Source organism: Saccharopolyspora sp. MMCC62 (assembly GCF_057736575.1).
This window is the reverse complement of sequence record NZ_JBYKCM010000008.1, coordinates 113,461-344,146: the sequence shown is the minus strand read 5'-3', so window position 1 is coordinate 344,146 and position 230,686 is coordinate 113,461. Positions and strand designations below refer to the sequence as shown.

The following is a 230,686-nucleotide window of genomic DNA, read 5'->3' as shown; positions in this document are numbered from 1 at the left end:
CACGTCGGGCTTGTCCATCTGCCCCAGGAACTGCCGCGCGTACGCCGACAGCGACTCCACGTAGCGGCGCTGGCCCTCGGCGAAGATGGTGTCGAAGGCCAGGCTGGACTTTCCGGAGCCGGACAGACCGGTGAACACGATCAGGCTGTCGCGCGGCAGGTCGATGTCGATCCCGCGCAGGTTGTGCTCGCGGGCGCCGCGGACGACGAGGCGGTCGGCCACTGTGATCCTTTCGGAAGTTCTCGCCGGTTCGCTGGACGCGCCCGCCGGCACCGGGCCACGGCATCGGTCACCGCGGGCGACTCGGGCGGGGTTCCCCACCGCCTCGCGAGGTCGTGGTGCCCCTGGTCGGCCCGGTTCGATCGGGCACGGGCGCAGCACCGAGGGTATCGGCGCGGCCGCGCTCAGCGGTGTTCGGACGTCGCGCGGCCATGCTAAGCCGCACCCCCGACAGTGCCGCGTCGCCCCTGGTCACGTGCTGCTCCGGGGTGCGACGCGCGGCGGCGACCGGCGTTCCGGGCCGCTCATTAGCACGTCCGTCCGCGACGATACGCAAATTCCCCCGGATTGGGCACTGTCGGGGGACACACCTCTGGCCCTACTCTCGGGTACTCCCCTGCCGTGTCCGGAAGCATTTCCTGCACACTCCAAGGAATCCGATGGCTGACACCGTTCTCGGCGCCGGCGGCACGCACGTGCCCACCGGAGCCGCGCACTCGACCGAACAGGTCACCGCCGCCCTGTCCGCGATCGAACGCAGCACCCAGCGCCTGCTCGAGGTGAGCGAGGAGCTGGACGACGCGAGCGTGCGACGGCCCAGCCTGCTCCCGGGCTGGACGCGCGCGCACGTGCTCACCCACCTGGCCCGCAACGCCGACGGGCTGCTGAACCTGCTGATCTGGGCGCGGACCGGCGCCGAACACCCGATGTACGCCAGCCCCGCCGACCGCGACGCCGACATCCAAGAGGGCGCGGTGCGCGGGCACCGGCTGCTGGTGGAGGACGTGGTCGCCTCGCACGGCCGCTTCGCGCACGCCGTCCGCACCCTGCCCGCGTCGTCCTGGGGCGCGGAGGTCGTGGGCCGGGAACCGATGCCCGCCCACCACGTGCTGCGCAAGCGGCTGCTGGAGCTGTGGGTGCACCTGGTGGACCTGGACGGCGGCGTCGGCTTCGACGACGTCCCCGAACCGGATGCCGAGCAGCTGCTGGAGGACGTGGTGCAGCAGTTCGGCGGCAGGCCCGACGTGCCCGCGGTGACGGTGGTGGTCGACTTCGCCGACGGCCGCACCCGGACCTGGGAGCTGCGCGGCACCACCGCCCCGCCCGCCCAGGTGCGCGGACGGCCCGGCGCGATGCTCGGCTGGCTGCTGGGCCGCACCGGATCCGAACGGCTGGAAGGGGACGCCCCGGCGCTGCCGGTGTGGCTGTGAGGGACCTCGCCGCGGAGCGATACGCTGCGCGCGTGGAGGCATACGAGCAGTACACCGGCCATGTCGAACCCGGCGGCGCCCCCGCCAAGCGGGTCCTGGACGCGCTGACCATCACCAAGGTGTCGGTCGGTCCGATGGACAACAACGCGTACCTGCTGACCTGCCGCAGCACCGGGGACGCGCTGCTGATCGACGCGGCGAACGATTCGGAACGGCTCGCCGACCTGCTGGGCCACGACGACGACCGGCCGCGGCTGCGCACCATCGTCACCACCCACCAGCACGGCGACCACTGGCAGGCGCTGGGCGCGGTCGCGGGCCAGACCGGCTGCTACACGCTGGCGCACCCCGCGGACGCCCGGGAACTGCCGGTGCCGCCGGACCGCCTGGTGGACCACGGCGACGTGGTGCCCGTCGGGGACGCCGAGCTGCAGGTCATCCACCTGCGCGGGCACACGCCCGGCTCGATCGCGCTGCTCTACCGGGACCCGGCCGGGCACCCGCACCTGTTCACCGGGGATTCGCTGTTCCCCGGCGGGGTCGGCAAGACGGGCTCGCCGGAGGACTTCGCCTCGCTGCTCGACGACGTGGAGAACCGGATCTTCGCCGAGCTCCCGGACGACACCTGGTTCTACCCGGGCCACGGCGACGACTCGACCCTCGGCGAGCAGCGCCCCCACCTCGCGGAATGGCGCGAACGAGGCTGGTGAAGCACCGCGCGGAGCGGGCAGTCTGACCCCGGACGGCCCGCTCCGCCCAGGCTCGAACGACCGATGCGCCCCTCACCGGCCGCGGTCCAGCGACACCGCCAGAACGGTGCCGTCAGATCCGACGGAGATGGCGTCGCGAGCGAACTCCTCATCGAGGATGCCGTTCCGCCAACGCTCCCCGACTCCTGGCGCCGAACGCAGGTACGAACCGAGCCGCTGACCCGCGAGCTGCTCGTACAACCCGGATTCGAGGCCGCGGTGCACCACGAACCGCCTGCCGTCCGGCAGCGGAAGCACCGAGCGGGTACCCATCACGCGCAGGCCACCGCCGAGATCGAACCCAGTGGCCGCGTCGTCACCCGAGATCGAGGTCTGCTCTCCGAGGCCGATGAACCCCCCACGTGGGCGAGGCGGCCGGTAAGTGGCCGCGGTCCGGCCCGCACCCGCGAACAGCAATGCCGAGGCCGCGCCGAAACGCGCGAGGGCGTGGGAGAACCACTTCCGGCTCGCCTGCGGGATCTTGAGGACCCTCGCCTCTGCGGGAAAGGACGGTTCGGACGGGTCGGGCTCCGCTGCGTCGCCGGGAGCTGTCCAGTCGAACAGGGCCGGCTCGTCGACGGCGTCGTCCTGCACCTCGTCGGCATCGTCCTGCTGTTCGGGTTCCGGCCGTTCGGACGTGAACGGTTCCGGAACCTCGCCGAGTTCCTCGTTCAACTCGCGTTCCAGCTCGTCGGCACTGCCCGACCACAGCTCGTCCTCTCCCGGAGGATCGAGCACGTGCACGGTGATGCCGGACTGCTGCAGGCAGGACGCGACCATGAGCGACGGCAGGCAGCCGCGACCGGCGATCTCCACCGACCGGACCTGGACGCACGCCTTCGCCAGCTGATCGACCGCGAGCGACTCGCTGCCGTGATTGCCCTTGCACTCGAGGACTACGATCTTGACCGCGCCACCGTTGCGCGGGTGGCCGATCAAGAAGTAGTCCGGGCGAACTCGGACACCGCTCGCTTGGTGCACCGCCCCCACACCGGGAATCCCCGAGCGGAGCGCGACGTCGGCATCCACTGCCTGGAAGGCCAGGCCGGGATACTGCTCGCCCAGCACGTGCCGCGCAACGAACAACGCAAGTCCGATGCCCAGGTATTCGGATTGGGCGACCTTGTGGTGGTGTACGACGGAACCGGCCGCCGTAGCCGACAACGTCATGCGCCCGCGGCGCGGGGCGAGGGTCGCGCAGTAGCGCAACTGTGCCCACAGCCTCGCCGCGTCAGCGAAGACCGGATCGTCGAAGAAGGTGGTCGCGACCCCCACCTCCCGCAGAACGTGAACCGGGGCGGTAGGCAGCGTGTCCGGGACCTCCACCGGAACGGGCCACTTGCGGAGCCTAAAGATCTTCTTCCGCTCTGTCCGCTCGAAGCGAGCGCCGCTCGATTCACCTTGTCGACCAGTTCTCGGGATGAGACCAGATTCAGATTCCCCGAGATGCTCAGAGCACGCATCACTTCACCGAAGTCCATGATCCCCGCCCTCCCCGGCCGGAAGGGACGCTACGGCTACTCGCGCAGCACCAACAAGATCCGTCCCCGGCGACCACCGATCTGGCGGCCGCTCGATCAGAGCCGTCCGCCGGCCCGCCGATCCGGGTGTCATCGCGGGGTGGTCTGTCGGAGCGGGGCCGGTGATCCTAGGCTCGGTGGATGGCGAGGTACTACGACGTGCACCCGGACAACCCGCAGCGCCGCACGCTCGGCCAGGCGGTCGACCTCATCCGGTCCGGCGGGGTGATCGCGTATCCCACCGACTCCTGCTTCGCGCTCGGAACCGGGCTGGACAACAAGGACGGCGTGGAGCGGATCAAGACCATCCGCAAGCTCGACGACCGGCACCACTTCACGCTGGTGTGCGAGAACTTCGCGCAGCTGGGCCAGTTCGTGCACATCGACAACTCGGTGTTCCGGGCGATCAAGGCCAGCACCCCGGGCAGCTACACCTTCATCCTCCCGGCCACCAAGGAGGTGCCGCGGCGGCTGATGCACCCGAAGAAGAAGACCGTCGGCATCCGCATCCCGCAGCACGTCACCGCGCAGGCGCTGCTGGCGCAGCTCGGCGAACCGCTGCTGTCGAGCACGCTGCTGCTGCCCGACGAGGAGGAACCGCTCACCCAGGGCTGGGACATCAAGGAGCGCCTGGACCACGAGGTGGACGCGGTGCTGGACTCGGGCGACTGCGGCACCGAGCCGACGACGGTCGTCGACTTCTCCAGCGGTGCGGCGGAGGTCGTGCGGTACGGCGCGGGAGATCCCGAGCGGTTCGAGTGACCCGCCGCGGGTGCTGGCATGCTGATCGGCATGCGGGTGCTCGTCGTCGAAGATGAACGTCGCGTGGCGGAGGCGCTGCGCACGGGGCTGGAAGCCGAGGGCTGGGCGGTGGACGTCACCGGGGACGGCCTCGACGCGCTGCGCCTCGCCGCCGACACCGAGTACGCGGCGATCCTGCTGGACATCATGCTGCCCGGCCTCAACGGGTACCGGGTGTGCGAGCGGCTGCGCGCGGCGGAGGACTGGACGCCGATCATCATGCTCACCGCGAAGGACGGCGAGTACGACGAGGCGGACGCGCTGGACTCGGGCGCCGACGACTACGTGACGAAACCCTTCTCGTACGTGGTGCTGCTGGCCCGGCTGCGCAACGCGATCCGGCGCCGCGCCACCGCCCGGCCGCCGCTGCTGCGCGTCGGTGACCTGGTGCTGGACCCGGCGCGGCGCAGCTGCGCGCGCGGCGGCCAGGACATCTCGTTGACCAGCAAGGAGTTCGCGGTGCTGGAGCTGCTGGCGCGCGGCGGCGGCCAGGTGGTGTCCAAGCGGCGGCTGCTGGAGAGCGGCTGGGACTTCGCCGCCGATCCGGACGTGAACCTGGTCGAGGTGCACATCAGCGCGCTGCGCCGCAAGATCGACAACCCGTTCGGGCGGCGCAGCATCCGCACCGTCCGCGGCCACGGCTACCGGCTCGTGCCGGACGGCGGCACCGAGAGCTGACCGGGCACCTCGGGCGCACGGCGGCGCGCCGGGCGCGGACCCCCACGTCCGCCACCCGGCGCGCTCGACCCGGGACGTCGTCCCGGCACCCCCTCCCGGCCAGGACGGCCGACCCCGATCAGCCGATCGGCGCGACGCCCGCCTCACCCGCCGGGACGCCCGGCGCGTCCGAGGGGACGCCGGGACGGCCCGGCTCGGTCGGCAGCGGCGGGATGGTGTCGCCCGGCGCGGGTGCGGGCACGCCCTCGGAGGGCGGGCCGTCCGGGATGCACGGCACGGTGTCGTCGGCCTCCGCGGCCGCGATCCCCTCCACCGGCGGCACACCCGGCTCACCCGACGGAACGCCCTCGACCGGCGGCACACCCGGCTCACCGGACGGGATGCACTCGATGGGCGCGGGCGGGCCATCCGGGATGCACGGCACGGTGTCCTCCGCCGCGCGGTCCTCGATCGGTGCCACGCCCGGCGCACCGGCCGGGACGCCCTCGATCGGGGGGACGCCCGGCTCACCGGAGGGGATGCATTCGATGGGCTCGCCCTGCACCGGGGCGGGAACCGGCGCCGGGGTGGCCGCGAAGGCCGTGCCCGCGCCGCCGAGGCCGAGCACCACGGCGCCGGCCGCGAGGGCGGCGGCCCGAACGATTCGCGTCTGTCGCATCTGCTGAGAACTCCTCTGGTCCGGTTCGCCACGGGGTGTTTCCGCGACGAGGACCACGATGGCGGGCCGAGCTGAAGCGGAGCTGTAGCAACCTGAAGATCGCTTCAGGTGCGGGTGGCATGCTGATCCGCATGCGGGTGCTCGTCGACCAGGACCACCGCGGCGCGCGCACGCCGCGCACCGGACGCGGACCGCGGCAGCGGCCCGCCGCGAACGGGTCGCGCACCCGGGCCGGGGGCACCGGTGCGTGATCCGCTGCGGCTGCGGCGCCTGTCGATCCGCGCCCGCACCACCCTCACCGCTACCGGCATCGTCGCGCTGGCCACCGTCGCGATCGGCCTGTCGCTCATCGGCTACCTGCACGGCAGGCTCACCGAGGAGTTGGATGCGGCGTTGAACGAGCAGCTCAGCCACGCGCGGACGGCGGTGTTGGCCGGGGTGGAACTCCCGGTGCGCACCGACGACGTCACCGTGCGGGCGATCCCCGCGGGCGCCGACTCGGCCCGCCCCGTCCCGGAACCCGGGGAGCAGCCGGCCCCGGACACCGGTGGAGAGCCTGCTCCGGACTCCGGGGTGCCGTCCGCCCCAGGCTCCGGGGTGCTGTCCGCCCCGGACACCGGCGTGCTGTCCGCCCCAGGCTCCGGAGTGCTGTCCGCCCCGGGCTCCGGGGTGCCGGTGGGCCCGGACGACGCCGAACCGATGAGCCCGCTGGACGACCTGCTACCCCAGCCCGTGGAACCGCTGAGCACCCCGGACACGGGAGTCCGGGCCGACGAGCGCGGCAGCGGCGTGGAGCACTCCGGCGAGGAACCGGTCGCACCGCTGCGCACCGCTCAGGCCACTGTGGACACTCCCGGCGGGACGCAGACGCTCGTCGCCACCGCCTCCACCCGTTCCGTGCAGCGCGCCACCGAGGCGGCCACGACGGGGCTGCTGGTCGGGATGCCGGTGCTGCTGGCCGTCGTCGCCGCGCTCACCTGGTTCAGCACCCGCCGCGCGCTGCGCCCCGTGGAGGCGATCCGGCACGAGTTCACCCGGCTGTCCGCGCACGACCTGCGCGGCCGGATGCCCGTCCCGAGGAGCGGCGACGAGATCGCGCGCCTCGCGCTGACCCTCAACGACACCCTGGACCGGCTGGACGATTCGGTGCGCAGGCAGCGCCAGTTCGTCGCGGACGCCTCGCACGAGCTGCGCAGCCCGCTGGCCGCGCTGCGCACCCCGCTGGAGGTGGCGCAGGCGCACCCGGAGCGGGCGGACTGGCGCGGCATCACCGACGGCACCCTCGACGACCTGGACCGGCTGGAGCGGCTCACCTCGGACCTGCTGGCGCTGGCCCGCATCGACGGCATGCCGCACACCCCCGGCGAGGCGCTGGACCTCGGCTCGCTCGCCGCCGACACCCTCGAACGCAGGCCGCCGACCCACCTGGCCCGGCACGCCGAGATCGAACCGGACGTGCTCGTCGACGGGCACCGCACCCACCTGTCGCGGCTGATCACCAACCTGCTCGACAACGCCGAAGCCCACGCCGAGCACCGGGTGTCGCTGAGCCTGCGCGTCGAGGACGGACGGGCGCGGCTCGACGTCCTCGACGACGGACCGGGCGTGCCCGCCGAATCGCGCGAGCACGTCTTCGAACGCTTCGCCCGCCTCGACACCGCCCGCGCCCGCGAACGCGGTGGCGCGGGGCTCGGCCTGGCCCTCGCCCGCGAGATCGCCCAGCTGCACCACGGCACCCTCGCCATCACCGACTCCGACCGCGGAGCCCGCTTCACGGCGACGTTCCCGCTGGCGGACGCCTGACCTCAACGACCGGCGGACTTCCCGGCGTCGACCTCCGCGTCGTAGTGCCGGGTGTACAGCGTGGAACCGTCCGCGAAATCGATCCGGAGGAACGCGGCCGGGGGGATGCTCCGCCCCAACGGCGCGAACTGCACGTCCCGGACCTGCGAGACCGGCACCTCGAAGTACGAGTGCGGGTGTTTCGCATCCTTCAGCGCGGCGATGCCCTCCGCCGCCTGCTGCACTTGAGCGGCGGCAGAGCGGACCTTGCCGAACCAGCCGCCGGAGGCCCCGGGCTGCTCCGGTCGGCGAGACCCGACCTTTCCCTGCTCCACGATCACTGCGAGCCGGTCCGAACTCAGCACCAGGAACGCCTCTCCGGCCACCTCGGTCAGGTGATCGCTGAAGCGGACCGCGTCCTGGTCGGGGCCGTCAGCGACGACCCACCACATGATGGAAGGGTCGTCGGCCCACTCGTCACCCAGGTAACGACCGGAGGTGACGAGGTCGCTCGGCAGCGGCCAACCCGATCTGTCCACATGGGACGGTTCCACGTCACCGAGCGGCTCGTGCGGAACGCACGTCCGGCCGGACACGGTCGAACCGACGTACCCCTGCTCCGGGAGCACGAGCCAGCGGAGCTCCTCACCATCGGCCGCCCACTTCTCCTGGAGCTTGGCGGACCACTTCCGCGCCAGGAGCTCCCGGTCCAGTTCGTTCAGGTCAGCCACGTCCGCCTCCTCCACCGGTGAACGCCCGCAGCCCGTCGAGCATGACGGGGACCCCGCCGGGCCTGCGGGCGTTCAGGCCGAAACCGGACCCGTCCCGCAACGTGATCGCGCACGTGATGGGGAGCTTCGAGCCGACCGGGCGGCAGTCCGCGATGTCGTTCGGGCCGAACTCCAGCCACGGCAGCACGCGCTCCGGCCGGATCGGCTCGCCCGGTGCGTTCTTCCCGAACTCACCCTGTCCCGCCGCCACCGACGCGCCGCTTCGCGCGAGGAGTTCCACCGCGACTCCGAGGCGCCGCGGAGTCAGCATCCACAACGTTCGGTACGGGGATCCTTCGGCGGGAACGGTGCTGCCGATCGCCTCCACCGCCGCGCACTCCGGCGCCGCGCCGAACACCGTCAGATCTGTCCGGCGCCCTCCACCGCTGTCGGGCTTGCCGCGGTCACCGCTGTCTCCGCTGCCGAAAGCCATGGTCAGCAACGCATCGCCCGCGAAGCCACCGACCGCGGCCGCCGCCTTGCCTCCGCCGCGGGCGAACCTCGCTGGTGAAGGACTTGTCGGTCGTTCCGTGTCGTGCTCGTGTTCCGGAAGGGCTCAGGGACGTCGGAGGGAACCGGACTTGTTCACGTAGTCCCCTGCGGTCCTCTTGCGGATCAACAACGTGGACCGGTCGGTGAAGCTCACTTCCAGGAAGTGCGAGGTCGGGATCGTCCGTCCCGTTCGACGGGAGTCCACCGCCGCGATGTTCTCGACCGGCACTTCGAAGTAGGAGACCGGCAGCTTCGCGTCCTTGCGCGATCCCAAGCCTTCCGCGGTCTTCTGCACCTGCGCGGCGGCCGCCCGGGCACGGCCTAGCCAACCCGTGGCCTCTTCATCCGGCTGCGAATCGTCGTCGATCTTGCCCTGCTCCGCGACCAGCGCCAGCCGCCCGCTGGTCAGCACGAGCACGACGTTGCCGTGCGCGGCCGCAGCATGATCGGCGAAGCGGACGGCGGTGCGATCGGCCACATCCGCCAGTGCCCACCACACGACCGACGGGTCATCCGCCCACTCATCGTTCATGCAGGTTCCGGACGTGACCGGATCGCTCGGCAGCGGCCAGTTCGGCTGACCCTCCACCCACTGCCGCGTACCTGGAGCCGGGATGTGCGGCGCGGTCATCCCGCCGGCCACGATCGATCCGGTGTAGCCGCGCATGGGGAGCATCAGCCATGCCACGGACTCGCCGGACTCCGTCCAGTTGTCGGCGAGCCGCGTCTTCCACTCGGCGATGAACCGGTTCTTCTCCGCAGAGGACAGGTCACGCACGTCCACTCCACTGTCGTCCTCGGGCGAACGCCTGCACGGCGTCCGTCATCGCGTCCACATCCCGGGAATACATGCCACGCACGGCGAAACCCGACCCGTCTCGCAGGACGATCTCGCAGTGAGTGGGGCGATTCTTCACCCCCGCCGAGCGGCACTCGGCGATATCACCGGGGCCCAGCTCGAACCAGGAACCCAGCGTGTCCGCATTCATCGGGGCACCGGCTTCATTCGCGCCGAATCCGCTCGAAGCGAGCACCGAGCGCCCCACTTCTCCCAAACCCCGTGCCACACCTCGCCAACCGGTGGGAGCCGGATCATCCGCAGCCGTCTCCTCCGGCAGCGGAACCAGGACTCCGAGACGACGCGAGGTCAACACCCACAGGCTCTCCGTCGGTGGTGCCGGGGGCGGCGACTGCAACGACCGCACCGCATCGCACTGCGGCGACGAACCGAACACCCGCAAATCCTTTTCGGGCGGACCGCTGCGGTTCTTCTCGTACCGCTCGTTCCCCTCGGTCATCGCGGTCAGCGCAAAACCCAGGACACCGATCCCGACCTTGCCCGCCGCACCGGCCAACCGCTTGCCCACACCCGACTTCGGCGCACCCGACGCATCCAGCCCACCGACCTCGAACTCAGTGCTGGTGACCCGAGTCGCCCACCACACCGGCTCATCCGGAGCGCACCAACCGGCACGCGCCGCAAGCGACGCGCCCAACCGCTCCACCACCGACATCCGAACCCTCCTGCTGAGTTGTTCGACCGGTCTCTCAGCGGGCGGTGGGGAACTTGGCGGAGTAGCCCTCGGCTCCGCCGTTGCGGATGAACAAGCAGGAGCCGTCGGTGAAGTCGACGCGCAGGAACGGGGCCCGCGGGATGCTGCGGCCCAACGGGGCCCAGCTCATCGACCCGATCCGGGACAGCGGCACCTCGAAGTGCGACACCGCAGCCTTCGCGTCCTTGCCGGAAGCAAGGCCCTCCGCGGCCTTCTGCACCTGCGCCGCCGCCGACCGGGCCCGGCCGAGCCAGCCCTTGCCCTCCGGCTCCGCCGGGCGCTCGGCGATCTTGCCCTGTTCCACCACCACCGCGAGCCGCACCGAGCTCAACGCCACGAACGCAACCCCCGGCATCACCGCGAGATGATCGGCGAACCGCACCGCGTCCAGCCCCGGCTCCGCGCCGAACGCCCACCACACCACTGACGGGTCGTCGGCCCACTCGTCGTCGCGATATCCGCCCGACGACACCAACTCGCTCGGCAGCGGCCACGACGGGGAATCCACAGTGGACGGGTCTACATCGGACAACGGCTCGTGCGGCAACCGGGTCCGCCCGGACACCACCGAACCCGCATAGCCCTGCTCCGGCAACAACACCCAGATCAGCGACTCGCCCTCGCCGAGCCATTCCTCCGCCAGCTTCGCCTGCCACTTCTCCCGCAACAGCTGCTGGTCCAACGGCGACAAGTCAGCCACGAGCACCCCGCATGAATCCCTGAACGCCTTCAGCCATCAACCGCGCACCCTCCGGCGAACGCGCGTTCAACACGAAGCCCGAACCGTCCTGCAACGTCAACACGCAATGCGCGGCATTCCCCTGCACCACCGGCTGGCACTCGGCGAACTCCGCACCGGTGAAGCTCAACCACTCCACCATCCGCTCCGGATCGATCCGCTCCCCCGGCGCGTTCCGCCCGAACTTCTCCGGCTCGGTACCCACCAGGATCCGACCCATCCCGCTCAACGTCTCACCCCACTCCCGCAACGCACCGGGCTCCTCCCGCTCCACCGGAGCAGGACGCCCCACCGGAATCAGCACCCCGAACCGACGCGGCGTCAACACCCACACCTGCTCGATCACTGAAGCCCCTGCAGGGGGCGAGGTGTTCTGCAAGCCCAACGCCGCACACTCCGGATCTCCACCCGCCACGGTGAGATCCGGCGACCTCACAACTTCCCGCTCGTAGACCCGGCTGTCCTCACCGCCCCCGAACACCGCGGTCTCGGCAACCGCGAGCACAGACCAACTCGCCTTCCCGACAGCTCCGGCGAAAGATCGCTTCTGCTTCTGCTTCTGCTTCGGCGGCAATGGCAGGCCATACCGATCGCACCCGTCGACCTGGAAGTCGACGTCTCCCACCTGCACAGCCCATACGATCGGCTCATCCGGCCCACACCACCAACGCCGAGCCACCAGCGCAGCACCGGCCTTATCGGACACAGACATCGAGAACCTTCTTCTCAGATCGTGAACCCGCGCTCGGTGGCGTCAGCTCGGTCCTCGTCACTCGACGGGTTCTGGGCCTTGTCATAACCGTATTTGACACCCTGCTCAACGCCTTCTTGCGCGACGGCCTGGGTGCCTTCGTGAATCAGCGCGTCCTGCCAGCGATGTTCACCACTGATTCCCACTGCACCCAGCCCTGCCTGCGCGAGGTTAGCGGCAAGAGCGCGCTCACCAGTGGCTTTGTCCAGTTCCGGCTTCAAATCACCGCTCATCGTCCGCAGATTGCCATTTCGATCAGTCTGGGCGACGATGGTCCCTTCATCATCACGCTTCACGTCGCGCGCGAAGCGATTGCCGGTGCTCGATGCAATGTTGTTCCTAGCGTTCTCGGCATCGCTCAGCGCCTTGTTCAACGCTCGTTCCGCCCCAGGACGTCCCTCTTCAACTGCACGCCGAGCGCTAGCAACCGCATCCTCGGCTTCTCGCAGCGGTTTCGTGTCGCCGCGGGTGAGAATCTTCGCGACGGGATTACCGTCGATCTGCCGAGCCAGCCACTGCTCGCGCTTGCCGCCTTCCCGCAGGTCGTTCATCTTCTCGACGACCTTGCGGAGGGGGCCGCTGCGGAGTTTCTGGAGGAGTTCTTCCAGCTTCGTGATCAGGGGCTTGAGCTTGTGGAGGAGTTCGGCGGCCTTGGTGCCGAGGCGGGTGCCGGTGATGGCGACCTGGGAGGCGGTGAGTCCGGAGGCGGCGGCGACGGAGGCGCCCGCGGTGATCCAGGACGCGGCCAGCGCCGCGATCCACTCGATGATGAGGCCCATCACGAGTTCCTGGAGGATGTCGACGATCATCTCGACGCACATGTCGAAGATGTCGGCGGCGAAGTTCAGGACCTGGGCGAGGCCGCGGACCTCTTCGGCGAACGCGGCGGCGCCGCCGGAGAACTCCTCCATCTGCTTGCGGAACGCGTCCCCGGCCTGGCCTTCCCACACGGGTCGGGTGGCGGCGGCGCGCTGCTGCTCCTGCTCACCGAGGCCGTCGACCCAGTCGGCGACCTGCTCCCAGCCCTTGCCGGTGCTGCGCATCTGGTCCGGGTCGCCGACCAGCGGTTCGATGCCCCACTCGACCAGCGGGCTGATCACCAGGGAGATGAGGAAGCCGAGTCCGTTGTCCACGAACGCCTGGCCGGGGCTGAGCGCCATGTCCAGCTGTTCCATGCGGGCGTTGACGGTGGCGATGGCGACGTCCGGCGGGTTGTCGGCGCGGGCCAGGTCGTTGCTGGTGGACACCGCGGACGAGCCGTACTCGGCGGTCCGCCCCATGTAGCTGCGGCCGGGCCCGCCCGCGCCGTTGACCTCGCCGAGCGAGGCGGGGCCGCCGCCGGAGACCCGCATCCCGCTGAGATCGATCTTGCTGAGGTCGTCGGCCTGGGTCTGGTCCATGTCCTGGTAGTCCTGGGCGCAGTCCTGCACGGCCTGCGAGATGTGGCTCATGAACCCGCCGGCCTGCGCGGCCAGGTCTCGGCACTCCTCCAGGGAGTCGAAGTAGTGGAACGCCAGCAGCTCGCCGATCGGGCCGAAGCAGTCGTCGCTGACCCGCGCCTGCTCCAGCACCGCGGACAGCTGGTCCAGGTGCTGCGACACGCCCTGGGAGCCTTGGCTGTGCGCCGACAGCGCCTCCGGTGCGACGTTCAAGGTCACGGTCGTCCCCCCAGGACTCGAAGCGGTGCGCCCACCACCGATCAGTGGTGGCGATACTACTGCGACGATCTCGAGCCCTGGTCCGTTCCCGCCGATCCGGTCGGCCGGAGGCGGAGCTCACCACCTCCGGCCGCGCGGGATCAGCCCCAGATGTCGGCCGCCCACTCCGGGTGGTCGACGAACGGGTTCCGGTTGTGCTGGAACTGGTCGAAAATGACCTCGTTGCGGTTCCTCTCGAAGTCGTCCGGCGGGTCCTGGGCGTTCCACTCCAGCAGCACCGACTGGCGGCCCATCGCGGGCGCGCTGCCGTTGTCCACCTGGTCGTTGAGCTCCAGGTCGGGGGCGCCGTCCTCGCCTTCGTAGCGCACCGCCATGTACATGATCATGCGGGCGACGTCGCCCTTGACCTCGTCGCGGGGCTCGAAGGAGTCGTCGTCGGTGAAGTTCCCCTCGGCCTCGTCGACCGGGCTGCCGCCCATGTCGAAGTCCTTGTTGCCGCGCGCCGAGTTGACCGACACGTCGGTGGGGCGCAGGTGGTGCACGTCGGTCCCCGGGCCGGGGGACGTGCCGAAGTCGCCGTGCGACTTCGCCCAGGTGTGCTCCCGGTTCCACTGGTCGGCGCCGCCGCCGTTGGTGTCCTTGCCCTGCGAGCGGCCGGAGTACAGCAGGATCACGTTGTCCGGGTTCGCCGGGTCCTGGTCGGTGACCTTCAGCGCGTCCCACACCTCGTCGTAGGTGAGCTGGTCGTTGGTGCTGATGATGTCGTTGAGCGCGGCCTTCAGCTCCGGGCCGGTCTTGCCCAGCGCCGGTTCGTAGTAGGAGTCGTCCGCGGCCACCGGGCGGTCGGCGCCGCCCAGGTCGATCGGCGCGGCGGAAGCGGGCAGCGGCAGCGCCACGGCCAGCGGCAGCACGCCTGCCAGCGCGAAGCGTTTCCAACGGGTCTGCAGCACGAGCGCGGTCCTCTCCCGGAAAGAGCGGCGCCGTCCGCGCACTGATGAATTCACGAGGGCGCCGCAGAACACGGTCGAGGCCGAATTCTGGCACGCGGATCAGCGCCGCCGGGTGCGGCGTTCGGCGCAATCACACGTCTGCCGAATGACCCAATCGCACCGAGAACGCCAGCTCAGACCAGGCTCGGACCAGCGGGAACGGGAAAACCGTTGAATTTCGCCGACCAGAATTCAGGAACGGTCTTCCGGTGCGTGAACCATTCGCATCGGAATTCCGCGAAATACGGAAACAGCGGCGTTCGGGTGATGCTCGAAAATGCGGGAGCGGTTTCAGCCGCCGTCGGTCCACGTCGGCGGAGCCACCACGTGCAGCGCGTTGCGGGCCACCGAGAACCGCTGCGGCGTGTTCGCCACCAGCTCGCCGTCCACGTTGATCGGCAGCTCCTCGTCGGTGTTCACCACGACCGAGCCGGTGCGCACGTGCGTCACCAGCGAGCTGTCCGTCGTGCTGCCGGTGCGCAGCTCGCGGGCCATCGACAGCAGCCGCAGCGGACTGCCGTTGCGCAGCACCGACACGTCCAGCATCGCGTCGTCGATGCCCGCGTCCGCCGCCGCCAGCTGGCCGCCGCCGAAGTAGCGGCCGTTGGCCACCGAGATCTGCAGCAGGCCGTCGAGCCGCATCGTCTCGTGGTCGCCGTCCGGGAACTCCAGGGTCGCCGCGAACGGCCGGTGCCTGCGCAGCGCCCGTGCCGTCGCCACCGGGTACGCCAGCGGACCCACCCTGCGCTTCAGCAGCGGCGACATGTGCTGGGCGACCGCGGCGCCGAGTCCCGCCGAGGCCCGGTTGACGTAGAAGTTCCCGCCGCAGCGCCCCAGGTCCACGTCCACCACGTGGCCGCGCGCGATGGTGCGGCAGGCGCCGTCCAGGTCAGCCGGGATGTGCATGGTGCGGGCGAAGTCGTTGGCGGTGCCCAGCGGCAGCAGGCCCATCGGCACCTCGCGGTGCGCCAGCACGTCCACCACCGAGCTGACCGTGCCGTCACCACCACCGAGCACGATCAGGTCGTGCCCGTCCTCGACGGCGCCCTCCACGACCTCCACCAGCCGGGAGGCGTCCCGCAGGGGGTGCACCGCGTGCAGCGGCACGTCCAGCGCGCGCAGCAGGTCCTCGGCGTGCGAGCAGGCGCGTGCTCCGGACCGCGATTGCGCGTTGACGATCAGGGCAGCCTTGGTGATGTGGCCGTCGTAGCGGATGGTTCCTCCTCCGGTCACTCGAAGGCTACCGGCGGGGTGCCCGCGCCCGGTCGTCGCCGCTGGTGAGGACGCTCACGCCGGTTGGATCAGCTCCACGGTGGTCCCGTCCTGGTCCCGCACGTACGCGAAGCGCGTCCCGGCGCGCGGCCCCTCGGCCATCGTCTGCGGCGAGCCCGCGGGCTCCCAGCCCGACTCGGCCGCCGCCGCGAGCAGCGCGTCGATGTCGTCCACCTGCAAGGCGAGGTGCTGCGCGCCCACGTCGCACGGGCGCGAGCGCACGCGGGCGCGGTCCGCGGGGGCGTTGTACTGCAGCAGCTCGATGCGGTGGCCGGAGACGACGACCACCGCCAGGTCGATGTCCGCGCCCGGCACGCCGGTGACCTGGGCGGCGAACTCGCCGGTGAGGTGCCCGCGGCGGGCCGGCTCGAAGCCGGCCGCATCGGAACTCCAGCGAGCGGTCCAGGTCGGCGGCGGTGATGCCGGTGTGGTCGGCGGCGGTGACGCGGAAGGACATGGCCCCGTCCTGCGACGGCCCGGCCGCCCGCGAGGCGCGGGGGCCGGGCCGTCGAGCGGGTGCGGCGGGTTTCCCCGGCCCGGACGTGCGGCGGCCCCCGCCCGCGGGGGATGCGGGCGGGGGCCGGGTCGGGGTCCGGAGCCTCGGGGCGGCGCCGGGTTCTTCGGAAGGCCGTTCCCTCTCCAGGTGGCCTGGTCCCGGGTGGCCGTGCGGCGGAGTTCTCGGGGTGGCCGCGCGGCCGGGGTCTTCAGGTGGGGGACTGCGGTGCGGGCCGCTCGGAGTGCGGCCCGCACCGTGGGATCAGCCCGCCAGCTTCTTCAGGTCGCCGACGCTGCCCTGGAAGTGGTTCTGGTCGACCGAACCGTTCACGCCGGAGACGCTGCCGTCCTCGGTGTACTGCCAGAAGTTCCAGTCCTTGAAGCCCTGGGGCACGGTCGGCTCGTCGACGCCGTAGGAGGCCAGCCACAGCGGGTGGTCCGAGTAGCTGTCGGTGCCGCCCATGCACTCGTTCCAGAACGACGGGTTGGCGTAGATGATCGGGTCACTGCCGGTCGCGGACTTCACCTTGTCCGTGAAGGTGTCGGTCCACTTGTGCATCTCCGGGACGGACAGGCCGTAGCAGCCACCACCGGACGGGTCGACCTCCAGGTCCAGCACCGGAGGCAGGCTCTTGCCGTCCTTCTGGTAGTCGGCGACCTGCAGCAGCTTGTCGGCCTGCGCCTCGGCGGACTCGTCGGGGCGGGCGAAGTGGTACGGCGCGGCCAGCAGGCCGGCGTCCTTCGCACCGTGGTACTGCTCGGCGTACTTCGGGCTGGTGAAGTCGGTGCCGTCGGTGGCGAGCACGAACGTGAAGTTCTGCCCGGACGCGGCGACCTTCTTCCAGTCCACCGAACCGTTGTGGTTCGAGACGTCGATGCCCTTGGCGGGCGGACCGGGCACCGGGCCCGAGTCCTCGGAGTCGGAGTCGTCGTCGGGGGTCTCGTCGAACAGGCCGGCGGAGTTCTGCCCGCCCTGCTGGGACGCCGCGGGGATGTCGTCCACGTGCGCGGCGGTGCGGACGTCGTCGTGCGAACCGGTGCTCACGCTGAGCACCGCGACGCCCACCACGCCCAGCGCGGCCAGTCCGGCACCGGCCTTCATGGCCCGCAGCCGCGGCTGCGAGGTGCGGTGCTGCCCGCCGTGGTCCTGCTCGCGGAACTTGGCGGCGGCGCGGTCGGCCCACGGGCCGACGGTCTCCTCGACGCGGCGACCGGCGGTGGAGTTCCGCGCCTTGCTCAGCAGCGGCAGCACCGCCAGCCACAGCCGGCGCAGCAGCGGCAGGATCTTCTGCCAGACCTGGTGGGCGTAGGGCCGCACCCGGTCCACACCGGAACGCACCGCGCGGTCGGCGCCCAATGCCGTGTCCCGCCATGCGTTGCTGTTCGCCGAAGCGGGCTGCGTCGTCTCGGGGGTCTGGTTCTCGGGGGTCGGGGTCTCGGGGTTCTCGTGTCGATCGGGGGGTGTCACGTGGACCCACACTCCGGAACGGAGCGTGTACGTGCATCGCGGTTTCTACGTAGGGAGGTACCTGGTTCCGGTTCTCCAGGCCACCGCGACCCCTCCGATCCGTCACCCGCGGTGCACATTCCCGGGGTAGCCGGAGAGGTGGCTCACTTCCGGGGGAACCGGCGGGCCGGGGGCGCGATGCCGTCCGGGGCCGCGGGTTCGCGCGGGGCGCCGTCACCCTAACGGACGACGGCTAGGACGAACGGCGCCGGACCCAGGCCGCGAGCTCGTCCCGGTCGGCGAAGCCGAGCCGCTCCAGCACCTGCTCGGCCTCCACCTCCCCGGCGAGGGGTTCCACGCCGAGCCGCTCGGCGATCTCCGCCGCGGGCGTCCCGGCCGCGAGCAGCACCGCCGTCTCCACCTCCCGCGGGGACAGCGCGCCCGCGTTCGCCCCGGACGGCACCGACTCCGGCCGGGACCCGCTCTCGCCGAGCGCGTAGGCGACCATCTCCGACAGCTCCCACTCCGCACCCTCGCGGCTGGCGGCCCGGAACTCCTCCTCGCCGAGGACCTGCCAGGACCAGGCCATCGCCACCGCGTCGTAGTCGTCGAAGTACACCGAGTCGCCCATCTCGCCGCCGTTGGCCTTGCGCAGCGCCTTCGAGGCGCCCATCAGCCGCGCCGCCCGCCGCGGCTGGCCCGCGGCGGCGGCGCACCAGGACAGCACCTCCAGGTAGACGCCGAGCCCGGCCAGGTCGTGGGCCAGCTGCTGCAACCGGATCGCCTGCTGGATCAGCAGCGACGCCTCCCGCGGGTCGCCGCCGCGCCACCGGTGCAGGGACACCACCCACAGCACGTAGCTCTTCGTCCACGGCGCCCCGAACGTCTCGCACAGCCGCAGGCACTCGGCCGCCGACTCGGCCCCGCGCGGGTCGTGCCGGTAGAACCCGAGGCAGGCCAGCAGGATCATCGCGTTGGTGTAGCCGAACAGGTTCCCGGTGGCGGTGTGGCCGATCGCGGAGCGCTCCAGGTACCAGGCCGCCTCGTCCAGCCGCCCGCGGAGCATCACCGCCATGCCGCGGGTCCCGTCCACCCTGGCCTGCAGCCCGCGGTCCCCGATCCGCTCGGCGAGCCGGACCGCCTCGGTCAGCGCCGCCTCCGCCGCGTCGAGGTCGGTCAGGTTCAACGCCAGGAACGCCGCCGTGGACAGGCAGTCGGCGCGTTCGGCCACCGGCTCCGGCACCGCCGCCACCGAGCTCCACAGCCACTCGTAGCCCTCCCGCAACGCGTTGCCGGAGAACCAGAACGACCACAGCTTCGCCGCGGTCGCCGCCGCCACCCGCGCCCGGTCCGGGTCGGCGAGGTCGTGCTCCAGGACCAGCCGCAGGTTCGGGTGCAGGTGGATCATGTGGTGGATCCACTCCAGCTGCCGCGGCCCGAACACCTCGTTGCTGTAGCGGTCGGCGAGGTCGTGCAGGTAGGCGGCGTGCCGGGCGCGGACGACGGCCTCCTCCCCGTCGGCGTGCAGCCGGGCCAGGCCGAACTCCCGGATGCTGTCGAACATGCGGTAGTAGTCGGTGCGCGCCATCTCGTCGTGCTCGCGCACCACCACCGATTTCGACACCAGCACGTCCAGCGACTCGTCGACGTCCGCGGCGGTGAGCCGCTCGTCGCCGCACACCTCGCGGACGGCGGCCGCGTCCCACTCGCCGACGAAGCAGGACAGCCGCGCCCACAGCAGCTGCTCGCGCGGAGTGCACAGCCCGAAGCTCCAGCCGATGGACTCCTCCAGCGCCTCGTCCCTGGACGGCTGGTCCCCGCTGGTGAGCAGCGCGAACCGGTCGTCGAGGCGGTCCAGCACCTCCGCGGGCGTGGAGTCGCCGAGCTGGGCGGCGGCGAGCTCGATGGCCAGCGGCATCCCGTCCAGCCTGCGGCAGATCCGCACCACCGCGTCCCGGTTGCCCTCGTCGAGGCCGAACCCGGGCACGACGGCGGCGGCCCGGTCGATGAACAGGCTGACGGCGTCGGCGAACACGTCGCCGTAGGCGCGGTCGGGCGCATCGTCCTCGGCGGGCAGCGACAGCGGCGCCACCGGCAGCACCAGCTCCCCCGCCACGCCCAGCGCCTGCCTGCTGGTGGCCAGCACGTGCACGTCCTCGTGCTCGGTGAGCAGCCTGCGCGCCAGCCGGGCCGCCGCGCCGAGCACGTGGTCGCAGTCGTCGAGGATGATCAGCACCCGCTCGCCGTGGAGCCGGGACACCAGGTCCTCGGCGGGGTTGCCCGGGCCGGGCCTGCCGCCGAGCGCGGCGGAGACGGTCTGCGGCAGCAGCGCCGGATCCTGCACGTCGGAGAGCGCGACCAGCACCACCCCGTCCGGGTAGGCGCGGCGCAGCTTGCGCGCGAGGCGCAGCGCCAGCCTGCTCTTGCCGACCCCGGCCGGGCCGGTGAGCGTGAGCAGCCGGCCCGAGTACATCTGCCTGCGAGCTTCGGCGAGTTCCCGGCGCCTGCCGATGAAGCTCGTCGTCTCGGGAGGCAGCCGTCCCCGCGAGCCGCGCGTGACGTCCGCAGCGTCCACGTGCCCACCTCCCGCAACCGAGCGTAGGCCCCCGCGCGCCACCGCACCGGGTGCGGAACCGCAGGCCACGGGCCGTGCCGACACGCCGAAGCGCGCACCGGGCGAGCTTGATCGGGACGTCGGGCAGAATGCACGGACGGTTCTGGGCGGAGATCAGGAGAGGTGTCGGGACATCGTGACGACGGCTGTGCATCAGAGGATCGCCGAGGAGATCGGCGTGCGGGAGCGGCAGGTCGAGGCCGCCGTCAGCCTGCTCGACGGCGGCGCCACGGTGCCGTTCGTCGCGCGGTACCGCAAGGAGGCCACCGACGGGCTCGACGACGCGCAGCTGCGCACCCTGGAAGAACGGCTGCGCTACCTGCGCGAGCTGGAGGAGCGGCGCAGCACGGTGCTGGAGTCGATCCGCTCGCAGGGCAAGCTCGACGCCGAGCTGGAGGCCCGCATCAACGCGGCCGACTCCAAGGCCCGCTTGGAGGACATCTACCTGCCGTACAAGCCGAAGCGGCGCACCAAGGGCCAGATCGCGCGGGAGGCCGGGCTCGAACCGCTCGCCGACCTGCTGCTGTCGGACCCCGGGCAGGACCCGCGGGAACGCGCCGCCGAGTACGTCGACGCCGACAAGGGCGTGGCCGACGCGGGCGCGGCGCTGGAGGGCGCCCGGGCGATCCTCGTGGAGCGCTTCTCCGAGGACGCCGACCTGGTGGGCGAGCTGCGCGAGCGCATGTGGTCCAGCGGCCGGGTGACCTCGCGGGTCCGCGAGGGCAAGGCGGACGAGGGCGCGAAGTTCGCCGACTACTTCGAGTTCGACGAGCCGTTCGAGCAGCTGCCCTCGCACCGCATCCTGGCGCTGTTCCGCGGGGAGAAGGAGGAGGTCCTCGACCTCGGCCTCGAACCCGACGACGGCAGCGAGCAGGAGGGCCCGACCCCGTACGAGCGGGAGATCGCGCGGCGCTTCGAGATCGCCGACCGGGGCAGGCCCGCGGACCGCTGGCTCGGCGAGGTGGTCCGCTGGGCGTGGCGCACCCGCATCCTCACCCACCTGGGCATCGACCTGCGGCTGCGGCTGCGGCAGGCCGCCGAGGACGAGGCGGTGCGGGTGTTCGCGGCGAACCTGCGGGACCTGCTGCTGGCCGCCCCGGCGGGCACCCGCGCCACGATGGGCCTGGACCCGGGCTTCCGCACCGGGGTGAAGGTCGCCGTGGTCGACGGCACCGGCAAGCTGGTGGCCACCGACACCATCTACCCGCACCAGCCGCAGCAGCGCTGGGACCAGGCGCTGGCCTCGTTGGAGAAGCTGGCCCGCGCGCACGGCGTGGACCTGATCGCCATCGGCAACGGCACCGCGTCCCGCGAGACGGACCGGCTCGCCGCCGACCTGATCAAGCGGCAGCCGGACCTGGGCCTGACGAAGATCTCGGTGTCCGAGGCGGGCGCCTCGGTGTACTCGGCCTCCGCCTACGCGTCCCGGGAGCTGCCGGAGCTGGACGTCTCGCTGCGCGGCGCGGTGTCCATCGCGCGCCGGTTGCAGGACCCGCTTGCCGAGCTCGTGAAGATCGACCCGAAGTCGATCGGCGTCGGCCAGTACCAGCACGACATCACCGAGACGAAGCTGTCCCGCTCGCTGGACGCGGTGGTGGAGGACTGCGTGAACGCGGTGGGCGTGGACGTCAACACCGCCTCGGTGCCGCTGCTGACCCGGGTGTCCGGCATCGGTGAGGGCCTCGCCGAGAACATCGTGGCGCACCGGGACGGCAACGGGCCGTTCCGCTCCCGCAAGGGGCTCAAGGACGTGGCGCGGCTGGGGCCGAAGGCGTTCGAGCAGTGCGCGGGCTTCCTGCGCATCCCGGATGGCGACGACCCGCTCGACTCCTCCAGCGTGCACCCCGAGTCCTACCCGGTGGTGCGGCGCATCCTGGAGGCGACCGGGGCGGAGCTGGGCGCGGTGATCGGCAACGAGCGGGTGCTGCGCGGCATCAAGCCCACCGACTTCGTCGACGACTCGGTGGGGCTGCCGACCGTCACCGACATCCTCTCCGAGCTGGAGAAGCCGGGCCGCGACCCGCGTCCCACATTCCAGACGGCGACCTTCGCCGACGGCGTGGAGAAGATCGGCGACCTGCAACCGGGGATGCGGCTGGAGGGCGTCGTGACGAACGTGGCCGCGTTCGGCGCGTTCGTGGACGTCGGGGTGCACCAGGACGGCCTGGTGCACGTGTCGGCGATGTCGAAGAACTTCGTCAACGACCCGCACGACGTGGTGAAGTCCGGCGACGTGGTGAAGGTGAAGGTCCTCGACGTGGACGTCCCGCGGAAGCGGATCTCGCTGACGCTGCGGCTGGACGACGAGGTCGGCGCCGAGCGCGGCCAGGGCTCCGGCGGCCAGGGCTCCGGCGAGCGCCGCGGCGGTCGTCCCGGTGGCGGTGGCGGCAAGAACGGCGGCAACGGCCGCGGCGGCGGTGGCGGTAAGGGCGGCGGCCAGCGCAAGCGCGACTCGGCCCCGGCCGGCGGCGCCATGGCGGACGCGCTGCGCCGCGCAGGCTTCAACAACCGCTGAGCGGACCGCCCCTCCGCGCCAGGTGCGGGTCGGAGCCGGTGGCGGGACTTCACTGCTGAACCGGCCCGACGGGTCTTGTCGGTTTCCCGTCAGCGGCGAAGCCGCTGAGCCGACGACCACGCCGCCGGCCCGCACCGCCGCGGGTTCTCAGCGGCTTCCTCGCGAGGACGGCGATGTCGCCGTGTGCCGGACGCACAGCGGACATCGATCCCGCAGCGAGGAAGCCGCTGAGGTTCCGCCACCCGAGCACTACGCGGCAGCAACAGCGAGACAGGCAGTCAGCGGGTCCCCCCGCGGCGGGATCGTGCTCACCGGTGGCGGAGAGCCACCGGTGAGCACCGCGGCCTCGCGGGGGAACCGCTGAGCAGCCGCGATGGTGCCGGTCGATCGGGCGGCTCCGCCACCGGCAGGACGACGGCACGGCCGGCCGCGCGGGTGCACCGGTGCGCGAGGCCGTGCTGCCCCGCAGCGCACGACGCCCCGAGGATCACCCCGCTTCGCCGGGGTTCTCCTGGTCCCTGAGCAGGGCGACCAGCCGGTCGCCGAGGATGTCGGGGATGACGCGTTCCGCGGAGCGCGCGGCGGCGGCGTTCAGCGCGGACATCGCCAGCGGCCGCAGCCGCCGCACCACCTCGGTGTAGCGCGCCACCTCGGCGTCGTCCCAGGCCGTGTCGGCCGGTTCGAGGACGTGCGTGCGCACCAGCGACACCAGCGACTCGGACACGTGGTCCACGTCGGCCTGCAGCTGCTCGGCGAGTTCGAGCACCTCGGCGAGCGGCACCCCGAGCCGCACGAGTTCGCTGCCCGCGTCGAGCAGCTGCGGGCTGGGGGCGACGAATCGGGCGCCCCACCGCTCCAGCAGGTTCAGCTCGATGGCGCGGCGGATGTTCTGCTGGTTGAGCTGGCCGCGGAACATCTCGCGCAGCTGCGACAACGAGTAGACCCGCGGCGACTGCTCCGCCCAGGACTCCCCCATGACCTCTTCGAGGCCGAGCACCTCGGCGAGGCTGCGTCCCGATTCCCACGCCGACAGCATTTCGCGGATCTGCGCGAACGCGTAGCCGCGCCCCAGCATGTTGATGATCATCCGGAGGCGCACCAGGTGCGCGTCGGAGTAGATCGCCAGCCGCCCTTCGCGGCGCGGCGCGGGCAGCAGCTCCCGGTCCTGGTAGACCCGCACGTTGCGCACCGTCGTTCCCGCGGCGCGGGCCAGGTCGTCGATCCGGTATTCGGCCACCCGCCGGAGTGTAGTTCGTCCGGTGATCATTCGGGGGCGGGTGACGGAGGTCCGCGCGGCCGGGGGTGCGGCGCGGACCTCCGTCCGGGAGCGGAGGTCGTTCGGGGGGCGTCAGACCTCCGCTCGCTCCTCCTCCCGCTCGCCGTCCTGCTCAGCCGCTCGGCGGCGGGGCAGGAGGCGGGCGAGCAGCGGCCACACCAGGATCAGCACGACCACGGTGTAGACCGCGATGGAGAACGGGGTGTTGATCAGACCGGTGACCTGACCGTCACTGATCTGCAACGCGCGCCGCATCTGCTGCTCGGCCGTCGGCCCCAGGATCACCGCGATGATCGCGGGCAGCACCGGCAACCCGTAGCGGCGCATCGCGAACCCGATGAGCCCGATGATGAACAGCACCAGCAGGTCCAGCGAGGACCCGCCGACGGCGTACGCGCCGATGCTGGCGAAGAACAGGATGCCCGCGTACAGGTAGGGCCGCGGGATCTGCAGCAGCTTCGCCCACACCGGTGCCAGCGGCAGGTTCAGCACCAGCAGCAGCACCGAGCCGATGAACATGCTCGCGATCAGCGCCCACACCAGGTCCGATTCGCGCTGGAACAGCAGCGGACCCGGCTGGATGCCGTACTGCTGGAACGCGGCGAGCATGACCGCGGCGACGGCCGTGGTGGGCAGGCCGAGGGTGAGCATCGAGACCATGGTCCCGGCGGCGGAGGCGCTGGCGGTGGCCTCCGGACCGGCGACGCCCTCGATGGCGCCCTTGCCGAACTCGTGCCTGTTGCGGGACAACCGCTTCTCGGTGACGTAGGACAGGAAGGTGGGGATCTCGGCGCCGCCGGCGGGGATCGCGCCGAACGGGAAGCCGATCAGCGGCCCGCGCAGCCACGGCTTCCAGGAGCGCCGCAGGTCCTCCTTGCCGAGCCACGGCCGCCCCACCGGGATCGGTTTGCCGGAGGTGTGGCGCAGGTGCGCGGCCACCCACAGCGACTCGCCGATGGCGAACAGCCCGACGGCGACGATGACCACGTCGATGCCGTCGGCCAGCGACAGCAGCCCGAAGGTGAGCCGCTGCTGCCCGGTCATCTCGTCCAGCCCGATCAGCCCGATGGTGAGCCCGATCAGCAGCGAGGCGAACCCGCGGATGCGGGAGTTGCCGAGCACCGAGGTGACCGCGATGAACGCGAGCACCATCACCGCCAGGTAGTCCGGCGCCCCGATGTTCACCGCCGCCGAGGCGACCGTGGGCGCGAGCAGGGTGAGCAGCGTGATGCCGATGAGCGCGCCGATGAAGTGCCCGATGGCGGCGGCGGCCAGCGCCTGCGATCCGCGGCCCTTGCGGGCCATCGGGTTGCCTTCCATCGCGGCGACGACGGCGGCGCTCTCCCCCGGCGTGTTCAGCAGGATGGAGGTGGTGGAGCCGCCGAACATGCCGCCGAAGTAGATGCCGGCGAACATGATGAACGCTCCGGTCGGTTCCAGCGCGTAGGTGACGGGCAGCAGCAGCGCCACCGCCATCGCCGGCCCGATGCCGGGCAGCACGCCGATCGCGGTGCCCAGCAGCACGCCGAGCGCGGCCCACACCAGGTTCATCGGGGTCAGCGCGGTCGCGAACCCCTGCATCAGCAGGTCGAACGAGGATTCCACTTCACAGCACCCCCATCAGCGGTCCGCCCGGCAGGGGCACCCCGAGCAGCTGGTCGAACACGACGTAGGTGGCGACGGAGAGCACCGCGGAGATCAGCGGGTCGCGCACCGGGTTCCGGCTGCCCAGCGCGTACGCCGAGCCCCAGAACAGGATCATCCCGGACAACGGGAATCCGATGATGTTGATCAGCACGGCGTTGGCGAGGAACGCGGCGGTCAGCAGCAGCACGGTCCGCCAGTCGCTGGGCGCGTCCAGGTCGACGTCCTCGCCCGTCTCCGCCGAGCCGCGCCCGCCGCGGAGCACGTCGCGGGCCAGCAGCGCGGCCACGACGAGCAGCAGCCCGCCGACGAGGAACGGCACCGTCTTCGGGCCGATCGGGCCGCGCTGGGTGAAGTCGGTGGCGATGGTGGCGGCGTCGACGAGCACGACGACGCCGAGCGCGGCCAGCAGCACGCAGATGCCGAGTTCGGAGTGGTCCTTGAGCCACTGCCTGCGGGAGGTTCCGGTGGTGTTCATGCCAGCCCCAACTCCTCCAGCACCGAGACGACGCGGTCGTTCTCCTGCTCCAGGAACCCGCCGAACTCCGGGCCCGGCTGGAACGCGGGCGTCCACCCGTTGCGGCGCATCGCCTCCTGCCACTCCGGGGAGTCGTTGAGCCTGGTGAACAGGCCGACGAGCTTCGCGCGGTCCACTTCGGACAGATCGGGCGGCGCGACGATGCCGCGCCAGTTGGTGAACAGCACGTCCAGCCCGGCTTCGCGCAGCGTCGGCGCGTCCACCCCGGGCAGCCGGTCCGGGCCGGTCACCGCGAGCACCCGCAGCTCCCCGGCCTCGATCTGGTCCCGGTACTCGCCGATGCCGGAGACGCCGAAGTCGACCTTGCCGCCGAGCACCGAGGCCAGCAGCTCACCGCCACCGTCGAACGGCACGTAGTTGACCTGCTTCGGGCTGAGCCCGATGGCCTTGGCGATGAGCATCGGCGCCAGGTGGTCGGGGCCCCCGGGCGAGGAACCGCCGCCGACGGGCGTCTGCCCGGGATCGCGCTTCCAGTCCGAAACGAGCTGGTCGAACGTGCGGTACGGCGAATCCTTCGCGACGACGACCACTTCGGGTTCTTCGACGAGCTTCGCGACCGGCGTGGTGTCCTGCAGGGACACCGGCGAGTGGTTGGTGTAGACGCTGCCGACGACGCCGAGGCCCATGGACATGGCGAGCTTGCCGTTGCCCCGCTCGCCGACGACGCGGCCGAGACCGACGGTGCCACCCGCGCCGGGCAGGTTGAACACCTCGACGTTGCCGTTGAGATTCGCGTCCTCCATCGCCTTCACGGCGGTGCGGGCGGTGATGTCGTAGCCGCCGCCCGGCGAGTTCGGCACCAGCATTCGCAGGCCGCGGATCTGCTGCTCGGTCTCGTCGCCGGAGCCGGTGCTCACCAGCGGTGGCACCAGCAGCACGAGCAGCAGGGAAGCGACCACGGACAGCGCGCTGCGCAGGCGCACGGCGATCCCGCCTCTCCGTTGTGGTGGGAAGTGACCCGGATCATGCTGCACGGCGGGGTGCGCGCTGTCGTCCTTGCGAACCTAACGGTGGTTGTGTTCGTTGTGTCACCGATTCGAAGCCACCCTTCCACCCGCCCGCGCAGGTCAGCGGGTTAGCGTCGGTCGGACCACGCGACGCGGCGAGGGAGGTGGGGCATGCGCGGGCCGCTTTCGCGCCAGCTGCTCGGCTGGCAGCTGGCGATCATCCTGGTGCTGCTGGCCTCGGTCGCGGTGTTCTCGGTGTCGCAGTCCAACGCCGCGTTCCGCACCACCGAGGGCAGGCGGATGCTGTCGGTCGCCGAAGACCTCGCCGCGACCGGCGGGGTGCGGCTGAGCCTGCAGGACCCGGTGAACCGGGACGCGCTGCCGATCTTCGCGGAGAGCGCGCGCAGCCTCTCCGGCGCCGACCAGGTGATCATCGCCGATGGCCGGGGCGTGGTGCTGACCTCGCCCGATCCCGGTCAGCGCGGGCAGCCGCTGCCGATGGGCGGGAGCACCGCGCTGCGCGGCCGCGCCTGGGTCGGGGACGTGCGCGGCGCCGACGGCGTCGAATCGCTGGTGGCGCACGTGCCGGTGATCGGCGACGACGCCCGGATCATCGGCGTCGTCGCGGCCGGGCGCGAAACCCCCGATTTCTTCGCGGGCATCCGCCGCGCCCCCGGTGATCCGCTGGTGCTGCTGGCGTTCGCGACGTTCCTGGCCGTGGCCGGGTCGATCCTGCTGGCGCGGCGGGTGAAGCACCAGACGCTCGGCCTGGAACCGCAGGAGATCACGCGGCTGGTGGAGCACCGGGAGGCGATGCTGCACGGCATCCGCGAAGGCGTGCTCGGCGTGGACCAGCAGGACCGGATCACGCTGGTGAACGATCAGGCCCGGGAACTGCTGTCGCTGCCCGCGGACTGCGTCGGCAGCCGCATCGACGCGCTGGACCTCAACGACCGGGCGCGGGACGTGCTCACCGGCCGCACGTCCGGCGTCGACCAGATCGTGCTGCGCCGCGGACGCGTGGTGGTGCTGAACCGGATGCCGATCTCCACCGTCGGCGCGGTGATCACCATGCGGGACCGGACGGAACTGGTGGACCTGCGGGAAGAACTGGCCGCGCACCGCACCACCACCGACACGCTGCGCGCGCAGGCCCACGAGTTCAGCAACCGGCTGCACACCATCTCCGGGCTGCTCGAACTCGGCGAGCACGACGAGCTCGCGCGGTTCGTGGACCGGATCAGCCACCGCCGCGGCCAGTGGCAGGCGGAGGTGTCCTCCCGCATCGCCGACCCGGCGACCGCGGCGCTGCTGATCGCGAAGGCCAGCCTCGCCGCCGAACGCGGGGTGGGCCTGCGGCTGAGCGAGGGCAGCGCGCTCGGCGAGCTCGACGAACAGCTGTCCGCGGACGTGACCACGGTGCTGGGGAACCTGGTGGACAACGCGCTGGACGCCGTCGACGGCGCCTCCGGCGACGACCGGATCGAGGTGGACCTGCGGCACGCGGGCGACGTGGTGACGCTGGTGGTGCGGGACTCCGGTCCCGGCGTGGCGCCGGAGATCGTCGAGGAGGTCTTCCGGCACGGCTTCAGCACGAAGGCCGCCCGGGACGGGGACCGCGGGCTCGGCCTGGCGCTGACCCGGCGGATCTGCCGCCGCCGCGGCGGCTCGGTGCAGGTCCGCAACGAGCACGGCGCCGTGTTCACCGCGCGGCTGCCGCTGGACGCGGAGGTGACCGGGTGATCACGGTGCTGGTCGTCGACGACGACTTCATGGTCGCGAAGATCCACAGCGGCTACGTGGAGCGGGTGCCCGGCTTCGGCGTGGTCGGCGTCGCGCACTCCGGCGCGGAGGCGCTGCGCGAAGTGGAGCGGCTGCGGCCCGACCTGGTGCTGCTCGACATCTACCTGCCCGACGTGGACGGGCTGAGCGTGCTGCGCTCGATGCGCACCGGGGCGCGGCCGTCCACCGAACCGGACGTGCTGGTGATCAGCGCCGCGCACGACCTGGACACCGTCCGCGGTGCGGTGCGCGGCGGAGCGCTGCACTACCTGATCAAACCGTTCAGCTCCGACGCGCTGCGCGAGCAGCTGGAGCACTTCCGGGCGCTGCACGACCGGATCAGCGAACTGCCCGGGGACGCCCCGGCGGCGCAGCAGGACGTGGACCGGCTCTTCGGCGTCCCGCCGCGGCCCGCGACGACGCCGAAGGGGCTGGCGAGCGAGACGGCGGGCGTCGTGGAACGGGTGCTGCGCGAAGCGGCGGACGACCTGTCGGCGACCGAGTGCGCCGCGCTGGCCGAGCTGTCCCGGGTGTCGGCGCGCAAGTACCTGGAGCACTTCGTGGACACCGGCCGCGCCGAGGTGCGGCTGCGCTACGGCGGCACCGGCCGCCCGGAACGCCGCTACCGCTGGCGATGATCAGGCCGGGCCACCCGGCGAACCCGCGGCGCGGTCGTCCTCGTCCGGGTTCGCCCGGTGGCGGGGCCTGCGTTGCAGGGGTGCGTCCGGCGGTCGACACTGCGGCGTGGCCGAGGCGCTGGGAGGTTTCCGGGATGACGCTCACCGAAGCGGGCGCGGCATGACCGCGGCCCCCGAAGACCTGCCCGAGGCCGCCACCGGGCCCGCGCCGGAACCGGTGTTCACCGTGCTCGGCGCCGAACCGATCCGCTCCGGCGCGGGGCCCGCGCTGCGGTTCCTGCTGGGCGTGGAGGCACCGCCGGAGGTCCGGGTCCGCTCGATCAGCCTGGTCGCGGCGCTGCGGATCGTCCCGGCCCGGCGCCGCTACGACACCGCGGAGGCGATCCGGCTGACCGAGGTCTTCGGCGCACCCGAGCGGTGGTCGACGACGATGCGCGCGTTGCCGTGGAGTCGGACGAGCACCGTCGTCGGCCCGTTCCGCGGGAACACCGGTGCCGCGCTGCCGGTGGCGTGCGACGCGGACGCGGTGGCCGCCCAGTACTTCCACGCGGTGCGGGACGGGGAGGTGCCGCTGGAATTCCGGTTCGGCGGCACGCTGTTCTACCTCGGCGCGGGCGGGGCGCTGCACGCGGCGCGGCTGTCCCGGGCCGGGGTGGCCGGGTTCGCGCTGCCCGCCGCGCTGTGGCACGCCGCGGTCGCCGGGCCGCCGCGGCGCAGGCTCCCCCGGCCCCGCCTCCACGAGCACCGGGCGCGGCCGCAGCGGGCGGCGACGCTGGACGAGCTGCTCGGGCGGCCGGAGCCGCCGCGGTGACGGGCTGCGGCGAACGCGTCCTGGTCCGGGGCGGACCGGTGCGGTCGGCCGCGACCGCCGAAGCGGTGTTGCGGGCGGAGTTCCGCGGTGCGCCGCCCACCCCGCCGCCCGGCGGCCTGGTGCTGGTGACCGATTCGTTCGCCTGCTCGCCGCTGTTCTTCCCCGGCGGGACGATCGGTGATCTCGCGGTCTCCGGCACGGTGAACGCGCTCGCGGTCTCCGGCGCGGTGCCGCACCACCTGTCGGTGCGGTTCACCGTCGAAGCCGGTTTCCCGGCCGGTGACCTGCGGCGGGTGGCGCGGTCGATGGTGACGGCGGCCGAGGCGGCGGGCGTGCCGGTGGCGGTCGACGGGGTGTCGGTCGTCCGGCGCGGCCGGGTGCGCGGCTGCGCGATCGACACGACCGGGGTGGGCGCGCGCGGCGGAGCGCACCGGCTGGGTGCCGCCCGCGCCCGGCCGGGAGATGCGGTGCTGGTGAGCGGGCCGGTCGGGGAGCACGGCCTCGCGGTCGCGCTCGGCGCGGACGTCGTCTCGGACGTCGCGCCGCTGACCGGGCTGGCCTCGGCCGTGCTGGCGGTGCCCGGAGTCCGGGCGCTGCGCGAGGTGACCGGCGGCGGGGTGGCCGCGGCGCTGGACGAGATCGCCCGGGCCGCCTCGGTGCGGGTGCTGCTGGACCGCTCGGCGGTGCCGGTGACCCCGGAGGTGCGCCGGGCTGCCGACCACTTCGGCATCGACCCGCTGCACGCGGCCTGCGCGGGCCGCCTCCTCGCCGTCGTGGACCACGCCCACGCGACGACCGCCCGCACCGCCCTCCGCGCCCACCCCCGAGGCACCACCGCAAGCCCGATAGCCCACCTGGCCCCGCACACCACAACGAACAACCCCGAACCACCTGACCAGCAGACCAGTTGATCAGCAGATCAGTTGATCCCCTCAGCGGCGAAGCCGCTGACCAGCAACCACCAAAGACACCGGCACCGCCGCGGGTTCTCAGCGCTTTCCTCGCGAGGACAGCGTTTTCTCCTGTGGCGGAGCCACCGGTGAAAACGATCCCGCAGCGAGGAAAGCGCTGAGGTTCCGCCACCCGTTCCCCGAGCAGAACGAGAAGACCCAGCACTTCAGCCCAGCAGGGCTGGAGCCAGTTCGCGCCACTGCTCCCGGGGGACCGCGCTCCGCCGGTCCTGCGGCGAGCTGCCGGTGAGCACCTGCACGGCCACGTGGTCGGCCCCCGCGTCGTGGTGGGCGGCGACCCGTTCGGCGATGGCGTCGAGGTCGCCCCAGGCGACGAGGGCGTCGATGAGGCGGTCGCTGCCGCCGTCGGCGAAGTCCTCGTCGGTGTAGCCGAGGCGGCGGAGGTTGTTGAGGTAGTTGGGCAGCTCCAGGTAGGGGCCGGCGCCGGCGCGGCCGATCTCGCGGGCCTTGTCCGGGTCGGTTTCGAGCACGACCTTCTGCTCGGGAGCGAGCAGCGGCCCGTCGCCGAGGACTTCGCGGGCCCAGGCGGTGTGCTCGGGGGTGGTCAGGTAGGGATGCGCCCCGGCGGACCGCTCGCCGGCGAGCTGCAGCGCCTTGGGGCCGAGCGCGGCGAGCACCCGGGCCTGCACGGGCAGCGGTTCGGGCGCGGCGTCGAGCTCGTCGACGAAGGAGCGCAGCTTGCTGAACGGCTTGGTGTAGCTCTGCCCGGCCCGTTCGACGAGGGGCGCGTGGCTGGTGCCGAGCCCGACGAGCGCCCGGCCGGGAGCGACGCGGTCCACGCGCTGGTAAGCGGCGCCGATGTCGGCGGCCTCGTGCGTCCAGATGTTGATGATGCCGGTGGCGACGACGAGCTTCTTGGTCTGCTCCAGCAGGCCCTGCACGACGCGCAGGTCGCCCGGTGCCATGCCGAGCCACAGCGCTCCGTACCCGAGCGCGTCGAGTTCGGCGACGGCCTCCCGGTGCTCCGCGGTGTCGAGGTCCCAGGCGGGGGCCAGCATCCACACGCCCACGCGTCCTACGGCGACGGCCATCGTTCTCCCTCTCAAGGCTCGGTGTTCCTCGTGCGTCCCAACCACCTGCCGCGTCGACTTGTTCCTCGCCGGGTGGCGGGCTCGTCGCCCCTTGCTCACCGTCCGCCACTGCCGCCCCGTTCGAGTGAGTTCGGTGGAGCGCTGCCGGGCCCGCAGCTCGATCACCTCGAAGATCGGCTTCTGCGCGAGATGTCGCTGATCACTCCAACGGATGGCGGTTGTCCTGCGGTTGGGTCACAACGGGCAAAACCGCGATTGGTAACGTGGCGCCGTGCCTGAAGGAACCACTGCGCCCGCACGAGCTCACTCGGGCACGCGGAGCAAGCGCAAGATCAGCTGGGACGTCGTGCGGGCCGGCTGCGTCGGGTTGGTCATGCTGTACCACGCGACCTTCCTGAGCGTGTTCCTCCATCCCGAGCTGATCCCGCGCAAGATCGTCTTCCCGTACCAGGTGGGGGCCAGCCTGCTGCTGGTCATCTCCGCGTACTTCGCGTGCGTGACGATCGGGCGCGGGACGCTGCCGCGGTACTGGTGGGGCCGGATCGCGCGGTTGCTGCCGCCGTTCCTGGCCGCCGTCGTGCTGATCTACCTGGTGCTGCAGCTGCTGCCGATCGAGGGCTGGTTCGCGCCGACCGGGGAGGACCTGGCGGCGAACCTGCTGATGCTGTGGAACTGGCACCCGTCGGAGTACTTCTACATCGACGGCTCGCACTGGACGGTCCCGCTGCAGCTCATGGGCTTCAGCGCCGCGGCGGTGCTGTACTCGACGCGGTACGGGCACGGCCGCCGCTTGATCGGGGTGCTGTGGGCCGCGGTGCTCATCCCCGCCGCGCAGTGGCCGCTGCGGGTGTCCCAGCCGCCGGAGTGGTACCGGATGGTGGTGGACGGCATCGGCATGCACCGCTGGCACCTGTTCGTGGTGGGCGTGGCGATCTGGATGTGGTCGACCAAGCGCATCCGCACCCCGCACTTCGCGGTGCTGCTGGCGGCCTGCATGCTCGGCCAGGCGCTGCACAACTACGCCGAGACGCCGGAGGGCCTGGTCGCGGACTGGGGTTCGACGGTGGCGGTGTGCGTGGGCATGGTGGCGGTGGCGCTGACCGCGCGCGGGCCGGACTGGAACCGCGTGATCCCGAAGTGGGCGTGGCGACCGATCCAGTGGTTCGCGGGCATCTCCTACGGCGTGTTCCTGATGCACCAGACGCTGGGGTACGTGGTGGCGCGGCTGCTGCAGGACCTCGGGGTGGGGCCGACGTTGCAGACGTTGGCGTTCCTGGTGAACGGCGTGCTGCTGGGGTGGGCGTTGACGAAGCTGGTGGAGCGCCCGACGCACAAGTGGCTGATGGCGGCCTACGACCGCTTCGCCTCCCGCCGCGCCACCCCCGAAGCCGCCTGACCCACCAGCCCGCGCACCCCACCGAACCACCCAGGTGAGTGGCCCACCCGCCCGACCACACTGGCTCAACGGGCCACCCACCTCGTGATGACGCACCCCGTCAGCACAGGTGAGTGGCCCATTCGACCGACCACACTGGGCCAACGGGCCACCCACCTCGTGATGACGCACCCCGTCAGCACAGGTGAGTGGCCCATTCGACCAACCACACTGGGCCAACGGGCCACCCACCTCGTGATGACGCACCCCGTCGGGACAGGTGAGTGGCCCATTCGGCCAACCACACTGGGCCAACGGGCCACTCACCTCGTGATGACGCGCCCGGTCGGGACAGGTGAGTGGCCCATTCGGCCAGCGAGGGTGGGCCGGTGGGGCACTCACCTGGTGGGAGTGGGGGTGAGATCGGGAAGGGGTGGCGCCCGGTCAGGGCAGCATCGGTGGGGTCCGGGGGAGGTCGTCCGCCCGGTCGAGGGCGGTGCGGATTCGCGCGGGCGGCTGGTCGACGCCGGCCCAGCGGCGGACGGTGGCCTCCGCTTCGGCGCGCTGCTGCGGCGGCAGGGCCTCGATCTTCGAACCGTGGTTGCCACCGGGCACCAGGTACGCGTACGAGTCGCGGCTGCCGGGACCGAGCTGGAACGGTTCCGCGCTCCACGGATCGGCCGCGCCGTTGACGAACATCAGCTCGGAGCCCTGCGATGCGACCCAGGCGGCGACGTCGGCCATCGCGCCCGGCCGGAACCGCATGTCGATCTCGCGCGGGACGAAGTTGCGCGGCTCCCCCATCGACCGGTTGTGCAGCAGGTCGGCGAGCGGCTCGTCGGACACGTCGGGCCAGCCCAGCTGGGTGCCCGCCTGGTAGTAGTACGGCACGTACGGGTCCAGGCCCTGGTCGGTGTACGAGGAGAACTGCACCGTCTCGTCGAAGAAGCCCCACAGGTCGTCCAGGCTCGCGCCGGGACCGGGGATCGACGCGCAGTCCTGCACGCCGCGGTACTGCCAGAACGCGAACGGCGCGTCGACCACGACGGCGTCCAGCGCCCGGTCCGCGTCGCCGATGATCCGGTCGAAGGTCAGCCCCTCGGCGGCCGCGTAGGCGGTGAACCGGTCGCGCAGCTCGGTGCGCCGGGTCAGCGCGTCCCGCTGCACCGCGGTGAGCGCGTCGCGGCACTCGGCGTTGCCGACGGTGGCGAGGAACTCGTCGTAGCGGTCCTGGTCGTTGTCGACGTCGTTCGGCGCCACGTAGGCGATGGTCGCGTCCACGTCCTGCGGGTAGAACCGGCGGTGGTAGACGGCGGTCATGCCGCCCTTGCTGGCCCCGGTGGTCACCCAGCGGTCGTCGTAGAGGCCGCGGAGCGCGTCGATGACGCGGTGCTCGTCGGTGGCGGCCTGCCAGATGTTCAGGTCCGTCCAGTCCGGGTCGCCGGGCCGGGACGGGGTGAAGAAGCGGTGCTCGATGGCGACCTGGTTGCCGTCGAGCAGCCGGGTCGGTTCGGTGCGGGCCGCTTGGGCGGGCAGCTCGTAGCCGGTGGTGTAGGCGACGGTGGGCCGGTCCTCGCCGCGGTGCAGCAGCGTGAGCCGCTGCTGGAACTCCCCGGACGACGGGTCGCGGTGGTCGGCGGGCTGGGCGTAGGTGAGGTCGAACAGCCGGAACCCGGGTTCGGTGGGCCGTTCGCCGAGCACGGTCAGCCCGGGCACCGCTTCGAGCCGATCGCGCAGGTCGTCGGCGGCGGGTGGCGCCGCCGCGGCCGGTGTTCCCGCCAGCAGCACGCATCCCGCCGCGAGCACCGACAGCCAGCCTCGGATCCGCATCCGCGCCCCCTCACACCGCGCTGATCACCGTCGGCGACCAACCTAGTGCGGATCGGAGCGGGGCGGTAGACCCGCGCGCACGGGGGATCGCCTGCACCGAGCACTCGGCGCGGCCATCAACCCGGTAGCCCCGCGCGCACCGGGGGATCGGGTCGCGAGGACCCGACCCCGGCCGGTGGGCCGCCGGATCAGCCGCTGACGACGGCGGATTCCGCTTCGGCCTCGGCGGGCGCCGGCTTGGCGCGCTGGCGCGGGACCTCGACCTCCGGGTCCTGCTCCAGCAGGCCGCCGTGCACGACGCTCGCGGCGTAGGCATCGGAGTCCTCGGTCAGCGCGCCCGCTTCGACGTCGCTGAGGAAGGGTTCCGCGTCGGCCATGATCTGCTGCGCGGCCCGGACCCGTCCGGCCAGGTCCTGGCGCATCCGCAGCATCGCGTCGGAGTGCTCGTCGGCGCGGCGGATGCGGCGTTCGGCTTCGGCGGTGGCTTCCAGGACGCGGCGGCGGGCCTCGTCGCGGCTGCGCTGCTCGCGTTCGGCCTGCACGCGGTTGGCCTCGTCGCGGCGGGCCGCCATGGAGATCTCGAAGTCGTTCTCCACCTGGGTGCGGCGCGCTTCGGCGTCGTGGTCGAGCTTGCGCCGGTGCGCTTCGGCTTCGCGGGCCATCCGCTGGATGTCGCGGCGGGTCTCGGCGAGCGCCTCGTTGCGCTGCGTCTCGGACTGCCTGCGCCACTGGTCGGCTTCGGCGACGAGGTTCTCGTAGCGGGCGCGCAGCTCGGCGGCGGACTGCTCGGCGCGGGCCCACTCGTGCTCGGCGGCGGCCTGCGCGGAGGACACGACCTCGTCGGCCTCGTCGTGGGCCAGCCGCACCATGCGGCGCAGCCGGTCGGACAGGCCGGCTTCGTCGACCGGCTGCTTGCAGACCTCGTCGAACTGGGCGCGCAGCGCCTCGATCTCGGATCGCGCCTGTTCCAGCTGCTGCGACAGGTCGTCGACCTGGCTGAGCGCGGCGTCCCGGTCCTCGGTGAGCATGCGCACCTCGGCATCGGTCTGCTGGATGTAGAAGCGCACCTGGGAGCGGCGGTAGCCGTACCAGACGGTGTCGAAATCGGACTTCAGCGGCACCAGTTCACGATCTTCGTTGTGGTAGCCCACGGTCTCACCCCACTGAGAATGTGTTGATCATCAGTTGTCCTGCTGGGAGCGAGCCACGCCCCGACGCGGCAATGTCCGTTCTACACCGGTGGATCACCCGTGGATGTGCTCCGCCGGGGGGAACCGGCGGAACCCGGACATCAGCACGACGACTCTGCTGGGACGACATTGCCCTGTCCGGTCACCCGGCGGGTGCTGGCGAAAAACGGATCGCTGCGGTCCATTGTTCACCCGGAACACCTATAAGATCAACTGATCGAATTCCCGAGATCGGTGGGAAAACCGACGGGAAGGCGGTGGCGCCGGAGCCGGAAGTCGTTGCGGCGTCAGCGATTTCCGCTCGGCAGCAGCACTCGGCGAAAAGTGGTTTCGATTTCGTCTCGACTCGGCACCGACTCGCGGACGATGCCCTGCAGCAGCAGCCCGCAGAATACCGCCGAAAGTGCCCTTCCGGTAACAGGATCGGTATAGGAGGTGAACAGCTCGACCAGCGCCGCGTCCCATTCGGTGCTCACGTGCGCGAGGGCCGGGCGGTGCAGCGCGGCGATGTAGAGCTCGTGCTGCACGACGGTGCGGGTGCGGTGCGGCCCGAGGTAGCGCAGCACCAGGTCACCGAGCGCGGTGGCCAGCTCGGCGCCGCCGTCGATGGCGTCGGCCCAGGCCCGCAGCTCGGCCACGTCGTCCTGCGCGGAGTGCCGCAGCGCCTCGGCGAGCAGGTCGTCGAGGGTGCGGAAGTAGTAGGTGGTGGAGCCCAGCGGCACCTCGGCGGCGGCGGCCACGGCGCGGTGGGTGAGCTTCTCGATGCCGCGCTCGGCGACGACGGTGATCGCCGCGCGCGCGATGCGCTCCCGCCTGGCCGGATCTTTGCGGCGCGGCGCGGACTCCGTCGTCGACATGGTCCCAGCCTGCCATGCGCGGTTCGCGGGACGTTGCGGGCCAGGTCACCCTCGTGCCGTCGGCACTGGTCATCGGCCCGGGGACCGTCCGATCGGACGCCGGGGAACCGCCGATGATGTACAGATGTACACACCCGGTGCTAGTGTCCCCCGGCAACGCAGCCGGTCCGCCGAGCACCGGCCGAGAGCGACTCACCCCGGCTCCCGCCGCCCCCGACACCGGCGGCCCGCGCGATCACGCGCCGCAGTTGAGACCCGTACGGACGAAGGACCAGCAGGGACACCTATGCCGAACACCGAAACGCTGTTCATCGACGGAACCTGGCAGCCCGCCGCGGCGGGCGGGGTCCGCGAGATCCGCAGCCCCGCCGACGGCGCCCTCGTGACCACCGTGTCCGAGGGCGACCGCGGCGACACCGAACGCGCCGTGCAGGCCGCCCGCCGCGCCTTCGACGACGGCACCTGGCCGGGCACCTCCGCGTGGGAGCGCGGTGACCTGCTGCTGCGGGTCGCCGACATCCTGGTCCGGGACAAGGACGAGTTCGCCCGCGCCGAATCCGGCGACACCGGCAAGCGGCTGGTGGAGAGCGAATACGACATGGACGACATCGCCGCCTGCTTCCGGTACTTCGGCAAGATCGCCGGGACCGACGGCGGCAGCGTCATCGACACCGGCTCGCCCGACTCGTTCAGCCGCGTGCGCTACGAACCGGTCGGCGTCTGCGGCATGATCACGCCCTGGAACTACCCGCTGCTGCAGGTCGCGTGGAAGGTGGCCCCCGCGATCGCCGCGGGCGACACCTTCGTGCTCAAGCCCAGCGAGCTCACCCCCAGCACCGCGATCCTGCTGATGCGGGCGCTCACCGAGGCCGGGCTGCCCGCCGGGGTCGGCAACCTGGTGCTCGGCACCGGCGCCGAGGTCGGTTCGGTGCTGTCCGAGCACCCCGGCATCGACCTGGTGTCGTTCACCGGCGGCCTGCACACCGGCCGCAAGGTCGCCGCCGCCGCGGCCGCCACCGTGAAGAAGGTCGCCCTCGAACTCGGCGGCAAGAACCCGAACGTGGTGTTCGCCGACGCCGACTTCGACACCGCCGTGGACTACGCCCTGATGGCGGTGTTCCTGCACTCCGGCCAGGTCTGCTCCGCCGGGGCGCGGCTGATCGTGCAGGACGAGATCCACGACCGGTTCGTCGACGAGGTGGTGCGCCGCGCCGAGCGGATCCGCCTCGGCGGGCCGTTCGACGCCGACGCCGAGACCGGGCCGCTGATCTCCGCCGCGCACCTGGAGAAGGTGTCGGCCTACGTCGCGAAGGCCGTCGAGGAGGGCGCCGTGCTGCGCACCGGCGGCCGCCGCCCCGAGGGCGAGCAGTACCGCGACGGGCACTACTACCTGCCGACCGTGCTCGACGAGGTGCGGCAGGGCTCGTACGCCGTCGTCGAGGAGTCCTTCGGCCCGGTGCTGACCGTGGAGCGCTTCACCGACGAGGACGACGCGGTGCGCATCGCCAACGACACCCACTACGGCCTGGCGGGCGCGGTGTTCAGCTCCGACGTGAGCAAGGCGCAGCGCGTCGCGCACCGGCTCCGCCACGGCACCGTGTGGATCAACGACTTCCACCCCTACCTGCCCCAGGCCGAATGGGGCGGGTTCAAGCAATCCGGCGTGGGCCGCGAACTCGGCCGCGCCGGGCTGGGCGAGTACCAGGAGGCCAAGCACATCCACCAGAACCTGCGCCCGACCCCGCCGCGGTGGTTCGACGGCCGCTGACCGGGCGGGCCAGGACACGTCACGTCCTACTTGATCTGCGCAAAACGACCACCCGCCGCTCTCCCCCGCCCTCCCGCGGGGGGCGGGCGCGGGAAAGGAGTTTCGGGCATGAGCGCGCCCTCCGGTGACGCCGAGCTCAGCGAGTTCGGCTACACCAACAAATTGAAGAGAACCCTCGGTTCGTTCCACACGTTCGCCGCGGGGATCAGCTACATCTCGGTGCTGACCGGCACCTTCCAGCTGTCGTACTTCGGGTTGTCCTTCGGCGGCCCCGCCTACTGGTGGTCCTGGCCAATGGTCTTCCTCGGACAGCTGATGGTGGCGTTGAGCTTCGCGGAGCTGGCTTCGCACTACCCCATCGCCGGTTCGATCTACAACTGGTCGAAGCGGCTCGGCGGCAAGCACGTCGCCTGGCTGGCGGGCTGGATGATGCTGCTGGCCTCCATCGTCTCGATCGCGGCGACCGCGCTGGCCTACCAGCACACGCTGCCGCAGATCTGGGGCGCCTTCCAGGTCATCGGCGACGGCAGCGGCAGCAGCGAGGCCGCCAACGGCGTGCTGCTGGCCACCGCGCTGATCGTGTTCACCACGCTGATCAACGCGTTCGGCGTGAAGCTGATGGCCCGGATCAACAGCGCGGGCGTCGCGATCGAGCTGATCGCCGCGGTGGTGCTGATCCTGGTGCTGGCGGTGTTCGCGACCCGCGGGCCGGACGTCGTGCTCGACACGCAGGGCACCGGCGCGGCCTACGGCGGCAGCGGCTACCTGGGCGCGTTCCTGGTCGCGGCGATCGCGTCCTCGTACGTGATGTACGGCTTCGACACCGCCTCCTCGCTCGGCGAGGAGTCCATCGATCCGCACCGCAACGCGCCGAAGGCCATCCTGCGGTCGCTGATCGCCTCGTTCGTGCTCGGCGGGCTGATCATCCTGCTGGCGCTGATGGCCGCCCGCGACCTGACCGCGCCGCAGCTCACCGAGGACGGGCTGCAGTTCGTGCTCACCGACGCGCTCGGCCCGCTGGTGGGCCGGTTGTTCCTGCTGGTGGTGTTCGTGGCGATCACGGTGTGCGTGCTGGCGGTGCACACCGCGGCGATCCGCATCGCGTTCGCGATGGCCCGGGACAACGCGCTGCCCGGCGGTTCCAAGCTGGCGCGGGTCAGCCCCCGGTTCCAGACGCCGGTGGTGCCCGCGGTCGTGATCGGCGTGCTCGCGGTGGCGCTGCTGGTGGTCAACATCGGGCAGCCGCAGATCTTCTCCGCGGTGACCAGCCTCGCGATCATCCTGATCTACATCTCGTACCTGCTGGTGACGATCCCGATGCTGGTGGCGCGGCTGCGCGGCCGGTGGTCCTCGGCGAAGCAGGAGGGGCGGTTCTCGCTGGGCCGCTGGGGCCTGCCGGTGAACGTGCTCGCCGTGCTGTGGGGCGCGGGCATGACGATCAACCTGGCCTGGCCGCGCAACGAGGTCTACAACGCCGAACCGCCGTTCCACTGGTACTTGCAGTGGAGCTCGGTGCTGTTCGTCGGCATCGCCGCTCTCGGCGGCTTCGCCTACTACTGGTTCGTCCAGCGGCACCGCATCGGCGTGCTCGCCGACCACGCGGCGGCCGCCGCCGAAGAAGACCCGAAACCGGCCTTGTCCTGAGCGGAAACGGAGCTGTGACCATGACCGAGGAATTCGACTACGTGGTCGTCGGAGGCGGCAGTGCCGGAGCAGCGGTCGCCGCGCGCCTGTCCGAGGACCCGGACACCACGGTGTGCCTGCTGGAGGCGGGGCCGTCCGACGTCGGCGACAAGGCGATCCTGGAGCTGGACCGCTGGATGGCGCTGCTGGAGTCCGGCTACGACTGGGACTACCTGGTGGAGCCGCAGGAGCAGGGCAACTCGTACATGCGCCACGCCCGCGCCCGGGTGCTCGGCGGCTGCTCCTCGCACAACTCGTGCATCGCGTTCTGGGCGCCCGCGGAGGACCTCGACGAGTGGGAGTCGCTGGGCGCCACCGGCTGGGGCGCGAAGGACGTGTTCCCGCTGTACAAGCGGCTGGAGACCAACGACGGCCCCGGTGAGCACCACGGCCGGAGCGGGCCGGTGACGATCCGCAGCGTGCCGCCGAAGGACCCGTCCGGGGCGGCGCTGCTGCAGGCCTGCGAGCAGGCGGGCATCCCGATCACCGAGTTCAACTCGGGCCGGACCGTCACGCACGGCGCGAACTGGTTCCAGATCAACGCCCGCGAGGACGGCACCCGCTCCTCGTCGTCGGTGTCCTACCTGCACCCGATCATCGGGAAGCGGCCGAACCTGGAGGTGCGCACCGAGGTGCGCGCCAAGAAGGTCGTGTTCGACGGCAAGCGCGCCACCGGCGTCGCCTACCTCGACCCGGACCTCATCCACACCCGCACGGTCCGGGCGCGGCGCGAGGTGGTGCTGTCGACCGGTGCGATCGACACCCCGAAGCTGCTGATGCTCTCCGGCATCGGCCCGGCCGAGCACCTGCGCGAGGTCGGGGTGGACGTGCTGGTCGACTCCCCCGGCGTCGGCTCCAACCTGCAGGACCACCCGGAAGGCGTCATCGGCTGGGACGCGAAGCAGCCGATGCCCGCGGAATCCACGCAGTGGTGGGAGATCGGCATCTTCACCACCACCGAACCGGGGCTGGACCGGCCGGACCTGATGTTCCACTACGGCTCGGTGCCGTTCGACATGCACACCGCGCGGCAGGGCTACCCGACGACGGAGAACGGCTTCTGCCTGACGCCGAACGTCACCCGCAGCCGGTCGATCGGCACGGTGCGGCTGCGCACCCGGGACTTCCGGGACAAGCCGCGCGTCGACCCGCGGTACTTCACCGACGCGCACGACATCCGGGTTATGACCGAGGGCATCAAGCTCGCCCGGAAGATCGTCTCGCAGCAGGCGATGGCGGGCTGGGCCGGCGCCGAGCTGCACCCCGGGCCGGACGTGCGCACCGACGACGAGATCGCCGACTACATCCGCAAGACGCACAACACCGTCTACCACCCGGCGGCCTCGGTGCCGATGGGCGCGGACGGCGACCCGAGCAAGCCGCTGGACGCGCGGCTGCGGGTCAAGGGCGTCGAGGGCCTGCGGGTCGCGGACGCCTCGGCGATGCCGTTCCTGGTGGCGGTGAACCCGAACATCACCACGATGGCCATCGGTGAGAAGTGCTCGGACATGCTCAAGGAGGACAACGCGTAACCGCGCCTCCGGCACGCGACGGTCCCTCCGGTCCCCCGTTCCGGAGGGACCGTTCGCGCATCACCCGGCCGCGGTCAGGTGCGCCGCGAAGAAGCGGATCAGTTCGGCGACGGCGGTGGTGACGTGCTCGTCGCGGTCGTAGAGGTCGACGTGGGTGGCGCCGTCGACCGTGCGCAGCTCGGCGGGCCCGGTGGCCGCCGCGACCGCCTCCCGGCTGAAGTGCGCGGTGTCCGCCGCCGACCCGGCGATCATCAGCAGCGGCCGGGGCGCCAGCAGCCGGATCAGCGCGAACGAGTCGTACAGCGCGATCCGGTCCAGGTCCCGCGGCAGCCGGGTGCCGCCCGCGCGCGGGTGGGAGCCGCGGGCGGTGCGGTAGAACTCCCAGGTCTCGCGGTCCTGGCGGTGCGCCGAGTCGCGCCACTCGCCCGGCACCCACGGTTCGCGGTGCGGCGGCTCGCCGCGCGCCTCGGCGGTGCGCAGCTCGCCGGCCCTGGCGAGCACGGCGTCGAGCACCTCCGGCGGCTGGGTGCCGTCGACGCCCTCCCGGACCACCCGGCCGAAGTCGGCGGCGCTGACCGTGGCCACCGCCTTGATCCGCCGGTCGCTCTGCGCCGCGTACGGCACGTAGCCGCCGGAGGCGCAGATGCCGAGCGCCCCGATCCGCTCCGGGTCGACCTCCGGCCGGGTGGTCAGGTGGCTCACCGCGGCGCGGACGTCCTCGGCGCGCTGGAACGGGTCCTCCTCACCGCGCGGTTCGCCTTCGCTGGCGCCCTGGCGGGCGGCGTCGAAGGCGAGCACGGCGAACCCGGCGCGGGCCAGGCGTTCGCCGTAGGTGGTGGGGCTCTGCTCCTTCACGCCGCCGCCCGGGTGGGAGACGACGATCGCGGGCAGCGGGTGCGGGCCGGGGTCGTCCGGGGTGAACAGGATGCCTGCCAGCGCCAGGCCGCTGCTGGGGAAGGTGACGTCGGTGCGCATGGTCCTCGGGTCCTCGTCGGGGTTCGTGCCGTCGAGGTTGGCGCGGTCGCGGCGCGGGAGGCAGGGCCTGCTTCGTCCTGGGACAGCGCTGTCCCAGGCTAGGCGTTGCGACACTGGTGCCATGACGATCGGGACCTCGGGCGACGGTGCGCTGGGCGATTTCCTCCGCGCCCGCCGCGCGGCGCTGACCCCGGCGGCGGCCGGGCTGGGGAGTTCCGGTGGCAGGCGGCGGGTCCGCGGCCTGCGCCGGGAGGAGGTGGCGGCGCTGGCCTCGATCAGCACCGACCACTACACCCGGCTGGAACAGGGCAGGCGCACCGCGTCGGAACCGGTGCTGGAGGCGCTGGCGCGGGTGCTGCTGCTCGGCGCGGACGAACGCGCCTACCTGTTCGAGCTCTCCGGCAAGGACGCCGGTCGGCCCGCGCGACCGGTCCGGCAGCGGGCGCGGCCCGACCTGCTGCGGCTGCTGGCGGACCTCACCACGACCCCGGCGATGCTGCTGGGCCGCCGCACCGACGTGCTGGCCTGGAATCCGATGGCGGCCGCGCTGTACACCGACTTCGACCGGATCCCGTTGCGGCGGCGCAACTTCGTGCGGCTGGTGTTCCTCGAACCGGAGGTGCGCTCCCGCTACCCGCGGTGGCCGGAGGTGGCGCGGGCCTGCACGGCGCAGCTGCGGATGGAGGCCGCCGCCGCACCCGGTGATCCGCTGCTCGCGGAGCTGGTCGCGGAGCTGTCGGCGCAGGACGCGGACTTCCGGCGGTGGTGGGGCGCGCACCAGGTGGCGGCGCGCGAATCCGGCAGCAAGGTGCTGCGGCACCCCGTGGCCGGGGAACTCGTCCTGGACTGGTCGGCGCTGGCCAGCACCGCCGACCCGGACCAGCAGCTGATCGCGCTCACCGCGGAACCCGGCACCCCCGGGCACGACGGGCTGGGGCGGCTGGCCGAGCTCGCCGAGCGGTAGGTTGTCGATCAAGTAGGACGCGACGAAGCGAGGACCTCCCGTGCGAGTGCACCACCTCAACTGCGGCACCCTGAACCTGCCCGGTGCACCGCTGGTGTGCCACGTGCTGCTGGTGGAGACCGAGGCCGGGCTGGTGCTGGTGGACACCGGGTTCGGGCTCGCCGACATCGCCGATCCGGCGCGGCGGCTCGGCGCGTTCCGGCACGTGGTGCGGCCCGCGCTGCGCGCCGAGGAGACCGCCGCGCACCAGGTCGAGCGGCTCGGTTTCCGCCGCGAGGACGTGCGGCACGTGGTGCTCACCCACTTCGACCTGGACCACGCGGGCGGGCTCACCGACTTCCCGCGCGCCCGGGTGCACCTGACCGCGGCGGAGGCGGCGGGCGCGCTGCACTCCCCGTCCCGCAAGGAGCGGCTGCGGTTCCGGGCCGCGCAGTGGGCGCACGGACCGCAGCTGGTGGAGCACGGCGCCGACGGCGAGGCCTGGCGCGGGTTCCCGGCGGCGCAGGAGCTCACCGGCATCGCGGACGGACTCGTGCTGATCGCGCTGCCCGGCCACACCCGCGGGCACGCGGCGGTCGCGGTCCGGTCCGGCGAGCGGTGGGTGCTGCACGCCGGGGACGCGTTCTACCACCCCGGCAGCCTGGACGGGAGCGCGCCGGTGCCGATCGCGCTGCGGCTGCTGGAGACCTCGGTGGCGCACGACCTCCGCCAAGTGCGGGCGAACCACGCCCGCCTCGCCGAACTGCACGCGGGCAGCGAACCCGACGTGGACCTGATCTGCGCCCACGACCCGGAGATCTTCGCGCGGCTGCGGTCCTGACCGGTCCGGCGGCCGAGAATCCGCGAGGCGCCGCTGGACCCGCGTCCGACGGACACCGCACGCGCGATCGAGCCTGCCGCAGCGCCGCTAGGACACGGACTGGGTGCCGAGGACCGCCAGCAGTGCGAGCCGGTCGGCGTCCTCCGTACCGGGATCAGCCGTGTAGACCATGATGCGCAGGTCGGCGCCCGCGACGCCGAGCACGTCGCAGTCCAGCGCTTCCCTGGTGACGGGCGAAACGCGAGCAGCCGTCGCGGGATCCCGGGGCCGGGTGAGCTCGCACGGGATGTCGCGCGGCTGTTCGCGCCGCCGGGAGCCATGCCGGCGCGGAGTCCCGATCCGGCGGCCGGAAAGCGAGTAGCGCCCGAAGCGAACAATTGCTCATAATTGAGCCATGACCTGCACCTACGCAGGCCATCGGCGCCGCGAAGGCGCGCTGGAGACCGCACTCGGCCAAGGTGGTTCATCCGTGCAGCACACGATCCTCGACCGCGTCGAGCCGATCGCCGACGGCGTCGTGTCCCTGGAGCTGCGCGGCGCGGACGGCCCGCTCGCCCCCTGGGAACCGGGCGCGCACGTGGACCTGTCGCTGCCGAACCGGCTGACCCGGCAGTACTCGCTGTGCGGCGACCCCGCCGACCGCCGCCGCTACCGCATCGCGGTGCGCCACGACCCGCTCAGCCGCGGCGGCTCGGAGTACGTCCACCTGTTCCTCCGCGCGGGCCGCACCGTCGAGGTCTCCCCGCCGCGCAACAACTTCCCGCTGCTGCCCGCCCCCGAGTACCTGTTCCTGGCCGGTGGCATCGGCGTCACCCCGATCGCGCCGATGCTGCGCGCCGCGCTCGCCGCCGGAGCCGCCGCGCGGCTGGTGTACGCGGGCCGCAGCACCACGAGCATGCCGTTCGCCGCCGAACTCGCCGCCGAGCTGGGCGACCGGGTCCGGATCGCCACCACCGACACCGGCGGGCGCCCCGACCTCGCCGCGCTCGCCGCCGAGCTCGGCCCGGAGGCGCTGGTGTACTGCTGCGGCCCCGACGCGATGCTCACCGCCGCCGAGGCCACCTTCCCCGCCGGCCGGCTGCACCTGGAACGCTTCCGGCCCACCGCCAGGACGTTCGCCCCCGACGCCGCGTTCGACGTGAGGTGCGCCCGTTCCGGGAGCAGCGTTCGCGTCGACGCCGACGAGTCGATGCTCGACGCGTTGCGGCACGCCGGGCACCCGGTGCCGAGCGGCTGCCGCGAAGGGGTCTGCGGCAGCTGCGAACTCGTCGTCCTCGCCGGTGAACCCGAACACCGCGACGACATCGGCGCCGCACCCGGCAGGATGTACCCCTGCGTGTCCCGAGCGTCGTCCCACCACCTCGCTGTGGATCTCTGAACGGAAGGGACGAACTCGTGCTGCCCAAGATCCGCACGCCCGAACACCGCACGATGATCACCTTGGAGGTGCTGGCGAACACCACCACCTCGCCGAACTTCACCACCCTCACCCTCGGCGGCCCCGAGCTGGAACACCTCGACCACGGCGGCCACGACCAGGCGGTGCGGCTGTTCTTCCCGCGCGAAGGCCAGGACCGGCTGCGGATGCCCACCAGCTCCGGGAACGCGTGGATGGCGGAGCTGCTCCTGCTGCCGAAGACCCGCCGCCCGTGGGTGCGCAACTACACGATCCGCCGCAGGCGCCCCGGAAGCGGCGAGGTCGACGTCGAGTTCGCGTTGCACGAGGACGCCCCCGCCGCCGACTGGGCCCGCCGCGCGCGGCCCGGCGACCCGGCCGGGATCTTCGACATCGGCGTCAGCTACCTGCCGCCGGACGACGCGCGGCACCAGCTGCTCGTCGGCGACGAGAGCGCGGTCCCCGCGATCCTCGCGATCCTCGAACACGCCCCCGACGACCTGCGCGCCGACGTGGTGCTGGAGGTTCCCGAGACCGCCGACATCCGCCCCGACGTGACCGCTCCCCCGGGCGCGCGGGTGCGCTGGGTGGCCCGGGACGGCTCCGGGGACGTGCCCGGGGTGCTGGCGCTCGCCGCGGCGAAGGAGTGGTCGCCGGGGCCGGGCCGCGGCTACGCGTGGGTGGCGGGCGAGTCGAAGCTCGCCACCGGCCTGCGCAGGCACCTGGTCCAGGAGCACGGGATGCCGAAGCAGGACATCGCGTTCTTCGGCTACTGGCGCCACGGCCGCTCCAGCCCGGGCTGAGGTGCCCGGCCCGGCCCGGCGCGGGCCCCGGGTCGCCGAGTCCGCGCCGGGTGCCGAGGTCCGCCGGGTCACCGGGTAGCCGGAATCCGCCGGGCACCAGGTCGCCGGTCCGCCGGACCAGCCGGATCATCGGGTCCGCCAAATCGCCGGGCACGCCGGACCGCCGGGTCCGCCGGGTCCGCCGGATCATCAGGTCCGCCAAATCGCCGGGCACGCCGAATCGCCGGGCACGCCGAGGGCGCCGAGGGCCGACCGGCACGTGCTGGCACGATCCCGCCATGATCGATCCGGTCGACGGCAAGGTCCTCCGCGCGCTGCAGTGCTCACCGCGCGCCTCGTTCCGGCGGATCGCCGACGTGGCCGGGGTTTCCGAGCAGACCGCCGCCCGGCGCTACCGGGCGCTGCGCCGCGACGGCGTGGTGCGCGTCGTCGGCCTGGTCAGCCCTGGCGGGCCGGGCGACGCGCGCTGGCTCGCCCGCATCCGCTGCCGGCCGGACCGGGTGGAGCCGCTGGCGGGGTCGCTGGCCCGCCGTTCCGACGTCGCCTACCTCGCGCTGGCGTCCGGCGGCTCCGAGATCGTGTGCATCGTCCGCTCCCCCGTCGGCGCCGGGCACGACGACCTGCTGCTGCAACGGCTGCCCAGGGCTTCGTCCGTGCTGGACCTGAGCATCGACCTGCTGCTCCACCCGTTCGGCGAGCCCGGCACGGCCGAGTGGACCGGGTTCGCCCCGGATTTCGCACCGGACGGGCTCCGCCGTCTCGCCGCCGGGGTCCCGGAGGGTCCGAGTCCGGGCGGTTCGAACTCGGGTGAGCCGAGCCTTGACGATCCCGGCCCAGGCGCGCCGAGCCCAGGCGGTTCGAGCCCGGGCAGGCCGAGCCCGGGCGGCCCGTCCGACGGGGACGCGCCGCTGCTGGCGGCGCTCGCCGAAGACGGCCGGGCCACGCGCGCCGAGCTCGCCGCGACCACCGGCTGGCCGCCGAACCGGGTGGCCCGCCGGATGGACGTGCTGCGGTCGTGCGGGGCACTGGCCTACGGCGTCGACCTGCTCCCCGACAAGCTCGGCTTCCACCTCCACGCCACGCTGCTGCTGCGCGTGGCGCCCGCGGACCTGGAACGGGCGGGGACGGCGCTCGCCCGTCACCCCGAGACCGCGTACGCCGGTGCCATCAGCGGGGCGCACAACCTCGTCGCGATCGTGGTGTGCCGGGACGCCGAGCACCTCTACCGCTACCTGACCTCGCAGGTCGCGGCCGTTCCCGGGATCCTCGGCCACCAGGTGAGCATCCGGGGCAGGCGCGTCAAGCAGGCCGGATCCCTGATCACGCACGGCCGGTTGGTGCCGATGTGACCCGGTGGCGGACTTCCCCCGCGCGGGCCGCTCGCGCAGCGGAGCACCACCACCCCCGGCCACCGCGGTGGAGGTTCCGGCCCGATCGGCACCGCGTCGTGGCGATCGCGCGGGCCCCGGCCGATCCTCGGTGGGTGACGACACCCAGCCTGCAAGACGGCATCAACGAGGCGGGCTCGCCCGTCGACCTGCTGTGGCGCCCGGACGACGCACCGTGGACACCACCGGTCGTCGCACCCGAGCACGCGGGCTGGCGGCAGGAGCAGCACGCCTGGCACTCCGCCGTCGCGCTGTCCGACCTCTCCCACCACATGTCCGACACCACGATCGAAGGACCGGACGCCACGCGCCTGCTGTCCGAGGTGAGCGCGAACGACTACCGCGACTTCGCGGTCGGGCGGGCCAAGCAGTTCGTGCCGGTGGCGCCGGACGGCAACATCATCACCGACGGCATCCTGCTGCGCGAAGCCGAGCAGCGCTACCTGCTCAGCGGGGTGCCCGCGGCGCAGAACTGGGTCAAGTACCACGGCGCGAACGGCGGCTACGACGTCGAGTTCGGCACCGACCCCGATTCCCGCCACCGGGGCGGTCCGCCGAAGCTGTTCCGGTACCAGGTGCAGGGGCCGTTGGCGGGCGAACTCGTGGCGGCGGTGTTCGGCGGCCCGCTGCCGCCGGTCCGGTTCTTCCACACCACCCCGGTGGAGCTGCGCGGCATGCGGTTCCGCGCCCTGCGGCACGGGATGGCCGGGCAGCCCGGTTTCGAGTTCTTCGGCGAGTGGGAGCACGGGGCCGCCGTGGAGGAAGCGCTGCTGCGCGCCGGGGAGCGGTTCGGCCTGGTCCGCGTCGGCGGGCTCGCGTACCCGACGGCCAGCATGGACAGCGGGTGGATTCCGAGCCCGACCCCGGCGATCTACACCGCTCCCGAGCTGTCCGGGTACCGCGAGCACCTGCCGCTGCGCAGCTACGAGGGAGTCCGGCCGCTGACCGGCAGCTTCTTCTCCCCCGACATCGAAGACCACTACTGCACGCCCTACGAGCTCGGCTACGGCAGGTCGATCTCGTTCGACCACGACTTCATCGGCCGCGACGCGCTGCTGAAGGCGAAGGACGACGTCCGCCGCACCAAGGTCACGCTGGAGTTCGATCCGGCCGACGTGCGGGCGGTGCTCGGCGAGGGCTTCGTGCACGGCTACGCCCGCAACCGGGTCGAGGTGGACGGCGCGCTGGTGGGCGTCACCCACCAGACCGATTCCTTCGATCCGGCCGGAACGGTCCTGGCGCTCGCGCTGGTCGACCGGGAGCACGCCCGGACCGGTACCGGAGTGCACGTCGCCTGGGGCGAGCACCCCGGCCCCGGTACCGCCCCGGACGCCGACCTCGGCTTCCCGCGCATCCGCGCGACGGTCCACCCGGCGCCCTACGGCGAGCACGCCCGCACCCGCTACCGGCTGAACCCCTGAACCGCGCGGCCGCTCCGGATCCCGGAGCGGCCGCCGCGCTCCCCCTCGCCGTCCACCTCGTCCGCAGGCTCGCTGGGCGGCGGCGTGCCGGGAGCGCCGATTACGCTGCGGCGCATGGACTTCCGCGACGAGGCGCTGGACCAGCTGGACTTCTACTGGGAGCACTGGCGGCCGCGGCTGGACGGCCTCACCGACGCGGAGTACTTCCGCGAACCGGTGCCGGGCTGCTGGTCGGTGCGCGAGACCGGGCGCGGCTGGGAGTTCGACTTCTCCTTCCCCGCTCCCGATCCGCCGCCGTTCACGACGATCGCGTGGCGGTTGTGCCACGTCGCCGACCACGTGTTCGCGATGCGCGTGTCGAACCACTTCGGCGACGGCTCGTACCGGATCGACCACCACGACTACCCGGCTTCCGCGGCGGCGGCGCTCGCCCACCTGGACCGCCAGCACGCGCTGTGGCGGGACGGGATCGGGTCGATGCCCGCCGAGCGCTGGGCGGAGCCGGTGGGTCCCGCGGAGGGCCCGCACGCCGACCGGACGTACCTGACGCTGGTGCTGCACCTGAACCGGGAGCTGTGCCACCACGGCGGCGAGATCGCCCTGCTCCGCGATCTGTACCGGTCCGCCACGTGATCTCCCGCGCACGGCGGTACTGCCCGCATGGCGCTCCGTGATCGAATGGGCTGCGCACAGCAACATCGGAGCCGGAGCGAGCATGTCGACAGGACAACAGAAGAAGCAGCGCACTCCCGTGTGGATCACCGTGGTGTCCGCGCTGATCATCGGACTGGGCTGGTTGGTGTTCGAGTCCGGTGCGCTGGACAAGGTGCTCGGCACCGACTCCGGGGCGCCCGCCACCGCGTCGGCGGGTGAGGCGTCCGAGCAGCTCACCGGTCTCGAGGTGAAGCCGGCCGGGTCGATGGACGGCTACTCGCGCAAGAGCTTCGAGCACTGGATTCCCGCGCCGGAGGCCGGGAAGAACTGCAACACCCGGGAAGCGGTGCTGGTCCGCGACGGCACGGACGTGCAGGTGGACAACTCCTGCGAGGCGACGTCCGGCAGCTGGGTCAGCACCTACAGCGGGGAGACCGTCACCGACGATTCCGACGTGGACATCGACCACATGGTTCCGCTGGCCAACGCCTGGCGCAGCGGGGCGAGCGAGTGGACCGACGAGCGCCGCGAGCAGTTCGCCAACGACATGGACCTGCCGCAGCTCGTCGCCGCCGACAAGAGCTCCAACCGTTCGAAGGGCGACAAGGACCCGTCGAAGTGGAAGCCGGTCGAGGCCGCGTGGTGCGAGTACGCCACCGACTGGGTCACCGTGAAGCACGGTTACGGCCTGTCGGTCACCGCGGAGGAGAAGTCGGCGCTGGAGGAGATGCTGACGACCTGCGGCTGATCGGCCTGCCGCGGAGAGGAGCGCGAAGATGCGCCTGGGCCTGGGACTTCCGCAATTCGGCGCGTTCGCCCACCCCGACCACGTGCGCACCGTGGCCGCGGAGGCGGAGGCGATGGGGTACGAGAGCCTGTGGGCGGGGGAACGGGTGCACGCCCCGCACCGGCTGCTCACCCCCTATCCCGGCGGGGACGGCACGATGCCGCCGCAGATGCGGGCCGGGCTCGACCCGTTGCTGACGCTGAGCGTCGCGGCCCAGGCGACGACGTTGCCCCGGCTGGGCACGAGCACGCTGAGCGCGCCGCTGCACCCGCCGATCGCGCTGGCCCGCGCCCTCACCGGCCTGGACCTGCTCAGCTCCGGCCGGCTCATCGCCGGGCTGGGGCTGAGCTGGTCCAAGGACGAGTACCTGGCGGCCGGGGTGCCGTGGACGGAGCGCGGCGCCCGGCTGGACGAGACCCTGGACGTGCTGGCGGCGCTGTGGGGTCCCGATCCGGTGCGCCACCGCGGCCGGTTCTGGACGATCAGCCCCGGCGAGTTCCAGCCGAAGCCGACGGGGAAGGTGCCGGTGTACCTCGGCGGCGGTTCGGAGGCGGCGCTGCGGCGGATCGCCCGCCGCGCGGACGGGTGGCTGGCGATCGCCCTGCCGCTGGACGCGCTGCGCCGCCAGCTCGCCGCGCTGCGGGAGCACCCGCGGGAGGCCGGGCTGGAACCGGTGCGCACGGTGCTGCGGGTCAACGCCGAGTTCGGCCCGCCCGGTGAGCGCCCCGCGCAGGGCTCGGTGGAGCAGATCGCCGACTACCTGCACGAGGTCGCCGAGCTGGGCGTCGAGGACGCCTTCGTCGACCTCCAGTTCACCACCTGCGACACCCTCCCCGAGTTCCTCGACCACGCAGCCCGCCTCCGCACCGCCTACCCCACCTGACCGCCGCGCCCACCGCCTGTCAGCGGCGCAGGCGCTGGGCGCCCACTTCGGCCCGCGGTTTCCTGTCAGCGGCGAAGCCGCTGAGCAGCGACCACCTGGTCAACCGGCACCGCAGCGGGTTCTCAGCGTTCTCCTCGCGAGGACAGCGTTTTCGCATGTGGCGGAGCCACCTGCGAAAACGATCCCGCAGCGAGGAGGGCGCTGAGGTTCCGCCACCCGCCCCCGACGCAGGCCGACCACGGCCCCTGAAAAAGGTCTAGCGGGCATACCGGCTAGTCGGTACGGTCCGGTGCATGGCCTCCTCGATCCAAGCGGTGATCTTCGACTACGGCGGGGTGCTCACCACGCAGGGCCGGATCGCGATCGACGCCTGGACCCGCGCCGAGCGGATCGATCCGGGGACGTTCTCGGCCGCGCTCAAGGAGTGGCTGTCGCGCCGCGCCCCCGCGGGCACCCCGATCCACCGGCTGGAGACGGGCGAGCTGCCCGCCGCCGAGTTCGACCGGCTGCTCGCGGAACGCCTGCGCACCACCGAGGGCGGCCCGGTCGAGCCGGACGGGCTGATGGCGCGGATGTTCGCGCACATGCGCCCGGACGCCGCGATGCTGCGGCTGGTCGCCGACCTGCGGGCCGCCGGGCTGCGCACGGCGCTGCTGTCGAACAGCTGGGGCAACAACTACCCGTGGGAGTCGCTGGAGGGGCTGTTCGAGCTGGCCGTCATCTCCGGCGAGGTGGGCCTGCGCAAACCCGATCCGCGGATCTACGAACTCACCTTGGCACGGCTCGGCCTGCCTCCGGCGGAGGCGGTGTTCGTCGACGACGGCGTGCCGAACGTGGACGCCGCCGAGGGCATCGGGTTGCGCTCCGTGCTGCACACCGAGGCCGCGAAGACCCGCGCCGAGCTGCGCGCGCTGCTGCCCGGACTCGGACCCGACACCGCGGAGGAGACATGAGCGACGACCTGCCCGGACTCGACCTCACCCGGCTGCGCGAGCACCTGGACCGGGAGCTGCCCGGCCTGGTCACCGGACCGCTGACCGGCGAACTGGTGCAGGGCGGCCGGTCCAACCTCACCTACGTCGTCGGTGACGGCGCGCAGCGCTGGGTGGTGCGCCGCCCGCCGCTGGGCCACGTGCTGGCGACCGCGCACGACATGGGCCGCGAGCACCGGGTGATGTCGGCGCTGGCGGACACCTCGGTGCCGGTGCCGCGCACTTACCTGATGTGCCAGGACGACGCGGTGCTCGGCGCCCCGTTCTACGTGATGGAGCACGTGGCGGGCACCGTGTACCGCTCCCCCGAGCTGACCGAGCGGCTCGGCACCGAGCAGCGGCGCGAGCTGTCGATGCGGCTGGTCGACGTGCTCGCCGACCTGCACTCGCTGGACCCGGAGCAGGTGGGACTGGGTGATTTCGGCCGCCCGGACGGGTTCCTGGAGCGGCAGGTGCGGCGCTGGAGCAAGCAGCTCGCCGCCTCCCGCAGCCGGGATCTGGACGGCATCGACCGGCTCGCCGAACTGCTCGGCGCCCGCATCCCGGCGACCCGGCGCACCGGCATCGTGCACGGCGACTACCGGCTGGACAACGTGCTGGTGGACGACTCGCTGCGGATCGGCGCGGTGCTGGACTGGGAGATGGCGACGCTCGGCGATCCGCTCACCGACCTGGGCCTGCTGGCGGTGTACTGGGAGGGCTTGGACGGCGTGGAGCAGAACCCGATCGCGAAGGGCATCGGCCCGGAGTACGGGTTCCCGCCGATCAGCGAGCTGTGGCAGCGCTACGCCGAGCGCGGCGGCACCGATCTGTCCGATGTGGAGTGGTACCGGGCGTTCGGCTTCTTCAAGCTCGCGGTGATCAGCGAGGGCATCCACTACCGCTTCACCCGCGGGCAGACCGTCGGGGACGGTTTCGAGCACATCGGGGCGCTGGTCCCGCACCTGGTCGCCCAGGGCCTGTCCGCTCTCGACGAGGAGGCATGACATGGAGTTCGGCTACGACGCCCGCACCGAGGAGTACCGCGGCAGGCTCGCGGAGTTCATGGACGAGCACGTCTACCCGTCCGAGCCGGTGCTGCACGAGCAGCTGGCCGCCGCGGCCGACCCGTGGGCGCACGCGCCGATCATCGAGGACCTGAAGGCGAAGGCCAAGGACGCGGGCCTGTGGAACCTGTTCCTGCCCGGGGAGCACGGCGCGGGCCTGACGAACCTGCAGTACGCGCCGCTCGCCGAGATCATGGGCCGCAGCCCGCACCTGGCACCGGAGGTGTTCAACTGCTCGGCGCCGGACACCGGCAACATGGAGGTGCTGGCCGAGTTCGGCACCGATGCCCAGCGGGAGCGCTGGCTGCGGCCGCTGCTGGACGGCGAGATCCGCTCCGCGTTCTGCATGACCGAACCGGACGTGGCCTCCTCGGACGCCACGAACATCGGCACCCGCATCGTGCGCGACGGCGACCACTACGTGATCAACGGCCGCAAGTGGTGGTCGTCGGGGGCGATGAGCCCGCGCTGCGCGATCCTCATCGTGATGGGCAAGTCCGACCCGGACGCCGAACGCCACCGCCAGCAGAGCCAGATCCTGGTGCCGGTGGACTCGCCGGGGGTGCGGATCGAGCGCGGGATGCACGTGTTCGGCTACCACGACGGCGACCACGGCGGGCACGCCGAGATCGTGTTCGAGGACGTGCGGGTCCCGGCCGAGAACATCATCTCCGGTGAGGGCGAGGGCTTCGCGATCGCGCAGGCCCGGCTCGGGCCGGGTCGCATCCACCACTGCATGCGCGCCATCGGCATGGCCGAGCGCGCGCTGGAGCTGATGTGCCGGCGCACGCTGGGCCGCTCCGCGTTCGGCGGGCCGATCGCCGACCAGGGCGTGGTGCAGCAGTGGATCGCCGACGCGCGCATCGCCATCGAGACGAACCGGCTGCTCACGTTGAAGACGGCGTGGCTGATGGACACCGTCGGCAACCGGGGCGCGCACACCGAGATCCAGGCGATCAAGGTCGCAGTCCCGCAGATGGTCACGACCATCGTCGACCGCGCCATCCAGGCGCACGGCGCGGCCGGGGTCAGCCAGGACACGCCGCTGGCCTCGCTGTACGCGCACGCCCGCACGCTGCACATCGTGGACGGTCCCGACGAGGTGCACCGCCGCTCGCTGGCCCGCCGCGAGCTCAAGCAGTACCGCTGACGCATCCCCCGAACCGGAACTCCCCCGACGACGAAGTGAGGGAACCACCCATGTCGAACAAGACCGCGATCGTCACCGGCGCCGCCCGCGGAATCGGCGCGGCCACCGCGAAGCGGCTCGCCCAGGACGGGTTCGCCGTCGCGGTGATCGACCTCGACGAGCAGGCCTGCGCCGACACGGTCTCGGCGATCGAATCGGCCGGCGGGAAGGCGCTGGCGGTGGGCGCGGACGTCAGCGACGCCGACCAGGTCGCGGCCGCCGTGGAGCGGGTCGCCACCGAGCTCGGCGCCCCGACGGCGCTGGTGAACAACGCGGGCGTGCTGCGGGACAACCTGCTGTTCAAGATGTCCGATTCGGACTGGGACACCGTGATGTCGGTGCACCTGCGCGGCGCGTTCCTGATGAGCCGGGCCGTGCAGCAGCACATGGTGGCGGCCGGGTGGGGCCGGATCGTGAACCTCTCCAGCACGTCCGCGCTGGGCAACCGGGGGCAGGCGAACTACTCGACGGCGAAGGCCGGGTTGCAGGGGCTGACGAAGACGCTGGCCATCGAGCTCGGCAAGTTCGGCGTGACCGCGAACGCGATCGCGCCCGGGTTCATCGCCACCGACATGACGAAGGCGACGGCGGAGCGGGTCGGCGCGAGCTTCGAGGACTTCTCGAAGGCGGCCGTGTCCACCATCCCCGTCGGCCGGGCCGGTGAACCGGACGACATCGCGAACGCCGCGTCGTTCTTCCTCGACGAGCGCTCCGGTTTCGTCTCGGGCCAGGTCCTCTACGTGGCGGGCGGACCGCGCGACTGATCGCCTGTCTCGCTACTTCTGCCGCGTAGTGCTCAGGTGGCGGAACCTCAGCGGCGGCGCCGGTCGCGTGCTGGGTCGTCGGCTCAGCGGCTCCGCCGCTGACGAGAATCCGCCGGGCAGGTTCAGCGACAGGCAGTGCGGTTCCTGGGTGGGCGCCCTCCGGGGTGCCCACCGCTCGCCAGGGGGTTTTGTGTTCTCAGGTATCCGGAGAAGTGGAGTACCGAGATGACCGATGCGGACGAATTGCGCACCGCGGTGCGGGAATTCCTCGCCGAGCACGATCCCGGCGGTGACCGGCTGGAGTTCCTGCGCGCCCGGTTCGACGCCGGGCTGGCGTGGGTCAACTACCCGGTGGGCCTGGGCGGCCGGGACGCGCCGCGGGCGCTGCAACCGGTGGTGGACGCGGAGTTCGCCGCCGCGGGCGCGCCGGACAACGCCCCGTCCCGCAACGGGATCGGGCTCGGCATGGCGGCGCCGACGATCCTGCGCTTCGGCACCGACGAGCAGCGCGCCCGCTTCCTCCGTCCGTTGTGGACGGGCGAAGAGGTGTGGTGCCAGCTGTTCAGCGAACCGGGTGCGGGTTCGGACCTGGCGGCGCTGGCGACCAGGGCGGTGCGCGACGGCGATGACTGGATCGTCGAGGGCCAGAAGGTGTGGACCTCGTTCGCGCACCGCGCGAAGTGGGCGATCCTGGTGGCGCGCAGCGATCCGGACGCGCCGAAGCACAAGGGCCTGTCGTACTTCGTGTGCGACATGACCGATCCGGACGTGGACGTGCGGCCGCTGCGCCAGATCACCGGTGAGGCCGAGTTCAACGAGGTGTTCCTGAACGGGGTGCGCATCCCCGACGCGCAGCGGCTCGGCGAGGTCGGCCAGGGCTGGCAGGTCGCGATGGGCACCCTGATGAACGAGCGGGTCGCCATCGGTGGCGGCAACACCGGCCGCGAGTCCGGCATGATCGGCGTGCTCGCCGAGCAGTGGCGCGCGCACCCGGAGGCCCGCACGCCCGGCGCCCACGACCGGTTGCTGCGGCTGTGGGTGGAGGCGGAGGCCACCCGGCTCACCGGGCAACGGCTGCGCCAGCAGCTGGCGGTCGGCACCCCCGGCCCGGAGGGGTCGGCGGTGAAGCTGGCGTTCTCCCGGCTCAACCAGGAGATCTCCGGTTTCGAGCTGGAGCTGCTCGGCGAGGAGGGCCTCGCCTACGACGACTGGACGTTGCGCCGCCCGGAGAACGTGGACTTCACCGGCCGCGGTCCCGGCTACCGGTACCTGCGGGCGAAGGGCAATTCCATCGAGGGCGGCACTTCCGAGGTGCTGCGCAACGTGATCGCCGAACGGGTCCTCGGGTTGCCGCCGGAGATCCGCACGGACAAGGACGTGCCGTGGAAGGAGCTGCCGCGATGAGCGCCGACCTGCTCTACACCGAGGTCGAGGAGGACCTGCGCGCGGCGGTGCGCCGGGTGCTGCGGGACCGCTGCGAGATCGGTTCGGTGCTCGCCCGCTGCGAGTCGGACGAGCCGTACGACTTGGCGCTGTGGCGGACGCTGGCCGGGGAGCTCGGGATCGCCGCGCTGGCGGTGCCGGAGGAGGCCGGTGGTTCGGGTGCCGGGGTCCGCGAGCTGGCGGTGGTCGCCGAGGAGCTCGGCCGGGCGGTGGCGCCGGTGCCGTTCCTGGGCACCGTGCTGGCCACGGCCGCGCTCGACGCGGCGGGGGCGACCGGCCCGATCCCGGGCATCGCCGCCGGTGAGCGGGTGGCGACGGTCGCGGTCGGGCTCACCACCGCGCCGTCCGCGCCGCTGCCGAGCGGGGTGCGCGCCGAGGGCGGAGAGCTGACCGGTTCGGTGACCGCGGTGGTCGACCTGGAGGTCGCCGATCTGGTGCTGGTGCCCGCTACCGGGCCGGACGGCACCGGACTGTACGCGGTGGACACGTCGGATCCCGGCGTCGCGCGGAATCCCGTGACACCGCTGGACCTGACGCGCCGGTTCGGCACCGTGGAGCTGTCCGGGGCGCGCGGCGAACTGATCGCCGCGGACGCGGAACCGGTGCTGCGGCGGGCGTTGCTCACCGCGGCCGGGGTGCTCGCCGCCGAACAGGTCGGCCTCGCCCAGCACAGCCTCGATTCCACAGTGGACTACGTGCGGACCCGGCACCAGTTCGGCCGCGCCATCGGCTCGTTCCAGGCCGTCAAGCACCGGCTCGCGGACCTGTGGTCCGGGGTGAGCACCGCGCGCGCCACCTCCCGCGCCGCCGCCGACGCGCTCGGCCGCGACGAACCGGGCACCGAGGCCGAGCTGTCCGTCGCGCTCGCGCAGGCGTACTGCTCCGACCTGGCGGTGCTCGCCGCCGAGGAATCGTTGCAGCTGCACGGCGGCATCGGCATGACCTGGGAGCACCCCGTGCACCTCTACCTGGGCCGGGCCAAGAGCGCCCAGCTCACCTTCGGCACCGCGGACCGCCACCGCGCCAGGATCGCGGAACTCGCCGACCTCCCCGCCTGACACCCCCTCGAACAGGAGCGACCATGCGCGTGTTCACCAGCGCCGATGAAGTCCGCGCGGCCACCGGGACCGACCTGGGCACCAGCGACTGGCTCACCATCACCCAGGAGCAGGTGGACGGGTTCGCCGACGCGACCCTGGACCACCAGTGGATCCACGTCGACACCGACCGCGCGGAGCAGGGGCCGTTCGGCGGCACCATCGCGCACGGCTTCCTCACGCTGAGCCTGCTGTCCGCGCTCAACGCGCAGACCTACCGGTTCGAGAACGTGCGGATGGGCATCAACTACGGGCTGAACAAGGTGCGGTTCCCGAACCCGGTGCGGGTCGGGGCGCGGGTGCGCTCGCGGACCCGGCTCGCCGAGGTCGCCGAGATCGACGGCGGCGTGCAGCTCACCGTCGAGTCCACCGTGGAGATCGAGGGCGCGGAGAAGCCGGCCTGCGTCGCCCAGGGCCTCACCCGAGTCCTGTTCTGATCCCGGGGTGAACGGCCCGCCCCGGGCCGTTCACCCGCGCGGCTCAGGACGTTCTGCCGAGCATGGCGGGGACGTCGCGGTGCAGCCGCTCGCCGAGCCAAGTGCCCGCGGCGGCCAGCGCGTCGGCGTCGAGTCCGGTGTGGACGCCCATCCCGGTCAGCAGGTAGGTCAGGTCCTCGGTGGCGACGGTGCCGCCGAACCCGGGCACCTCCGCCGATCCGCCGATGCCGCCGATGCTCGCGTCGAGCGCCGCCACTCCTTCCAGGAAGGCGGTGGCGGCGTTCGCGTAGCCGGTGTTGCGGGTGTTGTGGAAGTGGCAGCGCACCGGCACTCCCGGCGCCTCCTCCCGGACGCGTTCCAACACCCGCACCACCTGCGTGGGCACGCCGGTGCCCGCGGTGTCGGCGAGCACGATCTCGGCGGGCCCGGCGTCGGCGATCCGGCGCGCCAGCGCGGCCACGTGCTCGGCGGACACCTCGCCCTCCAGCGGGCAGCCGAACGCGACCGCGATCGTGGCGATGGGGCGCAACCCGTGGCGGTGCGCGCGGGCGGCGAGTTCCGCCCACCGCGCCAGGTCCTGCTCGGTGCTGCTGCACCGGGTGCGGGCCGCGTGGCCGTCGGTGGCGGCGACGATCGCGTTCACCTCGTCCACTCCGGCCGCGGCGGCCCGGTCGAGCCCGGGTTCGTCCAGCACCAGCGCCAGGTACCGCACCCCGTCCGGCCGGGGCAGCGCCGCCAGCAGCCGTTCCGGTTCGCCGGAATCCGCGCCGAAGGCCGCGACCTCGATGCGGCGCAGCCCGGCCGCGACGGCCCGTTCGACGAGCTCGACCCGGTCCGGTGCGGCGATCGCCGTCCGCTCGTGCCGCAGCCCGTCGCCCGGGCCGACCTCCACGACCTCGATCCGGGACGGAATCCCCGCCTGCTGCATCGCGCTCGCCTCCTGCCGCCGGGACCGGTGCGCCCGCAGGGTTCCCCGCGGCGGCGCGTCACAACCGGATGCCCATGCCCGGCCCCAGCGGCAGGTCCGCGAAGTAGAAGGCGGTGAGCACCAGCGCCCACAGCAACCAGAACGGCACCACGAACGGCGCCATCCGCGCGACCAGCGTGCCCAGTCCGGCCTGCGGTTCGTACCGGCGCAGGTAACCCAGGATGATGATCATGTACGGGTTCAGCGGCGTCATGATCTGCGTCGCCGAGTCCCCCACCCGGAACGCGGCCTGCGCGAACCCGGGCTCGAAGCCGAGCAGCACGAACATCGGCACGAACACCGCGGCCATCAGCGTCCACAGGCTCGACCCGGAGATGATGAACAGGTTCAGCACCGAGGCCAGCACCATGAACCCGAGGAACGCCGGGAATCCCGCCAGCCCCAGCGCCCGCAGCAGGTCGGCACCGCCGACGGCGAGCGCCGCGCCCAGGTTCGTCCAGTTGAACAGGCCGATGAACTGGCCGAGCATGAACGCCAGCACCAGGAAGCCGGTCAGGTCCCGCAGCGCAGCGGCCATCAGCTTCGGCACGTCCCCGGCGCCGGTGACGGCCCCGGACGGCACCCCGAACGCGACGCCGGGCACCAGGAACGCCAGGAAGATCAGCGTGGTGACCGAGTCCAGCAGCGGCGACTCCGGCAGGAATCCGCCCGCGTCGTTGCGCAGCGGTGAGCCGGGCCAGAGCACCAGCGCCAGCACGGCCGCGAGGAGCACGGCGACGGCGATCCCCGCCCAGCGCAGTCCGCGCCGTTCGGCGGCGGACAGGGTGGCGGTGAGCTCCTCGGGCGCGGCGCCGCCGGTCCCGTCCCCGCTCTCCTCCCGCGGCACCCCGGACCGCACCAGCCGCGGCTCGATGACCCGGTCGATCAGGAACCCGGCCAGCAGCGCCAGCACGATCGAGGACACCACGTTGAAGTAGTAGTTCGACACCGGCGTCACCGTCGTGCCCGGGTCCGGCAGGATCGAGGCGACCTCGTTGCTGATCCCGGAGAACAGCGCGTCCAGGCTCGTCACCACCGGCGCGGTGGAGTACCCGGCGCCCGCGGCGGCGAACCCGCCGAGCAGGCCCGCCACCGGGTGCCTGCCCGCGGCCTTGAACACGAGCGCGGCCAGCGGCGGCACGATGATCATCGCGGAGTCGGCCATCACGCTGGACGTGATCCCGACGAACCCGACCGCGTAGGGCAGCACCCAGCGCGGCGCCCCGCCGAACGCGCCCCTGATGAGCGCAGTGAGCAGCCCGGTCCGCTCGGCCACCCCCACCCCGAGCATGATCGTCACGACGGTCTCCAGCGGCGGGAAGCCGATGAAGTTCGCGGGCAGCTCGGTGAACAGGAACCGCAGCCCGTCCCCGGACAGCGCCGCCCGCACCGGCGTGTCCTGGTCGGCGCCGGGAATCCGCACCGAGACCCCGAACGCGGCGACCGCGGTGGACACCACGGCGACCAGCGCGAACAGCAGGGCGAACAGCAGGAACGGTTCGGGCAGCCGGTTCCCCGCCCGTTCGACGAGGTTGAGCACCCGGTCCAGCCGGGTCTGCTCCGCGGGTGCGGCGGTGTCGGCCATGCGATCTCCAGCTGCGCGGCGGCGGTCGACGTCCCCGGTACCGCCGGGGACGCTGCAGGGAACCTAGTCCTGCGACCGGGCGAGGTGAAGCGCTCCCGCCGGGCGGGATGCCGTCGTCAGCCGCGCAGCAGTTCCGCGATCAGCAGGTTCGAACCGGTCTCGGCGTGGTTGGCGCCGTTGGTGACGTAGGCGTGGTCATCGCGGACGACGACGGCGGTGGTCCCGCGCATGCCGTCCAGCAGGGTCTCGCGGCTGCCGTCCGGGGTGATCCGCACGAGCTCGCCTGCCAGGTTGATCGCGGCGAGGACCTCGTCGCCCCGCCCGGTGAAGTCGAAGTCGTCGACGCCCGCGAGCCCCTCGGCCCGGACCTCGGCGGTCCCGGCACCACCGTCCGCGGTCACCGGGATGCGCAGCAGCGTGCCGTGGTCGGAGTTGCTCGCCCACACCGCACCGTCGTGCACCTTCAGCCCGTTGGCACCGAAGAACCCGTCGGGCGCCAGCGCCGGATCGGCCGACCACACCGCGGCCGCACCGCCGCCCACCGGCGCCTGCCAGATGCGGCCGCCGGTGGAGTCGGTGACCAGGAAGCGGTCCCCGTCGGCGACCAGCGCGTTCGGCATGCTGTCGGCGGGCAGCTCCACCACGAGCCGGGGTTCGCCGTCGAGCCGCCAGATCCCGGTCATGCCGCCCCGCCCGCCGGAGTACAGGAAGTGCAGGGTGCCGTCGGCCGCCCGCGCCACCCCGGTCACCGCGGAGCTCCCCACCACCGGCGTCGTCCCGCCGCCCGGTGGCGTCGGCATCGAGACCAGCGTGCGGGTGGTGCCGTCCGGCGCGACCCGCACCACCTGGCGGGCCCGGATCATCCCGATGGCCGCGGAGCCGTCCGGTCCGAGCGCGATGCTCTCGGCGACCTGGCCCGCGGCGCGGTCGAAGCGGGCGAGGACGCGGACCTCGCCGAGGCGGGTGGGCTGCACGGATCTTCCTCCTGGCGGGGCGGGATGTGGCTGGGCGTGGCGGGGAGCGCGGTCAGTCGCCGGACGGGGCGACGCGTTCGCGGCCGAGGACGGCCAGCAGCTCCAACCGGGACACCGCCGCACTGCCCGGCGCGGGCGTGAGCACGACGAGCCGCTGGTCCTGCCGGGCGGTGGCCAGCACGTCGAAGTCGAGCTCGACGAGGCCGATCTCGGGGTGCCGGATGCGCTTGCGGTCGCTGCGCCGGACGGCGACGTCGTGCCGGTCCCACAGCTCGGCGAATTCGGTGCTGTCCGCGCGCAGCGCCCGGACGAGCTCGCGCGCGGCGGGATCGGCCGGGCGCAGCGCGAGGCTCGCCCGCAGGTCGTCGACCTGGGCGCGGCTCTCGTGCGCGTGATCGTCCGCGGGGTGGCGTTCGCGCATCGCGGGTTCGGTGAACCAGCGGTAGGTGCAGCTGCGCGCCAGGCCGCGGAACCGGGTCTGCTCGCCCAGCAGCGCATCGGCCATCGCGTTCTGCGCGAGCACCACGTTGAGATCGGTGGCGATGAGGGCGGGCAGGTCGCGCAGCCCGTCCAGCATGCGCAGCAGGCCGCGGCCGACGTGCTCGTCGCCACCGAGGAGCGGTGGCGCGTGGTGCCCGGCGAGGCGGAGCAGGTGGTCGCGCTCGTCGCGGGTCAGCCGCAGCGCGCGGGCCAGCGCGCCGAGCAGCTCGGCCGACGGCTGCGGGCCGCGCCCCTGCTCAAGCCGGGCGTAGTAGTCCGGGGACATGCCGGCGAGCTCGGCGACCTCGAAGCGCCGGAGCCCCGGCGTGCGGCGGCGCCCGCCGCTCGGGGCGCCGACGTCCTCCGGTCGCAGCAGGGCTCGCCTGCGCCGGAGGAAGTCGGCGAGTTCGATCCGCTCCACGATTCCCAGTCTCCGCCGCGCGCGACGGGCGCACCAGGACTCGTCGGTGCCACCCTCCGGCGGACCGGCCCGGTCAGCTCGCGGCGACGTCGTAGGCGACGCGGCCGACGGTGCTGCCCTCGCCGACCCGGCGGACCGCGTCGGCGACCGCGTCCAGCGGCAGCCGCTCGCTGATCAACGGCCGGATCAGGCCCTCGTCGGCCAGCCGGGTCAGGTCGCGGTGCGCGTCCACCACCAGCTGCGGGTTCCGCTCGTTGTACAGGCCCCAGTGCAGGCCGACGATCGAGTAGTTCTTGATCAGCGCGTGGTTCAGGCCAGGCGTGGGAATGGTGCCGCCTGCGAAGCCGATCACGAGGATGCGGCCTTCGAACGCGATGCACTTGGTGGACTTCGCGTAGGTCTCCCCGCCCACCGGGTCGTACACGACGTCGGCACCCTTGCCGCCGGTGAACTCCTTGACGACCGGCACGAAGTCCTCGCTGCGCCGGTCCACCACCAGGTCGGCGCCGAGTTCCGCGGCCACTTCGGCCTTCCGCGGCCCGCCGACGACGCCGATCACCTTGGCCCCGGCGGCCTTGCCGAGCTGGATCGCGGCGGAGCCGACACCGCCCGCGGCGGCGTGCACCAGCAGCGTCTCCCCCGCGCGCAGGTTCGCGCGCCGGTGCAGTCCGAAGTGGCCGGTCTGGTAGCCGATGAACAACGAAGCCGCCTCCGCGTCGGACAACGACTCCGGCGCCGGGAAGGTGCGCGGCGCGTCCATCAGCGCCAGTTCCGCGAACCCGCCGGTGGGCAGCGAGGCCGAGCCGAGCACCCGGTCGCCGGGGCCGAAGTCCGCGACGCCCTCGCCGACCTCGACGACCTCGCCGCACAGCTCCACGCCCGGGGTGAACGGCAGCGGCGGCTTGATCTGGTACTCGCCGCGGCACAGCAACACGTCCGGGAAGTTCACCGGCGTCGCCAGCACCCGCACCAGCAGCTGTCCCGGGCCCGGCCGCGGGTCGTCGACCTCGTCGAGCCGGAGCACGTCCTGCGGTTCACCGTTCTCGTTGAGCCGCCACGCCTTCACACAACACCTCCGCATCGAGGAGCACCGCCGCTCCTCGGTCGTGCCCGCGACCGGTCATGGCCGCAGGGATGCCAGCAGCAGGTCCGCGAAGTGCTCGCCGATCTGCTCGCCGGTCAGCTCGCCGTCCCGCCGGAACCAGGTGCCGAGGTGGTGCACCGAGCCGAAGAAGAAGTCGACGACCAGCTCCGCGGACTTGTCCGCGCGGAACACCCCGGTCGCCTGGCCCTCTTCGATCAGCGCCCGCACCCGCTCGTGGTAGCGGCGGCGCTGCGCGCGCACCTCGGTGCGCTTGTCCGGGTGCAGCAGGTGCATCGACCGGAAGAAGATCACCGTGTCGTCCAGGTTGGCCGCGGTGGTCGCCACCACGTCGGCGGCGACCGCGTGCAGCCGCTCGGCGACGGGCGAGTCGCCTTCGGCCTCCTGCTCCATCCGCGCGGTCTGCACCCGCAGCAGCCGCGCGTAGATCTCGTACAGCAGGTCGTCCTTGGAGCCGAAGTAGTGGTACATGGCGCCCTTGGTGACTCCGGCGGCGTCCACGATCTGCTGCACGGAGGTCGTTTCGAACCCGTGCTCCGCGAACAGCCGCGTCGCCGCCGCCAGCAGCCGCTGCGGCACCGTTTCGGCGACCTCCGGTGCCGTGCGGACCTCCGTGCCGGCCATGTGCGCCTCCTCTTCCTCGCCCACCAGGCTATCGACCGGCCGATCAGTCCAGGCCGCGCTGGAGCTTGCGCATGCCGCCGTGCCACTTGGCGGGGTCGGCCGAGCGCAGCGCGTAGTAGTCGGCGACCTCGGGGTGCGGCAGGATCAGGAACCGGTCGTCGTCGAGGGCGGCCAGCACCGCGTCGGCGACCTCCTCGGGTTCGATGGCCGCGTCCGCGAGCAGCTTCTTGCCGGTCTCGCCGGTGCCGTCCAGCAGGTCGGTGCGCACGCCCTGCGGGCACAGCGCCTGGGTCACGATCCCGCGGTCGGCGTAGGTGATCGCCATCCACTCCGCGAACGCCAGCGCGGCGTGCTTGCTCACCGAGTACGGCGCGGAGCCGAGCATGGTGAGCAGCCCGGCGGCCGAGACGGTGGCCAGGAACCGGCCCTCGCCGCGCTCCAGCCACTGCGGCAGCAGCGCCCGCGCGGCCCGCACGTGCGCCATGACGTTGACCTCCAGCGAGCGGGCCCACGCCGCTTCCGGCGCATCGGGACCACCCCCGTCGGCGACGCCGGCGTTGGCGCAGAACAGGTCGATGCGCCCGTGCCGTTCGGTGGCGGTGCCGACGAGTTCGGCGACGCCGTCCTCGCTCGCCGCGTCGCCCGGCACGGCGAGCCCGCCGATCTCCGCGGCGACGGCGCGGGCGGCCGCCGCGTCGAGGTCGTTGACCACGACCGCGGCGCCCTGCCCCGCGAACCGGCGGCACAGCGCCGCACCGATGCCGTTGCCGCCACCGGTGACGACGGCGACCGACCCGTCCAGCCGCATCACACGCCTCCGGTGAGGGTGAGTCCGCCGTCGAGGGTGAGCACCTGCCCGGTGATCCAGGACGCTTCGTCGGAGAGCAGGTACGCGGCGGCGGCGCCGATGTCGGCGGGTTCGCCGAGCCGCTTCAGCGGGTACGAGCCGGCGACGCCGTCCTCGTCGTCGGCGTAGAGCGCGGTGGCGAACCGCGTCTTCACCACGGCGGGGGCGACGGCGTTGACCCGCACGTTCGGCGCGAGTTCGACGCCGAGCTGCTGGGTCAGCAGCGAGAGCATCGCCTTCGTCGCGCCGTAGTAGCCGATGCCCGGCGAGGGCCGGTGCCCGGCGACGGAGGACACGTTGAGCACCGAACCGCCGTGCTCGGCCATCCACGCCCGGTGCACCTGCTGCGTCCAGGTCAGCGCGGAGAGCACGTTGACCTCGAAGGTCTTGCGCGCCACCCCGGGTTCGACGTCGATGACGGGCCCGTAGGCGGGGTTGATGCCCGCGTTGTTGACCAGGATGTCGATCCGGCCGTGGTCGGCGAGGGTCCGCTCGACGACCTCGGCCTGGTGGTCGGGGTCGTCGGCCTTGCCCGCGATGCCGCGGGCGTGCTCGGCGCCGAGCGCGGCGACGGCCTCCTCCAGGGGTTCGGGTTTGCGGGCGGTGAGGACGACCTGGGCGCCTTCGGACACCAGGCGTTCGGCGATGCCGAGCCCGATGCCGCGGCTGGCGCCGGTCACGATCGCCACCCGGCCGTCGAATCGCTTGCTCATGCACTGCTCCCACTCGAAAGACCGACCAGTCGGTACGGGCCAGTGAACGGCCTGCCGCGGGGTCGCGTCAAGCCCTCCGCGGGCCGCTTGCGACGTTCACCGGGCTCGCGCCGCCGTCCGGCCCACTACCCGACCGGACCACCCGTCCGGCCCTGGACTTCACGTCGGGGAGTCGCTCCCACCCCGGGGCGCCGAGACGGTCCCGGCTGATCCACTGCGGACTCGCCAGCAAAAACGGAGATCGTTTCCAGTTCCGGGCGAGGATTTTCCGCCGGAACCGCCGAATCGCCCGATAGGTTCGCCCGGGTCCTCCGTCAGCCGGATGGACGCGGCACGCTGTGCGACCCGCCTGCTACATATGGTGATTCACCATTGCGGAGCGCACGATCGCGCACACGTTTGGCCCAGAACGCGCTACGCTGGGGACATGACAGTCGCGCTGGAGACCATCTTGGCCCGGGCAGGACTGCGGGTCACCGCCAACGAATTCCTCTCGCTCGTGGAAGACGCCGCGAAGCGGCTCATCACGCCGCAGGTCGACCCGTCAGCGCACTTCACCACCGCCGAGCGCGAAGCCCTCGCGGAAGCCGGGCTCGACCTGGCACCGCTGGCCACCGACGAGACGGATCCGCGCGCCCGCACCGTAGCCGAGCAGGCGGTGCTGCGCGATACCGCGCTGTCGGTCAACCAGGCCGCCGAACGCATCGGCGTCGACTCCAGCCGCATCCGGCACCGCATCGGCGACGGGCGGCTCATCGGCTGGAAGGACCGCGGCGGCTGGCGGCTGCCCGCCTGGCAGTTCAGCGACGACGACGTGCTCCCCGGGCTGGAGACCGTGCTCGCCGGGATGCCGCAGGACCAGCCCGCCCTGGTGCTCGCCAAGTTCATGACGACCGCGCAGGACGACCTCGAACTCGGCGACCGGCCGGTGAGCCCGCGCGAGTGGCTGCTCGCGGGCGGCAGCGCGCGCCGCGTCGCCGACCTCGCCTCGGCGATCGGCACCCCGGCCTGACCGGCCCCGCACCGCGAACCCACCAGGACATCAGTTGGCAAGACTCCCCCAGCCGCCGGCGCCTGCGGTACTGCAGGCGATGCTGCGCCGCACCGAGGACGTGATCGCGGTGCCCGCGGGGACCCGGCTCGCCCGGGTGTTCACCTCCGGCGGCAACCACCCGCAGCAGTGGGACAGCTTCCGCTACGCGGGACCGCTGCCGCACGCGCGCTTCGACCCGCACCTGCCGAACACGCAGGGCGGGCCGACGGTGACCCGCGAGCACGGGGTGCTGTACTTCTCGCTGTCGGTGCGCACCTGCATCGCCGAGGTCTTCCAAGCCACGTCCACTGTGGACCGGCGCACCCGCAAGCCGCACCTGGTGCTGTTCCGGCCGCGCCGCACGCTGCGGCTGCTGGACCTGGCCGGGCTGTGGGCGACGCGGGCGGGCGCCTCGCAGGCGATCAGCAACGGGCCGAAGGAGCGCACCCAGGCGTGGGCGCGCAGCATCCGCGCGGCCTACCCGGAGCTCGACGGGCTCTGGTACCGGTCGGCGATGGACGGCGGGAACCCGTCGCTGTGCCTGTGGGACCCACCGTCGGCGTCGGCGCTCCCCGACGCCCCCGACGTGCTGCTCCCGCTGGACCACCCGGGCCTCGACGTGCCCCTGGGCCGGGTCTGCAAGGACCTGAACTACACGCTCCTCGACTGATCCCGCCCACACCTCAGGTGAATGGCCCACTCGCCCACCACGACCGGTCGAATGGGCCATTCACCTGTGCGGGATCAGAGGCGGCAGGCCTCGAGCGGGGTGACGAGGATGGCGCGGGCGCCCGCCGCCCACAGCGAATCCATGATCACCTGGGCCTGGTGGCGCGGCACCATCACCCGCACCGCCACCCAGCCCTGCTCGTCGAGCGGGGACACCGTCGGCGCCTCCATGCCCGGCGTGATCTTGCGGGCGGCGTCCAGGGACCCGGTCGGGCAGTTGTAGTCCATCATCACGTACTGCCGGGCGATGAGGACGCCGCGCAGCCGCTGGATCAGCTTCTCGATCGCCTGCTCGCTGTCCTCGGGCAGCTCGCGGGTGCCGCGCACCAGCACCGCCTCGGAGCGCAGGATCGGTTCCCCGACGGTCTGCAGCCCGGCTTCGCGCAGCGAGGCACCGGTCTCCACCACGTCGGCGATGGCGTCGGCGAGCCCCAGCTCGACCGCGGTCTCCACCGCACCGTCGAGCTCGATGATCTCCACCTCGATGCCGAGGTCCGCGGCGGCCGCCGAGACCAGCGGCGCGAACGAGGTGGCGACGCGCTTGCCGTCCAGCTCGGTGAGCGCGCCGAGCCGCCCGGTGGGGGCGGCGAAGAAGAACCGCGACACCCCGAAGTCCAGCGGCAGCAGTTCGGTGGTGCTCACGTCGGTTCCGGCCGCCTGCAACAGGTCCTGGCCGGTGATGCCGACGTCGAGCACGCCGCTGCCGACGGTGCGGGCGATGTCGGTGGGGCGCAGGAAGACGAACTGGACGTCGTTGGCCGTGTCGGTCGCGAACAGCGCCTTGTGCTCGCGGTGCACGCGGTAGCCGGCGTCGGAGAGCAGCTGGATGGCGGGACCGCTCAGCGATCCCTTGTTGGGCACGGCGACCCGGAGCATGGTGGTTCCTTTGCGGATTCGGTGGTGCGGGACGGCCCCGGTTCAGGCGGGGCGGCGGGGCGTTCCGCCCGCGACGCGTTGCGGGCGGAACCCGCTATGGCGTTGACCACCGCACATCGACCGTCTCCTCCTCGCCAGCCGTTCTTCTTCCGCCTGGAATGGTGGCACACCGGCCGCTCCGGTCGGCCCGCGACATGTCGGTGCTCACGTCCCCTTCGTAGACTCGGGGGCCGTCGTCCGCACACCGGTGAGGATTCCCGCCCATGCCCGACCGCCATCTCGTCGACGCGCACATCGCGCTGCTGCGCGGTTCGCGCGTGCTGCTGAGCAGGCGTCGCGGGGACGCGTTCGACGGCTGCTGGCACCTGCCCTCCGGCAAGGTGGACGCGGGCGAGCACGTGGTGTCGGCGGCGGTGCGGGAGGCCGACGAGGAGGTCGGGGTGCGGATCGACCCGGCCGACCTGGTGCACGTGCATTCGGTGCACATCACCGGCCCCGGCCAGGAACCGCGGTTCGGCTTCTTCTTCCGCACCTCGCGCTGGTCCGGCGAGCCGGTGAACCGGGAGCCGGCGAAGTGCCACGAGCTCGGCTGGTTCGAGCTGGACGCGCTGCCGGAGCCGATGATCGGCTACGCGGCGGTGGGCCTGCGGGCGTTGCGCGGCGGCGGCCCCGCGTTCTCGGTGCACGGCTGGGAGTGATCACACCGCGGCGCGCAGCGCCTCGGCCCGATCGGCGCGCTCCCAGGGGAGTTCGACGTCGGTCCGTCCGAAGTGGCCGTACGCGGCGGTGGGCGCGTAGCGGACGTCCAGCAGCCCGAGGTCGCGGATGATCGCCGCCGGCCGCAGGTCGAAGACGGCGTCGATGGCGGCCTGGATCCGTTGCGGCGCAACGGTTTCGGTGCCGAAGGTCTCCACGAACAGGCCGACGGGGGCCGCGGTGCCGATGGCGTAGGCCACCTGGACCTCGATGCGCCGGGCGAGTCCGGCGGCGACCGCGTTGACCGCGACCCAGCGCAGCGCGTAGGCACCGGACCGGTCCACTTTGGACGGATCTTTGCCGGAGAAGGCACCGCCGCCGTGCCGCGCGGCCCCGCCGTAGGTGTCCACCATGATCTTGCGCCCGGTGAGCCCGGCATCGCCCATCGGCCCGCCGAGCACGAACCGGCCCGTCGGGTTCACCAGCGTCCGCGCGGCCGAGACGTCCAGGTCCAGCGCGGCCAGCTCGGGCCCGAGCACCAGTTCCCGCAGCTCCGCGGCGATCCGCGCCTCGTCCACCCCGTCCGCGTGCTGCGCCGAGACCACCGCGGTGTCCAGCGCCACCGGCCGGTCCCCGTCGTAGGCGATGGTCACCTGCGTCTTGCCGTCCGGGCGCAGGTGCGGCAGCAGCCCGCCCTTGCGCACCGCGGCCAGCCGCCGGGCCAACCGGTGCGCCAGCGCGATCGGCACCGGCAACCGCTCGGGGGTCTCGTCGCAGGCGTAGCCGAACATCAGCCCCTGGTCGCCCGCGCCCTGGCGGGCCACCTCGTCGTCGACGCCCTGCACCCGGGATTCGTACCCGCGCGCCACGCCGCGGGCGATGTCCGGGGACTGCGCGTCGATGGCGACGTTCACCCCGCAGGAGTTCCCGTCGAAGCCCTTCGCCGAGGAGTCGTAGCCGATCTCCAGCACCCGCCGCCGCACCAGGTCCGGGATGTCCGCGTACGCCTCGGTGGTGATCTCGCCGACCACGTGCACCTGCCCGGTGGTGACCATCGCCTCGACCGCCACGCGGGAGAGCGGGTCCTGGGCGAGCAGCGCGTCGAGCACCACGTCGCTGATCGCGTCGCACACCTTGTCCGGGTGACCTTCGGTCACCGACTCGCTGGTGAACAGCCGCCGCACGGTCCACCCCCTGGGGAACGGGTGCGGCCCGGACTCAGCCCTGCTCGAGCCGCCGCGTCACAGCGTCCCACAGCCGAGCCGAGAGCAGGGACTTCGCGCCGTGCGGCAGCGGGGTCTCGGTGCCGTCGGTGGACAGCAGCCAGCCCGCGTTGTCCTCCATCTCGAAGGCCTTGCCGTCGCCGACCGCGTTGACCACGAGCAGGTCGCAGCCCTTGCGGCCGAGCTTGCGGCGGCCGTGTTCGAGCACCGTGGTGTCCGGGTCGCCGGTCTCGGCGGCGAAGCCGACGACCGCGCCGACCTGGATCCGGCCGTCGCGGCGCTGCTCGACGAGCTCGGCGAGGATGTCCGGGTTCCGGGTCAGCTTCACCGGCGGCGGATCGGCGTCCACCTTCTTGATCTTGTGCTCGGCGAGGTCCACCGGCCGGAAGTCGGCGACGGCGGCGGCCATCACGACCGCGTCCGCCCCGTCCGCCTCGGTGAGCACCGCCTCCCGCAGCTGCTCCGCGGTGCCCACGTGCACCACCCGCGCCCCGGCCGGTTCCACCAGGTCCGCGGTGTGCGCGGAGACGAGCACCACCTCGGCGCCGCGGTGCGCGGCCACCCGCGCCAGCGCGTAGCCCTGCCGCCCCGAGGAACGGTTGCCCAGGTAGCGCACCGGGTCCAGGGGCTCCCGGGTACCGCCCGCGGAGATCACCACGCGGCGGCCTGCCAGGTCCCGCGGCAGCGCCGCGGCCGAGGACAGCAGCAACCGGCCCAGGTCGACGATCTCCACCGGGTCCGGCAACCGGCCCTTGCCGGTGTCCTTGCCGGTGAGCCTGCCGCTGGCCGGTTCCGCGACCACCACTCCCCTGGCGCGCAACGTCGCCACGTTCTGCCGCGTCGCCGGGTGCTCCCACATCTCGGTGTGCATCGCGGGCACCACCAGCACCGGGCAGCGGGCCGTGAGCAGCGTGGAGGTCAGCAAGTCGTCGGCCAGGCCGTGCGCGGCCCGCGCGAGCAGGTCCGCGGTGGCCGGCGCGACCACGACCAGATCGGCCTCCTGGCCGAGCCGGACGTGCTGGACCTGGTCGACGTCGGTGAACACGCCGGTCCGCACCGGGTGCCCGGACAGCGCCTCGAAGGTCGCGGAGCCGACGAAGTTCAGCGCCGCCTCGGTGGGCACCACCCGCACGTCGTGGCCGGATTCGGTGAACCGCCGCAGCACCTCGCACGCCTTGTAGGCGGCGATGCCGCCGCTGACGCCGAGCACGACCCGCGGGCGCTCCCGGGAAGGTTGCTCAGTCACGGGAGTTCTCGGCTCACTCGCCTTCGGTGTGTTCCAGCACGCCCGCGTGGATCTCGCGCAGCGCGATGGACAGCGGCTTCTCCCGCGGGCCCGGCTCCACCAGCGGGCCGACGTACTCCAGCAGGCCCTCGCCGAGCTGGGCGTAGTAGTCGTTGATCTGGCGGGCGCGCTTGGCCGAGTAGATCGCCAGCGCGTACTTCGAGCTGACCTGCTCGAGCAGGTCGTCGATCGGCGGGCTGGTGATGCCCTCGGGGGAGGTCAGCGAGGACCGGCTGTTGAGGGCGGCGAGCGCGTTGGGCGTGGTCACGTGGTGGCTCCTGCTCTGAACGAAGAAGGCGGTGGACGCCGGTGCGTGGACAGCGGTGGCCGGCGGCTGGCGCCTGTCCGGCGTCCGAGCGCGGAGCTCAGACCCGGCGACCGGTCACCAATCGTATCAATTCGCTGGTCGCCGACCGCAGGTCGGCGTTGACCACGGTGTCGTCGAACTCGGGTTCGGCGGCCAGCTCCTCGCGCGCGGTGCGCAGCCGGGCCTCGACCACCTCGGGATCCTCGGTGCCGCGGCCGGTCAGGCGCTGCACGAGTTCCTCCCAGGACGGGGGCAGCAGCATCACGAGCCGCGCCTCCGGCATCGACCGGCGGACCTGCCGGGCGCCTTGCAGTTCGATCTCCAGCACGGCGTCCCGCCCGGCGGCGAGCGCCTCCTCGACGGGTCCGCGCGGCGTGCCGTAGCAGTTGCCCGCGTACCGGGCGTGCTCGAGCAGCTCTCCCGCGGCGGCCATCCGCTCGAACTCGGAGATGCCGACGAAGTGGTAGTGCGCGCCGTCCACCTCGCCCGCCCGGGGGCGGCGGGTGGTCACCGAAACGCTGAAGTAGATCTCCGGTGCCCGTTCGCGCAGTTCGTTCAAGACGCTGGACTTGCCGACGCCGGAAGGACCGGAGACGACGGTGAGCCGGGGCCCGTCCTGACGGACCGACCCCGGCTCGACACCGGTACGGGTGTCGATCACTCGGCGGCGAACTCGGTGAGCAGCGCCTTGCGCTGACGCTCACCCAGCCCGCGGAGCCGGCGGCTGTTCGCGATCTCCAGCCGCTCCATGATCTGCTGAGCGCGGACCTTGCCCACGCCGGGAAGGGCCTCAAGCAGCGCGGACACCTTCATCTTGCCCAAGACCTCGTCGTTGTCGGCGGTGTCCAGGACCTCTGCCAGGCTGGTTCCACCGCGCTTGAGGCGCTCTTTGAGCTCGGCTCGGGCGCGACGGGCGGCAGCCGCCTTTTCCAAAGCTGCTGCCCGCTGCTCCTCGGTCAGCTGGGGAAGGGCCACCATGTCCTCCGTGATGTGGGGTTTCTCTTGATCGGTGCGGCGACGGTACCGAGTCCCGCCCACCGGGTTCCACGCGGGTCCGGCTTGTCGAGCGGGCGTTCCGGGGGAAGATCCCGCCGCCTGACCCCGGGGGCGGCGCGTACAAGGGGTGCACGAGCACTGGGGCCGCTGCAACTACTACCAACAATGGCGCTGAAGTGCACTAACCTGGCAGAAAACTCTTCCGATCTGTCCGATTTCCGGGCGGTTGAGCGACACGGGGGTCGTCCGCGCAGGTCACAGCGAGACCGATACCACGTCGCGAGGAAGTCGATCAAGACCTACCGACCGGTTCGGTTCGTTCTCGCCACCGATCCCGAGCGCGGCTCGGCGCCGGCGGTTCCCGATCGCGCGTCTCGAGCCCGGCGGCGGACGCCCGGCGGGGCAATGAAATGATCTTGGTCGGAGCGCGCCGCCTCAGGTCATCGCGGCGATGCGCGCCCCTCCCCGACCCCCGCTTCGCGAAGGACGCACCGATGAGCCCCGACAGCGGCGCGCCCCGCGCCCTCCCGGCTCCCCAGCAGACCGGCAGCGCGGCCGCGCTGCGGAGATGCCGGACGGCCGCCCGGACCGCCCCCGGTGGCGCCTAGCCGTTCCCCGAGCCGCCCCGGCCGTTCTCGCTGGAGCCTTCGCCGTTCCCCGTCGCACCGTCTCCGGTGGAGCCCTGGCCGTTCCCGGTGGCACCATCGCCGCCGCCGGTGGAGCCCTCACCCTTCTCGGCGGAGCCCCGCCCGTTCCCGGGACCGTTCCCCGCATCGCCCTCGCCGGGCGAGCCACCGTCGTCCCGGTCGTCCGAACCGGGCCGGAGTTCGCTGAGCAGGTCGCCGAGATCGGGCGGCGCGGGCGGCGGCGGGACCGGCCGAGCCCGCGGCGGGACCACGACCTCCCGCGGCGCCTGCGGAACCGGTACCGGCGGTCCGGGCACGGTCACGACCACCGGTGCGGGCGGTCCCGGCAGCGGGAAGGTGGCGACGTCCGCGGCGACCCGGTCGGCGGCCGCGAGCAGGTCGTGCGCGTAGGCGGCGTCGAGGCCGCCGGTGGCCTGCGCGGCGGCGATCTCCCGGGTGAGCGCGGCGAGCGCGTCCTCGGCGGCGGCCCGGTCGTGGCGCTGCGCGGCGTCCCGGACCTCGGCGACCGCCGCCAGCAGGTCCGCGCGCACCTCGGGCGCCATCGGCGGTTCCGGGGTGCCGCAGGAGGCCAGCAGCAGCGCGGGCACCGTCCACATCGCACGCTTCATCCGCGCACCAGCCCGTCCAGGTCGTCGAGGTCCGCGGGCAGCCGCGCCACGCCGGGCGGCCCGGATTCGGGCGGGAGCACCGGCCGTTCCGGAGCGCTCGCCCCGGGCACCAGCAGGGCGGCCGCGCCGAGCACCAGGACCAGCAGACCCGCGGCGCCGAGCAGCAGCGCGCGGCGGCGCGGGCGCGGTGCGGCCGGTGCCGGGACCGGGGCGAACTCGGCGGTGTCGGTCGATCTCCGTTGCGGCGACTCGGTTTCCGCGGTGGCGCCGGGTCCCGCGGGTTCGGCCGCGAGCAGCCGCGCGCACCGGGCGGCGGAGGGCCGCTGCTCCGGGTCGTAGGCCGTCATGGCGAGCAGGACCTCGGCGAGCGGGTTCGGCAGCCAGTCCGGGACGCGCGGCTCGCGGGTCAGCCGGGCCACCGCGGCCTCGGTCTTGGTGCCGTCGTACTCGGCGCGCCCGGTGGCGCACTCCAGCAGCACCAGGCCGAGCGCGTAGACGTCCGCGGCGTAGTCGACGTCCTCGTCCCGGACCTGCTCCGGTGCCATGTAGTGCGCGGACCCCATCACCACGCCCGAGTCGGTCATCCGGCCCACGGCGTGCACGAGCAGCGAGATGCCGAAGTCGGCGAGGAACACCTCTCCCGCATCGGTGATGAGCACGTTGGACGGCTTCACGTCGCGGTGCACGATCCCGTTGGCGTGCACGTAGGCCAGCACCTCGGCCAGCCGCCTCCCCAGTTCGGCGACCTCTCCGGGATCGATGGCGCCCGCCCGCATGGCCGCGCTGAGGGTGCGGCCTTCGACGAGCTGCATGACGAGGTACGGGTCGCCGTCGCCGGTTTCGGCACCCGCGTCGTGCACGGTCACCAGGCCGGGGTGGCTGAGCCGGGCCAGCAGCCGCGCCTCGTCCTCGAAGCGCCGCCGGGAGGCCTCGTCGGCATCGGAGCGGAAGACCTTCACCGCCACCGGTCTTCCCAGCCGCGTGTCCACCGCGCGGTGGACGACGGACATGCCGCCGCGCCCGAGGCGCCTGCCCAGCCGGTACCGCCCGCCCAGCAACTTCGGAGCCGCGTCGTCCATCCGTCCCTCCGCGGTGCCCGCCCGGAGCGTCCGGGCCGCGATGGGCGCCGACCCTAGCCGATGTGGATCACGTGCAGGAGGCGGAACGACAACGGGGTGGCCGCCCCGGTCGTGCCGGGACGGCCACCCCGTCGGGGACGGTGCGGGCTACTCGCGTTCCATCACCGACATGTCGATCCGGCCGCGGACGCAGAACCAGCCGATGACCAGCGCGATCAGGATGATCGGCAGCGCCATCAGGGTGATCTGCCCGGTCTCGTCGAAGCCCATCAGGACGACCACGGAGGCCAGGAAGGCGAGCGTGACGTACTCGATGTACGGGGAGAACGGCAGCCGGTAGCTCGGCCGCTCCACCTCACCGCGGTTGGCCTTGCGGACGAACAGCAGGTGGCTGAGCACGATGATCGCCCAGGTCGCGAGGATGCCGATCGAGGCGAAGTTCAGCACGATCTCGAACGCGTCCTCCGGGACCACCGCGTTGAGCCCGACGCCGACCACGCAGACCGCGGAGGTCAACAGGATGCCGCCGTAGGGGACCTGGCTCTTGTTCATCGCACCGGTGAACTTCGGCGCCGACCCGGCCAGCGACATGGACCGCAGGATGCGGCCGGTGGAGTACAGCCCCGAGTTGAGGCTGGACATGGCGGCGGTGAGCACGACGAGGTTCATCACGTCGCCGGCGTAGGGCACGCCGAGGTTCGCCAGGACGGTGACGAAGGGGCTCTCGCCGTCCTTGTAGGAGCTCCACGGCATCAGCATCGTGAGCAGCACGACGGAGCCGACGTAGAAGATCCCGATCCGCCACATGATCGAGTTGATCGCCTTCGGCATGATCTTCGCGGGGTTCTCCGTCTCACCCGCGGCGACGCCGACCAGCTCGACGGAGGCGTAGGCGAACACCACTCCCTGCATGATCAGCACGACGGGCACGATCCCGGACGGGAAGACCCCGCCGTTGTCGGAGATCACCGAGAACCCGGCTTGGTGACCGTCGATGGCGTGGCCGGTGACGATCAGGTAGATGCCGATGAGCATGAACACGACCAGCGCGCCGACCTTGACGATGGCGAACCAGAACTCCATCTCGCCGAACAACCGCACCGACACCATGTTCAGCGCGAGCACGACGGCCAGCGCGATCAGCGCCAGCACCCACTGCGGGACGGGGGCGAACATGGCCCAGAAGTGCACGTAGAGCGCGATGGCCGTGATGTCGGCGATGCCGGTGGTGGACCAGTTCAGGAAGTGCATCCACCCGGCGGTGTAGGCCCCCTTCTCCCCCATGAACTCCCGCGCGTAGGACACGAACGCGCCGGACGAGGGGCGGTAGAGGATGAGCTCGCCCAGCGAGCGGACCACGAAGAACGCGAACAGGCCGCACACCGCGTAGGCGATGGCGAGGGCGGGCCCGGCCTGCACGAGGCGGCCGCCTGCACCGAGGAAGAGCCCGGTGCCGATCGCGCCGCCGATGGCGATCATGTTGATGTGCCGCGCCTTCAGCGACTTGCTGTAGCCGGCATCTCCGGCGTCGACGGGCTGCTTCCCGTTCGGATCGCCGCCGGTCTGGAGGGTTTCTTGGCTCACTGTGTCCGGAATTTCCGTTCTGCTCGTCCACGCGGTCGGCCTGCGCGGTTGCTCGCGACACCTCGGGGTCGCCGTTCCGGACGCTCGGGGGTTCGCCTCGATGCGCGGATTCGCCGGCGCGGAGGGTCTTTCTCAGGGCACACCGGGCCGGGCGACCACGTTCCGGCGGCCCGCGCAACCCGTTCCGATGCTTGGGACGGAATGGTGCGGCGCACACGCTCCGTTGTCAAGATCCACACCGCCTCACCCGAATCGAGCAGCATTCCGCAGAGAAAGTGTAATGAACGTCGCAGACAGTACCCGTTTTCCTAGGTCAACGCTGAGCGGGGGAACCCGCAGGCCAGAGCCCCGCAGCGGCACTGGTGAGGGGTTTCCCGACACCCTGAGTTTCACTTCCGTCCATCCGACGGGGGACCTCCGGCGGAGTGTTCAATCCGGCGGGCAAGAATGCCGGAGCCCCCATTCAGCGTGCCTACAGGACAATTCCGGCGCCCGCCGAAATCAATTCTTAACTCGCCGGAAGGCACCGGGCTCGGTCACGCGGCGCCACCCGCGGGCGGCGCGCGGTCCGGAGGCCGCGGGGGACGCGCCGCCCGCCACGCACCCCGGCGGCGGCCCGCACCGGCGCTGAACCCGGCAGCCCGCGCCGCGGAGCTCACCGCCTGCGACACCACGCCCCCTCGGGACGCCGATGGTGTCGAAAACGGCCCCGAACGGGGATTCCCGGGCGGCGGAGGTCGGGCGGGCACGCGCCCACCCCGCCGACCAGGTCCGCCCGAGCACAGCGGTCAGCCCTGCCGCGTGGGCCGCAGGACGATGTCGCCGATCTCCACGTCGTCCGGCTGTTCGACGGCGAACGCGATGGCGCGGGCGACGGCGTCGGCGCCGATGCCGAGTTCGGCCATGTGCCGCTGGTACTGCGCGCGCTGCACCGGGTCCTCGACGTGGTCGACGAGTTCGGTGCGGACGTAGCCGGGCGAGATGGTGGTGGTGCGCACCGAGCCGTCGGTGGACTCCTGGCGCAGCGCCTCCATCGTGGTGCGGACCGCGTTCTTGACTCCCGCGTAGACGGCCTGCGTCGGCACGATCTTGAGGCCGGAGGTGGACGCGGTGGTGACGAAGTGCCCGCGGCCCTGGCGGTGGAACACGGGCAGCGCGGCGGAGATGCCATGCAGCACGCCGCGCAGGTTGACGTCGACCATGGCGTCCCAGTCGTCGACGTCGAGGTCGGTCATGGGTGCGACGCGCGCGATGCCCGCGTTGCTCACCAGCACGTCGAGGCGCCCGTAGCCCTCGACGGCCCGGCCGACGAGCCGCTGCAGGTCGGCGCGGCGGGTGACGTCGACGGCGAGCGCCTCCGCCCGCCCGCCGTCGGCACGGATGTCCGCGACGAGTTCGTCCAGCCGGTCGGTTCGGCGGGCGCCGAGCAGGACGGTGGCGCCGCGGGCGGCGAGCTCCCGCGCGGTGGCGGCGCCGATCCCGCTGCTGGCCCCGGCGATGGCGATGATCTTGTCGTCCGGTCCGTTCATCCCACTGGCTCCAGGTCTAAGCTGACAGTTGTCCGGTTGCGTCAGCCACTGTAACGGACAACTGTCCGCTTGTGCCGTCCGAGGAAAGGAGCACCGTGGCCGACCGAGAACTGCGCTCCGACGCCGCCGCCAACCGCGACCGCATCGTCGAGGCCGCGCGCGACGCGCTGAGCAGGTCCAACGGCGCGGCTGCCGAGCTGAAGCTGCACGCCGTCGCCAAGTCGGCCGGCGTCGGCCAGGGCACCCTCTACCGGCACTTCCCCACCCGCGAGCACCTGCTCGCCGAGGTCTACCGGGAGGAGCTGGGCCAGCTCGTCGACGAGGTGCCGCCGCTGCTGGCCGAGCACCCGCCGCTGGCGGCGATGACCCGCTGGCTGCAGCGGCTCGTCGAGTACGCGCGGGTGAAGCGCGGCGTGATGGCCGCGATCGAGGCCTCGGCCTGGCAGGACCTGTACGCGGGCCAGCACCACCGCATCGATGACGCGCTCGGTGAACTGCTCGACCGCGGCCGGGCGGCGGGCGAGTTCCGCGCGGACGTCGACGCCGCCGACGTGCTGCTGCTGCTCGGCGGGCTGTCCCGCATCCCCGAAGCCGAGTGGGACACCCGCGCGCCGACCTTGGTCGAGCTGGTCGTCAACGGCCTCCGGGCGAGGTGATCGGCTCCAGCGCGCGGGCGGCCTCCAGCGCCGTCCAGAGCTCGGCGATCCCGCTGGTCGAGGTCGGTTTGCACCCGGTGAGCCGTTCGACCCGCGCGAGCCGGTGGACCAGCGTCTGCCGGTGCACGCCGAGGGCCTCGGCGGTGCGCACTCAGGAGCGGTCCTGCCGCAGAAACACCTCCGGCGAGGTCAGCAGCGCGGTCCCGGACGCCCGGTCGTGCGCCACGACGGGACCGAGCACCCGCTCGACCAGCCGCCGCACGTCCGCGACCGACCGCGGGCCGATTCCGCCGATCTCGTGCAGCTCGGCGTGCCGCACAGCGGTGCCCGCGGTGGCGCAGGAGGCGGCGAGCCGGGCCAGGGCCAGCGGTTCCACCGAGGGCGTGCACTTCTTCACCCGCGGCGAGGTCGTCACCACCCGCCGGCCGGCCCCGTCCGCCCGCGACGTCGACCTCGGGTTCTCCCGCAACGACCGACCGGCAGCGGCGGCGGAAACCGCGGTGGTTCCGCCGCCGTCTCCGGTGATCAACCGCAGTTGGTGCCGCGGGCCACGTAGCGGGTGCCTTCGATGCCGCCCATCCAGTCGACGCACTTCCCGGCCGCGCTCAGGTAGATCGGCCCGGCGTAGGTCGTGTAGTTCCCGCCGTCGTAGACGTCCCAGTGGTTCCCGGCGGGGCTGACCGACAGGCCCGCTTCGACGAGCACCGCCGATCCGCTGCTGTTGCGCTTGGCCACCACGCAGTTGCGGCCGTTGCTCGCGTTGTAGGTGAGGAACGCGGTGCCCTTGCCCCCGATGCTCCCGCTGTTGACGACGCCGTAGCCGGAACCGCACTCGCCGCCGTAGGTGGCCGCGTGCGCTTCGGGCGCGGTGAAGGTGATCGATCCGGCCAGCGCGAGGCCCGCGACGGCGACGACCGTTCCTGCCTTGTTCATGGCTCCTCCTCGGAGTGCGGTCAGCCGCAGTTGGTCCCGTAGCGGAAGTCGGTGGCGGTGCCGATGGTGCCGCCCCAGTCGACGCACTGCCCCGCCGCCGCGACCCGGACGGGCCCGGCGTAGGTGGTGAAGTTCCCGCTGTCGCTGGTCCACGCGGAGTTCCCGGACTTGCGCAGGAACGCCTCCATCAGCGTCGCCGTGCCGGGATTGCTGCGGATGGTGACGACGCAGTTGGTGCCGTTGCCGGAGTGGTAGGTCAAGTAGACGGTGCCGCGGGCGTTCGGCAGGTCGAACCGGTTCACCACGCCGTAGCCGCTGCCGCATTGATCGCCGTAGGGTGCCGCGGCCGTGGTGGAGGCCGCCGCCGGTACCGCACCGAGCAGCGCCGCCGTGGCACCGAGCGCGAGCGCCGCCCAGGTCTTGGTCCTCGTCTGCATGGTCCCGCTCCCCTCAGCCGCAGTTGGTGTCGATGCCGCCGTTGTAGACGCCGCTGATCGCCCCGCCCCAGGTGACGCACTTGCCCGCCGCGCTGCGGTACACCGGCCCCGCGTAGGTGGTGTAGTCGCCCTGGTCCACGGCGTACCAGGTGGAGTCGTCCTGCCGGGAGATCCCGGCGAAGATCGGCACCGCGGCGCCGGGCGAGTTCCGCACGGTCACCACGCAGTTGGTCCCGTTGCTCGCGTTGTAGGTGAGGAACACGGTGCCCTTGCCGGAGATCTGGGCCTGGTTCACCACGGAGTAGCCGCTGCCGCACGCGCCGTTGTAGGTGGCCGCGTGCGCGGGTGCGGTGCCGAGGAGGAGTCCTCCGGTCACCGCGCAGGCCACCAGGCCCGCCGCGGCGGTGGTTCGGGATGGTCGCATCGCTGTCTCCTGTTTCCGGTGCTCGTCGTGGACCGGTCCAGTGCAGCGAGTTCGGTGCACACGTCGTGCACACGACCGGCACAGGGCGCCACGTGCGGCCCGTCCGCCGCACGGCGTCGTCCTGCTCGGGGACCGGATCAGGGGGTGGAGCCGACGTCGGATTCGATCTCGTGGCGTTCGAGCCGGGTGCGGTGGGCGTCGACGTCGAAGCCCGCTGCGGCGAACCAGTGCTGCGCGGCGTCCCAGTGCTCCCGCGCCTGTTCGGCCCGCCCGTGCAGCAGCAGGCAGCAGGCGAGTTCGCGCCGCGCCCTGGCCCGTTCGGCGGGCAGGTCGGGCACGATCGCCAGCGCGTGCTCGGCGAAGCGCAGCGCGGTCGGCAGCCTGCCGCGGGTGCGGTCGATGCGGCTGAGCAGCCGGTAGGCCCAGGCGATCCCGGCATCGTCCGCGGCTTCGTGGAAGAAGCCGAGCGCCTGCCACACCTCGTAGCCGCCGTCGCCGACCTCCTCGGCGTCGAGGTGCGCTTCGGCGAGGAACAGGCGCAGGTTCGCCGCCAGGTCCCGATCGCCGAGCCGCCCGGCGAGGGCGAGGCTGCGCCGCAGCAGCTGCGCGGCACGGCCGGTGTCGCCGCGTTCGCGTTCCACCCGCCCGAGTTCGAGGCACACGGACAGTTCGGCGGAATCGTCGGCGAGGGCGCGGGCGGTGGTCATCGCGTCGGTGAGGTGCTCGACGGCGTCGTCGAACCGGCCGCTGCGGCGCCCGATGGCGGCCAGCGAGCAGCGCGCGGCGAGGGCGCCGTGCACGTTGCCGCCGGTGGCGAACGCGCTGATCGCCTGCTCGTGGCAGCCCCTGGCCTCGGCGGGCTGCCCGCGCCATTCGGCGGTCCAGCCGAGGCCGTGCCAGGCGTAGGCCTCCCCTTCGGCGTCGGTGACGTCGTCGGAGGCGAACAGCCGCCGCGCCTCGGCGAATCGGCGCGCGGCCTGCTCCAGGTCGTTGCGGCGACAGTCGAGCACGCCGCGCTGCTGGAGGAGCACCGCTTCGCCGCGCAGCCGGACGGCGCGCGGCTGGTGGTGGTCGGCGTGCAGCGCGTCGAGCCCGGCGCGGTTGAGGATGGCCCAGTCGGCGTAGTCGGCGCGCAGGTCCTGGTAAGCGGCGGTGGCGGCGGCGAACCGCCACGCGTGCTCGCCGAGCCCGAGCGCCGCGCACTGCTCGACGGTGGCGCGCAGTTCGGGCCACATCGCGTCGAACCAGCGCACCGGGTCGCGGACGCGTTCGGCGAGCGCGGTGACGTGCGGGCCGGGCCGGTTCGCGCCGGGCGCGGCGTCGAAGCACAGGTCGTGGTGCGGCAGCCGCCGGTTGAGGTGTTCGGCGAGCCCGAGCCAGGTGTCGGCGAGCCTGCGCAGCGCGGCGGGCGCGGCGTCCTCGGGTTGTTCGCGGCCGAAGGCGCGGGTGAGGTCGTGCAGCCGGAACCGGTGGTGCGGCGGGTCTTCCCGCACGTCCAGCAGCCGCGCTTCGGCGAGCGCCTCCACGATTTCCTCGGCCTCGTCGACCCCGATGTCCAGCAGTGGCGCGGCGATCCACGCCGGGAACTCCGCGCAGTCCACTCTGGACAACAGCCGGAGCAGCCTGCGGGCCGTGGGGTCGAGCTCGTCGTAGCCGAGGGCCAGCCCGGCGCGCACGTCGAGGTCACCGGCGCTCAGCCGGGACAGCCGGGTGCGTTCGTCCGCGAGCCGCTCGGCGAGCGCGCGCAGGGGCCAGTGCGGGCGGGCGGCGAGCTGGGCGGCGGCGATCCGCAGCGCCAGCGGCAATCCGCCGCAGTAGTGCGCGATGCGCGCGGCCTCGTCAGCTTCGCGGTGCGTCCGGTCGGCGCCGACCCAGCGCTCCAGCAACCGGATTCCGTCCGCGGCGCTGAGCACGCGCAGCGACACGTGCCCGGCCGCGTCGAGTCCGGTGAGCGCCGGCCGCCCGGTGACGAGCACGGCGTTCCCGGAGCCGCCGGGGATCAGCGGGCGCACTCCAGCGGCGTCGGCGGCACCGTCGAGCACGACGAGCACCCGGCGGTCGGCGAGCAGGTTCCGGTAGAGCGCGGCCCGCTCCTCGGCGTCCACCGGCGCGTCCCGCACTCCGAGCGAGCGCAGCAGCCGCCCGAGCACGTCGACCGGCCGGGCCGGGCCGCGAGCGTCGCGCAGCGCGGCGAACAGCTGCCCGTCCGGGTAGTGCTCCCGCACCTGGTGCGCCGCCTGCACGGCCAGCGCCGTCTTCCCGGTACCACCGGCGCCGCTGATCATCCACACGGCCGGGCGTTCGCCGCCTGCGCGGTCCCGGGTGAGCCCGTGGTGCAGTGCGGCGAGTTCGGCGTCGCGGCCGGTGAGCGCGGCGGGTGCGGGCGGGAGTCCGGCGGGCGCCGCCGGTCGTTCGGCGGCGGGCGGGTCGAGGACGGTCAGTCCGGGGTCGGCGGCGAGGATGCGGCGGTGCAGCTCGGCGAGTTCGGCGCCGGGGTCGATGCCGTGTTCGGCGGCGAGCAGTGCGCGCACGTCGGCGTAGGCGGCGAGCGCGTCGGTGGGCCGTCCGGCGCGGTGCAGCGCGAGCATCAGTTGCGCCCGCAGTCGTTCCCGCAGCGGGTGTTCGCGCACGAGGGCGTGCAGTCCGGGCAGCAGCGCCGCGTGCTCGCCGAGCGCGAGCGCCACGTCGTGGTGGCGTTCGAGCACGTGCAGCCGTTCTTCGTCGAGCCGGTCGGCGTCGGCGCGCAGCGCGATCGTGCAGTCCAGGTCTTCGAGCGGGTCGCCCCGCCACAGGTCGAGCGCCGCCGCGAACCGTTCCGCGGCGGACCGCAGGTCGTCCTCGCGCAGCGCGCGTTCGGCGTCGGCCGCGAGTTCCCGGAACCGCAGCACGTCCAGCGAATCCGGTCCGGCGTCGAGCCGGTAGCCGCCGGGTCGGCTGAGCAGCTGCGCTCCGCCCGGTCCCATGCGGCGGCGCAGGGCGCCGATGTGGGTGCGCAGGTTCGCGGCCGCCGAGGGAGGTGGCACGTCCCAGATCATGCCGATCAGCAGCCCGGTCGTCGCGGTCCGGCCCGAGTTGAGCAGCAGCGCCGCGAGCAGGGTGCGCTGCCTGGCGCTGAGCGCGACGGGCCGATCGTGCTCGTCGAGGCATTCGACGGGGCCCAACAGCCGGAAGCGCACCGGCCCTCCGTTCCTCTGCCGGGTCCGGTGGATTCCTTCCCGGGGAACGAGATTAGCGGTGATCATCGCGCGCCGGAACGCCGCGCGCCGGGATGCGTGCGCTGGGAGGACGGTGCCGCGTCCGTTCGGCCGCGGTGGTGCGCCTGATCCGGTGATCGCGGCGGGGGCGTCGTCGACCCGTGCTCAGCCGGTGAAGCGGTCCTGCCGCAGCGCCCGCAGGAAAGCGGACCAGCTGGTGGGGTTCATTCGGAGCACGCCGCCGTGGGGGTCCTTGGAATCGCGGGCGGCGATGGTGCCGTCCAAGTGGGCTATCTCGACGCAGTATTGAACCGAGTTGCTGTAGCTGCTCTTCTGCCAGTGCGATCGCATGGATCTCTCCTGTTCGTCAGCTCCGCCGACGCCACTCGTCGGATTTCCGGTCGATCAGTCGCAACGACTCATCGGGAGGCAGCGCGATCTTGCGCAGCATTCCCAGTGCTTCTCGCCGCTCCGCGACGATCTGCTTCTCCTCGATGTAGGAGGCACAACCGATGGCCTCCCCGAGGACGAGATCAGCGTGCTCAGTGAATTCCAAGTAGAGGAACGGCCCGTCCAGGCCGACGTGCGCCCCAGCGGAGTGCGGCACGATCTGCACGCTCACGTTCGGTCGGGTCGCGACGACCGACACGCGTTCCAACTGCCTGTGCATCGTCTCCGCGGTTCCGGCTTCCCGTTCGAGCACGCTCTGCTCGATCAAGAACTCGAAAGTGCGCTCGCTGTGCAACTGGGTCTGCCGCGCAGTGCGCTGAGCCAGCAGCTTGTCCAAGTCGCCTTCGATGCCGTGCGGCGCAAGAGCGTGCGCGATGGCGATGACGTACCCGGGCGTCTGCAGCAGTCCCGGGAACAGCATCGTTTCGTAGCTCCGCAAGGTGGTCGCTTCCGCTTCGAAAGATCGGAAGTCGTCCCAGTACTTCTCCAGCGAACCACTCGGCATGGTCCACCAGTTCGGGCTCGCACCGTTCCGGACCAGCGTCAGCACCTCCTCCCGCTCTCGGCTGGGAACCCGGTACAACCCCAGCATCGCCGCCACGTCGTCGGCGTTGAGGCCGCGTTGCCCGGATTCCATTCGGCTGATCTTGCTCATCGAGATTCCCAGCGCCTGCGACACCTCCGGCGCGGAAAGTCCGCTGCGCCGCCGCAGATCGCGTAATCTGCTTGCCACTCGACGCGTCCGCACCGGGACCGCGCTGCTCGTGCTCATGCCACCTCCTGCGCCTGCCGGGAAGAGCTTCTCGGGTTGCCGCCGCGGCAAGCCAGTGCCCTCACTCGAAAGATTCATTGCGTGACACGGCGGGAAGTTCCGAAGGTGTTCGCACCAACGAAATCCGGACTACGGGAGGCACGCATGAGCGAGGCGCAGTGGGAGATCCCCGCGACGGAGCGGGCGGGGAGCATCGTGATCACGATGGCCGCGCGCGGCGTCCACCTCACCCAGGGCGAGGTGCGGGTGGAGGTGGTGAAGGAGCAGCTGGGCGAGCTCTCCGACAAGCTCTACTTCCTGGACATGGCCTTCCAGGGCGACGCCGAGACCGCCGTCGAGGTCCTCTGCGCCCGCTGATCCACCAGGTGAATGGCCCACCCGCCCAAGCGGACTGGGCGAATGGGCCATTCACCTGCGAGCGGCCGCGCGGTCGAGGGGGCGGCGCGCGGGCGCGTGCTAGGTTCGGCGCCGCAACGGCCTCTGGGGGAACAGGACTGGACGTGCGACCTTCCGACGACATGCTGCCCGGGCACGGCGAACCGGCCGCTCCACGCGAGGAACGCGAGGCGACGGAGCGCTCGCCGGGACGCAGGGCCGGCGGCATCGCCGCGCAGCTCGCGGTGCGGCTGCTGGTGCTGCTCGTGTTCGCCACCGTCATGGGCGCCACCGGCATCACCGGCACCGACGGCACGCCCACCGAGCGCGGCACCGCGCTGGCCACCGGCTGCGCGCGCGTCGGGCCGATCAGCGCGTCGGGCCTCGGCTGGTGGTGGCGCTGCGAGGCGACGATCCGCTGGGACGACGGCCGCACCGAGCAGCGCACCTTCAAGTACTCCGACCTCACCCCGGACAACACCACGACCCCCGCACCGGTCGAACGCCGCGAGCTCGACAACCGGGGCAGCAACGTGGTGGTGGCCTCCGCGGGCGAGTGGGCGCCGCTGGGCTGGGCGCTGTTCGCGCCGCTGCTGGGCCTCGCGCTGCTCGGCGTGCGCCTCCCCTCGCGGGACGCGGAACGGCGCAGGCGAGCGCGGCTGGGGATCTGGCCGCCCGCGCTGCTCGCCGCCGGGTGGTGGCTGGTCTTCGCGGGCGGGCTAGGCAGCGGTCGGCTCGACCTGCTCGGCTGGGTCCCGGTCGTGGTGGTCGTGGCCGGGCACGCGTTCCTCGCCGTCGGCGCCGGATTCGCCCTCGCGCGGCGGCGGCACGGGTACCCCGATGTGGAGCCGCCGGTGCCGGTGGGCGGACGGCTCGCCCGGGCGAACCTGCTGCTGGTGCTGGGAATCCTCGGTCTCGGCGCGGCGCTGCTCAGCGGTCAAGGCCCGCTCGGCGTCCTCGCCCTCGCCGCTCTGCCGGTCGTCGCGCTCGGCTTCGGCGTCCGCAGCCGCCTCGTCGCCGGACGCCTCCGCGCCCTGCACCCCGCGGCCTGAAGCGCACGGGGCCCGGGCCGGTGAACGGCCCGGTTCGCCCACCCCCAGCCGACGAACCGGCCGCTCACCGCCCGGCTCCCGACCGGCGGACGGGCCACCCTGCCGGTCGCTGCGCCCCAGTGCACCACCCGCCGCGCACACGTTCCGCACACGTTCCGCACCGACCCCGCGTTGACCTCGGCGCGCCGCGGGATGTTGGATGGGCGCCGAGCGCTGGGGGCGCTCGTGCTGGTGGGTTCGCTCTCCTCCCGGGGGAACTCTGGGGTTCCGGTGTGCGCGGTGCACGCGCGTGGAACCGTCCGGGCGCCGCGATCGTCGATCGTGGTGCCGACGGGTCGTACCCGGCCGGCGCGAGGCGCGCACCTGGCGCCCCGACAGGCACGACACCGGGGGTTTTCCGCATGGCAGAGCAATCACCGCAGCAGTTCCTCGACTCGTTGCAGGACCGCGCCGACGAGATGGTGCGCCAGTCCCAGCAGCTGCAGGAACAGCTGGGTTCCCTCACCGAGACCGCCACCGAAGGCGGCGTCTCGGTCACAGTCGGCTCCAACGGCGCCCTGCAGGGCCTGGACTTCGACCGGAATTCGATGCAGCGCGGCCCGGCCGACCTGCGCGACACCATCCTGCGGCTCGCCGCCCAGGCCCAAGGCGCCGTCGCGCACAAGGTCGCGCAGACCGTGGAGCCGTTCGCGGGCGCCTCGGCGATGGAATTCCTGCGAACCCAGCTCCCGGCGGAACCGGACGAGGGCGCCGCGAGTCGGAACGACGATCCGGCCTTCGACGAGGACGAACCGCCGCAGACCTACCTGCGGTGATCACTGGGGAGTGAGCTCATGTTCAAAGTGACAACGGACCGGTTGTCCACGCACGCGCAGTGGCTGGCCGGTCTCGCCGACGACATCGCCGCCGCCGGGGAGAAGGGCGCCGGGGTCTCGTTCGGCGTCGACAGCTTCGGGCTGGTCGGCCAGGCGTTCTCCGGGCAGGCCCGGCAGACCTCGCAGCAGGCGGCCGAGGAGATCGGCAAGTTCGCCGACCTCACCCGCGACCTCGGTGAACGGGTCGACGCGACCGCCGCGGACTACCACGACACCGACGTCCGCAACTCCCAGCAGCTCGGGCAGGTGCAGGTATGACCGGCATGTTCACCGACATGGGGTCGGACACCTCGACCGCGGGCGCGGGCATCTTCGACTCGGCGCGGGCCACCTGGAGCGCGTTCGAGAGCGAGGACTGGGGTGAGTTCGCCGCCAGCGGCGGGGTCCTCGCCCTGGACGGGCTGATCACCGCCATCGACCCGATCGGCTCGGTGCTCGCCGCCGGCGTCGGCTGGCTGATGGAGCACCTGACGCCGCTGCGCGAAGCCCTCGACTTCCTCGCGGGCGACCCGAACGCCATCAAGGAGGGCGCCGACACCTGGCAGCAGGTGAAGGCCGACCTGGAGCAGCTCGCCGCCGACATCCCCGGCCAGGTCCAGTCCGGCTGCGCCGACTGGCAGGGCAAGGCGTGCGACGCCTACCAGCAGCGCGCCGGGGAGTTCGCCGAAGGCGTCCAGGCCATGGCGATCAGCGCGGGCACCGCGTCCGGCGCGATGGCCACCGCGGGCACCATGGTCGCCACCTGCCGCGGGCTGGTGCGGGACATCATCGCGGCCGTCGTCGCCGAGCTCATCAAGGGCGCGCTGGCCGCGCTCGCCGGATCCGTCGTCAGCTTCGGCGCGACCGTCGCCGGCTACCTCGGGTACGCGGCCGGGCGGGTCGGCATGACCCTCTCGAAGATCGCGACGAAGGTGAGCGAACTGCTCGCCAAGCTCGGCAAGGCCGGAACGCACCTGGCCAAGGCCTTGGAGAGCATGGCCGAGGCGGGCGCGAAGGTCGGTTCCAAGCTCACCTCCAGCGGGCTGTCGGCGTTCCCGACCTCCCCCGGACTCGGCGGCGCGGCGACCGCCGCCGGGCAGGCCACCTCCCGCGGCGCGGACGCCCTCGGCTCCACCGCGAGCGCCGTCGGCCGCGGCGGCGAAGCCCTCGGCAGCGCCGGAGCGCGCACCGCCGACGCGGCCACCGGACTCGGCAAGAGCGCCGAGCAGCTCGGGGGGCGCGGGGCCGGGCTGATGGGCAACGCCGACGACCTGGGCCGGGCCGCGGAGCGCACCACCCAGTCCGCTGTGGACAGGGCGACGGCGTGGCCGGAAGGCGGCGGCATCAACGGCGCCGCCGCCCGCGACACCGCGGAAACCGTCTCCGACGTGCGCACCGCGGAGAGCCAGGTCGCGCGCGGCACCCTCGGCGCCGAGCAGTACTACGAGCAGAACTACGACGGGGACGACGGCAAGAACTACAGCCTCACCGGCACCATCCCGTCCGCCGAAGAGCACTTCCCGACCACCTGACCCGTCCCGCGCCCAGGTGAGTGGCCCGCCGGCAGGACGGGCCGCTCACCTGGCGGGGATCAGGTGCTGAGGACGAGCTTCCCCCGCAGGTGCCCCGCGTCGAGCATCCGGTGCGCGTCGGCGACCCGCTCGAACGGGAACACCTCCTGCACGTGCACCCGCAGTTCGCCCCGGTCGACGAGGTCGACGAGCCCGCGCAGCGCCACCGGGTCCGGATCGACCGCGATACCGCTGAACCGCCTGCCCGCCGCCGCGAACCGGGCGGCCTGCCGGACGTCCTCCTCGGCGACCGCCGTGACGAGGTGCCCGCCCGGGCGGAGGACCTCCAGGGACCGCTCCGGAACGTCGCCGCCCAACGTGTCGAGCACGACGTCCACGTCGCGGACGACCTCCGCGAAGTCCACCGCCGCGTAGTCGATCACCTCGTCCGCACCCAGCTCCGCCGCGAACTCCCGCTTGCCGCCGCCCGCGGTGGTGATCACGTGCGCGCCGAGCGCCTTCGCCAGCTGGATCGCGACGTGCCCGACACCGCCCCCGCCGCCGTGCACGAGGACCCGGTCGCCCGCGGTCACGCCGCCGAGGTCGACGAGGCCCTGCCACGCCGTCAGCCCGACGATCGGCAGCGCCGCGGCCTCGACGTGGGACAACGACGCCGGCTTGCGCGCCAGGTGCAGTGCCGGAGCCGCCACGCGCTCGGCGTAGGCGTTCGCCGCCCGCGGGAACAGCGGCATCCCGAACACCTCGTCGCCGGGCCGGAACCGCCACGTCATCGCCTCCTCGACGACACCGCTGACGTCCCAGCCGAGCGTGAACGGCGGCCGCCCGAGCAACGGGAACTCGCCCGCGCGCAGCCGGGCCTCCAACGGGTTCAACCCGATCGCCGAGACGCGGACGAGGACCTCGGTCGGCAGCGGCCGGGGCTCGGGCGCGTCGACGACGGCGAGCACCTCCGGACCGCCGATCTCCTGCTGGACGATGGCACGCATGGTTGCTCCTAGCTGCGGTGATGGGCTGCTCCCAAGCTAGGCGGCGCCACGGGAACCTCCGGGTAACGTTGGCGCCATGAGCGGTTTCGCCCCCGACGCGCCCTTCCTCGCCGACTGCCCGGCGCGGCTCGCGGTGGAACTGCTCGCCGACAAGTGGACGGCGGTCGTGCTCGCCGGGCTCAGCAGGGGGCCGGTGCGCCACGGCGAGCTGGCCGGCCTGATCGGCGGCATCTCGCGCAAGGTGCTCACCCAGACGCTCCGGCGCCTCGAAGCGCACGGGCTCGTCCGGCGCCACGCCCACGCCGAGGTCCCGCCCCGCGTCGAGTACGAGCTCACCCCGCTCGGCGCGACCCTGATCGACCCGATCCACGTGCTCACCGAGTGGGCTCGGGAGCACGGCGACGCCGTCCTCGACGCCCTCGACAGCGCCGCGGAGCCGACGCCCCGCGGGTGAACGGCCCGTCCGACCGGCGGACCGGTCTTCGGTGGCGCCGGGCGTTCTTCCCACCCGATCGTCGGCGGGGCGTCACCGATTTCGCGGTATGCGGCGCTCCCACCTGCCAGGACTCTGGACCGGGTGTCCGCGATCGAGCGCCGCACCGACCCGACGTCCCTGGCCCTGCGCGGCTTGTCCGAGCGCGAGTGCGCGCGGTTCCGGAACCGCAACCTGCGCCAGCCCGGCCGCGGGCGGCGGGTCCACCGCGTCGAGCTGCGCGACTGGTACGGCGGGCTGAAGTTCCCGACGCCCGCGTGCCACCAACCGCTGGACAGCCGTGCCGTGGCCGGAACCCCGGAAGCGGTCACCGAACCCGTCGACTGCGCCCGGTGCCTGGCGGGGAACCCGGACCCGTTCACTCCGCTCGTCGCCCTCGACGGCGGCCAGCTCCACCTCGCCCTCGAACCCGGAGGCGCCTGAACCGGAGCGCCCGCCCTCGTCGTCCGGACCGAGAGGACACCCCGCACCTGAACGGCCCGTCCGACCAGACCGGTCGAACGGGCCGTTCAGCTGGCGGAAGACCGCGTCAGGACTCCAGCAGGACCCCGAGTTCGTCGCGGACTCGGCGGGCCGCGGCGCGCAGGTCCGCCACCGCAGGGCCGTGGCGCAGCACGTCGCGGGCCGTGGCGGGCAGCACCGAGGGCAGGGCCGCGCCGAAGGTGGCGCGCAGGCCCTGCACGGTGGCGCCCTGAGCTCCCAGGCCGGGGGCCAGGATCGGGCCGTTCAACCGGGAGAAGTCCAGCTCCCCCGGCTTGATCGTCGCCCCGGCGACCACGCCGACGTAGCCGAACGGGTCGGCCCCGGCGTTGTTCTCCCCCGCCGCGTCCACGATGGACTGGGCGACGGTGCGCCCGTCGTCCGCGGTGGAGCGCTGCAGCGCCACGCCTTCCGGGTTCGAGGTGCGCGCCAGCACGAACACACCGCGCCCGGTCTGCTCCGCGATGCCCAGCGCCGGTGCCAGCGAACCGAACCCGAGGTACGGCGACACCGTCAGCGCGTCCGCCGCCAGCGGCGAGTGCTCGTCGAGGTAGGCGTTCGCGTACGCCGTCATCGTCGAACCGATGTCGCCGCGCTTGACGTCCAGCAGCACCAGAGCCCCGGCCTCGCGGGACGCGGCGACGACCTTCTCCAGCACCGCCACGCCCGCCGAGCCGTAGACCTCGAAGAACGCCGACTGCGGTTTGAGCACCGCGACCTCACCGGCCAGCGCCTCCACCGCGGTCATCGCGAACCGCTCCAGCGCGGCCGGGCTCTCCTCCAGGCCCCACGCGTGCAGCAGCGCCGGGTGCGGGTCGATGCCCACGCACAGTGCGCCGCGCGCGGCGACCGCGTCCGCGAGCCGCCGCCCGAAACCCGACCGCACGGCCGTCACCGCAGGTCACCGCTCTTGCGCAGCGCGGCCTGCAGCGCCTGGAGCGGCCGCACGCCGATGTCGCCGTTGATGACCGCCTCGATGCCCTGCACCGCGGCCGCCGCGCCCTGCACCGTGGTGATGCACGGGATGTCGCGGGACACCGCGGCGGTGCGGATCTCGTAGCCGTCGACCCGCGGGCCCGGGTTGCCGTACGGGGTGTTGACCACCATGTCGATCTCGCCCGCCCGGATCAGGTCGATGACGTCGCGCTCACCGTCCTGCTTGGACTCGTTGTGCTTGCGCACCTCCTTCGCCGGAATCCCGTTGCGCCGCAACACCTCCGTGGTGCCCGAGGTCGCGAGGACCTCGAACCCGAGGTCGGCGAGGCGCTTCACCGGGAACACCAGCGAACGCTTGTCCTTGTTGGCGACCGACACGAACACGGTGCCCGAGGTCGGCAGCGAACCGTACGAGGCGGTCTGGGACTTCGCGAACGCCTGCCCGAAGGAGACGTCGATGCCCATCACCTCGCCGGTCGACTTCATCTCCGGCCCCAGCAGCGAGTCCACGCCGTGGCCCTCCGGGGTGCGGAAGCGGTGGAACGGCAGCACCGCTTCCTTCACCGCCACCGGCGCGTCGATCGGCAGGTCGGCGCCGTCCCCGGTCGACGGGAGCAGGCCCTCGGAGCGCAGGTCGGCGATGCTCGCGCCCAGCATGATCCGGGACGCGGCCTTCGCCAGCGGTGCCGCCGTCGCCTTCGACACGAACGGCACGGTGCGCGAGGCCCGCGGGTTCGCCTCCAGCACGTACAGCACGTCGTCCTTCAACGCGTACTGCACGTTGAGCAGGCCGAGCACGCCGATGCCCTTCGCGATGGCCTTCGTGGACTCGCGGACCTGCTCGATGTCCTGGCGCCCCAACGTGATCGGCGGCAGCGCGCACGCCGAGTCGCCGGAGTGGATGCCGGCCTCCTCGATGTGCTCCATCACGCCGCCGAGGTACACCTCGTCGCCGTCGCACAGCGCGTCCACGTCGATCTCGATGGCGTCGTCGAGGAAGTTGTCCACCAGCACCGGGTGTTCCGGGGTGACCTCGGTGGCGCGGGCGATGTAGTTCTCCAGCGACGCCTCGTCGTAGACGATCTCCATGCCGCGGCCGCCGAGGACGTACGACGGGCGCACCAGCACCGGGTAGCCGATCTCGTCGGCGATGCGCTTGGCCGCGTCGAACGAGGTCGCCATGCCGTACTTCGGCGCGGGCAACCCGGCCTTGCGCAGCACGTCGCCGAACGCGCCGCGCTCCTCCGCGAGGTGGATCGCTTCCGGCGGGGTGCCCACGATCGGCACGCCCGCGTCGGCGAGCCGCTGCGCCAGGCCCAGCGGCGTCTGCCCGCCCAGCTGCACGATGACGCCCGCGACCTCGCCGGACGCGCGCTCGGACTCGACGACCTCCAGCACGTCCTCGAACGTCAGCGGCTCGAAGTACAACCGGTCCGCGGTGTCGTAGTCGGTGGACACCGTCTCCGGGTTGCAGTTGACCATCACGGTCTCGAACCCGGCGTCGCGCAGCGAGGTCGCCGCGTGCACGCACGAGTAGTCGAACTCGATGCCCTGGCCGATGCGGTTCGGCCCCGAGCCCAGGATGATCACCTTGGGGCGGTCGCGCTGCTCGGCGACCTCGGACTCGGCGCCGGGGTCCAGCTCGTAGGCCGAGTAGTGGTACGGGGTGCGGGCCGCGAACTCGGCCGCGCAGGTGTCCACCGTCTTGTACACCGGCCGCACGTCCAGCCGGTGCCGCAGCGCCCGCACACCGTCCTCATCGGACAGTTCCGGGCGCAGCGCGGCGAGCTGGCGGTCGGACAGCCCGGAGCGCTTCGCCAGCCGCAGCAGGTCCGCGTCCAGCACCGGCGCCGCGATCAGCTGCTCGCGCAGCTCCACCAGCGCGGCCACCTGGTCCACGAACCACGGGTCGATGCCCGAGGCCTCGTGCACCTGCGCCACCGTGGCGCCCAGCCGCAGCGCGCGCTCCACGGTGTAGAGCCGCCCGTCGTGCGCGATCCGCAGGTCGTCCAGAGTGGACTCCAGCGTCGCGCCCTCCGGGTCGCCCTTCGTCCAGAACCCGATCCGCGAGGTCTCCATCGAGCGCAGCGCCTTGCCCAGCGCCTCCTGGAAGGAGCGGCCCAGCGACATGGCCTCGCCGACGCTCTTCATCGTCGTCGTCAGCAGCGGGTCGGCGCCCGGGAACTTCTCGAACGCGAACCGCGGCACCTTGACGACCACGTAGTCCAGCGTCGGCTCGAAGCTCGCCGGGGTCTCGCCGGTGATGTCGTTGCGGATCTCGTCGAGCGTGTAGCCGATCGCCAGCTTCGCCGCGATCTTCGCGATCGGGAAACCGGTCGCCTTCGACGCCAACGCCGAGGAGCGCGACACCCGCGGGTTCATCTCGATCACGACCATGCGCCCGGTCTCCGGGTGGATCGCGAACTGGATGTTGCAGCCGCCGGTCTCCACGCCCACCGCGCGCAGCACGTCGATGCCGACGTCGCGCATCTTCTGGTACTCGCGGTCGGTCAGCGTCATCGCCGGGGCCACCGTCACCGAGTCGCCGGTGTGCACGCCCATCGGGTCGATGTTCTCGATGGAGCAGATGACCACCACGTTGTCGGCGTGGTCGCGCATCAGCTCCAGCTCGTACTCCTTCCAGCCGAGCACGCTCTCCTCGATGAGCACCTCGTGCACCGGGGACTCGGTGAGGCCCAGCGAGGCCATCCGCTCCAGGTCCTCGTGCGTGTGCGCCATGCCGGAGCCGAGACCGCCCATCGTGAAGCTGGGGCGGATCACCACGGGCAGCGAGTGCTCGCGGACGAAGTCGCGGACCTCGTCCATCGACTTGCACACGGCGCTCTCCGGCGCGTCGCCGCCGATGGAGCGCACGATGTCCTTGAACCGCTGCCGGTCCTCACCGCGCTCGATGGCCTCGATGTCGGCGCCGATCAGCTCCACGCCGTACTTCTCCAGCACGCCGCGCTCGTCGAGGGCCATCGCGGTGTTCAGCGCGGTCTGGCCGCCGAGGGTCGCCAGCAGCGCGTCGGGGCGCTCGGCCGCGATGACCTTCTCCACGAACTCCGGGGTGATCGGTTCCACGTAGGTGGCGTCCGCGAACTCCGGGTCGGTCATGATCGTCGCCGGGTTGGAGTTGACCAGGCTGACCCGCAGCCCTTCCTCCCGCAGCACCCGGCACGCCTGCGTGCCCGAGTAGTCGAATTCGCAGGCCTGCCCGATGACGATCGGCCCGGAGCCGATCACCATCACGTGCTTGATATCAGTGCGCTTCGCCATCAGCGGGCCTCGCTCATCATGCTGGTGAACTCGTCGAACAGGGGCGCGGCGTCGTGCGGACCGGCCGCCGCCTCCGGGTGGTACTGGACGCTGAACGCGGGTCCGTCGAGCAGCCGCAGGCCCTCGACCGTGCCGTCGTTCGGGCAGTAGTGGCTGATCTTCGCGGCGCCGAAGTCGGTGCCGAACCGCTCCCCGGCCTCGCCCTCGACCGCGAAACCGTGGTTCTGCGCGGTGATGGCGACCTTGCCGGTGTCCACGTCGATCACCGGGATGTTGATACCGCGGTGGCCGTAGCGCATCTTGTACGTCCCGCGGCCGAGCGCGCGGCCCAGCAGCTGGTTGCCGAAGCAGATGCCGAACAGCGGCAGCTTGCGGCCCAGCACCTCGCGGGTGAGCTCCACGGCGTGGTCGGCGGTCGCCGGGTCGCCGGGGCCGTTGGACAGGAACACGCCGTCCGGGTTCACCGCCAGCAGATCGTCCACTGTGGACGACAGCGGCAGCACGTGCACCTCGATGCCGCGCTGGGCCATCATCCGCGGCGTGTTGGACTTGATGCCCAGGTCCAGCGCCGCGACGGTGAACTTCTTCTCGCCCTCGGCGGCCACCACGTACGGCTCGGCGGTCGTCACGTCACCGGCCAGGTTCGCGCCGGACATCTGCTCGGACGCCGTCACCTGCGCGACCAGCTCCTCGTCGGAGCCCAGGGCCGCACCGGAGAAGATCCCGGCGCGCATCGCGCCGCGCTCGCGCAGGTGGCGGGTCACCGTGCGGGTGTCCAGGCCCGCGATGCCCACGATGCCCTGCGCGCGCAGCTCTTCCTCCAGCGCGCGGCGGGAGCGCCAGTTCGACGGCACCCGCGCGGGGTCGCGCACCGCGTAGCCCGCGACCCAGATGCGCTGCGACTCGTCGTCCTCGTCGTTCCAGCCGGTGTTGCCGATCTGCGGCGCCGTCTGCACCACGATCTGGCGGTGGTACGACGGGTCGGTCAGCGTCTCCTGGTAGCCGGTCATGGCGGTGGAGAACACCGCCTCGCCGAGCGTGCGGCCCTCCTGGCCGTAGGCGGCGCCGCGGAAGATCCGGCCGTCTTCGAGCACCAGTGCCGCCGGGGTGTGCGCGGTCATGCCTGTCCCTCCGGGTTGTCGTCACGTCCTGCGGCAGGCGCCAATGCCCGCACCGCACCCGCCCACTCGTCCTGAGTGGACTTGTCGTCCGCGCGGAAGCCGGTGTCGATGTCCTGGTCCCCCAGGCGCCAGGTCACCACCAGCAGCCCCGCACCGGGAACGACCTTGTTCGCCAGCTTGTGGTCCACGCGCGCGTCCAGCACGGACTCCGCGGGAATCCACATCGGACTCGCGCCGGTCCGCTCCAGCAGCAGGCCCGAGTCGCGCAGCCTCGCCACCGCGTTCGCGCGGTGCCCGATGTCGCCGACCACGATCCGGTCCTGCCAGTCACCGGCCTTCGTGCTGCCCACGTAGAAGCCGGTCTGATCGGCCAGCAGCGCGGGCCGCTCGGCCACGTCCTCCGGGGCCACCGGGAACGCGGTGAACTCCGCGTCCTGGCGCCGCTTGCGGTTCAGCCAGCCGCGGCGCATCCCGAAGTACACCAGCACCAGCAGCACCAGCAGCACCAGCACCCACAGCGTCCGCTCCATCAGCGCCGCACCTCGCCCTCGTGCGCGGTGATCCGGCCGCGCAGCAGCGTCGCGCGCACCCGGCCCGGCAGCTCCATGCCCTCGAACGGCGTGTTCGCCGCGATGCTGGCCAGCTCCGCGCCGCGCACCGTCCAGCGCGCGTCCGGATCGACCAGCGCCAGGTTCGCCGGCTCGCCCACCGCGATCGGGCGGCCCTGGTCGGCCAGCCCGGCGATCTGCGCGGGCCGCTCGCTGAGCACCCGCGCCACGCCGCGCCAGTCCAGCAGGCCCGGCTCGACCATCGTGCGCGCCACCACGCCCAGCGCCGTCTGCAGGCCGAGCATGCCCGGCTTGGCGGCCGACCACTCGCAGTCCTTGTCCTGCGCCGCGTGCGGGGCGTGGTCGGTGGCCACGCAGTCGACGGTGCCGTCGGCCAGCGCCTGCCGCAGCGCCCGCACGTCCTCGTCGGTGCGCAGCGGCGGGTTCACCTTGTTCACCGGGTCGTAGGTCGACAGCAGCTCGTCGGTGAGCAGCAGGTGGTGCGGCGTGACCTCCGCCGACACCGTGCCGCCCGCATCGCCGCGCGACTTCCACCAGCGCAGGATCTCCGCGGTGCCCGCGGTGGACACGTGGCAGACGTGCAGCGTGCCGCCGGTGTGCCCGGCCAGCAGGCAGTCCCGCGCCACGATCGACTCCTCCGCCGGAGCGGGCCAGCCCGCCAGACCCAGCCGGGCCGCGTTCGCGCCCTCGTGGGCCTGCGCGCCGACCGTGAGCCGCGGCTCCTCGGCGTGCTGGGCCACCACCACGCCCAGCGCCTTCGCGTACTCCAGCGCGCGGCGCATCACCAGCGGGTCGTGCACGCACTTGCCGTCGTCGGAGAACACCCGCACCCCGGCCGCCGAGCGCGCCATCGTGCCCAGCTCCGCGAGCTGCTCACCGCCCAGGCCGACCGTCACCGCACCCACCGGGTGCACGTCGACCAGGCCGATCTCCAGGCCGCGGCGCCACACGTGCTCCACGATCACCGCGTTGTCGGCCACCGGGTCGGTGTTGGCCATCGCGAACACCGCCGTGTAGCCGCCCAGCGCGGCCGCGACCGAACCGGTCTCGACCGTCTCGGTGTCCTCGCGGCCCGGCTCGCGCAGGTGGGTGTGCAGGTCCACGAAACCGGGCAGCAGCACACCACCCCCGCCGCGCACGACTTCGTCGGCCTCGACGTCCAGGTCCGCGCCGATCTCGGCGATCAGCTCGCCGTCGACCAGCACGTCCACCGCGTCGCCGTCGCCGTAGGGACGGACTTCCTTGATCAGCACCCGGCTCACGCCGCGATCTCCTCTCCGGCCAGCAGGTGGTAGAGCACCGCCATGCGCACGTGGACCCCGTTGCGAACCTGCTCGGTGATCGCCGCGCGCGGCGAGTCCGCCACCGCCGGGGCGATCTCCATGCCGCGCAGCATCGGACCGGGGTGCAGCACCACGGCGTGCTCCGGCAGCTTCGCCAGCCGCTTCTCGTTGAGGCCGTAGGCGATCGAGTACTCGCGGGCCGACGGGAAGAACCCGCCGTGCATCCGCTCGGCCTGCACCCGCAGCAGCATCACCGCGTCCACGCCCGGCAGCACCGGGTCCAGCTCGTGCACGACCTCCGCGCCCCAGTGCTCGATGCCGTGCGGCACCAGCGTCGGCGGCGCCACCAGCACCACCTCGACGCCGAGGGTGCGCAGCAGGTGCACGTTCGACCGCGCGACCCGGCTGTGCAGCAGGTCCCCCACGATCGCGACCTTGCGCCCGGCCAGCTCGCCGAGGCGCTCCCGCAGCGTCGCCGCGTCCAGCAGCGCCTGCGTCGGGTGCTCGTGCATCCCGTCACCGGCGTTCACGACCTGCGTCCCGGCCTCGTCCAGCCAGCCCGCGAGCCGGTGCGCCGCGCCCGAGGCGGGGTGCCGCACGATCACGCAGTCCGCGCCCGCCGCCGAGAGGGTCAGCGCCGTGTCCCGCAGCGACTCGCCCTTGCCGACCGAGGACGCCGAGGCCGACACGTTGATCACGTCGGCGCTCATCCACTTGCCGGCGACCTCGAACGAGACCCGGGTCCGGGTGGAGTTCTCGTAGAACATGGTCATCACGGTGCGCCCGCGCAACGTGGGCAGCTTGCGCACCTCGCGGCCCAGCAGCGTCTGCTTCAGCGTGCCCGCGGTGTCCAGCACCGCGGTCGCCGTCGCCGCGTCCAGGCCTTCGGTGGACAGCAGGTGCCGCATCACCGCACCTCCTCGCTGCGCCGGATGAACACCGAGTCCGCGTCGTCGACCTCCGCGAGCCGCACCGCGACCTCCTCGCTGCGCGAGGTCGGCACGTTCTTGCCGACGTAGTCGGCGCGGATCGGCAGCTCCCGGTGCCCGCGGTCCACCAGCACCGCCAGCTGCACCGCGCTCGGCCTGCCCTGGTCCCGCAACGAGTCGAGGGCGGCGCGCACCGTGCGGCCGGAGAACAGCACGTCGTCGACCAGCACCACCAGCGCGCCGTCGATCCCGGCGGGCGGCAGGCTGCTCGGCTCCAGCGGCCGGTTCGGTTGTGTCCGCAGGTCATCTCGGTAGAGCGTGATGTCGAGGGTGCCGGTGGGCACCTCCACCCCGCTGAACTCCGCGATCCGGGCGGCGAGGCGGCGGGCCAGCGGCACGCCCCTGGTCGGGACTCCCAGCAGCACCACGCGCGGGGCCTCAGGGCCCTCCGCAGCGGTGTCCAACGCGGTCTTCTCGATGATCTGATGAGCGATGCGGGCGATCGTGCGCGCAACGTCACCGGCCGAGAGCAGCTCCCGCTGCCCGGCCGGGTCCGTCGCGCCCGCCTGCCGGCGTGACGCCACGGTCGAGCCTCCTTCCCCGCCTCACTGGACGGGTCCTTAAAGGATGGTTGATTCCCCAGTGGACGGGATGCGCGTGCACCCGCCCGCCGGAACGAACTTCGGATCGCCACCAGGTGACCACCGGGTTCGCCTTGTACGCTATCAGCGTCCGCAGGTCAATCGTCCGGGTGGTGTGTGAGTACTCGCCCTGGCGGCATAGGAAGACCAACTTGACCTAGTGACACTTGCGAGCGAACATTACTCTCCGTATCAATCTGAGCTTTCCTCCCCGGCATCCGGTCTAGGCTGACGGGGCGAATGAAACGGAGAAACGCCACATGGGCGACTACGCCAAGGCGCTGGGCGGCAAGCTCCGCGCTATCCGCCAGCAGCAGGGTCTCTCGCTGCACGGCGTCGAGCAGAAGTCAGGCGGGCGGTGGAAGGCCGTGGTCGTCGGGTCCTATGAACGTGGCGACCGAGCGGTCACCGTCCAGAAGCTCGCCGAACTGGCCGACTTCTACGGTGTTCCGGTCGCGGAGCTACTCCCGGAGGGGCGGGTTCCCTCCGGCGCCGAACCGGCCACCAAGGTCGTGATCAACCTGGAGCGGTTGCAGCAGTTGCCTGCCGAGAAGGTCGGGCCTCTCGCCCGGTACGCGGCGACCATCCAGAGCCAGCGCGGCGACTACAACGGCAAGGTGCTGTCCATCCGGACCGAGGACCTGCGATCCCTCGCCATCATCTACGACATGACCCCCGGCGAGCTGACCGAACAGCTCATCGACTGGGGCGTCCTGCCGCCCGAGGCACGACCCGCTCGGGAGGAGTGAACTCGCGAACGCGGCTGCTGCGGCCCCGCCCCGGAACCCGGGGACGGGGCCGCAGCCGTCCTGCGCTCGACCCGGGAAACCGATTTCCGGGTGCGGATACGACGAACGCGGGGACGCATCGGCGCCCCCGCGTTGGTCGGCGGATCAGTTCTGCGCGTCGGACTCGGCGCGCTCCCGCGCCGCTGCCTCGGCGGCCTCCAGGTTCCGGATCGACGTCCGCAGCCGGTCGCTGATCCCGGCGATCCGGCCCAGCACGCCGTTGACGAACCGCGGCGAGTCGTCCGTGGACAGCGCCTTCACCAGCTCCACGGCCTCGTCGATGGCGACCGCGGGCGGCACGTCCTCGCTCCACAGCAGCTCGTAGAGGCCCAGCCGCAGCACGGCCCGGTCCACCGCGGGCATCCGGCTCAACGTCCAGCCCTCGGCGTGCTCGACGAGCACGTCGTCGATGCGCTGCCGGTTGCCCGCGACGCCCTCGATGAGCGTCACCGAGTAGTCCGCGACGGGCGCGGCCTCGGGCGCGGCGAGCCGCTCGGACAGCAACGTCACCGCGTCGAGACCGCGCAGGTCGGCCTCGTACAGGACGTCCACCGCGCGTTTGCGGGCCTTGCTCCGTGAGCCCAACTCACAACTCTCTTTCCGGTGTCCCCCGCCCGGCGCGAACCGCGGCCCTGCCGGACGCGCCGACGGGGCCGCGGGCGCGGCGGGAACGAATCACTTGGTGTTGACGCGACCCAGGTAGCGACCGTCGCGCGGGTCGACCTTGACCTTGTCGCCGGTGTTCAGGAACAGCGGGACCTGGACCTCCGCGCCGGTCTCCAGCGTCGCCGGCTTGGTGCCGCCGGTGGACCGGTCGCCCTGCACACCGGGGTCGGTGTGCGAGACGGACAGCTCCACCGAGGCGGGCAGCTCCACGTACAGCGGCTCGTCGTCGTGGCGGGCGATGACCACGTTGCTGTTCTCCAGCATGTAGTTCGCCGCGTCGCCGACGACCGGGCGCGACACGGTCACCTGGTCGTAGGTGTCCTGGTCCATGAAGACGAAATCGGTGCCGTCGTCGTAGAGGTAGGTCATCTCGCGGCGGTCCACGTTCGCCGTCTCGACCTTGACCCCCGCGTTGAAGGTCTTGTCGACGACCTTCCCGGAGAGCACGTTCTTCAGCGTGGTGCGCACGAAGGCGCCGCCCTTGCCCGGCTTGACGTGCTGGAAGTTCACGACCGACCACAACTGGTTGTCGATCTTGAGCACGAGTCCGTTCTTGAGGTCGTTCGTGGATGCCACGTGTCCGGTCTCTCCATGTGATGCGGGCTGCGGTTGACAACTGAGGCGGCGTGCGGCGCCGCCGTAACGTCATCGGCCGCACGCGCACCGCGCTCAGACGGCGACGAGCTCCTTGGTCGTCAAGGTGAGGAGTTCCGGCGTGCTCGCGCGCACGGCCAGGGTGTCCTCGATGCGGACCCCGCCACGCTCCGGCACGTACACGCCGGGTTCGACGGTGACCACCATCCCCTCTCGAATCGTACCGTCCCCCCGCTGCGACAACGCCGGTGCCTCATGGATTTCGAGGCCGACGCCGTGGCCGAGGCCGTGCGGGAACCGCTCGCCGTACCCCGCGTCCTCGATCACCTTCCGGGCCGCGCCGTCCACTTCGCGCACGTCCGCGCCGGGGCGCACCGCCTCCCGCCCGGCCGCCTGCGCGGTGCGCACCAGCTCGTAGATCTCGCGCTGCCAATCGGCGGGGGAACCGAGCACCACGGTGCGGGTCATGTCCGAGTGATAGCCGTCCACCAGGGCGCCGAAGTCCATCTTCACGAAGTCGCCCGCGGCCAGCACCGCGCCGGTGGGCCGGTGGTGCGGGATCGCCGAGTGCGCGCCCGCGGCCACGATCGTCTCGAAGGACGGGCCTGCGGCGCCGTGCTCGCGCATCCGGGCCTCCAGCTCGCGGGCCACCTCCAGTTCGGTGCGGCCGGGGCGCAGGCCACCGTGCTCGATGAGGTCGGCCAGCGCCCGGTCGGCGGCCGCGCAGGCCATCCGCAGCGCGTCCACCTCGGCGGCGTCCTTGATCAGGCGGAGGTCCTCCACCAGGCCGGGCGCGCGGACGAGCTCGATCCCGGGGGCCGCGGCGGCGAGCACGTCGAGGCCGTCCACGGTGACGTGGCCGCTCTCGAAGCCGGTGCGCCGGTAGCGGGCCGGATCCTGGGCGAGGTGCTCGGCCAGCACGAGTTCGCTGGGCCGCTCGATGAGCCGTTCCAGGTCCGGGACCTGCTCGGCGGACTGGGTGCGGTAGCGGCCGTCGGTGCTGAACGCGGTGCCCCGCTCGGCGCCGGGCTCGTCGGCGGCGTGCACCACCAGCGCGGCCTGCGAACCGGTGAAGCCGGTCAGGTAGCGGATGTTGAGCAGATCGGTGACCAGGACCGCGTCCAGGTCCGCTCGGCGGAGCAGGTCGCGCAGGGCTTGGCGGCGTCGGGCGTGCGTCTCGGGCATGCGCACCAGCCTAACCAGACATCTCGCCAGGCCACGCCCGTAACGGGAAGGCGCCAGGCGGCCCTCCGGAGCCACCCGGGCCGACGGGCCGCCACCCCGAGTTCAGCGGAGGTCGCCTGCGCGAGGCAGGGCGTCCCAGGCCTGCTGGTCCAGGTCGGTCACCGGCGAGTCGTTCGCGGTCGCGCTGTCCGCCAAGATCGTCCAGGCGCGGTCGTGGTCGTCGAGCACGACCAGCTCCCCCGCCGGGGACCGCAGCACCGGCGCCCCGGCGCGGACGGTCCCCGCCACCGGCACGTCCTCCAGCGCGGGCACCCGCTCGTCGAGGACGCGGCGCACCATCGTCGCCGCCACCGAACGGCGCTCCACCCGCACCTTCCGCCCGCCGCGCACCACGTCCACCGTGCGCTCCGGCGACGGCACCCCGAACGCCTCCAGCACGTCGCGGGCACCCGCCGGGTCGGCGCAGCCGCGCACGCCGACCACGTCCAGCCCGAAGGAGCGCAGCGCCGTCGGCGCCGGATCGGGTTCGGTGGCGCGCAGCAGGTCCACCGGGACCGTGCCGCACGGGTCCGCGGTGGAGGTGGGCGCGTGCCCGTCATCGCCGCGCACCAGACCCGGCCCCTCCCGCCACGGTCCCGGCACCAGCAGCGGTGCGTACGGATGGCGGGTGAAGTCGCGGTCCCAGGAGGTGATCGTGGTGCCCTGCTCGGTCTGGTGCGCGATCAGGAACGCCTGCAGCGCGTCGCTCCACGTCCAATCCGCGCTGAACGCGTCCACCACGGACCGCCGCCGGGCCGCGTCGGTGGTGCCGGCCGGGGTGAAACCGGTGTCGTCGAGCGACTGCACCCGGTCGGTGAACTCCGGGTCCCTGGCGCGCAGCACGAACTGCCCGGCGCCGTTCCACCCGGCTCCGGAGGCGGTGGTGTCGGTGAACATCAGGTAGAACCAGCCGTCCAGGAACAGCGCCGAGGGCTGCCCGGCGCCGTAGTCGTTGGCCCGGTGCACCTCCCCCGACGGCCGCACGATCGACCTGCCGCCCGCCTCCCGCCGCCACGCGCGCCCGTCGGTGCTGCTCGCGACGCCGATGGCGTTGCCGTGCGCGTGCTCGGCGGCGGCGCCCGTGTAGTACAGGTAGTACCGGCCGCCGGTGCGCAGCACGGACGGGTCGCAGGTGTGCTTGCCGTCGAACGCGCCCGGTTCGGCGGTGAACACCGGAACCGCGGGAGCCCCGTCGGCGGTGAATTCCCGGTCCAGCCCACCGGATTCGGCGAACAGCACGTCGTCGCCGGGCGGTCCGATCCCCGGCAGCTGGCTGCACCACCAGGCCCGGTGGTGCATGCCTTCGCCGTCCGGTTCGGCGAGCACCGTCGGCGCGTAGTTGTACGGCGCCGGATCACCCCCGGAGGCCACCACGCCGTCGCTGGACCGCTCGTGCGCGGTGCGCAGGGTGCTGCTGCTCAGGCTGCGCTCGACGGGCCGGTCGAACCGGGTCGGTGGGGACGGCTGCGCGTCCGGCAGGGCGCACGCCGTGAGCAGTGCGAGCGCCGCGCCGAGCGGGACCAGCGCGCGCACCCGCCCGGACGGGCGGGATCGTTCGACCATGAGCGGAAAGAGCCTTCCCCCGTGCGATCTCCCGCCCCCGCGCGGGATTCCCGGACGACCCCGGGCCACCCCAGTTTAAGAGACGGTCTTGGCCCCCGAGCCGGATCCACCCGACTTCCCGAACCCTGGAACCGCGCCTCGTCACGTCAGCGGCGAAGCCGCTGAACAGAGACCACCCGAGCAACTCGCACCGCAGCGGGTACTCAGCGCTTTCCTCGCGAGGACAGCGATTTCGCCCGTGGCGGAGCCTCCGGAGAAATCGATCCCGCACCGAGGAAACCGCTGACCGCCCGTCTCTGAACCTGCCCAGCGGGTCGGTTTCCTGTCGGCGGCGAAGCCGCTGAGCAACGACCACCCGAGACACCGGCACCGCAGCGGGCTCTCAGCGGCTTCCTCGCGAGGACAGCGTTTTCTCATGTGGCGGAGCCACCTGTGAAAACGATCCCGCAGCGAGGAAGCCGCTGAGGTTCCGCCACCCGCCCCCTGGGCAGAACGCCCCGGGAAAAGTCAGGCGTGCGCCGTGTTCTCGTCGGCTATCCATCGGAGGGCCAGGGCATACCCGCGAACCCCCAGCCCGACGAGGACTCCGGTCGCGATGTCCGACAGGTAGCTGTGCCCGCGGAACGACTCCCGCTTGTGCACGTTCGAGATGTGCACTTCCAGCAGCGGGGCGGTCAGCTGCGCGCACGCGTCGCGCACCGCGATCGAGTAGTGCGTCCACGCCGCCGCGTTCAGCACCACCGGGGTGCCCGCGTCGGCCGCCTCGTGCAGCCAGCCGAGCATCTCGCCTTCGTGGTCGGTCTGCCGCACCTCGACGTCCAGGCCCAGCTCGGCGCCGGTGCGCTCGCACAGCGCGACCAGATCCGGGTAGGTGGTGGATCCGTAGATCGACGGCTCCCGCGTCCCCAGCCGCCCCAGGTTCGGGCCGTTGAGCACCAGGACCTTCACAGGAACACCTCCGACCCGGCCTGCTTGCGCTCGCCCCCGGTCAGCGCCGAGTAGGCGGCGGCCACCAGCGACGGGTCCGGCCCTTCCAGCCTGCCGGGCTTGGCGAGGCCGTCGAGCACCACGAACCGCAGCATCCCCGAGCGGGTCTTCTTGTCCAGCTTCATCGAGTCCAGCAGCTGGCCCAGCGCGTCCGGGTCGTAGGAGGTGGGCAGGCCGAGCAGGTCCAGCACCCGCTTGTGCCGGTCCGCGGTCTCGTCGTCGAGGCGGCCCGCCAGCCGGGACAACTCGGCGGCGAACACGAGGCCCACGCTGACCGCGGCGCCGTGGCGCCACCGGTAGCGCTCCCGGCGCTCGATGGCGTGCGCCAGCGTGTGGCCGTAGTTGAGGATCTCCCGCTGGTGCGACTCGCGGAGGTCCGCGGCGACCACGTCGGCCTTCACCTGGATGCTGCGGCGCACCAGTTCGCCGAGCACGTCGCCCGTCGGGTCCAGCGCCGCGTCCGGGTCCTGCTCGATCAGTTCGAGGATGCGCGGGTCGGCGATGAAGCCGGTCTTGACGACCTCCGCCATGCCCGCGATGAGTTCGTTGCGCGGCAGGCTCTCCAGCGTCGCCAGGTCCACCAGCACCGCGGTCGGTTCGTGGAACAGGCCGACGAGGTTCTTGCCCGCTTCGGTGTTGATGCCGGTCTTGCCGCCGACCGCGGCGTCGACCATGCCGAGCAGCGTCGTCGGCACGTGCACCACGCGCACGCCGCGCATCCAGGTGGCGGCGATGAAGCCGGCCACGTCGGTGACGGCACCGCCGCCGAAGGACACGACGACGCCGCCGCGGTCCATGCCGATCTTGCCGAGGACCTCCCAGCAGAACCCGGCCACGGCGAGGCTCTTGCCCTCTTCGGCGTCGGGGATCTCGACCCGGTGCGCGTCGATGCCCGCGTCGGCGAGCTCCTCGCGCACGGCTTCGACGGTCGTGGTGATGCTCGGCTGGTGCAGCAGCGCCACCACCGAGGTCCCGCTCAGCAGCTCGACGAGGTCGCCGAGCAGGCCCCGGCCGACGACCACGTCGTAGGGCTGCTCGGATCCGACCGTGATGCGCACCGGCTCGGGCATCGTTCTCCACTCATTCAGTCGCGGCTCGGCAACCGCCGCCGGGACGTCGAGCGCCCCGCGGCGTTCTCCCACGATTATTCACGCATCGGCGACGGGGGTGGTGCCGCCGGGGCGGATCTCGGCCAGCTTCCCGGCGACCAGTTCGACCAGGCGCCACGGTTCGAGGCCGTCGGTGGGCTGCTCCACGTCGGCAGCCTCCCGGTACAGCGGGAGCCGCGCGTCCAGCAGCGCCTTGAACGTGGCGCGCGGGTTCACCCCGGCCAGCAGCGGACGGGAGGTCTGGGCCAGGCCGGTGCGGCGGGCGCCTTCGGCGAGGCCCACGGTCAGGAACACCACCGGGTGGTCGGCGAGCAGCTTCCGGGTGCGCTCGGAGATCACCGCACCGCCGCCGAGCGAGAGCACGCCGGGGTGCTCGTCGAGCGCGGTGGCCACGGCCTGCTCCTCCAGCGCGCGGAATGCCGGTTCGCCGTCGGTGGTGAAGATGTCCGGGATCGGTTTGCCCGCCAGCCGCACCACGTCGTCGTCGGTGTCGCGGAACGCCACGCCGAGGTGGTCGGCGAGCAGCCTGCCCACCGTCGTCTTGCCCGACCCGGGCGGGCCGATCACGACGGCGCGCGGCGACATCAGCGCACCTGCCGCTTCTCGGCGCGTTCGGCCAGGGCGGCGAGGTAGCCCTCGACGTTGCGGCGGGTCTCCGGCAGCGAGTCGCCGCCGAACTTCTCCAGCACCGCTTCGGCGAGCACCAGCGCGACCATCGTCTCGGCGACGACGGCGGCCCGGGGCACGGCGGTGATGTCGGAGCGCTGGTGCATGGCCTGCGCCGGTTCGCCGGTGTCGGTGTCCACGGTCGCCAGCGCGCGGGGCAGGCTGGAGATCGGCTTCTTCGCGGCGCGCACCACGAGCGGTTCGCCGTTGGTGATGCCGCCTTCGAGACCGCCCGCGCGGTTGCTGCCGCGGCTGACCCAGCGGGCGCCGTCGGCCGGGTAGATCTCGTCGTGCGCGGCGCTGCCCCGGCGGGTGGCGTTGGCGAACGCCTCGCCGATCTCGACGCCCTTGACCGCCTGGATGCTCATCAGCGCACCGGCGAGCCGGGCGTCGAGCTTGCGGTCCCAGTGCACGTGCGAGCCGATGCCCGCGGGCAGGCCGTAGGCGATGACCTCGACGACGCCGCCGAGGGTGTCGCCGTCGGCCTTGGCCGCGTCGACCTCGGCCATCATCCGCTCGGTCGCGTCGTCGCCGAAGGCTCGCACCGGGTTCTCGTCGATGGCGGCGAGGTCGTCCGGGCCGGGCAGCGCTTCGCCCGCGACGCTGACGGAGCCGAGGCTCACCACGTGGCTGACGATCTCGACGCCGAGGAGCTGCTGCAGGAACCGGCGCGCGACGGTGCCCGCGACGACGCGGGCCGCGGTCTCGCGGGCGCTGGCGCGCTCGAGCACGGGCCGCGATTCCTCGAAGCCGTACTTCTGCATGCCGGGCAGGTCGGCGTGGCCGGGCCGCGGCCGGGTCAGCGGCTCGTTCCGGGCGAGCCCGGAGAGCACGTCCTCGTCGACCGGGTCGGCGGACATCACCTGTTCCCACTTGGGCCATTCGGTGTTGCCGATGCGGACGGCGACGGGGCCGCCCTGGGTGCGCCCGTGGCGGACCCCGCCGATGATCTCCAGCTCGTCGGATTCGAAGTTCATCCGCGGGCTGCGGCCGAAGCCGAGCTTGCGCCGCTCCAGCTGGGTCGCGATGTCGGCGGTGGTCACCTCCACTCCGGCGACCATGCCTTCCAGCACCGCCACCAGGGCGGGACCGTGCGATTCTCCGGCTGTCATCCAACGCAACACACCGAAATCCTGCCACGCAACGCCGCAGGCCGGGCGGGCCGGGTGCGGATCGGTCAACCGCTTCCGGGAACCGGGCCCACCGCCGTGACCAGCCAGGCGGGCAGCAGCATCGCCGGGCCGTGCGGCACCGCGCGCCGCCGCGCCGCGCACGCGTGCAGCACGGTGAGCACCGCGCTCACCAGCACGCATCCGAGGACAGCGGGCACCGACACCGCGCCGACCAGCGCGCCGAGCGGCCCGGCCAGCTTCACGTCGCCCGGTCCCAGCGCGGGCGGCGAGAGCATCCGCACCAGCCCGTAGCAGCCGGCGAACAGCGCGGCGCCGAGGAAACTCGAGACCAGCATCACGGCATCCGCCGCGGCACCGGCGGCCCCGGCCACCGCGGTGAACGCCAGCGGCCAGGCGGGCAGGGTGAGCGCGTCCGGGAGCCGGTGCGCGCGCAGGTCGCAGGCCGCGAGCAGCACTCCGGCCCAGCCCAGCAGCAACGGCACCGGTGCCCACCACACCGGTAACGCCCCGGCCACCGCCCGGGCGGCGACCGGCGCCCACAGCAGCGCGGTGCCCGCGGCGCAGCACCACCGCGGCACCGCTATCCCGATGCGCGCGGTGCGCAGCAGCGCGCGGCCGGCCCGGCCGGCCACCGCGCCGAGCGCCCCGGCCGCGAAGGCGGTGCCGATGAGGTGGGCGAACCCGCTCGTCAGATCCATGCGCCCAGCGTCGCGCCCGGACGCGGAGAGCCCCGTGCCGACATTCCCCGGCGTGTCGGCGTCCCCCACGACCGGACACGAAAGAGCGGCCCGCCGCACCGCTCGCGGGCCGCTCTCCGACGCGGACCTCAGCCTTCGACGGTGAACAACGGGTCCCCCGCGGCGACCTCGCCGTCCTCGCGGAGGTCGTGCAGCGCCTCGGCGGTGAGGTCCAGCGCGATCACCGGGCACACCGCGGAGTACCCGGCCGCCTCCACCACCGACGGGTCCCAGGACACGACGGGCGCGCCCGCTTCGACGGTGTCGCCCTTGGCGACGTGCAGGGTGAACCCCTCGCCCTTGAGCTGGACCGTGTCGATGCCCAGGTGCACCAGCACCGCGGTGCCGCCCGGGGAGGCGACCACGAACGCGTGCGGGTGCAGCGTGGCGACCGTCCCGGCGATCGGCGCGACCGCGTCCGCGGGCCCGGCCGCGGGCTTCACCGCCACGCCGGGACCGACCATGGCCTGCGAGAACACCGGGTCCGGCACGTCGGTGAGCGCGGCGGCCAACCCGGTCACGGGGCTCCGCACCTCGACGCTCACAGCAGGTCCTCGATGTCCCCGGCCAGCGTGTCCGCCTCCGGTCCGACGACGACCTGGACGACGGTGCCCTGCCGCAGCACCCCGTGCGCGCCCGCCGCCTTCAGCGCGGCCTCGTCCACGCGCGACTCGTCGCCGACCTCGCAGCGCAGGCGCGTGATGCACGGTTCGATCTCCACCACGTTGTCCCCGCCGCCCAGCGCGGCCAGGATCGCGGCGGCCTTGTTCTGAGCCACCCGAAGCTCCCTTCGTCTCCCGGCGGTCTACGTCCGTCCGGTGCGCGTTCGTCGTCCGGGAAGGGTCCCGCACTTGGTCGATCTTGCGTTACCGAGTGTCGAAGCGGCAACAAAAACAGCCCCGTCTTGACACCCATCCGTGTGAGACAGCATTCTTCCGCAGCAACTGGTTTAGACCGGACAGTACCAATGATCCCGATCACGGCGGAGCGGTTCCCGCCGGATCGATCCGGATCGATCCGGCCGACACCGCGATCCGGCCGAGAAGGCCCTGATCAGGGAGGGCGTCGTGGCCCAGCGCAGCACAGCGGACGCGCTGCTCGACGGACCCACGCCCAAGCACGCCCAGCTGCGCGAGATCCTCCGCGAACTGGCCACCGCGCAGCTGCCGCCGGGCGCCGCGCTGCCCTCCGAACGGGACCTCACGCTGAGCTACGGCGTCTCCCGGCTGACAGTGCGCGAGGCCATCGGCCAGCTCGTGTCCGAAGGCCTGCTGGTGCGGGTCCGCGGCAAGGGCACCTTCACCGCGCGGCCCCGCGTCGACGTCCGGCTGGACCTGGCCTCGTTCACCGAGGACATGCGCCGCCGCGGCCTGCGGGCGGAGACCGAGGTGCTCGGCCACGCCGAACTGCCGCCGCCCCCGGACACCGCCGAAGCGCTCGGCCTCGAACCGGGCGCCCCCGCCTACTGGCTGACCCGGCTGCGCAAGGCCGACGGGGCGCCGCTGGCCGTGGAGCGCGGCTGGTTCCACCCGGCGGCGGCGCCGGGCCTGCTCGGCCGCGACCTCACCGAATCGATGTACTCGCTGCTGGAGCGGCACTACGGCGTCCGGCTGGAGCACGCGATGCAGACGGTGCTGGCCGAGAGCGCCGACGCGGAGACCGCCCGGCTGTTGCGGGTGCAGCCCGGCAGCCCGCTGCTCGTGTTCCGCCGGATCTCGACTTCCCGCGAAGTCCCGGTCGAGGACATGCGTTCCTGGTACCGAGGGGACGCGTACCAAGTGACGATGCCCCTGCGAACTCAGGCCGGAAGCACCGGCCGTCCACCCGAGGAGGTAGCCCCATGACCGTCGGCTCAGCGAGCGGCGGCGCGAGCTCGAAGGGCTTCGCGCTGCTGCAACGGCTCGGCCGGAGCCTGATGCTGCCGATCGCGGTGCTGCCCGCCGCGGCGCTGCTGCAGCGGCTCGGCCAGGAGGACCTGCTGGGCAGCGTCCCCGGCCTGCAGACCGCCGCCGGAGTGATCGGCGCGGCCGGCGGTGCGCTGTTCGACAACCTGCCGCTGCTGTTCGCGATCGGTGTCGCGATCGGCTTCGCCCGCAAGGCGGACGGCACCACCGCGCTGTCGGCGGCCGTCGGCTACCTGGTGCTGGCCGGCGTGATGTGGGAGATCACCGGGCAGGAGGCCGGGACCTCGTACAACAAGGGGCCGTACGGCGTGCTCGGCGGCATCATCGCCGGTCTCGTCGCGGCCTGGCTGTGGCAGCGCTACCACCGGATCAAGCTGCCCGACTACCTCGGGTTCTTCGGCGGACGCCGGTTCGTGCCGATCGTGACCGCGGTGTCCATGCTGGTGATCGGCACCGTGCTGGGCCTGCTGTACCCGCTGTTCGACGCGGGGCTGACCGCGTTCAGCGACGTGGTGACCGCGAACGCCGTGCTCGGCGGCGGCATCTACGGCCTGATCAACCGGCTGCTGCTGCCGTTCGGGCTGCACCACATCCCGAACAACGTGGTGTGGTTCCTGTTCGGCGACTACCACGGCCAGAAGGGCGACATCGCCCGGTTCTTCGAGGGCGACCCGACCGCGGGCACCTTCCAGACCGGCTTCTTCCCGATCTTCATGTTCGCGCTGCCCGCCGCCGCGCTGGCGATCTGGCGCAGCGCGCCGCCCGCGCAGCGCAAGGTCGTCGGCGGCGTGATGCTCTCGGTGGGGCTCACCTCGTTCCTCACCGGCATCACCGAGCCGCTGGAGTTCTCGTTCATCTTCGTGGCCTGGCCGCTGCTGCTGATCCACGCCGTGCTCACCGGCACCTCGCACATGCTGGTGAACTACCTGGACATCCACTCCGGCTTCGGGTTCTCCGCGGGTGCGATCGACTACGTGCTGAACTTCGGCATCTCGCAGCGGTCGCTGTGGCTGATCCCGATCGGCCTGGTCTACGCGGTGATCTACTACTTCGTGTTCCGGTTCGTGATCACGAAGTGGAACCTGCGAACCCCGGGACGGGAGGATGCGGGCGAAGGCTCGGCGCTGCTGGACGAAGGCCAGGGCGGTACCGAGAAGCCCGCAGCGGCCCCGGCCGCCCCAGCGGCCGGAACCGGAACCGCGGAATCCGGGGAGAACACCAGCACCACCACGACGACCATGTCCACTGACACCCCGGCCGAGGGCGGCGCCGACGCGACGTCCGCCGGCGGCGAGGACACCGGCAAGTCCTGAGCCGCGACCCGGCTCCAGCACCTCCACCAGGAAAGGGGAACCCCATGCCCGAGCGACGGGTGACCGTGGCCAGCAAGGTCGGCCTGCACGCGCGCCCCGCCGCGCTGGTCGCCAAGGCGGCCGCGGCCCAGACCGTGCAGATCACCATCCGCAAGTCCGACACCGAGCCCGTCCAGGCGGGCAGCATCCTCGGGCTGATGACGCTCGGTGCCGGTCACGGCGACGAGGTCGTCCTCGCCGCCGAGGGCGATGGGGCGGACGCGGCTCTGGACCAGCTCGCGGAGCTCGTCGGATCGGATCTCGACGCGCAGTGACGCCGTGCTGAAGCGGGGGTGGTGCCGGTCCGGCACCACCCCCGCCGTCGTTCCGGCTCGCGGCGATCAGACCGCGTTCTGCTCGATCCAGTCCGCGTGCGCGGTCAGGTCGGTCCAGATCCCGGTGCCGGTGCCGCAGATCGGGCTCTCGTCGCCGTCGCGGCTGGTCGCCCCGATCAGCTCCCAGCGCCCGGGCTCCCCGGTCAGCTGCGGTCCGCCGGAGTCGCCGTTGCACCCCTGAGCGCCTTCAGTGGGGCTGTCGGTGCACAGCTCGGTGGCGTCGTCGATGCCGCTGGTGCACCGGTCGGCCGGGACGAGCTCGGTGTCCAGCTCCTGCAGCGTCGTCGGCAGCTCCGGGCACTGCTCCCGGTCGTCGCAGGTGACGCCCCAGCCGATGATCCGGGTCGCGTCGCCGGGCGCACCGGAGTCGGCGGCCAGCGCGATCGGCTGCTGCTCCACGGCCCGGTCCAGCTTCACCAGCGCCACGTCGTTCCCGGGCTGCTCCCCGGCGTAGCCGGGGTGCACGATCAGCTCCGACACTCCCACCAGGGTTCCGCCGGTGCTGTTGTCCCCGCTGCCGACCCGCGCCTGGACGTCGCCCGGCTGCTGCCCGGCGGCGCAGTGCGCGGCGGTCACCACCCAGTCCGGGCGGATCAGCGAACCGCCGCAGAAGTGGCCGCCGTTCCCGGTGAGCTGCAGCGACACCATGAACGGGTACTGCTCGGTGGCGTCGTGCCCGCCGACGATCATCGGTTCCATCTCGGGTTGGGCCGCGGCCGAGGCCACCGGCGCCGCCGCGAGCGTGATCGCCCCCAGCACCCCCAGCAGCACTGCTCGTCCGTCCCGGGTCCGGCGGGTGGATCGGGTCATCGCTCGCTCCTCGTTCGGTGATCTCCTGCGAGAGCGAGGCTAGGGAAGTCCCCGCATCGGCGGATCAGCCGAACGGACGGGACGATCTCGTCCTTCCAGCCAGAGGGAGGCCGCGGGATCAGAGCGGGAGGGCCAGTTCTCCGCCGGTGGCCGCCAGCAACGCGTCGCGCATCGCCGCACGCGGAGCAGGCCTGCCGGTGAACTGCTCGACCTGGCCGAACGCCTGGTGCAGCAGCATGTCCAGCCCGGTCGCCAGCCGCCCGCCCGCGGCGGACACCGCGTCGGCCAGCGGAGTCGGCCACGGGTGGTAGATCACGTCGAGCACGCAGGCCGCCCGCGCCAGCTCCGGGGCGTGCGCGTCGGCGGCACCCGCGGGCAACGTGGACACCAGGACGTCCACTTCGGACGCCGCAGCGCCCAGGTCCAGCGCGTCCAGCCGTTCGACCGAGACCCGCAGTCCCACCTGCTCCGCGGTCAGCACCACGTCCCGCGCCCGGGCGGGCTCGCGCACCGCCACGGTCAGCTCCGCGAGGCCCAGCTCCGCGAACGCGGCGACCGCGGCGGCGGCCGTGCCGCCCGCGCCGAGCAGCAGCGCCCGGTGGCCGCCGGTGAAGCCACCCGCGGCCCGCAGCGCGCCGGTCACGCCGTCCACGTCGGTGCAGTCCGCCGCCCACTCCCCCGATCCGAGCCGGGTCAGGGTGTTCGCCACGCCCACCGCGGCGGCCCGGTCGGTGACCTCCTTCGCCAGGCGCAGCGCGGCGCGCTTGCCCGGCATGGTCACCGACAGGCCCGCCCACTCCGGTCCGAGGGACCCGACGAGCTCGACGAGCCCGTCGGCGTCCCGGTCGAACCGCTCGTAGCTCCAGCCGGTCAGGCCCAGCTCGCGGTAGGCCGCGGTGTGCAGCACCGGCGACAAGGAGTGCCCGATCGGCGAACCGACCACGGCGGCCTTGCGCCCCGCAGGATCAGAACGCGCCACGTTGCTGCGCCTCGACGATGTAGCGGTCGTGCTCGGCCATCGTGGTGGCGAAGCAGGACGTGCCGTCCGGGAAGCACTTCACGAAGTACACCCAGGTGCCGTCGGCCGGCTTCTCCGCCGCGGCCACGGCGGCCGTGCTCACCGTGGAGATCGGCGTCGGCGGCAGGCCGTAGTTCTGGTAGCTGTTGTACGGCCCTTCCCGCTGGCGGTCCTCCGGCTTGGTCAGCAGCGTCGGCTTGTCCAGCGGGTAGTTGATCGTCGAGTCGAACTGCAGCCGCATCTGCGGATCGGTGGTGCGGTTGTAGATCACTCGGGAGACCTTGTCGAAGTCCCGCTCGATGCCTTCGCTCTGCACCAGCGAGGCGATCGTGAGCAGCTCGTACGGGGAGCGCCCGGTGCCGTCGGCGGCCTGCGGCAGACCCGCGGCCTCCAGCAGCGCCGCGGACTTCGTCACCACCTGGCGCAGCACCTCCTGGGGCGGCTCGCCGGGCTTCACGTCGTAGATGCCGGGCATGATCAGCCCTTCGAGCCGCCGTTCCGGCTCTGCCTTCGACGCGCCTTCGATCGCCCAGTCCGGCACGCCCAGCGTGGCGAGGTCGGCGGTGCCCGCGGCCTCGTGCATCTGCTCGGAGGTGGTGCACTTGCTCTCGTCACCGGTGCAGGTCGCTTCGGCGAGCTTGGTGAGGATGCCCGGCGTCTTGCCGCCGTCGGGGCTCTGCTGGTCCTCCAGCCGCTGTCCGCCGCGCACCTCGATGCGGCCGGTCTTGGCCTCCGGCGACAGGATGTAGCTGACCGCAGCCGCGCCGGACATCTTCGACTTCATCAGGTAGAAGCCCGGCTGGATGCTGTTGATCTGGTTGTTGTCCTGCGCCGCCTTGGTGAACGCGGTGGAGGAGGCCACCACGTCCGCCTTGGACAGGGTCTGGCCGATGGCGCTGACGGTGTCGCCGGAGGAGACCTCCACGATCACCTCACCGGTGCCCTCGCCCTGGTAGTCGTCGTAGGACCCGATCTGGAGTATCTGCATGGCGCCGTACACCACGCCCCCGCCCACCAGCAGCAGGACGAGGAGTCCGGCCAGGGCGGTCACCGAACCGCGTCGCTTCCGGCGGCGCAGTTCGGCCCGCTGCTCGCGGACCTCCCTGCGGCTGCGCCGTGGCGGCTCGCCCGCGTCGTCCGCGAACAGGCCGAGATCGTCGCTCACGAAAGGTCCTCTCAGGTGGTCTGCGACCGGGCGTCAAGCCATGCCTGCAAGATCTCCACTGCGGCGGCCTGGTCGACCACGGCGCGTTGTCGCTTGCCGCGAACCCCCCGTTGGGAGAGCATGCGGCTCGCCGTGACCGTGGTCAACCGTTCGTCGTGAAAGCGCACCGGGATCGGATCGATCCTGGTGGCCAGTGCTTCGGCGTACGCGTGGGCGGACTCGGCGGCACTGCCGTGCCTGCCCGCGAGCGTCTTCGGCAGGCCGACCACGACTTCGACCGCCTCGTGCTCGGCGACCAAGCGGGTCAATTCCACCAGGTCGCTCTCCGCGTCCACATCTCGCCGGAGCGTGACGAGCGGGGTCGCCAGCATCGGTGCCGGGTCGCTGAGCGCGATCCCGACACGCACCGCGCCGACGTCCACCCCGATCCGGCGTCCCGCTCCCGGGTCAGGGGCGTCGGCCGCCGGGCCGACGCCCCGCTGTCCTGAGGTCACCCCTGGACCGACCCGTCCAGCGCGCGGCGCAGCGCCTCGATCGCGGCGGGCACTCCGGCCGGGTTCGAGCCACCGCCCTGCGCCATGTCCGGCTTGCCGCCACCGCGACCGCCGACCTCGGCGGCGAACGACGGGACCAGCTTGCCCGCGGCGAGACCGAGGTCCCGCGCGGCGTCGTTGATGCCGACCACGAAGGACACCTTGCCCTCGGCCGGGTCGGCGGCGAACAGCGCCACCACCGCGGGGCGCCCGGCGAGCCTGCCGCGGACCTCGCCGGCCAGCGCGCGCAGCGCACCGCCGTCGACGCCGTCCGGGACCTGCTCGGCGACCAGGCTCACGCCGCGCACGTCGGCGGCGCGTCCGGCGAGGTCACCGGCGGAGGACAGCACCTGCTGCACGCGCAGCTGCTGCAGCTCCTTCTCGGCACCGCGCAGCCGGGCGACGACGCCCTCGATGCGCTCCGGGAGTTCCTCGGCGGGCACCTTGAACTGCTCGGCGAGCTGGGTGACCAGCAGGTGCTCCTTGCTGATGTGGCGCATCGCGTCCATGCCGACGAGCGCCTCGACCCGGTGCACGCCGGACCCCACCGAGGAGTCCGCGACGAGCTTCACCACGCCGAGCTGGCCGATCCGGCCCACGTGCGTGCCACCGCACAGCTCCCGCGAGTAGTCGCCCATGTCGACCACCCGCACCTGGTCGCCGTACTTCTCGCCGAACAGCGCCATCGCGCCGAGCTCCATCGCCTTGTCCATCGTCGTGGTGTACGACGAGACCTCGACGTCGTTCTGCAGGTAGGAGTTGACCTCTTCCTCCACGCCGCTGAGCACCGAGGCCGACACCGAACTGGGCGCGGTGAAGTCGAACCGCATCCGGCCCGGCGAGTTCAGCGACCCGGCCTGCGCGGCCCGCTTGCCGTAGGCGCCGCGCACCGCCGCGTGCACCAGGTGCGTCGCCGAGTGCGAGCGCTCGATGGCGCGCCTGCGGTCCCGGTCCACCGCGGTCTCCAGCTCGGTGTCCACGCCCAGCTCACCGGAGACGACCTTCGCGCGGTGCACGAACAGGCCGGGGACGGAGCGCTGCACGTCGGACACGCGCACCTCGACGCCCGGGCCGACCAGGGTGCCGGTGTCGGCGATCTGGCCACCGCCCTCCGCGTAGAACGGGGTGCGGTCGAGCACCAGCTCCACCTCGGTGCCCGCGGCCGCCGACTTGGCGGGGACGCCGTCGACGAGCAGGCCGAGCACCCGGCTCTGCGACTCCAGGTCGGTGTAGCCGATGAACTCGGTGGTGCCGTGCTGGTCCAGCAGCGTGCGGTAGGTGGACAGGTCGCCGTGGCCGGTCTTGCGGGCCTTCGCGTCCTCCTTGGCGCGGCGGCGCTGCTCGCCCATCAGCTCGCGGAAGCCCACCTCGTCCACGGCCAGGCCCTGCTCGGCGGCCATCTCCAGGGTCAGGTCGATCGGGAAGCCGTAGGTGTCGTGCAGCTGGAACGCCTTGGCGCCCGCGAGCTGCTCCCCACCGGCCTTCTTGGTGTCGGCGACCGCCACGTCGAAGATCTTCGAGCCGGCGGTGAGGGTGGTCAGGAACGCCTCTTCCTCGTTCCGGATCACCGAATCGATCCGCTCGAACTCGGTCTTGAGCTCGGGGTAGGACGGCGCCATCGCGTCCCGCACGACCTGGGTGAACTCGCCCAGCACCGGCTCCTGCACGCCCAGCAGGCGGGTGGAGCGCACGATGCGGCGCAGCAACCGGCGCAGCACGTAGCCGCGGGCCTCGTTGCCGGGGGTGACGCCGTCGCCGACGAGCATCACGCCGGAGCGGGCGTGGTCGGCGATCACGCGGAACCGCACGTCGTCCTCGGCGTTCGCGCCGTAGCGGCGGCCGGAGAGCTCCTCGGCCTTCGCGATCACCGGGCGCACCAGGTCGGTCTCGTAGACGTTCTCCACGCCCTGCAGCAGGCACGCGACCCGCTCGACGCCCATGCCGGTGTCGATGTTCTTCGTCGGCAGCTCACCGAGCAGCGGAGCACCCTTCTTCGGGCTCTCCTCACCCCGAATGTCCTGCATGAACACCAGGTTCCAGATCTCGATGTAGCGGTCCTCGTCGACGTTCGGGCCGCCCTCGCGCCCGTAGTCCGGGCCGCGGTCGTAGTAGATCTCCGAGCAGGGGCCGCCGGGGCCGGGCACGCCCATGTCCCAGTAGTTGTCCTCCGCGCCGCGCACCTGGATGCGGGCCGGGTCGATGCCGGTCGTGTTGCGCCACAGCGCCGCCGACTCGGTGTCGTGCTCGTAGACGGTGACCCACAGGCGTTCCGGGTCGATGCCGTAACCGCCGTCGGCGACCGAGGAGGTCAGCAGCTTCCACGCGTGCTCCATGGCGCCTTCTTTGAAGTAGTCGCCGAAGGAGAAGTTGCCCGCCATCTGGAAGAACGTGTTGTGCCGGGTCGTCTTGCCGACCTCGTCGATGTCGCCGGTGCGCACGCACTTCTGGATGCTCGTCGCACGCGGGTACGGCGCCGGGGCGTCACCGAGGAAGTACGGCTTGAACTGCACCATTCCCGCGTTCACGAACAGCAGGGTGGGGTCGTCCAGGATCAGGGAGGCGCTGGGCACCACGGTGTGGCCGGTGCCGCGGAAGTGCTCGGTGAAGCGGTGGTTGATCTCGTGGGTCTGCACGGTGGTTCCTTCGGAGGGTGCTGCGGGGTCGGGGTTCGGGGTCGCGGCGGGACGCGTGGGCGGGGCGTTCGGGGAACCGGGGGCGGTCCGCTACCGGTGAGCCGGATCGGGCCGCACCGGTTCCCCGGAACGCCCGCCGTTCAGCGTTCCGCCCGGCGAGCTCGCCGAGCCGGTGCGCGCACACCATCAGCGGCCGGGCGAACCCGGCCTTCCGCCGGTCGAGCGTCGATCGCGCGGGGCTCGGACTGCCACCGCGGCACCGAGGTGCCGTCGACGACGTCCTGCAGCTCCTGCTCCCGTTCGCTCATCCCGGCGCGCACGTCCGCGCCGAACGAGCCGACGGCCCCCGCGAGTTCGCGCATGGCGCCACCGAGCTGCTCGGCGACGCCGCTCGGGGTCGCTTTGCGGGCGGTCTCGTTGACCTTGCGGGTCACGAACACGCCTGCGGCGATACCGGCCCCGAACCAGAACATCCGCCTCACTTGCGTCCTCCCTTGCGACGGGAGTGCTTGCCCCACGGCTCTTCCTTGCGCTTGCGGCGAGCTCGGAGAGCCTTGCTCACCCCGTACGAGAAGGCCGCGGTCTTCACCAACGGGCCACCCAGTGTAGCCGTGAACAGCGACGACAACGCCGAGACGTTGCCGCTGACCGTCTTGGCGTTGGCCGTGATGCCGTCCACCCGCTCCAGCTGGGTGTTGACGTGCGTCAGGGTCGAGTTGGCCCCGGTGAACAGCGGGTCGGTGTTCTCGTGCGCCTTGCGGATCGCGACGGTCGCCTCGTCCAGCGTTCGGCCGAGCTTGACCAGCGGGATCGCCAGCAGCACGACCAGCAGCACGAACGCGCCCGCGACGATCAGCGCGGCGATCTGCGTGGGCGTCACGTGCCCTCCCGGTTTCCACGTGGTTTTCCTGCCACCGACGAGGATTCGCCGGTGTCTTGATCGCGCGTCACGTTACCGTGCCACCCCCGGGCGAGCGCTTCCGGTTCGTCGGCGCGTCCGACGGTCAAGCCGCCACCGGGGTGACCGGGCCGTTCCCGGTCAGCACGCCGACCACGTTGCGCGCGGCGAGCTCGGCCATCGCCGTGCGCGTCTCCTCGGTCGCCGAGCCCAGGTGCGGGACGAGCACCGCGTTGTCCAGCTCCAGCAGCTCCGGGTGCACGGCCGGTTCCTCCTCGAACACGTCCAGCCCGGCCGCGGCGATCCGGCCCGCGCGCAGCGCCGCGGCCAGCGCCGCCTCGTCCACCACCGGGCCGCGGCTGGTGTTCACCAGCACCGCGGACGGTTTCATCGCGGCCAGCGCGGCGGCGTCGATCAGGTGCCGGGTCCCGTCGGTCAGCGGGCAGTGCAGCGAGACCACGTCGGACTCGCGCAGCAGCTCCTCCTGCGGCAGGAACCGGGCGTCGAGCTCGGCCTCCACCGCGTCGGTGGCCCGGCGACGCCCGGAGTAGGCGATGCGCATGCCGAACGCGCGCGCCCGGCGGGCCACGGCCTGCCCGATCCCGCCGAGGCCGATGATCCCCAGCGTCTTGCCCTGCAAGCCCGTGCCCAGCATGAACCCGAGGTGGAAGAACCACGGCGTGCCGGAGCGGATCAGCCGCTCCCCCTCGCCGAGCCTGCGGGTCGCCATCAGCACCAGCGCGAACGCGAGATCGGCGGTGGCGTCGGTCAGCACTCCGGGCGTGTTCGTCACGGTGACGCCACGGCCGGTCAGCGCGGGCACATCCAGGTTGTCGTAGCCGACGGCCACGTTCGCCACGACCTTGAGCTGCGGGCCCGCGGCGTCGGCGACCGCGGCGTCCACCCGGTCGCCGAGCATCGCGACGACCGCGTCGGCCCCGGCCACTTCGCGGCGCAGGTCCGCCGGGTCCAGCGCGCTGTCCCGTTCGCAGACGTGCACCTCGCCCGCGGTGCGCAGCAGCGCCACGGCCGCTTCGGGGAGGTTCCGGGTCACGACGATCCGCACGGTGGCTCCTTCGGTGCTGTGTCGGGCGGGTGCTGCTCGGCCGGTCGCCGCCGGCCGGGGGCTGGGGATAGGTGGTGCTGCGGGTGGGCGGTGCTGCGGGTGGGCGGAGTGGGGGTCGGCGGAGTGGGGTGTCTTCAAGGTGCGGTCGGCGGAGTGCGGGTCGCCAGGTCACTGCCGTTCCGGCCGCGGCTCGCTCGGCCGCCGGGCACTCGGTGGCCGGGTGCCCGGCTGCGGGTCGCCCGGTTCCCGGACGCTCGGCACCCGGACGCTCGGCCGCCCGTGCCCGGTCGCCCCGCGGTTCACTCCCCGCGGACGATGCCGCGCAGCTTCGGGACCCGCTCGGCCAGCACCCGCTCGGCGCCGCGCACCGTCGGCTCGTAGTAGTCGGTGCCGACCAGCTCGTCCGGCGCGTACTGCTGCTCCAGCACGCCCTCGGCGCGGTCGTGCGGGTAGCGGTAGCCCTTCGCGTTGCCGAGCTTCTGCGCGCCCGCGTAGTGCCCGTCGCGCAGGTGCGGCGGCACCGTCCCGGACTTCCCGGCGCGCACGTCGCCCATCGCCGCGTCGATCGCCGTGATCACCGCGTTCGACTTCGGCGCCGTCGCCAGGTGGATCGTGGCCTGCGCCAGCGCCAGCCTGCCCTCCGGCATCCCGATGAACTGCACGGCCTGCGAAGCGGCCACCGCGGCCTGCAGCGCCGTCGGATCGGCCATGCCGACGTCCTCGCTGGCGTGCACCACCAGGCGGCGCGCGATGAACCGCGGGTCCTCCCCCGCTTCCACCATGCGGGCCAGGTAGTGCAGCGCGGCGTCCACATCAGACCCGCGGATGGACTTGATGAACGCGCTCACCACGTCGTAGTGCTGGTCCCCGCCCCGGTCGTAGAGCACCGCGGCCCGGTTCACCGTGGCCTCCACGGTGGCCAGGTCGATCCGGCCGGAACCGGTGGACGCGGCTGACTCGGCGGCCGCCTCCAGCGCGGTCAGCGCGCGGCGCGCGTCCCCGCCGGCCAGCGCCACCAGGTGTTCCAGCGCGTCGTCGGCGAGCTCCAGCTCCCCGGCCAGCCCGCGCTCCTCGGTCACCGCGCGCCGCACCAGCTCCCGCACGTCGTCCTCGTCGAGGCTGCGCAGCTGCAGCACCAGCGAGCGGGACAGCAGCGGCGCCACCACGGAGAAGTACGGGTTCTCGGTGGTCGCGGCCACCAGCAGCACCGTGCGGTCCTCGACCGCGCCCAGCAGCGCGTCCTGCTGGGTCTTGGAGAACCGGTGCACCTCGTCGATGAACAGCACCGTCGCCTCGCCGGAGCGGCCGAGGCGGCGGCGCGCCTCCTCGATGACGGCGCGCACCTCCTTCACCCCCGACGACAGCGCCGAGAGCGCCACGAACCGGCGGCCCGTCGCCCGCGATACCAGGTTCGCCAGCGTCGTCTTCCCGGTCCCGGGCGGGCCGTACAGCAGGATCGACGCGGGGGCCGCGCCCTCCACCAGCCTGCGCAGCGGCGCCCCTGCGCCCAGCAGGTGGCCTTGGCCGAGGACCTCGTCCAGCGACCGGGGCCGCATCCGCACCGCCAGCGGCGCGTTCTCGGCCAGCTTCTCCCCGGCGCGGTCCTCGGTCTCGGCGCCGAACAACCCCTCGTCGAACAGCCCGTCGCTCACCCCGTCGACGCTACCCGGGAGCCCCGACGCGGCCGCGCCAGAGGTGCCCGCTGGGGGCTCCTCCGGCGCGGCTCGCGCACGGCCGTGGTCAGCGCACGCCCGCGGGCATGGCCACCTCGGTGCGGGCGTTGTCCCGCTCGCGCTGCGCGACCCAGTTCTGCACCGCCTGGTGGCACGCCTGGTCCAGGTGCCGCACCGTGCTCAGGTCCAGGTGCACGCTCTGGTCCGCGGGCACGTTCTCCAGCCGCTCCAGCAGCCTGGGCAGCCGCAGGAAGGTGGCGTTGCCGCCGAACTCCAGGCGCAGGTACCCGTCGTCGCCCTCCTCTTCCTTGACCGACAGCCGCGACACGTCGAACGCGGTCTTGATCACCGCGGCGCCGAGGCCGATCAGGGTGCCGATGAGCAGGTCGGTGGACACGATCATCACCGCGGTCAGCACCAGCACGAGCGCCTCGGGCCGGTTCGTCCGCAGCATCTCGACGACCTTGTTCAGCTCCAGCAGCTTCCAGCCCGCCTGGATCAGCAGCGCCGCCAGCACGGCGGTCGGGATGAAGCCGAGGACTCCGGGCAGCGCCATCACGAACAGCAGCAGCCACACGCCGTGCAGCACGCGGGACGCCTTCGTCTTCGCCCCGGCGCGCACGTTCGCGCCGGACCGGACGATCACCGCGGTCATCGGCAGCGCGCCCAGCAGGCCGCACGCCGCGTTGCCCGCGCCCTGGGCGATGAGCTCCTTGTTGTACTGCGTCTTCGGCCCGTCGTGCATGCGGTCCACGGCTGCCGCGCTGAACAGGCTCTCCGCGGAGGCGATCAACGCGAACGTGATCATGGAGCCGATCACCGCGGGGGTGACCGCGGCGGCCCAGGCCTCGCCGGTGGGGATGTTGATGGTCTCCAGCAGCGAGCCGACCTCGGTCATCTTCAGCGGCAGGCCCAGCGCCCACACCCCGGCGCTGGCCACGACGACGGCGACGAGCGCGGCGGGGATGCCGCGCACCTTCTCCGGCATCTTCTGCCAGCCGAACAGGATCACCAGGGTGACGACGGTGACGCCGAGCCCGGCGAGCCCCTGCGGGGTGGTGAACATGGCGACGACCAGGCCGGGCAGGCCGGCGAACTTCTCCGCGGTGTGCGCGGGCTGCTCCAGCCCGCCCACCGGGTACAGCTGCCCGAGCATGATCACGAGGCCGATGCCGGCCAGCATGCCCTGCACGACCGAGGGCGAGATCGCCCGGAACCAGGTCCCGATGCGGCCGATGCCCATCACGATCTGCATCAGCCCGGCACCGAGCACGATCACCCCGAGCGTGCCGAGGCCGTGCTCGGACACCGCCGAGGCGACCAGCACGGTCAGGCCCGCGGCGGGACCGCTGACCTGCATGGTGCTGCCGGGCAGCAGGCCCACCACGATGCCGCCGATGACGCCGGTGATGATGCCCAGCTCGGCGGGCACGCCGGAGGCGACGGCGACGCCGACGCACAGCGGCAGCGCCACCAGGAACACCACCAGGGATGCGCCGAAGTCGGCGCCGAAGGTCCCCTTGGGCCACTGCGGGACTCCGGAACCGGTGCGCCGCTCGGCGGACGCGTTGGTCTGAGTGGTCACGATGCACTCTCCGTTGATGTCTGAGGGGTAGACGCCCGCGGCCGCGTTCGCACGCGGTCGGGCGCTGAGCGGCGGGCCACGGCCGTGGCGCGCGAGCCCGCGGGAGCGCCGCAGGTCGGTCGCGCGCGGCAGGCGGCCGCGCCCGTTCCGCTCGGGAGGACCGGCGTTCCGCGCGATCGCGGGACGCCGAGATCGGAACCGCCGGTGCGCGCCCCATTCCGAGCGCGCACCCCGACGGATCCGCATTGAGGTGTTCGGTTCAGCGAATTGCGCCGAATGCCGCACATACCGCGCGTCGGTGCGCGGCCGTGATCACAGCGGCAGGAAATCCACGTCGGCGGGCGAATCCGGAGTGCGGTCCGGGCTGCGGAACACGAGACCGGTGTCGATCTCGTAGAACCACCCGTGCACCCGCAGGTCGCCCTGCGCCACCCGGTCCCGGATGAACGGGTATTCGAACAGCGTGTCCAGCTGTTCCCGGACGTGGGCCTTGCTCTCGGAGCGCACCGCCGGGTCGGGCCCGACCGGCGCGGTCTGCGGCGGTTCGCCGGTGCCCAGCCAGGTCCGCAGCGCGGGCAGCTGTTCCAGGCCGCACCCGGCCACGCACTTCGCGGTCACGGCACCGCAGTGCGAATGCCCGCAGACCACGATCTCCGGAATGCGCAATTGGAGCACGGCGTACTCGATCGTCGCCATTTCGCTCGATGCGGAATCCGGGACGTAGTGCGGCACCACGTTGCCCGCGGTGCGCAATTCGAAGAGCTTTCCCGGTTCGGCCCCGGTGATGCGGGAGGGCATCACTCGCGAATCCGAACAGGTGATGAACAGCGCGACGGGCTGCTGCCCGGAAGCGAGTTCCCGACGGTGTGCTTCGGAGATCGTGCGCGGGTGCCGACGCGCGTGGTCCACCAGGTGTTCGAAATTCATTGCGCCGCCTCACTGAGCGTCGAGGGAGATCACGGTGTTTCGGTGTTCCGTTCGCGGAACACCGATCAGTGCCGGTAGACCTGCAGCACTGCCGGAGCGTGTCTCTCCCGTACGCAGTGCGCGTCGCGCTGCGAGCAGGGGTGGCCGCCGAGGCGGGAGCCGAGCGGGGCGTGCCGCGCGGCGAGGTCCTCGCGGAAGGACCGCGGCAGCGGTTCCCGCGGGTCGGGCGTGCGGGCCTCGCGCCGGGACGGCGAGGTCGCCGCCGGGCGCTGGCGGACCTTCTCGCTGTGCTCCTTGATCTCGTTGGTCTTGATCTCGGAGGTGTTGCGGACCGCCAGTTCCGCGCACAGCGTCGACTGGAACGGCACGACCACTGCGAGCAGAACCGTGAACAGCAGGAACAGTCCCGCCCTCACGATCCTGATACGCATGGTGCCTCCTGGGGCGACGTGCACTGGTGGCCTGCGGCCGATGGGGATGTCGGGGGCGACGGTGCCCGGCCGATACGTCCCGTGACTCGGAGGTTCCCGCACGAGTGCGGCGGGATTCGCTCCGCTGTCCGCATCCGAGGCGACTCCACTGCGGGAAGGCGCCTTCCGGTTGCTCGACACAACGTATCCGACTCACCCAGTGTAAATGCAAGGGTGATCATCGCCCTAAAGATGAAGAAAGATTAATGCGCACAATCGGACCTCCACCCGGAGGGCGCAAGCGAGGCACTCGAACAGCGCTCCACATGCACGTTTCGCTACCTGTGCTGGACCAGAAACCGAAACTTGAACCCGTTCGAGCACATTGGGGGCGGCACGATTCATCTCGATGAGATCTCAACGAAATCCGGATGTCCAGCCCGTGACGCCGGGATCACGTCGACGTGAACGGCCCCGCGCCCCGGGCGGTGCGCGAGGCCGGGAAGGAACAGGGCTACTTCTCCTCGTCGCGGAACGCCGGGTAGCGCAGCAGCTGCAGCGCGCCCGCCCCGAACCGCTCCACCAGGGCGTCGACCATCGAGGAGGCGTAGCCGGCCAGCCCCGGTTCACCGCACTCCACGGCGTCGTCCCGCAGCTTGCGCCAGCGGTCCACCAGCGCGGTGCTCCGCCGCGGCGAGGGCATGTGCAGGTCGATCGGCCGGTCCGACTCCCCCGTGCGCGGCAGGAACCACCACGTCGAGACCCACACCCACAGCACCTGCGCGTCGAACAGGCGGGGCAGCAGCACCTCGTCGTCGTCGAGCTCCGGCCACACCTCGGCGATCTCCGAGCGCCAGGTCGCCAGCATCCCGTCCGACAGGTTCTCCGGCAGCGAGTACGAGCACCAGGACGACGGGAACGGGTACTGCAGGTACGCCGCGTCCAGCGCGACGTCCCGCACGCAGCCCCACTCGAAGTCCAGGAACCGCACCCCGGTACCGGTCACCAGGCTGTTGTCCGGGCAGATGTCCGAGGGGCTGAACGAGCGGTAGCGGCTCTGGTCGAGCAGCTCCGCCGCCGACTGCAGCCGGGCCGACACCTCCGGCGGGGTGCGCACGCCGAGGGACTGCTCGATCAGCTCCGGCAGGTCCTCCAGCGACCGCACGATGTCCTCGGCCACCGGGTCCGCGCAGGACTTGGCGCCCACCCGGCGCATCAGCGCCTCGAAGTCGGCCTCCCGGCCGGCCAGCGTCGTGTGCAGCCTGCCCAGCGCCCGCGCCCACGCCAGCAGCGCCCGCTCGGCGGCCCGCGGGTCCTCACCGAACAGCACGTCCTCTAGCGTGGAACCGCGGCCCAGGTCCTCCAGCACGAGCAGCCGGCGTTCGGCGTCGTGCGCGATCAGCTCGGGACCGACGCGGATCTCCGGGGGCAGCGCGGTCGCCAGCTGGCAGCTCGCCGCCTCGTGCGCGAACGGATCGGAGCGGGCTTCCTCCGGGCATTCCCCGTAGTGCTTGAGCACCAGGGTGCGCGGCAGCTCGTACGGCGTCTCGGCTACGCGCACGCGGAGCACGACGGAGCGCTCGCTGCCACCGAGGTCCTCGGCGTCGGCGAGCCGGACCGGGGCTCCCATGCGCTTGCTGAGCACGGCTTCGGCGGTGCCGACGGTGTCGGTCACCGTGGTGCTGGCGGGCACACGGACCTCCGGAGGGCCGGAAGTGATCTCCACGCTCATCGTCTCCAGACACTACCCCCACAACCTGAACCCGAACGGGCAAGACCGGTCAAGTACGCCACCGCTGGTAGCGGCGCGCGCACCGCACGTGCTCGCTCGGCTGAACCCCACCTGCGCCGGCGGGTACCCGGAACCGGGCCCGCGAGACCGTCGCGCACCGGTCCGGCGCTCCCACGTCATCCCGACGGAACCGAGCCGCGCTCGCGTTGCATCGTTTCGCGCGCGAACCGGCTCCGGGCGACGAACGGGGCCGCGCTGCTCGTGCAGCGCGGCCCCGCACCTGCTGTCGGCCCGGCGGCCGCCGGGTCAGCTCTGCTTCTCGGTGAGCTGCTCGGTCGGCACCGGGTCGGTGCCCTTCGCGGCCGGCTTGGCGTCCACCCCGGCCTCCTTGCGCTGCTCCGCCGTGATCGGGGCGGGCGCGGAGGTCAGCGGGTCGAAACCGCCGCCGCTCTTCGGGAAGGCGATGACCTCGCGCAGCGAGTCGGCCCCGGCCAGCAGCATGCAGATCCGGTCCCAGCCGAGGGCGATGCCGCCGTGCGGCGGCGGGCCGAACTTGAACGCGTCGAGCAGGAAGCCGAACTTCTCCTGCGCCTGCTCCTCGGAGATGCCCAGCACCGAGAACACCCGCTCCTGCACGTCCGCGCGGTGCACGCGGATGGAGCCGCCACCGATCTCGTTGCCGTTGCAGACGATGTCGTAGGCCCAGGCCAGCGCGTGCTCCGGGTCCTCGTCGAACGTCTCCGCCCAGTCCGCGTTCGGCGCGGTGAACGGATGGTGCACCGCGGTCCAGCGGCCGCTGCCCACCGCGACGTCGTCGCTGTCGGCGATCGGCGCGAACATCGGCGCGTCCACCACCCACACGAACGACCAGGCGTCGTGGTCGATCAGCCCGCAGCGCTCGCCGATCTCCAGCCGCGCGGCGCCCAGCAGCGCGCGCGAGGGGGACCGCTCGCCCGCGGCGAAGAACACGCAGTCACCGGGGTTGGCGCCGACCGCCGCGACCAGGCCGTCGCGCTCGGCGTCGGACAGGTTCTTGGCGACCGGGCCGGACAGGGTGCCGTCCTCGCCGACCAGCACGTAGGCCAGGCCCTTTGCGCCGCGCTGCTTCGCCCAGTCCTGCCAGGCGTCGAGCTGCCGCCGCGGCTGGCTGCCGCCGCCCGGCATGACGACCGCACCGACGTAGGGCGCGCGGAACACCCGGAACGGGGTGTCGGCGAAGTACTCGGTGAGCTCGGTGAGCTCCAGCCCGAAGCGCAGGTCCGGCTTGTCGCTGCCGTAGCGGGCCATCGCGTCCGCGTACGTCATCCGCGGGATCGGCAGCGGGATCTCGTGCCCGATCAGCTTCCACAGGCCCGCGACGATCCGCTCGCCGAGCTCGATGACGTCGTCCTGCTCGACGAAGCTCATCTCGATGTCGAGCTGGGTGAACTCCGGCTGCCGGTCGGCGCGGAAGTCCTCGTCGCGGTAGCAGCGCGCGATCTGGAAGTAGCGCTCCATGCCGCCGACCATGAGCAGCTGCTTGAACAGCTGCGGCGACTGGGGCAGCGCGTACCAGGAACCGGGCTGCAGGCGCGCGGGCACCAGGAAGTCGCGGGCGCCCTCCGGGGTGGAGCGGGTCATCGTCGGCGTCTCGATCTCGACGAAGTCCCGCTCGTGCAGCACCTCGCGGGCGACCCGGTTGATGTCGCTGCGCAGCCGCATGATCCGGGCGGGGCCGGAGCGGCGCAGGTCCAGGTAGCGGTGCTTGAGGCGGATCTCCTCGCCGACCTCGAGGTGCTCGTCCAGCGGGAACGGCAGCGGCGCGGACTCGGAGAGCACTTCGAGCTCGGTGGCGTAGACCTCGATCTCGCCGGTGCCGATCTCGGTGTTCTCGTTGCCCTCGGGCCTGCGCACCACGTCACCGGTGATCCGGACGCAGAACTCGGCGCGCAGCCGGTGGGCGCGCTCGGCCATCTCGCCTTCGCGGAAGACCACCTGGGCGACGCCCGAAGCGTCGCGGAGATCGATGAAGATCACTCCACCGTGATCGCGGCGGCGCGCAACCCAGCCTGCCAAGGTGACGGACTGCCCGGCATGACCGGCGCGAAGCGATCCGGCCTCGTGCGTGCGCATCACGGGTACTGAGCTCCTCTTCAGGTCGACGAATGCGACAACCGCCCTGCGGCGGTGCTGCGACGTCCGGGCGCGGCACGGCTCGGTGGCGACCGCGGACGTGAGAGTCATCAGGCTATCCAACGTGGCAGGCGCGCCGTCCAGCAGGTTTCCGCGCGCCGGTGGCCGTTTCGGCGGACCGCCCCCGACGTGGTGCGCGGCGCCGGGTTTCCGGCATTCACGTTCCGGCCGATCCGCTCGATCCGCGAACCGCGGTTCGAGAACGGCACCGGGAGTTCCGGCTCGCGCACTCGGCGAAGTGGAGAGGGCCAGGCGGAGCAAAGGACGCTCGGCTGAACACAAAGCGCGCGAATTCGCCTCACACTTTAGTAGGTGGGTGGAACCGAAACTTGATCGTTGCGTGGCTGAGTCTCACTCATTAGCGTAAGTTCGCGAGTTCGGCGGACACGAGGAGTAACCATGACCGGTCCGAAGACCGACATCCGTTCCACGTCGCGCACAGCCGTCCGCAGCGAGCCCGCCCCACAGGTATCGCCCGAGCTCGCTGATCTCCTGCGAACCGGACCGTTCGAGGTGGCGCTGCGCGCGGCGATCCGCGCCAGCAGGCTGAGCCTGGAACGCATCCAGCACCGCCTCCAGACCCGCGGCACGCCGGTGAGCATCACCGCGCTGAGCTACTGGCAATCCGGCCGCAGGCGGCCCGAACGCCCCGACTCGCTGCTCGCGCTGCAACAGCTGGAGAACGTGCTGGGCATCCCGGACGGCGCGCTGTCGGCCCTGCTCGGCCCGCCGCGACCACGGGGCCGCACCCGGCAGGCCGCGCACGACGCGCCGCCGCTGAGCGAGCTGTGGTCCGAGAACGAGTCCGCGGTGGAGCTGCTGACCAGGATCGACACCACGCACGACAGCAAGCTGACCCGGCTGTCGCAGCACGACGTGGTGCACATCGACGCCTACGGCGATCAGCGCATGGTGCGCGCCAGCAAGCTGGTGCGCGCCGAGGCGAACGGGGCGGACCGCTGGGTGGTGATGTTCGACGGCGCGTCGACCAGCCCGGTATCACCGACGATCCGGCCGCTGCGGTCCTGCCGCATCGGGCAGGTGCTCACCGACCACGCCCGGGACGTGATCGTGGCGGAGCTGCTGTTCGACCGGCCGCTCGAGCGCGGCGAGACGATGCTGCTCGAGTACGAGATCTCGGACATGCCGACCGGCGCGAACGAGCCGGAGTACACGTTCTGCCGGTTGTTCCGGCTGCCGGTGCGGCAGTACGTGGTGGAGCTGGAGTTCGACCCGGCCTGCCCGCCCGACCACGTGGAGAGCTTCGTCGGCGATTCGGCCGCGAACGAGGTGGCACCACCGAAGCCGTTGTCGCTGGACCGGCACGCCCGCACGCACGCGGTGACGCTGGACTTCGGCATGGGCGTGTTCGGCGTCCGCTGGCAGCCGTCGCGCCGCGCCCTGCTCGACGGGCGCTGAGCCTCCGGCGCACCCCCGCTTCCCGACGGCCTCCGGTTCCACCGGGGGCCGTCGAAGCATGTACAGGCCCCGCCGGGGCAGCCCGGGACGGCTGTCGCGGCAGGCGCTGCGGGCCGAGCCGAGCCGCGGCACGGGCGGCCGCAGCGGACCGAGCCGACGGGCCGCGCCGGGGCACGGGCAGCCGCGACGGGCGGCCTGGCTAACCCGAGCGGACGCCGAGCGTTCGGACGGGCGGCCGCACGGGCACGACTCCGCCGGACGGGTCGGCGACGGCAGCTCCCGGCGCCCGAACCGCGCCTGCCGGTGTTCGTGCCGCCGCAATCACCTGACTCGGTCACTCGTTCAGCGGATCAGCTTCCGACACTCAGAGTAGTCATCTTCCCTTCGAAATGAATCATCGACCAGGGATTTCAGCCAGGGGCAGGATTAGTTCACGCAGAAGAACTCAGTGCATCCGACCTACTTTAGTAGGTATTTCGACAACGATTTTCAGCGCCGGATCGCGAGTCCGGAAATCACCGGGCCGAACCGGGAAACCACGAGTCCCCCGACCGCGGATTCACCGGCGGCGCCGATTCCGCCGAAGTTGGACCAGACCTCTGCCCCGAGGCGGCCCCGGCTCACAACAGCGTGAGCTGATCGGCACCACCGCCTCCCCCGGCCGGCGCCGCACTCCCCGCCACCAGGCGGAACCCGTCGTCCGGCCGGTCGGTGCACATCCCGTGCCGCCGCTGCGCGGCCCGCACCCGCTCGACCACGCCGTCCCGGTAGGACTTCGGCGGATGGGCGCCGTGGCGGTACAGCCGCTCGTACAGCGGCAGCAGATCGGGACGCCGCTCGCTCAACCAGGCGTGGTACCACTCCCGCGCGCCGGGGCGCAGGTGCAGCACCAGCGGCGTGATGCTCGTGGCGCCCGCCGCCACCAGCGCGGCGACCGTCTCCTCCAGCTGCTCCGGCGCGTCGCTGAGGCCCGGCAGGATCGGCGCCATCATCACCGAGCAGCCCACGCCCGCCTCGGTCAGCCTGCGCACCACGTCCAGTCGCCGCGCCGGCGCCGGAGCACCCGGTTCGACCTCCCGCCACACCCCCTCGTGCAGCGAGCCGAGGGACACCGCCACCGAGACCGGCGCGACCCGGGCCGCCTGCCGCAGCAGCTCCAGGTCCCGCAGGATCAACGTGCCCTTCGTCAGCACCGAGAACGGGTTCGCCCGGTCCCGCAGCGCGGCGATGATCTCCGGCATCAGCCGGTACCGCCCCTCCGCGCGCTGGTACGGATCGGTGTTGGTGCCCATCGCGATCGGATCACCGGCCCAGCGCGGGTGGGCCAGCTCCCGCCGCACCAGGGCGCCCGCGTTCACCTTCACCACGATCTTGCTGTCGAAGTCACGACCCGAGTCGAGGTCCAGGTAGGTGTGCGTCCGGCGCGCGAAGCAGTACCGGCAGGCGTGCGAGCAGCCCCGGTACGGGTTGATCGTCCAGCGGAACGGCACACCGGACTCCCCCGGCACCCGGTTGATGATCGTCTTCGCCTGCACCTCGATCGCGATCGCCTCGTCCGTCCCCGCGGCCACCGGGCCCGGTCCCGGCTCCGCGAGCCCGGCCCGGCCGCCGCCGCGACCTTCGTCCAGGTCCAGCGGCAACCGCTGGTCCGCCCCCGCCGTTCGCTGCTTCTCCCACCGCATGATTCGAGTCGAACACACATTCGATTCGGTGTCCAGGGGTCGCACCTCACTCGATCGAGCTGCATCCGACGGCCGGTGCGCTGCGGTGATCGTGCGACGGCGGAGAGTCGATGCGGCCCCGGCGCCACCCCATACGATTGGCGGGTGACCGACGTGCCTCCAGCAGGGTCTCCCGGCGGCGGAGAGCATCGCCGACCTCGCCCCGGCCGACCCCGGCCCCCGCGCCGCCCCGGACCGGAGGAAGGCGGACCGCCGCCCGGCCCCCGAGCCCAGCCCCCGCCCCGGGGAGAACCCGGCGAGCCGCGGACCGGACCGCATCCCGCGCAACCGGGCCGCCCGGCCGATCCCGACGCGACCGGGCCCCGCGGCAGGCGGCGACGCCCGGACGAACCGAGCGGCGACACCGGCGGCCCCGAACCGGGCAGGCGCAGGCGCAGCGAGGAGCCCGGCCCCCGCGAACCCGCGCCCGGCGGCGAACGCAGGCGCAGCGGCCCCGGCACCCCCGCGGATCCCGGGCGCCGCCGCGACCCGAGGCGGAACCCGGACGAGGGCCCCGGAGATCCCGGGCGCGCACGCGCACGTCGGCGTCCACCGGGCGACCGCACCGAGCGGACCGGGGCCCGCGCGGCGGCCGGACCGGACGACGGCACGCGCGCCGAGGCACCGCCCGCCGACCCCGGCCCGAGCACCGGCGCCACCGCCATCGGACACGGACACGGACACGGACACGGACACGGACACGACGGTCCTCCCGCCTCCCGCACCGTCAAGCGCGTGCTCGCCGTCGCCCTGGTGCCGTTCGCGCTCGCCGCGATCATCGGCACCCTGCTGCTCTACCCGTTCGGCCACCAGCAGCGCACCGGCGCCGACCTGGGCCTCGGCCAGTACCCGGTGAACGGCGAGGTGGTGGCCTCCGCGGCGGGCGGCTGCGGTGACTCGGGCGGCTGCGTCACCCTCCAGGTGCGGATGTCGGACGGGCCGACCCCGGGCCGGACCATCGCCCAGGTGATGCCCGTCGAGCCCGGCACGCCGCGGTTCGCGGTCGGCGACCGGGTGGTGCTGTCGTACGCGGGCGCCAACCCGGAGGAGGAGTCGTCCTACCAGGTGGTGGACTTCCAGCGGGGCAGTCCGCTGCTGGTGCTCGGCCTGGTGTTCGCGGTGGCGGTGCTGCTGCTGGGCCGCTGGCAGGGCCTGGCGGCGCTGGGCGCGCTGGTGCTGAGCTTCGTGGTGCTGATCGGGTTCGTGCTGCCCGCGATCCTGGCCGGGGAGAACCCGCTGCTGGTGTCCGTCGTCGGCTCCGGCTTGATCATGTTCGTGGTGCTGTACCTGACGCACGGGTTCTCCGCGCGCACCTCGACGGCGGTGCTCGGCACGCTGCTGAGCCTGGCGCTGATCGGCGGGCTCAGCGTGCTGTTCTCGGCGACGACGCAGCTGACCGGGCTCGACGACGACACCTCGACCCTCATCGCCGCGCTGGGCACGCCGATCGACGCGCGGGGGCTGCTGCTGGCGGGCATCGTGATCGGCGCGCTGGGCGTGCTCGACGACGTGACGGTCACCCAGACGAGCGCGGTGTGGGAGCTGCGGCGGGCCGATCCGACGATGGGCTGGCGGAAGCTCTACCAGGCGGGGCTGCGCATCGGGCGGGACCACGTGGCGTCGGCGGTGAACACGCTGGTGCTGGCGTACGCGGGTGCGTCGCTGCCGCTGCTGCTGGCGTACTCGCTGTCGGGCCGCGGCTTCGGCGAGGTCATCAGCACCCAGGCGGTCGCCCAGGAGGTGGTGCGCACCTTGGTGGGCAGCATCGGCCTGGTCGCCGCGGTGCCGATCACCACGCTGATCGCGGCGCTGGTCGCGTCCCGCGAAACGGGCGGGACCCGCGCGTAGCACCCGGGTGCGCGGCCCGCCCGCCCGGCAGGCGGGCCGCGCACCCGATCAGTCGAGGGTGGTGACGAAACCGGCGACGGCCTGCGGGTTCAGCTTCTGCGCCATCCGCCCCTGCGGGGCCAGCGAGGCGAGCCGGTACAGCGGGCGGGCCGCCGCGCCGTCGCCCCTCGCTTCGGACTTCAGCTGGGCCACGACCAGTTCGGAGAGCACCAGCGCGTGCGTGTCCCCGATGGACGCCAACGCGTCGGCGATGCGCCGCAGCGCCAGCACGCCGAGCTCGCGCCCGCCGGTGCCCGCGTACATCGCCAGCGCCACCGACACGGCCTTGCCCTTCGGCGGTCCACCGACCAGCAGGCTCACCGTCCGCATCCCGCGCACGTCGGTGATCACCAGGTCGAGCCGGTCCGCCGTCCGCAGGTCCACCGTCCGGGTGCCCAACGCCCGCACCGAGACCGAGCCGCCGTGCAGCCAGGTCGTCTTGCGGGATTCGCTGAGCGCGAGCAGCAGCAGCGGCACCGCCACCACCGCCGTGCCCACCGCGAACCCGACCGGGCCCGCGACGAGCCCGACGATCCCGCCGAACGCGGCGGCCACCACCAGCGCGGCGATCACCACGTTGCGGGCGCGCTTGCGCACGGTGGCGCGGTCCAGCAGGTCCAGCCCGACGGTCTCGACGGGCGCGTCCGCGGGTTCGGTCATAGCTCGGCCACGGCCGCGGCGACCTGGGTGACCAGCTCGTCCAGCGGCACCGCCCGCTGTTCGCCGGTGCCGAGGTCCTTGAGCTGCGCGCTGCCCGCTTCGACGTCGCGCTCGCCGAGCACCAGCGCGAACCGGGCGCCGGAGCGGTCGGCGGCCTTCATCGCGCCCTTGAGTCCCTTGCCGCCGTAGGCGACGTCGGTGCGCACCCCGGCGTCGCGCAGGCCCGCCGCGACGGTGACGAGGCGCCGCTTCGCGGCCTCGCCCAGCGGCACGCAGTACACCTCGCACCGGGTCCGATCCCCGACCTCGATGCCCTCGGCCTGGCAGGCCAGCAGGGTGCGGTCCACGCCGAGGCCGAAGCCGATGCCGGACAGCTCCGCGCCGCCGAGCTCCGCCATCAGCCCGTCGTAGCGGCCACCGCCGCCGATGCCGGACTGGGCGCCGAGCCCGTCGTGCACGAACTCGAAGGTGGTCTTGGTGTAGTAGTCGAGGCCGCGCACCAGCCGCGGGTTCTCCACGAACGCGACGCCCAGGTCGGTCAGGTGCTGCTTGACCTGCTCGTAGTGCTCCTTCGACTCCGCCGACAGGTGGTCCACCATCAGCGGGGCGTCGGCCACCAGCTCGCGCACCTCGGGCCGCTTGTCGTCCAGCACCCGCAGCGGGTTCAGCTCGGCGCGCTGCCGGGTCGCCTCGTCCAGCGGCAGCCCGCCGAGGAACTCCTGCAGCTTCGCGCGGTAGTCCGGCCGGCAGGCGGCGTCGCCGAGGGAGCTGAGCTCGATGCGGTAGCCGGTGAGGCCGAGCCGCTTGTAGCCCTCGTCGGCGATGGCGATCACCTCGGCGTCCAGCGCCGGGTCGTCCACGCCGATCGCCTCCACCCCGACCTGCTGCAGCTGCCGGTAGCGGCCGGCCTGCGGCCGCTCGTAGCGGAAGAACGCGCCGCTGTACTGCAGCTTCACCGGGAGCTGCCCGCGGTCGAGGCCGTGCTCGATGACCGAGCGGATCACGCCCGCGGTGCCCTCGGGGCGCAGCGTCACCGAGCGGCCGCCGCGGTCGGCGAAGGTGTACATCTCCTTGCTGACCACGTCGGTGGATTCGCCGACGCCGCGCGCGAACAGGGTGGTGTCCTCGAACAGGGGCAGTTCGACGTAGCCGTACCCGGCGCGGCGGGCCGCGGCGGCGAGCGTGTCGCGCACGGCGAGGAACCCGGCGGATTCCGGCGGGTAGTACTCGGGAATGCCCTTGGGGGCGGTGAAGGTGCTCATCAGGGGTGCTTCGCTGTCCTCAAGCTGGGTGGGTCACCGGTCGGCGGGAGCCAGGTCCTGCAGGAACGGGTTGCTCGCGCGCTCGCGGCCGATGGTGGTGGTGGGTCCGTGGCCGGGCAGGACGACCGTGTCGTCGACGAGCGGCAGGATGCGCGTGCGCAGCGTGTGCAGCATCGTCCCGTGGTCGCCGCCCGGCAGGTCGGTGCGTCCGATGGCGCCGGCGAACAGGGTGTCCCCGGCCAGCAGCAGCCGACCGCCCTCCTCCGTGCCGACGCCGAACAGCACCGACCCGCCGGTATGGCCGGGGCTGTGCGTGACGCCGAGTTCGAGCCCGGCGAGCTCCAGCACGTCGCCGTCGCCGAGGTCCCGGACGTCACCGGGCGCGACCAGCGGCGGCAGCGCCTCGAACAGCTCGGCGCCCTGCGGGCCCATCGAGGCGGCGGGATCGGTGAGCATGTACCGGTCGGCCGGGTGGATCCAGGCGGGCACGTCGTGCGCGCGGCACACCTCGCCCGCGGAGAAGACGTGGTCGAAGTGCCCGTGGGTGAGCAGCACCGCCACCGGGTCGAGCCGGTGTTCGCGCAGCTGCTCCTCCAGCGCCTCGGTCGCCTCCTGGCCGGGGTCGACGATGACGCAGTCCGCGCCGTCGCCCGCGGCGAGCAGGTAGCAGTTCGCCTGCAGAGGTCCGGCGGGGAACCCGAGCACCAGCACGCGTGCGCCTTTCGTCGTCCAACACGAGAGATCATCGACCGCCGCGGACGGGCGGGCCGTGGCCTGTTCAGCCTAGAACATCGTCCCGCACGGTCTGCCGGTTCCGTGGAACCGGGCGGCCCATAAACTCACGGTGTCCTGATCGTGTCGGAGCCCCCGGGGAGGGAGCAGGTGCCGAGCAACGAACAACGTCGCCAGAACGCCAAGCGCAAGCTCGAACGGCAGTTGGAGCAGCGTGCGGAGCAGGCGAAGCGACGTCGGATGATGACTCTCGGCGCCACGGTGCTGGTGGTCATCCTGGCCGTGGCGGGCGTCGTGTACTTCATCAACAGCAGCGGTGAGTCGGAGGCGGCGGCACCGAGCTGCGTCTACCAGCCGACCCCGGGTGAGCCCGCGGCGAAGCCGGTCGACCTCCCGGAGTCCCCTGGCGCGGATGCGCCGAAGACCCAGCAGGTGACGCTGAGCACCGGCCAGGGCGCCATCCCGGTCACGCTGGACTACGCCAAGGCGCCGTGCGCGGCGAACAACTTCGCGCACCTCGCGCAGTCGAAGTACTTCGACGGCACCGACTGCCACCGGCTGACGACCACCGAGGGCCTGAAGGTCCTGCAGTGCGGTGACCCGACCGGCACCGGTTCCGGCGGTCCCGGCTACTCGTTCGCCGACGAGGTCGACTCCCAGCCGACGTACCCGCGGGGCACGCTGGCGATGGCGAACTCGGGGCCGAACACCAACGGCAGCCAGTTCTTCATCGTCTACGGCGACTCGCAGCTGCCGCCGAAGTACACGGTGTTCGGCACCGTCGGCGAGCCCGGCCTGCAGGTCGTGGACAAGGTCGCCGCCGCCGGTGACGACACCGGTCAGGGCGACGGGAAGCCGAAGCTGCCGGTGCACATCGACACCGCGCAGGTCGCCTGACCCGATCGCGACTCGGCCGAGGGCCGCGGGACCGGACGGTTCCGCGGCCCTTCGCCGTCCGGGGCCTATTCGGGTGCGTCCGGGAGGCCTAGGCTCGGACCGATCGGAGGTGCGCAGGTGATCGACGTGGCGGCGCTGGACCCGGCCGATCCCGGTTTCGTCGCGGACCCCTACCCGGTCTTCCGCGCGCTGCGCGAGCGGGGACCGCTGCACAGGCACGAGGCGTGGGGCGCGCACGTCGCCGTCTCGCACGAGCTGTGCTCGGCGGTGCTGCGGCACCGCGACCTGCGGCGGGTGTGGGTGGACCGGGTTCCGCAGCGGGAGTTCGCGGCGTTCAACGCGCTGCACCGGCTCAGCATGCTGGAGAACGAGCGGCTGCACGGCAGGTTGCGCGCGGCCGTCGCCCCGCTGTTCCACCGCCGCGCCGTCGCCGCGATGCGCGCCACCACCACCGAGCTCGTCCGCCCGCGCCTGGACCGGCTGCGCGCCGAGATCGACGAGCACGGCCGCGCCGACCTGATGTCCGCGCTGGCCGGGCCGCTGCCGGTGGACGTGATCGCCGCGCTGCTCGGCTTCCCGCTCGCCGACGGCCCGCTGCTGCGGGACTGGTCGAACCGGATCGTGCGGATGTACGAGCCGGAACTCGACGACGCGGGCCGCCGGGACGCGGAGCTGGCCGCGGGCGAGTTCCGCGAGCACGTCGCCGGGCACGTCGAACACCGCCGCGCGCACCCCGGCGACGATCCGCTGAGCGCGCTCGTCGGCACCGGCGCGCTGGACCGCGACGAGCTGGTGGCGACCTGCGCGCTGCTGCTGATGGCCGGGCACGAGGCCAGCGTGAACGGCATCGGCAACGCCGTCGTCGCGCTGCACGACCGGCCCGCGCAGTGGCGCCTGTTCCGCGGGCTCGGCCCGGACGCGGTGGGCACCGCCGTGGACGAGCTGCTGCGCCACGACACCCCGAACCAGCTGTTCGAGCGCACCGCGGTGCACTCGGTGGAGCTGGCCGGGACCCGGGTCGAGGCGGGCGAGAAGGTGGTGGTGCTGCTGGGCGCGGCGAACCGGGACCCGGCCGCGTTCACCGCCCCGGACGAGCTGGACCTGACCCGGGCCCCGAACCCGCACCTGGCGCTCGGCCTCGGCATGCACTACTGCCTGGGGGCACCGCTGGCCCGCCTGGAGATCGGCGTCGTGCTGGCCGAGTTCGCCGCCCGCTTCCCCGATTACGCCCTGCTGGAGCGCCCCCGCCGCGCGGCCGCCTTCGCGATCCGCGGCTACCAGCGGATCGACATCACGGCCTGACCCTCACGCCGCCGAGGTCACGCGGTAGACGTCGTAGACGCCTTCGATGTTGCGGACCGCCTTGAGCACGTGCCCCAGGTGCTTCGGGTCGCCCATCTCGAAGGAGAAGCGGCTCACCGCGACCCGGTCCTTCGAGGTGGTGACCGAGGCGGACAGGATGTTCACCCGCTCGTCGGCGAGCACCTTCGTCACGTCCGAGAGCAACCGGTGCCGGTCCAGCGCCTCCACCTGGATGGCGACCAGGAACACCGAGGACGAGGACGGCGCCCAGTAGACCTCGACCAGCCGTTCCGGCGATTTGCGCAGGTCGTCGGCGTTGGTGCAGTCGGTGCGATGCACGCTGACCCCGCCGCCGCGGGTGACGAAGCCGAGGATCTCGTCGCCGGGCACCGGGGTGCAGCAGCGGGCGAGCTTGGACCACACGTCCCCGGCGTCCTTGACCACGACCCCGGAGTCGCCGGTGCTGCGGCGGCGCTGCTGCACGGTGGAGGGGGTGGAGCGCTCGGCGATCTCGTCCTCGGCCTGCTCCACACCGCCGATCAGCGCGACGAGCCGCTGCACCAGGTGGTGCGCGGAGACCTGCCGCTCCCCCACGGCCGCGTACAGCGCGGTGACGTCCACGTAGTGCAGCTCGCGGGCGACCGCGGCGATGGAGTCGGCGGTGACGAGGCGCTGCACCGGGAGCCCGAGCCGGCGGATCTCCTTGGTGATCGCATCCTTGCCGTGCTCGATGGCTTCTTCGCGGCGTTCCTTCGCGAACCACTGCTTGATCTTCGCCTTGGCCCGCGGGGAGGCCACGAACGACAGCCAGTCCCGGCTCGGCCCGGAACCTTCGGCTTTGGAGGTGAAGATCTCGACGACCTCGCCGTTCTCGAGCTTGCGCTCCAGGGCGACCAGGCGGCCGTTGACGCGGGAGCCGATGCACCGGTGCCCGACCTCGGTGTGCACCGCGTACGCGAAGTCCACCGGGGTCGACCCGGACGGCAGCGTGATCACATCGCCCTTGGGGGTGAACACGAAGATCTCGCGGGTGGCGAGGTCGTAGCGCAGCGATTCGAGGAACTCGCCCGGGTCGGCGGCCTCCCGCTGCCAGTCCAGCAGCTGGCGCATCCAGGCCATGTCGTCGACTTCGACGCCCGCCTGGCCACCGCCGCCGTTGCGGCCCTTGGTCTCCTTGTAGCGCCAGTGCGCGGCGATGCCGTACTCGGCGGTGCGGTGCATCTCGCTGGTGCGGATCTGCACTTCCAGCGGTTTGCCCTCGGGACCGATGACCGTGGTGTGCAGCGACTGGTAGACGCCGAAGCGGGGCTGGGCGATGTAGTCCTTGAACCGGCCGGGCATCGGCTGCCACAGCGCGTGCACCACGCCCATCGCGGCGTAGCAGTCGCGCACCTCGTCGACGAGGATGCGCACGCCCACCAGGTCGTGGATGTCGTCGAAGTCGCGGCCGCGGACGATCATCTTCTGGTGGATCGAGTAGTAGTGCTTCGGGCGGCCCTCGACCTTGGCGGCCAGCCGCGCGGCCTCCAGCTGGCCGGACAGCTCGTCGGTGACGGTGCGCAGGTAGGTGTCCCGGGAGGGGGCGCGGTTGGCGACCAGGCGCACGATCTCGTCGTACTTCTTGGGCTGCAGGATGGCGAACGCCAGGTCCTCCAGCTCCCACTTGATGGTGGCCATGCCGAGCCGGTGCGCGAGCGGGGCGAGCACTTCCAGGGTTTCGCGGGCCTTGCGGGCCTGCTTCTCCGGCGGCAGGAAGCGCATGGTGCGCATGTTGTGCAGCCGGTCCGCCAGCTTGATCACGAGGACGCGCGGGTCGCGGGCCATCGCGATGATCATCTTGCGGATGGTCTCGGCCTCGGCGGCCGCGCCGAGCTTCACCTTGTCCAGCTTGGTGACGCCGTCCACCAGGTGCGCCACTTCGTCGCCGAAGTCCTCGCTGAGGCGCTCCACCGAGTAGTCGGTGTCCTCGACCGTGTCGTGCAGCAGCGCCGCCACCAACGTCGTGGTGTCCATGCCCAGCTCACCCAGAATGGTGGCGACGGCCAGCGGATGGGTGATGTAGGGGTCGCCCGATTTGCGGCGCTGGTGGCTGTGCTTGTCCTCGGCCACGTCGTAGGCCCGCTGCAGCAGCGCCAGGTCCGCGTGCGGGTGCAGCTCGCGGTGCACCGCGGCCAGCGGTTCGAGCACTTGCTTGACCTCCGCGGCGCGCTGCGCCGTGATCCGTCTGGCCAAGCGGGCGCGCACCCGCCTGGTCGCCGAGGCGGGGCGCGCCTGCTCGGTTGCTGCTGGGGCAGGAGACTCGACGTCTTGGCTCACCGCGCGCTCCCGGGCATGGAGGGGACGTTGCACCCGGGTCTTGATGCGGTGAAGCGGTCACGACCCGGGCATCGAGAATAACGCCGTTCGGGCTATCGCCCTTCCCCGGCCGTCCCCCGAAACGTTGAACGGTCACTCTCAGCTGCGAGCCGACGGGAAAACTTCACCAGGACCGATCAGCCGGGCCGAAAATCCTCACACCGCCAGCAGTGCCTGCACGTCCGAATCCATCCGGTCCCGGCCGCCCAGGGCGGTCAGTTCGAGCACCACCGACGAGGCCACGACCTTCGCACCCGCCCGGCCCAGCAGCTCGCAGGCGGCGCGCAGCGTGCCGCCGGTGGCGAGCACGTCGTCCACCACCAGCACCCGCTGACCCGCGCTGATGGTGGCCGCCGGGAGCTCCAGGCTCGCCGAGCCGTACTCCAGCTGGTAGTCGACGCGGTCCGCGACCTCCGGCAGCTTGCCCGGCTTCCGCAGGCCCACGACACCGGTGCCGCGCGCGTGCGCCACGGCGGCGCCGAGCAGGAAGCCGCGCGCCTCCACCCCGGCCACCACGTCGAACTCCAGGCCGTCACCGAGCGCGCGCACGACCGCCGCGAACGCCTCCCCGTCGGCCAGCAGCGGGCTGATGTCGCGGAACAGGATCCCGGGCTCCGGGAAGTCCGGGACCTCGCGGATCAGCCGCGCCGCCTCCTCCAGTGCGGGGTGCAGCACCTGCACCGCGTCCGACTCCGCCATCAGCGCCGCTTCTTCCCGGTCGGGCGGCTGGACTTGCCCGCGGGCCGCCGCCGGTTCTGCGGGGCGTCGGAGCGCGCGGTGCGCCTGCCCGCAGCGCTGGACGCGCCGGCCAGCGGCCGTTCCGGACGCGCCTCGGCCTGCTCGGCCGCCGGTTCGTCGGCCTCCTTCGCCGCGCCCCGCTCCCGGCGCTGGACGACCTTCGCCGCCTGCTGCCGGTACTTGCGGTCGCGCATCTTGAAGTCCACCAGCAGCGGCGTCGCCAGGAAGATCGACGAGATCACGCCGGCGATCATGCCGACCAGCTGCACCAGTGCCAGGTCCCGCAGCACGCCCACGCCGAGCAGCCAGGCGCCGACCACGAGCAGGCCGGCCACCGGCAGCAGCGCGATCACCGAGGTGTTGATGGAGCGCATCAGCGTCTGGTTCACCGCGAGGTTCGCGGCCTCCGGGTAGGTGCGACGGGTCAGGCCGAGCAGCCCGCGGGTGTTCTCCTTCACCTTGTCGAACACCACGACCGTGTCGTACAGCGAGAACCCGAGGATCGTCAGCAGACCGATCACCGTGCTCGGCGTGACCTCGAAGCCGGTGAGCGCGTAGATGCCCGCCGTGACCACCACGTCGTGCAGCAGCGCGATCAGCGCCGCCACCGCCATCCAGCGCTCGAAGTAGAACGCGAGGAACACGGTCACCAGCACCAGGAACACGCCCAGCGCCAGCAGCGCCTGCTGGGTGATCTCGCCACCCCAGGTGCCGCTGACCGCGCTGTCGCTGACCGCGGCCGGGCTCGGCCTGCCGTCGGTGCCCAGCGGCTGGAGCCGCTGGAACATCGTCTCCTTGACCTCGGAGACCTGCGCGGTGTTCAGCGATTCGGTGCGGACCTGGATGGTCTGGCTGTTCGCGGTGCCCACCAGCTGCACCGTCTCGGCCGGGTGCCCGAGCGCTTCGGTGAACGCCGCCTGCACCTGGTCCTCGCTGATCGGGCCCTGCGCGCCGACGGCGGGGACCTGCAGCTTGGTGCCGCCCTCGAAGTCGATGCCCAGGTTGAAGCCCTTGATGCCCATCGCGCCGATGCACACCAGCACCAGCAGTCCGAGGGACACGTACCAGCGCATGCGCTTGCCGACGATGTCGAAGGCGCCGTTGCCGATGTAGAGGCGTTCGAAGACGCTCGCGCGCCGGTTTCCGCCGTCGCCGGCGGTGCTGTGGGTGACCACCGTCAGGCCTCCTTCGCGCTGGAAGCACCCCGGGAGCGCGCGGCGCGCTGCTCGGCGGCGTAGCGCTGCGTCGCGCCGAGGCCGGACACCGAGGGCTTGGACAGGAACTTGTTCTTCGACGCCAGCGCCACCAGCGGGTGCGTCACCAGGAACACCACGACGAGGTCGAGCACCGTCGACATGCCGAGGGTGAACGCGAAGCCCTTCACCTGGCCGACCGCGAGCACGTAGAGCACGGCCGCGGCCAGGAAGCTCACCGCGTCGGCGGACAGGATCGTGCGCCGCGCCCGGATCCACGCCCGGGGCACCGCGGAGCGGAACGTCCGGCCCTCGCGGATCTCGTCCTTGAGCCGTTCGAAGAACACGATGAACGAGTCCGCGGTGATGCCGATCGCGACGATGAACCCGGCGATGCCCGCCAGGTCGAGGGTGAAGCCGATCCACCGCCCGAGCAGCACCAGCACGCCGTAGACGATGCCGCCGGAGAGCACCAGCGACAGCACCGTGAGCACGCCGAGCAGCCGGTAGTAGGCGAGGCAGTACACCGCGACCAGGAACAGGCCGATGCCGCCCGCGATCAGACCGGCCTCCAGCGCGGCCACGCCCATCGTCGCCGACACCGTCTCGGCCTCGGACTGGTCGAACGCCAGCGGCAGCGAGCCGTACTTGAGCACGTCGGCCAGGTCCGTCGCGGACTGCTGGTTGAAGCTGCCGCTGATGGAGGCGTTGCCGCCGAGCAGCGCCTGGTTGATCGTCGGTGCGGAGACGACCTCGCCGTCGAGCACGAACGCGGCCTGCTGGCCGACGTTGGCGGAGGTGAAGTCCGCCCAGCGCTTGCCGCCGTCAGCGGTGAAGTCCAGGCTCACCGTCCAGTTCGGCTCCTGCTGGTTCGGCGGCTGCGCCGCCGCGTTGGCGATGTCGGTGCCTTCCATGAACACCGGCTCCAGCACGTACTTCTGCGCCTTCTGCTGGTCGCAGGCGACCAGCGGGAGCTTCGGGTCGGCGTTGCCGCGCAGCGGGTCCTCGGCGTTGCAGTCCAGCGCGGAGAGCGCCTGCATCTGCACGTTCGGGTCGGTGCTCTGCCGGGTCTTCTTCGCCTCGTCGATCGCCGCCTGCTGGGCTTCCGGGTCGGCGGGCTGCTGGGCGTGGGCGGCCTGCGGCGCGGTCCCGGAGGGCTGGCCCGGCTGCGGCGGCGGGGCCTGCGCGGGCGCCACCATGTTCGGCACGACCTTGCGGAAGCTCAGCTCCGCGGTCTGGCCGAGCTGCTTGGCCTGGTCACCGCCCTCGCCGGGCACGGTGATCACCAGGTTGGAGCCGTCGAGGTTCACCTCGGAGCCGCTGATGCCCATGCCGTTGACGCGGGTCTCGATGATCTGCCGCGCCTGGGTCAGCGATTCCTGCGTCGGTGGCCGACCGTCCGGGGTGCGCGCGGTGAGCGTCACCCGGGTGCCGCCCTGGAGATCGATGCCCAGCTTCGGATCGGGTTTCTTGTCGCCGGTGAGGAATACCAATCCGTACAACGCCACGACGATCAGCGCGAAGATCGCGAGGTAACGCCCTGGGCGGATCTGCCCGGCCGGAGGTGCCACGGTGCGTCGGTCTCCTGTCCACGGTCTACGGAATGTGGGCGGGACATCGGCCGCGCAGGGCGGAGCGCCCGCGATCCGATGCCCCGAATGATCGGCCGTTCCAGGTACCCCCGGAACGGCCGTTGATCACAGTACGCGCCCGAACAGCACGAGCACGCCGCACGATCTGGGAAGGCCCGTCGCCAGTCTGCCAGGCGGGTGGCGCGGGAAGACGCGAGGGGCGGCTTCGCGGGCCCGCGAACTGGGGAAATCGCCCAAGGCGGACGCGGGTGGAGCGGCCCGGTGGCGCGGTGCGGGATTCGTAAACCCGCCACGGCGGCGGTCGCAGGGAGCTCCCTCCGCCGGTCGGCGGCCGCCCGTCGGCCGGATGGCGGGGGCGTCGGCTACCGGGCGGCGGGGCCGGGTGGGCGGGGCCGCCGGATGACGGGGCCGGTGCACGGGGCGGTCCGCGCCGGACGGCGAGATGGGCTCCGGGACGCGGGGCGGCGGCCGGGCCGCGGCACGCTCCTGCGGCGGAACGAACGGCGCGGAGCGAACGGCGCGGGACACCGGGCGCGCTGCGGGCCGGAGCCGCCGCCTGCGGGGCGGCGACTCGACGGCTCGGCCGGACGGCCCGCGTTCGGGCCGGTCCGGGAACGCGGCGGACGGCCGGTGCTGATCACCGGCCGTTCCGGCTCAGCTGGTCTTCTGCTTCTCGATCGGCTCGGCGACCTGCGCGGAGGACTCGGTGGAGGTCGCGGTGGCCTCCTGCTGCTCGCCCTCGGCGTCCTTCGCCTCGGCCGCGGGGGCGGCCTCGTCCTGCTCGGTCGCGGTGGCCTCGGTGACCTCGGCGGCCTCCTCGGTGGTGACCTTCTCGCGGACGGCGGCGCGCACCCAGGTGGTGACGACGCCCGGCGCGATCTCCAGGTCGATGCTGTCGTCCGAGCTCGACACCACGGTGCCGAACAGCCCGGAGGTCGTCATCACCCGGTCACCCGTGGTCAGCGAGTTCTGCAGCTTCTGCTGCTCCTGCACGGCACGCTTCTGCTTGCGCGCCTGGAGGAACATCGGCACGGCCAGCAGCACGATCAGCAGGGGCAGAAACAAGGATTCGAGAGACATCATGCTCCGTTTCGGCGGACGCCGCGGGGATCGCCCGACCACCTGCCGGGGCGCCCGAATTGTTCGGATGTAGCGCTTCCAGTGTGCCAGCCGTGTCGATGGGCGTGCCGCCACCCGTCGGGCCGCGCGGGCCGAACCGGTGTCCGGCGGCGCCATCGGGGCCGTCAACGCCGCGCAGCCTATCGCCCGCGAGGTGGCCGGACTCACAGCCCACCCGCCGCCGGAACGGGCGCGAACGGACGGCTACTCGAACAGGACGGCCTGCGATTCGCCGGGCGCGTGCGGCGGCGGGGTGAGACCCACGTGCTGCCAGGCGGCGACGGTCGCGACCCGGCCGCGCGAGGTGCGGGCGAGCATGCCCGCGCGCACCAGGTACGGCTCGCAGACTTCCTCGACCGTGCTCGGTTCCTCCCCCACCGCGACCGCGATGGTGGTGATCCCGACCGGCCCGCCGTGGAAGGACCGCACCAGCGCCGAAAGCACCGCGCGGTCCAGCCGGTCCAGGCCGAACTCGTCGACGTCGTAGACCGCCAGCGCCGACCGCGCCACGTCCAGGGTGACCGCGCCGTCGGCGCGCACCTCCGCGTAGTCGCGGACCCGGCGCAGCAGCCGGTTCGCGATGCGCGGCGTCCCCCGGGAGCGGCGGGCGATCTCGACGGCGCCGTCGGGACGCAGGTCCACGCCGAGGATGCCCGCGGAGCGGCGCACCACCAGCTCCAGCTCGGCGGGCGAGTAGAACTCCATGTGCGCGGTGAACCCGAACCGGTCCCGCAGCGGGCCGGTGAGCGTCCCCGAGCGGGTGGTGGCGCCGACCAGCGTGAACGGCGCGATCTCCAGCGGGATGCTGGTGGCGCCCGGGCCCTTGCCGACGACGACGTCGACCCGGTAGTCCTCCATCGCCAGGTACAGCATCTCCTCGGCGGGCCGGGCGATGCGGTGGATCTCGTCGATGAACAGCACGTCGCCCTCGGCGAGGTTGGACAGCATCGCCGCCAGGTCGCCGGGCCGTTCCAGCGCGGGCCCCGAGGTCACCCGGATCGCGGAGCCCAGCTCCGCCGCCATGATCATCGCGAGGCTGGTCTTGCCGAGCCCGGGCGGGCCGGAGAACAGCACGTGGTCGGGCTGTTCACGGCGGTTGAGGGCGCCGTGCAGCACCAGTTGCAGCTGTTCGCGCACCCGCGGCTGGCCGACGAACTCGCTGAGCCTGCGCGGGCGCAGCGTGCTCTCCACGTCCTGCTCGGCCGGTTCCTGCTCCGGGTCCAGCGGGGCTTCGCCGGGCAGCGCCTGCCGCGCCGGGAGCTGGCCGGGCAGCAGGTCCGCGGGCGGGTCCTCGTCCTCGTGCGGAGCGCTCATCGCGGGCCCAGCGCGGCCAGCGCCTTGCGCAGCACCGCGGAGGTGTCGGCGGGAGCGCCGTCGGCGGCGAGCACGGCTTCCACGCTCTGCTCGGCCTGCTTCGCGGAGAACCCGAGGCCCACCAGCGCCTCGGCGACCTCGGTGCGGACCCGGCCGCGGTCCGGGGCGCCGGGCAGCTCGCCGGAACCGTTGCCGGCGAGGGTGCCGACCTTGTCCCGCAGCTCCAGGATCAGCCGCTCGGCGCTCTTCTTCCCGATGCCGGGCACCTGGGTGAGCGTGGTGAGGTTGCCGTCCGCGAGCGCGTGGCACAGCTGGTCCGGCGAGAGCACCGCCAGCGTCGCCAGCGCCAGCCGCGGCCCCACTCCGGACGCGGTCTGCAGCAGCACGAACAGGTCGCGCGCCTCCGGATCGGCGAAGCCGTACAGGGTGAGCGAGTCCTCCCGCACGACGAGCGTCGTGGCCAGCAGCGCCTCTTCGCCGCGGCGCAGCCCGGCGAGGGTGGCGGGGGTGGCGTGCACGGCGTGCCCGAGCCCGCCCACGTCGATCACGGCGTGGTCCAGCCCGATCGAGAGCACCGGCCCGCGTACCGAAGCGATCATCCTGTGAGGTCTCCTCTGCCTGCCGGGGGACGCCGCGCGTCCCGCAGCCGTTGCCGGTGCGCCTTGGCCAGTTCCGCGGCCTTCGCCTCCGCCGCGGCCAGCCGCGAGCTCATCGGCGCCCGCCACAGGTGGCAGACGGCGAGGGCGAGCGCGTCGGCGGCGTCGGCCGGCCGGGGTGCTTCGCTGAGCCCGAGGACCTTGGTGACCATGAGCGTGACCTGCCGCTTGTCGGCGCGGCCGGAGCCGCTGATGGCGGCCTTGACCTCGCTCGGCGTGTGGAACGCGACCGGCAGCCCGCGGCGGGCGGCGGCCAGCGCCACCACCCCGGAGGCCTGCGCGGTGCCCATCACCGAACGCACGTTGTGCTGGCTGAACACCCGCTCGATGGCCACCACCTCGGGCTGGTGCGCGTCCATCCACTGCTCGACGGCGTCCGCGACCGCCTTGAGCCGCATCGGCAGCTCGTCGGCGGGCGGGGTGCGCACGACACCGACGGCGACGCAGGAGATGTGCCGGTTCCGGCCGCCGTCCACCACGCCGATCCCGCAGCGGGTCAGCCCGGGGTCGACTCCCAGCACGCGCACGACTTCCTCCTCGGCCTTCAGCTCACCCGGGAACACCCGTTCGACACTCTAGCGCCTGCGGGGCGTCCCGCTCCCGCACGACACACCCGATGATCACCCGTCCGCGCGGTGCGCGCCGCACCGGCCCCGCGGTCACGGACCGTCGACGCCGGGCGTCCAGCGCTCGGGGGCTCCGCTGTCGGTCAGCACCGGCTGGTACTCGGCGAACCCGCCGGGCGCGTCCGGCTGCCACGGGAAGGTGCCGTCCGGTGCGGCGACGATCAGCTGCACCGCCGGGAAGTCGGCGCCCTTGTACACGGTGAACGCGCTGCCCAGGTATTCCGGGTAGTGCTGCTTCGCGATCCGCTCGAAGGTGACCGGGCAGTTCGCCAGGAATCCCGCGTACAGCTGCCCGGGGCTGAACCGCTCGCCGCCGGAGACGCGCGCGACGTAGGTGTCCACCACCGCCTGCGCCACGTCCTTCGGCAATCCGATCACCACGACCTCGGGCTTGCCGAAGCGCCGCCACGCCCCTACGGAGAACGCGTGGGCGGCCCCGCCTTCGTCCTCCGCCACGTGCACCACGGCCGCGCCGTGGCGCTCCGCGGTGTCCACCAACCACTGCCGCAGCTGTTCTTCCGTCTCCGCCACGAGGCCCATTCTGCCGATTCTCATCCGATCGGGGGAGCCTTCGGGTGCTCGGGCGCGCCGCGCCCGCCCCGGCGCGCCCCGTGCGCCGATCAGGCGTCCAGTTCCGCCATCACTTCATCGGAGACGTCGAAGTTGGCGTAGACGTTCTGCACGTCGTCGCAGTCCTCCAGCACGTCGATCAGCTTGAAGATCTTGCGCGCGCCGTCCGCGTCCAGCGGGACGTTCACCGAGGCCATGAAGCTCAGCTCCGAGGAGTCGTACTCGATCTCGGCCGCCTGCACCGCCTTGCGGACCTCGACCAGGTCGGTCGGCTCGCACAGCACCTCGAAGCTCTCGCCGAGGTCGTTGACCTCTTCGGCGCCCGCCTCCAGCACCGCGCCGAGCACGTCGTCCTCGGTCAGCCCGTTCTTCGGCACGATCAGCACGCCGCGCCGGGAGAACATGTACGACACCGAACCGGCGTCGGCCATCGAACCGCCGTTGCGGGTCATCGCGGTGCGGACCTCGCCCGCGGCGCGGTTCTTGTTGTCGGTGAGGCACTCGACCAGGACCGCGACGCCGTTCGGGCCGTAGCCCTCGTACATCAGGGTCTGCCAGTCGGCGCCGCCGGCCTCTTCGCCACCGCCGCGCTTGCGGGCGCGCTCGATGTTGTCGACGGGCACCGAGTTCTTGCGCGCCTTCTGCATGGCGTCGTAGAGCGTCGGGTTGCCGTCGGGGTCTCCTCCGCCGGTGCGCGCCGCGACCTCCACGTTCTTGATGAGCTTCGCGAAGAGCTTGCCGCGCTTGGCGTCGACGGCGGCCTTCTTGTGCTTGGTGGTGGCCCACTTGGAGTGGCCGCTCATCTTTCCTCCGTCTTTCCACGCCGTCGCAGGCGAGACCCCGGGGCCTTCAGCCTGCGCGAACGGTCTGCACGAATTGCCGGTGCACGCGCTCGTCGCCGTGGACCAGTTCCGGGTGGAAGCTGGTGGCGAGCACGCGCCCCTGCTGAACCGCGACGATCCTACCGGCGGCGGCCTCGTCGCCTGATCCGCGCGGGGTGACCTCGGCCAGCACCCGCACCTGCGGCCCGATGCGCTCGACCCAGGGGGCACGGATGAACACCGCGTGCACCGGGCCGTCGACCCCGGCGAAGTCGAGGTCGGCCTCGAACGAATCGACCTGCCTGCCGAACGCGTTGCGCCGCACGGTCATGTCGAGCGCGCCGAGCGGGGTGATGCCCGCTTCCGCGCCGCCCAGCACCTCGCCGGCCAGCAGCACCATGCCCGCGCACGAGCCGTAGGCGGGCAGGCCGTCGGCGAGCCGCTGCCGCAGCGGTTCGAACAGCTCGAAGGAGTGCAACAACCGGCTCGTGGTCGTCGATTCCCCGCCGGGCAGCACGATGCCGTGCAGGTCCGCGAGCTCTTCCGGCCTGCGCACGGGTTTGGCGATCGCACCGCTGCGGTCCAAGGCGCCGAGGTGCTCGGCGACGCCGCCTTGCAGGGCGAGCACGCCGATGACGGGGGACGCGACACCGTCCGACACGCGAGTTCTCCGTTCATCCGTTCCGACGGGTGAATGGCCCATTCGACCGATGTGCTCGGTCCAATGGGCCATTCACCTGGTGAGAAGTGGGGTCACCAGCCGCGCTGGGCGTAGCGCTGGTCCGCCGGGAGGGAGTCGACGTTGAGGCCGACCATCGCCTCGCCGAGCCCGCGGGACACCTTCGCGATCACGTCCGGGTCGTCGTAGAAGGTCGTCGCCTTCACGATCGCCTCGGCACGCTTGGCCGGGTCGCCGGACTTGAAGATCCCGGAGCCGACGAACACGCCTTCGGCGCCCAGCTGGCGCATCATCGCCGCGTCGGCCGGGGTGGCGAGCCCGCCCGCGGTGAACAGCACGACCGGGAGCTTCCCGGCGGCCGCGACCTCCTTGACCAGGGCGACCGGGGCGCGCAGCTCCTTGGCCGCCGCGTACAGCTCCTCCCCGTCCAGCCGGGTGAGCCGCCGGATCTCGGCGCGGATGGAGCGCATGTGCCGGGTGGCCTCGACGACGTTGCCGGTGCCCGCCTCGCCCTTGGAGCGGATCATGGCGGCGCCTTCGGCGATGCGGCGCAGGGCCTCGCCGAGGTTGGTGGCGCCGCAGACGAACGGCACGGTGAAGTTCCACTTGTCGATGTGCAGCGCCTCGTCAGCGGGGGTGAGCACCTCGGACTCGTCGATGTAGTCGACGCCGAGGGACTGCAGCACCTGGGCTTCGACGAAGTGTCCGATGCGGGCCTTGGCCATCACGGGGATGGAGACGGCGTCGACGATGCCCTCGATCATGTCCGGGTCGGACATGCGGGCCACGCCGCCCTGGGCGCGGATGTCGGCCGGGACCCGTTCGAGGGCCATCACGGCGACGGCGCCCGCGGCTTCGGCGATCTTCGCCTGGTCGGGGGTCACCACGTCCATGATCACCCCGCCTTTGAGCATCTCCGCCATGCCGCGCTTCACTCCGTCGGTGCCGGTGGCCTGGGCGGTGGCTGCGGTGTCGGTCACGGTCTGCCTTCCCTCGGGGGTTCCGGTGCGGCGGTGCGCCGCGCTCCCCTCCGACGCTAGGCCGGAACTGGACCACTTCCACGGTCCACTTACCCCCGTTTTCGGTAGTCCACTTCGCGATCGGCGCCGGTGAACGGCATTGCACGCGACGTCACCCGGGTGTGCGATCGAGGACACGACGACGTCCGAGGGGGCTGCGATGGGCAGCAAGCAGAACGTTCCGGGAGCGCAGGCGGCGCCCGCTCCCACCGATCCGAGCGACATCCGCAACGTGGTCCTGGTCGGCCCGTCCGCCGCGGGCAAGACCACGCTGGTGGAGGCGCTGCTGGCGGCGACCGGCACCATCCCGCGGACGGGTTCCGTGGTGGACGGGACGACGGTGTGCGACCACGACAGCGCGGCCGTCGACCAGCAGCGCTCGGTGGCGCTGTCGGTGGCACCGCTGGACCACGACGGCCACAAGATCAACCTGATCGACACGCCCGGCTACGCCGATTTCGTCGGGGAGCTGCGCGCGGGCCTGCGCGCGGCGGACGCGGCGCTGTTCGTGGTGTCCGCCGAGGAGGGCGTGGACGCGGCGACGCGCGCGATCTGGCAGGAGTGCGCCCGGGTGTCGATGCCGCGCGCGGTGGTGCTGTCCCGGCTGGACCAGCACCGGGCCGATCCGGCGGCCGCGCTGGAGTCGTGCCGGGAAGCGTTCGGGGCCGGGGTGCTGCCGCTGCACCTGCCGCTGCGCGGGTCCGGCGGCGGCACCACCGGCCTGGTCGGAGTGCTCACCGGCACCGTCTCGGGCACCGGCGCGGCGCGGGACTGCGAGCGGGAACGCGCCGAGCTGATCGAGGCGATCATCGCCGAGAGCGAGGACGAGTCGCTGATGGACCGCTACGTGGCCGGTGAGCGGATCGAGGAGCCGGTGCTGATCCGCGACCTGGAGACGGCGGTGTCCCGTGGCGGCCTGCACCCGGTGCTGCCGGTGTGCGCGGCGACCGAGGTGGGGCTGCCGGAGCTGCTGGACGGCCTGGTGCGCGGTTTCCCCTCCCCGCGGGAGCACCCGCCGGTCCAGGTCACCGATCCGCGCGGCGGGAACCCGCGGGAACTGCCTGCGGACCCGGCGGGCCCGCTGGTCGCGGAGGTCGTGCACACCTCGGTCGATTCCTACGTCGGACGGGTGTCGCTGGCCAGGGTGTTCTCGGGGACGGTGCTGCCGGAGCGGGCGGTGCACGTCTCCGGGCACGGCATGGCCGAGCGCGGGCACCCGGACCACGACGAGGACGAGCGGGTCGCGCACCTGTACTCACCGCTGGGGTCGGGGCTGCGCGAGGTGCCGCGCTGCGTCGCGGGCGACCTGTGCGCGCTGACGAAGCTCGGCTCGGCCGAGACCGGCGACACCCTGTCCGATCCGGCGGGCCCACTGCTGCTGTCGCCGTGGCCGATGCCGGAGCCGCTGCTGCCGGTCGCGGTCGTCGCGCGCACTCGCAGCGACGAGGACGCGCTGGCGCGGAACCTGAACCGGCTCGTCGCCGCCGACCCGAGCCTGCGGTTGCAGCGGGACGGCGAGACCCACCAGCTGGTGCTGTGGTGCACCGGCGAGGCGCACGCCGACGTGGTGCTGCAACGCCTCCGCGACGGTGGCGCGGAGATCGACACCGAGCCGTTGCGGGTACCGCTGCGCCAGACGTTCCGGCAGGCGGCGAAGGGGCACGGCAGCCACAAGAAGCAGTCCGGCGGGCACGGCCAGTTCGCGGTGTGCGACGTCGAGGTGGAGCCCGCGCCGCGCGGTTCCGGCGTCGAGTTCGCCGACCGGGTGGTGGGCGGCGCGATCCCGAAGCAGTTCATCGCCAGCGTCGAGAAGGGCGTCCGGGCGCAGGTGGAGCGCGGCCTGGAGGAGGGCCTGCCGCTGGTGGACCTGAAGGTGACGCTGGTGGACGGCAAGGCGCACAGCGTCGATTCCTCGGACGCCGCCTTCCAGACCGCGGGCGCCCTGGCGCTGCGCGCGGCCGCCGAGCAGGCCGGGCTGGTCACGCTGGAACCGGTGGACGCGGTCGCGGTGTCCATCCCGGACGAGCACCTGGGCGTGATCCTCGGCGACCTGTCCAGCCGTCGCGGCAAGGTCGTCGGCACCGAACCGGAGGACTCCGGCTGGACGGTGGTGCGCGCGCACGTGCCCGCGAGCGAACTGGCCCGCTATTCGATCAACGTGCGCTCGCTGAGCTCGGGCAGCGCCACCTTCACCCGCCACTTCGAGCGCTACGAACCGATGCCCACCTGACGGGGCCCGGCCGCGCGGGCCCGGAGTTCCGGTTCAGTCCGCGGCGGGTTCCGGGTCGGGCCCGCCGTCGTCCTCGATCGCGCCGTCCTCGATCCCGCCGTCCTCGATCCCGCCGTCCTCGATCCCGCTGTCCTCGTTCCCGCCGTCCTCGACCGGGGCCGGTTCGGTGCGGTCGGCGACCGGCTGGACGTTGAGCTGGGTCTGCGGGTTGCGGACGTAGGCGGCGGCCTGCTCCGGGGTGAGGTGGTCGGCGATCAGTCCCCACGGCACCTTGCCGCCGGAGGACGGGTAGCGCATCCACACCGCGTACTCGTCGGCCTCGGTGATCGGGTGCGTGACCGGCGGGACCGGGTCGGCGGCGGACTCGGCTTCGGCCGCGTCGACGTCCCAGGCGGCGGTGTCGCGCAGCACGGCGACGGTCTCCGCCGGAACCGCCGAGGCCAGCGGGAACCAGTCGAACTGCCCGCTCGCCCAGGCTCGGATGCGGACGTCGTAGACCGCGTCGTCCGTCGAAGCCACCACGCCGCACCTCCGCTTGATCGAGCACTCGCGGCGAGCAGCCTAACCAGCGGCACCGACGGTGCCCGTACCCGCGTCGGCGGCCGTCACAGGCCCCGCACGAACGCCGCCCAGACATCGCGGCCGAACAGCAGCGCGGGCCCGGTGGGGTTCTTGGAATCGCGGACCCCCACGTCCGATCTGAAGGAGGCCACCTCGACGCACTGACCACCGCCCTGACCACTGCGGCTACTCCGGATCCAAGCGGCATCACCGAGCTCTGACGCGTTATCCACGTGATACGGACGCATCAAGCGATCTCCTTAGCCAGTCGGTCGAGGAAGGTCGTTGACTCGGCAGGAGAGATGCTCCGTTCCTTCAGCTCGTCGAAGACGTCGCCGAAGACCACGATCTCCTCCTGCTCTTCGAGGTAAAGCCCACCGCGCTGGTTCTCCACGTACACAACATCATGATCGTCGTCGCGCGGGAACCCCAGCAGGCTGAACGATCCGAGCTGTCCGCGGTGAGGGCCGACGTCGAACGGCATCACTTGCAGGGTGAGGTTCGGCAGCACGCTCTGCGCAGCGAGGTATTCGACCTGTTCCCTCCGAACTGAAGGTGCACCTACTTCACGCCGCAGCGCCGACTCATCGATGATCACGTGCAGCTCAAGCGGACGCGGACTCCGGTTCAACGCACGCTGCCGTTGCATCCGAACCTCGGCCTGCCCCTGCAGATCCGACATCGATGTTCGCGGGCCATCGCGGAGAACCGCGTCCGCGTACCCCCGCGTCTGCAAGATCCCCGGGACGAAGCCGAGGTCCCACTCGCGGATCTCGCTGGCTCCCCATTCGAGGCCGACGTAGAGGGAGAACCACTCGGGGATGGCCTGGTTGCCGTCCCACCAGCCCTTCTGCTTGGCGACGTCGGCCAGCCGGAGGTACCAGTCGATGCGCTCGGCGGGCACGCCGAGGAACGGGAGCATGATCTCCAGGTCCGGTCCGCTGATCGCGTTCCGCATGCTCTCCATGTGCGCGATCTTGCCCTGGCCGCAGCGGAGCCTGGCCGCGATGTCGCTCTGCTTCAGGCCCGCGGATTCGCGCAACCGGCGGATCTCCTGGGCCAGCCAGCGGCGCCCCACGGTCGGGCTGATCGGCTGCGGACCGACCGGGTCGTGGCCGGTTTGCTCGTGCATCGGGTGCTCTCCCCTGCCGTTCCGGTGCGGTCGCCGATCCGGGCGCGAAGATCACCCGACGGTGATCTATGCGAGCAAGATTCACTAAGTAATCTTTACACAGCGCTCCGTGATCATTCGAGCACACAACGTACCCGGCGGCTTCGCCCCGACATCACCAGGAGGTCCCCCATGCGCTGCGGCATCGCCCTCTACGAGATCCGCAACCCCGATTCGCGCTGCGCCTACGAGCAGCTGATCTGCCTCGGCGAGCTCCCCGGCGACGACCAGCCCGCCGTGTGGCGGGACTGCCTCACCGCGTGGGGCCTGGCCCAGCTGCGCGCGCACGACTGCCGCTTCGGCCGGTACTTCGCGGCGGTGCTGCCGCTCGACGAGGAGGGTGCCCCCGACGACGCGGCCGCGGACCTGCTGCTGGAGCAGGACGTGCCGCCGGCGGAGCGGTACTTCGCGTGGTCCGGCTACGAGGAGCTCGTCCCGGCCTGAGCCGAGCGGGCCGCCGCGCGCAGGCGCTGCAGGACGGTGAGCGCGGAGAGCGCCGCGAGCAACCACACCGCCACGTCCAGCACGTAGGGCACGCCGAGCCCGTGCAGCCCGGTGCCGACCAGCACGAGCACGAACCGCTCGGCCCGCTCGGCGAGGCCGCCGTCGGCGCTGAGCCCGTTCGCCTCGGCACGGGCCTTCACGTACGAGGTGACCTGCGCGCCCACCAGGCACAGCAGCAGCCCGACGCCGAGCGGCCGATCCCCCTCCACGACCAGCGCCCACCACACCAGCGCCCCGAACAGGGCGCCGTCGGCGATGCGGTCGCACCCGGCGTCGAGCACGCCGCCGAATGTGGAGGACCCGCCGCCCGCGCGGGCCATCGCCCCGTCGAGCAGGTCGAACAGCAGGAACACGGTGACCACGACGGTGCCGGTGAACAGCTCGCCGCGCGGGAAGAACCACACTGCGGAGGCGACGCTGGCGACGGTGCCGACGACGGTGACCGCGTTCGGCGTGAGCCCCGCCCGGACCAGCGCTGCGCCGATCGGGTGCGTCCAGCGGGAGATCGAAGCCCGCGCGAAGATGTTGAGCATCGCCTGTTCCGCCAGCCGCCTAGCGCACCGAATCCACGGTGCCTGTTGTTCACCTGGCAGCGTATCCGTAGCCGAGGCGCTGATCGGACGGCAGGCGAGTCGCCACACCGCCGGTGAACCGCATCACAGCCGGAATGGTTGAACGTTCAACACCGTTGCACGGTGCAGCAACCACCCGCACCACCGTTTCAGGAGAAGGCCACATGAGCACTGCCACCACGATCCCCGGTTACGTCGTCGGCACCTGGGACATCGACAGCGTGCACTCCGACATCGAGTTCACCCTGCGCCACCTGGGCGTCGGTCGCTCCCGCGGCCGCTTCGACGGCTTCAGCGGCGAGATCGTCACCGCCGAGAACCCCCTCGACTCCTCGGTGACCGCGGACATCGACCCGGCCACGATCAACACCGGCAACGGCGACCGCGACGCGCACGTGCGCAACAGCGACTTCCTGGACGTGGAGAAGTTCCCGAAGGCGGGCTTCCGCTCCACCGGCATCCGCCAGGACGGCAGCGACTACGTCATCGACGGCGAGTTCACCCTGCACGGCGTGACCAAGCCGGTGTCGCTGGCGGCCGAGCTCGGCGGCTTCACCGACAACGGCCAGGGCGGCACCCTGCTCGGCATCTCCGCCTCCACCACGATCAACCGCACCGACTTCGGCGTCGGCCCCGAGGGCGGCGCCATGCTGGGCGAGAAGGTCAAGATCACCCTGGAGATCGAGGCCAACCTCCGCGCCGAGTGAGCACCCCTCGGACACGACGAAAGGCCGAGGACGCGATGTCCTCGGCCTTCGTCGTGTCCGGGGTCCGTTCTTGCGCCGAGAGGGCCGGCACCGGCGATTCACATCGAGCAAGAACATCGGAACGTTACGACGACGCGGCGAAATTGCCCCGCTAAGACCATTTTCTCCCCGAACGGTAACAACCCTCCGTGATCGATCGACATCGTGTTACGGAGCGCGCACATGGGGTGCGCACGCAGCGCCCGGAGTTCGGGCGGAAATGAGAAAATGGACATGAGTCAGTCGTTCAACACTTCGGCCACTCCACCGCAGTCCCCGCAGGGAATGCCACCGGGGACACCGCCGAAGCAGAAGGTCAAGAAATGGCCGTGGATCGTCGGCGGCATCGCGGTTCTGGCCCTGATCGGCGCGATCAGCTCAGGCGGTTCGACGGAACCGACCGCACCCGCAGCGCTGCCGAACAGCCCCGCGCCCGCGACGGCCGTCGTCGACGTCACGCTTCCCGACCTCGCGGGGAAGAACGGCCAGATCGCGCTCGACGAGTTGGCCGCGCTCGGCCTGACCGCCGTGACGCCCGCCGGTCAGGACCACGGCGGGAGCATGGTCGTGCTGCCTGCGAATTGGACCGTCGTGAAGATCGAGCCTGCGCCGGGCACCGTCGTGAAATCCGATTCCACCGTCGTCGTGACCATGACCAAGAACGGTCAGAACGCCGCCACCGACGGGGCTGGGAACGACGCGCGAGAATCGACGAATTCCGGCATCGGCGACGGGACCTACGTGGTCGGCACCGACATCGAACCCGGGACTTACAGGTCCGCCGGCCCGTCCAGTTCCGTCGTTCCCATGTGCTACTGGGCACGCCTGAAGGACACTTCGGGTGAATTCGACTCGATCATCGCGAACAACGTCGGCGAAGGACCCGCCACCGTCACCATCCAGGACGGCGACGGGGCGTTCGAGATCCGCGGTTGCAAGCCTTTCGAGAAGACCGGCTGAGTTCGTCGTTCCTCGCCTCGCCCATTCTCAGCGGGCGAGGCGAGGACGACCCGGTCAGGCGTGCCAGGCTTCGGCGAGGAGGCGGCGGGTGTCGCCGAGGAGTTGGGGCAGGACCTTCGTGTGGCCGATGACCGGCATGAAGTTCGCGTCCCCGCCCCAGCGCGGCACGACGTGCTGGTGCAGGTGCGCGGCGATGCCCGCGCCCGCCACCGGCCCCTGGTTGAGGCCGATGTTGAACCCGTGCGGCGCCGACACCTCGCGGATCACCCGCATCGCGCGCTTCGTGAACACCGCGACCGCCGTCGTCTCCTCGTCGGAGAGCTCCGTGTAGTCCGCAACGTGCCGGTACGGCAGCACCATCAGGTGCCCCGGGTTGTACGGGTAGAGGTTGAGGATCGCGAAGACCAGCTCGTCCCGGGCCACGATCAGCGTGTCCTCGTCCGGCAGGCCCGACTCCAGCAACCGGCAGAACGGGCAGCCCTCGCTGGCCTCGCCCTCCGGCTTGTTCTCGCCCTGGATGTAGGCCATCCGGTGCGGGGTCCACAGCCGTTGCAGCGCGTCCGGCACGCCGATGCCGCGCTGCTCGGAGTACTGGACCCCGCTGTCGTCGGACGTCACTCGGCCTCCGCCCCGGTCGCCAGCTCCGGCTGGAAGACGTCCGCGGTCGGCGAGGCGTTCTCGCGGCGCTCCACCCAGCGGCCGATGGCGGCCACCGCCTCCGCCACCGGCACCCCGTTGATCTGGGTGCCGTCGCGGAACCGGAACGACACCGCACCGGCCTCCACGTCCTTGCCGCCCGCCAGCAGCAGGAACGGCACCTTCTGCGTGGTGTGGTTGCGGATCTTCTTCTGCATCCGGTCGTCGCCGTGGTCGACCTCGGCGCGAATCCCCTTGGCGCGCAACGACTTCACCACGTCGACGAGGTGGTCGGCGTGCTCGTCGGCGATCGGGATGCCCACCACCTGCACCGGGGACAACCAGGCCGGGAACGCGCCCGCGTAGTGCTCGGTGAGCACGCCGAAGAACCGCTCGATGGAGCCGAACAGCGCCCGGTGGATCTTGATGGGGCGCTGCTTGGCGCCGTCCTTGCCGGTGTACTCCAGGTCGAACCGGTCCGGCAGGTGGTAGTCCACCTGGATCGTGGACATCTGCCAGCTGCGACCCAGCGCGTCCCGCGCCTGCACGGAGATCTTCGGCCCGTAGAACGCGGCGCCACCCGGGTCCGGCACCAGTTCCAGGCCGGAGGACTCCGCCGCCTCGCGCAGCGCGTCGGTGGCCACCCGCCAGCTCTCGTCGTCGCCGACGTACTTCTCGTCGTTGCGGGTCGACAGCTCCAGGTAGAAGTCCTCCAGGCCGTAGTCGCGCAGCAGGTCCAGCACGAACGACAGCAACGACTTCAGCTCGTCCTGCAGCTGCTCCGGCATGCAGTAGATGTGCGCGTCGTCCTGGGTCATGCCGCGCACCCGGGTCAGGCCGTGCACCACGCCGGACTTCTCGTACCGGTACACCGAGCCGAACTCGAACAGCCGCAGCGGCAGCTCCCGGTAGGACCGCCCGCGGGACCGGAAGATCAGGTTGTGGAACGGGCAGTTCATCGGCTTCAGGTAGTAGTCCTGGCCCGCCTTGCGCAGCACGCCGTTCTCGTCGCGCTCCTCGTCGAGGTGCATCGCCGGGAACATGCCGTCCTTGTACCAGTCGAGGTGCCCGGAGGTCTCGAACAAGGTGCCCTTGGTGATGTGCGGGGTGTTCACGAACTCGTAGCCCGCGGCCTCGTGGCGGCGGCGCGAGTAGTCCTCCAGCTCGCGCCGGATGATGCCGCCCCTCGGGTGGAACACCGGCAGCCCGGAACCGACCTCCTCCGGGAACGAGAACAGGTCCAGCTCGGCACCCAGCCTGCGGTGGTCGCGGCGCTCGGCCTCGGCCAGCCACTCCAGGTGCTCGGCCAGCGCCTCCTTCGACTCCCACGCGGTGCCGTAGACGCGCTGCAGCTGCTGGTTGTTCTGGTCGCCGCGCCAGTAGGCGGCGGCCACCCGGGTCAGCTTGAACGCGGGGATGAACTTGGTGTGCGGCACGTGCGGGCCGCGGCACAGGTCGCCCCACACGACCTCGCCGTGCCGGTCGATGTTGTCGTAGACGGTGAGCTCACCGGCGCCGACCTCCATCACCTCGCTGGTGTCGACCTCGTCCGCACCGGACTTGAGGTCGACCAGCTCCAGCTTGTACGGCTCGTTCGCCAGCTCCTCGCGCGCGGCCTCCAGCGAGTCGAGGCGGCGGCGGGAGAACTTCTGCCCGGACTTGATGAGCTGCTTCATGCGCTTCTCCAGCGCCTGCAGGTCCTCCGGGGTGAACGGGCGGTCCACGTCGAAGTCGTAGTAGAAGCCGTCCTTGACGGGCGGGCCGATGCCGAGCTTCGCGTCCGGGAACTGCTGCTGCACCGCCTGCGCCAGCACGTGCGCGGCCGAGTGGCGGATGACGCTGCGCCCGGCCTCGGTGTCGGCGGCGACCGGCTCGACCTCCACGTCGGACTCCGGCGCCCACGCGAGGTCGCGCAGCTCGCCGTCCTCGTCGCGGACCACGACGATCGCCTGCGGCCCCTGGCCGGGCAGGCCCGCTTCGGCGACGGCGGCGGCAGCGGTAGTGCCCGCCGGCACCTTCACCCTGGTGACCTGCTGGGCTTCGGGCGGCTGAACGGACACGATGACTCCTCGTGAAGAGCGGTCGCCGGAGGGACGACCCGCGGATGAACCGGCTGGCACTTGCCCTTTCGATGCTATCGGCCGCACGCCAGCCGTTTTCCGCCCCTGCCCGGCGCGGACGGGTTCAGCCGAGATCACCTTCCGCGATCATCGCCTCGATCTCCATCGCGGAGGCGAGCCCGCCCGCGCACGGCCCGATCACACCGCCCACGCCGAGCGCGCGCAGCCGGTTCGCCTGCTCCAGGGTGCGCACCCCGCTGCCGACGACGTGCAGGCCCAGCAGCCGCGCCGAACCGACCAGGCTGGACACCAGGTGCTCGTCCAGCGGGTCCGGCCCGCCCGGATCGGCGAACGAGTCCAGGTAGCCGCCGGTGAGCCGCACCGCGCACAGCGGCAGCCCGCGCAGCCGGGACACCTCCCGGTGGTCGTGGCCGAAGTCGTGCACGCCCAGCGTCAGGCCCATCTCGGCGAAGATCTCCAGCGCGTCGATCGGATCGCCGTGCTGGTCGAACAACGCCGTCTCCGGCACTCCGATGATCAGCTTGCTGGCGGACAGGCCGCTGTCGGCGAGGATGCGGCGCATGTCCGCGACCAGCTCCGGGTCCCGCAGCTGCCGCGCCGACAGGTCCACGGCCGCCACCGGCCCGCGGTCGCCGAACCGCTCCTGCCAGTGCACGGCGTGCGCGCACACCTGCTCCAGCATCCAGGTGCCGAGCCGGGTGATCAGGCCGGTCTCCTCGGCCAGGCCGAGGAAGTCCTCCGCGTCCAGCTCGCCGAACTCCGGGTGGTCCCAGCGCAGGTGCGCCCGCACGCCCACCAGCGAGGCGTCGTCCAGCCACACCACCGGCTCGTACTCCACGTACAGCTCGTGCTCGTGCAGCGCGGTCGGCATCGCCGCCGACAGGTGGAACCGCTCCTTGGCCGCCGCGTTGTGCGCCGGGTCGAACAGCGCCCACTGCGCCCGGCCCTCGTTCTTCGCGCGGTACAGGGTGATGTCGGCGTCCTGCAGCAGCTCGTCCGGGCCGGTGGCGGCGACCGCGGTCTCCACCACGCCGACGCTGGCCGACGCGGTGAGCAGGTGGCCGCACACCGACACCGGGCGGGTCACCTCCGCCAGCATGTGCTCGACGATCTCCACCAGCCGCGCCGCGCCCTGCGAATCGGGGATGAGCACCACGAACTCGTCGCCGCCCATCCGCGCCGCCAGCCCCGACTCCAAGGTCGCCAGCGCGTTGAGCCGTTGCGCCATCGCGCGCAGCAGCTCGTCGCCGACCGGGTGCCCGAGGCTGTCGTTGATCGCCTTGAAGCCGTCCAGGTCGAAGTAGCACAACCCGACGCGGCGGCCCGGGAACACCGGTTCCAGCGCCGCGTCCAAGGTGGTCTTGAGCAGGGTGCGGTTCGCCAGCCCCGTCAGCGGATCGTGCGTGGCCTGCCTGCGGAACTGCTCCTGGAGCATGTGCCGGTGCGTGATGTCCTCGTAGAGCAGCACCTGGTAGTCCGGCGCGCCGTGCGAGTCGCGCACCAGCGAGGCCGACACCTGCGTCCAGATGTGCGCGCCGTCGGCGCCGCTGAGCCGCGTCTCCGACTGGAACCGGTCCACCTCGCCCACCGACAGCGCCTCGACGTTCTCCACCAAGTCGTCCACCCAGTCCGGGTCGGCGAGGTCGAAGACGCTGCGGCCCACCAGGTCCTGGCAGACCTGCTCGAAGATGCCCTCCATCGGCGAGTTGACCTCTTCGATGATGCCGTCGAGCGTGACGATCGCGATGCCCAGCGCGGAGGACGTGAACACCGCGCGGAAGGACGCCTCGCTGGCGCGCAGCGCTTCCTCCGCCGCGTCCCTGGCCTGCAGCACGGCGCGCTTGATGACCTCCTGCTCGTCGAGGGTCTGTTCCCGCAGCTGCCCCGCGTAGGCGGCGGCGACGGCGCCCAGCACGGGCACCAGCTCGCCCGGCGCGGCCTGCGCGGGCCGCAGCTTCGGCAGTTCGGAACCGAGCATCCACAGCGTCCGGTCCAGCGCGGCGGGCCCGGTGAAGTGGATGCGCACCAGCCGTGCGCCGAGCTCGGCGGCGGCGTGCAGCAGCCGCTCCTCGTCACCGAAGGCGTCGAGGAGCGCGTCGAGCCGCTCCAGCAGGAAGCCCTCGATGTCGGCGCGCGCCAGCGGCACGTAGCTGGTGCGGATGATCTCGCGGGTCCAGCGGCGGACGAACTCGGTCCGATCCGCGGCCGAGTCGGCGCCGGAACCGTTCCCGGGGCCCTCGGAGGCTCCGATCATGACCCGGCACCGCCGATTCGGCTGCGGATTCCGCCATTTCCGGCGCTTTCGGGACGACTGTTTGCGCATGGGCATATTCCCCGGAGGAATGACGGCGGTATACCACCCCGGACGCGCCGCGACCGGCGCGCGCACCGGTCGGCGAGACGGCCGTTGGACCGGTGCTCGGCGCGGTCGGCGAGCGGCCGCGCAGCGGTCCCCGGAGCGCGCCGGAACCGGCGCCGCGCGGGGCGTTCTTCGAGGTGAACAGCATCAGGCAGCCGCTCCGGCCGCTGGTGCATCGTTGCCTCCCGAGTGCCGGTGTCCACGATGGCCGACCCGACTAAAGTCGGTACTCTACAAGATCTTTTTAAGGTGCAGGCACCAACGCCGAACGTGATCGTACTGTGACGGTGCGCGCCCGGTCATCCATCGATTCCGGAGACGCCACCCGGTCGAGCGAGAAGCGCTATGAGGCTTCTCACCGTCCGCATTCCGGGATTTCCGGTAAGGGCAACCTAAGCTGGAGGGCAGTCGGATCGCTCCGCGCGCGACGGGCACCCTAAAGCGGACCGCCCGGCACCCCGCCGCGGCACATCCACGACGGCCCGGGACCCAACCCGGCGCCACCTTTGAAGTCGAGCAGGAGGACACGCATGACCCGCCCACTGCGAGTTGCGATCGTCGGGGCCGGCCCCGCCGGCGTGTACGCCGCGGACATCCTGACGAAATCCGAGACGCCAGTGGACATCGACCTGCTCGACCGGATGCCCGCCCCGTACGGGCTCATCCGCTACGGCGTCGCGCCCGACCACCCGCGGATCAAGGGGATCGTGAACGCGCTGCGGCGCATCATGGAGAAGCCGGAGATCCGGTTCCTCGGCGGTGTGAACTACGGCGAGGACATCAAGCTCGAGCAGCTCCGGCACCACTACGACGCGGTGATCTTCTCCACCGGCGCCGACAAGGACCGGGCGCTGGACATCCCCGGCATCGACCTGGCGCACAGCCACGGCGCCGCGGACTTCGTCTACTGGTACGACGGCTACCCGGAGGCGACCCGCGACTGGACCTTGGACGCCAAGGAGGTCGCGGTGCTCGGCGCGGGCAACGTGGCCCTGGACGTGGCGCGGGTGCTCGCGAAGCAGGCCGACGACCTGCTCAGCACCGAGATCCCGGACAACGTCTACCAAGGCCTGAAGAACTCGCAGGTCACCGACGTGCACCTGTTCGCCCGCCGCGGTCCCGCGCAGGCCAAGTTCACGCCGCTGGAACTGCGCGAACTCGACCACCAGCCGGGCGTGGAGCTCATCGTGCACCCGGAGGGCTTCGAGCTCGACGAGGCCAGCGAAGAGGCCATCCGCAGCAACAACCAGGTCAAGACGATCGTCAAGACCTTCCAGGACTGGGCGCTGCGCGACGCGAAGAACGACACCCCGCGCCGGCTGCACTTCCACTTCCTGCGCGCGCCGGTCGAGGTGCAGGGCACCGACCGCGTCGAAGGCCTCCGCACCGAGGTCATGGAGCTCACCGGCGACGGCAACGTGCGCGGCACCGGCGAGTTCGAGACCACCCCGGTGCAGGCGATCTACCGCGCCGTCGGCTACCTGAGCTCCCCCGTGCCGGACATCCCGTTCGACCACGGCACCGGCACCGTCCCCAACGACGGCGGCCGGGTGCTCGACCTCGACGGCGAGCACATCACCGGCGTCTACACCACCGGCTGGATCAAGCGCGGGCCCGTCGGCCTCATCGGCCACACCAAGGGCGACGCGCTGGAGACCATCGGCAACCTGCTGGCCGACCTGGACTCGATGCCGACCGCCGAGGAGCCGGACCGCGACAGCGTGCTGCGGCTGCTGGACGACAACGGCGTCCGCTACACCACCTGGGACGGCTGGAACCTGCTCGACGCGCACGAGCAGGCGCTCGGCGAGGCCGCGGGCCGCGAGCGCATCAAGGTCGTCGAACGCGACGACATGATCAATATCTCCCGCTCGGAGAGCTGATCCCGCACGCGGAACGGCCCGCCGGTGTTCCGGCGGGCCGTTCTGGGTTCAGGGGGTGTAGTCGGGGAAGAAGTCGGTGGCCTTGCAGTCATCGCAGGGCTTGAGCAAGCGGTACCAGTGACAGGTCCGCGGCCAGTCGTCGGGACGAGATGCATCTGCATCACTCCTCGAACCGAATAACTGAGCGAGCTGAGACAGCTTGTCCCCATATTCATCGATGAAACTCACGCTCGGGTAGACGAAGTCAGCGTGGCTCGCTTTGTTCAACAAATACTCATCGCTCTTGTCGATGCTATCGAGCATTTTTGCGGTATTGTAATTCGCCCCCTTATGTGAATCACTTTTGCACTTGCCATGCATTTCGTTGATCTTCAACAGCCACGATCGAAGCCTTTCAGCGCGGTAACCAAGGGCCTGAGTTCTAGCCGCGACCACGGCAGCATCATCCTTGATGTACCCGTGCCCACGCGGCCCGAACACCTCCATCAAGTCCCCGGATATCGACTCGAGCGCCTGGCGAGCAAGGTTTCCCGCAGCGCTCCTCAGCCACAATCTATGTTCCGACTGCTTGTTTTCAGCAATGAGAGATTTGAGCCGATCAAGGTAACCAAGCGGCGATCGAACACTCAGCACCGTTCGAGGCCCCGAGTCGGACTCCTTGTCAAGCTCGAGATGCCACTGCACCGTACACGGAAGTCGACTTCCGTGCACCTCCCAAAGCCGCTGCACTAATTGCTGGTCGTGCGTGAGAACGACGATCTGCCGCTTTGCCTCACCCGTGAGAGGCCCCAAGAGATCACCTACCCCGTCGCTCGCCAGCTTCCTGACGGTTTCCGCGTCGAGCATGTCCGTCGGATCGTCGAGGATCAACGGTGCCCCGACGTGCTCCCGCTCGATCGTCGCGAGGTGGCAGGCGAGTCCGAGCATGTCGAGCTGCGAATCGGACAACCGGCCGATAGCCGTCACCTTGCCGCCTTCGATCAACACGCTCAGGCGTGGACCGCCATTACTTCCGTCGACCTTCAGCTTGATCGCCGGGGTGTGCGCCGGAGCCAGCTTGCGGATCCACGAGTTGATGGGATCGGCCAGGTCCGCGAGTTTCTCGTCCAGCACCTGGGTGCGACGCTTTCCGATGTGGGTGGCAGCAGTCTTCAACGCGGCTGCCAAAGCCTTCGAGCGCTCCTTTTCGCAGATCACTTCGGCGATGTGGTGCGCGGCGTCCCGCTCCTGCTCAGCTGCCCGCAGTTCATCTCCACGGAGGGACCGAACCGTCTCGGACCGCGACAGCTCCACCGAACTCGCCCGATCTACGACGCGGCCACGTACCTCGCCCAGGTCCACCATGCTCCGCACGACGGAGCGCAACGCCTCCGGTGTCAGCTGTTGCCTGGCCGATTCGACGGCCGCACGAAGTCGTTCGCTCCGGTCGGCCCACTCCGCGACGGACCGCTGCAACTCGTGATAGCCGGTGGTGAACTCACCGCCACCGGGAAAGGCGTTCAGGGCCGTCTCGTCCCACACCGGCGCGGTCCAGTGGAGGTCCCGACCAGAGATCCTCATCAGCTCGTCCCGGGCGGCGCCGCGGAGCTGTTCGACCCGCTCCCGTGCCTCGCGAGCACCCTCACCGGCGGCGAGGGACCGCTGCACCTCGCCGATCCGCGCAGCGGTCACCGCACCGACCGCGCACGCCGGACAGGACTCACCTTCCTCGGCCACGGCGAGAAACGCTTTGAACAGCCGCACGACGGCATCCTCGATCACGACCGGCGGAGCACTGGTCACCTGCGCATCGAGCCGATCAGCGAGATCGCCCACATCAGTCACATCGGGCACCGCCGGTGGTGGCTGGAACGGGCTGCTCCAGACCTCAGGATGAGCCTGAGTGCCCGATTGCCGCCGGAGCAGATCCACCCGGTCGCGGGCAGCCGACTCGATGATCTTGGCAATGTCATCCACTCCGGTTCCTGCTTGGGAACCGTTCTGGGCGAGGAACTCGGTCGCTCTCGATACGACGTGACCGGGGCCCGACGGCGCTGCGGACAACAGCCGAGCGACCTCGTTTTCCAAGGATTTCTTGGCATCGCCCCACAGCATCGCGGTGGGAGTCAACCCGACCGCGTCTCCTAGCGCGGTCGCCCGGTCGACGCCACTGGAATTGATGATCTCCCTAAGCCGTCGTCGCGCGAGGAGCTGCACTGCGGGCACTCCAGCCGCCCCGACACCCCAGCTCCCCGACCAAGTCACGTCTCGACCGGTTCCATCCTGGTTCCACGTGATCGAAACGCATGGGGCGATGACACCCTTTCCGTCCACTGTGGAATGCTGTATGTGCGCCTCGTCCTTGACCTCGTTCTTCAGGTTGGGCGTCTGCTTCGCGCGAGTGGTCGCTCCCGTGGTGAGCAGCTCGACCGCATCGACGAAGCTGGTCTTTCCGGTTCCGTTCTCGGCGTAGACGATTGTGAGCCCGCGGGAGAGCTCCAGTTCCTGCTCTTCGCCGAAGGAGCGGATGCCCTGCACTCGGATGGATTCGATGTGCCCGTCGAACGGTGGCTGCGGCTGCGGTTCGTCCTCGGCGGTGAGCTCGTCGACGATCTTCCTCGCCTCGTCGTCGGTAGGATCGTCGAGCCCCTCGATCCGCCGGATGATCTCGCGCCCCAGGCTTTCTTCTTCCACGGACACCGCACCTCGTTTCAGCATTTGACACACTGATTGCGACGAATGCGAACACTACTGGTGCCGATGGACCACGTTTCCATTTCCCCATTCAGCGCAGCGAATGGAATATGCCGACGCGGAACGTACTCGAATCGGCGGAACGGAATGCTCCGTCAGCGGCGCCGGTACGTCGAGAGGGTGATGGAGGCGGTGACCGGGAACGGGTCCGGCAGCTCGGCGATGCGGGCCGGGAGGGAGTCGGCGGTGTGCCAGGCGTTGGGTCCCATGCCGACGAGGGTGCCGAGCTCGGACGGGCCCAGGTGCAGCGGGAACTCGCGGGTGGTGGTGGCGATCGGGTCGAAGTGCCCCGCGAGCTGCTCCGCGAGCCGCTGCGGTTTCCGCTCGTCCACGCTGAGCAGCCCCAGCGCCGCCACGAGTTCGGCCAGGTGCCCGGTGTTCGGGGTGACGACCAGCAGGTGCCCGCCGGGACGCAGCACGCGATGCGTCTCGGCGGGGTTGCGCGGGGCGAACGCGTTGAGCACCGAGCCGACGGCCGCGTCGCGCAGCGGCAGTCCCTGCCACGCGTCGGCGAGCACCGCGGACGCGCGCGGGTGCGCCTTCGCCGCACGGCGGGAGGCGAACTTGGAGACGTCCAGCGCCACGCCCACCTCGTCCGGCACCCGGTCCAGCGCGCGCGCCAGGTAGTGCCCGGTGCCCGCGCCCAGGTCCAGCAGCGGTCCACCGGTGTGCGCTCCGGCCGTCGCGTCGGCCAGCGCCGTGGAGATCGGGTCGTAGTGGCCCGCGGCGAGGAAGTCCGCGCGGGCCGCGATCATCGGGGCGGTGTCGCCGAGCGCGGGGGCACCGCGGCCGCCGAGCAGGCTCACGTAGCCCTGCTTGGCCAGGTCGAAGGAGTGGTTCGCCGCGCAGCGCAGCGCGCCGCCGGCCGGTTCCAGCCCGGCCCCGCAGTGCGGGCACGCCAGCAGCCGCGCCACGTCGTCCAACATCGCTTCCCGCCTCCCCGACGGAGCATCCTAAGCTCCGCGCCCCGGAGCGAGGACGGGCGAGGCACCGACGCGGGGGCGAGTGGGTCACCTGGTGAGCCGGCGCGCGTCGGGCACCCCCGGAGCGGCCACCGCGGTGAGCACCTCGAAGCCTGGTGAGCCGGCGCGCGAGCCGGGCACCCCTCGGGAAGGAGGAGGACCGGATGGGTTCGTGGTTCTGGGCACCGGAGTACGCGCAGGCGCGGGAGGTGTGCACGCGCCTGGTGGGCCTCGCATACCTGCTGGGCTTCGCGGCGGCCGTGCACCAGTTCCGGCCGCTGGCCGGGGAGCACGGGCTCACCCCGGCGCCGCGGTTCCTGCGCGCGGCCGGGTTCCGGCGCGCTCCGAGCCTGTTCCACCTGCACTACTCGGACCGCGCGTTCGGCGCGGTCGCCTGGACCGGGGTGCTGCTCGCCCTCGCCGCGGTGCTCGGCGTGCCCGCGGTGCTGCCGCTGTGGGCGTGGCTGCTGGGGTGGCTGGTGCTGTGGGTGCTGTACCTGTCGATCGTCAACATCGGGCAGGTCTGGTACGGCTTCGGCTGGGAGTCGCTGCTGCTCGAAGCGGGTTTCCTGGTGATCTTCCTGGGCCCGGCGCACACCACTCCCCCGGCGCCGGTGCTGTGGTTGCTGTGCTGGCTGCTGTTCCGCGTCGAGTTCGGCGCCGGGTTGATCAAGCTGCGCGGTGACGAGTGCTGGCGCGACCTGACGGCGCTGCGCTACCACCACGAGACGCAGCCGATGCCGGGGCCGCTGAGCCGGTTCTTCCACCGGTTGCCGGGTCCGCTGCACCAGGTGGAGGTGCTGGCGAACCACGGCACCCAGCTGGTGGTGCCGTTCGCGCTGTTCGCGCCGCAACCCGCGGCGGACGTGGCGGCGGCGCTGATCGTGCTCACCCAGTGCTGGCTGCTGCTGAGCGGAAACTTCGCCTGGCTGAACCTGGTCACGATCGCGCTGGCGTGCTCGGCGATGGACGACCGGCTGCTGCGGTTCCCCGCCCCGGAGATGCGGAATTCCCCGCTGTGGCACCAGGTCCTGGTGCTGGCGCTGGTGGCGGGGATGCTGGTGATCGCGCGCCACCCGGTGCGCAACATGCTGGGCCGCCACCAGGTGATGAACCGCAGCTTCAACCGGCTGCACCTGGGCGGCACCTACGGCGCGTTCGGCTCGGTGACCCGCACCCGCTACGAGGTCGTCGTCGAGGGAACTCCCGACCGCAGCGGGGAATCCGGCTGGCGCGAGTACGAGTTCCCCGGCAAACCGGGAGATCCGCGCCGCCGCCCGCCGCAGGTGGCGCCGTACCACCTGCGGCTGGGCTGGCTGCTCTGGTTCGTCGCGATCGCCCCGAGCCACGGCCGGACCTGGCTGCCCGCGCTGCTGCGCGGATTGCTGCGGGGCGACCGGGGAATCCGCCGCCTGGTGCGACACGACCCGTTCCCGGACGCGCCACCGGTCCTGGTCCGGGTGCGGCTCTACCGCTACCGCTTCGCGGACCGCGCCGAGCACCGGGCGGGCCGCTGGTGGTCCCGAGAACCGGCGGGCGACCTGCTCCCGCCGATGTCGGCCGCGGACCTGCCCGGCTGATCCGTCACCAGGTGGGGCGCAGCGGCATGTCCGCGGCGCCGTCGGCGAGGCGGACGGCGAGCATCTGGTGCAGCTGGATGTTGTTGAGCTCGAAGCCCAGCCGGGAACCGGCCATGTACAGCCGCCAGATCCGCGCCCGCGCCGGGCCGACCTCCCGCACCGCCTCGTCCCAGTGCTCCTCCAGGTTCGCGCACCAGTCCCGCAGCGTGAGCGCGTAGTGCTCGCGCAGGTTCTCGGTGTGGCGCACCTCGAAACCGGTGTCGTGCATCGCCGACATGAGCGTCCCGGGGCCTTCCAGCTCGCCGTCGGGGAACACGTATCGGCCGATGAACTTGCCGGGCTTGGAGGCACGGGTCCCGTCGGGCCGGGTGATGGAGTGGTTCAGGAACCGGCCGCCGGGCCGCAGCTTCGCGTGCATCGCGGAGAAGTAGCCGGGCAGCTGCGCGAGTCCGATGTGCTCGGTCATGCCGATGGAGCTGATCGCGTCGAAGTCCGCCTCGGGCACGTCCCGGTAGTCCAGGTGCCGCACTTCGGCGAGGTCGGCGAGACCGCGCTCCACGATGGCCTTCTGCGCCCACTGCGCCTGCTGCCGGGACAGGGTGACGCCGATGGCCCGCACCCCGTAGTGCTCGGCCGCGTGCATCACCATGCCGCCCCAGCCGCAGCCGACGTCGAGCAGCCGCATCCCCTCCCGCAGGCCGAGCTTGCGCGCCACCAGGTCGTGCTTGGCGTACTGCGCCTGTTCCAGGGTGGCGTCGGCGTCCGGGTACACCGCGCAGGTGTAGGCCATCGACGGACCCAGCACCCACTCGTAGAACCGGTTCGACACGTCGTAGTGGTAGGACACGGACTTGCTGTCCCGCAGCTTCGAATGCCGCAGGCCGCCGCGCGGCCGGTACTCCTCCGGCGGCGGTCCGACCGGCCACCAGAACCGCTGCGCGCCGAGCCGCACCGCCAGGTCGAGCTTGGTGCGGGCGGGGACTTCGGCGACGGCGATCGACGGGAACCGGGACAGCGCCTCGTGCATGTCGCCGTGCACTTCCAGCGCACCGGTGACGTAGGCCCTGGCGAGCCCCAGCTCGTCCGGGGAGGCCGCCAGGTGCGACAACGCCAGCGGAGAGCGGATCTCCACCACCACGTCGGCTCCGGCCCGTCCCGCGCGGCTCCCGTCGTAGGCGCGGAACTCGACGTCGAGCCCGTCGCCCAGGATGCGCGGGAACACCTCTGCCCAACCCATGTTCGGTTCTCCTCCCTGCTGGCCCTACCGCTTGCCGACGCACTTCTCGTACAGGCCGGGAAGGCGGTCGTCCGGGTCGTAGCGCCGCTTCAACTTCTCGTAGGCGGGACGGTTGTAGAGCCGCCAGAACTCGTCCGGCTCGTAGAACGAGTCGGAGTACAGCGACTTGTGCCCGTCCAGTTCGCCGACCACGTCTTCGATGGCGCGGTTGTACTCGCCCGGGGCGTCGCCCGGTTTCGTGTCCACTGCGGACCAGAAGCCCACGTTGACGTAGAGCTCCGCCGGATCCATCGGGTACAGCGACCAGCCCTGCGGATCGCGCAGCCGGACCGGGCACAGCCAGACCGGTTCGATGCCGATCTCGCGGTGGAAGAACTCCAGGAACTCGGGCAGCCTGCGCACCGGGATCTCCACGTCCTGGATGACGGGTTCGCTGCCCGCGGCGCCGCGGGCGCGGGCGAGCCGGTCGGAGAACCCGGCGCGGCGGTCCCAGGCCACGATGCGGCGGTAGACGTCGGAGCGGCGGTACTTGCGCGGCCACAGCGCGCGGACCGCGGGCCGCTGCACGCCGAACGCGCGGGAGCACCAGAACCAGTCGGTGTCCCAGCGCCACAGGTAGTCGTGGGTCGTCAGGTGGTCGGTCTGCTGCTCGCGCAGCGACCGGTAGTAGATGCGCTGCCCGGTGTAGTCGCTGGTGCCGGGAGCTTCGTCGACGTAGGTGCCGACGGTGAGGTACTGCTCGTCGGCGGCGAACACGGTGCCGTCGACGAAGTCGGCGCGGTGGCCCTCGAATTCCCCGTCGCGGCAGATCTCCTCGATGGCGGCGGTGCACTCCTCGGCGGTGGAGAACCGGATGTGCCGCAGCCGCACGTAGGGCCGGGTGCGTTCGACCTCCACCTCGAGGCGCAGCGCGTAGCCGAGGGTGCCGTAGGAGTTCGGGAAGCCGCGGTACAGGTCGGCGTGCTCGTTGTCCGGCCGTGCCACCACGACGTCGCCGGCGCCGGTGAGGATCTCCATCTCGCGCACCGATTCGTGCGGCAGTCCGCTGCGGAACGAGCTGGACTCGATGCCGAGCCCGGCGACCGCGCCGCCGAGGGTGATCGTCTTGAGCTGCGGGATGACCAGCGGCATCCGGCCGGTGGGCAGGTGCGCGGCCACGACGGACTCGTAGGTGGCCATGCCCTGCACCTGCGCGGTGCCCGCGTCGGGGTCGACGGACAGGACGCGGTTCAGCTTGCCGACGTCGAGGCCGGTGGTGGTGCCGGGGGCGCGGAACCGGAACAGGTTGCTGGTGGGTTTCGCGAGCCGCACCTGCTGCCCGGGCGGGATCTTCGCGTACTGGTCGACCAAGGCGGCGACCTCGTCGGAGTGGTTCGCTGACACTGCTCCCGAGGTACCCGGATCGACTCCCATGAGTCCGACCATATTGCTCCGGCCGAGACCCGGCATCCCACTTCCGGCAGCTCGACGGCCCGCGATGACCAGCGCTGCCGGGCAAATCGCCCATTTCCCGATCGGCCGGACGAGGGCCGCGAACCCCCGATTCGGTTGCGTCACGCAACCGATTTCGCAGGTCACCCGACCGAGCGAGACCCGGCGAACCCGGCGCGCGGCAGCCGCCCGACCAGGGCGGTTGCGCCGATCGAGCGATCTCGATCACATCGGCCCGCGTGACCGCCCGAACGGCCCAGCCCGTGCCCGACCGGCCACCGAGCGTGCTCCGGCGAGCGGCCCACCCGCTGCGACGCGGTCGGGCCGCTCAGCGCCGGCGGGCGCGGCAGACCGTCCGGTGTCAGCGGGCACGGCAGACCGTCCGGTGTCAGCGGGCGCGGCAGGCCGCTCGGCATCAGCGGACGCGGTCGGGCCGCGCGGTGTCAGCCGGCACGGCAGGCCGCGGTGTCAGCGGGTTCGGCGGGCCGCGGTGTCAGCGGGCGCGGCGGAGGGCGTAGGCGCGCAGGCCGCGGAAGCTCTGCACCTTCGTCGGGCCGATCGACGTCAACGAGTACGCCGGGTGCGACCGCAGCGACGTCGCCAGCTCCCGGTCCACCAGCGCCGACGCCGGCCGCGCCACCGAGGTGAGCCTGCTGGCGATGTTCACCGTGGACCCGTACACGTCGCCGAACCGGGCCAGCACCGGGCCCTGCGCCAGGCCGATCCGCAGCGGCGGCAGCTTGCCGGAACCGGGGATCCGCTCGTTCAGCGTCAACGCGATCTCGGCGGCGTCGGCCGCGGTGTCGGTGACGAACAGGACCTCGTCGCCGACGGTCTTCACGATGCGCCCGCGGTTCTCCGCGACCACCGCGGTCGCGGTCTCCTCGAACTCGTCGATGAGCCTGCCCAGCTCGACCTCGCTGAAATCGCGGATCAGCCGGGTGTAGCCGACCAGGTCGGCGAAGCCGATCACCTGCAGCCGCTCGTCGCCGTCCCCGACCTGCTCGGTCAGCTCGCGCGCCGCGGTCGCCGCGAGGTGCCTGCGCCACACGTAGCCCTGCAGTTCCTCCATCACCGGCGTGATCGCCTCGGCGAACTGCGCGGTCACGTCCAGGTCCTCGGCGAAGCGGTCGCCGAGCACCGAGCGGAAGATCGCCACCTGCCACTCGGCGAGCCGCGACATCGTCTGCGCGAGGGTGCGGGCGACCGCCGTCTCCAGCTCCGCGGTGATCACGTCCGCCGAGACGAGCTGCACGAGCATGCGCACCGCCTGCACGTCGGCGTCGGTGAACACCACCTCGTCGTCCTCGACGTGGGCGAAGCCCATCGCCTGCCACAGCCGCTCCGCGCGGGCCAGCTCCACATCGGCCGCCGCGGCCACGTCCGCCTTGGTGTACCTGGGTTCGCCGCCCAGCAGCGCCTTCTCGACCTCGTGGCCCAGCGGGGATTCCGCCTGGCCGCGAGGCCCGTCCTCATCGCGAGGTCCGGACAACGAGCACATCACAATCCGCCCGGCGGGAGACCTCGGAAGGCACCGACCCGAGCAATCGGCCTTTCAGCGTGTTCAAACCCCTGCTGCCCACCACGAGCAGATCCGCCGACACCTTGCCCGCGGCCTCCACCAGCGACGTCACCGGCGCGCCCACCACGGCGATCGTCTCCACGTCGGTGGCGCCGGTCTGCGCGGCCAGGTCGGCGGCCTCCAGCAGCGTCTGCTCCGCCGGGGCCGAGCCGATCACCTGGAACGCCTCGCCGCCCAGCTCGTCCTGGGCCTGCTCGACCTCCCGATCGCTGCTCGGGTAGTAGGCGCACACGATGACCAGTGTGGCCGACGTGTCGGCGGCCACCGCCGCCGCCTTCGTCACCGCTCGCAACGAGGGCGTCGACCCATCCGTTCCGACGACGACACTCCGGTAGCTGGACATCAGCCGATCACCCTCCATCGCGTGACGCGCGCGGCGCGCGGACGTGAACACTAACGACCGGGTGGCGCGCGCGTCACGCTGTTCGGGCAAGACATCCCCCGGAGCACGCGCATGCCGGTACGACCGCGCCGAATCGTGATCTACATCGATCATCGTGTGGGCCGACAACGAACGGCGCGGAACGTCGTCGCGCCCCACAACCACCCGGGTGGCGCGGACCGCGTACGTTTCGCGCCAACTTCGAAGATGATCAGGAGGACGCGATGGCGGAACCTGGGCTCAGCCCCGGCAAGGGAATGCTGCGGCGCAAACCCATCGACGCGATCACCGAGGACGACGGGGAGTCCGGCGGGCTCCAGCGCACCCTCGGGTTGTGGCAGCTGACCGCGATCGGCGTCGGCGGCATCATCGGCGCGGGCATCTTCTCGCTCGCCGGGGCCGTCGCCCACGGCAAGGCCGGACCCGCGGTGCTGATCTCGTTCCTCCTCGCGGGGATCGCCAGCGCAGCGGCGGCGTTCTCCTACGCCGAGTTCGCCGGGATGATCCCGAAGGCGGGCTCCGCGTACACCTACGGCTACGCGGTGCTCGGCGAGATCGTCGGCTGGCTCATCGGCTGGGACCTGCTGCTGGAGTACACCGCGATCGTGTCCGTGGTGGCCATCGGCATCTCCGGCTACTTCACCGAGCTGCTCGGCTTCCTGCACATCGAGCTGCCGCTGTGGATGGTCGGCGCGCCGGGCACCGAAGGCGGGGACGCGCCACCCGGCAGTTACAAGATCAACCTGTTCGCGGTGCTGCTGTGCCTGCTCATCGCGTTCGTGCTCAACCAGGGCATGAAGAACGCCGCCCGGTTCGAGACCGCGCTGGTCTACCTCAAGGTCGGCGTCGTGCTGCTCGTCGTCATCGTCGGCGCGTTCCACATCAACGCGGGCAACTACACGCCGTTCTTCCCGTTCGGCATCGGCGGCGCCATCACCGGTGCGGCGACCGTGTTCTTCGCGGTGTTCGGCTACGACGCGATGTCCACCGCTGCCGAGGAGTCCAAGGACTCGCAGAAGCACATGCCGAAGGCGATCCTGTACTCGCTGATCATCTCGATGGTGCTGTACGTGCTGGCCTGCCTGGTGCTCACCGGCATGATCCCGTACCAGGAGATCAGCGAGGAGAGCGCGTTCGCCACCGCGTTCGCCGACGTGGGCCTGCCCGTGGTCGGCGCGATCATCGCCGTCGGCGCGATCCTCGGCATCCTCACCGTGCTGTTCACCTTCATGCTCGGCGCCACCCGCGTCGGCTTCGCCATGTCCCGCGACGGGCTGCTGCCGCAGTGGTTCTCCCGCACCCACCCGGTGCGGAAGGTCCCGACCCGGTTCACCTGGCTCATCGGCATCGTCTCCGCCGTGTTCGCCGGGCTGCTGCCGATCGAGGAGGCCGCGGAGCTCACCAACATCGGCATCCTGCTGGCGTTCGTCGTGGTCTGCGCCGCGGTGATCGTGCTGCGCTACAAGCGGCCCGAGCTGCCGCGCGGGTTCCGCACGCCCGGCATGCCGGTGGTGCCGCTGGTCGGCATCGTGTTCTCGCTGTGGCTGGTGACGTTCCTGGCGCCGGAGACGTGGCTGCGGTTCGCCGTCTGGTTCGCGATCGGGCTCGTCGTGTACGCGGCGTACGGCTACCGCCACTCGAAGATGAACCAGCGGTCCGACGACCCGGCGTGAGTGCTCGTCTCCCCGCTTCTGCTGCGTAGTGGTGGGGTGGCGGAACCTCAGCGGTTCCCTCGCTGCGGGATCGATTTCACAGGTGGCTCCGCCACATGAGAAATCGCCGTCCTCGCGAGGCGGCCGCTGAGAACCCGCGGGTGGTCCTGTTGCTCGGGTGGTCGTCAGCTCAGCGGCTTCGCCGCTGACGGGAAACCGGCGAAGGACCTGCGGCCGGTTCGATGACCGGCCGTCCGCCCGGCGGTGCGGCGGGCGGTGAGTCGACGATCACCTGAATCGGGCCCGGGCGCGGTGCAGTGCATCACAGCGCGCCCGGGTACCCGAGATCTAGGGTTGCCGGTGCCGCCGAGCTCGGCGGCACCGGTGCGGACCGGCCCGTGCAGCCGAGAACCGGCCGGTCCTCAACGTCGAGGGGTGTGCGCCGTGACGCGAGTCCGCGAACTGAGCCCGTACGTCGAACTGCACCGCAAGCAGTGGCGGGAGCTCAGCGACTCGCTGCCGCTGCCCCTCACCCATTCCGAGCTGGAAGCGCTGCGCGGCCTCGGCGAACCCGTCGACCTCGACGAGGTCGCCGACGTGTACCTGCCGCTGTCCCGGCTGATCAACCTGCAGGTCGCGGCGCGGCAGCGGCTGCACGACAGCACCACCACCTTCCTCGGCGAGACCGCGCCGAAGGTGCCGTTCGTGATCGGCCTCGCGGGCAGCGTCGCCGTCGGCAAGTCCACCACCGCGCGCATCCTGCGGGCGCTGCTGGCCCGCTGGCCCGACCACCCGCAGGTCGACCTGGTGACCACCGACGGGTTCCTGCACTCCAAGGCCGAGCTGGTGCGGCGCGGCATCATGCACCGCAAGGGGTTCCCGGAGAGCTACGACCGGCGGGCGCTGCTGCGCTTCGTGACCGAGGTGAAGTCCGGGGCCGAGGCCGTGACCGCGCCGGTGTACTCGCACCTCGCCTACGACATCGTGCCCGGGCACGAGCAGGTGGTGCGGCAGCCGGACATCCTCATCGTGGAAGGGCTCAACGTCCTGCAGCCCGGGCCGAGCCTCGCCGTGTCCGACCTGTTCGACTTCTCCATCTACGTGGACGCGCACACCGACCACATCGAGCGCTGGTACACCGACCGGTTCCTGGCGCTGCGCGGCACCGCGTTCGCCGACCCCGAGTCGCACTTCCACCACTTCGCCGGCCTCTCCGACGAGGACGCGCGGGCCGAGGCGCACCACCTGTGGCACACCATCAACCGGCCGAACCTGGTGGACAACATCCTGCCCACCCGGCCGCGCGCCACCCTGGTGCTGCGCAAGGACGGCGACCACGCCATCAACCGGGTGCGCCTGCGCAAGCTCTGATCAACGGCTCTGCCTGCGGTGCAGCAGCAGGTGCAGGTGGGCCGTCAGGCGTTCGGCGGAGTCCGACAGGTCGAGCCCGGTGATCTCGCCCGCGCGGCGGATGCGGTGCCGCAGCGTGTTCGGGTGCACGTGCAGCGCGGCGCTCGCGACCCGCACGTCCCCGAAGTGCTCCAGGTACGCCAGCACGGATCGCGCCAGCGCCCCGGAGTGCTCGGCGTCGTGGGCGAACAGCGCGTCCACCCGCGGATCGCGGAACCGCTCGTTGCCGCCGAGCACCGTCAGCAGCTCGCTGAGCACCACCCGGGAGCGCACGTCCGCGATGGTGGCGATCGGCGCGTCCAGGTCGTGGCCCATCGCGTCCAGCACCCGGTCCGCCTCCGCGCGCGAGTGCGGCACCTCGGCCAGCCCGGCCACCACCGAACCCACCCCGGCCTGCACCGCGGCCCGCAGCTGCTGACCGGCCGCGGCCGCGATCTCCCTGGTCATGCCCAGCACCCCGGGCAGCGCGTGCACCGGCAGGTCCGGCAGCAGCACGTACACCCGCGAACCGAGCGTCGTCACCAGCGCGCTGCGCCGGTACGCGGCGGCGTGCACCGAGATCAACCCGGTCATCTCGGCGCGCTCCAGCTCCAGCTCCGGCCGGTTCGACACCCCGGCGCGGCCGCGCAGCGTGAACACCACGACCACGGCGGGCCGGGACGCGTCGGCGCCGATGTTGCCCGCGACGCCGGCCGCGTCGACCTTGCCGTCGAGCAGCCCGATCAGCAGGTTCTCCCGCAGCCGCGGGGCGGCGCTGGCCTCGGCTCGCTGCCGGATCAGTTGCACCGCGGCGACCCGGGCGGCACCGAGCAGCGCGCGCTGCGACCGCTCCTCCAGCGGACGGGAACCCTCCTGCACCCAGATGGTGCCCAGCGGTTGCGCGCCCGCGTGGATGCCGACCGCCATCCGGCGCCGGATGCCCAGGTCGGGGCGCTCGTCGACGCCCACGACCTCCTCGCCGGAGCGCAGCCGCTCGTACACGCCCCACTCGCGCAGCATCGCCAGGTACGGTTCCGGCCCCCGGCGGCCCAGGATGGACAGCCTGCGCAGCTCGTCCACCTCGTCATCGGAGCGGTCGGAGCGGGAGTAGGCCAGCACCCGGCTGGAGGTGTCCTCGATGCTGACGCTGCCGCCGGTCATCGCCGCGACGGTCTGGGCGAGCGCGAACAGGTCGCCCGGCGCTTCTCCCGCGTCCGCTTCGACGGTGAGCCGCGCGTTGTCCACGACGGAGCGCACCAGGGAGGCCAGCTGCTCCCAGCGCACCTCCGGCCACACCCCGAACAGGGCGATGCCCGCGTCCAGCGCGGCGTCCCGCAGCACCGCCGCGTCCCGCTCGGCCTGCGTCTTCACCGCCACCGCCGCGGCCCCGTCCCGCGCGGCGGACCGGACCTGGCGCAGCGCGGAACGGCCGCGGGCGCCGATCACCAGCACCAGGTCACCGGGGTTGGCGGCCGCGTCCTCGTCGGGTTCGGCGATCACCACGTCCCGCACGTCCACGTCCAGGCCGGCCGGGGCCGCGAGCAGGTCGATCAGCGGTTCGCCGACGGCGACGAGCAGCTGTCGCAGCGGAGCTCCGGGCGCCGCCGGGCCACGCGGGTCCTCGTCCAACCGAACAACACGCTCCCCTCAACGATGGCCGATCGTACAGCCGCAGCGGGCCGTCCCGCTCCTACTGTTCTGGGTATTCCAGAACCCCAGCCGACCCGCGAGGAGGCGACAGGCATGGACGCCATCACCACCGTCCCGGCCCCGAGCAACGAACCGGTCAAGTCCTACGCTCCCGGCTCCGCCGAGCGGGAATCGCTGCACAAGCGCATCGCCGAGCTCGAATCCGAGCGCCTCGACCTCACGTCCACCATCGACGGCGTGCAGCGGATGGCGGGCGGCGACCGCTTCGACGTGGTGCAGCCGCACGACCACGCGCACGTGCTCGGCACCTCCGCGCAGGCCACCCGCGAGGACGTGGCCGACGCGGTGCGCGCCGCCAAGAACGCCGCGCCCGGCTGGGCCGCCACCCCGTTCGACGAGCGCGCCGCGGTGCTGCTGCGCGCCGCCGACCTGCTCGCCGGTCCGTGGCGGGACACGATCAACGGCGCCACCGTGCTCGGCCAGTCCAAGTCGGTGCAGCAGGCCGAGATCGACGCCGCCTGCGAGTTCATCGACTTCCTGCGGTTCAACGTGCACTACGCGCGCCGCATCCTCGCCGAGCAGCCCACCTCGGTGCCGAACGAGTGGAACCGGATGGAGTACCGGCCGCTGGACGGCTTCGTCACCGCCATCACCCCGTTCAACTTCACCGCCATCGCCGGGAACCTGCCGACCGCGCCCGCGCTGATGGGCAACACCGTGGTGTGGAAGCCGACGCCGTCGCAGCAGTTCGCCGCGCACTTCACCATGCGGATGTTCGAGGCCGCCGGGCTGCCCCCGGGCGTGATCAACCTGGTGACCGGGGACGGGCAGGCCGTCAGCGACGTCGCGCTGGCCGACCCGGACTTCGCGGGCCTGCACTTCACCGGCTCGACCGGCACGTTCAAGAAGCTGTGGCGCACCGTCGCCGAGAACCTCGACTCCTACCGCAGCTACCCGCGGATCGTCGGGGAGACCGGCGGCAAGGACTTCATCGTGGTGCACCCGTCGGCGGACCCGACCCCGCTGGCCACCGCGTTCGCCCGCGGCGCCTTCGAGTACCAGGGGCAGAAGTGCTCGGCGGCGTCCCGCGCCTACGTGCCGCGCTCGATCTGGGAGGGCGGGCTGCGCGACGAGCTGGCGGAGCTGACCCGGTCGATCAGCTTCGGCGACGTCACCGACTTCGGCCACTTCGGCGGCGCGGTCATCGACGCGCGGGCGTTCGCGAAGCACCGGGCCGCGCTGGAGCGGGCGCGCACCACCTCCTCCATCGAGGTGCTGGCCGGCGGCGGCTGCGACGACTCGGTCGGCTACTTCGTGGAGCCGACGGTGCTGGTCTGCGACGACCCGTCCGACGAGGTGTTCACCACCGAGTACTTCGGGCCGATCATCGCGGTGCACGTCTACGACGACGCCCGCTACGCGGAGATCCTCGACGTGGTGGACGCGTCCAGCCCGTACGCGCTGACCGGCGCGGTGTTCGCCACCGACCGGTCCGCGATCGAGCTGGCGCACCGGAAGCTGCGGCAGGCGGCGGGGAACTTCTACGTCAACGACAAGCCCACCGGGTCCATCGTGTCCCGCCAGCCGTTCGGCGGCGGCCGCGCCTCCGGCACCAACGACAAGGCCGGCTCGATGTTCAACATCCAGCGCTGGACCAGCCCGCGCGCCATCAAGGAGACGTTCGTCGCGCCCACCGGGCTCGGCTACCCGCACATGGACTGATCCGGCCCGAGGCGGACGGCACCGCCGTCCGCCGGAGGACTCGGCGGCTGAGGAGACCCGATGTTGCGCTCTGCCCTGCTCGCCGCCGCGCGTTCCGCGAACGTGCGGCGCATCGTGACGGCCAACCCGCTCACCGGCCCGGTCGTGGACCGCTACGTGGCCGGGACCTCCGCGGCCGACGCGGTCGCGGCCACCAGCGCGCTCGCGGCGCGCGGCATGCACACCTCCCTGGACCACCTCGGCGAGGACACCCTCGACGCCGGGCAGGCCGCGGACACCGTGAACGCCTACCGGGCGGTGCTCGGTTCGCTCGGCGACGCGGGCCTCGCCGGTCGGGCCGAGGTGTCGGTGAAGCTCTCCGCAGTCGGGCAGTCCCTGCCCGCGGACGGGGAGAAGATCGCGCTGGACAACGCGCGGCTGATCTGCGAAGCCGCCGCGGCGGCGGGCACCACGGTCACCCTGGACATGGAGGACCACACCACCACGGACTCCACGCTGGGCATCCTGCGGGACCTGCGGGTGGACTTCCCGTGGGTGGGCGCGGTGCTGCAGGCGTACCTGCGGCGCACCGAGCAGGACTGCCGGGACCTGGCCACCGCCGGTTCCCGGGTGCGGCTGTGCAAGGGCGCCTACGCGGAGCCCGCCTCGGTCGCGTTCGCCGAACGGTCCGAAGTGGACAGGTCGTACGTGCGGTGCCTGCGGGTGCTGCTGGACGGCGCGGGCTACCCGATGGTGGCCACGCACGACCCGCGGATGATCGAGATCGCGCTCGACCTGGTCGCGCGCGGTGCGCGGTCCGCGGAGAGCTTCGAGTTCCAGATGCTCTACGGGATCCGCCCCGACGAGCAGGAGCGGCTGGCGGCCGCCGGGCACCGGCTGCGGGTGTACGTGGCCTACGGCGACCAGTGGTACGGCTACTTCATGCGGCGGCTGGCGGAGCGCCCGGCGAACCTGGCGTTCTTCGCCCGGTCGCTGCTCGGGCGCGGCTGATCCGGTGGTGCGGGCTCGTGATCACCACGAGCTCGCACCGCCCGTTCCTCCCGGTCGACGGCGGAGGTCCTGCGGCGAGGGGCGATGGCGCCCCTCGCCGCAGGCGCGCGGTCAGACCCAGTACTCCTGGTGCGCGAAGAGGTACCCGGGCACCGGGATGGGGGATCCGGTGCCGGTCCGGCGCCAGCCGACGGGCACGCCGCGCACGTGCAGCCAGGCCAGCACCCGCTCCAACGCTTCGGACCCGCCGTGCGGCGGCAGTGCGACCGCGTCGGGGTTCCCGGCGAGCTCACCACCGAGCACGATCGCCGAGCAGGTCCCGGCCGCGGTGCGCTCCCGGACCGCTCCGGCGCAGTCCCCGGTGCTGGTGACCGCATCGGCTTCCAGCCCGGCGGCCGCCGCGATGTCCGCCGCCACCGCCGCCGCCTCGGGGGCGACGATCAGGTGGTTCGGGCGGACTCCCCAGTCGGCGAGGTCCGCGGCCAGCTCCACCTGTTCCTTGCCGGGCAGCGCGACCGGCAGCACCAGTGCGACGTCCCGCGCGGTCCGGTCGCCCAGCGGCACCTCGGAACCCGGCGCGCCCGCGGCGAGCTCGCGCAGCGCGCGCACCCCGTCCGGCGTGCTGCGGGGCAGGATCGCGGCCCGCCACGGGAATCCGCGGCGCGGCGCGAGCGAGACGGCGACGTCCGCGGGCGACGGCTCCCCGGCCTGCTCGATCGCCCCGGCCAGCGCGGCCGCGTGCTCGCGCAACCCGTCCCCGGTGCGGGCGTCCAGCAGCCACGGCGTGGTGCCCGCGGGCGCGGTCGGTGCGGGGACGTCCTGCTCCGCGGCCTGTTCAACGATGACGTGGGCGAGGGTGCCGCTGATGCCGAACGCGGACACGGCGGCGCGGCGCGGCCTGCCACGGTCCGGCCAGGGCCGCGATTCGTCCAGCAGCGCCACTCCCCCGCCGCGCCAGTCCACGTCGGTGGAGGCGCGTTCGGCGTGCAGCGTCTTCGGCAGCACGCCCTCCCGGATCGCCCAGATCATCTTGATCAGGCCGGCCGCGCCCGCGGCGGCCTGGGCGTGGCCGAGGTTGGACTTCACCGAACCGAGCCACAGCGGGTGCTCGGCCGCACGGCCCCGGCCGTAGACGGCTTGCAGGGCGTTCGCCTCGATGGTGTCGCCCAGCGGGGTGCCGGTGCCGTGCGCGTCGATGGCGTCCACGTCGGCGGGGGCGAGCCCGCCGCGGGTCAGCGCCTCCTCGATGACGCGCTGCTGGGCGCGGCCGTTCGGCGCGGTGAGCCCGTTGGAGGCGCCGTCCTGGCTGACCGCGCTGCCGCGCAGCACCGCCAGCACCCGGCGGCCGTGGCGGCGGGCGTCGGAGAGCCGTTCCAGGATCAGCACCCCGACCCCTTCGGCCCAGCCGATGCCGTCGGCGTCGGCGGCGAACGCCTTGCAGGTTCCGTCGGCGGCGATGCCGTGCTTGCTGAACTCGATGAACATCGACGGCGAGGCCATCGACGTCACCCCGGCGGCCAGCGCTAGCGAGCACTCCCCGTTGCGCAGCGCGTTGCTCGCCAGGTGCACCGACACCAGCGAGGAGGAGCACGCCGTGTCCACGGTGACCGCGGGCCCCTCCAGCCCGAACGCGTAGGCCACCCGCCCGGAGGTGACGCTGCTGGTGACGCTCGTCAGGTAGTTCTCGTCGTGGTTCAGCCCGGCCGCGTCGATGCGCGCGGTGTAGTCGTTGTACATCACCCCGACGTAGGCGCCGGTGGAGCTGCGCCGCAACGAGGTCGGGTCGATCCCCGCGTGCTCGAACGCGTGCCAGGACGCCTCCAGCATGAGCCGCTGCTGCGGGTCCATCATGCGGGCCTCGTCGGGTTCGATGCCGAAGAACTCCGCGTCGAAGCCCTTGATGTCGATGAACCCGCCGCGTTCGGTGTTCGACTTGCCGGGCCGGCCGGGCACCGGGTCGTAGAGGTCCGCGGGCCAGCCGCGGTCGGTGGGGAAGTCGCCGACGGCGCAGCGCTCCCCGGCCACCAGGTCCCACAGCCGCTCCGGGGTGTCCACGTCACCGGGGTAGCGGCAGGCGACGCCGACCACGGCGATCGGGTCGTCGGCGGGCTGCGCCTGTTCGGCGCGGAGCCGTTCGTTCTCCAGCAACGCGGCCCGGAGGGCTTCGACGAGCTGCTCGGTCATCAGCGATCACCTTGTTTCAGCGCCATGGCGACGAGTTGGTCGGCGGTCATCTCCGCGATGGCCGACACCGGTTCGGGTTCCGCCGGTGCGGGTGCGGCGGCCGGTTCCGGGGCGAGCCGATCGAGCACGTGCTCGGCCACGGAGGTGATGTCGGGGTGGTCGAACAGCAGGGTCGGCGGCAGCGACGTCCCGGTGGCGGCGGCGAGCTCGTTGCGCAGTTCCACCGCGGACAGCGAGTCGAAGCCCATGTCGAAGAACGCGGTGTCCACGTCCACCTGATCGCCGGAGCCGTGGCCGAGGATGCTCGCGACGTGGGTGCGGACGACGTCCACGACCGCGCCCAGCCGGGCCTGCCCGGACAGCCCGCGCACCCGTTCCGCCAGCGATCCGGCGGAGCCGCCCGCCGCCCCGGCGGGCGCGATGCCGCGCATCAGCGCGGGGAGCCCGCCGCTGCCCGCGAGCCTGCGCAGCTGCGCGCGTTCGACCGGCACCGGCAGCAGCACCGGCAGGTCGGCGGAGATCCCGGCGCTGAACGCGGTCACCGCCTCGATGCCGGTGATCGGCCGGAACCCGGAGCGGTGCAGCCGGGCGATGTCGGCGTCACCGACCTGCCCGCGCATCCCGTCCTCGGTGGCCCACATGCCCCAGGCGAGCGCGGTGCCCGCGAGCCCGGCCGCGCGGCGCTGCGCGGTCACCGCCTCCAGGAAGGCGTTGGCGGCGGCGTAGTTGCCCTGCCCGGCGGAGCCGACGGCGGCGGCCGCGGAGGAGAACGTCGCGAACATCCGCAGGTCGGCGCCCGCGGTGAGCTCGTGCAGGTGCACCAGCGCGTCGACCTTGGGCGCGGCGACCCGCTCGATCTGCTCGGCGGTCATCCCGCCGATCGTCGCGTCGGCCAGCACCCCGGCGAGGTGCACGACGCCGATCAGCGGGTGCGCCGGGTCGATCGAGCCGACCAGGTCGACGACCTGGTCGCGCCGGGTCGCGTCGCAGGCGGCGAGGTCCACCTGCTCGGCGCCGAGCTCCAGCAGCCGGGACCGCAACTCCTCGATCCCGGTGGCGCGCGGGCCGCGGCGGCTGGCCAGCACCAGCCGTCGCACCCCGTGGGCCGTCACCAGGTGCGCGGCGATCTCGGCGGCGAGACCACCGGTGCCACCGGTGAGCAGCACGGTGCCGTCGTCCAGCCGGACGTCGCCGCTGCCGCCGGTGGTGCGGGCGAGGCGGGCCGCGTGGAAGCGGCCGTCGCGGACCGCCAGCTGCGGCTCGTCGTCGGGCAGTGCCGCGAGGACGTCCGCGAGCCCGTCGTGCTCGTCGACGTCGACCAGCACGAACCGGTCGGGGTGCTCGGACTGGGCGCTGCGGATCAGCCCGGCCGCGGCGGCGTGCGCGGCGTCGCCGACGGTGCCGCCGTCGACGGCGTGGGCCTGCCGGGTCACCACCACGAGGCGGGAGGCCGCGGCGCCGGGCGTGGCCAGCCAGGCCCGCACCAGCTCCAGGGCGGAGCCGATCGCGTCCCGGGTCGCGGCGGCCAGCCCGTCGTCCCCGATCCGCGCGGCGCCGTACTCCGGCAGCGGGACGGCGACCAGCTCCGGCAGCACGCCGTTGCGGCCGAGCGCGGCGAACGCGGCCGCCGGGTCGGCGCCGACCTCGGCCACGACGGGCGCGCCGGACGCGGGCCAGGAGTGCGGCTCGACGGCCACCCATTCCTGGGCGAACAGCACGTCGCGCAGGTTCACCCCGGCACCCGCCTGCAGCGAGCGGAAGGTCAGCGCGTCCACCGCCAGCAGCCGCCGCCCGGTTCGGTCCTCGACCACGAGTGTCGCGGTGTCCGGCCGCACCTTGGTGAGGCGCACCCGCACTTCGGCGGCGGCCGGGCCGTCGGTGGCGGTGACACCGCTCCAGGCGAACGGGACCCGCACGTCGTCGCCGTCGTCGAGCACGCCCATCGCGTGCAGGCAGGCGTCGAGCAGCGCCGGGTGCAGCACGAGTTCGCCCGCGTCCCGGGCCACGTCGGCGGGCAGCGCCACCTCGGCGGTGACCTCGTCGCCGGTGCGCCAAGCGGCGCGCACCCCGCGGAAGGCGGGCCCGTACTCGTACTCGCGTTCGGTGAAGCCCTCGTACATGGCCGCGACGTCCACGGCTTCCGCGCCGGGCGGCGGCCACTGCACGGCCGGGGCGGCGGCCGGTTCGGCGTGCGGGCCGAGCTCACCGGAGGCGTGCAGCGTCCACTCCGATCCCTCCGCGGGCGCGGAGTGGATCTTCAGCGGCCGCCGCTCCCCCGCGCCGGGTGCGCCCACCGACACCTGGATGCGGCGGTGCCCGTCGCCGGGCAGCAGCAGCGGGCTGTGGTGGGTCAGCTCGACCAGGCGCGGGCAGCCGAGGCGGCGCCCGGCGCGCAGCGCCAGCTCCACGTGCCCGGTACCGGGGAAGATCGTGTCGCCGCGCAGCACGTGATCGCCCAGCCACGCCTCGGCGGCCACCGACACGCGACCGGCGACGATCGCCCCCGATCCGTCGGCGAGTTCGAGCGGTTCGTCGAGGAACGGGTGCCCGGTGCTCGGTTCCACCGCGTCGAGCTCCAGCCAGTAGCGCTGCCGCTGGAACGCGTAGGTGGGCAGCTCGTCGAGGAATTCGCCGGTCGGGAACACCGCCGTCCAGTCGACCGGTGCGCCGTCCACGTGCCGCCGGGCGAGGTCGTCGAGCGGCCCGGACGCGGTGACCGCGGCCGCGTCGCGACCTTGACCGGACCACACGCCGGTCCCGGTGCGCCCGCGCGCCAGCAGCTCCAGCCCTTCGCGCAGCTCCTCGACCGAGGAGCCGACGACGACGCCGCGCCAGCGGAACGCGGTGCGCCGGGCGAGGGTGTGCGCCACGTCCGCGACCCGGTGCGCGTCCAGCTCGGGGTGCTCCAGCAGGTGCCGCGCCTGGTCCTGCAGCGCGGCGGCGGTCTGCCCGGACAGCACCCAGGCGACGGGGCGACCGGCGGGGGCCGGGCGGGTCCGCGCGGGCGCGGGCGGCTCCTGCAGGATCGCGTGGCCGAGGGTGCCGCCGATGCCGAACCCGGAGATCGCGGCCCGGCGCGGGCCGTCGGTCGCGGGCCAGGACCGCTGCTCGGCGAGCAGCGACAGCCCGCTGCTGGGCCAGTCGATCAGCGGGGTCGGTTCGTCCGCGTGCAGCGTCTTCGGCAGCACGCCGTGCCGGAACGACTCCACCAGCTTGATCACCCCGGCGACGCCGGCGGCGGTCTGCGGGTGCCCGATGTTCGACTTGATGGAGCCGACGAACAGCGGCCGGTCCGGGGCGCGGTCGCGGCCGTAGGTCTCGACCAGCGCCTGCGCCTCGATGGGGTCGCCGAGTTTGGTGCCGGTGCCGTGCGCCTCGACGACGTCGACCTCCCGGCCGGAGAGGCCCGCGGTGCGCAGCGCGGTGCGGATCGTGCGCTGCTGCGCGAGCCCGTTGGGCGCGGTGAGCCCGTTGGAGGCCCCGTCGGCGCCGACCGCGGTGCCCAGCACCACGGCGTGGACCTTGTGCCCGTTGCGCTGCGCGTCGGACAGCCGCTCCAGCAGCAGCACGCCCGCGCCCTCGCCCCAGCCGGTGCCGTCGGCGTCCGCGGAGAACGACTTGCAGCGGCCGTCGGGGGACAGCGCGCGCAGCCGGGAGAACTCGACGAACGGCTGCGGCGTCGGCATCACGGTCGCGCCACCGGCGAGCGCGTACGAGCACTGCCCGCCGCGCAGCGCCTCCACCCCGAGGTGCAACGACACCAGCGAGGACGAGCAGGCGGTGTCGATGCCGATCGACGGCCCTTCGAAGCCGAAGAAGTACGACAGCCGCCCGGTGGCGATGCTGCTGGCGGTGCCGCTCTGCAGGTAGCCCTCGTGGTTGCGGACCGCGCGCGGCCGGTCCACCCAGCGCGGCGTGTAGTCCTGGTAGGTGATGCCGACGAAGACCCCGGTGTCGCTGCCGCGCAACGAGATCGGGTCGATCCCGGCTCGTTCGAACGCCTCCCACGAGGTCTCCAGCAGCAGCCGCTGCTGCGCGTCGGTCACCAGCGCCTCCCGCGGGGCGATGCCGAAGAAGTCGGAGTCGAACATCGCCGGGTCGCGCAGGAATCCACCGCGGGTGCAGTAGGTCGTGCCGGGCTGCTCGGGGTCCGTCGAGTGCAGCCCGGTGGGCCAGCCGCGGTCGGTGGGGAACTCGGAGACCACGTCGCGGCCTTCGGCGACCAGGTCCCACAGCTCACCGGGGGTGGTGACGCCGCCGGGGAAGCGGCAGCCCATGCCGACGATCGCGATCGGTTCCGGTCCTTCGTCGGCGGGCCGGGGCTCGACGACCTCGGTGCGGGCGACCGGTTCGGCCCGCTGCCGGGTGGCGGGGTCGAGCCGGTCCAGCTGCTCGGCCAGCGCGCGCGGCGTGGGGTGGTCGTAGGCCGCGGCGGCGGGCAGCTCCAGCCCGGTGGCGGCGACCAGCCGGTTGCGCAGCTCCAGCAGGCCGACCGAGCCGAGCCCGGTCTCGAAGAACGTCAGTCCCGGTTCCACCCGGTCCTGCTCGCTGGTGCCGAGGCACGCGGCGGTCTGCTCCAGCACCAGCTCCAGCAGCCGGGCCCGCCGGTCTTCGCCGGTGAGGCCGTCGACGGCGGGCGTCTCCGGTGCGGGCGGCGGCGCGGCGATCCCGGTGCTGCGGCCCGCGGAGGTGAGCCAGAAGTGCTTGCGCTGGAAGGCGTAGGTCGGCAGCTGCGGCAGCGCGCCGTTCCCGGGACCGGCGACGGCGTCCCAGTCGATCGGGTGCCCGGCCACGTGCAGCTGCGCCACGCCGTGCAGCAGCGCCGCGGTCTCGTCCCGGCCCTGGCGCATCGTCGCCGCCACGGCCGCGGCCGGGTCGAGCTCGGCGAGGCAGGCGCGGGCCTGCACGGTGAGCGCCGCGCCCGGACCGACCTCGACGAAGGTGCGGGCGCCGAGCTCGCGCGCGGTGCGCACCCCGTCGGCGAACCGCACCGCCCCGAGCACGTGCTCCAGCCAGTAGTCCACTGCGGACATGCGCTCGTCGGCGAGCTCCCCGGTGACGTTGGAGATCACCGGTAGCCGCGGCCGCCGGAACGTCACGGTGCCCAGCACCGCGGCGAACTCGTCGAGCATGCCCGCCATCAGCGGCGTGTGGAACGGGTGGCTGACCCGCAGCGGCCAGCTCCGGCGGCCCTGCGCGGTGAACCGGTCCGCGACGGACTCGACGAGCTCGCGGCGGCCGGACACCACGGTGCTGCGCGGCGCGTTCACCGCGGCGACGGCGATCCCGTCCGGGTGCTCGGCGAGCACCGCGCGGACCTCGTCCTCGGTGGCCTCCAGCGCGGTCATCGTCCCGTCGACGTCCACGGCCTCCATCAGCCGGGCGCGGGCGGCGACGACGCGGACCGCGTCCGGCAGGTCGAGGATCCCGGCGACGTGCGCGGCGACCAGTTCGCCCAGCGAGTGCCCGAGCAGCACGTCCGGGCGCAGCCCCCAGGACTCCAGCAGCCGGAACAGCGCCACCTCGACGGCGAACAGCGCGGGCTGCGCCCAGGCGGTGCGGGTCAGGGCCCGCTCGTCCTCGGCGAGGACCGCGCGCAGGTCACCGCCGGTCTCGGCGTCGAACAGCGCGCACACCTCGTCGAAGGCCGCCGCGAACACCGGGTGCTCGGCATGCAGCCGCCCGCCCATCCCGACGCGCTGGCTGCCCTGCCCGGAGAACAGCACCGCGGTGCGGCCGTCCACGGCGCGACCGGACCAGGCGCCGGGTGCGGGCCGCTGCTCGGCGAGCGAGCCGAGCCCGGCGACGAGCTCCGCGGCCGAGCCGCCCACGACGGCCGCGCGCCACGGGAACGACGAGCGCCGGGCCATCGCCCGGGACCACTGCCGCAGCGACGGGCGGTCCGCGGCGGCGAGGTGCGCGGCGAACCGGCGCGCCTGCTCGGCCAGCGCGGGAGCGGTCTTCGCCGACAGCGGCAGCGCCACCACGCCGTCGTCGTCCGCGGCGGGCTCCGCCTCGACCGGCGGCGCCTCCTCGATGATCACGTGCGCGTTGGTGCCGCTGATGCCGAACGCGGACAGCCCGGCCCGGCGCGGGACGGCGCCGCGCGGCCACGGCGCGCGCTCGGTGAGCAGCGCGATCCGGTCGGCGTCCCACTCCACGTGCGAGGAGGGCTCGTCGACGTGCAGCGTCCGGGGCAGCACCTCGTGCTGCAGCGCCAGCACCATCTTGATCACGCCGGTGACCCCGGCCGCGGTCTGGGTGTGCCCGACGTTCGACTTCACCGAGCCGAGCCGCAGCGGGCGGTCCGGGGCGCGGTCGGCGCCGTAGGTCGCCAGCAGCGCCCGCGCCTCCACCGGGTCGCCGAGCCGCGTTCCGGTGCCGTGCGCCTCCACGGCGTCCACTTCGGACGGTTCGAGGCCCGCGCCGGCCAGCGCCGAGCGGATCACCTCCTGCTGGGCCAGCCCGTTCGGCGCGGTCAGCCCGTTCGAGGTGCCGTCCGAGTTCACCGCGGAGCCGCGCACCAGCGCGAGCACCGGGTGCCCGTTGCGCCGCGCGTCGGAGAGCCGCTCCAGCAGCAGCACCCCGGCGCCCTCGCCCCAGCCGGTGCCGTCCGCGTCCGCCGCGAACGCCTTGCACCGGCCGTCGGCGGCGAGCCCGCGCTGCCGCGCGAAGGTCACCAGCATCCCCGGCGTGGCGAGCACCGCCGCACCACCGGCCATCGCCATCGAGCACTCGCCGCGCCGCAGCGACTGCACCGCCAGGTGCAGCGCGACCAGCGACGCCGAGCACGCGGTGTCCACGGTGAGCGCCGGGCCGTGGAAGCCGAACTGGTAGGCCACCCGCCCGGAGATCACGCTCGGCGTGGTGCCGGTGAGCACGAACCCGTCCAGCGCGCCCGCCGGCTCGTCCAGCGCGGGCCCGTACGGCTGCGCGGTGGCGCCCAGGTACACGCCGGTGCGGCTGCCGCGCAGCGATTCCGGGACGATCCCGGCGCGCTCCACGGCCTCCCAGCAGACCTCCAGCAGCAGCCGCTGCTGCGGGTCCATGGTCTGCGCCTCGTACTCGGAGATGCCGAAGAACTCGGCGTCGAACAGCGCGGCGTCGTGCAGGAATCCGCCCGCGGACGCGTAGGTCCGGCCGCCGCGGTCCGGGTCCGGGTCGTACAGGTCCGCCGCCCAGCCGCGGTCGGTCGGGAACGACGAGACCGCGTCCCGCTCGGCCAGCAGCGCGTCCCAGAACTGCTCGGGCGAGGCGATGCCGCCGGGCAACCGGCACCCCATGCCGACGATCGCGATCGGTTCGTCGTCGGCGTCGGTGCGGTCCGCGGCACCGGTGGTCACCGCCGGGGCGCCGTCGCGCAGCCCCGCCAGGTGGTCCACCAGCGCGGCGGGAGTGCTGTAGTCGAACAGCGCCGCCACCGGCAGGTCGAGGCCCGCGTCCCGGTTGAGCAGCGCGCAGAACTCGACGGCGGCCGCCGAGTCGAAGCCCTGCTCGCGGAAGCTGGTGCCCGCGTCGACCTCCTCCGGGGTGGCCTTGCCGAGCACGCCCGCGGCGTGCGCGTGCACCAGTTCGGCGAGGTCCGCGGCCCCGGCCGGGTCGCGTTCGGCCGCGGCGTGCCCCGCGGGCAGCGGCCCGCCGTCGCGCCAGAACCCCGCGCACCGCAGCGCGTGCCCGGACGGTTCCGGCAGCGCGGCGAACGGGGCGAGGTCGACGCCGCGCACGTGCAGCTGGGCCGCGGCGGTGGCCAGCGAGTCGGCGACCGGACGCCGCTTGCGCAGCAGCGGCACCGATTCCACGTCGTCGTGCGCGGGCACGCAGTCCGCGAGCATCGAGGTCAGCACCGCGTCCGGCCCGATCTCCACGAAGGTGCGCACGCCCTGGCCGTGCAGCCAGCCGATGCCGTCGGCGAACCGCACCGGCTCGCGCAGGTTGCGCACCCAGTAGCCGGGGTCGGCGACCGAGTCGTCGGCGGCACCGGCGACGGCGGACACCACGGGCACGCGGGGCGCGGTGAAGGTCAGGTCGCGGATGCCGTCGGCCAGCTCGGCCAGGATCGGGTCGACCTGGTTCGAGTGCACCGCGATGTCCACGTCGAGCCACTTGACCCCGCGGCCGAGTTCTTCGAACCGCGCGGCGACCTCCAGCACCGGGTCCGCCGCCCCGGAGATCACCGTGGCGCGGGGGCCGTTCACGACGGCGACGGACACCTCGGCGGCGAGCTCGCCGAGCTCGGCGGCGACCTCGGCGGCCCCCGCCTGCAGCGCCACCATCGCGCCGCCGCCCTGCAGGGTGCGCATCAGCCGGGCCCGGATCACCAGCAACCGGGCGGCGTCGTCCAGGTCGAGCACGCCCGCGACGTGCGCGGCGGCCAGCTCGCCGGCCGAGTGCCCCAGCACGTGCGCCGGGGTGAGGCCGCGCTCGCGCAGCACCGCGCACAGCCCGACCTGCAGGGTGAACAGCGCGATCTGCGCCCAGTCGATCCGCTCCAGCAGCGCCGCCTCGTCCGAGCCGGGACCGGCTTCGAGGACGGTGCGCAGCGAACGGCCCAGCGCGGGCGCCACGACCGCGTCCACCCGGTCCACGACCGCCGCGAACTCGGGGTGCGCGGCGAGCAGCGGTGCCGCCATGCCCGCCCACTCCACCCCGATGCCGGTGAACAGGAAGGCGATCGGCGAGGGCTGCGGGACTCCGGTGAACAGTCCGGGGAACGGGCGGCCGGCGCTCAGCGCCGCCAGGCCGCGCGCGGCGTCCGCGCGGGTGGCGGCGACGAGCGCGGCGCGAGCGGCGCCGGGCGCACCGGGGGCGAGGGCCGCCGCGACGTCGCGGGGCTCCAACGCCGGGTCCTGCAGGCACGCACCGATGCGTCCGGCTCGGTCGCGGAGGGAGTCCAGGTCAGCACCGGTGAACAGCAGCGGAGGCGCGAATGTCTGGTCCAACGTCGGTCGTTCCCCTGTCGAATAGGAGGAGGCGGGTTCTGGGTGCTCCGGGCCGTCGGCGGACAGGCATGACCGCACCGCACGACCGGGATGGCGAATCCCGGACGTGGCGGTGCGAGACCACGCGCGCTCAGTCCGCGGTGTGCGACGACCGTCGGCGCGAATTCAAGAGTTGATCATGGTATCGGTGGTGATACGCCGCGCCGAACCGCGCGGCGACCCGAGAGGAGAACGACGATCCGGCGGCCGGGGGAACTCACCCGAGCCCCTCCCCTGCCGACCGAAGATCGCTGGTCGGGGCCCGGCCGGACGGTTTCCGGCGCCGCGGAGGGCACATCGTGGCGGATTCGAATTCATTTCGACATCGACAATGGGGAACGCGCGAAGAATTGACGTCGGCCACCGCTCCCACGGCGGCCATCGACGATACTCGGACCTGATTCCACGTCGGCATCAGCACGTCGGACGAATTGTCCGATGATTGCGGCGAGAACGATTTCCGCCACCGGCCCGACCGCGTCCACCGGGACGCGCCCGGCGGCGGGTCCACCGGCCCGCGGACACCCGGAACCCGGCACCGGACCGCTCCGGAGCCGCGGCGCGGCACGCGATCCCGCCGCGCCACGACCGGACCGGGCGACTCGGCGCCCACTGCCGGGCCGACCGCACCGTTCTCCCGGCAGGAACGCCCCGACAGCGCTTCCACCAGTACGAACGGCCCTTCCCGACGATCTCCGGACGACGCGCGCCGAGCACTCGCTCCGCTCGCGCGACGTCCGGTCGAGCCGCAGCGCCCACCGGCGGCACCCGAACCACCGCCGTGCGGGCTCGGCGAGCCCCTCTCACACATGTCCCAACCCTCCGCCGCGAGCGGACGCACCCGAAATGACCCGCAGCAGCGCGGATGCACGCGCTCGCAGGTCCGACCAGACGCCCCCCGTTCAGGCGCTGGACGAACTGCGAACACCAACCAATCATTCGATCGGACTACCCCATTTGTCAAGCATGAAATTATCTTCCGAGTTGTTGCGCACCGGCCGTCACGACCCCACCGAAGCAACCTCCATCCGGGTACCCGTCCACCAATTCCACTGTGACGACCGGCACCTTATCCGCGCAGGTGAACGGCCCCGCCGGAGCTGCATTCGTGCACCATTCGGACCAGGGCACCAAGAACTCGCAGTAACCCGGGATCCGATTTCTTGGGCCGATCCCGAATAGTGCTTGATCCGAACGGAGCAACAGCGTTGATCTCGGAGTAATCGACGCACCGAAATCGCGACGGCGAGCACGCACCGAGACCACTGGAATCGCGCCCGGCGGACGCCGGCAGGCCACCCGGAAAGCACGGGAGGGATGGAGCCGAGGTCCGGCCCCATCCCTCCCGCGCAGTACCTCAGCCCGCCGCGGCGGCCAGGTCCCGCTGCTGCAAGGCGTGCTTGACGAGCGTCACGAGCACCTTCTTGCTGGACTCCCGGTCCCGCGCGTCGCAGAACATGATCGGGGTCTCCGCCCCCATCGCGGCGGCGGTGCGGACCTCGTCCTCCGTGTAGGAGAACTCCGTGTTGTCGAAGCAGTTCACCGCCACGACGAACGGAATCCCGCGCCGTTCGAAGAAGTCGATGGACGGGAAGCCCATCGCCAGCCTGCGGGTGTCCAGCAGCACCACCGCGCCGATGGCACCGGTGGACAGCTCCGTCCACAGCGAACCGAACCGCGCCTGCCCCGGGGTGCCGAACAGGTACAGCACGATCTCCTGCGAGATCGTGATGCGCCCGAAGTCCAGCGCGACCGTGGTGGTGCGCTTGGTCTCGGTACCGGTGAGGTCGTCGACGCCGACGCTCGCCTCGGTCATTTCCTCTTCTGTGCTCAGCGGCGTGATCTCGCTGACCGATCCGATGAAGGTCGTCTTCCCGACGGCGAAACCGCCTGCGACGACGAGCTTCACCGAGTCGGGCATCACGGGCGTGGCGCCGTCAGAGCCTGTTGAGTCCGGCAAGCACTGCCTCCAAGATATCGCGATCGCGCGGCTGCACCATGCGGGAACGCGCAAGTGATCCGTGTTCGAGCAGGTCGGAACAGAGCACCCGGATGACGCCCAGCGGCAGGCCCAGCCCGGCGGACAGCTCCGCCATCGACTGCGGGGCGCCGCAGCGCTCCAGGATGGCCTCGTGCTCGGGCGTCGAGGCGGCGCTGCGGCCGGTGTCGGCCAGCGTCGCCACGACCTGGGTCGCCCGGTCCAGGTTGATGGCCGCGTCAGGGGTGCGGCCGCCGGTCAGCGCGTAGGAACGCACCATCCGGCCGGCGTCGTCGTCGTACCACGCGTCGGAATCGGGCACGGTCAATGCTTCTCCGCACCGACGGGGTTGCGCGCGCCCTTGCCGAGCCGCTCACCCACGTTCTTGATCAGGCGACGCATCTCGTACTGCAGCTGCTCCGCGTCGACGCTGCGGCCTGCGACGACCAGCACGGAGTTGCGCGGGTCGACGGCCAGCACGTACATGGACATCGTCTCGGTGGCGAGCAGGTTCATGTCGATGTCCCCGCCCTCCAGCTCGTAGCTGAGCGCCTTGCTGGTGGCGCGCAGCGTGCCGCAGGCCGCCGAGATCTTGTCCGCCCGGTCCTGGTCCAGGTTCTTGGAGAACGCCGCGGGCAGGCCGTCATGGGTGAGGACCAGCGCGTGCAACGTGTCCGGCACGTTGTCCAGCATCTGATCGAGGAGCCAGGCCAGGTCCAGGTCCGGCTTCCGGGAGTTCATCAGTTCGTTCACGCTTTCCTCACTGCACGTCGTCGTCGGAATCGGGCTTGCCGGAATCGTCGCGGGAGCGCCGGTCGGCGTTGAAGAAAGTCATCAATCCCGGTGCGAACTCAGGAGCGCTCTGCCGATCCGTCGGCTCGTCCTCGCCGAACCCGGCTGGCAGGTCGGCGTAGGGAACCCGCTGCGGCAGCGGCGGTCGTTCCATGCTCGTGCCTTCCGTGCTCGCGCTGGGGGTCGTGTCGGGCTGCGGTTCCCGCACGACCGGCTCGGCGACGACGGTGCTCGCCGCGGACGACGGCACCCGGGTGGGCAGCGGCTGCGCCGGGGCGCCCGCCTTGGCCACCGGCACGTCCCCGCTCCACGAGTCGCGGCGCTCCTCGTCGTCCTCGGTGACGATGTGCGCCTGCGGGATGAAGATCTCGGCCCGCACGCCCTGGTAGATCGAGGTGCCGAACTCGACGACCCACTCGTTGCGCTCGGCGAGCTGGGCGACGGTGAACAGGCCGAGCTGCTCACCGCGGTCACCGATCTTCACCAGCGAGGCGAACCCGGGCGGGTTCTTCATGGTCTCGTTGGCGCTGGTGCGCGCGTCCGGGGTCATGCCCACGCCGCGGTCGGAGATCTGCACGACGAGACCGCTGCCGACGGAGACCGCTTCGACGTGCACGTCGGTGCCGGGCGGCGAGAACGAGGCCGCGTTGGCGAACAGCTCCGCGAACATGCGCAGCATGTCGCCGATGACACCCGGCGTGACGCTGACGTTGGGCACGTGGCCCAGCCGCAGCCGGTCGTGGTGCTTGGTCTCGGCGGCGGAGGCGCGGAGGATCTCGGTGAGGTCGCGCGGCCTGCTCCACCGGCGGCCGGGGGCGGCGCCGCAGAGCACCAGCTGGTTCTCCACGACGTGCCGGGCCTGGGTGACCGATTCGTCGAGCGCGAACAGGGCGCCGAGCCGGTCCGGGTCCTCCTCGTTCTGCAGCAGCGCGTCCAGCCGCTGCGGCAGCGGACCGAGCGCGGACTGCACGCGCCGGGTCTGTCCGATGTAGAACGTGAGGGCGCCCTGCTGGGTGTCGGCCTCGTTGACCGCCGCCTGCAGCGCTTCCTGCTGGAACGCGCGGAAGGCGTCGGCGACCTGGCCGATCTCGTCGTTGCCGTAGCCCTGCAGCGAGGTGGACTCGACCTGGACCCGTTCGCCCGCGCGGACGCGGGACATCATCGAGGGCAGCGTCTTCTCGGCCAGGTCGCGGGCTTCCGCGCTCAGCCGCTGCAGACGCGGCAGCAGCGAGCCGTCGATGACGGACCGGTACCGGCGGCGCGTCCAGAAGAAGAAGCCGAGGGAGAACAGACCGGCCGCGATCGCACCGGCGACGGCCACGGCGATCGCGCTGTCGCCGTCTTCGACGGTCTGCGCGGACAGCAGGTCGACCTGCTCGCTGGTGATCGAGGTGAGTTCGCGGTTCACGGCCTGGGTGATCCGCTGCCACTCCTCCAGCGACACGCCCGCGTCGGTCGGGTCGCTGCCCGGGCCGCCCTGCATGATCGAGTTCTCGACCGAGACGAGCCGCGCCCAGTCCGGGTTCTCGGTGATCAGCCGCTGGTAGCGCGCCTGTACCGAGGGCTTCAGGTACGAGATGTTCTTCTCGAGCTCGGAGTGGTACGAGCCGTTGAGGCGCAGCAGCTGCAGGTGCTGCTCCGGCGTGAGCTGCCCCGTGGTGAGCGCGGTGGAGACCAGCGCCGACTCCCGGGACATCAGGTCGGTGGAACGGAACAGCGCCGTACCCGCGATACCGCCCTGCGCCGTCTCCGAGTCCGGCACCAGTCGGGACTGGGTGTCGAACAGGTCGGTGGCGATGTCGAAGATGCCGTCGTAGTAGTCGGTGACCTCGGCCGACGAGACCTGCCCGTTGGCGAGCCTGCCGCGGACCTGGTCGAGCTTGCCCAGCTCACCGCTGAGCTTGTCGACCGGACCGGCGATCTCCGCGGGCGCCGTGCTGAGCGCGGCCTGGATCGCCTCGTTCATCCGGCTCAGCTGGGCGTCGGTCCGCGCCTGCTGGTCGCGCAGCTCGGTCTGGTCGGTGGTCCCGCCGGAGGCCACGTCCTGGCTCAGCCGCCGTTCGGACTGCAGCGCGTCGAGCGCGGTCACCGCGGGCAGGGAGACCTGCCGGACGCCGGAACCGATCACCCTGGTGTAGACACCATCGGTGACGAACGTGGCGCACCAGACGAGCCACAGCACCAGTACCACGATCCAGGGGATCGTGACGGCCAGCGTCAGGCTGGAACGGATCGATCTTTCCGAGGTGCTCTGCGGTTCACCAGGTGGCTTGGTGACGTTGTCGGGATCTGTTGTGCTCACAGCGCTCCACGTTGTCGGTCATCTGACGTGGTGTGTTGCGGGAACGCGCGCGTCCCAGCGGGCGCGGCCTGGGCCGCCGGACTCGTCCGCCCTGGTGGAAACGGGCAGGAGGTCTCGCCGATAGATGGCCTGAACAGGCGTCTTCCCGGGGACACGGCTCCTTCCACACACCGTCGTCTTCCGCTCCTGCAGAGCACGAGCGGAAGTGCATTCCCCCCTGCGCGAGACACTTTAACGGAAGATGATCAGGGGACCGGTGATCGGCCCCGGAGTCGTTCACCACGCCCACATCGACCTACGTCACGCTGCGCTTTCGGTTGGGAGCACAGCGAAAAACGTTCCGTCCTCGAACGCGCGAAAAGCGGTCCCGGGACCCTGCAGACCCCGGGACCGCTCTTCAGCCCGGCACCGCCGGCGTGCTGCCCACCCTTCCGGCGGAACCGGACACGGAATGCACACCCGGAAATCGAGCGGGTGCGCGGTTCATTTCCGCATTCGGTCCAATGGAATGCGCCCCGTTATTTCACCCGTTCGGCCGCAACCGGCTTCGCACGATCGGCGGCAGGGAGCCAGCGCGCCAGCCAGTCCGCCACGGGCCCCGGGTCGGCGGTGCGCGCGGCCGCGGCGAGGTACCCGTCCGGACGAACCAGCAGCAGCCCGGGCCGCGCCGCGAGGTCGCGCACGGTCGCTGAATCGGTTCCGCGCAGCGCGGGTTGCGCGGCCGCGGGGACCGCGTGCCGGACGGTGAGCACCTCCCGCCACGGCGCCAGCCGCTCGGCGATCGCCGCGAGGTCGGCACCCCGATCGCCGACCCAGAGGGTGAACCGGTCGATGTCGAGGAGTTCGTGCAGCCGCTCGGATTCCACCGCCACCGCACCGTCCTCGACGACCAGCACGTCGGCGTCCGGCACCCGGTCCCCGGCGCGGAGCCGGCCGAGCCCGCCGCCGCCCGCCGAGATCGGACTGTCCCGGTAGTGCGCGGCGACCTCACCGATGGCCGCCGTCGCCCTGTCCTGCAGCGCGGCGGTGCCCAGCGCGATCGGCGCGATGCGGGTGAACACCTGGTGCAGCACCGGATTCGTGGAGTTGACGACGCGGGTGGCGGTGTCGGTGGCCCGCACGATCGCACCGATCACCGGCAGCCGGTCGGTCTGGTAGGTGTCGAGCAGTTCGGGCCGCGCCCGCCCGTGGTGCACCATCGCCAGCTTCCAGCACAGGTTGATCATGTCCTGGATGCCGGTGTTCATGCCCTGCCCGCCCGCCGGGCTGTGCACGTGCGCGGCGTCGCCGCCGAAGAAGATCGACCCGTGGCGCAGCGAGTCGAGGTGCCTGCTGTTGATCCGGAACCGGGAGCTCCACCGCATGCCGTGCAGCCGCACCGGCATCGGCAGCACGTGGTCGCAGATCTCCTGCAGCTTCCCCAGTTCCGGCGCGGCGGCGTCCTCGTCCTGCGGCCGCGGGTCGACGGCCATGAACCGGAACCGGCCGCCGGAGAGGGGGAACGCGGCGACGAACCCGTCGGCGGCGAGGAACACCGAGAGCTCGTCCTCCCGGACGTCGCCGTCCACGTGCAGGTCGGCCAGCACGTAGCGCTGCGGCAGCGAGGCACCCTCGAACGGCAGCCCGAGCCCGTGCCGCACCCCGCTGTGCGCGCCGTCGGCGGCGATGAGCCACCCGGCGGTGGTGGCCTCGGGCTCGCCATCGGCCTTCGCGAGCACGGCGCGCACGGTGCCGTCGGCGGCCTGTTCGCAGGACAGCAGCTCGACGCCGCGCTCCACCCGCACGCCTTGGCGGTGCAGCCGCTCGCGCAGCAGGCGTTCGGTCTCGGACTGCGGCAGCAGCAGGATGTGGTTGTACCGGCTGGGCATCCGGTCCAGTTCGACGGTGGCGAGCCGCTTGCCGCGCCCGTGCAGGGCGGTGGCGCGGGCCCGGTTGCCGAGCCGCTGCATCTCAGCGCCGATGCCGCGCGGGTGCAGCAGTTCGAGGGTGCGGGCCTGCACGGCGAGCGCGCGGGAGGTGGCCGGCGGTTCGGTGGCGCGGTCGATGATCCGGACGGGCACGCCGAGCCGGGACAGTTCGACGGCCGCGGTCAGCCCGGTCGGTCCCGCTCCGACGATCAGCACCGGGTGGTCGCGGTTCGGCTGCGGCATGGTCGGCTCCTCGAAACACAAGTCAACAAGTGGTGACTTGAACGGTAGCCACACCGCCCGCAACAAGTCAACGCGCGGTGACTTAGGCTGGGGGCATGACCGCACCGCGCTCCCGCAACGCCAAGGAGACCCGGGCCGAACTGCTCGCCGCCGCGCGCGCCCGGTTCGCCGCCGACGGCTACGAGCGCACCACGCTGCGCGCCGTGGCAGCCGACGTCGGCATCGACCCGGCGCTGGTGATCCGGTACTTCGGCAACAAGCAGGAGCTGTTCGCGGCCGCCGCGGAGTTCACCCTGGACCTGCCCGACCTCACCGGCCTCGCCCCCGAGGAGATCGCCGGCGCGCTGCTGCCGCGGTTCTTCGCCGTGTGGGAGCAGGACGGGACGTTCCTCGCGCTGCTGCGCGCCGCCATGACCAGCCCCACCGCCGCCGAGAAGATGCGCGAGGTGTTCGCCACGCAGGTGGCGCCGCGGCTGACCGCGATCACCCCGGACCACCCGCGGCGGCGCGCCGGGCTGCTCGGCGCCTTCGTCATCGGCCTCGCCACCAGCCGCTACGTGCTGGCCAACCCGGGCGTCGCCGACCTGAGCCACGAAGAGCTCACCGCGTGGGCCGAGCCCGTCGTGCGCCACCTGCTCACCGGCCCGGCACCGACCCCCTGACCAGGTCAATGACCCATTCGCCCGGTCACCCTGGTCCGATGGGTCATTCACCCCGGGTCGTCCGCACCCGCACGGGGCGCGCCCGTCAGCGGCGCAGCGGTTGCACGCGCCACCAGGTGATGCAGCGCCATCCCCATTCGAGCGGGCCCTGCCGGAAACGCGCCAGCCACCACCGGCTCCACCCCAGCTGGAGCAGCAGGATGCCCGCCGCCAGCAGCGCCATCGCCCCGTACGCGCTCGACCCGGGCAGCCCGGCCAGGTGGCCCAGCGGGATCAGCAGCAGGGTCGCGGTCACGTAGTTCGTCAGCGCCATCCGCCCCAGCGGCTCCAGCACCGCCCCCAGCACCCCGCGCAACGGCGTGCGCAGCAGCAGGAGCAGGCCGGTCGCGTACGCGGTGGCCAGGCAGAGCCCGGCGACACCGGAGGCGGTGCCGAACCCGGCCGACAACGGGTCCTGCTCCTGCACCGGCAGCGCCACCGCCGCACCGGCCACCGCCAGCGCGAACACGACGCCGACCGGCCACCCGAGCCGCGGCAACGCCTGCGGCACCCCGAGCCGAGCGAGCGCGAAGCCGAGCACCAGCAGCCCCGGGATCAGCGGCAGCCCGCCGCCGAACAGCACCAGCGCCGCACCCACCCCGCCGAGGCCGAGCACCAGGTTCACCCACCGGTTAGCCCAGCTCAGCGGCAGCAGGAACACCAGCCCGAACAGCGCGTACGGCGTCAACGCCTCCCCCGGGTGCAGCAGGGCGTGCAGCAGGCCGACTGCGAACAGCACCAGCAACCTGCGGACCAGCAGCATTCGCGGCCGCGGATGGCGGTCGCCCGCGCTGAGCAGGAACAGGCCGAATCCGATGCCGAACAACAACGAGAAGATCGGGAAGAACCGCTCCTGCACGAACAGGTCGAGGAAGTGCTTCCCCGGCAGCACCTGCTGGTCGACGACGCCGCGTATCTCCATGATCGGCGGGATGTTCACGAAGAGGATGCCGCACAGCGCCAGGCCGCGGACCGCGTCGAGCTCGCCGATCCGCCGTCGTGGCGGGGCGTCGGCGGTGGCGGCGGTACCGGCCGGGCCGGTGCTGGCGGGAGTGGACATCGCGGGTCGCCTTCGGAGTGCGCAGGGGCCGCCGGGACGTCCCGGCTCACCGTCGATCCTCGCCCGGGGACCCGGTCCGCGGATCGGCCATCAGGCCGGGCGGCCCGGCTGTTCGGCCGGAACCGCCCGGCCCGGAACCGTCCGACCCGGGACCGCCGGCCCGGGACCGCCGGGTCCGGAGCCGCCCGGCCGGAGCAGCCCGGCTCGGAACCTTCAGTCCGATGTGGACTTCGGCGGTCGACCGCGCTTGGCGGGGCCGGCCGCGTCGGAGGGCAGCCGTCCCGCGTCGGCGAGGGCGCGCCGCAGCAGGAACTCGATCTGCGCGTTGGTGCTGCGCAGCTCGTCCTGCGCCCAGCGGGCGAGCGCGTCGTGGATCGCCGGGTCCAGCCGGAGCAGGAAACCTTTGCGTGCGGCCATGTTCCCGCCTCACCTCTCTCGACCGCCCGGATGAGCCGCGGCCGCCGCGACCGGTCAGTGGTAGAGCGAGCCCGTGTTCACGACGGGCTGGGTGTCGCCGCAGAGCACCACCAGCAGGTTGCTGACCATGGCGGCCTTGCGCTCCTCGTCGAGCTCGACGACCTCGCGTTCGGACAGCTTCTGCAGCGCGAGGTCGACCATGCCGACGGCGCCTTCGACGATGCGCTGCCGGGCGGCGACGACGGCTCCGGCCTGCTGGCGCTGCAGCATGGCCTGCGCGATCTCGGGGGCGTAGGCGAGGTGGGTGAGCCGGGACTCGACCACGTCGACGCCCGCGGCCCGCACCCGGGCGGCGATCTCGACGGAGAGCTTGCCGGTGATCTCGTCCGCGTTGTCCCGCAGCGAGAAGGGCTGTTCGCCGTCGCCGTCGTACGGGTAGCTGGTGGCGATGTGCCGGACCGCGGTCTCGGTCTGGGTCTCGACGAATTCGACGAAGCTGTCGACGGCGAAGGTGGCCTGCGCGGTGTCGGCGACCTGCCACACCACGACGGAGGCGATCTCGATCGGGTTGCCGTCGGAGTCGTTGACCTTCATGACGGCGGTCTCGTGGTTGCGGATCCTGGTGGAGACCTTCGTCTTGCTGCTGAACGGGTTCACCCAGTGCAGGCCGGCCGGGCGCACGGTGCCGGTGTAGCGGCCGAGGAACTGCAGCACCCGCGCCTCGCCGGGCGCGACGGCGACGAGCCCGCCGAACAGCACGAGCCCGACGACGCCGACCACCAGCCCGGCGATGATCGGCAGCCCCGCTTCGCCGGCGAGGCCGACGGCCAGCACCCCGCCACCGCCGAGCACGAGCACCAGGGCCACGACGGCCATCAGCACGCCGGGCAGCCGGAACGCCTGCTGCTCGACGACCGGGGATTCGGGCATCCGCACCGGCTTGGTCTCGCGGTCTTCGAGTTGAACGGTCATGAGGTCCCCCTGACGTCGGTGATCGTCCTACTACCAGAACAGTAGCACAGTGATATCACTTTTCACCGACGCGCCCGCCCACGAACCCATTCCACATCGGACGAACACCGAAAACCCCATCACCACAGGAATTCCCACGCCCCCGAAGGCAGCAGTGTCCTGTCAGCGGCGAAGCCGCTGAGCCAACGACCACCCGATCAACCGGCACCGCAGCGGGTTCTCAGCGTTCTCCTCGCGAGGACAGCGTTTTCGCCTGTGGCGGAGCCACCGGTGAAAACGATCCCGCAGCGAGGAGGACGCTGAGGTTCCGCCACCCGCCCCCTCGCAGCGGAAGATCACCCCAACCTCGCCTCCGGGCGAGGCGTGCTCCAGGCTTCCCACAGCCGCGCGTAGTGCCCGTCCGCGGCGAGCAGCTCCTCGTGCGTGCCGGATTCGACGACGCGCCCGTCGTCCATCACCAGCACCCGGTCGGCGATGGCGGCCTGCCGCAGCCGGTGCGCCACCACGAGCCCGGCGCGGTCGCGCAGCACGGCGGCGGCCGCGTCCTCCAGGCGGCCCGCTTCGCGGCTGCTCGCCTCGGCGGTCGCCTCGTCCAGCAGGACGACGGCGGGGTCGGCGAGCAGGGCGCGGGCCAGCGCGATCTGGGCGACCCGGTCCGGGCCGAGCGGGTGGCCGAGTTCGCCGACGGCGGTGTGCACGTCGTCGGGGAGTTCCGCGACCCAGTCGGCGCCGACGACGTCGAGCGCGTGCCGGACCTCCGCTTCGGTGGCGTCCTGCCGGGCCAGCCGGAGGTCTTCGATCAGCGGGCCGCTGAACACGTGGGCTTCTTGCGGCACCAGCAGCACCGCACCCGTCCCGGCGACCGGCTTCCCGCCGAAGGTGACGGTGCCGTCGTCCGGTTCGACGAGCCCGGCGAGCAGCACGGCCAGCGTGGACTTGCCGGCGCCGCTGGCGCCGACCAGCGCGATCGTCTCCCCCGGTTCGATCCGCAGCGACACCTCGTGCAGCACCGGCTCCGCCGAGCCCGGGTACCGGTAGGCCACCCGGTCGGCGATGAGCGCGGCGGGCGCGCCGTCGCGGGTTCCGGCGGGCCGTTCGTGCGGGATGCCGAGGACGCCGACGATGCGCTGCACGCTCGCGAACGCGGACTGGACCTGGTCGAAGCTGGCCACCAGCAGGCTCAGCGGGTTGAACAGGCGGTGGAAGTACAGCGCCGCCGCGGTGACCGCGCCGACGGTCGCGGACCCCGTGTCGACCAGCACGAATCCGGCGACGACGATCGCGGAGAGGCCGACGAGCTCGGCGATGTTCATCCACTTGCCCCAGCGGGTGGAGAACCACACGACGCTGCGGGACAGCCCGCGCGCCCGGTCCGAGGACCGTTCGACGAGACCGACGTGCTGGGCTTCGGCGCCGTAGGCGCGCAGCGTCGGCAGCCCTTCCAGCGCGGAGACGAGGGCCTCGGCCCGGTCGGCGAACGCGGCGCGTTCTTCGGAGTAGCGGCGCGCGGCGCGCGGCAGGTACCAGCGCAGCGAGAACCCGTACACCGGCAGCGCCAGCATGCCCGCCACCATCAGCCACGGGTCGAGCGCGAACAGCCCGCCCATCGTGAGCGCCACGGTCAGCAGCGCGGTGATCCACGGCGCCAGCAGCGCGGCGACGACCTGGCTGATCACCGCGACGTCGTCGCCGACGCGGCTGAGCAGGTCGCCGCGGCCGGAGCGCTCGATGACGGCGGAGGGCAGGTGCAGCGCGGCCGAGACGGTGTCCTCCCGCATCCGGGCGAGCACCCGCTGCCCGAGCTGCGCGACGAGGGCGGCGCTGACGGCGGTGAGCGCGGCGCTGAGCAGCCCGGCGACGGCGACGACGGCGGTGCGCACGACGATCTCCGCGGCGGTGGTGCCCGCGAGCACTCCGTCCACCAGCCCGCCGATCGCCCACGGCGCCACCAGTCCGGCGAGCGCGGCGAGCACGGCGGTGGCCACCATCGCGGCGGAGAGCGCGCGGTGCGGGCGCAGGTAGGTGGCGATGCTGCGCCGCACCTCGACGGCGGTGGCGAGCGGAAGTGCGCGAGTGGTCCCGCTCATCCCACGACCTTTCGGTAGTAGTCGGCGTGCTCGTCGAGCAGGGCCCGGTGCTCGCCGGTGACGACCTCGCCGCCCGCGGTGAGGAACCGCACCTGGTCGGCGCGGGCGAGCAGCACGGGGCTGGTGGTGATCAGGACGGTGGTGCGGGGTTCCCCGTCGCCGTGGCGCAGCGCGTGCAGCCCGTCGGCGACGGCTTCTTCGGTGACGGAGTCGAGCGCGGTGGTGGGGTCGACCAGCACCAGCACGTCGGGGTCGGTGTGCAGGGCGCGGGCGAGGGCGAGCCGCTGCCGCTGCCCGCCGGAGAGGCTCAGACCGCGGGCGCGCACGTGCTCGTCGAGGCCGTCGGGTTGCGCGTCGACGAACGGGGCGGCACCGGCGGCGACGAGCGCGGGCCGCGGTTCGCCCGCGGCGTCGCGGCCGAGCCGGAGGTTCTCCGCGATGCTTCCGGTGAACAGCTGCGCCTGCCGCGGTTCGACGTGGATCGCGCCGGGTGCGCCGCCGGTCCAGGTGACGGTGAGCCCGTTGCGCGCGCCCGCCGGATCGCCGCGCAGCACTTCCAGGATGCGCTCGACGTCGCGGCCGTCGGCGACGACGCCGGTGCAGCCCCCGCGGTCGAGCCGCAGTTCCAGGTTCCGCTCGGCGGTGGTCCCGGTGTCCTCGGCCGCGGCCTCCTCGTCGAGGACGGCGTCGACGCGCCGCCCGCTGGCGAGCGCGGCCGCCCCGATCTGCAGGTACATCCCGGCGGCGGAGAGCGGTTCGGCGATGAACTGGGCGGCGCCGACGGCGGCGACGAAGGACCCGACGGTGATCACCTGCTCGACGGCGAGCAGCCCGGCGGCGCCGACCGACACGGCCAGCACCAGCGTCCCGGCGAGCACGGTGGCCCCCAGCTGGAGGGACCGCCCGACGCCGGCCCGGATCGCGGCGGCTTCGGCCCGCCTGCTGACCTCCTGGTACCGGGCGACGGCGTTGTCCTGGGCGCCGAGCCCGCGCACGACCCGCATCCCGGTCACCAGGTCGGTGGCGAGCGCGGAGGCGGCGGCGAGGCCGTCCTGCTGCCCGGAGACCCGGCGGGACAGCATCGGCGAGACCATGTTCAGCCCGAGGGTGGTGACGACCGCGGTGACGATCAGCAGCGCGCCGAGCCGGACGTCGATGCCGAGCAGCACCACGCAGCTCACGCCGAGCGCCGAGATCGACCCGGCGAGCCCGGCGACCCAGACCACGGCGCGGGACACCTGGTCGGCGTCGGAGGAGGCGATCGCGAGGAGTTCCCCGTGCCGCCTGCGCGTCCCGGAACCCAGCAGCGACCGGCCGGCCAGCCGCACCCGCAGCGCGTGCGCCTCGTCGATCGCCGCGGCCCGGCCGAGCCGGGAGAACCAGCGGTAGCAGGTGGTCAGCACGGTGAACAGCAGCACCAGCCCGCACACGCACCACAGCAGCGCCCACGGTGCGCCGGTGGCGACCGCCCGGTCGACGGCGAGCCCGATCGCCAGCGGCACCAGTGCTTCGCAGGCCTGATGCCCCATCAGCAGCAGGGAGGCGAACAGCACCCGCACCCGCTGCGCGCGCAGCACCTGCCGCCGTGCTCGCGACGTCCTGCCGCGCCCCTGCGCGTCCACGCTCGCCATCTCGATGATCGGCCCCCTTCCGGCAATCCAGTAAGGCTTACCTAAATCAGGCGTGGAACGCCAGGTATCACCGATCACACGCCGGGGGAAGTGCGGTCTAGCGGGGCCGGACGGCGTCGAGCACGAGGTCGAGCAGCCGCTCGATCCGCTCGGTCGAGTTGCCCGCGGTGGCCGAGTAGAACACGCCGAGCAGCATGGCCAGCACGTCGTCGGCTTCGACGTCCGCGCGCAGCGATCCGTCCCGCGCGCCCGCGTCCAGGATCTCGACGAGTGCTCCGGTGATCCGCTCCCGGGTGGTCGGCGGCGAGATGCTGCCGGAGGTCCAGCCCGCGGAGAGCGTGTCGAACATGCCGCGCTTGGTGGCGACGAAGGCCGCGTAGCGGCACATCCACGCGCGCAGCGCCACGTCGGACGGGTGCTCGGCGAGCAGCGAGGTGGCGTGCGCGACGACGTCGTCGAGCTCGGCGGAGTAGACGGCTTCGACGAGCACTTCGCGGGTCGGGAAGTGCCGGTAGAGGGTGCCGATGCCGACGCCCGCCTCGCGGGCGACGGCTTCCAGCGAGACGGTGGTCTCGGCGGTGGCGAACGCGGTGGACGCGGCCGCGAGGAGCTTCTCGCGGTTGCGCCGGGCGTCGGCGCGCGGGGGCCGCTCGGTTGCGGACAAAGCGGAGGCACCTCCGTCTGTGCTACGGTCAAATAACCGGAGGCTCCTCCGCCTCGGTTCTTCCATCTTCCCACACGGACAGGAACGCCCATGCCATCGTCCACACCCACCCCCGGCGGCACCGCCGAGGTCGCCGGCCGCACCGTGGCCCGGGTCGGCTACGGCGCGATGCAGCTGGAGCGGCTGCACGACGACCGCGCCGCGGGTCGCGCCGTGCTGCGCCGCGCGCTCGAACTCGGCGTCGACCACATCGACACCGCCGAGTTCTACGGCGTCGCCAACGAGCTCATCCGCGACGCCGTCGGCGACGGCGCGCTGGTGGCCAGCAAGGTCGGCGCCACCCCGAACGCGGACGGACCGCGGCCGCTGCGGCTCGCGCAACGCCCCGAGGAGCTGCGCGCCGACGTGGAGGCGAACCTGAGCAGCCTCGGGCTGGAGCAGATCGCGCTGGTCAACCTGCGCCGCGCCGACCGCGGCCCCGGCCTGATCGCCGAGGGCGACCAGCGCGTCGACCTCGACGACCAGCTCGCCACGATGATCGCGTTGCGGGACGAGGGCAAGATCGGCTCGCTCGGGATCAGCAACGTCGGCCTCGACGAGCTGCTCCGCGCGCTGCCCGCGGGCATCACCTGCGTGCAGAACGCCTACAGCCTGCTCTCCCGCGGCGACGAGGAACTGCTGCGGCTGTGCCGCGCGGAGGGCCTCGCGTGGGTGCCGTACTTCCCGCTCGGCGGCCCGTTCGCCGGGATGCCGAAGGTGACCGAGGAACCCGCCGTGCTCGATGCCGCCCGCGCGCTGGACGCCACGCCCGCGCAGATCGGCCTCGCCTGGCTGCTGCAGCACGAGCCGAACGTGCTGCTCATCCCCGGCACCGCCACCCTCTCCCATCTGGAGGAGAACGTGGCCGCCGGGTCGATCGTCCTCGACGAGCAGACCGTCGCCGCGCTCGACGCGATCCCCAGCCGGTCCGGCGACATCGTCGTCGACTGACTCCGGTGGGGTCCGCACCCGCTTGGAGCCGGTCCGAGCGACCTCGCCGGTGACCTCCGTCCGGCGGACACCCGAGCGCGTGATCACGCGGGCGGGACCGCCGGGTCCGTGGAACGTTGCCCGCGGCACTGTTCGACGGAGTGAGGAGCCACCACATGCGTGTCACACCGAACCGGGCGTCCGTACTCGCGGGCATCACCGCGGCCCTGCTGCTCACGGGCGGAGGCCTCGCCCACGCGGAATCCGACCAGGGCACCGGAGTCTTCGGCGTCGTGGCGAGCGGATTCCAGGCAGGCGCGGACCTCGCGACCGGAGTCGGCGACGCGTTCACCGGACAGGACGAGTCCGGCAGCTAGCCGGCGCCACGACGAACGCGCGGAACCCCGCCGGTGGTCGTCCCCGGCGGGGTTCCGCTCGTCCGGGATCCGGCGCCAGTGGCCCGGATCCGGGCGGTCCCGTCGGCCTGCCTTGCTACCGGATGGTCACGGAGGTCGTCTACGAGTTGCTCGATGCCAGCGGGCAGGGGTGAACGCAGTGGGCCAGGTGCGGCCAGGTCTGCGCCGCCCGCCGGTCCGCTCAGCGAGGTCGGCAGCTCTTCGCTTTCCGGCACGTCGACGCGGCCAGCTCAGGGGCCCAGCGCTTCGGTGGGTGGTTTCGATCCGGCCTGACCGGGCAACACTGGGCTTTCGCGACACTATTCAGGAGGTGCGATTCCCATGGCAGATGAGCTGCGCGGCCGACGGGTCGCGATCCTCGCCGCCGACGGTGTCGAGCAGGTCGAACTGACCCAGCCTCGCCAGGCGGTCGAGCAGGCCGGGGCGCAGGTGACACTGCGGTCGATCCACACCGGACGGATCCGATCGATGAACGCCGACCGTCGACCGGTCGGTCTCCGACGTTTCCGGTGACGACTTCGATGCCAGTCCTGCCGGGTGGCGCGGTCAACCCGGACGGGCTGCGGGTCGACTCGACGCGGTGGGTTTCGTGCGGGACGTCGTCCGGTCCGGCGAACCGGTCGGCGCGCTGTGTCACGGCCCTTGGACGTTGGTCGAGGCCGACGTGCTCCGTGGCCGGACTCTGACGTCGTTTCCCAGCATCCGCACCGACATTCGCAACGCTGGCGGCGATGTCGTCGACCAAGAAGTCGTCGCGAACCAGGGTCTGGTCACCAGCCGGGACCCCGACGACCTGCCCGCGTTCTGCTCCAAGATCGCCGAAGAGTTCGCCGAGGGCCGCCGCCCGTCGGCGCCCAGACCTGATTCGGCCACGATTCGCACACGGAGATCATCATGAAGGCACTCGTGTACAACGGACCCCGCGACGTCACGGTCACCGACGTCGCCGACGCCCGCATCGAGGCGCCCAACGACGTCCTGGTCAAGATCACGGCGACGAACATCTGCGGTTCGGACCTGCACATGTACGAGGGTCGTACCGACTTCGGGCAGGGCCGCATCTTCGGCCACGAGAACGTCGGCGAGGTCGTCGAAGTCGGCGACGGGATCGACAAGGTCGCGGTGGGGGACATGGTCTCCGCGCCGTTCAACGTCTCCTGCGGGCACTGCGAGAACTGCGAGCACGGTCTGACCAACTACTGCCTGGCCGCGAACGTGGAGGGCATGGCAGGCGGGGCGTACGGGTTCGCCGACATGGGAGGCTGGGCCGGGGGCCAGGCCGAGCTGCTGCGCATCCCTTGGGGCGACTTCCAGTGTCTGCGCCTGCCCGAGGATGCGGCCGAGAAGCAGAACGACTACGTGATGCTCTCGGATATCTTCCCCACCGGCTGGCACGCGGTGGAGATGTCGGGCCTGCGGGCGGGCGAGAGCATCGTGATCTACGGCGGCGGCCCGGTCGGGCTGATGGCGGCCCTCTCCGCGAGCGTGAAGGGGGCGGCGAAGGTCATGGTCGTCGACCGCCACCCCGACCGGCTGCGCCTTGCCGAGCAGATCGGTGCGATCGCGATCGACGACTCCCAGGGCGACCCGGTCGAGCAGGTCACCGAGCTCACCAAGGGCGTCGGCGCCGACCGCGGCGCGGAGTGCGTCGGCTACCAGGCCCATGACCCCCAAGGCAACGAGGACAACGCGGCGACCCTGAACAAGCTGGTCTCCTCCGTGCGGTTCACCGGCGGCATCGGCACCGTCGGGGTGTTCGTCCCTCAGGACCCGGGCGGCCCGGATGAGCTGTCCCAGCAGGGCAAGGCCCGCTTTGACTTCGGCAACTTCTGGTTCAAGGGCCAGCAGATGGGCTGCGGTCAGGCCCCGGTCAAGCGCTACAACCGCCACCTGCGCAACCTCATCGCCGACAACAAGGTCAAGCCTTCGTGGATCGTGTCCCACAACCTGCCATTGGAGCAGGCACCGGACGCCTACAAGCACTTCGACGCCCGCGAAGACGGCTGGACCAAGGTCGTGCTCAACCCCGGCCAGGCCGCCTGACTCGTCCCTCACGCGGCTCTCAACCGCATCCGTTCGACTAGGGGCTGTGCCGGTGACCGTGGAGCTGCAGAACCCGCCCCGGCGCCAGGCCGAGGCGGGTTCTGCATGACTACCGCAAACCACGGAAAGGACGTGCCTCATGGCCGACGATGACCGAGCAGTCGCTCACCGCGCTGGGAGAACGCTTCGCCCGCTCCGTCGACGCCCTCCGGAGCGGAGAACGGGCTCAGCTGCTGATGTGGTTCCCACGCCTGCGGGAGACCCCGCAGGCTGGCGATGAGACGGTCAGCGAAGATCGCATCGCCGTGCGCAAGCTGATCAACATCTGGCCCACAAGAGGAACGGGCGGCTGACCTGCTAGAAAAGTTGGTGCGCGATACTGGGATTGAACCAGTGACCTCTACCGTGTCAAGGTAGCGCTCTCCCACTGAGCTAATCGCGCGAGGCGGAGGCGGGAATCGAACCCGCGTACAGGGCTTTGCAGGCCCTTGCCTAAGCCACTCGGCCACTCCGCCGGGTTGGGCACTGGGCCGGATTCCGGACTCCCGGGTGCCGATACCCGGAAACCCGAGTTCGACCCGATCGGTTTCCCAGAGCGGATGACGGGACTCGAACCCGCGACCCTCACCTTGGCAAGGTGATGCGCTACCAGCTGCGCTACATCCGCGTGCACCGCGGTGAACCCTCCGGCTCGGCTCCGGAGTCACCGCCGCGTTGCACGGAGAACTTTAGACCACGCCGCCCCCGGCGATCAAAGGGGGGTCGATCGCCGCCCGCGCCGGTCCGCGCCGAGCCGGACCGCGCAGGTCACGGGCGTGATCGTCAGGACAGGTCGTGCGGCAGCAGCCGGGTCAGGGCGTCGTCGACGTTGACCCACAGGTTCTCGTTGCCGGGGACCACGACGTCGTAGGTGCGGTCCAAGAAGTCCGCCAGCTCCTGCGCCGAGGCCTCGAACACCGCGTGCCCCGACGGCGAGCTGAGCTCGATCGCGACCACCTCGGGGTCGTCCACCGCGGGCCGGATGCTCACATCCCCCTCGCCGGCGTGCGCGATGAGCCCGTCCGCGAGCAGGTCGCGGGCGAACACCCACTCGACCCAACCGGCGCGGCCGGTGCGGAACGCCGCCACCACCGCGTAGGGGTCGCGGGTGTCGTAGCGCAGTTCGACCTGGACCGGCACGGCCGGCGTCTGCGGGGCCAGCAGATCGAACACCGCCGTCGAGCGGAGAGTCACGTGATCGTTTCGCATCGTCCTCGCCTTCCTAACTCCCTCCCGGTCCGCTTATCGACCGAGCAACACAGTTGTGACGCCTCTGCGGGGTCATCTGCTCGCCACCGGGCCTTACATCACCCGGTCGGGGCATACTGAACTTCGGAACGCGATCGGAGAACTGCGCAGCGTGGCCACATCGCACCCCCCGATCGAACATCGGTCCGACACCTCGGCACTGATTCCCGGCGCCGTCCAGAGCCCCGGCCGGACCTTCCCCACAACGCTTCCGGCACCGTCGTCGAACTAGCTCCGCCGCTGCCGGGCACGGCCTCCAGGATAGGCGATGGACCTGCGCCCATACGGGTTTCCGCGGGCCGTGCTGAGACACTCGCCACGAGCATTCGCCGAGACGGACTAACCCCGACATCCGGACGCGGAAGGCCCCACGCCTGGCCGCCACCCGGTCGAGGAGAGCGGTGCCACAGTGTGACCAGGCTCGAAGCACCCCGGCCGATCCCGGTACCAGAACTGGGAAAAACCCCAGCATGACGCACGTCACATTCCGTCGGACGGTGCAACCCTTTCCGCACCTGCGCCCTCCGGTCCCGCGCGAGCACGGCCCGTATCCTGGCCCCGCGGCCCGGCGCTGCGCCGCGACAGCGGACGCGCTGCAGCGAACCCGCAGATCACAGCCCCGCCGGACCGCGCAGTGCCCGACACGACGTGGCAGGTGAACCCTGAGCAGGACAGCCGAACCGGGATCGAGCGAGACCGACGTGGCCCGAGCCGACGACACCGCGACCGACGCCCCGCAGCCCCGCCGCAGGCTCCACCGGCTGCGACGCGCCCTCCGCGCCCGCCGCGAACGCATCCGCGCCAACCCGACGCTCAACACCACCTACCGGGTCGGGCTCGGCGCCTTCGGCACCCTGGTGCTCATCATCGGCATCATCGCCATCCCCTACCCCGGCCCCGGCTGGCTCATCGTGTTCGCCGGGCTCGGCATCCTCGCCACCGAGTTCCACTGGGCGCACCAGGTGAACGTCTTCACCAAGCGCCACTACCGCCGCTGGAGCAACTGGGTCTCCCGGCAGCACTGGACCGTCAAGCTCGGCATCGCCGCCCTGACCGGCGTGATCGTCGTCGTGACCCTCTGGCTGCTCGGCATGTACGCCACCATCGGCCGCTGGCTCGGGGTCGACTGGCCGTGGTTGGCCTCCCCCCTGTTCGGGACCTGAAACGGGTGTTGTAGAGTTCTCCATGTCGCCGGGAACGGCGGCACCGGGCGATTAGCTCAGGGGGAGAGCGCTTCGTTCACACCGAAGAGGTCACTGGTTCGATCCCAGTATCGCCCACCAGAAAACGGCCAGGTCGGAACTTTCCGACCTGGCCGTTTTTCTTTTCCGGGACCGAAGAGTCAGCAAAAAGTCAGCACACGGTCAGCGAGGACCGAGCCCGTCGTCAGCCTCATCGGTCAGCGCACGCAGGATGCGATCCCCTCCATCCGTCCGCCGGGTGTAGAGGTCCAAAGTGGTCGAAGACCGTTCATGCCCCAGGACGCGCTGGACCATGTTCACCGGAACGCCGTCGTCAACCAGCCAGGTCGCGTAGGAGTGCCGCAAGTCGTGGAAGCGCAGCCCCTCCCCGGCATTCGCGGCAGCGGCTTTCACCGCCTGACTGTGCGTCCGGCACCTCTCGGTACGCCGCTCCCCCGCCGCGTCCAGCCAGGTCGCAACGAAACCGCCGTCCTTCTCGGTGACTTGACCGAGTAGTCCCGCCCGCACGAGCGAAGGCCGCCACACCCGCGAGCGGAACAGTGTCCGCCGGTGCGGCTTGCCAGCCACGTTCGCGAAAACCGGCGCGCGATCACTCGACGGAGGCCACTCCCGCAGGTGATCGCGGATGTGGTCGATCAACCAAGGAGGCAGCGGAACCGATCGCGGAAGCGCTCGCGTCCGCACTGGTCGAGCTAGCCCGAGCACTCCACGGCGACGAGCAGCCGCTGATCATCGACGTGAGCAGGTGACGGACGAATGATTCCGATCCAGCCCGCGGACGGCGAGGAGCCCGTTCCCGACCAAGTGCCCTTAGTTCCCGCACAAGCGAGCGTCCCGGACGCCGAAACAGCCCGCTGGGACGACGTCGAGGCCGTCCGCCGCGACCCCGACCCGGTACGCCAAGCAGCCCGCGCCACCGAGTTGATCAACGAATGCGGCCGACGAGTCACCGAACTGGCAGCTTTGCGCCGCGCCGCGATCGAACGAGCCCACCACGACCACGGCCTCACCTACGCCGACGTCGCCGACTCCTCGGCATCACCCGAGGCCGCATCACCCAAATCCGCAACGGCCGCACCAACACCTGACCTACGAGCAGGGGGCATCGTGGGCACACACCGAACCAGACCCACCGGGTACATCACCGCGTGGCAGGGAGAACTGTTCCCTGTGACGCCGTCAGAGGTCGAAGGCTGGCGCACTTCATCCGAAGCTCCACGAGGCCCGGGTCCAACCTGGGCGACGCCAACCATCCCACTGCTGCGCGACGTCATCGCCAAGCTGCACCAGCTCTAGGCCCAGGCCAGCGCCCCAGAGCGCTCGTGTTCAGAGTTTCTTTTCTTCATCAAGGGCGGCCCCTGCGGGGCCGCAGGAGCAAAGAGGCAAGCACCGCCGAAAACTGGCCGTAAAGCACAGAGCAGAACCGTCTCCCGCCCTCTTCGATAATTTCAAAGAGACAGTGCTGGGCACGGGGCAACGTGACCCAGCTTGCCACTTCAGTTTCGCACACATCTTTCAGTAACACACTTGGTTACCTGGCTCCAATCCGTTTGCAAAAACCAGAAAACCCACTCTTTTTTCGATTCAACTTCCAGCATCCCCAAAAACAAGAAATATAAGCACGAGGCGGAAGATCTAAATCCGTCCACTCTCCAGAATTCCAAGAGTCTTCTTCGCCCTCAGGATAAGCTGATCGTAAGTGATTACTTGGATGCTATGAAGCCTGGCATTCAACCCATGCAGACCCCTGATCCAGTCCGCATCCTTCCCGCGCGAACGGCCTTGCACGATCGTTGCCCGAGGATGATAAGAAACAATTTCCTTGTGATCAATTAGTCCGTCTTTTGCATTTTCATGAAGCCTATCCAGGTAACGATGGCATTGCCCAATGGCTTTCGCGGCTTCACTAGTCCAGTACCATGAATGGTGAGATCTATCCAACTTAATTGGATCAGCCGAGGGAAGCTTAAGTTCGACTACATCACGGAGGCCATCGACTGAACGCTCAACCAGAAGATCAACGTTTTCTCGGATGCCAATTTTTCGGACAGAATCCAGAGAGGAGTACTCGTCACCTAGAGCCCAAGAGTGACGCTCCATCCACTTTTGGAACTCCTGCTCACCACACCCAGGGGAACTATCCAGCATTGACACAAGCTCGTCGATAGCTTGACGGAGCTCCGCAGCACGCGTTGAAATTTGCACGGCTCGAACCAGGCTCTCGCCCTCCGGGTCAGCAGCAAGCTGACGCAGCGAATCATCATTCTCTGCAATTTTTCGAATCACGCTACCCAAAGTGGAGGCATCAACATTAACACCACCTCCATCTTCTTCGTCCACTCGAAGTATTAAATACTTACCGCTATCAGACTGGCCTGCAATGCTGGCGATTTTAATCAGCTCTTGCTGCAAGATTTCAAATTCTTTATTGTTAAGCGAAAAATCGACTGGATAGCCATCCCTGAGCTCGCCGCCAGACTTTTTCCAGTACTTAATTTTTAGCGAGACATTATCAGGCGATTTGCTGCGCGGAATATAGCTGGGAACCAGCTCAATATGAGTAGTACCGCTGTCACGAAGGATTATTGGATCACTATACGATGATGCGCCAGAAGCAGATACCTTGCGCTCGACAACGCCTTCGTTCATGCTAGGCCTCCCGCCCATCATGATTCTGATGCCACTAGATCGCATAGACTGAAAGGTTCGTTACAGCTGCGCAGCACCAAAGTGTTTGCGCTGACAAAAGTATCGGAGCCTGTGTAGCTCGCTCTGGGGTCATCCGAGCACGTCCACCACGTGCCAAGCGCGATACCGGGGGCACTTCCGGGGCACATGCACCCCACAGACGACTGAGAACGACGGCAACTGACCAATGCTCCGCAGCTGGCTGCCGCGCAGGTGGTCCGCAGCGCAGCCGGTAGACGCCGCGACTGGAACGCCCTCCGGAGGCAGGTCTCGCCCGGCCCGCCCGGTGGTGTTCAGGCCTGAGGCGGCGGAACGGAGTCAGCAGCGAGTCAGCAACGGCACCGGCAGCGCGTAACACGGCACCGCACAGAACGGCAGGTCAGCCGCACGGAACAGCACTGGACGTCACGGCAAAACACCAGGTCAGCGCCGGACCACCCCGTTCACACCGAAGAGGTCACTGGTTCGATCCCAGTATCGCCCACAAGAAAACGGCCAGGTCGGAACTTTCCGACCTGGCCGTTTTTCTTTGCACGGGTCGAGAACTCACCTCGGCGCGTGGTTCGGCGGCACCACCGACCGCTGCCAGGACAGGAGAGCCCAACCCGTTCCCCGGGTCGTGCGCACGTCCGCAGTGGTCGGGCCCGATGCCCGTTTCCCCGCTCGCACCGGCACGCGACCTGCCGTGCGGGACGCGGTCCTCCCCCGCGTTCACGGCAGGCGCGGAACAGGCGCTGATGCGCTGGAGCCGGTCAACGAGCGAAGATCCGCGCGCCGTATCGGAAGCAGCGTCCGCTTTGAACGAGGCCTGGCCCATCGGCACTGCCGCCGGCTGCGGACCAACGCGCTCCGGAGCACTCGGATCCGCACCGAACAGGGCCGAGTGCACAGCAGGGGAAGAACGCAACAGGAATCGGGGATCGGCCGCACCGGATGATCTGAAGAGCACTTCCTGCCGCACAGATGAGGTCTCCGAAATTCACTTCGGAATTTTCCTACGTCAATTCATGACCCTGCCAGGATGAGATCCACTCAACTCGGCAACGGTCCCCCTTTGCCGGATTCGACTGCGGCATACTCCGATCCGCTCGATGGCCGGACCGTTGTATCGGGGATCCAGTGGGACGCAACAGGGAAATCTTTCGCCAGCAGCGAGCGCACGCCGAACTCGTATTCCGCGACGCGCAACGGCTGTACCGGTACTTGGGTGCGGGCGGGCAGCTGGGCGGTGTCACCGGCGATCCTCGCCTGGCCCCCGGAGAAGAACTGATCTTCGAAGAGCGCTACGACGTCGGACGGTTCCGGGGAGCCGACGTCCAGTACACGACACCCGGGTACTTCGCCGTGGGAAGTCCGGCGTTCGTCCTCGGCGCGATGCTGGGAAATCTCGCCGACCGTTACGCCGCCCGACGCAGCGCCGAGCGAGAAGCCGCGCCGCAATGGCGTTTCTTCGGCCCGCACACCTGCTTGCTCACCAAGTCGTCGGTGCTGTTCTGGTTGGACGGCCGGTGGGAAGGCGACTTGATCGCCGCCCTGCACGACATCCGGCCGAACATCACCTTCCACTTCGTGGACGTCTGCTACGGAAGTGAACCGATCCGGCTCGTCGGGCCGACTGCGCCGTGGCTTTCCGTCGCGCTGCTCCACCTCAAATACGGCGTAGCGGGACTTCACCACCCCGCATTGCGGGCGCTCGCCGGCCCCTGAAGTCGACGGCGTCGACGGATGGATCACCGCGAGCGCTCCCGCCGCACCGGTAGGGTCCCGGCGGGGGTTCGAGGGGCGCTGCAGCGGGCTTCGGCCTGTCACGCTCGGGTTCCCGTTCTGGCCAAGGGCGTCTTCCGTGCTGGAGGAGATCGCTGTGGCACTGCGTTCGAACGAGATCACCTACTCCGCTCCCGAGGTCGGCGAGCACGCGGCGCTCAGGGCGATGGCCCGGGAGTCGTTCGCCGCGACGTTCGGGGCGTTGTACGAGGCGGGACCGTTCGGGGAGTTCCTCGACGAGGCCTACGGACCCGGCGGGTCGATGGATCGGGATCTGGGGAATCCGGACGTGCACTGGATGGTCGGGTTCCACCGGGACGAACCCGTGGGGTACGCGAAGGTGACGCCATTGCGGGCGCCCGCGGTGGGCGCCGCACCGGGGTCCGTGGAGTTGCAGCAGATCTACGTGCTCGCGGAGTGGCACGGCCGCGGGGTCGCCGTCGAGCTCGTGGAGTGGGCGTTGCGGACCGCCGTCGCGCGGCGGGCTCCGGAGATCTACCTGACGGTGTTCGACCACAACGAGCGGGCGAAGCGGTTCTACCGGCGGTACGGGTTCGCGGAGGTCGGGCGCTGCACGTTCGCGCTCGGCGACCGGGTCGACGACGACCGGGTCTGGCGGCGGGAGCTCTGACGTTCGGGGTCGGGCGCGGACCGCGCGGCCGCCCGTTCGCGTCCAGGGGCTCTGCGCGGACCGGGGCCACCTCGCGTCGCAGAACCCCCGCGATCTCGGGAAACCGGTGCGCACCTTCGGATCCCGGCTCGATCGCGGCGGCCCCGCTCCGGCATCCGGGGGACGGTCGGGGGCGAGATCCCGCACCGACCGTGCTCATCGATCCAATCCGCGCATCACTCGATGCGAAACGAGTCTTGGACGGGATCGGTCGTTGCTCCTTACGCTCACCTGCAATCGCAGTCCGTTGTCAGCCAGGAGGAACGCACATGCCGGCCATCGCTCCCAGCGAGCTCGCCCACCGCCTCGGTTCCGGGCTGCTGTCGTTCCCGGTCACGCACTTCACCGACGAGCTCGCGTTCGACGAGGCGGCGTACCGGGAGAACATCGCGCGGCTCGCGAAGTACGACGTGGCGGGACTGTTCGCGGCGGGTGGCACCGGCGAGTTCTTCTCGCTCACGCCGGACGAGGTGGGGCGGGTGGTGCGCGCCGCGGTGCAGAGCGCGCCGGAGCGCACCCCGGTGCTGGCGCCCGCGGGCCACGGCACCGCCCAGGCCGTCGCGTTCGCGCAGGACGCGGAGGCCGCGGGCGCGGACGGGGTGCTGCTGTTCCCGCCCTACCTGACCGAGGCGTCCAGCGCCGGTCTGGTGGCGCACGTGCGCGCGGTGTGCGCGGCGACCTCGCTCGGCGTGGTGATCTACAGCCGGGCGAACGCGGTGTACTCGGCCGATGCCGTCGCCGAGCTCGCGGACGCCTGCCCGAACCTGATCGGGTTCAAGGACGGCGTCGGGGACCTGGAGAACATCACCCGCATCCACTCGCGGCTCGGCGACCGGCTCGTCTACATCGGCGGGCTGCCGACCGCCGAGACGTTCGCGCTGCCGTACCTGGAACTCGGCGTCACCACCTACAGCTCGGCGATCTTCAACTTCCTGCCGGAGTTCGCGCTGTCCTTCTACGCGGCGGTGCGGGCGGGCGACCGGGCGCGGGTGCGGCGGTTGCTCGACGAGGTCGTGCTGCCGTACACGGCGATCCGGGACCGCAGCCCGGGGTACGCGGTGAGCATCGTGAAGGCGGGCCTGGGCCTGACGGGACATCCGGCGGGCCCGGTGCGGCCGCCGTTGACCGACCTGGACGAGCAGGAGCGGGCGCTGCTGTCCGACGTGGTCGCGGCCTCGCGCGCGCTCGTCCCCTGATCCGCGGGGCCGGGGGCCGACGCGGAACCCGGCCCCGTCCCTCGTCCGTGCACCTTCCAATGTTGTGAGGAACGCATGACCCCACCCCTGACCCCGAGCGCACCCGCGCCACCGGGACCTGCCGCCGAGCGCACGGCGGAACCGGCGCGCCGCCGCGGACCGGACCGGGAATCGGTGCTCGCCGCCGTCAAGGCCGTCGTCGGCATCGTCGGGTTGTTCGCGCTGTGGGAGATCGCCGTGCGGGTGTTCGCCCCGCCGGAGTACCTGATGGTCGGCCCGCTCTCCGCGTTCGCAGAGCTCGCCGAACGCCCCGGCTACTTCGCGGAGAACACGTTCATCACGCTGCAGGAGGCGCTGGCCGGGTTCGCGCTCGGCACCGCGCTGGGCGTGCTGTGCGGGGCGGCGCTGCACTACTCGACGACGGTGCGCAGCTTCCTGTACCCGGCGCTGATCGCGATCGACACGGTGCCGAAGGTCGCGTTGGCGCCGCTGTTCATCGTGTGGTTCGGCTTCGGCTTCGAGTCGAAGGCGTTCGTGGCGATGGCCATCGCGTTCTTCCCCCTGGTGATCAACACCTATGACGGGTTGCGCTCGGTGCCGCACGAGCTGCAGGAGCTGGCGCGGATCAACAAGGCCTCGCAGTGGAAGAAGATGACGAAGATCGAGTTCATCTACGCGATCCCGTCGATCCTCTCCGGCGCGAAGATCTCCATCTCGCTGGCCGTCGGCGGCGCGGTCGTCGGCGAGTTCATCGCCGGGTCCAAGGGACTCGGCTACGTGATCATGCTGGCGAACAGTCAGATCGATCTGCCGTCGATGTTCGCCGCGTTCATCGTGCTCGCCGCGATCGCGCTGGTGCTGTTCTTCCTGGTCGACCTCGCCGGGCGCAAGCTCGTCCCGTGGAAGCAGCACACCCGGTGAGGGCGCGGACGCTGCTCGCGTTGGGCTCGGTGCTGGCGATGCTGGCGCTGGTGTCCTGCGGCGCCGACACCGGGCGCGACCGGATGTCGCTGATGCTCGACGTCAGCTGGCTGCCGAAGCACGCGCCGTTCGTGTCGGCCGTCGAACGCGGCTTCTTCGCCGCCGAGGGCATCGACCTGGAGGTCATGCCGGGCTCCGGCTCCACCAACACCGTCACCGCCGTCGACACCGGCAAGGTCGACTTCGGGTGGGCCGACTACGGATCCTCGGTGCTCAGCCAAGGCCGCGGCGCCGAGGTCAAGCAGGTCAACCTGGTGCAGGCGCGGTCGGCCTACGCGGTCATCGCCCTCGCGGGCACCGGCATCGACGACTGGCAGGACCTCCGGGGCAAGACCGTCGCCACCGAAGCGACCGGCGCGATGACCGCGATGTGGCCGTACGCGCTGAGCAAGCTCGGCATGGCCGTCGACGACGTGCGCGTCGTGCACGCCACCGGCGCCGCGAAGATGCCCGGTCTGGTCGCCGGGCAGTGGGACGCGAACCTCGCGCTCTACGTCTCCGACCAGCCGACGATCGACGCGCTCGACCGGCAGGCCACCGTCCTCAAGTGGTCCGACCTGGGCATCGACCTGTACGGCAACGGCATCGTGGCCTCCGACGAGAAGCTGCGCACCCACCCGGACCAGGTGAAGCGGTTCAACCGCGCGATGCAGCGGGGTTTCCTCTGGGCGTGCGAACACCCGGAGCAGGCCGCGCAGGACTTCGGGAACGAGGTCAGCGGGTACGAGGACCGCACCGTCGTGCTCGCCATCAACGAGCAGTGCGAGCTGAACTGGGGATCCGGCGACGCATACGGCGAGATGGACGACGCGGGCGTCCAGCAGATGATCGACGTCGCGGGCGACTTCCTCGGGCTGAGCCCGGACGCGCACCTCACCCCCGCCGACGTCTACAGCAACGACTACCTCGAACCGCTGCACCGCGGCCAGACGATCACAACGCCGTGACGGAGACCCAGATGAGCCACGAATACGCGATTTCGGTGAACGACGTCGGCAAGACCTTCCGGTCGCGGGACGGCCAGCACAACACCGTGCTGCGCGGCATGGACTTCCGCGTGCGCCCCGGGGAGTTCGTCTCCATCGTCGGCCAGTCCGGCAGCGGCAAGACGACGCTGCTGAAGACGATCTCCGGGCTCCAGGAACCCACCGAGGGCGAGATCCTGGTGAAGGGCCGTCCCATCAAGGAAGGGCTCGAGGACATCGCGATGGTGTTCCAGAGCCCGGTTCTGCTGCCGTGGCGGAACAACCTCGACAACGTGCTGCTGCCGCTGGAGTTCCGCGGCACCCGCGACCGCGAAGCCGAGGGCTACGCCCGGGAACTGCTGGAGATGGTGGGCCTGGGCGACCGGGCCACCCGCTACTCCTACGAGCTCAGCGGCGGCATGCAGCAGCGCGTCGCCATCTGCCGCGCACTCGTGTCGCGGCCCGAGCTGCTGCTGATGGACGAGCCGTTCGGCGCGCTCGACGCCATGACCCGCGACTCGATGAACTTCGAGATCCAGCGGATCTGGCGCAACACCGGGTGCAGCGTCCTGTTCGTCACGCACAGCATCCCGGAAGCGGTGTGGCTGGCGGACCGCGTCGTGGTGGTCGGCGACAAGCCGGGCCGCATCGTCGCCGACGTCGACGTCGACCTGCCGCGACCGCGCGGCAAGGAGCACCGCTTCTCCCCCGCCTTCTCCGACTACGCGACCGAGATCGAATCGCACATCGGCGTCACCACCGGCATCAGCTGATCACGACCCCGGAGGAACACATGTTGCACCTCACCGCGGACGACGCACTGGTCGAGCAGCACTACGGGCTGAACGCCCGGCGCAGCCTGCTGTTCTCCGCGATCCGCCTCGACTCCTACCCGCTCGTGAGCCCGTTGATCGCCGAGCGCGACGGCGAGCGGCTCCTGCTGGTGCGCCAGCAGGAGCAGGGCAACGCGCTGTCGGCCGGCGTGCCTGCCGAGCAGATCCGCTTCTACGCCCCGTGGGTGACGATCGATCCGCGGGTCGTCGAAGGCACCCGGGTAGCGGGCTCGCTGTCCGAGCTCGTCGCCGAGCTCGCCGGGGACGGGCGGGTGCACCTGGCCGCGGACGTCGTGCTGGCCCACCACCGGGCGTTCACCGCAGGCGGTGCCCTGGAGGTCACCGTGGACGCCACCACGCCGCGACCGGTGGTCGCCCACGAGGTGGACACCGCGTCGGTGCTGGCCCGGTTCGCCGAATGGCGCTCCGAGGGCGCGCGGGTCGCGGAGAAGCTCATCGACGGCGTCGACCACCTCGACGGGCTCGCCGCGGAACTCCCCGACGGCGACGACACCCGGTTCACGGCGCTCACCGCGCTCGCCGCCGAGCACGGGCTGGACGCGGTGCTGCTGGCCGCCACCCCCAACCACACCGAGGTCACCGGGCACGACCGGCCGGACGGCGCCGTCGCCGTGTGGCTGCCCGCCGCCGGGCGTCTCGTCGTGCTCGCCCCGGAAGGCACCCCCGGCCTGCCCGGCACGCCCGCCGGCCGGTACGACTCGTTCGGGGCCGCCGTCGCCGAGCTGAGCCCCGGCACCCGCGTCGGCGTCGAGGAGGAGTTCGTCGGCATCGGCTTCGCCCGGGAACTGGAGCAGGCGGGCAGCGAGCTCGTCGGCATCTCCGCGGCGCTCGGGCACTGGCGCGACGTCCGGGACCGCGAAGACCTCGCGTTCCAGATCATCGCGGCGCGCACCAGCGTGTTCGCCATCGAAGCCGCGCTCGCGTGGGCGGAGCGGGGCATCGAGGAGGGCCGCGAGTTCAGCGAACTCGACATCTACGCCGTCTACCTCGACAAGATCGTCGAGTTTCGCACCGAGCGCGACATCCCGTTCGGCATCGAGCCGTACTTCACCAACCTGCACTCGTCGAACCGGATGCTGTTCCCCGGGCCGCCGGTCGACTTCCCGATCGACCAGGACACCACCTGCATCCAGCTCGACGCGGGCGTGCGGATCGTGGCGGGCGGCGTCACCGTCGCCACCTCCGACATGGCCCGCTCGCTGCCCCGCACCGCGGGCGCGAAGGAGGCGTACGCGTTCTTCTTCGACGTGGTGCGCGACGGCATCATCGGCCAGCTGCGCCCCGGCGTGGTCTGCCAGGACGTGCACGAGGGGACGCTGGAGTACCTCGCACCGCACCTGGACCGGATGCGCGAGATCGGCGTGCTCGGCACCGAGGTCGACTTCAACACCGAGTACCGCAAGCGCAACGTCGGGCACCTGATGGGCAAGCAGGAGTCGTTCGCCAACGAGCTGCGGCCCGGCTACGAGCACGTGCTGCAGGTCGGCTCGTTCGGCGCCGCCGAGATCCCGTGGCGGTACGACGACGTGGCCATCGGCACCGAGGACCTCTGGTACATCGGCGCGGACCGGACCTACGTGGTGAGCAAGTGGTGAGCGCCGTCCGCCGCAGGCTCGCCGAGCTGTCCCTGGAACTGCCGGTGCTCGGTCCGCCGAAGTACGCCTACGAACCCGCCGTGCTGTCCGGCGAACTGCTGCACGTGTCCGGGCAGATCTCCCGCACGGCCGCCGGGGAGGTCCTCGGCGGCCGGCTCGGCGCGGACGCCGACGTGGCCGCCGGGGTGGCCGCCGCGCGGGTCAGCGCGCTGAACCTGCTGGCGCGGGTCGACGACGCGGTGGGGCTGGAGAACGTGGTGCGGGTGCTCAAGGTGAACGCCTGGGTGAACAGCACTCCGGACGCGATCCAGCAGCCCGAGGTGGTCGACGGCGCGTCCCGGCTGCTGATCGACGTGCTCGGGGACGCGGGCAGGCACGCCCGCACCGCCCTCCCCGCGCCGACGCTGCCGCAAGGGGCTCTGGTCGAGCTCGACGCGATCATCACCGTCCGGCCCTGACCGCTCTGACCACGCCCGGTTCGGGGGCGAGATTCCGCTTCCCGGACCGGGCCAGGACAGATCCGTCCGGAGTGGACGGTTGTGGGAGGGGGCGGGCCCGCCTGCGCGGCGGGCCCGCCGGGTGGCAAGAACGATCACTCGATCTCGTTGAGCAGCAGACGGATCGCGAGGTTGGTGATCAGGCTGGTCACCACGCGAACTGCACACCGCTCAGCGATCTTCTTGCGCTTCGGCCTCGTTTCCTCGTCGTCGGCCATGACCCTGCCCCTTCCACCACGGGGCTCGTCCGAGCCCCCGGGGACCCCGGGCCAGGTCGGCCCGCGTCGCCCCACGACCGGTGCGGAGACACTGATCGCAGTGTGCCCCGGTGCCACCCGCCGCAGGCAGGCCCGATGGGGTGGTTCCGCGTTCAGTCCTCCGCCGCCGGGGCAGGTGCCGGGTGCGCCGCGCGGCGGCGCGCGGTGACGAGTCGCGGGCGGATTCCCGGCATCGGGGCGGTGAGCACGACGAGGCAGCCGAGGATGAGGACGACGCCGGTCCAGCCCGCGGCGGGCAGCCGTTCTCCGACGACGAGCACGGCGAGCACGGCGGCCACCGCCGGTTCCAGCAGCGACAACGTGGTCGCGGTGCTCGCGGCCACCCGCCCGAGGCCCCAGCCGAACAGCAGGTAGCCGAGGAACATCGGCACCAGCGCCATGTACGCGCCGACCGCCGCGTTCGTCGCCGACGCGAGCAGCGGCGCCCCGGTCGCCACCAGCACCGGCAGCAGCAGCACTCCGCCGAGCCCGAAGATGCCGCCCATCGCCACCGCGGACGGAGCGCCGCCGCTGATCAGCCGGTGCGCGGCCCACGAGTACGTCGCGTAGGTGCACCCGGCCACCAGGCCGAGGACCACGCCCAGCGCGCTCCCCCACCCGGGCGCGACCGCGGCCCCGCCGCCTTCGGCGGCGCACAGCAGCACCGTCCCGGACAACCCGAGCCCGGCGCCGAGCAGCCAGCGGCGGGTCAGCCGCCGCCCGTCGACCACGCGCTCCACCAGCGCGGACGCCAGCGGCGCCGACCCGATCGACACCACGGTGCCCGCGGCGACCCCGGCCAGGTGCATCGAGCTGTAGAACGCCAGCGGGTAGACGGCGACCGCCACCGCGCCCAGCAGCACCGGCACCGGCCGGGCGCGCAGCAGCCGCGCCCCGCGCACCAGGCGCGGCCCCGCGACCAGTGCCTGCAGCAGGCCGCCGGTGCCCATCGCGACGGCCCCGATCGCCAGCGGACCGACGTCGGGCGCGAACGTCGCCGCGGTCCCCGTGGTCGCCCACAGCACCGACGCGAGCAGCACCGCCACCGCTCCGAGCGAGCTGCCGCCGCGCGTCACAGCCGGTCCACCAGGTCCGCCGCCATCGTCCGCGCGCGCCGCAGCCGTTCCCCGTCCCCTTCGAGCCCGGCGCGGGCCATCGCGCCTTCCAGCAGGAACGCCAGGTGTTCCGCGGCGGCTCGCGCGTCGTCGGGCCGGTCGGGCAGCAGTTCCCGGAGCGGGGCGGCGAGCAGCGATTCGACCTCTTCCTTGTGGCGGCGCACCACGTCCCGGCCGTCGTGCCCCGCGGGCAGTTCGGCGGCTGCGTTGAGCAGGCCGCAGCCGCGGAACCCGTGCTCGTGGGCGAGCTCCGCGTGGTCGGCGTAGGCGTCGAAGACGGCGAGCACCCGCCCGCGCGCGTCCCCGACCCCGTCCAGCCGCCGCCGGTGCAGTTCCCGCCACTCCTCGTGCCGCGCTTCGAGGTAGGCACGCACCAGGTCGGCCTTGGACGAGAAGTTGTTGTACAGGCTCATCTTCGCGACCCCGGCTTCGGCGGTGATCGCGTCGATCCCGGTCGCGGCCACCCCGTCCCGGTAGAAGCGGCGCGCCGCCGCCGACAGCAGCCGCTCGCGCGCGCTCACCCGCGCACCCGTCATCCCGACCTCCCCGACTAGGTAGACCAGTCTACCCAGTTTCGATCGAGGTGAGTGGCCCACCCGCCCAGGCGGATCGGGCGGGTGGGCCACTCACCTGGCGGGATGTCGTGCGCGCGGGGCGCGGCGGCCGGGGAGTCAGCAGAGGTCGTAGCGGGGGGTGGTGCCGAGGAGGTGGGTCAGGTCGGCGCCGGGCGGGAGGTCGCGGGCCGGGACACGGCGGGCGAACAGCCGGGCGGTGTCGGTGCCGCCCAGCTCGGCGCGGCGGCCGCGGACCCGCAGCCAGGCCCCTTCCCGCAGCGCGAGCACCGGGACGTCGTTGTGCTCCAGGAATTCGCCGAGCCGCTCGTCGCGGGTCTCGCCGCGGTGCGTGCTCGCCGGATCCGGCGGCAGGTAGTGCGGGTTGATCTGGAACGGCACCAGGCCGAGCGCGGCGAACGAGGCCGGTTGCACGATCGGCATGTCGTTGCTGGTGCGCAGGCTCGGGCAGGCCAGGTTGGTGCCCGCGCTGGCCCCGAGGTACGGCACGCCGGCCAGCACGGCGCGGCGCAGCGCCCGCACCAGGCCCTGCCGTTGCAGGGTCGCGAGCAGCCGGAACGTGTTGCCACCGCCCAGGAACACGGCTTCGGCCGAGGCGATGGCGCGCACCGGGTCGGCGGCGCGGTGCAGCCCGTCGACCTTGATCCCGGTGGAACTGAGCACCGAGTGCGCGATGCGCGCGTAGTCGTCGAAGTCGCGGCGGGCGTACGGGACGAACAGCATCCGTTCCCGGCCGGCCATCAGCTCCGTGATCGCGGGCAGCGCGTGGCCGAGGAATCCCGGCGACCCGTGCACCCGTGAGCTCGACAGCAGGAGCAGCTGCACCACGGCTCTTCCTCCCCGCACCCGTGACCCGGAGCGAACCCTACCGCCGAGGCTGGAACCGGTGGGGTGGGAC

208 protein-coding genes, 4 tRNA genes and 2 pseudogenes (1 of these 214 cut by a window edge) are annotated in these 230,686 nt (G+C 72.1%); 78 read left to right on the top strand and 136 right to left on the bottom strand.

All coding sequences use genetic code 11. The annotated features are described in order from the left end of the window. Positions 1–222, bottom strand: partial view of an excinuclease ABC subunit UvrA gene (gene uvrA / locus AC29IT_RS20480; RefSeq protein ID WP_488219806.1) — the start only. It extends 2,640 nt beyond the left edge of the window; 222 of the gene's 2,862 nt are visible here — the first part of the coding sequence; it begins with the start codon at positions 220–222; the stop codon falls past the left edge of the window. A 437-nt stretch (positions 223–659) separates the two neighbouring features. Between uvrA and AC29IT_RS20475 the strand changes: the two genes are divergently transcribed. Both AC29IT_RS20475 and AC29IT_RS20470 read left to right on the top strand, forming a co-directional pair. Further along, positions 660–1,430 (top strand): maleylpyruvate isomerase family mycothiol-dependent enzyme, encoded by a 771-nt coding sequence (locus tag AC29IT_RS20475; protein WP_488219805.1) that lies wholly within the window; start codon positions 660–662, stop codon positions 1,428–1,430. 32 nt (positions 1,431–1,462) lie between these two features. Then, positions 1,463–2,140: an MBL fold metallo-hydrolase gene (locus AC29IT_RS20470; RefSeq protein WP_488219804.1), complete on the top strand. Its 678-nt coding sequence runs from the start codon at positions 1,463–1,465 to the stop codon at positions 2,138–2,140. Between the two features lie 72 nt (positions 2,141–2,212). On the opposite strand, the gene AC29IT_RS20465 is transcribed toward AC29IT_RS20470, so the two are convergent. Further along, positions 2,213–3,454, bottom strand: a complete 1,242-nt coding sequence (locus AC29IT_RS20465; protein WP_488219803.1) for a hypothetical protein — start codon at positions 3,452–3,454, stop codon at positions 2,213–2,215. Between the two features lie 386 nt (positions 3,455–3,840). Here AC29IT_RS20465 and AC29IT_RS20460 point away from each other — a divergent pair, with 386 nt between their 5' ends. Both AC29IT_RS20460 and AC29IT_RS20455 read left to right on the top strand, forming a co-directional pair. Further along, positions 3,841–4,461, top strand: a complete 621-nt coding sequence (locus AC29IT_RS20460; protein WP_488219802.1) for an L-threonylcarbamoyladenylate synthase — start codon at positions 3,841–3,843, stop codon at positions 4,459–4,461. Positions 4,462–4,491: 30 nt separating this feature from the next. Then, positions 4,492–5,178 (top strand): response regulator transcription factor, encoded by a 687-nt coding sequence (locus tag AC29IT_RS20455; RefSeq protein WP_488219847.1) that lies wholly within the window; start codon positions 4,492–4,494, stop codon positions 5,176–5,178. Positions 5,179–5,296: 118 nt separating this feature from the next. Here the strand turns inward: AC29IT_RS20455 and AC29IT_RS20450 are convergent, their stop codons facing one another. Next, positions 5,297–5,836, bottom strand: a complete 540-nt coding sequence (locus AC29IT_RS20450) for a hypothetical protein (RefSeq protein WP_358439732.1) — start codon at positions 5,834–5,836, stop codon at positions 5,297–5,299. A 119-nt stretch (positions 5,837–5,955) separates the two neighbouring features. On the opposite strand from AC29IT_RS20450, the gene AC29IT_RS20445 reads away from it, so the two are divergent. Together AC29IT_RS20445 and AC29IT_RS20440 are read left to right on the top strand one after the other, a co-directional pair. Beyond that, positions 5,956–6,087 (top strand): hypothetical protein, encoded by a 132-nt coding sequence (locus AC29IT_RS20445; protein WP_358439730.1) that lies wholly within the window; start codon positions 5,956–5,958, stop codon positions 6,085–6,087. Further along, positions 6,080–7,639 carry an ATP-binding protein gene (locus tag AC29IT_RS20440; protein ID WP_488219801.1) on the top strand — a complete coding sequence of 520 codons (1,560 nt, stop codon included), beginning with the start codon at positions 6,080–6,082 and terminating at the stop codon, positions 7,637–7,639. Before AC29IT_RS20445 ends, AC29IT_RS20440 begins: the two co-directional genes overlap by 8 nt. 2 nt (positions 7,640–7,641) lie before the next feature. Here AC29IT_RS20440 and AC29IT_RS20435 read toward each other — a convergent pair whose 3' ends face one another. The 12 genes from AC29IT_RS20435 to AC29IT_RS20380 all read right to left on the bottom strand — a co-directional run bounded on the left by AC29IT_RS20435 (position 7,642) and on the right by AC29IT_RS20380 (position 20,359). After that, positions 7,642–8,349 carry a hypothetical protein gene (locus AC29IT_RS20435; protein WP_488219800.1) on the bottom strand — a complete coding sequence of 236 codons (708 nt, stop codon included), beginning with the start codon at positions 8,347–8,349 and terminating at the stop codon, positions 7,642–7,644. Next, positions 8,342–8,821 (bottom strand): hypothetical protein, encoded by a 480-nt coding sequence (locus AC29IT_RS20430; protein ID WP_488219799.1) that lies wholly within the window; start codon positions 8,819–8,821, stop codon positions 8,342–8,344. The genes AC29IT_RS20435 and AC29IT_RS20430 overlap by 8 nt, the downstream gene beginning before the upstream one ends. A gap of 123 nt (positions 8,822–8,944) precedes the next feature. Beyond that, complete coding sequence (locus AC29IT_RS20425) at positions 8,945–9,547, bottom strand: hypothetical protein (protein WP_488219798.1); 603 nt, start codon at positions 9,545–9,547, stop codon at positions 8,945–8,947. Between the two features lie 103 nt (positions 9,548–9,650). Further along, on the bottom strand, positions 9,651–10,394 hold the full coding sequence (locus AC29IT_RS20420; RefSeq protein WP_358439714.1) for a hypothetical protein: 744 nt from the start codon (positions 10,392–10,394) through the stop codon (positions 9,651–9,653). A gap of 34 nt (positions 10,395–10,428) precedes the next feature. Then, entirely contained in the window at positions 10,429–11,133 is a 705-nt protein-coding gene (locus tag AC29IT_RS20415; protein WP_488219797.1) for a hypothetical protein, read from the bottom strand. Next, positions 11,126–11,884, bottom strand: a complete 759-nt coding sequence (locus AC29IT_RS20410; RefSeq protein WP_488219796.1) for a hypothetical protein — start codon at positions 11,882–11,884, stop codon at positions 11,126–11,128. Before AC29IT_RS20410 ends, AC29IT_RS20415 begins: the two co-directional genes overlap by 8 nt. A 14-nt stretch (positions 11,885–11,898) precedes the next feature. Further along, on the bottom strand, positions 11,899–13,581 hold the full coding sequence (locus AC29IT_RS20405; RefSeq protein WP_488219795.1) for a WXG100 family type VII secretion target: 1,683 nt from the start codon (positions 13,579–13,581) through the stop codon (positions 11,899–11,901). Between the two features lie 140 nt (positions 13,582–13,721). Beyond that, the gene (locus AC29IT_RS20400) at positions 13,722–14,528 is read right to left on the bottom strand and encodes an endonuclease I family protein (RefSeq protein WP_488219846.1); all 807 of its coding nucleotides are present in this window, start codon (positions 14,526–14,528) and stop codon (positions 13,722–13,724) included. 333 nt (positions 14,529–14,861) lie between these two features. Continuing rightward, positions 14,862–15,803, bottom strand: a complete 942-nt coding sequence (locus AC29IT_RS20395) for a lipid kinase (protein WP_488219794.1) — start codon at positions 15,801–15,803, stop codon at positions 14,862–14,864. 54 nt (positions 15,804–15,857) lie between these two features. Next, a complete protein-coding gene (locus AC29IT_RS20390; protein ID WP_488219793.1) occupies positions 15,858–16,592 on the bottom strand; it encodes a VOC family protein in 735 nt (244 codons plus the stop codon). A gap of 7 nt (positions 16,593–16,599) precedes the next feature. After that, the gene (locus tag AC29IT_RS20385) at positions 16,600–17,805 is read right to left on the bottom strand and encodes a GH25 family lysozyme (RefSeq protein ID WP_358439704.1); all 1,206 of its coding nucleotides are present in this window, start codon (positions 17,803–17,805) and stop codon (positions 16,600–16,602) included. Positions 17,806–18,037: 232 nt separating this feature from the next. Continuing rightward, the gene (locus AC29IT_RS20380) at positions 18,038–20,359 is read right to left on the bottom strand and encodes an ATP-binding protein (RefSeq protein ID WP_488219792.1); all 2,322 of its coding nucleotides are present in this window, start codon (positions 20,357–20,359) and stop codon (positions 18,038–18,040) included. 175 nt (positions 20,360–20,534) lie between these two features. On the opposite strand from AC29IT_RS20380, the gene AC29IT_RS20375 reads away from it, so the two are divergent. Then, positions 20,535–22,913 (top strand): Tex family protein, encoded by a 2,379-nt coding sequence (locus AC29IT_RS20375; protein WP_488219791.1) that lies wholly within the window; start codon positions 20,535–20,537, stop codon positions 22,911–22,913. Positions 22,914–23,400: 487 nt separating this feature from the next. Here the strand turns inward: AC29IT_RS20375 and AC29IT_RS20370 are convergent, their stop codons facing one another. The 4 genes from AC29IT_RS20370 to AC29IT_RS20355 form a co-directional block, all read right to left on the bottom strand. Continuing rightward, positions 23,401–24,150, bottom strand: a complete 750-nt coding sequence (locus tag AC29IT_RS20370) for a MerR family transcriptional regulator (protein ID WP_358439696.1) — start codon at positions 24,148–24,150, stop codon at positions 23,401–23,403. A gap of 111 nt (positions 24,151–24,261) precedes the next feature. Beyond that, on the bottom strand, positions 24,262–25,770 hold the full coding sequence (locus tag AC29IT_RS20365; protein ID WP_358439840.1) for a tripartite tricarboxylate transporter permease: 1,509 nt from the start codon (positions 25,768–25,770) through the stop codon (positions 24,262–24,264). Positions 25,771–25,795: 25 nt separating this feature from the next. Next, complete coding sequence (locus AC29IT_RS20360) at positions 25,796–26,311, bottom strand: tripartite tricarboxylate transporter TctB family protein (RefSeq protein WP_358439693.1); 516 nt, start codon at positions 26,309–26,311, stop codon at positions 25,796–25,798. Next, positions 26,308–27,294 (bottom strand): Bug family tripartite tricarboxylate transporter substrate binding protein, encoded by a 987-nt coding sequence (locus tag AC29IT_RS20355; protein WP_488219790.1) that lies wholly within the window; start codon positions 27,292–27,294, stop codon positions 26,308–26,310. The genes AC29IT_RS20360 and AC29IT_RS20355 overlap by 4 nt, the downstream gene beginning before the upstream one ends. A 195-nt stretch (positions 27,295–27,489) precedes the next feature. Here AC29IT_RS20355 and AC29IT_RS20350 point away from each other — a divergent pair, with 195 nt between their 5' ends. The 4 genes from AC29IT_RS20350 to AC29IT_RS20335 all read left to right on the top strand — a co-directional run bounded on the left by AC29IT_RS20350 (position 27,490) and on the right by AC29IT_RS20335 (position 31,460). Next, on the top strand, positions 27,490–29,061 hold the full coding sequence (locus AC29IT_RS20350; RefSeq protein WP_488219789.1) for a sensor histidine kinase: 1,572 nt from the start codon (positions 27,490–27,492) through the stop codon (positions 29,059–29,061). Continuing rightward, positions 29,058–29,738, top strand: a complete 681-nt coding sequence (locus AC29IT_RS20345; RefSeq protein WP_358439686.1) for a response regulator — start codon at positions 29,058–29,060, stop codon at positions 29,736–29,738. Before AC29IT_RS20350 ends, AC29IT_RS20345 begins: the two co-directional genes overlap by 4 nt. Positions 29,739–29,898: 160 nt before the next feature. Further along, positions 29,899–30,549, top strand: coding sequence for a DUF6084 family protein (locus tag AC29IT_RS20340; protein WP_358439684.1), 651 nt, complete (start codon positions 29,899–29,901; stop codon positions 30,547–30,549). Then, on the top strand, positions 30,546–31,460 hold the full coding sequence (locus tag AC29IT_RS20335) for an AIR synthase-related protein (RefSeq protein WP_488219788.1): 915 nt from the start codon (positions 30,546–30,548) through the stop codon (positions 31,458–31,460). The genes AC29IT_RS20340 and AC29IT_RS20335 overlap by 4 nt, the downstream gene beginning before the upstream one ends. Before the next feature lie 206 nt (positions 31,461–31,666). Here the strand turns inward: AC29IT_RS20335 and AC29IT_RS20330 are convergent, their stop codons facing one another. Continuing rightward, positions 31,667–32,551 (bottom strand): LLM class F420-dependent oxidoreductase, encoded by an 885-nt coding sequence (locus AC29IT_RS20330; protein WP_488219787.1) that lies wholly within the window; start codon positions 32,549–32,551, stop codon positions 31,667–31,669. A gap of 271 nt (positions 32,552–32,822) precedes the next feature. On the opposite strand from AC29IT_RS20330, the gene AC29IT_RS20325 reads away from it, so the two are divergent. Beyond that, positions 32,823–33,947, top strand: a complete 1,125-nt coding sequence (locus tag AC29IT_RS20325) for an acyltransferase family protein (RefSeq protein ID WP_358445723.1) — start codon at positions 32,823–32,825, stop codon at positions 33,945–33,947. A gap of 423 nt (positions 33,948–34,370) precedes the next feature. Here the strand turns inward: AC29IT_RS20325 and AC29IT_RS20320 are convergent, their stop codons facing one another. From AC29IT_RS20320 to AC29IT_RS20310, 3 genes are all read right to left on the bottom strand, one after another. Further along, positions 34,371–35,756: a S28 family serine protease gene (locus tag AC29IT_RS20320; protein ID WP_358445721.1), complete on the bottom strand. Its 1,386-nt coding sequence runs from the start codon at positions 35,754–35,756 to the stop codon at positions 34,371–34,373. Between the two features lie 188 nt (positions 35,757–35,944). After that, positions 35,945–36,907, bottom strand: coding sequence for a coiled-coil domain-containing protein (locus tag AC29IT_RS20315; protein WP_358445718.1), 963 nt, complete (start codon positions 36,905–36,907; stop codon positions 35,945–35,947). A 326-nt stretch (positions 36,908–37,233) separates the two neighbouring features. Continuing rightward, complete coding sequence (locus tag AC29IT_RS20310; RefSeq protein WP_358445715.1) at positions 37,234–37,803, bottom strand: TetR/AcrR family transcriptional regulator; 570 nt, start codon at positions 37,801–37,803, stop codon at positions 37,234–37,236. 286 nt (positions 37,804–38,089) lie between these two features. On the opposite strand from AC29IT_RS20310, the gene AC29IT_RS20305 reads away from it, so the two are divergent. The 3 genes from AC29IT_RS20305 to AC29IT_RS20295 all read left to right on the top strand — a co-directional run bounded on the left by AC29IT_RS20305 (position 38,090) and on the right by AC29IT_RS20295 (position 42,786). Continuing rightward, positions 38,090–39,571, top strand: coding sequence for an aldehyde dehydrogenase family protein (locus AC29IT_RS20305; RefSeq protein WP_488219786.1), 1,482 nt, complete (start codon positions 38,090–38,092; stop codon positions 39,569–39,571). Positions 39,572–39,679: 108 nt separating this feature from the next. Continuing rightward, a complete protein-coding gene (locus AC29IT_RS20300) occupies positions 39,680–41,215 on the top strand; it encodes an APC family permease (protein WP_358445710.1) in 1,536 nt (511 codons plus the stop codon). A 20-nt stretch (positions 41,216–41,235) separates the two neighbouring features. Continuing rightward, positions 41,236–42,786: a GMC family oxidoreductase gene (locus AC29IT_RS20295; RefSeq protein WP_358445707.1), complete on the top strand. Its 1,551-nt coding sequence runs from the start codon at positions 41,236–41,238 to the stop codon at positions 42,784–42,786. Between the two features lie 60 nt (positions 42,787–42,846). Here the strand turns inward: AC29IT_RS20295 and AC29IT_RS20290 are convergent, their stop codons facing one another. Next, complete coding sequence (locus AC29IT_RS20290) at positions 42,847–43,761, bottom strand: alpha/beta hydrolase (protein WP_488219785.1); 915 nt, start codon at positions 43,759–43,761, stop codon at positions 42,847–42,849. A 121-nt stretch (positions 43,762–43,882) separates the two neighbouring features. On the opposite strand from AC29IT_RS20290, the gene AC29IT_RS20285 reads away from it, so the two are divergent. From AC29IT_RS20285 to AC29IT_RS20210, 16 genes are all read left to right on the top strand, one after another. Then, the gene (locus AC29IT_RS20285) at positions 43,883–44,725 is read left to right on the top strand and encodes a helix-turn-helix domain-containing protein (RefSeq protein WP_488219784.1); all 843 of its coding nucleotides are present in this window, start codon (positions 43,883–43,885) and stop codon (positions 44,723–44,725) included. Positions 44,726–44,765: 40 nt separating this feature from the next. Then, the gene (locus AC29IT_RS20280) at positions 44,766–45,545 is read left to right on the top strand and encodes an MBL fold metallo-hydrolase (RefSeq protein ID WP_488219783.1); all 780 of its coding nucleotides are present in this window, start codon (positions 44,766–44,768) and stop codon (positions 45,543–45,545) included. Positions 45,546–46,014: 469 nt separating this feature from the next. Beyond that, positions 46,015–46,923 carry a PDR/VanB family oxidoreductase gene (locus AC29IT_RS20275; RefSeq protein WP_488219845.1) on the top strand — a complete coding sequence of 303 codons (909 nt, stop codon included), beginning with the start codon at positions 46,015–46,017 and terminating at the stop codon, positions 46,921–46,923. A gap of 17 nt (positions 46,924–46,940) precedes the next feature. Beyond that, positions 46,941–47,744 (top strand): siderophore-interacting protein, encoded by an 804-nt coding sequence (locus AC29IT_RS20270; RefSeq protein WP_488219782.1) that lies wholly within the window; start codon positions 46,941–46,943, stop codon positions 47,742–47,744. A gap of 278 nt (positions 47,745–48,022) precedes the next feature. Continuing rightward, complete coding sequence (locus AC29IT_RS20265; protein ID WP_488219781.1) at positions 48,023–49,093, top strand: Lrp/AsnC family transcriptional regulator; 1,071 nt, start codon at positions 48,023–48,025, stop codon at positions 49,091–49,093. Positions 49,094–49,227: 134 nt separating this feature from the next. Further along, positions 49,228–50,553, top strand: coding sequence for an aminomethyl transferase family protein (locus tag AC29IT_RS20260; protein ID WP_488219780.1), 1,326 nt, complete (start codon positions 49,228–49,230; stop codon positions 50,551–50,553). 114 nt (positions 50,554–50,667) lie between these two features. Then, positions 50,668–51,186, top strand: a complete 519-nt coding sequence (locus AC29IT_RS20255) for a DinB family protein (protein ID WP_488219779.1) — start codon at positions 50,668–50,670, stop codon at positions 51,184–51,186. An 82-nt stretch (positions 51,187–51,268) separates the two neighbouring features. Beyond that, positions 51,269–51,955, top strand: coding sequence for an HNH endonuclease family protein (locus AC29IT_RS20250; protein WP_488219778.1), 687 nt, complete (start codon positions 51,269–51,271; stop codon positions 51,953–51,955). 28 nt (positions 51,956–51,983) lie between these two features. Next, positions 51,984–52,877 (top strand): TIGR03619 family F420-dependent LLM class oxidoreductase, encoded by an 894-nt coding sequence (locus AC29IT_RS20245; RefSeq protein ID WP_358445885.1) that lies wholly within the window; start codon positions 51,984–51,986, stop codon positions 52,875–52,877. Between the two features lie 293 nt (positions 52,878–53,170). Next, a complete protein-coding gene (locus AC29IT_RS20240) occupies positions 53,171–53,830 on the top strand; it encodes an HAD family hydrolase (protein ID WP_488219777.1) in 660 nt (219 codons plus the stop codon). Continuing rightward, positions 53,827–54,855: a phosphotransferase family protein gene (locus AC29IT_RS20235; protein ID WP_358445890.1), complete on the top strand. Its 1,029-nt coding sequence runs from the start codon at positions 53,827–53,829 to the stop codon at positions 54,853–54,855. Before AC29IT_RS20240 ends, AC29IT_RS20235 begins: the two co-directional genes overlap by 4 nt. Before the next feature lies 1 nt (position 54,856). Continuing rightward, the gene (locus AC29IT_RS20230; RefSeq protein WP_488219776.1) at positions 54,857–56,065 is read left to right on the top strand and encodes an acyl-CoA dehydrogenase family protein; all 1,209 of its coding nucleotides are present in this window, start codon (positions 54,857–54,859) and stop codon (positions 56,063–56,065) included. Between the two features lie 50 nt (positions 56,066–56,115). After that, complete coding sequence (fabG, locus tag AC29IT_RS20225) at positions 56,116–56,868, top strand: 3-oxoacyl-ACP reductase FabG (protein ID WP_358445895.1); 753 nt, start codon at positions 56,116–56,118, stop codon at positions 56,866–56,868. Between the two features lie 225 nt (positions 56,869–57,093). Then, positions 57,094–58,272 (top strand): acyl-CoA dehydrogenase family protein, encoded by a 1,179-nt coding sequence (locus AC29IT_RS20220; RefSeq protein ID WP_358445897.1) that lies wholly within the window; start codon positions 57,094–57,096, stop codon positions 58,270–58,272. Continuing rightward, complete coding sequence (locus tag AC29IT_RS20215) at positions 58,269–59,369, top strand: acyl-CoA dehydrogenase family protein (protein ID WP_488219775.1); 1,101 nt, start codon at positions 58,269–58,271, stop codon at positions 59,367–59,369. The genes AC29IT_RS20220 and AC29IT_RS20215 overlap by 4 nt, the downstream gene beginning before the upstream one ends. A gap of 23 nt (positions 59,370–59,392) precedes the next feature. Beyond that, positions 59,393–59,845, top strand: a complete 453-nt coding sequence (locus AC29IT_RS20210; RefSeq protein WP_358445903.1) for a MaoC family dehydratase — start codon at positions 59,393–59,395, stop codon at positions 59,843–59,845. Positions 59,846–59,888: 43 nt separating this feature from the next. On the opposite strand, the gene AC29IT_RS20205 is transcribed toward AC29IT_RS20210, so the two are convergent. The 8 genes from AC29IT_RS20205 to AC29IT_RS20170 all read right to left on the bottom strand — a co-directional run bounded on the left by AC29IT_RS20205 (position 59,889) and on the right by AC29IT_RS20170 (position 67,558). Continuing rightward, on the bottom strand, positions 59,889–60,773 hold the full coding sequence (locus AC29IT_RS20205) for a beta/alpha barrel domain-containing protein (protein WP_358445906.1): 885 nt from the start codon (positions 60,771–60,773) through the stop codon (positions 59,889–59,891). Positions 60,774–60,831: 58 nt separating this feature from the next. Further along, positions 60,832–62,397, bottom strand: a complete 1,566-nt coding sequence (locus AC29IT_RS20200; protein ID WP_488219774.1) for an AbgT family transporter — start codon at positions 62,395–62,397, stop codon at positions 60,832–60,834. A gap of 116 nt (positions 62,398–62,513) precedes the next feature. Beyond that, complete coding sequence (locus AC29IT_RS20195) at positions 62,514–63,371, bottom strand: hypothetical protein (RefSeq protein ID WP_488219773.1); 858 nt, start codon at positions 63,369–63,371, stop codon at positions 62,514–62,516. A 52-nt stretch (positions 63,372–63,423) separates the two neighbouring features. After that, on the bottom strand, positions 63,424–64,272 hold the full coding sequence (locus tag AC29IT_RS20190) for a helix-turn-helix transcriptional regulator (RefSeq protein ID WP_488219772.1): 849 nt from the start codon (positions 64,270–64,272) through the stop codon (positions 63,424–63,426). 73 nt (positions 64,273–64,345) lie between these two features. Further along, positions 64,346–65,338: an NADPH:quinone oxidoreductase family protein gene (locus tag AC29IT_RS20185; RefSeq protein ID WP_358445917.1), complete on the bottom strand. Its 993-nt coding sequence runs from the start codon at positions 65,336–65,338 to the stop codon at positions 64,346–64,348. A 54-nt stretch (positions 65,339–65,392) separates the two neighbouring features. Beyond that, on the bottom strand, positions 65,393–65,998 hold the full coding sequence (locus tag AC29IT_RS20180; RefSeq protein ID WP_488219771.1) for a TetR/AcrR family transcriptional regulator: 606 nt from the start codon (positions 65,996–65,998) through the stop codon (positions 65,393–65,395). A gap of 43 nt (positions 65,999–66,041) precedes the next feature. Further along, on the bottom strand, positions 66,042–66,806 hold the full coding sequence (locus tag AC29IT_RS20175; protein ID WP_358445921.1) for an SDR family oxidoreductase: 765 nt from the start codon (positions 66,804–66,806) through the stop codon (positions 66,042–66,044). After that, positions 66,806–67,558, bottom strand: a complete 753-nt coding sequence (locus AC29IT_RS20170) for an SDR family oxidoreductase (protein ID WP_358445924.1) — start codon at positions 67,556–67,558, stop codon at positions 66,806–66,808. Before AC29IT_RS20170 ends, AC29IT_RS20175 begins: the two co-directional genes overlap by 1 nt. 427 nt (positions 67,559–67,985) lie before the next feature. Here AC29IT_RS20170 and AC29IT_RS20165 point away from each other — a divergent pair, with 427 nt between their 5' ends. Then, complete coding sequence (locus tag AC29IT_RS20165) at positions 67,986–68,570, top strand: DNA-binding protein (RefSeq protein WP_224956545.1); 585 nt, start codon at positions 67,986–67,988, stop codon at positions 68,568–68,570. Positions 68,571–68,604: 34 nt separating this feature from the next. Then, the gene (locus AC29IT_RS20160) at positions 68,605–69,261 is read left to right on the top strand and encodes an RES family NAD+ phosphorylase (RefSeq protein ID WP_358445927.1); all 657 of its coding nucleotides are present in this window, start codon (positions 68,605–68,607) and stop codon (positions 69,259–69,261) included. Between the two features lie 74 nt (positions 69,262–69,335). On the opposite strand, the gene hisG is transcribed toward AC29IT_RS20160, so the two are convergent. Next, positions 69,336–70,196: an ATP phosphoribosyltransferase gene (gene hisG / locus AC29IT_RS20155; protein ID WP_488219770.1), complete on the bottom strand. Its 861-nt coding sequence runs from the start codon at positions 70,194–70,196 to the stop codon at positions 69,336–69,338. Between the two features lie 263 nt (positions 70,197–70,459). Here hisG and AC29IT_RS20150 point away from each other — a divergent pair, with 263 nt between their 5' ends. Further along, complete coding sequence (locus AC29IT_RS20150; RefSeq protein WP_358446608.1) at positions 70,460–70,894, top strand: NUDIX hydrolase; 435 nt, start codon at positions 70,460–70,462, stop codon at positions 70,892–70,894. Here the strand turns inward: AC29IT_RS20150 and metK are convergent, their stop codons facing one another. From metK to AC29IT_RS20105, 9 genes are all read right to left on the bottom strand, one after another. Next, positions 70,895–72,067: a methionine adenosyltransferase gene (gene metK / locus AC29IT_RS20145; RefSeq protein WP_488219844.1), complete on the bottom strand. Its 1,173-nt coding sequence runs from the start codon at positions 72,065–72,067 to the stop codon at positions 70,895–70,897. Between the two features lie 43 nt (positions 72,068–72,110). Beyond that, positions 72,111–73,361: a bifunctional phosphopantothenoylcysteine decarboxylase/phosphopantothenate--cysteine ligase CoaBC gene (gene coaBC / locus AC29IT_RS20140; RefSeq protein WP_358446611.1), complete on the bottom strand. Its 1,251-nt coding sequence runs from the start codon at positions 73,359–73,361 to the stop codon at positions 72,111–72,113. A 13-nt stretch (positions 73,362–73,374) separates the two neighbouring features. After that, on the bottom strand, positions 73,375–73,668 hold the full coding sequence (gene rpoZ / locus AC29IT_RS20135; protein ID WP_224956551.1) for a DNA-directed RNA polymerase subunit omega: 294 nt from the start codon (positions 73,666–73,668) through the stop codon (positions 73,375–73,377). A 97-nt stretch (positions 73,669–73,765) separates the two neighbouring features. Then, positions 73,766–74,368, bottom strand: coding sequence for a guanylate kinase (gene gmk, locus AC29IT_RS20130; protein ID WP_488219769.1), 603 nt, complete (start codon positions 74,366–74,368; stop codon positions 73,766–73,768). Beyond that, on the bottom strand, positions 74,365–74,682 hold the full coding sequence (mihF, locus tag AC29IT_RS20125) for an integration host factor, actinobacterial type (protein ID WP_184484996.1): 318 nt from the start codon (positions 74,680–74,682) through the stop codon (positions 74,365–74,367). Before mihF ends, gmk begins: the two co-directional genes overlap by 4 nt. A gap of 625 nt (positions 74,683–75,307) precedes the next feature. Next, positions 75,308–75,958 (bottom strand): hypothetical protein, encoded by a 651-nt coding sequence (locus AC29IT_RS20120; protein WP_488219768.1) that lies wholly within the window; start codon positions 75,956–75,958, stop codon positions 75,308–75,310. Continuing rightward, positions 75,955–77,037 carry a serine/threonine-protein kinase gene (locus AC29IT_RS20115; RefSeq protein WP_488219767.1) on the bottom strand — a complete coding sequence of 361 codons (1,083 nt, stop codon included), beginning with the start codon at positions 77,035–77,037 and terminating at the stop codon, positions 75,955–75,957. The genes AC29IT_RS20120 and AC29IT_RS20115 overlap by 4 nt, the downstream gene beginning before the upstream one ends. A gap of 147 nt (positions 77,038–77,184) precedes the next feature. Then, the gene (locus AC29IT_RS20110; RefSeq protein ID WP_358446632.1) at positions 77,185–78,516 is read right to left on the bottom strand and encodes an amino acid permease; all 1,332 of its coding nucleotides are present in this window, start codon (positions 78,514–78,516) and stop codon (positions 77,185–77,187) included. A gap of 893 nt (positions 78,517–79,409) precedes the next feature. Further along, positions 79,410–80,150 carry an SDR family oxidoreductase gene (locus AC29IT_RS20105; protein ID WP_488219766.1) on the bottom strand — a complete coding sequence of 247 codons (741 nt, stop codon included), beginning with the start codon at positions 80,148–80,150 and terminating at the stop codon, positions 79,410–79,412. Between the two features lie 95 nt (positions 80,151–80,245). On the opposite strand from AC29IT_RS20105, the gene AC29IT_RS20100 reads away from it, so the two are divergent. After that, a complete protein-coding gene (locus AC29IT_RS20100) occupies positions 80,246–80,806 on the top strand; it encodes a TetR/AcrR family transcriptional regulator (protein WP_488219765.1) in 561 nt (186 codons plus the stop codon). Here the strand turns inward: AC29IT_RS20100 and AC29IT_RS20095 are convergent. The 8 genes from AC29IT_RS20095 to AC29IT_RS20060 all read right to left on the bottom strand — a co-directional run bounded on the left by AC29IT_RS20095 (position 80,784) and on the right by AC29IT_RS20060 (position 87,016). Further along, complete coding sequence (locus AC29IT_RS20095; RefSeq protein ID WP_488219764.1) at positions 80,784–80,957, bottom strand: helix-turn-helix domain-containing protein; 174 nt, start codon at positions 80,955–80,957, stop codon at positions 80,784–80,786. The genes AC29IT_RS20100 and AC29IT_RS20095 overlap by 23 nt on opposite strands. Continuing rightward, positions 80,958–81,221: a hypothetical protein gene (locus AC29IT_RS20090; RefSeq protein WP_488219849.1), complete on the bottom strand. Its 264-nt coding sequence runs from the start codon at positions 81,219–81,221 to the stop codon at positions 80,958–80,960. A 110-nt stretch (positions 81,222–81,331) separates the two neighbouring features. Continuing rightward, on the bottom strand, positions 81,332–81,739 hold the full coding sequence (locus AC29IT_RS20085) for a spore-associated protein A (RefSeq protein WP_358446185.1): 408 nt from the start codon (positions 81,737–81,739) through the stop codon (positions 81,332–81,334). Between the two features lie 20 nt (positions 81,740–81,759). Further along, positions 81,760–82,176 (bottom strand): spore-associated protein A, encoded by a 417-nt coding sequence (locus AC29IT_RS20080; protein ID WP_488219763.1) that lies wholly within the window; start codon positions 82,174–82,176, stop codon positions 81,760–81,762. Between the two features lie 13 nt (positions 82,177–82,189). Further along, complete coding sequence (locus tag AC29IT_RS20075) at positions 82,190–82,600, bottom strand: spore-associated protein A (protein WP_488219762.1); 411 nt, start codon at positions 82,598–82,600, stop codon at positions 82,190–82,192. A 137-nt stretch (positions 82,601–82,737) separates the two neighbouring features. Continuing rightward, complete coding sequence (locus tag AC29IT_RS20070) at positions 82,738–85,776, bottom strand: AfsR/SARP family transcriptional regulator (protein ID WP_488219761.1); 3,039 nt, start codon at positions 85,774–85,776, stop codon at positions 82,738–82,740. A 183-nt stretch (positions 85,777–85,959) separates the two neighbouring features. Beyond that, positions 85,960–86,145 carry a DUF397 domain-containing protein gene (locus tag AC29IT_RS20065; RefSeq protein ID WP_358446197.1) on the bottom strand — a complete coding sequence of 62 codons (186 nt, stop codon included), beginning with the start codon at positions 86,143–86,145 and terminating at the stop codon, positions 85,960–85,962. A gap of 16 nt (positions 86,146–86,161) precedes the next feature. Further along, positions 86,162–87,016 carry a helix-turn-helix domain-containing protein gene (locus AC29IT_RS20060; RefSeq protein ID WP_488219760.1) on the bottom strand — a complete coding sequence of 285 codons (855 nt, stop codon included), beginning with the start codon at positions 87,014–87,016 and terminating at the stop codon, positions 86,162–86,164. 144 nt (positions 87,017–87,160) lie between these two features. Here AC29IT_RS20060 and AC29IT_RS20055 point away from each other — a divergent pair, with 144 nt between their 5' ends. The 5 genes from AC29IT_RS20055 to AC29IT_RS20035 all read left to right on the top strand — a co-directional run bounded on the left by AC29IT_RS20055 (position 87,161) and on the right by AC29IT_RS20035 (position 90,829). Continuing rightward, positions 87,161–87,373: a hypothetical protein gene (locus AC29IT_RS20055; RefSeq protein ID WP_488219759.1), complete on the top strand. Its 213-nt coding sequence runs from the start codon at positions 87,161–87,163 to the stop codon at positions 87,371–87,373. 143 nt (positions 87,374–87,516) lie between these two features. Beyond that, a complete protein-coding gene (locus tag AC29IT_RS20050; protein ID WP_488219758.1) occupies positions 87,517–88,443 on the top strand; it encodes a DUF6346 domain-containing protein in 927 nt (308 codons plus the stop codon). A 401-nt stretch (positions 88,444–88,844) separates the two neighbouring features. Then, positions 88,845–89,258, top strand: coding sequence for a YbaB/EbfC family nucleoid-associated protein (locus AC29IT_RS20045; RefSeq protein WP_488219757.1), 414 nt, complete (start codon positions 88,845–88,847; stop codon positions 89,256–89,258). A gap of 18 nt (positions 89,259–89,276) precedes the next feature. Further along, positions 89,277–89,576, top strand: a complete 300-nt coding sequence (locus AC29IT_RS20040) for a type VII secretion target (RefSeq protein ID WP_358446211.1) — start codon at positions 89,277–89,279, stop codon at positions 89,574–89,576. Further along, positions 89,573–90,829: a WXG100 family type VII secretion target gene (locus AC29IT_RS20035; RefSeq protein WP_488219756.1), complete on the top strand. Its 1,257-nt coding sequence runs from the start codon at positions 89,573–89,575 to the stop codon at positions 90,827–90,829. Before AC29IT_RS20040 ends, AC29IT_RS20035 begins: the two co-directional genes overlap by 4 nt. Positions 90,830–90,888: 59 nt before the next feature. On the opposite strand, the gene AC29IT_RS20030 is transcribed toward AC29IT_RS20035, so the two are convergent. Next, positions 90,889–91,815: an NADP-dependent oxidoreductase gene (locus AC29IT_RS20030; RefSeq protein WP_488219755.1), complete on the bottom strand. Its 927-nt coding sequence runs from the start codon at positions 91,813–91,815 to the stop codon at positions 90,889–90,891. Between the two features lie 76 nt (positions 91,816–91,891). Here AC29IT_RS20030 and AC29IT_RS20025 point away from each other — a divergent pair, with 76 nt between their 5' ends. Both AC29IT_RS20025 and AC29IT_RS20020 read left to right on the top strand, forming a co-directional pair. Further along, positions 91,892–92,269, top strand: coding sequence for a winged helix-turn-helix transcriptional regulator (locus AC29IT_RS20025; protein ID WP_358446220.1), 378 nt, complete (start codon positions 91,892–91,894; stop codon positions 92,267–92,269). Positions 92,270–92,392: 123 nt separating this feature from the next. Continuing rightward, a complete protein-coding gene (locus AC29IT_RS20020; RefSeq protein ID WP_488219754.1) occupies positions 92,393–92,731 on the top strand; it encodes a hypothetical protein in 339 nt (112 codons plus the stop codon). A 106-nt stretch (positions 92,732–92,837) separates the two neighbouring features. Here AC29IT_RS20020 and pyrF read toward each other — a convergent pair whose 3' ends face one another. Genes pyrF through pyrR form a run of 7 tightly spaced genes read right to left on the bottom strand, consistent with a single transcriptional unit; the run spans position 92,838 to position 101,489 of the window. Continuing rightward, positions 92,838–93,674 (bottom strand): orotidine-5'-phosphate decarboxylase, encoded by an 837-nt coding sequence (pyrF, locus tag AC29IT_RS20015; protein WP_488219843.1) that lies wholly within the window; start codon positions 93,672–93,674, stop codon positions 92,838–92,840. Between the two features lie 5 nt (positions 93,675–93,679). After that, complete coding sequence (gene carB / locus AC29IT_RS20010) at positions 93,680–97,003, bottom strand: carbamoyl-phosphate synthase large subunit (RefSeq protein ID WP_488219753.1); 3,324 nt, start codon at positions 97,001–97,003, stop codon at positions 93,680–93,682. After that, positions 97,003–98,124 (bottom strand): glutamine-hydrolyzing carbamoyl-phosphate synthase small subunit, encoded by a 1,122-nt coding sequence (gene carA / locus AC29IT_RS20005; protein ID WP_488219752.1) that lies wholly within the window; start codon positions 98,122–98,124, stop codon positions 97,003–97,005. The genes carB and carA overlap by 1 nt, the downstream gene beginning before the upstream one ends. Beyond that, a complete protein-coding gene (locus tag AC29IT_RS20000) occupies positions 98,121–98,654 on the bottom strand; it encodes a PH-like domain-containing protein (protein ID WP_488219751.1) in 534 nt (177 codons plus the stop codon). The genes carA and AC29IT_RS20000 overlap by 4 nt, the downstream gene beginning before the upstream one ends. Next, on the bottom strand, positions 98,654–99,955 hold the full coding sequence (locus AC29IT_RS19995) for a dihydroorotase (RefSeq protein ID WP_488219750.1): 1,302 nt from the start codon (positions 99,953–99,955) through the stop codon (positions 98,654–98,656). The genes AC29IT_RS20000 and AC29IT_RS19995 overlap by 1 nt, the downstream gene beginning before the upstream one ends. Next, positions 99,952–100,884 (bottom strand): aspartate carbamoyltransferase catalytic subunit, encoded by a 933-nt coding sequence (locus AC29IT_RS19990; protein ID WP_358443526.1) that lies wholly within the window; start codon positions 100,882–100,884, stop codon positions 99,952–99,954. The genes AC29IT_RS19995 and AC29IT_RS19990 overlap by 4 nt, the downstream gene beginning before the upstream one ends. After that, entirely contained in the window at positions 100,884–101,489 is a 606-nt protein-coding gene (gene pyrR, locus AC29IT_RS19985; RefSeq protein WP_358443529.1) for a bifunctional pyr operon transcriptional regulator/uracil phosphoribosyltransferase PyrR, read from the bottom strand. Before pyrR ends, AC29IT_RS19990 begins: the two co-directional genes overlap by 1 nt. A gap of 317 nt (positions 101,490–101,806) precedes the next feature. Between pyrR and bldD the strand changes: the two genes are divergently transcribed. Further along, positions 101,807–102,295 (top strand): transcriptional regulator BldD, encoded by a 489-nt coding sequence (gene bldD / locus AC29IT_RS19980; protein ID WP_009943043.1) that lies wholly within the window; start codon positions 101,807–101,809, stop codon positions 102,293–102,295. A gap of 144 nt (positions 102,296–102,439) precedes the next feature. Here bldD and nusB read toward each other — a convergent pair whose 3' ends face one another. The 11 genes from nusB to AC29IT_RS19925 form a co-directional block, all read right to left on the bottom strand. Further along, a complete protein-coding gene (gene nusB / locus AC29IT_RS19975; protein WP_358443533.1) occupies positions 102,440–102,919 on the bottom strand; it encodes a transcription antitermination factor NusB in 480 nt (159 codons plus the stop codon). A gap of 90 nt (positions 102,920–103,009) precedes the next feature. After that, positions 103,010–103,576, bottom strand: coding sequence for an elongation factor P (gene efp, locus AC29IT_RS19970; RefSeq protein WP_358443536.1), 567 nt, complete (start codon positions 103,574–103,576; stop codon positions 103,010–103,012). Positions 103,577–103,669: 93 nt separating this feature from the next. Further along, positions 103,670–104,779 carry a M24 family metallopeptidase gene (locus AC29IT_RS19965; RefSeq protein WP_358443539.1) on the bottom strand — a complete coding sequence of 370 codons (1,110 nt, stop codon included), beginning with the start codon at positions 104,777–104,779 and terminating at the stop codon, positions 103,670–103,672. 102 nt (positions 104,780–104,881) lie between these two features. After that, positions 104,882–106,381, bottom strand: a complete 1,500-nt coding sequence (locus AC29IT_RS19960) for a beta-xylosidase (protein ID WP_488219749.1) — start codon at positions 106,379–106,381, stop codon at positions 104,882–104,884. Between the two features lie 507 nt (positions 106,382–106,888). Continuing rightward, positions 106,889–107,329 (bottom strand): type II 3-dehydroquinate dehydratase, encoded by a 441-nt coding sequence (aroQ, locus tag AC29IT_RS19955; RefSeq protein ID WP_488219748.1) that lies wholly within the window; start codon positions 107,327–107,329, stop codon positions 106,889–106,891. Next, on the bottom strand, positions 107,326–108,438 hold the full coding sequence (gene aroB / locus AC29IT_RS19950; protein WP_358436214.1) for a 3-dehydroquinate synthase: 1,113 nt from the start codon (positions 108,436–108,438) through the stop codon (positions 107,326–107,328). The genes aroQ and aroB overlap by 4 nt, the downstream gene beginning before the upstream one ends. Before the next feature lie 78 nt (positions 108,439–108,516). After that, complete coding sequence (locus tag AC29IT_RS19945; RefSeq protein WP_488219747.1) at positions 108,517–109,062, bottom strand: shikimate kinase; 546 nt, start codon at positions 109,060–109,062, stop codon at positions 108,517–108,519. Continuing rightward, positions 109,062–110,267: a chorismate synthase gene (gene aroC / locus AC29IT_RS19940; RefSeq protein ID WP_488219746.1), complete on the bottom strand. Its 1,206-nt coding sequence runs from the start codon at positions 110,265–110,267 to the stop codon at positions 109,062–109,064. Before aroC ends, AC29IT_RS19945 begins: the two co-directional genes overlap by 1 nt. Before the next feature lie 53 nt (positions 110,268–110,320). Then, entirely contained in the window at positions 110,321–110,974 is a 654-nt protein-coding gene (locus tag AC29IT_RS19935) for a prepilin peptidase (RefSeq protein ID WP_488219745.1), read from the bottom strand. 128 nt (positions 110,975–111,102) lie between these two features. Continuing rightward, positions 111,103–111,558, bottom strand: a complete 456-nt coding sequence (locus AC29IT_RS19930) for a PTS sugar transporter subunit IIA (RefSeq protein ID WP_358436220.1) — start codon at positions 111,556–111,558, stop codon at positions 111,103–111,105. Beyond that, on the bottom strand, positions 111,555–111,791 hold the full coding sequence (locus tag AC29IT_RS19925) for a PTS sugar transporter subunit IIB (RefSeq protein ID WP_224956593.1): 237 nt from the start codon (positions 111,789–111,791) through the stop codon (positions 111,555–111,557). Before AC29IT_RS19925 ends, AC29IT_RS19930 begins: the two co-directional genes overlap by 4 nt. 289 nt (positions 111,792–112,080) lie before the next feature. On the opposite strand from AC29IT_RS19925, the gene AC29IT_RS19920 reads away from it, so the two are divergent. Genes AC29IT_RS19920 through AC29IT_RS19910 form a run of 3 tightly spaced genes read left to right on the top strand, consistent with a single transcriptional unit; the run spans position 112,081 to position 114,544 of the window. Then, positions 112,081–112,857, top strand: coding sequence for a GntR family transcriptional regulator (locus AC29IT_RS19920; RefSeq protein ID WP_488219744.1), 777 nt, complete (start codon positions 112,081–112,083; stop codon positions 112,855–112,857). Further along, positions 112,854–114,230: a PTS transporter subunit EIIC gene (locus tag AC29IT_RS19915; RefSeq protein WP_488219743.1), complete on the top strand. Its 1,377-nt coding sequence runs from the start codon at positions 112,854–112,856 to the stop codon at positions 114,228–114,230. The genes AC29IT_RS19920 and AC29IT_RS19915 overlap by 4 nt, the downstream gene beginning before the upstream one ends. A gap of 44 nt (positions 114,231–114,274) precedes the next feature. Continuing rightward, entirely contained in the window at positions 114,275–114,544 is a 270-nt protein-coding gene (locus tag AC29IT_RS19910; RefSeq protein ID WP_224956596.1) for an HPr family phosphocarrier protein, read from the top strand. 66 nt (positions 114,545–114,610) lie between these two features. Here the strand turns inward: AC29IT_RS19910 and AC29IT_RS19905 are convergent, their stop codons facing one another. The 14 genes from AC29IT_RS19905 to aspS form a co-directional block, all read right to left on the bottom strand. Continuing rightward, entirely contained in the window at positions 114,611–115,414 is an 804-nt protein-coding gene (locus AC29IT_RS19905) for a S1 family peptidase (protein ID WP_488219742.1), read from the bottom strand. A gap of 118 nt (positions 115,415–115,532) precedes the next feature. Next, a complete protein-coding gene (locus tag AC29IT_RS19900) occupies positions 115,533–116,393 on the bottom strand; it encodes a shikimate dehydrogenase (protein WP_358436232.1) in 861 nt (286 codons plus the stop codon). After that, positions 116,380–117,597, bottom strand: coding sequence for an endolytic transglycosylase MltG (gene mltG / locus AC29IT_RS19895; protein ID WP_488219741.1), 1,218 nt, complete (start codon positions 117,595–117,597; stop codon positions 116,380–116,382). Before mltG ends, AC29IT_RS19900 begins: the two co-directional genes overlap by 14 nt. A gap of 11 nt (positions 117,598–117,608) precedes the next feature. After that, the gene (gene ruvX, locus AC29IT_RS19890) at positions 117,609–118,019 is read right to left on the bottom strand and encodes a Holliday junction resolvase RuvX (protein ID WP_358436238.1); all 411 of its coding nucleotides are present in this window, start codon (positions 118,017–118,019) and stop codon (positions 117,609–117,611) included. 68 nt (positions 118,020–118,087) lie between these two features. Continuing rightward, a complete protein-coding gene (alaS, locus tag AC29IT_RS19885; protein WP_488219740.1) occupies positions 118,088–120,763 on the bottom strand; it encodes an alanine--tRNA ligase in 2,676 nt (891 codons plus the stop codon). 140 nt (positions 120,764–120,903) lie between these two features. Beyond that, positions 120,904–121,245 carry a hypothetical protein gene (locus tag AC29IT_RS19880; RefSeq protein WP_358436243.1) on the bottom strand — a complete coding sequence of 114 codons (342 nt, stop codon included), beginning with the start codon at positions 121,243–121,245 and terminating at the stop codon, positions 120,904–120,906. After that, entirely contained in the window at positions 121,242–121,643 is a 402-nt protein-coding gene (locus AC29IT_RS19875) for a DUF948 domain-containing protein (RefSeq protein ID WP_224962481.1), read from the bottom strand. Before AC29IT_RS19875 ends, AC29IT_RS19880 begins: the two co-directional genes overlap by 4 nt. Before the next feature lie 124 nt (positions 121,644–121,767). Then, complete coding sequence (locus AC29IT_RS19870; protein ID WP_488219739.1) at positions 121,768–122,727, bottom strand: 2-hydroxyacid dehydrogenase; 960 nt, start codon at positions 122,725–122,727, stop codon at positions 121,768–121,770. A 299-nt stretch (positions 122,728–123,026) separates the two neighbouring features. Next, on the bottom strand, positions 123,027–124,379 hold the full coding sequence (locus AC29IT_RS19865; RefSeq protein WP_358436248.1) for a replication-associated recombination protein A: 1,353 nt from the start codon (positions 124,377–124,379) through the stop codon (positions 123,027–123,029). 88 nt (positions 124,380–124,467) lie between these two features. Next, entirely contained in the window at positions 124,468–125,985 is a 1,518-nt protein-coding gene (locus AC29IT_RS19860; protein WP_358436251.1) for a SulP family inorganic anion transporter, read from the bottom strand. A 312-nt stretch (positions 125,986–126,297) separates the two neighbouring features. Further along, on the bottom strand, positions 126,298–126,912 hold the full coding sequence (locus AC29IT_RS19855) for a carbonic anhydrase (protein ID WP_358436254.1): 615 nt from the start codon (positions 126,910–126,912) through the stop codon (positions 126,298–126,300). 65 nt (positions 126,913–126,977) lie between these two features. Continuing rightward, positions 126,978–127,343, bottom strand: coding sequence for a hypothetical protein (locus tag AC29IT_RS19850; RefSeq protein ID WP_488219738.1), 366 nt, complete (start codon positions 127,341–127,343; stop codon positions 126,978–126,980). Positions 127,344–127,836: 493 nt separating this feature from the next. Beyond that, on the bottom strand, positions 127,837–129,054 hold the full coding sequence (locus AC29IT_RS19845; protein WP_358436259.1) for a hypothetical protein: 1,218 nt from the start codon (positions 129,052–129,054) through the stop codon (positions 127,837–127,839). A 306-nt stretch (positions 129,055–129,360) separates the two neighbouring features. Then, positions 129,361–131,169, bottom strand: coding sequence for an aspartate--tRNA ligase (gene aspS, locus AC29IT_RS19840; RefSeq protein WP_488219737.1), 1,809 nt, complete (start codon positions 131,167–131,169; stop codon positions 129,361–129,363). 456 nt (positions 131,170–131,625) lie between these two features. Here aspS and AC29IT_RS19835 point away from each other — a divergent pair, with 456 nt between their 5' ends. Beyond that, the gene (locus AC29IT_RS19835) at positions 131,626–132,645 is read left to right on the top strand and encodes a hypothetical protein (RefSeq protein WP_358436265.1); all 1,020 of its coding nucleotides are present in this window, start codon (positions 131,626–131,628) and stop codon (positions 132,643–132,645) included. Positions 132,646–133,265: 620 nt separating this feature from the next. Here the strand turns inward: AC29IT_RS19835 and AC29IT_RS19830 are convergent. Next, positions 133,266–134,327: an Rv2578c family radical SAM protein gene (locus AC29IT_RS19830; protein ID WP_358436268.1), complete on the bottom strand. Its 1,062-nt coding sequence runs from the start codon at positions 134,325–134,327 to the stop codon at positions 133,266–133,268. 774 nt (positions 134,328–135,101) lie between these two features. Here AC29IT_RS19830 and AC29IT_RS19825 point away from each other — a divergent pair. Further along, positions 135,102–136,214: a YibE/F family protein gene (locus AC29IT_RS19825; protein ID WP_358436270.1), complete on the top strand. Its 1,113-nt coding sequence runs from the start codon at positions 135,102–135,104 to the stop codon at positions 136,212–136,214. A gap of 48 nt (positions 136,215–136,262) precedes the next feature. Here the strand turns inward: AC29IT_RS19825 and AC29IT_RS19820 are convergent, their stop codons facing one another. The 3 genes from AC29IT_RS19820 to AC29IT_RS19810 are packed head-to-tail and all read right to left on the bottom strand — an operon-like array spanning position 136,263 to position 138,886. Next, positions 136,263–136,913, bottom strand: coding sequence for a hypothetical protein (locus AC29IT_RS19820; protein ID WP_358436272.1), 651 nt, complete (start codon positions 136,911–136,913; stop codon positions 136,263–136,265). Continuing rightward, positions 136,910–138,175: a histidine--tRNA ligase gene (gene hisS / locus AC29IT_RS19815; RefSeq protein WP_358436274.1), complete on the bottom strand. Its 1,266-nt coding sequence runs from the start codon at positions 138,173–138,175 to the stop codon at positions 136,910–136,912. The genes AC29IT_RS19820 and hisS overlap by 4 nt, the downstream gene beginning before the upstream one ends. A gap of 33 nt (positions 138,176–138,208) precedes the next feature. Continuing rightward, a complete protein-coding gene (locus AC29IT_RS19810; protein ID WP_358436276.1) occupies positions 138,209–138,886 on the bottom strand; it encodes an MBL fold metallo-hydrolase in 678 nt (225 codons plus the stop codon). A gap of 171 nt (positions 138,887–139,057) precedes the next feature. Here AC29IT_RS19810 and AC29IT_RS19805 point away from each other — a divergent pair, with 171 nt between their 5' ends. Then, a complete protein-coding gene (locus AC29IT_RS19805) occupies positions 139,058–139,804 on the top strand; it encodes a peptidylprolyl isomerase (protein ID WP_358436278.1) in 747 nt (248 codons plus the stop codon). A 117-nt stretch (positions 139,805–139,921) separates the two neighbouring features. Beyond that, positions 139,922–141,106: a cytochrome P450 gene (locus AC29IT_RS19800; protein ID WP_488219736.1), complete on the top strand. Its 1,185-nt coding sequence runs from the start codon at positions 139,922–139,924 to the stop codon at positions 141,104–141,106. Between the two features lie 3 nt (positions 141,107–141,109). Here AC29IT_RS19800 and AC29IT_RS19795 read toward each other — a convergent pair whose 3' ends face one another. From AC29IT_RS19795 to pdxS, 12 genes are all read right to left on the bottom strand, one after another. After that, the gene (locus AC29IT_RS19795) at positions 141,110–143,422 is read right to left on the bottom strand and encodes a RelA/SpoT family protein (protein ID WP_358436282.1); all 2,313 of its coding nucleotides are present in this window, start codon (positions 143,420–143,422) and stop codon (positions 141,110–141,112) included. Between the two features lie 195 nt (positions 143,423–143,617). Beyond that, positions 143,618–144,160 carry an adenine phosphoribosyltransferase gene (locus AC29IT_RS19790; protein WP_488219735.1) on the bottom strand — a complete coding sequence of 181 codons (543 nt, stop codon included), beginning with the start codon at positions 144,158–144,160 and terminating at the stop codon, positions 143,618–143,620. Then, on the bottom strand, positions 144,160–145,380 hold the full coding sequence (gene secF, locus AC29IT_RS19785) for a protein translocase subunit SecF (protein WP_488219842.1): 1,221 nt from the start codon (positions 145,378–145,380) through the stop codon (positions 144,160–144,162). Before secF ends, AC29IT_RS19790 begins: the two co-directional genes overlap by 1 nt. Continuing rightward, complete coding sequence (secD, locus tag AC29IT_RS19780; protein WP_488219734.1) at positions 145,377–146,963, bottom strand: protein translocase subunit SecD; 1,587 nt, start codon at positions 146,961–146,963, stop codon at positions 145,377–145,379. The genes secF and secD overlap by 4 nt, the downstream gene beginning before the upstream one ends. 675 nt (positions 146,964–147,638) lie before the next feature. After that, positions 147,639–148,064, bottom strand: coding sequence for a preprotein translocase subunit YajC (gene yajC / locus AC29IT_RS19775; protein ID WP_358436290.1), 426 nt, complete (start codon positions 148,062–148,064; stop codon positions 147,639–147,641). 243 nt (positions 148,065–148,307) lie between these two features. Next, positions 148,308–149,417, bottom strand: a complete 1,110-nt coding sequence (gene ruvB, locus AC29IT_RS19770) for a Holliday junction branch migration DNA helicase RuvB (protein WP_358436292.1) — start codon at positions 149,415–149,417, stop codon at positions 148,308–148,310. Further along, the gene (gene ruvA, locus AC29IT_RS19765) at positions 149,414–150,016 is read right to left on the bottom strand and encodes a Holliday junction branch migration protein RuvA (RefSeq protein WP_224956192.1); all 603 of its coding nucleotides are present in this window, start codon (positions 150,014–150,016) and stop codon (positions 149,414–149,416) included. The genes ruvB and ruvA overlap by 4 nt, the downstream gene beginning before the upstream one ends. Next, a complete protein-coding gene (ruvC, locus tag AC29IT_RS19760) occupies positions 150,013–150,600 on the bottom strand; it encodes a crossover junction endodeoxyribonuclease RuvC (protein WP_358436296.1) in 588 nt (195 codons plus the stop codon). Before ruvC ends, ruvA begins: the two co-directional genes overlap by 4 nt. 132 nt (positions 150,601–150,732) lie before the next feature. Then, positions 150,733–151,239 carry a DUF4262 domain-containing protein gene (locus AC29IT_RS19755; RefSeq protein WP_358436298.1) on the bottom strand — a complete coding sequence of 169 codons (507 nt, stop codon included), beginning with the start codon at positions 151,237–151,239 and terminating at the stop codon, positions 150,733–150,735. 80 nt (positions 151,240–151,319) lie between these two features. After that, positions 151,320–152,072, bottom strand: coding sequence for a YebC/PmpR family DNA-binding transcriptional regulator (locus tag AC29IT_RS19750; RefSeq protein ID WP_358436301.1), 753 nt, complete (start codon positions 152,070–152,072; stop codon positions 151,320–151,322). A gap of 46 nt (positions 152,073–152,118) precedes the next feature. Further along, positions 152,119–152,751: a pyridoxal 5'-phosphate synthase glutaminase subunit PdxT gene (gene pdxT / locus AC29IT_RS19745; protein WP_488219733.1), complete on the bottom strand. Its 633-nt coding sequence runs from the start codon at positions 152,749–152,751 to the stop codon at positions 152,119–152,121. Positions 152,752–152,843: 92 nt separating this feature from the next. After that, on the bottom strand, positions 152,844–153,749 hold the full coding sequence (gene pdxS, locus AC29IT_RS19740; RefSeq protein ID WP_358436305.1) for a pyridoxal 5'-phosphate synthase lyase subunit PdxS: 906 nt from the start codon (positions 153,747–153,749) through the stop codon (positions 152,844–152,846). 199 nt (positions 153,750–153,948) lie between these two features. On the opposite strand from pdxS, the gene AC29IT_RS19735 reads away from it, so the two are divergent. Then, on the top strand, positions 153,949–156,018 hold the full coding sequence (locus AC29IT_RS19735; RefSeq protein WP_358436308.1) for an elongation factor G-like protein EF-G2: 2,070 nt from the start codon (positions 153,949–153,951) through the stop codon (positions 156,016–156,018). A 33-nt stretch (positions 156,019–156,051) separates the two neighbouring features. Here AC29IT_RS19735 and AC29IT_RS19730 read toward each other — a convergent pair whose 3' ends face one another. The 3 genes from AC29IT_RS19730 to AC29IT_RS19720 all read right to left on the bottom strand — a co-directional run bounded on the left by AC29IT_RS19730 (position 156,052) and on the right by AC29IT_RS19720 (position 157,711). Continuing rightward, positions 156,052–156,537, bottom strand: a complete 486-nt coding sequence (locus tag AC29IT_RS19730) for a hypothetical protein (RefSeq protein ID WP_488219732.1) — start codon at positions 156,535–156,537, stop codon at positions 156,052–156,054. An 86-nt stretch (positions 156,538–156,623) separates the two neighbouring features. Further along, on the bottom strand, positions 156,624–156,827 hold the full coding sequence (locus AC29IT_RS19725) for a DUF397 domain-containing protein (protein WP_488219731.1): 204 nt from the start codon (positions 156,825–156,827) through the stop codon (positions 156,624–156,626). Beyond that, positions 156,827–157,711 (bottom strand): helix-turn-helix domain-containing protein, encoded by an 885-nt coding sequence (locus tag AC29IT_RS19720; RefSeq protein ID WP_488219730.1) that lies wholly within the window; start codon positions 157,709–157,711, stop codon positions 156,827–156,829. The genes AC29IT_RS19725 and AC29IT_RS19720 overlap by 1 nt, the downstream gene beginning before the upstream one ends. 171 nt (positions 157,712–157,882) lie before the next feature. Here AC29IT_RS19720 and AC29IT_RS19715 point away from each other — a divergent pair, with 171 nt between their 5' ends. Continuing rightward, complete coding sequence (locus tag AC29IT_RS19715; protein WP_488219729.1) at positions 157,883–158,194, top strand: hypothetical protein; 312 nt, start codon at positions 157,883–157,885, stop codon at positions 158,192–158,194. On the opposite strand, the gene pgsA is transcribed toward AC29IT_RS19715, so the two are convergent. Beyond that, positions 158,170–158,787 (bottom strand): phosphatidylinositol phosphate synthase, encoded by a 618-nt coding sequence (pgsA, locus tag AC29IT_RS19710; RefSeq protein WP_488219728.1) that lies wholly within the window; start codon positions 158,785–158,787, stop codon positions 158,170–158,172. The two genes, AC29IT_RS19715 and pgsA, sit on opposite strands and share 25 nt — an antisense overlap. Positions 158,788–158,990: 203 nt before the next feature. Here pgsA and AC29IT_RS19705 point away from each other — a divergent pair, with 203 nt between their 5' ends. Next, a complete protein-coding gene (locus AC29IT_RS19705) occupies positions 158,991–159,533 on the top strand; it encodes a YceI family protein (protein ID WP_224956204.1) in 543 nt (180 codons plus the stop codon). A 273-nt stretch (positions 159,534–159,806) separates the two neighbouring features. Further along, a complete protein-coding gene (locus AC29IT_RS19700) occupies positions 159,807–160,532 on the top strand; it encodes an Rv1352/Rv1906c domain-containing protein (RefSeq protein ID WP_358436324.1) in 726 nt (241 codons plus the stop codon). Positions 160,533–160,586: 54 nt separating this feature from the next. Here the strand turns inward: AC29IT_RS19700 and AC29IT_RS19695 are convergent, their stop codons facing one another. The 3 genes from AC29IT_RS19695 to AC29IT_RS19685 form a co-directional block, all read right to left on the bottom strand. Continuing rightward, a complete protein-coding gene (locus tag AC29IT_RS19695; protein WP_358436442.1) occupies positions 160,587–161,060 on the bottom strand; it encodes an HIT family protein in 474 nt (157 codons plus the stop codon). A gap of 86 nt (positions 161,061–161,146) precedes the next feature. Continuing rightward, entirely contained in the window at positions 161,147–163,189 is a 2,043-nt protein-coding gene (thrS, locus tag AC29IT_RS19690; RefSeq protein WP_488219841.1) for a threonine--tRNA ligase, read from the bottom strand. 163 nt (positions 163,190–163,352) lie between these two features. Then, positions 163,353–165,503 carry a putative bifunctional diguanylate cyclase/phosphodiesterase gene (locus AC29IT_RS19685; protein ID WP_488219727.1) on the bottom strand — a complete coding sequence of 717 codons (2,151 nt, stop codon included), beginning with the start codon at positions 165,501–165,503 and terminating at the stop codon, positions 163,353–163,355. Positions 165,504–166,138: 635 nt separating this feature from the next. Here AC29IT_RS19685 and AC29IT_RS19680 point away from each other — a divergent pair. Then, the gene (locus tag AC29IT_RS19680) at positions 166,139–167,491 is read left to right on the top strand and encodes an FAD-dependent oxidoreductase (RefSeq protein ID WP_358436329.1); all 1,353 of its coding nucleotides are present in this window, start codon (positions 166,139–166,141) and stop codon (positions 167,489–167,491) included. Positions 167,492–167,539: 48 nt separating this feature from the next. Here AC29IT_RS19680 and AC29IT_RS19675 read toward each other — a convergent pair whose 3' ends face one another. Next, on the bottom strand, positions 167,540–170,170 hold the full coding sequence (locus AC29IT_RS19675; protein WP_488219726.1) for an AAA family ATPase: 2,631 nt from the start codon (positions 170,168–170,170) through the stop codon (positions 167,540–167,542). A gap of 149 nt (positions 170,171–170,319) precedes the next feature. Next, a complete protein-coding gene (locus AC29IT_RS19670) occupies positions 170,320–171,150 on the bottom strand; it encodes a putative RNA methyltransferase (protein WP_488219725.1) in 831 nt (276 codons plus the stop codon). A 200-nt stretch (positions 171,151–171,350) separates the two neighbouring features. On the opposite strand from AC29IT_RS19670, the gene AC29IT_RS19665 reads away from it, so the two are divergent. After that, a complete protein-coding gene (locus AC29IT_RS19665) occupies positions 171,351–172,766 on the top strand; it encodes a lipase maturation factor family protein (RefSeq protein ID WP_488219724.1) in 1,416 nt (471 codons plus the stop codon). A gap of 4 nt (positions 172,767–172,770) precedes the next feature. Here the strand turns inward: AC29IT_RS19665 and AC29IT_RS19660 are convergent, their stop codons facing one another. From AC29IT_RS19660 to AC29IT_RS19645, 4 genes are all read right to left on the bottom strand, one after another. Further along, the gene (locus AC29IT_RS19660; RefSeq protein WP_358436336.1) at positions 172,771–174,003 is read right to left on the bottom strand and encodes a class I SAM-dependent methyltransferase; all 1,233 of its coding nucleotides are present in this window, start codon (positions 174,001–174,003) and stop codon (positions 172,771–172,773) included. A 24-nt stretch (positions 174,004–174,027) separates the two neighbouring features. Next, a complete protein-coding gene (locus AC29IT_RS19655) occupies positions 174,028–175,416 on the bottom strand; it encodes an FAD-binding oxidoreductase (RefSeq protein WP_488219723.1) in 1,389 nt (462 codons plus the stop codon). 511 nt (positions 175,417–175,927) lie between these two features. Beyond that, positions 175,928–176,935, bottom strand: coding sequence for an adenylate/guanylate cyclase domain-containing protein (locus AC29IT_RS19650; protein ID WP_488219722.1), 1,008 nt, complete (start codon positions 176,933–176,935; stop codon positions 175,928–175,930). Next, complete coding sequence (locus AC29IT_RS19645) at positions 176,907–177,359, bottom strand: universal stress protein (RefSeq protein WP_358436446.1); 453 nt, start codon at positions 177,357–177,359, stop codon at positions 176,907–176,909. Before AC29IT_RS19645 ends, AC29IT_RS19650 begins: the two co-directional genes overlap by 29 nt. Before the next feature lie 263 nt (positions 177,360–177,622). On the opposite strand from AC29IT_RS19645, the gene AC29IT_RS19640 reads away from it, so the two are divergent. Then, complete coding sequence (locus AC29IT_RS19640) at positions 177,623–179,071, top strand: amino acid permease (RefSeq protein ID WP_488219721.1); 1,449 nt, start codon at positions 177,623–177,625, stop codon at positions 179,069–179,071. Positions 179,072–179,494: 423 nt separating this feature from the next. Continuing rightward, positions 179,495–180,421 (top strand): type I pantothenate kinase, encoded by a 927-nt coding sequence (gene coaA / locus AC29IT_RS19635; protein WP_358436346.1) that lies wholly within the window; start codon positions 179,495–179,497, stop codon positions 180,419–180,421. Here coaA and AC29IT_RS19630 read toward each other — a convergent pair whose 3' ends face one another. Then, a complete protein-coding gene (locus AC29IT_RS19630; RefSeq protein WP_358436349.1) occupies positions 180,422–182,068 on the bottom strand; it encodes a PucR family transcriptional regulator in 1,647 nt (548 codons plus the stop codon). It abuts the gene before it with no gap. Between the two features lie 114 nt (positions 182,069–182,182). Between AC29IT_RS19630 and pruA the strand changes: the two genes are divergently transcribed. Then, positions 182,183–183,811 carry an L-glutamate gamma-semialdehyde dehydrogenase gene (pruA, locus tag AC29IT_RS19625; protein WP_358436352.1) on the top strand — a complete coding sequence of 543 codons (1,629 nt, stop codon included), beginning with the start codon at positions 182,183–182,185 and terminating at the stop codon, positions 183,809–183,811. Between the two features lie 60 nt (positions 183,812–183,871). Continuing rightward, positions 183,872–184,801 carry a proline dehydrogenase family protein gene (locus AC29IT_RS19620; RefSeq protein WP_488219720.1) on the top strand — a complete coding sequence of 310 codons (930 nt, stop codon included), beginning with the start codon at positions 183,872–183,874 and terminating at the stop codon, positions 184,799–184,801. 111 nt (positions 184,802–184,912) lie between these two features. On the opposite strand, the pseudogene AC29IT_RS19615 reads toward AC29IT_RS19620, so the two are convergent. From AC29IT_RS19615 to AC29IT_RS19585, 7 genes and pseudogenes are all read right to left on the bottom strand, one after another. Beyond that, positions 184,913–186,973: pseudogene (locus tag AC29IT_RS19615) on the bottom strand (type I polyketide synthase); the annotation flags it as partial. Between the two features lie 11 nt (positions 186,974–186,984). Further along, complete coding sequence (locus AC29IT_RS19610) at positions 186,985–195,924, bottom strand: SDR family NAD(P)-dependent oxidoreductase (RefSeq protein WP_488219719.1); 8,940 nt, start codon at positions 195,922–195,924, stop codon at positions 186,985–186,987. A 1,396-nt stretch (positions 195,925–197,320) separates the two neighbouring features. Beyond that, the gene (locus tag AC29IT_RS19605; protein WP_358436360.1) at positions 197,321–197,884 is read right to left on the bottom strand and encodes a GTP-binding protein; all 564 of its coding nucleotides are present in this window, start codon (positions 197,882–197,884) and stop codon (positions 197,321–197,323) included. 16 nt (positions 197,885–197,900) lie between these two features. Next, entirely contained in the window at positions 197,901–198,263 is a 363-nt protein-coding gene (locus tag AC29IT_RS19600) for a DUF742 domain-containing protein (RefSeq protein ID WP_358436363.1), read from the bottom strand. Between the two features lie 2 nt (positions 198,264–198,265). Continuing rightward, entirely contained in the window at positions 198,266–198,694 is a 429-nt protein-coding gene (locus AC29IT_RS19595) for a roadblock/LC7 domain-containing protein (RefSeq protein WP_358436367.1), read from the bottom strand. Positions 198,695–198,701: 7 nt separating this feature from the next. Continuing rightward, complete coding sequence (locus AC29IT_RS19590; protein ID WP_358436369.1) at positions 198,702–201,035, bottom strand: nitrate- and nitrite sensing domain-containing protein; 2,334 nt, start codon at positions 201,033–201,035, stop codon at positions 198,702–198,704. 518 nt (positions 201,036–201,553) lie between these two features. After that, on the bottom strand, positions 201,554–203,185 hold the full coding sequence (locus AC29IT_RS19585) for an FAD-dependent monooxygenase (RefSeq protein WP_488219718.1): 1,632 nt from the start codon (positions 203,183–203,185) through the stop codon (positions 201,554–201,556). Between the two features lie 95 nt (positions 203,186–203,280). Here AC29IT_RS19585 and AC29IT_RS19580 point away from each other — a divergent pair, with 95 nt between their 5' ends. Continuing rightward, entirely contained in the window at positions 203,281–203,847 is a 567-nt protein-coding gene (locus tag AC29IT_RS19580) for a TetR/AcrR family transcriptional regulator (protein ID WP_488219717.1), read from the top strand. An 85-nt stretch (positions 203,848–203,932) separates the two neighbouring features. Here the strand turns inward: AC29IT_RS19580 and AC29IT_RS19575 are convergent, their stop codons facing one another. The 6 genes from AC29IT_RS19575 to AC29IT_RS19550 all read right to left on the bottom strand — a co-directional run bounded on the left by AC29IT_RS19575 (position 203,933) and on the right by AC29IT_RS19550 (position 210,717). Beyond that, a complete protein-coding gene (locus tag AC29IT_RS19575; RefSeq protein WP_488219716.1) occupies positions 203,933–204,946 on the bottom strand; it encodes a DUF418 domain-containing protein in 1,014 nt (337 codons plus the stop codon). A 213-nt stretch (positions 204,947–205,159) separates the two neighbouring features. Beyond that, positions 205,160–205,363: a type II toxin-antitoxin system antitoxin gene (locus AC29IT_RS19570; protein ID WP_488219715.1), complete on the bottom strand. Its 204-nt coding sequence runs from the start codon at positions 205,361–205,363 to the stop codon at positions 205,160–205,162. A gap of 54 nt (positions 205,364–205,417) precedes the next feature. After that, the gene (locus AC29IT_RS19565) at positions 205,418–206,335 is read right to left on the bottom strand and encodes an SPFH domain-containing protein (RefSeq protein ID WP_488219714.1); all 918 of its coding nucleotides are present in this window, start codon (positions 206,333–206,335) and stop codon (positions 205,418–205,420) included. Between the two features lie 335 nt (positions 206,336–206,670). Next, positions 206,671–208,422 (bottom strand): ABC transporter ATP-binding protein, encoded by a 1,752-nt coding sequence (locus AC29IT_RS19560; RefSeq protein ID WP_488219713.1) that lies wholly within the window; start codon positions 208,420–208,422, stop codon positions 206,671–206,673. Further along, a complete protein-coding gene (locus AC29IT_RS19555) occupies positions 208,419–210,053 on the bottom strand; it encodes an ABC transporter transmembrane domain-containing protein (RefSeq protein ID WP_358436383.1) in 1,635 nt (544 codons plus the stop codon). Before AC29IT_RS19555 ends, AC29IT_RS19560 begins: the two co-directional genes overlap by 4 nt. Before the next feature lie 97 nt (positions 210,054–210,150). Continuing rightward, a complete protein-coding gene (locus AC29IT_RS19550; RefSeq protein WP_488219712.1) occupies positions 210,151–210,717 on the bottom strand; it encodes a TetR/AcrR family transcriptional regulator in 567 nt (188 codons plus the stop codon). Positions 210,718–210,807: 90 nt separating this feature from the next. Here AC29IT_RS19550 and AC29IT_RS19545 point away from each other — a divergent pair, with 90 nt between their 5' ends. From AC29IT_RS19545 to AC29IT_RS19520, 6 genes and pseudogenes are all read left to right on the top strand, one after another. After that, on the top strand, positions 210,808–211,707 hold the full coding sequence (locus tag AC29IT_RS19545; protein ID WP_488219711.1) for an aldo/keto reductase: 900 nt from the start codon (positions 210,808–210,810) through the stop codon (positions 211,705–211,707). A 155-nt stretch (positions 211,708–211,862) separates the two neighbouring features. Next, positions 211,863–212,063, top strand: coding sequence for a hypothetical protein (locus tag AC29IT_RS19540; protein WP_488219710.1), 201 nt, complete (start codon positions 211,863–211,865; stop codon positions 212,061–212,063). A 360-nt stretch (positions 212,064–212,423) separates the two neighbouring features. After that, positions 212,424–212,615: a hypothetical protein gene (locus AC29IT_RS19535; RefSeq protein WP_358436392.1), complete on the top strand. Its 192-nt coding sequence runs from the start codon at positions 212,424–212,426 to the stop codon at positions 212,613–212,615. 25 nt (positions 212,616–212,640) lie between these two features. After that, positions 212,641–213,000: pseudogene (locus tag AC29IT_RS19530) on the top strand (DJ-1/PfpI family protein); the annotation flags it as partial. After that, positions 212,997–214,145, top strand: coding sequence for a glutathione-independent formaldehyde dehydrogenase (locus AC29IT_RS19525; protein WP_358436395.1), 1,149 nt, complete (start codon positions 212,997–212,999; stop codon positions 214,143–214,145). The pseudogene AC29IT_RS19530 and the gene AC29IT_RS19525, both read left to right, overlap by 4 nt. A gap of 149 nt (positions 214,146–214,294) precedes the next feature. Beyond that, positions 214,295–214,498 (top strand): hypothetical protein, encoded by a 204-nt coding sequence (locus AC29IT_RS19520; RefSeq protein ID WP_358436398.1) that lies wholly within the window; start codon positions 214,295–214,297, stop codon positions 214,496–214,498. A 14-nt stretch (positions 214,499–214,512) separates the two neighbouring features. Here the strand turns inward: AC29IT_RS19520 and AC29IT_RS19515 are convergent. From AC29IT_RS19515 to AC29IT_RS19500, 4 genes are all read right to left on the bottom strand, one after another. Further along, a tRNA-Val gene (locus AC29IT_RS19515) sits at positions 214,513–214,587 on the bottom strand. 1 nt (position 214,588) lies between these two features. Further along, positions 214,589–214,660, bottom strand: a tRNA-Cys gene (locus AC29IT_RS19510). A gap of 79 nt (positions 214,661–214,739) precedes the next feature. Then, positions 214,740–214,812, bottom strand: a tRNA-Gly gene (locus tag AC29IT_RS19505). 155 nt (positions 214,813–214,967) lie between these two features. Next, positions 214,968–215,393, bottom strand: a complete 426-nt coding sequence (locus tag AC29IT_RS19500) for an SsgA family sporulation/cell division regulator (protein ID WP_184478055.1) — start codon at positions 215,391–215,393, stop codon at positions 214,968–214,970. A gap of 740 nt (positions 215,394–216,133) precedes the next feature. Here AC29IT_RS19500 and AC29IT_RS19495 point away from each other — a divergent pair. Further along, the gene (locus AC29IT_RS19495) at positions 216,134–216,595 is read left to right on the top strand and encodes a TIGR02611 family protein (protein ID WP_488219709.1); all 462 of its coding nucleotides are present in this window, start codon (positions 216,134–216,136) and stop codon (positions 216,593–216,595) included. Between the two features lie 45 nt (positions 216,596–216,640). Then, positions 216,641–216,715: transfer RNA gene (locus AC29IT_RS19490), tRNA-Val, on the top strand. Positions 216,716–216,796: 81 nt separating this feature from the next. Here the strand turns inward: AC29IT_RS19490 and AC29IT_RS19485 are convergent. Next, a complete protein-coding gene (locus AC29IT_RS19485) occupies positions 216,797–217,273 on the bottom strand; it encodes a tyrosine-type recombinase/integrase (protein ID WP_488219708.1) in 477 nt (158 codons plus the stop codon). Between the two features lie 117 nt (positions 217,274–217,390). On the opposite strand from AC29IT_RS19485, the gene AC29IT_RS19480 reads away from it, so the two are divergent. Then, entirely contained in the window at positions 217,391–217,930 is a 540-nt protein-coding gene (locus tag AC29IT_RS19480; protein WP_488219707.1) for a hypothetical protein, read from the top strand. Positions 217,931–218,269: 339 nt separating this feature from the next. Here the strand turns inward: AC29IT_RS19480 and AC29IT_RS19475 are convergent, their stop codons facing one another. Then, the gene (locus AC29IT_RS19475) at positions 218,270–219,283 is read right to left on the bottom strand and encodes a Shedu anti-phage system protein SduA domain-containing protein (protein ID WP_488219706.1); all 1,014 of its coding nucleotides are present in this window, start codon (positions 219,281–219,283) and stop codon (positions 218,270–218,272) included. Positions 219,284–220,441: 1,158 nt separating this feature from the next. Between AC29IT_RS19475 and AC29IT_RS19470 the strand changes: the two genes are divergently transcribed. The 8 genes from AC29IT_RS19470 (at position 220,442) to AC29IT_RS19435 (ending at position 227,805) form a co-directional block, all read left to right on the top strand. After that, positions 220,442–221,029 (top strand): hypothetical protein, encoded by a 588-nt coding sequence (locus AC29IT_RS19470; protein WP_488219705.1) that lies wholly within the window; start codon positions 220,442–220,444, stop codon positions 221,027–221,029. Between the two features lie 154 nt (positions 221,030–221,183). After that, entirely contained in the window at positions 221,184–221,717 is a 534-nt protein-coding gene (locus AC29IT_RS19465; protein ID WP_358436417.1) for a GNAT family N-acetyltransferase, read from the top strand. A gap of 308 nt (positions 221,718–222,025) precedes the next feature. Beyond that, complete coding sequence (kdgD, locus tag AC29IT_RS19460) at positions 222,026–222,952, top strand: 5-dehydro-4-deoxyglucarate dehydratase (protein WP_358436419.1); 927 nt, start codon at positions 222,026–222,028, stop codon at positions 222,950–222,952. Positions 222,953–223,027: 75 nt separating this feature from the next. Then, a complete protein-coding gene (locus AC29IT_RS19455; protein ID WP_358436421.1) occupies positions 223,028–223,873 on the top strand; it encodes an ABC transporter permease in 846 nt (281 codons plus the stop codon). Next, complete coding sequence (locus AC29IT_RS19450) at positions 223,870–224,880, top strand: ABC transporter substrate-binding protein (protein WP_488219704.1); 1,011 nt, start codon at positions 223,870–223,872, stop codon at positions 224,878–224,880. Before AC29IT_RS19455 ends, AC29IT_RS19450 begins: the two co-directional genes overlap by 4 nt. Positions 224,881–224,891: 11 nt before the next feature. After that, positions 224,892–225,671 carry an ABC transporter ATP-binding protein gene (locus AC29IT_RS19445; protein ID WP_358436426.1) on the top strand — a complete coding sequence of 260 codons (780 nt, stop codon included), beginning with the start codon at positions 224,892–224,894 and terminating at the stop codon, positions 225,669–225,671. A 20-nt stretch (positions 225,672–225,691) separates the two neighbouring features. Beyond that, a complete protein-coding gene (locus tag AC29IT_RS19440) occupies positions 225,692–227,347 on the top strand; it encodes a M24 family metallopeptidase (protein WP_488219703.1) in 1,656 nt (551 codons plus the stop codon). Next, on the top strand, positions 227,344–227,805 hold the full coding sequence (locus tag AC29IT_RS19435) for a RidA family protein (protein ID WP_358436431.1): 462 nt from the start codon (positions 227,344–227,346) through the stop codon (positions 227,803–227,805). The genes AC29IT_RS19440 and AC29IT_RS19435 overlap by 4 nt, the downstream gene beginning before the upstream one ends. 134 nt (positions 227,806–227,939) lie before the next feature. On the opposite strand, the gene AC29IT_RS19430 is transcribed toward AC29IT_RS19435, so the two are convergent. The 4 genes from AC29IT_RS19430 to pepE form a co-directional block, all read right to left on the bottom strand. Next, positions 227,940–228,062 (bottom strand): hypothetical protein, encoded by a 123-nt coding sequence (locus tag AC29IT_RS19430; protein WP_358436434.1) that lies wholly within the window; start codon positions 228,060–228,062, stop codon positions 227,940–227,942. Between the two features lie 152 nt (positions 228,063–228,214). After that, positions 228,215–229,177 carry a DMT family transporter gene (locus tag AC29IT_RS19425; protein WP_488219702.1) on the bottom strand — a complete coding sequence of 321 codons (963 nt, stop codon included), beginning with the start codon at positions 229,175–229,177 and terminating at the stop codon, positions 228,215–228,217. After that, positions 229,174–229,752, bottom strand: a complete 579-nt coding sequence (locus AC29IT_RS19420; RefSeq protein WP_488219701.1) for a TetR/AcrR family transcriptional regulator — start codon at positions 229,750–229,752, stop codon at positions 229,174–229,176. The genes AC29IT_RS19425 and AC29IT_RS19420 overlap by 4 nt, the downstream gene beginning before the upstream one ends. A gap of 135 nt (positions 229,753–229,887) precedes the next feature. Continuing rightward, positions 229,888–230,616: a dipeptidase PepE gene (gene pepE / locus AC29IT_RS19415; protein ID WP_358444995.1), complete on the bottom strand. Its 729-nt coding sequence runs from the start codon at positions 230,614–230,616 to the stop codon at positions 229,888–229,890. Between the last annotated feature and the right edge of the window lie 70 nt (positions 230,617–230,686).

Coding starts and splice junctions, on each gene's coding strand:
- AC29IT_RS19665 (WP_488219724.1), top strand. CDS start 171,351: ATGGGTTCGTGGTTCTGGGCACCGGAGTACGCGCAGGCGCGGGAGGTG.
- AC29IT_RS19965 (WP_358443539.1), bottom strand. CDS start 104,779: ATGCCCGAGACGCACGCCCGACGCCGCCAAGCCCTGCGCGACCTGCTC.
- AC29IT_RS19525 (WP_358436395.1), top strand. CDS start 212,997: ATGAAGGCACTCGTGTACAACGGACCCCGCGACGTCACGGTCACCGAC.
- pruA (WP_358436352.1), top strand. CDS start 182,183: ATGGACGCCATCACCACCGTCCCGGCCCCGAGCAACGAACCGGTCAAG.
- AC29IT_RS20030 (WP_488219755.1), bottom strand. CDS start 91,815: ATGCGTGCCATCGTCCAGCAGGAGATCGGCGGTCCGGAGGTGCTCGCC.
- AC29IT_RS20320 (WP_358445721.1), bottom strand. CDS start 35,756: ATGCGGATCCGAGGCTGGCTGTCGGTGCTCGCGGCGGGATGCGTGCTG.
- AC29IT_RS20450 (WP_358439732.1), bottom strand. CDS start 5,836: ATGCGACAGACGCGAATCGTTCGGGCCGCCGCCCTCGCGGCCGGCGCC.
- AC29IT_RS19855 (WP_358436254.1), bottom strand. CDS start 126,912: ATGAATTTCGAACACCTGGTGGACCACGCGCGTCGGCACCCGCGCACG.
- AC29IT_RS20055 (WP_488219759.1), top strand. CDS start 87,161: ATGAGCGAGGCGCAGTGGGAGATCCCCGCGACGGAGCGGGCGGGGAGC.
- AC29IT_RS19535 (WP_358436392.1), top strand. CDS start 212,424: ATGGCAGATGAGCTGCGCGGCCGACGGGTCGCGATCCTCGCCGCCGAC.
- AC29IT_RS20045 (WP_488219757.1), top strand. CDS start 88,845: ATGGCAGAGCAATCACCGCAGCAGTTCCTCGACTCGTTGCAGGACCGC.
- AC29IT_RS19705 (WP_224956204.1), top strand. CDS start 158,991: ATGAGCACTGCCACCACGATCCCCGGTTACGTCGTCGGCACCTGGGAC.
- AC29IT_RS20215 (WP_488219775.1), top strand. CDS start 58,269: ATGAGCGCCGACCTGCTCTACACCGAGGTCGAGGAGGACCTGCGCGCG.
- AC29IT_RS20290 (WP_488219785.1), bottom strand. CDS start 43,761: ATGCGCACCGACGTCACCTTCCCCAGCAGCGGCCTGGCGCTGGCAGGC.
- pgsA (WP_488219728.1), bottom strand. CDS start 158,787: ATGCTCAACATCTTCGCGCGGGCTTCGATCTCCCGCTGGACGCACCCG.
- AC29IT_RS19990 (WP_358443526.1), bottom strand. CDS start 100,884: ATGCGGCACCTGCTGTCCACCGAAGGCCTGGACGCGGCGACGGCGACC.
- carB (WP_488219753.1), bottom strand. CDS start 97,003: ATGGCGAAGCGCACTGATATCAAGCACGTGATGGTGATCGGCTCCGGG.
- AC29IT_RS19700 (WP_358436324.1), top strand. CDS start 159,807: ATGAGTCAGTCGTTCAACACTTCGGCCACTCCACCGCAGTCCCCGCAG.
- AC29IT_RS19820 (WP_358436272.1), bottom strand. CDS start 136,913: ATGACCGAACCCGCGGACGCGCCCGTCGAGACCGTCGGGCTGGACCTG.
- AC29IT_RS19685 (WP_488219727.1), bottom strand. CDS start 165,503: ATGATCGGAGCCTCCGAGGGCCCCGGGAACGGTTCCGGCGCCGACTCG.
- AC29IT_RS20250 (WP_488219778.1), top strand. CDS start 51,269: ATGTCGACAGGACAACAGAAGAAGCAGCGCACTCCCGTGTGGATCACC.
- AC29IT_RS20180 (WP_488219771.1), bottom strand. CDS start 65,998: ATGGCCGGCACGGAGGTCCGCACGGCACCGGAGGTCGCCGAAACGGTG.
- AC29IT_RS19735 (WP_358436308.1), top strand. CDS start 153,949: ATGGGCAGCAAGCAGAACGTTCCGGGAGCGCAGGCGGCGCCCGCTCCC.
- AC29IT_RS19455 (WP_358436421.1), top strand. CDS start 223,028: ATGACCCCACCCCTGACCCCGAGCGCACCCGCGCCACCGGGACCTGCC.
- AC29IT_RS19440 (WP_488219703.1), top strand. CDS start 225,692: ATGTTGCACCTCACCGCGGACGACGCACTGGTCGAGCAGCACTACGGG.
- AC29IT_RS19565 (WP_488219714.1), bottom strand. CDS start 206,335: ATGACCGTTCAACTCGAAGACCGCGAGACCAAGCCGGTGCGGATGCCC.
- AC29IT_RS19910 (WP_224956596.1), top strand. CDS start 114,275: ATGCCCGAGCGACGGGTGACCGTGGCCAGCAAGGTCGGCCTGCACGCG.
- AC29IT_RS19430 (WP_358436434.1), bottom strand. CDS start 228,062: ATGGCCGACGACGAGGAAACGAGGCCGAAGCGCAAGAAGATCGCTGAG.
- carA (WP_488219752.1), bottom strand. CDS start 98,124: ATGACCGCGCACACCCCGGCGGCACTGGTGCTCGAAGACGGCCGGATC.
- AC29IT_RS19500 (WP_184478055.1), bottom strand. CDS start 215,393: ATGCGAAACGATCACGTGACTCTCCGCTCGACGGCGGTGTTCGATCTG.
- AC29IT_RS19960 (WP_488219749.1), bottom strand. CDS start 106,381: ATGGTCGAACGATCCCGCCCGTCCGGGCGGGTGCGCGCGCTGGTCCCG.
- AC29IT_RS20295 (WP_358445707.1), top strand. CDS start 41,236: ATGACCGAGGAATTCGACTACGTGGTCGTCGGAGGCGGCAGTGCCGGA.
- AC29IT_RS20040 (WP_358446211.1), top strand. CDS start 89,277: ATGTTCAAAGTGACAACGGACCGGTTGTCCACGCACGCGCAGTGGCTG.
- AC29IT_RS19935 (WP_488219745.1), bottom strand. CDS start 110,974: ATGGATCTGACGAGCGGGTTCGCCCACCTCATCGGCACCGCCTTCGCG.
- AC29IT_RS19620 (WP_488219720.1), top strand. CDS start 183,872: ATGTTGCGCTCTGCCCTGCTCGCCGCCGCGCGTTCCGCGAACGTGCGG.
- AC29IT_RS20425 (WP_488219798.1), bottom strand. CDS start 9,547: ATGCGCGGCTACACCGGATCGATCGTGGCCGGCGGGATGACCGCGCCG.
- AC29IT_RS19695 (WP_358436442.1), bottom strand. CDS start 161,060: ATGGCCTACATCCAGGGCGAGAACAAGCCGGAGGGCGAGGCCAGCGAG.
- AC29IT_RS19560 (WP_488219713.1), bottom strand. CDS start 208,422: ATGAGCGGGACCACTCGCGCACTTCCGCTCGCCACCGCCGTCGAGGTG.
- AC29IT_RS20365 (WP_358439840.1), bottom strand. CDS start 25,770: ATGCAGGGGTTCGCGACCGCGCTGACCCCGATGAACCTGGTGTGGGCC.
- AC29IT_RS19915 (WP_488219743.1), top strand. CDS start 112,854: ATGACCGTCGGCTCAGCGAGCGGCGGCGCGAGCTCGAAGGGCTTCGCG.
- AC29IT_RS19680 (WP_358436329.1), top strand. CDS start 166,139: ATGACCCGCCCACTGCGAGTTGCGATCGTCGGGGCCGGCCCCGCCGGC.
- AC29IT_RS19520 (WP_358436398.1), top strand. CDS start 214,295: ATGACCGAGCAGTCGCTCACCGCGCTGGGAGAACGCTTCGCCCGCTCC.
- AC29IT_RS20080 (WP_488219763.1), bottom strand. CDS start 82,176: ATGCAGACGAGGACCAAGACCTGGGCGGCGCTCGCGCTCGGTGCCACG.
- AC29IT_RS20205 (WP_358445906.1), bottom strand. CDS start 60,773: ATGCAGCAGGCGGGGATTCCGTCCCGGATCGAGGTCGTGGAGGTCGGC.
- AC29IT_RS19605 (WP_358436360.1), bottom strand. CDS start 197,884: ATGCCCGACTCGGTGAAGCTCGTCGTCGCAGGCGGTTTCGCCGTCGGG.
- AC29IT_RS19445 (WP_358436426.1), top strand. CDS start 224,892: ATGAGCCACGAATACGCGATTTCGGTGAACGACGTCGGCAAGACCTTC.
- AC29IT_RS19575 (WP_488219716.1), bottom strand. CDS start 204,946: ATGTCCACTCCCGCCAGCACCGGCCCGGCCGGTACCGCCGCCACCGCC.
- AC29IT_RS20120 (WP_488219768.1), bottom strand. CDS start 75,958: ATGAAGCGTGCGATGTGGACGGTGCCCGCGCTGCTGCTGGCCTCCTGC.
- AC29IT_RS19570 (WP_488219715.1), bottom strand. CDS start 205,363: ATGGCCGCACGCAAAGGTTTCCTGCTCCGGCTGGACCCGGCGATCCAC.
- AC29IT_RS20330 (WP_488219787.1), bottom strand. CDS start 32,551: ATGGCCGTCGCCGTAGGACGCGTGGGCGTGTGGATGCTGGCCCCCGCC.
- AC29IT_RS19480 (WP_488219707.1), top strand. CDS start 217,391: ATGATTCCGATCCAGCCCGCGGACGGCGAGGAGCCCGTTCCCGACCAA.
- AC29IT_RS20350 (WP_488219789.1), top strand. CDS start 27,490: ATGCGCGGGCCGCTTTCGCGCCAGCTGCTCGGCTGGCAGCTGGCGATC.
- ruvB (WP_358436292.1), bottom strand. CDS start 149,417: ATGAGCGCTCCGCACGAGGACGAGGACCCGCCCGCGGACCTGCTGCCC.
- AC29IT_RS20420 (WP_358439714.1), bottom strand. CDS start 10,394: ATGTCGGTGGTGGAGCGGTTGGGCGCGTCGCTTGCGGCGCGTGCCGGT.
- AC29IT_RS20245 (WP_358445885.1), top strand. CDS start 51,984: ATGCGCCTGGGCCTGGGACTTCCGCAATTCGGCGCGTTCGCCCACCCC.
- AC29IT_RS19640 (WP_488219721.1), top strand. CDS start 177,623: ATGGCGGAACCTGGGCTCAGCCCCGGCAAGGGAATGCTGCGGCGCAAA.
- AC29IT_RS20115 (WP_488219767.1), bottom strand. CDS start 77,037: ATGGACGACGCGGCTCCGAAGTTGCTGGGCGGGCGGTACCGGCTGGGC.
- AC29IT_RS20340 (WP_358439684.1), top strand. CDS start 29,899: ATGACCGCGGCCCCCGAAGACCTGCCCGAGGCCGCCACCGGGCCCGCG.
- AC29IT_RS20255 (WP_488219779.1), top strand. CDS start 50,668: ATGGACTTCCGCGACGAGGCGCTGGACCAGCTGGACTTCTACTGGGAG.
- AC29IT_RS19545 (WP_488219711.1), top strand. CDS start 210,808: ATGCCATCGTCCACACCCACCCCCGGCGGCACCGCCGAGGTCGCCGGC.
- AC29IT_RS19790 (WP_488219735.1), bottom strand. CDS start 144,160: ATGGCGGAGTCGGACGCGGTGCAGGTGCTGCACCCCGCACTGGAGGAG.
- AC29IT_RS19945 (WP_488219747.1), bottom strand. CDS start 109,062: ATGTCGCCGCGCGCCGTCGTGATCGGCCCGCCCGGGTCGGGCAAGACG.
- AC29IT_RS19835 (WP_358436265.1), top strand. CDS start 131,626: ATGACCGGTCCGAAGACCGACATCCGTTCCACGTCGCGCACAGCCGTC.
- yajC (WP_358436290.1), bottom strand. CDS start 148,064: ATGTCTCTCGAATCCTTGTTTCTGCCCCTGCTGATCGTGCTGCTGGCC.
- AC29IT_RS20240 (WP_488219777.1), top strand. CDS start 53,171: ATGGCCTCCTCGATCCAAGCGGTGATCTTCGACTACGGCGGGGTGCTC.
- AC29IT_RS20360 (WP_358439693.1), bottom strand. CDS start 26,311: ATGAACACCACCGGAACCTCCCGCAGGCAGTGGCTCAAGGACCACTCC.
- AC29IT_RS19755 (WP_358436298.1), bottom strand. CDS start 151,239: ATGGGCCTCGTGGCGGAGACGGAAGAACAGCTGCGGCAGTGGTTGGTG.
- AC29IT_RS20220 (WP_358445897.1), top strand. CDS start 57,094: ATGACCGATGCGGACGAATTGCGCACCGCGGTGCGGGAATTCCTCGCC.
- AC29IT_RS20430 (WP_488219799.1), bottom strand. CDS start 8,821: ATGGCTTTCGGCAGCGGAGACAGCGGTGACCGCGGCAAGCCCGACAGC.
- AC29IT_RS19645 (WP_358436446.1), bottom strand. CDS start 177,359: ATGTCCAGCTACCGGAGTGTCGTCGTCGGAACGGATGGGTCGACGCCC.
- AC29IT_RS19725 (WP_488219731.1), bottom strand. CDS start 156,827: ATGCGTCCGTATCACGTGGATAACGCGTCAGAGCTCGGTGATGCCGCT.
- AC29IT_RS20230 (WP_488219776.1), top strand. CDS start 54,857: ATGGAGTTCGGCTACGACGCCCGCACCGAGGAGTACCGCGGCAGGCTC.
- AC29IT_RS20445 (WP_358439730.1), top strand. CDS start 5,956: ATGCTGATCCGCATGCGGGTGCTCGTCGACCAGGACCACCGCGGCGCG.
- ruvA (WP_224956192.1), bottom strand. CDS start 150,016: ATGATCGCTTCGGTACGCGGGCCGGTGCTCTCGATCGGGCTGGACCAC.
- hisS (WP_358436274.1), bottom strand. CDS start 138,175: ATGAGCACCTTCACCGCCCCCAAGGGCATTCCCGAGTACTACCCGCCG.
- AC29IT_RS20170 (WP_358445924.1), bottom strand. CDS start 67,558: ATGAGCAAGCGATTCGACGGCCGGGTGGCGATCGTGACCGGCGCCAGC.
- AC29IT_RS20300 (WP_358445710.1), top strand. CDS start 39,680: ATGAGCGCGCCCTCCGGTGACGCCGAGCTCAGCGAGTTCGGCTACACC.
- AC29IT_RS20455 (WP_488219847.1), top strand. CDS start 4,492: ATGCGGGTGCTCGTCGTCGAAGATGAACGTCGCGTGGCGGAGGCGCTG.
- AC29IT_RS20105 (WP_488219766.1), bottom strand. CDS start 80,150: ATGAACGGACCGGACGACAAGATCATCGCCATCGCCGGGGCCAGCAGC.
- AC29IT_RS20165 (WP_224956545.1), top strand. CDS start 67,986: ATGACAGTCGCGCTGGAGACCATCTTGGCCCGGGCAGGACTGCGGGTC.
- AC29IT_RS20085 (WP_358446185.1), bottom strand. CDS start 81,739: ATGAACAAGGCAGGAACGGTCGTCGCCGTCGCGGGCCTCGCGCTGGCC.
- AC29IT_RS20310 (WP_358445715.1), bottom strand. CDS start 37,803: ATGTCGACGACGGAGTCCGCGCCGCGCCGCAAAGATCCGGCCAGGCGG.
- AC29IT_RS20285 (WP_488219784.1), top strand. CDS start 43,883: ATGACGATCGGGACCTCGGGCGACGGTGCGCTGGGCGATTTCCTCCGC.
- AC29IT_RS20475 (WP_488219805.1), top strand. CDS start 660: ATGGCTGACACCGTTCTCGGCGCCGGCGGCACGCACGTGCCCACCGGA.
- AC29IT_RS19580 (WP_488219717.1), top strand. CDS start 203,281: ATGACCGCACCGCGCTCCCGCAACGCCAAGGAGACCCGGGCCGAACTG.
- AC29IT_RS19850 (WP_488219738.1), bottom strand. CDS start 127,343: ATGCGTATCAGGATCGTGAGGGCGGGACTGTTCCTGCTGTTCACGGTT.
- AC29IT_RS19715 (WP_488219729.1), top strand. CDS start 157,883: ATGCGCTGCGGCATCGCCCTCTACGAGATCCGCAACCCCGATTCGCGC.
- AC29IT_RS19655 (WP_488219723.1), bottom strand. CDS start 175,416: ATGGGAGTCGATCCGGGTACCTCGGGAGCAGTGTCAGCGAACCACTCC.
- AC29IT_RS20000 (WP_488219751.1), bottom strand. CDS start 98,654: ATGGAGCGGACGCTGTGGGTGCTGGTGCTGCTGGTGCTGCTGGTGCTG.
- AC29IT_RS19660 (WP_358436336.1), bottom strand. CDS start 174,003: ATGGGTTGGGCAGAGGTGTTCCCGCGCATCCTGGGCGACGGGCTCGAC.
- AC29IT_RS19585 (WP_488219718.1), bottom strand. CDS start 203,185: ATGCCGCAGCCGAACCGCGACCACCCGGTGCTGATCGTCGGAGCGGGA.
- AC29IT_RS20265 (WP_488219781.1), top strand. CDS start 48,023: ATGATCGATCCGGTCGACGGCAAGGTCCTCCGCGCGCTGCAGTGCTCA.
- AC29IT_RS20210 (WP_358445903.1), top strand. CDS start 59,393: ATGCGCGTGTTCACCAGCGCCGATGAAGTCCGCGCGGCCACCGGGACC.
- AC29IT_RS19540 (WP_488219710.1), top strand. CDS start 211,863: ATGCGTGTCACACCGAACCGGGCGTCCGTACTCGCGGGCATCACCGCG.
- AC29IT_RS19555 (WP_358436383.1), bottom strand. CDS start 210,053: ATGGCGAGCGTGGACGCGCAGGGGCGCGGCAGGACGTCGCGAGCACGG.
- AC29IT_RS20150 (WP_358446608.1), top strand. CDS start 70,460: ATGCCCGACCGCCATCTCGTCGACGCGCACATCGCGCTGCTGCGCGGT.
- AC29IT_RS19420 (WP_488219701.1), bottom strand. CDS start 229,752: ATGACGGGTGCGCGGGTGAGCGCGCGCGAGCGGCTGCTGTCGGCGGCG.
- AC29IT_RS20235 (WP_358445890.1), top strand. CDS start 53,827: ATGAGCGACGACCTGCCCGGACTCGACCTCACCCGGCTGCGCGAGCAC.
- bldD (WP_009943043.1), top strand. CDS start 101,807: ATGGGCGACTACGCCAAGGCGCTGGGCGGCAAGCTCCGCGCTATCCGC.
- AC29IT_RS19475 (WP_488219706.1), bottom strand. CDS start 219,283: ATGAACGAAGGCGTTGTCGAGCGCAAGGTATCTGCTTCTGGCGCATCA.
- AC29IT_RS20035 (WP_488219756.1), top strand. CDS start 89,573: ATGACCGGCATGTTCACCGACATGGGGTCGGACACCTCGACCGCGGGC.
- kdgD (WP_358436419.1), top strand. CDS start 222,026: ATGCCGGCCATCGCTCCCAGCGAGCTCGCCCACCGCCTCGGTTCCGGG.
- fabG (WP_358445895.1), top strand. CDS start 56,116: ATGTCGAACAAGACCGCGATCGTCACCGGCGCCGCCCGCGGAATCGGC.
- AC29IT_RS19905 (WP_488219742.1), bottom strand. CDS start 115,414: ATGACCCGATCCACCCGCCGGACCCGGGACGGACGAGCAGTGCTGCTG.
- AC29IT_RS19670 (WP_488219725.1), bottom strand. CDS start 171,150: ATGTTGGACGACGTGGCGCGGCTGCTGGCGTGCCCGCACTGCGGGGCC.
- AC29IT_RS19845 (WP_358436259.1), bottom strand. CDS start 129,054: ATGAGCGTGGAGATCACTTCCGGCCCTCCGGAGGTCCGTGTGCCCGCC.
- AC29IT_RS20065 (WP_358446197.1), bottom strand. CDS start 86,145: ATGCGATCGCACTGGCAGAAGAGCAGCTACAGCAACTCGGTTCAATAC.
- AC29IT_RS20060 (WP_488219760.1), bottom strand. CDS start 87,016: ATGAGCACGAGCAGCGCGGTCCCGGTGCGGACGCGTCGAGTGGCAAGC.
- AC29IT_RS19830 (WP_358436268.1), bottom strand. CDS start 134,327: ATGCGGTGGGAGAAGCAGCGAACGGCGGGGGCGGACCAGCGGTTGCCG.
- AC29IT_RS20410 (WP_488219796.1), bottom strand. CDS start 11,884: ATGTCTGTGTCCGATAAGGCCGGTGCTGCGCTGGTGGCTCGGCGTTGG.
- AC29IT_RS20175 (WP_358445921.1), bottom strand. CDS start 66,806: ATGCGGCTGGACGGGTCGGTCGCCGTCGTCACCGGTGGCGGCAACGGC.
- AC29IT_RS20075 (WP_488219762.1), bottom strand. CDS start 82,600: ATGCGACCATCCCGAACCACCGCCGCGGCGGGCCTGGTGGCCTGCGCG.
- AC29IT_RS20460 (WP_488219802.1), top strand. CDS start 3,841: ATGGCGAGGTACTACGACGTGCACCCGGACAACCCGCAGCGCCGCACG.
- AC29IT_RS19720 (WP_488219730.1), bottom strand. CDS start 157,711: ATGCACGAGCAAACCGGCCACGACCCGGTCGGTCCGCAGCCGATCAGC.
- hisG (WP_488219770.1), bottom strand. CDS start 70,196: ATGCTCCGGGTCGCCGTGCCCAACAAGGGATCGCTGAGCGGTCCCGCC.
- AC29IT_RS20305 (WP_488219786.1), top strand. CDS start 38,090: ATGCCGAACACCGAAACGCTGTTCATCGACGGAACCTGGCAGCCCGCC.
- AC29IT_RS20200 (WP_488219774.1), bottom strand. CDS start 62,397: ATGGCCGACACCGCCGCACCCGCGGAGCAGACCCGGCTGGACCGGGTG.
- AC29IT_RS20110 (WP_358446632.1), bottom strand. CDS start 78,516: ATGATCGCCATCGGCGGCGCGATCGGCACCGGGCTCTTCCTCGGTGCA.
- AC29IT_RS20025 (WP_358446220.1), top strand. CDS start 91,892: ATGAGCGGTTTCGCCCCCGACGCGCCCTTCCTCGCCGACTGCCCGGCG.
- aroB (WP_358436214.1), bottom strand. CDS start 108,438: ATGCCCGAGCCGGTGCGCATCACGGTCGGATCCGAGCAGCCCTACGAC.
- AC29IT_RS19650 (WP_488219722.1), bottom strand. CDS start 176,935: ATGTGCTCGTTGTCCGGACCTCGCGATGAGGACGGGCCTCGCGGCCAG.
- AC29IT_RS19750 (WP_358436301.1), bottom strand. CDS start 152,072: ATGAGCGGCCACTCCAAGTGGGCCACCACCAAGCACAAGAAGGCCGCC.